The sequence below is a fragment of the Rhodococcoides fascians A44A genome, assembly GCF_000760735.1.
In the GTDB taxonomy this organism is placed as follows: Bacteria; Actinomycetota; Actinomycetes; order Mycobacteriales; family Mycobacteriaceae; genus Rhodococcoides; species Rhodococcoides fascians_E.
This window is the reverse complement of record NZ_JMEX01000007.1, coordinates 1-230,686: the sequence shown is the minus strand read 5'-3', so window position 1 is coordinate 230,686 and position 230,686 is coordinate 1. Positions and strand designations below refer to the sequence as shown.

The window sequence follows — 230,686 nt, the reverse complement described above, 5'->3', positions numbered from 1 at the left end:
GTGACCGCGTCGACGAAGGTGGTCTTGCCTGCCCCGTTGGGTCCGATGAGCCCGACGATCTCTCCGGGAGAGACCGTCAGCGAGATGTTCGAGTTGGCCACCACGCCGCCGTACCGCACGGTGAGGTTGTCGGTCGAGAGACCGGACCCCGAGTTACTTGGCATCGGTCAACGCCACCTTTCGATTGCTGTCCGTGGTTCCGTCGGTTCCGCTCGGTGGACGTGCTGCCGTCGTCGTCGACTTCTTCCGGCGGGCGCGGATCAGGTCGGCGACCCGACTCGCCTCGCCTGCGATGCCGACCGGATTCATGATGGCCGTGATGATCAGCGCGATGCCGGAGATCAGGGCGTAGTAGTCACCGAGCTCGAAGAAGCTGTGCATCAGCACGTAGATGATGCCCAACGGTCCGATCACGCCGGCGACCGCGGCGCCGCTGAACGAGGTGATCCCGCCGAGGTAGGCCACCGCGAGCACCTGCAGTCCGACGAAGACCGTGAACGACTCCGCGGACAGCTGGCCGGCGCTGTAGCCGATGAGGCAGCCGGCGACGCCTGCGATGAACGCCGAGACACCGAACCCGATCAGTTTGGTCAACCGGACGTCGATGCCACTGGAGGCGGCGGCTCGTTCGTTGGCGCGCACGGCGAGGAACATTCGTCCGGTGTCACCGGAGGCCAACCGGATGAATCCCCACACCACCACCGCGGCGATGACCAGGACCGTCAAGGAGAACGCCAGACGCGCAACGTCACTGCCCTCGCGGACACCGAGGTTGAGTCCGAAGAAGCTCGGGTTCTCGATCGGATTGCCCGACGGCGGGGTGAGGCTGTAGTTGTTGAACACGAAGCGCTCGATGGCCAGGGCCGCGGCGATGGTCACGATGGCGAGCTGCGCGCCGCGAATGCGGAAGGCGGGCAACGCGACCACCATGCCGAGCAACGATGCGACCAGCCCGCAGAAGATCAGCGTGATCGGAAACGGCATGTTCCAGTTGGTCGAGACCTTCGACAACGCGAACCCGGCAGCGCCGGCGAAGGCCGACTGCGCCAGGGATATCTGACCCAGATAGCCGGTGATGACGACGTAGGACAGGGCCAGCAGCATCAAAATGATCGAGTAGGTGAGGCCGAACCGGTAGGTCCCGGACGTCACGGCCAGCAGCACTCCCACCACGACGATCACGATGGCCGCGGGGATCGGCTTGAACTGCGGGATCTTGACGTCCGGCAGTTTGATGGTTTGCAGCGATCCGCGCGAGGGCAACCGCCCACCGAACGCGAACAGGATGACCATGACGACGAGGAACGGCACGACCTGGTCGACGCCCGACTGGGCCCAGACCGGCCACCAGTCCTTGCCGACGAACAGGTTCAGCACCGACTGGAACGCACCGAGGACGAGCGAGGCGACGGCGATGACCGCGACGGACTCCATCCGCGCCACCAGCAACACGGCCAGCGCCGGCACGACGAGCAGCGTGTAGTTGAGCGGGTTGAGTCCGGTCAGCGACGCACCCAGGATGACGCCGAGGGTGCTGACGAAGGCCGCCAACACCATGGCGATCGCCGCGAGTCGGTCGGGCGAGAATCCGATCAGCGTTGCGCCGCGTTCGTTCTCGGCCGCGGCGCGAGTGGCGGCGCCCGCTCGGGTGAAGCGGAAGTATCCCCAGATCAGCGCCGAGAAGACGAGCATGATCGCCGTCATGATCAGTTCGGCGGAGGAGACCTCGGTGCCGAACACCTCGACCGTGCCGACGGGAATCAGCGAGTCGACGGCGATGTTGTTGGGCCCGAACCGAATCACGACCAGCGCCTGGACCGAGAGCATCAGGGCCACTGACACGACGACCTGGGCAAGGGCGGGTGCGCGGCGTACGGGCCGGAACACCAGGTAATGCGTGACCAATCCGAGCAGGATCGCCATGCCGAGCCCGATCGCCAACGCGACCGGCGTCGAGGGAACGTCCCCCAGTTCGATTCTGCCGATGGGGAGCACGAGGGCTCCGTCGATGCGCAGCTGCGCGAAGACGTACGCACCCCACATGGCGGTGGCGCCCTGCGCGAAGTTGATGATGCCGGTGGCCCGGAACACGAGCAGCAAGCCGTTGGCGAGTCCGATGTACACCGCGCCCAGGCCGAGGCCCAGCACGATGAACTGTATGTAGGTGCTCATTCACTTACTCCGATGAGTTGAAATGCTCGTGGCACGAGCCGTCACGCCGCAGGGACCAGCGACGGGTCGAGTTCGGTGTAGCCGCCCTCGTTCACCGGGGCGAGGGTGCCGTCCTCCTGGACCTCGAAGAAGATCGCCTGCTTGCTGCAGGCGCTCTCGATTCCGGGCCACTGCTGTCCGTCGCAGGTCACGGTCGGGCCTGCGAAGGTCGGAAAGTCCTTGACGTTCTTCATGGCCTCGGTGACCGACGCTGCGGTGATGTCGCCGCCTGCTGCGGTGAGGATGTTGGCGACGTTGACGACGCCGGCGAAGGAGTAGAGCGATCGCGCCGAGAGTTCCTCGCCCCGCCCGACGGCGTCCATGGCCGCGGTGTAGTCGTCGAGCTGTTCCTGAACTTCCTGCGGTGCAGCGTCTTTGGACAACGGGACCCACAGGCGCGGCTGGACGATCGCACCTGCTGCTTGCGGACCCATCGTGTCGATGAACTGCGAGCAGGATCCGGCGAAGATGGTGCCGCGGTAGCCCTGCTGCCGCAGCGCCTGGAACAACCCGGTGCACGCGTCCTCGGGTAGCGAGATGACGCCGGTGGCGTCGGGGTCGTCGGACAGCTGGGTCGCGGCGACCACGTTGAAGTTGGCGCCCGACGCCGGTGGGTACTGCGCCTCCATGGACATGCCCAACGCGCCGGCGATCGGCTTGATGAGCGTGTCGACGTAGGTGTGCGACGACGGGGTCTCGTTGACCGCCAGCGCCACCTTGGTCTTGCCGAGTCCGTCCAGCACCGACATGCTGCCCACCGCACTGACTTCGGTCGGCCCGGTGAGGTAGAACGTCTTGCCGTACTCGGCCTGATCGGCGATGGCACCGCCGGACAGCGTCCCGACGACGGGGATGTTCGCGGCCCCCAGAATCGGGATGGCTGCGCCGATACTCTGGTCGTACGCGTCGATCACCAGCGGAACACCCTTGGAGACAAAGCCGTTGGCGCAGTTGATCGCCGTCTCCGGGCTGCCGTCGCCGGCGCAGATGTCGAGTTCGATCGGACGTCCGCCGATGCCGCCCAGTACCTCGTTGACGTACTTGACGCCCGCCTCGAGCCCGAAGCCGGTCTGCGGATACGCCGCACCACCCTTGGTCGGCGCCTGCGCACCGATGACGATGGGCTCACCCGACGCCTTGACTCCTTCGAGCTCGGTCTCCGCGGCGCTTTGCGAACTACAGGCGGACAGAGCCAGCGCTGCAATACCGATCAGCGCACCGAACTGAGACTTCTTCATGGAGATAACCGGCTTTCTGAGGAGGATGGCCGAGAACTGTTGCGTCCAAGAACTGCTGCGTCCGAGGACGTTTCGATTCCGCGTACCACTGGAGTCGACGGGTTCGACATCTACAAGTGGAATTGACGTCTGCGTCATATTATCGTGTGACGTGGCTTACATGTCAAGCACTACAGAAAATCGATCTGCGCCTTTTGTCCGACTCAGTCACCGGAGATTCCGGCTGCTCGCAACGCCAGGGCACGGGCGTGGTCGAGGTCGTAGTTCTTGCGAGTGACCAGGCGTTGCGCGAACAGTCCGCCACCGGACTGCAGGTTCGTCACCTGATGCCAGCCGCCGTAGGCGTCGGCGGTCGTATCGCGGATCGCGTGGAACAGTTTGGTGCGGTACTGACCGTCCACGCCGCCACCGGTGCTCATGTACTTCTCCAGGAACGGCCGTAGAGTCTCGTTGTCGAAGTCGGACATCGACGGGGCGGTCACGACGGCGCCACCGGCAATGTCGTGTAGGTGCCGGACCATCTGGTTGAAGTTGGCGGCGCCGTGGTACTTGGTGACGTTGGTGTACATGTCGTCCGGGTAGAAGTAGCCGTCGGGCGTCGACTTCGAGTGCAACAGAGCAGCTTCCAGACCTGCGTGTAACAGCGTCGCGTGGATCATCATCTCGTCGATCTTCTCGCGGACGTGCGAGATCTTCGCGGTGCCGTTCGCCTCGGCGATCAGCTGCGCGAGTCCGACGAGCTCGTCCGCCTGGCGCACCAGGTAGGACACCCCACCGAGGCGCTCCCACAGCCCGAGCGAGTGCGCGAAGACAGCGGCCTGCTCGGTCTGCCCGTCGAGGAACACCCGCTCGCTCGGAACGAAGACGTTGTCGAAGATGACCATGCTGTCCGGGATGGATTCGCGGGAGCTGACCGGGTAGTCACGTGGATCGCCGGCCTGCGGGTGGTAGGTGGTGTTGGTGATGTGCACGCCTTCGGCGTTGACGGGGACGGCGCATGCGATGGCGTAGTCCTCCTCCCCCGGCTTCATCGACTTGGTCGGCATCACCATCAGGTCGTGCCCGAAGGCGGCGGCACTGATGTGCAGCTTGGCTCCGCGGATGACCACGCCGCCGTCACGTCGCTCGACCACGCGCACATAGGAATCCGGGTCGTCCTGCTTGCCGGGCGTCAGGCTGCGGTTGCCTTTGGCGTCGGTGATGCACTCTGTGATACGAATGTCGTCCTTGCGGGCCTTGCTGACGTAGGCCTCGATGCGGGGAATGTACTTCTGCGCGTCGCCCTGCAACCGAGACGCGGCGACCAGCATGGTCATCAACGACTGGTAGGTGACATTGAGCAGCAGGTCGAGTTCGGTGATCACCGGAATGCGGTCGCGGAGTTCGTCGGCGCTGCGCGGCGCGACCGTGATCGGGTTGAATGCGTCGGGATCTGCGTTGTAGTACTTGTCGTACCCGTCGGCGACGGCGTTGAGCGGGACCGCCAAGGCCGGCACCGACTCGAGGTCCTCGATGAGTCGACCCTCGAAGTAGACCTTCCTGCCGTCCTTGAGCGAGTCGCGGTACTGCTGGCCAGTCAACATGTGAATATCTCCCGTTCGTACTGCGTTAATTTCGAACTTGATGTCTATGTCATATTTGAGCATCGGTGACGCTGGTCACTCTGTCAAGAGTGTGTCACCGAAGAATTCAGGCCGGTCGACCGCGCCCTCGTGCGATCACGGACGCACGTCGCTCGGCGGTGTCGACGTCGTCGATCACCGCGGCATTCCAGGCCGCCCCGGTGCGCTGCTCGACTCCGAACGAGTCCGCCACGATCTGCTCGTCGACGCCTCGATACGACTGCAGCAGGGCACGCACGGCCCGCCGGTCGTTGCCCGCGATGGACGACGCGATCGCCTGTGCCCGAGGGAGCAACTCGTCGTGCGGCACCACCTCGCTGACCAGGCCGGCCGTCGCCGCATCGTGCGCGTGCAGGAAGTCACCGGTCAGGCTCATGTAGCGAGCCCTGGCGCGCCCGACGGCCATCGGCAGCAAGACCGTCAGACCCCATCCCGGCAGTACCCCGACTCGGGTGTGCGTGTCCGCGAATCGTGCACGGTCCGAGGCGATCAGCAGATCACAGTTGAGTGCGAACTCCAGTCCGCCCGTCACGGCCGGACCGTTCACCGCCCCCACGAGCGGAGTGCGCATCGGTATCCACGGCCCGAACGCGCCTGGCGGTGGATCGAACTCGGTCGTCGGGCGCTCCCCCAGCTCACGCAGGTCCAGGCCGGCACAGAACGCAGGCCCGGCCCCGGTCAGTACGACGGCACCGACGTCGGAGTCGGCGTCGAGGTCGGCGAGCGCGCGCCGTAGGTCGAGGATCAGCTCGACCGTGATGGCGTTGCGGGCCTGCGGCCGGTTCAGCGTCACCGTGGCGACCCCATCGGCCCGGTGCACCAGGACGACCGGTTCGGTCACGACCCCGTCCATACCGGCGCACGTTTCTCGGCGAACGCCGTCGCACCCTCCCGCGCATCGGAGGACAGGGAGACCGGATCGGCAATGACGTTCTGCCGCGCGAACTGCTCGTCCGACGACCAGTCGGCGCCCCCGACGACGATCGCCTTGGTCGCCTTCAGAGCCAGTGGACCGTTGGCCGCGATGGCGGCAGCGAGTTCACGCGCGGCGGCCAAGGCCTCACCGTCGTCGACGAGGCGGTTGAGCAGTCCGAGCTGATACATCCGCTCCGCCCCGACGTGGTTGCCCAGCAACGCCAGTTCCATGGCCTGGTGGAACGGAATTCGCTGCGGCAAACGCAGCAGGCCGCCGCCTGCCGCCACCAGACTGCGCTTGACCTCCGGCAGACCGAAGGCGGCGCCGCGCGCCGCGACGATCAGATCGCAGGCCAGCACGATCTCGAACCCGCCGGCCAACGCGTAGCCTTCGACTGCGGCGATGACGGGCTTGATGGACGATCGTTCGGCGATGCCGGCGAATCCACGTCCCGGCACCATCGGCAGCTCCCCCTTGACGAACGCCTTGAGATCCATTCCGGCACAGAAATGTCCACCGGCGCCGGTGACGATGCCGACCGACAACGTCGGATCGCTGTCGAGTCGGTCGAGGGCGGCACCGATCGCGATGGCCACCGCCTCGTTCACCGCGTTGCGGGCTTCGGGTCTGTCGATCGTGATGACGAGAACGCCGTCGGAGGCGTCCACCTTCACTACCTCGGTCATATCGCTACCTTCTCGTTCGTGTTCTCGGGCCGAGCCGTGTTCTCCGTTCGAGCCTGTGCGAGTCCTGAGTCGAGGGCTCGCACCGCCAGACGCTCGCGATGCTGGGCGCCGCCCCACAGGACGGCGTCCACCACGGCTCGTTTGTAGTAGAGGTGCGCCGGGTGTTCCCAGGTGATGGCGATGCCGCCGAACACCTGGACCGCGTCGGCGGTGATGGATTGTGCGGCGCCCGTGGCGGACACATGCGCCAACGTCGACGTCAGCACCGCGTCGTCGCGTCCCGAGCCGTCTCTTCCCGAGCTGACGGCCCACGCTGCGTAAGTAGTCGCCGACCGTGCTTCTTCGAGGTCGACGAACATGTCGGCACACCGATGCTTGACGGCCTGGAACGAGCCGATCTTGCGGCCGAACTGCACGCGGGAGCCTGCGTAGTCGACGGCCAGGTCGAGCATCCGCGCTGCCACGCCGACGGATTCGGCCGCGACGAGCACCGCCGCCAGGGACACGACGGCCCCGATCACGCTCGATCCGTCCCCGACCCGGCGGGCACGCGCCCCGTCGAACGAGACCGTCGCCTGCCTGCGGGTCGGGTCCATGGTGGCGCTCGGGGTCACGTCCACCCCAGCAGTGGACGCATCGACCACGAAGATGCCCTGCCCATCCGCATCGGCGAGTACCACGTACGTGTCCGCGTCGACACCGTCGACCACATGATGCGCAGTACCGGACAGCGCCCAGGCGTCACCGTCGCGGTCGGCGCGCACCGATGCGGTGTCGGCGCGCCAGGATCCGTCGGTCGGGCCGATGAGTGCGCAGGTTACTTCGGCGTCGCAGATTCGCCGTACCAGCTCGGTGTCGCCCGCGGCCGACAGCAGTTCTGCCGCGATCACCGAGGACAGCCACGGCAGCGGGACAAGGGCTCGGCCGAATTCCTCGGCGACGATGGCCAATTCGATGGTCGATGCTCCGGAGCCACCCTGATCCTCGGGAACGGCGAGTCCAAGCAGTCCTAGCTCGGCGCCGAGTGCGGACCACGCGCGGGCAGGCACGGACGCAGCATCGTCGATCGCGGCCCTGACCCGTGCCTCGGTCCAGTGACGTTCGCAGTAGTCCCGCACCGCTTCCCGGAGCGCGTCGCGATCGGCATTCGGATCGAACGGGCCGTCGCCTTCTGTTGTACTCATCGAAATGTGCCTCCATCTATGACGATTCGCTGATCGGTGAGATACGACGAGTCCGTCGAAAGCAGGAAGCTGACGACTCCCGCCACGTCCTCGGGGGTGCAGGTGCGGCCGAACGGTGACGATTGGTCCAGCTCGCCGATGTCGTGCACGCCGAGCGTCGCGCGGACGAGCCGTCGCCCCATCTCGGTGTTCACCAGGCCGGGTGCGACGACGTTGACGTGCACGCCGTTGCCGCGCTCTTCGCGGGCCAGCGTCGAGGCGAGGGCTTCCACCGCAGCTTTGCCCATCGAGTAGGGCGCTCCGCCGGCCACAGTGGCCTGGCTCGCGATGCTGGAGACGAAGATGACGTCGGACCGCTCGTGCTGGCGCAGGTACGGCAGCGCCGCCCGCGAGAGTTGATGTGGGCCGATCGCGTGCACGCCCAGCACCTTCGTCAGCTCGGCTGTGTCGGTGTCGCGCAGGGTCCGTCCGCTGCTGGCCGATCCGGCGTTGTTGACCAGGATGTCCAGGCCACCCAGGGCGGAGGCGGCCTCGTCAACGACGCGCTGGAAGCCCGTCGGGTCCGCGAGATCGAGTTCGAGTGCCACGGCGTCGGTGCCCTGCTCTCTCAGTCCAGCGACGACCTCGTCGGCGGCGCCGCGGTCCCGGCGGTAGGTCAGAGCGATCGACACGTTCCGGCTGCCGAGGGTCTGCGCGATCCCGCGGCCGATGCCGCGTCCGCCCCCGGTGACGAGGGCGCGGCGAACGGGGTCAGCCACGAGGCACGTCCCGCCACGGCTTGTCCTTGTCGACGCGGACGTCACCGGGCAGTCCGAGCAGCCGTTCGGCGACGATGTTGCGCAATACTTCTGCGGTACCGCCCTCGATGGTGTTGGCCCGCGAGCGCAGGAACTTCCACTGCATCGAATCCTCACGCTGTGTTATGTCCCCGCCTGACGGGTCGCCGGGCTCGGAGGAGAACAGGGTCGCTTCCATGCCGAGCATCGCGATGCAGAACTCGTAGACCTCTTTGTTCAGCTCCGCGCCTGCCAGTTTGCCGACCGATCCCTCGGGCCCGGCGGGACCGTCGCTGCGTTCGGCGGCGTAGCGCATTCCGGTCAAACGCAGCGCATCGGCGCGGACGAACAGCGACAGCAGCCGGTCGCGCAGCAACGGGGTGTGCAGGTCGGGGCGAGAGTCCCACAGCGCCAACGCGTCTCCGATCGAGCCCAAGCCACGGGCGATCGATCCCCCGCCGATGGCGTTGCGCTCGTTCATCAGTGTCGTCATTGCGACGGTCCAGCCCTGTCCGACGTCACCGAGGCGCCAGGCGTCGTCGATGTGGGCGTCCCGCATGTACACCTCGTTGAACTCGGAGTCACCGGTCAACTGACGCAGCGGCCGGACCTCGACGCCGGGATCGTGCATGTCGAGTACGAAGTACGACAGGCCCTTGTGCTTTGGTGCATCCGGATCCGTGCGCGCGAGCAGCAGCGCCCAGCGGGCGAGATGTGCCTTGCTGGTCCACACCTTCTGTCCGTTGAGCGTCCAGCCGTCCTCGCCCCGCACGGCGCGGGTAGCCAGACCGGCCAGGTCGGAGCCTGCGCCGGGTTCGCTGAAGAGCTGGCACCAGATGTCGTCGCACACATACAGCGGACGCAGCAGCTGGTTCTTGAGGTCTTCGCTGGCGTGCGCCATCAGCGTCGGGCCCGCCATGCCGTAACCCATCGGGTTCAGCTCGAAAGGATTCGGGCCACCGGCGTCGGTGACGATGGCGTCGGCGATGCCCTGCAGCGCGGACGGCAGACCCAAACCGCCATGGCCGGTGGGGAAATGGATCCAGGCCAGACCGGCGTCGAAGCGCGCGCCGAGGAAGTCACGGACTGTCGTGGTGGCCGGCGGATAGTCGGCGACCAGTTGGTGCGCCAAATTGCGTACGTGCACTTCGGCGTCGACCTCGGTCGAGGTTACGGACGTCATAGTTGTCTCCATCCTGTGGCCGAACGGGTCAGTGTGGCCGAACGGGTCAGTGGTCGCCGAATTCGGCGGTGCGTTTGCCGACGAAGGCGTCGACGGCCTCGATGTGGTCTCTGGTGTAGGTGGTCATGATCTGGGTGCGGTTCTCGAGGTCGATTCCGGCCTGCAGGCTCGACACCTCGAGCTGACTCCACATGACCTGCTTGGTCATCCGCACGCCCATCGGCGAATTCGCGACGACCTCGCGGGCCAGGCGTGTGGCGGCGTCGACGACGGGTTCGTCGGTTAGCGACGCGACCAGACCGATGCGTTCCGCTTCCGCGGCATCGATCATGCGTCCGGTGAGCAGCAGCTCGAACGCGCGCGAGGCACCGATCAACCGCGGCAGCAACCAGCTGACGCCGATGTCCGCGCCGGACAATCCGATTCGGATGAACGAGACGCCGAACGACGCCGACCGGGACGCGACGCGAATGTCGGCCGCCAGGGCCAGGGCCAACCCGCCGCCCGCGGCCGGTCCGTTGACGGCGGCGATGACGATCTGCGGCAGTGCCCGGCTCTTGGTCACCAGTGCGGCGATGCGTTCCTGCATCGCGAACCGGGGTTGCGGTGAGGCCGAGTCCGATCCCTGGTCGCCGTCGTAGTCCACGAGGTCGAGTCCGGCACAGAATCCGCGGCCCGCGCCGGTGAGGATGACCACGCGGATGTCGCGTCTGGTCGCCAGGGCATCCCACAGTGCGTGCAGGTCGTCGATGAGCTCCACCGACATGGCGTTGAGTCGGTGCGGACGGTTCATCTCGATCACAACGACGCCGTCGTCCACCGGATGGGCTGTCAGGCAAGTGGTCGAGACGAGATCGGTCATCCGCGCGGCCGTTCGGCGAAGGCGACGTCGGCGTACGGGTCGCGCTCCCGGGGCAGGCCCAGTATCCGTTCGCCGATGATGTTGCGCTGGATCTCCGAGGTGCCGCCCGCGATGGACAGGATCTTCGAGGACAGGAACGCATCGGCCGCCGCTGCCGCATAGTCGTCACCGTCGTCCCAGCCGAGAGTGCCTGCCGGTTCGATCTGTGTGCCGAGCAAGCCCAGTTCGACCTCCAACGTGCAGTGCGCCAACTTGCGCATGGAACCCTCCGACGTCGGCGCGCTGTCGTCCAACTCGGCAAAGGCTTTCACCGTCGTCATCTGCAGGGCACGCTCGGCGACGAAGGCGGTCATGATCGAATCGCGCAGGACCGGGTCGTTCCACGCGCCGGTCGACTGTGCGCGGGCAGCAAGACGATCGACGCGTCCAGGGCCGACGCCGGGTCGGCCGGACAGTCCGCTGCGTTCCTGCGTCAGGGTGGTCATCGCGACGGCCCAGCCGCCGTTGATCTCGCCGAGTCGGGCGTCGTCGGGAATGACGACGCCGTCGAAGAAGACCTCGCTGAACTCGGCGTCCCCGTTGAGTTGCTTCAGCGGCTTCGTCACGACACCAGGTGTCCTCATGTCCAGCAGGAAGTACGTGATGCCGCGGTGTTTCGGTACCGACGGATCGGTGCGGGCCATGAGCAAACCGAAGTCGGAAACGTCGGCGAACGAGTTCCACACCTTCTGGCCGTCGATGCGCCACGAGCCGTCGGGCAGGCGGGTTGCCTTGGTGGACAACGATGCAAGGTCGGAGCCGGCTCCGGGTTCGCTGAACAGCTGGCACCACCGTTCGGCACCGCGTGCGAGCGGCGGCAGGAACCGGCTCTTCTGCTCGTGCGTCCCCCATTCGATGATGGTCGGACCGGCGAGAGCGACACCGACGAAGTCGGACATCGGGCGCCCTGCCATCAGACGTTCGAGTTCGTCGGCGACGACGGCGGCCCCGTCGGCTCCGAGGCCGAGTCCGCCGTACTCCGTCGGCCACGTCGGTGTGGCCAGGCCGGATGCACCCAGTTCGTCGTACCAGGCCGTCGTCAGCTCGGGGTTCGCGGTCACCGCGGTCAGGGCGGTGAGATCTCCGGATTCGGCTACTTGACGCCAGGACTCGTCGAGATGCGTGTCGAGCCACTCTCGCGTGACCCGGGCGACGGTCTCGAGATCGTCCGATGCGGTGATCATGCGACGTCCTTTCCGTGGGCGATGTGTGCTTCGAGTTTTCGGCGGTAGTCGCGGGCTCCGGGGAGGATCGCGGCGTCGGCTTGGGCGCGGCGCAGGAACAGGTGGCTGTCGTGTTCCCAGGTGATGGCGATGCCGCCGTGTACCTGGATGCAGTCGAGCGCGTTCTGCAGATACGTGTCGATGCAGGTGGCGCGTGCGACACCGGCCCCGAGGTCGCTGGCGGACGAGTTCGACGGCTGGTACGCGGCCCACTGGACGGCCGAGCGGGCGATCTCGGTCCGCACGGCCATGTCCGCGAGACGGTGTTTGACGCCCTGGAATCGGCCGATCTTCTGACCGAACTGCACGCGATCCTTCGCGTAGGCGACGGCCATGTCGAGGCAGACCTGGCTGCCCCCGACCTGTTCGGCCGCAAGGAAGATCGCGGCGTTCTCCAGGACGGCTTCGACGGCCGTCCATCCGGTCCCTGGTGCGCCGAGTCGGGTGGCGGGTGCGTCGGCGAAGTCGATGCGGGCGGCCGGGCGGGTGCGGTCGATGACTTGTTGCGGTGCGCGGGTCACGCCCGCGGCGAGGGGGTCGACGAGGAACAGGGAGACCTGCTTCTGGTTGTCGCGGGCCGCGACCACGAGCAGGTCCGCGTCGGCGCCGCCGACGACGACGCCTTTGGAGCCCGAGAGTCGAATGCCGTCGGCGTCCGTCGTCGCGGTGGTGTGAATTGCCTGCTCGGTCCAGCCGCCGGTCCGCTCCACGACGGCGAGGGCTGCGGTGAGCTCACCGGCTGCTATGCGCGGAAGATACTGTGCTGCAGCGTCTGTGTCGCCGGATGCGGTGATGGCTTCGGCGGCGAGGACCACGGTCGAGAAGTAGGGGCCGCCGGCGAGCACGCGTCCCATTTCTTCGGCGACGATTGCCAGTTCGGCGCGTTCGAGGCCGGAGCCGCCGAGCGACTCCGGGATGGTCAGACCGAGGATGCCGATCTCGTCCGCGAACGCCTTCCACAGGGTTGGGGTGGACGTCGCCGCGCCCTCGTACGCGCTGCGCGCGGTCGACACGGGAGTGCGGGCACCCAGCATCTTGCGGAAAACGCCGCGGAATTCGGCGTGGCCCTCGGTCGAGGAGGTCTCGGTGGCCATGCCGCTACCTCGGGGCCATGCGGATGGCGCCGTCGAGACGGATGGTCTCGCCGTTGAGCATCGAGTTCTCGACGACGTGTGCGACGAGGGCTGCATACTCCGACGGTCGACCGAGCCGAGAGGGATGCGGAACTTGTTTGCCCAGTGACTCTTTCAGGTCCTCGGCCAGCGCACCGAGCAGCGGGGTCTCGAAGATCCCTGGGGCGAGGGTGACGACGCGAATGAGCGACGGCGCCAGGTCCCTGGCGATCGGCAGGGTCATCCCGACGATGCCGCCCTTGGACGCCGAGTACGCGGCCTGCCCGATCTGCCCGTCGAAGGCGGCGACCGAGGCCGTGTTGACGATGACGCCGCGTTCCCCGTCGACCGGTTCGGCCTGCGCGATGCGTGCGGCGCCGAGCCGGATGACGTTGAAGGTGCCGATCAGGTTGATCGTCACCGTTTTGACGAAGCCGTCGAGCGGAGCCGGGCCTGCGCGTCCGACGGTCTTGCCCGCGATGCCCATGCCCGCACAGTTGACGACGATGCGCAGGTCACCGAATTGTGCGGTGGCTGCGACGGCTTCGGCCACCGACTCCTCGCTGGTGACGTCCGCGGGCACGAACGCGACGCTGTCGCCCAACTCCTTCGCGACGGTCTCGCCGTCGGAGGACGGCAGGTCGAGAATCACCACTTTTGCGCCGCCGTCGACGAGCGTGCGGGTCGTCGCCAGTCCGAGCCCGGACGCCCCGCCACTGACGAGAGCGACGGCATTCTCTGTTCTCATGCGATCTCCTGAATTCGGTTCTTGCGAAAGTTGTTGGGACGTTTGCCTTTGAATGCCGCCAGTGCTTCGGCGGCGTCGTCCGAGGTGTTGTTGACGGTCTGGGCCCGAGCCTCGTCGTCGAGGGCGTGCTCGAGTGTCACGTCGAAGGCGTTGTTGAGTAGGAGCTTCGATTGCGAGATCGCCAGCGCAGGGCCGTTCGCGAGACGAGTGACCAGCTCGTCCACGGTCTTGTCCAGATTCTGTTGCTCGACAACACTTCTGACGAGCCCGATGTCCTGCGCCTGCTGGGCGTCGATGATGTCGCCGAGCAACACCAGTTCCTTGGCGCGATGCGTCCCGATGAGCCGGGGCAGCAACCAGGATCCACCGCAGTCGACCGACAGTGCCCGGTTGACGAAGATCTCCGAGAACCGTGAGCGCGAGGAGGCGAGTACGAAGTCGCACGCCAGCGCGAGGTTCATGCCTGCGCCGACGGCCACTCCGTCGACGCGGGCGATCGTCGGAATCGGTAAGCGATACAACGCGATACACATGTCCGTGATGATCTTCATGTCCACCAGGTGGTGGTCGCCGGTTGCCGGACCGCCGAGATCGGCTCCGGCACAGAAGTCGGTGCCTGCGCCGGTGAGTACCAGGACGCGATCGAGGCCTGGCCGCACCGCGCGAAATGCGTCACGCAGCTCGGCCCATCCCTGCATTGGCATCGCGTTCTTCACCCGGGGGCGGTCGAGGGTGATCGTGACGACGTCGTCCGAGCGGACGAATCGGATGTGTTCGTATCGCGGATTCTCGCCGTCGCGATCAGAGGTCTGGGTCACATTCTCATTCGACCATTTTCCGAATGCGACGTCAACATCATATTTAAAAACGTGCTCTGATCAGGCGAAACAGAGTCTGTTTATGCTCCGCGGATACCGATGCTTCTCGACCACACCATGGTCAAGGTGTCGACGACCTTGGTCTCGTCGTAGTCCTTGCCGAGGAAGAACCACATGTAGCAGGTCTGATCGACCATCGCGCCCAACACTTCGGCCACCATCTGCGGATCGATGGAGGGATCGGCCGTGCCGTCGCTCTGCAGCCGGGAGATGCCGTTGGCAAGACGGTCGACGAACGATTCACGTAGGCCCAAGCGCAGTTTGGCCATTTCGGGCGTGAAGGTGCCGACCTGTTCGAGTAGGCCGAGGATGGCGGCGTTGGGCCGAAATGCGTTGATGAATCGCAACATCGCCGCGCGAGCGCGTTCCTCAGGGGTCAAGCCGTCGACGTGTTCGCCGTGCATGCTGTCCATCATGGACAGGATGACCTCGTTGGCCACCTCGCCGAACACGGCTTCCTTGGAATCGAAGTAGGTGTAGAAGGTGCCCTGCGCAACCTCGGCGGCCTCCACGATGTCGGCCACCCTGGTTTCGAGGAAGCCACGATCTTCGAAGACGCGCCGCGCCGCAGTGACGATCTCACGGCGTCGTTCCTGACCCTTGGCGGTGATGGGCCCGACATCGCGGCGGTCGCGCTGGCTGGCCGAAGGGCCGATTGCGCTCCGCCCTTTGGTCGACCCCCGTCGTGGACTCATCCCCTGCTCCCTTCGTACCCCGCCATCGTCCGCCGTGCATGACGTAAGTGTCAAATACTAGTCCACGGATCGTGGGGGACGCTGCACGACACCGAAGTCAGTCACGGGTACGAAGAACTCGCTTGAGGATCTTGCCGCTGGCGTTGGTGGGGAGCTCGTCGACGAAGCGGAAGTCGCTGGGCACCTTGTACTTGGCCAGACGCTCGGCGCAGTGTATCTCGAGCTCGGCTGTCGTCACCGCAGCTCCGGGCTTCAACGAGATCCACGCGCGCACCGTTTCGCTCCAGTGCTCGTCGTGCACGCCGACGACGGCGGACTGCGATACGGCCGGGTGTTCGGCCAGCACCGTCTCGATCTCGAGCGGGAAGATGTTCTCGCCGCCGCGGACGATCATGTCCTTGTCGCGGCCGGCGAGGTAGAGGTAGCCCGCCTTGTCCATGTAGGCCAGGTCGCCTGCCCGAAACCATCCGCCCTGAAAGCAGCGGTCGGTCTCCTCGGGCATGTCCAGGTAGCCGTCCATGAGCATGTCGCTGCGCGTCGCGATTTCCCCGATGGTTCCCACGGGCACATCCTCTAGCTTGTCGTCGACGATCCGGAGCGCGACGCCGTACGCGGGCTGCCCGATGGAGCCGAGGAGTTCCGGCGAACCGTCGAGTGCACGGCGGTGGTCCTCCGGCGTCAGCACCGCCTGCAGTCCGGCTTCGGTTCCCGCGCCGAACGCGTTGAGGAAGTCGCAGTCGAAGATCGACATCGCCCGCGCGAGCAGGGTGGGCGACATTGCCGAAGCGCCGTAGTACATCAGCCGAAGCCGGTCGTATGCGTGGTCTTCGATGCCGTCGAGCTGCATCAACGTGCTGATCATCGTCGGCACGAGGAACACCGCGGTCAGCTTGTCCTCGACGAGGAAGTCCATGGTCGTCTGTGCGTCGAACTGCGGCACGACGAGGGAGGGGAAGGTGCCCGCGATGCCCATGAGCATCTGACAGATACCGGTGATGTGATAGGTCGGGGCGGCCGAGTAGCGCACGTCGTCGGCGCGGCAGCGGTACTCGAGCAGCTGCTCGGTGACGATCGCCTTGATCATCCGCTGGGACTGCAGGACGGCCTTGGGCAGTCCCGTCGTGCCGGAGGTGAAGGCCAGGCCGATGATGTCGTCGTCCGTGGCCACGACCGGTGGTTCGACCTCCACGCCGGTGGTGAGCAGCGTTTCGTACTCGGAGACGACCTCGTCGGGCCTGGTGTTCATCGACGCGAACAGCCGGATGCTCGGGTGGTGGTCGGCGACGCCTGCGAGCAACTCGTCGTAGCGAACGTCGTAGAAGAAGGCGACGGGGGCAGCTCGTCCGACCAGGACGTCGATCTCGGACCGGCGCAACCGGTAGTTGAGCGGCACGTAGACCGCGCCGAGCTTGAGTGCGGCAAGGACGATCTCGACGTAGCGATGCGAGTCGCGGGAGAACACGGCGAGGCGATCGCCTGCGCCGATACCCTGGGCTGCCAGTGCCGAGACCAGCCGGTTGACGCGGGCATTGGTCTGATCGAACGTGTGGTGCGACCCGTCCGGGAAGAGAAAGCTGGGATGGTCGGGTTTGTTGTGTGCACTGCGGGTGATCGATTCACCGAGGCTGATTTGCAGACTCGCGCTTCGCACGGCATTCATGGGCAACCCGTTCTCGTGGTTACGACGCTCACTTCATGAGCTTGACATCATCGTCAACTTTAGGCAGTCTCGCCGTTGAGTGTCAACGCTGCGCACGGCGCGCATCTGCTCATACTTCAGATCGGGTGATCATGACCCAGACCTCGCATACGACAACCGATTCGCCGCTCGACCTGACGGCCGTCGCCGAGTTTCTCCGGGCTGCGCTGCCGCACGAGGACGTCGGTGACCTCACGGCCGCGCAGATCAACGGCGGCAAGTCGAACCTGACCTACCGCGTCACGGACGGCGATCATCGCTGGATTCTGCGCCGACCACCGCTCGGGACCGTCCTGCACAGTTCGCACGACGTCGGACGCGAGTTCCGCGTCATGCAGGCACTGCACGGTTCGGCGGTACCGGTACCTGCCGTAGTTGCCCACTGCCCGGACGCCAGCGTCATCGGAGCGCCCTTCTACGTCATGGATCAGGTCGACGGCGTCGTACTGGGTACCAGGGAACTTGTCTCTGCGTTGTCCGACGCGCAGCGACACAAGCTTGGAAACACGTTGGTGGACACGCTCGTCGCGCTGCACGAGATCGACCCGGCCGACGTCGGCCTCGACACCCTGGGCAATCCGACCGGGTATCTCGCCCGCCAGCTCAATCGCTGGGTGCGGCAGTTCGAGGCCATCGAGGTACGCCCACTCCCCCAGGTCGACACGCTGGCGGACAAGCTGGCGCGGGCGATGCCGGAACACCAGGGCGCAGCAATTGTGCACGGCGACTACCGAATCGACAACGTCATCACTGCACCCCACGACCCCGGTAGCATTGCCGCGGTCCTGGACTGGGAGATGGCCACGCTCGGCGACCCTCTGTCCGATCTCGGCATCCTCGTCAGTTTCTGGGACGAGCCGGGGCAGCCGCACAATCCGATCACCAACGGCCTGACCGCGTTCGACGGGTTCCCCACGGCCGACGAGGTCGTCGCGCGGTACGCCGAGCAGCGCAACATCGACAGCGCCGTGGTGGATTGGTACCGCGTCTTCGGTTTGTGGAAGGTCGCGGTCATCCTCGAACAGATCTACGCCCGGCACCACAACGGTTTCACCGTCGGCGCCGGATTCGACGACGTCGAGGCCATGCCGGCCATCCTGCTCGAGCGCGCATCCGAGATCGCTGCTTCCTCTTCCCTTGCCGCGCTGCGGCACTGATCCCCCTACACGAAGGAACATCATGGCCAACGCAGTCATCGTCGACATCGTCCGCACCGGATCCGGCAAAGGAAAGCCAGGCGGTGCACTCTCGGGCGTCCATCCCGTCGAACTACTCGCTCACGTTCTGCGCACGCTGGTCGAGCGCAACGACCTCGACCCCGCGTTGGTCGACGACGTCATCGGTGGGTGTGTGCAGCAGGTGGGCGAGCAGAGCCTCAACATCACCCGGCAGGCGTTGTTGTCGGCCGGGTTCCCCGAATCGGTGCCGGCCACCACGATCGATCGGCAGTGCGGATCCAGCCAGCAGGCAGCGCATTTCGCCGCCCAGGGCGTCATCGCCGGTGCGTACGACGTTGTCATCGCCGCCGGTGTGGAGTCGATGAGCCGAATTCCCATGGGAACGGCCGGGATCGGGCAGGACCCACTCGGACCGGGCATGGCCAAGCGCTACCCGGACGGCTTGGTCAACCAGGGCATCTCGGCCGAACTGATCGCGGCGAAGTGGAAGCTGGACCGGTCCGATCTAGACGAGTTCTCCGCCGAATCGCATCGCCGCGCCGCCGAGGCCTTCGCTGCGGGTGCGTTTGCGTCGGAGATCGTCCCGATCTCGGTGACCGATGCGTCCGGGTCGTCGATCGAACACGCCTCCGACGAAACGGTGAGGGCGAGTACGACCGCGGGTGGCTTGGCCGGGCTGCGGCCGTCGTTCCACACCGACGCGATGGTCGAGCGATTCCCCGAGATCGGTTGGCACATCACACCAGGCAACTCCTCACCGCTGACCGACGGCGCCTCTGCGGCCCTCATCATGAGCGAGGAGATGGCGTCGAAGCTCGGCCTGACGCCCCGGGCCCGGTTCCATTCCTTTGCGGTTGCTGGCGACGACCCGCTCATGATGCTCACCGCCCCCATCCCCGCGACGAAGAAGATCCTCGGTCGCAGCGGCTTGAGCATCGACGACCTCGATGCGTACGAGGTCAACGAGGCGTTCGCGCCCGTTCCGCTGGCCTGGTCGCAGGAGTTCGGCGCCGATCCCGCGAAGCTCAACCCGCGCGGCGGAGCCATCGCCCTCGGGCACGCACTCGGCTCCTCGGGCGCCCGTCTGCTCGGCACGCTGGTCAACTACCTCGAAAGTACCGGTGGCCGTTACGGATTGCAGACCATGTGTGAGGGCGGCGGCATGGCGAACGCCACGATCATCGAACGGCTCTGAGCGTGAGTTTCACCCCGAGCGCGCGGACCGTCGAGCTGCTCGACCGCCTGCAGGGCTTCATGGACGGGTCGGTCTTTCCCGCCGAACGGGAGTACGACGAGTATTGCGCCACCACGGACGGGCATGCGGCCCCGCCGATCATCGAGACCCTCAAGACCGAAGCGCGGGCGCTCGGTCTGTGGAATCTGTTTCTGCCGGCCGAATCCGGGTTGACCAACCTCGAGTACGCGCCGCTGGCCGAGTTGTCCGGGTGGTGCAACGAGCTCGCGCCCGAGGCCATGAACTGCCAGGCACCCGACACCGGGAACATGGAGATCCTGCATCTGTTCGGCACCGAAGAGCAGAAGGCTCAGTGGCTCGAACCTTTGTTGGCGGGGACGATCCGGTCGGCGTTCTCGATGACCGAGCCCGACGTGGCAAGCTCCGATGCCACCAACATCACCACCTCCATCGTCCGCGATGGCACCGACTACGTCATCAACGGGCGCAAGTGGTGGACGTCCGGCGCGAACGACCCGCGGTGCGCGGTACTCATCGTCATGGGCAAGATCGACCCCGCCGCATCACGGCACCGTCAGCAGTCGATGGTTCTGGTACCGATCGAGACTGCAGGCGTGCGGATTCTGCGGTCCACGCCGGTGTTCAGCCGGCAGGACCGGCACGGGCACGCGGAGGTCGTGTACGAGGACGTGCGGGTACCGGTCTCGAACCTCATCGGCGAGGAGGGCGGCGGATTCGCGATCGCGCAGGCGCGGCTCGGCCCTGGCCGCATCCATCACTGCATGCGCGCGATCGGCGCTGCGGAGCGCGCGTTGGCCCTCATGGTCGATCGAGCGCAGTCCCGCAGCGCATTCGGTGGGCCACTCGCGGACAAGGGCGTCATCCAGCAGTCCATCGCGGAGTCCCGGCTGGCAATCGAGCAGGTCCGCTTGCTGTGTCACAAGGCCGCATGGACCATCGACACGCACGGCAACAAGGAGGCACGCGACTTGGTCGCCATGGTCAAGGTGCAGGCGCCGCGGACCGCGACGGCGGTGATCGACCGCGCCATCCAGGTGTTCGGCGGGGCCGGCGTCACGGACGACACTCCCCTGGCCCGCATGTACGGGTGGCATCGCGCGATGCGCATCTTCGACGGACCGGACGAGGTCCACCTCCGCGCAATTGCGCTCCGCGAGCTCGCGACCCGACGGTCGATGGAGGTGACCCGATGAGCGGGCCTTTGGACGGGTTAAAGGTGATCGAGCTGGCCGGCATCGGACCAGGACCGCATGCGGCGATGATTCTGGCGGACTTGGGTGCTGACGTGGTCCGAATCGACCGTCCCACAAACGGTCTCGATGTGCTCGAGGGCAAGCCGGATCATCTGCTGCGCAATCGCCGCGCCATCGTTGCCGACCTCAAGTCCGCGGAGGGCAAGGCGACGGTGTTGCAGTTGGTCGCCGAGGCCGATGTCCTCATCGAGGGTTACCGGCCTGGCGTGGCCGAACGTCTCGGCCTGGGGCCCGACGACTGCGCCGCGGTCAACGACCGTTTGATCTACGGCCGTATGACCGGCTGGGGCCAGACCGGTCCGCGCAGCCAGCGCGCCGGCCACGACATCAATTACATCTCGATCACCGGGGCTCTGCATGCGATCGGACTCGCCGGAGGCAAGCCGGTGGCGCCGCTCAATCTGGTGGGCGACTTCGGCGGTGGCTCGATGTTCTTGGTCGTCGGAATCTTGTCGGCCCTGTGGGAGCGCGAGCGATCCGGCTTGGGTCAGGTGGTCGACGCCGCGATGGTCGACGGCGCGAGCATCCTGATGCAGATGGCGTGGGCGATGAGGGGCGCCGACGCGTGGTCCACCGAGCGGGGCACCAACCTCCTCGACACCGGGGCGCCGTTCTACGACACGTACGAGACCGCGGACAACAAGTGGATGGCCGTCGGTTCGATTGAGCCGCAATTCTATTCGGTACTGCTGGCCGGACTCGGATTGAACGGGGCGGACCTACCCCCGCAGATGGATCGAGCCGGGTGGCCCATTCTACGAGCGCTGTTCACCGAGGTCTTCGCCACGAAAACCCGCGACGAGTGGGTGGCTGTCTTCCACAACGACGATTCGTGCGTGACGCCGGTTCTATCCATGGACGAGGCTGCGACCGACACCCACATCGCAGCGCGGGGAACGGTGATCAACGTCGACGGCGTCATGCAGGCAGCGCCGGCGCCGAGGTTCTCGCGGACTGCGGCAGGGGCTCCCTTGGCCCCGGGGACGGCGGGAGCAGATACGGACGAGGTACTTGCCGATTGGTTGGGGGGTCGGACTGGCTGACCGCACGTGACAATGTCACGGATGCGGCCTCGTCGCGGAGCTGACATCCACCGGCTCGATGTGTCGACGTCGCGCGAAGAGGACGATCGCCATCACGATCATGGTGAGGACGGCGATCATGCCCAGCGGATCGGTATCGCCGGGCGTCACCTAACCCGAGACGAGCGAGAAGTCCCACAAGCCGTGTCGAGGTCGAGCTCGTCGAGGAAGTCGGCGAGGATCCTCGCGACACCGCGCTGCGTCAGGTCGGCGTCCGCGTTCATGGGACTGCGGTGCGCGCCGAGCGGTAGCGTCGGCGCGATGCAGCGATAGTGGTCGTCGAACAGCGGGATCACCCTGCGCCACTGGGTTTCGTTCATCAGGAGGCCGTGTCCGAACACCAGCACAGGACCGCTACCGCCGGTATCGGTGTAGTCGACGCGTCCGGCCGACAGGTCGACGTGCGGCATGGTCCCCCTCCCCTGGATAGATAGACCAGCTAGGTTTTGGGCTGGTATCGCAAGATCATCGCTCCGGACCTGAGTTCGTCGCGACTGACCAGCGTCAGATCCACGTACTTGGAAAGCCCCGCAAACAGGTACGGCCCGTGACCTGCGAACCGGGGGTGAACGAGGATCTCGTATTCGTCGATCAAACCTAACTCGGTGAGTGCCAGTGGAAGCGTCACGCCGCCGACGTACAGGCCGTTGCCCGGTTCCTGTTTCAGTTGCTCGACAGCCTCTTTCAGATCTCCGCGCAGAAGCTCGGAATTCCAGTCGACCTGGTCGAGGGTGCTCGAGACGACGTACTTCTTAGCCCCGTCGATCATCCGGACGAACGGGTCTGTCTCGTCCGCGTCGGGCAACCTGAACGCAGACTCCATCATCTCGTACGTCACGCGTCCGAAGAGGAGCGCGTCAGCCTGGCCAAGCTTCTCGGCCGAGTAACGGTGCAGTTCCTCGTCCGCGATTGCTGCCATGTGATCGCAGCATCGTCGAGCGTGACGTTGATCGAGTATCGAAGCGGCCGCATGGGGGAAGGATAAACGCTTTCGATATGCGCTTCCCCTCGATTCGACGATCGATCCGGTGTCCTCCAGCTCCGTCCCGTCGCCCGCGATCGGAAAATGAGGTGTTCTCGCGGTGGACCGTACGCAGACGCGGAGTTGTTCGCACGACGGGATCGGACCCAGTACCGTTTCGACGTTGTTCATCTTGGCGACGGTGAAGGTCAAGCTCGATGGTGGAGATCAAACGGTCACGTCGTCTGTTACGAAGGAAGCCGCTGTCGACCTCGGTCTCGACAGGCGGGCCAGGCCGCGACGGTGTTCGTCAAGTCCACCGAAGTGACCATCGGCGTCGAAAAGGACGTTCCACCACCGACGGGGAGCGCCGCTTACTCGGTCCTCACATCCAGGTCACCGGTAGGGCTGCTCGTCGCAGGGGTGTATCGAGCTACGGGCCCGCGCGGACTCGAAGGTCTCGCCGTTGCTGGGAAAGAACCACAGCACCGACCGGTACGCCTGGATGCCGTCGCAGTCACCGAGGTCGAAGGCCACGACCGTGGCGTCGGCCATCGGCGCCGACGCCACACTGTCCGCGACGGCAACATTCAGCGCACGCCCCGAGCCCCGGGCCTCGGGGCCTCCCCAGTCCTGCCAGCTGATCTCACCCACGGAGCCCGACGGGCTGCCGCCGTTGTAGACCTGCGTCGGCCGAACTTCGCCGTAGCCGGCCTGGTTCGGGCCCCACACGCGACCCAGAACGGGTTCGACGGCCGGGGCCACGGAACCGGGTTCAGGCACCGGTCCACCCGACGCCTCGACGTACTCGAATCGGTAGCCACCGGTGGAGAACTGGAATCCCTTGCCCGAGCTATCCGACCGACACGAGACTCCGGATTCCTGGACGTTGCAGGTGAATCCGGAGACCGAGAGGGTCTGTCCGTAGGCAAGAACCGGCGTCGCGTCGTCCATCCGCCAGAACAACGCCTGGCTCAGACTGGCAAATCGTGCGTCCTCGGTTGCGTTCACCAGAATCGCGTTGGGAGCGCCCATTTCGTATGCCCCGAATCGCTGGACCTGCGGCGCCCCAGCAACCGGCATGTCGATGCTTGTCTTCGGCTGGCAGCCTGCCATCTGGCTGTCCGACCCACTCTGAGCACTGTCCGCCAGGACAGCGCACCGCCACAGACCGCTGGGAGTGGTGAAGTAGTAGCCGTTGGTACCGCCCGATCCGTACTCGAACGCGGCCGGATCGACGAGGTTCGACGCCGGCGCGCGTAACGCGGTGGTCGGGACGGCGGTGGTCGGGGCTGCGTCGCTCGCGGTGGAACCATCCGATCCTTGGAACGAGGTGATCGATTCGGGGACCTCTATCGGCTCCTCGGACGAACACGAGACCAGAGCGAGCCCGAAAACGGCAACCAGACCGAGCACTCCGCGGGCGCGATACGACATGAGTCGACGGTATGCGCGTAAGCGGCCGGGCGCAGTCCGACGTTCGCATGACCGCCCAAAATCAGCTGACCGAACGACTAGCTCATTGTGGGAAACCATGATTGGCTCGTGATTTCGATCGGTGACCGGACAAGTCGAGGATGGCCCCATGAAGATGCGCACTGCCCATTTGATGGCCGCACTGTCGATCACCTTCGCGTTCGGCTTGGTCGGTGCGGCATCGGCCTCAGCTGCTCCCCTGCCGAGCACAGGGAGCGCGGCGGTGGATACCGGCTCTGCAGCGGCGAACTCGGGTCTATCCGTCCTCGGTACGGGCTCGGCCGACATCTGGCAAGCACTCCAGTACCGGCTGTTCGGTCCATGCGCACCGTGGTCCACCGGCCGGTGCTAGACGGATTGAACGTCGCGCTACGGATTCGCCATTCTGTCGAAGCGCATATCCATCCACGCAATCCATTCGCCTTCGTGGAGACGCTCCCACAGCGTGGTCATATGGTCATCGCCCGCCGTGAAGCGAAACCAGCTCCGCACGCCCTCACCTTCAAGTAACAGAAGATCCGGTTCGCTCAACGACAACCGCATGGTGCCCGGCTGCGAAGACTCGTCGAACGCCACCATCAACCAGCCACCATCGGGATGCTCACCGCCGATCAACTCGTGCGCCAGCATCTGCTCGCCGCCGATGACGACGTCGACGTCGTGTGCGATCCAGTGTCCACCGGGCAACGATCGGTAGGTATCGGTGCCGTCGACGTGGGTTTCGAAAGAGCCGTGGGCGTCGAGGACGGTGCCGGAAGATTTCCAACGACCCAGAATCGGATCGAGCGCGGCTAGTCCCTGCGGTGACGAACTCATGAGACCTCCCTCGTTCTTGTGGACTTCGTTCGAGGACTGTGACCGGGCGAGGCTGGGAAAGTCATCGTGAACGGACGCAGCCCCGCCAGCACCACTCATGTGGTCCGACGACCAGGGTCAGTGTTTACTCGTCCACCTCTACGCCGTACCGCACGGCGAGTTCGGCCAACCCGTCGTCGTATCCCTGCCCGATTGCGCGGAACCGCCATCCCACTCCCCGACGGTAGATCTCGGCGAGGAGCATGGACCGCTCGGTCGTGGCAGCGTCCAGAACCGCAGCGGCGATGGGAGATTCCGTCCCGTCGAGGGCGATGGACACCGCCCCTATATCGCCGAACGTGCTATCGCCGTCGATGGCTGCCGCGACCACAATCCGATCACAGTCCGACGGCACGGAGGTCAGATCGATCCGTATACCCTGCTCGCTGTCTCCGTCGATAGTCAATGCCACTGCGCCGTCCGATGTCGCGGGCGCGTTGAAGAAAACGAAATCCTCGTCGCTCGAGACGACTTCGTCGCTGTTGAGCAGGAACGAAACGACGTCGACCGCGGTGGATCCAGGGTCACTGACTCGCCACGATGCGTTGACGGACAACGACGTCGCGGAAGCAGCGAGATCGACTACTCCCCCGCGCGGGACCAGCGGCGCGATCCTCGGTCGGACAAGGCTCACGACGGGTGGTTGTCCGACGTTCAGGGCGCTGTCGACCAGGAGCGGTGTCAGAACCGTGAGTCCCCGTTCGGCGACGCGCGGCATCCGAGGATCACCATCACCGTCGGCGAGTACCAAGACGTCCGTCACGCCAGCGCTCAGGTTGACAGCCGGCGTCGCACCGAGCTGTATCAACCGCGACCGCATCAGGACCGATTCGGCATGCGAGCCGCCCATCACCAGAACGCGACGATTCTGCCACGGCTTGCCGGTCGACGGAGAGATCAGGACCGGCGGAGGGACGACGACCGCTGCCCGCGCGACCTTGGGCGTCCCCGGGCGGATAGTGCGGAGGAGTTCGAGGAGCTCCGACTCGCTCACCACCTCCAGTCCGTGCGATCGAGCGCGGCGCACCTTGGCGCTGTCCGACGTCGGGTCGGAGCAGACCACCACGCTCGTGTAGCGACTCACCGAGTTCATGACATCGAGTCCGGCGTGCGTCAGGCGGGAAGCCAGCTGCAGCCGGGGCACATTCGTCTCTCCGCTGATCACGACGCGCATGCCCTGGATCAAACCCGAGGACGGCTCGAACCGGCCAGGATTCTGCCACTCGCAATCGGTACGGGGGACGGAGTCGGGATAGAGCGTCAGCCTCTCGGTACACATGGTTACCGGCAGCGGCAGGTCCAACGATCGGGCGAGGCGCGAGCTGTGGGTGAAGATCTGCGACAGCACGACAGCGTCGTCGTACGCATCGTGGGCGTTGGACTGCAGCACCTTCCAGTGGGCGGCCAGCGTCGCGAGCTTGTGGTTCGGCAGGTCGAGCTGTAGTCGCCGGGATAAAGCGACCGTGCACAGTCGCTGTTTGGTTGGCATGTCGATACCGGCCCGCATGGCCTCCAGCTTCAGAAATCCGTGGTCGAAGCTCGCGTTGTGCGCGACCAACGTCCGGCCGTCCAGCATCTCCATCAGCTGCGGGGCAACGTCCTCGAATTTCGGCGCTCCGGCCAGCCGTTCGGACGTGAGGTTGTGAATGTGGACCGGACCGGGGTCGCACCCCGGGTTGACCAGTGTCGAGAGTTCGCGGCCGACGGTTCCGTTCTCGTCGACTGTCAGCGCGGCGATGCTGAGTACGCGGTCACGGCTCGCCTTCAGTCCCGAGGTTTCGACATCGACGACCACCCAGCGGTCGTCCATGACCGCAGTTGCATTGCGCATCGATTTCTACTTCCCGACGATTGGGGCACAGCTCCGGTCACTATGCAGCATCGATCGCAAGGACCTACCCGGATCCGCAGCTGTTCTCGGATAATGAGATCACCCGCACGAACTTCATTCAGTCGGATGAATGAAACTGGTGATCTAGTCGAGTTTCTCCCTGGTCGATCGCTGAACCACCGAGGTCGCAGCAGTCCAGGAAGCTTGTTCTGATCGCTACCGGGGTGTTGCTTGTCTCGGCCATCGGGGGAACTACCGCCAAATTGGTTCACGACTCCAGCGTGGAGTCCGAACAACTGGCGACACAACAGTTGGCGCAGGATGCTGCAGATCAAGCCGCTCAGGAAGAGTCGGATCGAATCGCGGCCGCTGCAGCGGCCCAAAAGAAGTCAGACGACGCGGAGCGCCTCTCGAGGTCGATTTCGGTAATGAGGTCGGAGGCAGTGTCAAGAAAATGGCCGAGGACCACGTCCAGAAGGGCATCGTCGACGGACCGATCATTTCGGTGTCCTGTTCGCCTGTGAGCGGCGGTTCGACCGACGACCTCACTGCGAACACGACGGTGTTCGAATGCTTTGCTGCGACTGAGGATAACGGCGACGGAACCTGAGCGGGTTCAGTATTACTCCACGATGAACTGGACAACAGGCTCCTTTACGTACGGTCTCGGCGCGCCGTAAATCGAGATCATCCTGTGGTGAAGGACTGACAAGTCACCGACCCGCCTGGACCTTAGCGCGGAATCTGCTGGACACCCCTGTGCATCACTCGCACTGAGGGCCGGTGATGTAGCCCTGTTCACACCCGTACTGGGTCTGGATGTCTCCACTGGTGGGCTCTTCTCCGCACATCAGTCCACAACGTTCGTACCCGTTGACGACGCCATCACCATTGCGGTCCTCGGCTTCGTTGTACGGATATCCACTGGCGGCAGGGGGCACGGTGTCGATGCAGGCGGGGTCGTTCACGATGTAGGAACCGTCCGTATACACAGCCGTTCCGCCATAATCGCAGTACCGCAACTCCGGTTCAGGCGCTACGAAGGTGTCGCACTCCGACTCGTAGCCGGTTGTTCCATTCGAATACAACGCCGTGCCGGACTGATAGAGCAAGGAATCACCACACTCGAACGTCACCGGCGCAGGTTCGAGGACGGGCTCGGGTTCGCGAGGGGCCTCGAGGATGACCGCAGGTGGAGGCGCGACCGTCATGGAAGCCGACGGCGACATTGCAGGATTGGTCACGGACGTGGTCGAGGTTCCGGGATCCTCCGGATCGTTCGATGAGCAACCGAAGCACGCGATCGTGGCAACGCAGAGTAGAACGAGCAGGCGCGGTACGTGCACGGCGACCTCCTGAAAAGTGAGCACGGGCCAATGAAGTCGCAACGGTCCGCTGCCGACACGAGCTTATTGAGAGCAGGCTTCGATTTCCGCGGACGTTTCAGCGTTGCTGATGCAATCCAAATCGGAATCGAGATCGTCGACAGCTCCGAACACGATCGTGATCCCCCAAATGCCGAGTGCGATCGCGAGGACAGACACGACGACACCCGAGATGGCGGTTTTCTTATTGGTCGCCTTGTTCTTTCGGACCCTGGACATTCCGGCAAGACCGAGTATGAGTCCGACGATCCCGAGTATGAGGCAAATGAAGCCGGTGAACGGAATGATGCCGAACACCAACCCGACCACCGCAAGAATCAGAGACGCAAGACCGAAGCCATTCTTCTCGGGATTGACTGATTGCTGCGGCGCGTAGCCATACTGATAACCCGGCTGCGGCTGCCCGTATCCGGGCTGCTGTTGAGGATAAGCGTTCGGGTCGTAGTTCTGGGCCCCCTGGTTGGGGCCGGGTGGGTATTGCGGGTTCGACATTGCAGTCCTTTCATGGCGTGACACACATCACATCGCGGGTCTGCGTCGAACCGTTACCGAGCCGCCCGCACCAAGTAACACACCCCTCACAGAAGGCTCAAAAACCAGTAATGGTCTACCCCTACCGTCGACGGGACAGACGACGGGATGGGAGTGGACGAGGGTGTGGATCAACCGGATAGCCGCAGCTCTGGCCCTGGTGTCGGCCGTTCTACACGTGGCCATGGGCGTCACCGATGTCTCCAGCGCGCTTGTTACGGCCATGGCCCTCGTGTGTGCCTACTGCGCTGTGGATCTGCTTCGATCCGGAGGCAACAGAGCATGGGTGATGGTCGCGGCCACTAGCGCCGGCATGATCCTCGCGCACTCGTCGTTCCCAGCACACCATCACCCCGCTGGCCAGAGTTCGAGCATGACGACAGCGTCAGCTGTCGCTGCCGTCGAACTGGTCCTCGCGGCCGCTGTCGTCTTCTTTCGCACCCGCAGCATTCCCCCTGAGTTTCGACCCTACCCATTGCAGGAGTTCCGATGACCGATACGTTCGCGCCCGTCACCACCCACGCATTGGAACCGCTTAGTCCGCAGGAGATTTCGCAGGCGTCGGCGATCGTGATCCGCGAACAGAACCTCACATCCTCTGCACGCTTCGTCTACATCGAATTGAACGAACCGTCGAAAATGCAACTGAAGCAACTCCCTACTGACCGGCGCGCCTTCATCGTGCTGCGCGATCGCGACGCCCACGCCACCTTCGAAGCGATCGTTTCCCTCACCGAGGATGCGGTCGTCAGCTACACCGAAATCGAAGACGCTCAACCACCCATCACGCTCGAAGAGTTTCTGCAGTGCGAGGAGGTCATCAAGGCCGATCCGCGCTGGCAAGAGGCGATGATCAAGCGCGGCGTGACCGACTTCAGCCTGGCCATGGTCGACAAGTGGGCCAGCGGTCACACGACGGAGAACGACAATCCCGGCGGTCGACGCCTCGCCCGCCCTCTCACCTTCGTGCGTAGCGAAGCCCAGGAGAACGGGTACGCCCGCCCCGTGGAAAACCTGGTCGTGACAGTCGATATGGACACGATGGAAATCGTCGACGTCGCCGACACCGGCGTCGTACCCATCCCCCGGACTTCCGGCAACTACCTACCCGGCTTCTACGAACGCCCCGGCAACGTGCCTGAGTTCGCGCAGCAGCGTGCGCCGATGAAGAAGATCGACATCACTCAGCCCGACGGACCGTCGTTCACCGTCGACGGCCACTACGTCGAGTGGGCCAATTGGCGGCTGCGCGTGGGCTTCACACCACGTGAGGGACTCGTACTGCACGACGTCAACTACGTCGATCGCGGCACTGTCCGTCCAGTCATCCACCGGGCATCGCTGTCCGAGATGTACGTTCCCTACGGCGATCCCGGGGACAGTCAGTGGAACAAGAACGTCTTCGACGAGGGTGAGTACGGACTCGGCGTTCTCGCCAATTCGCTTCAGTTAGGCTGCGATTGCCTCGGCGAGATCCATTACTTCGACGCGTACGTCAACGACCAGGACGGGCAGCCGATCGAGCTCCCCAACGCGATCTGCATGCACGAGGAGGACTACAGCATCGGCTGGAAGCACACGGACTTCCGCGACAACCGTGGCCAGGTCCGTCGCAACCGTCGTCTGGTCGTGTCGTTCTTCGCGACGGTCGGCAACTACGACTACGGCTTCTACTGGCACCTCTACCTCGACGGATCGATCGAGTTCGAGATCAAGCTGACCGGCATCATCTCCACAGGCGCAATCGAGCCGGGGCAGATTCCCGAGTTCGGCACCCTCGTCGCACCAGGCCTGTACGGACCGCATCACCAGCACTTCTTCAGCGTGCGGTTGGACATGAAGGTAGACGGCGAGCGGAACAACCTGTACGAACTCGAAGCCGAGGCTGTCCCCGTCGGACCCGAGAACCCGCACGGCAACGCCTGGCGTCAGACCAAGCGTCAGTTGACCAGAGAGTCGGAGGCGCAGCGTGTCGCGGATCCGCTGAAGGCCCGCACGTGGTTGATTGCGAACGCGGACAGGACGAACAAGCTCGGTGGACACATCGGATACAAGATCGAGCCGTCGGGTGCGGTGGCTTTGCCTCTGGCACAGCCGTGTTCGCAGCAGGCACGTCGTGGCGGCTTCGCGACCAAGCACATGTGGGCAACGCCGTACATGGAGCGGGAACGCTACGCAGCAGGCGAGTACGTTGCCCAGAACCCTGGTCACGACGGGCTTGTCGCCTACACCGCCCAGGACCGGTCTTTGGAGGGCGCGGATCTGGTGATCTGGCCGACGATTGCTGCCCATCACGTCGTGCGACCGGAAGATTGGCCGGTCATGCCGGTCAGTCACGTGAGTCTGCACCTCAAACCGACAGGCTTCTTCGACGGTAATCCGATGCTCGATTTGGCACCTGAGACACCGAAGGTCGGTGGGCACTGCTGCGACTGATCACTGCGACGGAGTAAAGCGCCACACCCAGGGCAACCGGGGCCAATGATCGGAGAATTTCGCCGGCTCCGTGTTCGACATGGTGCTACACCCATCTTATTGATCCGACGCTCGCACGATCCTGTAGATTTCTCACAAGTCGAGACTGGGGGGTCTACTTTGAGTACCGTATTGGCCGGGTTGTGGGGATGCGTCGACGGTTCCAAATCGCAATCGAATTGGACGCGCTGATGGTCTACGCAGACAACCCTGACGCTGTCGTCGCTAGTACGCAGGCCATCGCCCACGCAGTTGACACGCTCACGTCAATCGCGCACGAACTCCGCGAGATACTCGTCAGGATGTCAACTGACGCCGAAGGGATTGTCGGAGAGTCTTGGTCTGGGGCTGCCGCAAACGACTACCTTTCCAAGTTGATGGCAGTGCGCAACCACGGCGGAGTCGTGTCGGACCGCTTGAAGATCTTGATCGAGGGACTTGGAGCGTCGAGCACGGGGTATGAGTCAACAGACTCGGCGAATGCCGGGTCGATCCAAATTTTGAAACTCAACTAGTGATGGACGAGAGCTACTCGGTGGATCTCGACGCGCTTCGCACGTTGACTAGCAGAACTGAAGGTTTCGCCTCTCTCATTGCGGAACGCACACGCGCGGCCGAAGCATCGGTGACCTCTCTGTCGGAGTGGTGGTCCGGTCCTGCAGCGGATGCATTCCACCTCGCGCATCATGAGTGGGTCCATTCCGCTGAGCTCCTGGTCGATGACATACGCGGGCTGGCAGCGTCCGCGTGTGCCGCCCATGAAGCTTATTCAGCTATGAAGTGACGCGTCGAAGCCCCGGTAACCACACCCCGATCGAATGGGACCTGCCATGAAAGACTACTCGCTGTTGCAAGGACTGGCCGGCGTTTACCTAGAGGACAGCTACGTACTCTCGATGTCGGAGGTTCCGGACAGATTTGTTTTCTCGCTCGATGCGGTGCTGACTCCAGAAAGTCCGCGTTACGAGCCGCCGAAGCCTGACGAGCAGTATTGCTACGCCCTGGGCCGACTTGTGTTCGACCAGGTAACCGCAGTGAGGTGGGTAACTAGGTCGCCCCAGCAATTCACAGACGCAGCCGGCGCCGTCGACTTGGGCAACATCGATTCTCTGTCTTATGACGGAGACGTGTACACCGCCGAAGGCGACTGGGGGTGTGTGGAAATACACGCGATGGCTGAACCACGGTTCGATTTCGATTGATCGCGCGGCGCTATGTAGTGCAAACGATGCCCGTCCACTCGACCGAAGTTCCGAGACCTGTGCCGTACTGCCGCGCGGGCGGTCGACTCGACGAGGTCTCTGAGACCCACTCACATGGGCGAAGCCCCCACGAACGATGAGGTCCGCACGTTCAACCGCGTCCGATCGGCCCGGAACAGATCCACCGAGTATTCGACGGGCCGTTCCTGCTGGTCGTATCCGATGCGTTCGAGCTTGAGGATCGGTGTGCCCTCCGGTTGCCGGAGCAACGCACCGACCGGCGCGGTGACGGTCGCCAGCTCGATCGACTCGTCCGCCATGCAGACCGATATTCCGAGCAACGTTCGTAGTGCTTCGTAGACGGAGTTCAGCGGCGTCTCCAGCACCCGCCCGCAGATGCTTCCGCTGAGATACATCTGCTCCAGCGACAACGTGTCACCGTCGGCAAACCTCAAGCGCAGCAACGACACAACCGGTCCATCACCGAGGACTCGCGCCGCATCCGCTGAAGGACTCGTCATCCGCGCAGAGATCACCTTCGTGCCGTCGCGAAAACCTTGCTCGTGCAACATCTGCGGCACACCTTTGACGGTGTTGAGGCTCCGCAGCAGCCTCCGACTTTGACATACTGACAGCGTGCTCTCGGGGGAGGGCGAACCCGGCGAGACTGCGGTCAGGTACGCACCACCCGCGCGGCCTTTCATCCGACGGATCACGCCATCGCGTTCGAGCAGGTCCATGGCTTTGCGCACAGTCGTCCGCGAGGTACCCAATCGCTCAGCCAGCTCGCGTTCGGGTGGCAGCCGAGGTACCGAGCGCTGCTCGAGCTCCTCCACCAACCGAAGTAGGGCTGCATGGGTGCGCTCCATCATCAGCACTGGTCCACCTCCTGACGTGTTGTCATTGCAATCTAAATGATCCCGACGCCTGCAAACCACCATCTACCTGCTGATTTACGCACGATTAACACCGCTGGTGTCCTATGTCATTCCACCCCGGCCACGCGTTACATGCAGTTCACACTTCGCGAACAAAACCAGAAATGGTCTACGCCCATCGTTCTCCCTGTCAGAGAAATCCACTCATCGAAAGGTGCACCACTGTGGAAGATTCCCGGTCGGCCCGCGCCGCACTCGGCGTGGAGCTCGCCCGCTCGGCGGGTGAGATCGCCCGCCGCTGGTTCGACACGTCGGCCCTCGCGGTCGAGTCGAAACAGGACGGTTCCCCTGTTACGCAGGCAGATCGCCAGATCGAGCAGTACATCAGGGCCCAGGTCACCGAGCACTACCCGGACGACAGCTTCCTCGGCGAGGAGTTCGGTGAAACCGCCGGAACGTCGCAGTATCGCTGGATCGTCGACCCGATCGACGGAACCAAATCGTTCGTTCACGGAGTTCCGCTGTACGCCAACCTGATCGCTCTCGAAGAAGACGGCACCATCGTCGCAGGCGTCATCAATCTGCCCAGCGCCGATGTGCTGATGCACGCCGAACGCGGCAAGGGATGCTGGAAAAACGGCAAGCAAGTTCGCGTTTCGGACAAAACGGAACTCGACGGCGCGTACGTCATGGCGACCTGGCTCGAGGACTGGCACCCGGACTCCATCGTCGACCTCCAGTCCGCAGGCGCCGTCATCAGAACCTGGGGAGATGCCTACGGCTACATGATGGTCGCGAGCGGCCAAGCCGAAGCGATCGTCGACCACACCACGCAGGCATACGATCTCGCCCCCATGCCGGTCATCATCGAAGAGGCCGGCGGCATGTTCACCTCGCTCGACGGAGCGCGAGACTTCAACGGCGGCAACGGCATCGCCTCCAACGGCGCCGTGCACGACTCGGTTCTCAAAATAGTCAACCAAGGATGACGCACATGAAAGAGTACATTCGCGGCCTGAGCCGGAAGAGCATCATGACGTTCTTCGGCAGCATCTACGCTCTCGCTCTGCTCTTCGCGCTGTTCCCACCGCTCTACATGTGGGGCAGCGGCATTCGCTTCGAGATCCTCGGCATTCCGTTCGCCATCATGTACTGGCTGATCAACGGAGTCGTTCTCGGCCTGACCCTCTGGGGCCTCTACATCGTCGAGGACATCCGCGGCGAACTCGATGAGGACCTCCTCCCCGCTACCGCACCCCTCACTGGAGAATGACATGTTGATCATGCTGGGAATGCTGGCGGTCTTCTACGCCATCGTCATCTTCATCCTCTACACCACACAGCAGAAGACGAGCCCCACGTTCGACGAGTACTCCGTCGGCGGCCGCTCCTACGGCCCCTGGTACGTCGCGATGAGCTACGTCAACTCGTGGTGGCCCGGATCGGTGTTCATCGCGTTCTTCGGACTCGCTAGCGGCGCAGGCGTGTTCGGCCTCTACGGCCTCGCGTACTCCAGCCTCGGCGTCGCGATGATGTACTTCATGGCCACCCGCGCCTGGCGTTGGGGAGCGAAGTACAACCTCCGCTCACAGCCCGACCTGCTCGGCCTTCGCTTCAACTCGCGCGGCACCAAGATCGTCGCCAGCGTCATCGGCATCGTCTCGCTGTTTCCGTGGGTCGTCCTCGGCATGCAGGCACTCGGCGAGGTCTTCCAGGTCGCCAGCGCCGGAGCATGGTCCGTCACCACGTGCCTGTTCGTCGGACTCGCCGTCATCGTCATCCGTCAGTTCTGGACCGTCAAGATGGGCATGCGCGGCCTGATCATGACCGACATGTTCCAGGGGATCGTCGCGTACGTCTTCTCCGCAGCGCTTTGCCTGATCCTGCTCTCCGGTGTCGCCGGCGGCCCCATCAGCTTCTCCACCCTCGGAGATGTCGCCGACGAGTACCTCAAGGTCCCCGGCGACGGCGATGCCTACGGCCCGTTTTACCTCTTCGCCCTCATCTTCACCGGTGTGGTCGGATCACTCTGCTGGCCGACGAGTTTCCAGCGCATCTACACCGCGTCGAGCGTGCGGGCCGTCAAGTCCGGCACCATCCGAACCGTCCTGATCTCCGGCGTCTTCTACTCGCTGCTCATGCTCGTCGGTATCGCCAGCACGGTCATGCCCGACGTCGTCGCATCGCCCCAGACCGGCTGGTTCACCATCGCGGAAAGCTACGGCGGAACGTGGCTGCTCGGACTCGCCGCCACCATGGTGTTCGCCGCATCCATGGGCCACATCGACGGAAGCGTCCAGGTCTGCGGCCTGCAGATCGCCAACGACCTCGTCAACTCCGACAAGCGCAAGCTCACCGACAGCCAGCTGACCAAGGTCGCGAAGATCAGCATGCTCGGCTTCATGGCCGCTGCAGCCGTCGTCGCCTACGCCACGTTCAACATGACGCGTCTGCAGCTCCTCGCCCAGATCTCGTACCAGGGCGTCGTGCAGCTCGCCATCCCTCTGTTCCTCGGTGTCTTCTGGCGCGGCGGCAACGGCAAGGGCGCGGTCGCCGGCATGGTCTCCGGCTTCACCGTCGCCCTCGTGCTCACCGCGATCTTCCCCGACGACATCGTCGGCCTCGGCAGCCTCACCGGCGGCGTCATCGGCATGGCCGTCAACCTGGCGGTCTTCCTCATCGTCTCCAAGGTCACCGGCACCACGGCCGAGGAGAAGGCCCGCGTCGACGCCATGTTCGAGGTCGGCAAGCGTCCCACCCGCACCGCTCCCGCAGATCTGTCCTTCGAGGCCCAGATCGACGAGATGGCCGCCACCCCTGCTCCGGAAAAGATCTAATGGGTTTTCTCGACGATTTTGCGACGATGTCCTCGTTCGGCGCCACTGCAGCTGGCGGCGTCGACCGGGAGGCAGCGACCGCGGACGACGGTCGAACCAGGCGGTTCCTCGCCGACTGGTTCGACCGGCACGGCCTCACCACCACCGTCGACGCCATCGGAAACATGTACGGCAGCGCCGAATTCGTAGCCGGTGCTCCCTACGTTCTGGTCGGCTCGCATCTCGACAGCCAGCCGACGGCCGGGAAGTACGACGGCGCCTACGGTGTCCTCGCTGCTGCCCACGCCGTGCACCATCTGAAAGAACATGTCGAACGTGGTTCGTTGACGCCGCAGTTCAACCTCGCCGCGGTCAATTGGTTCAATGAGGAAGGCTCCCGCTTCTCCCCTTCCCTCATGGGAAGCGGAGTCTTCATCGGCAAGTTCGACGCCGACGACATCCTGAAGCTCACCGACCGTACCGGAGTCAGCGTGCGAGATGCTCTGTCCGATATCGGGTTCCACGGCAACGACTCGGCACCCGAAGCCGTCTCCTATGCCGAGATCCACATCGAGCAAGGCCCGATCCTCGAACAAGAGGGCACGACGATAGGCGTCGTGACCGCCAACTGGGCAGCGCGCAAGTACTCGATCACCGTGCACGGCGAGCAGTCGCATACCGGCGCAACGCATATGGCTCTGCGTCACGACGCATTGGTCGGCGCATCTCGGGTCGTTCTCGCCGCCCGAGAACTCACGAGAAAGTTCGACGACGGACTGCTGCTCGCGTCGGTCGGGCAGTTCGACGTGGAACCCAACTCCCCCATCGTCGTGCCGTCGAAGGTCACGATGGCCGTCGACCTCCGGTCCTCGGATCCGGGTGTGCTCGAACAGGCTCACGAAATGCTGCTCGCTGCCATCGCCGACGAGGTCGAGGTCAACGTCAGCATCGACACCTCGTCGTCACGGCCGTCGACGACTTACCAGCTCGAGGGCGTCGAACTCGCCGAGGAGGCGGCGAAGGACCTGGGACTGTCGTATCGCCGGATGCTCACGATGGCCGGGCACGACTCGGTCAACCTCAAGGACATCGTCCCGACGGTCATGCTCTTCGTCCCCAGCGTCGACGGCATCTCGCACAGCGAGAAAGAACTGACGCGCGACGAGGACCTGCTCGCCGGCGTGAAGATGCTGACCGAAACCGTCGCGCGCATGGTCCGGGGCGATATCGGCGCAGCTCATCCTGCAGAACTCGCCAGCAGCATCCACACTTCGTCCTAGGAAGAAGGCGCACATGATCGACTTGCCCGCTACGACTGCTGCGATCGCCGGCAGCTCGCGAGTCGACGCGCTCGGTTCGAAAGGCCTTCGATGAATCCGCTTCTCACCAAGTCCGTCGCCGAGATTCGCGACGCGTTCGCGTCCGGCGACACCACGCCCCTCGATGTGCTCGACGCGACGCTCGAGCACATCGAGGTCACCAATCCGGTGATCAATGCGATCGCGTACGTGGACGAATCGGGTGCGCGCGCTGCGGCGGAGGCGGCGACCGATCGTCTTCGGGCCGGGCAGTCTCTCGGTGGTCTCGACGGCATTCCGGTGACGATCAAGGATTCGGTGCATGCGATCGGGATGCCGTGGCGTCACGGTGTTGCCGCCAATGCCGACCTGAAGATGTCGACGACGGACGCTCCCCCGGCTGCGCGTCTCAAGGAGGCGGGGGCTGTCATCGTCGGCAAAACCACGATGCCCGATATGGGCATGATGGCCGCCGGCGTCAGTTCGCTGTACGGGATCACGCGCAACCCATGGGACCTGAGCCGCAATACCGGTGGGTCCAGCTCAGGTGCGGGAGCGTCTCTGGCGTCGGGCATCGGTTTCGGTTCCGTCGGTTCGGATATCGCCGGATCGGTGCGGCTTCCTGCCGGGCACTGCGGACTGGTGGCGCTCAAGCCGACGCAGGGACGCATCCCGCATGTGGCGCCGTCGACGATGCGGTCGGCCGGCCCGATGGCCCGCAGCGTCGATGATCTGATCGATCTGTACCGCGTCATCTCCTGGGCGGACCCGCGGGACACGTGGAGCCTGCCGTCCGAGGACACAACCGACATTCATGCGCCGCTGTCGCCTGCGGGGCTCAAGATCGGCGTCATGCTCGACATGGGCTACGGCCACAGCGTCAGCGACCCCGTCGCTGCTGTGGTCCGGAATGCTGCCGCGCAGCTGAGTGCTGCCGGAGCGGTTGTCACCGAGATGCCGCCGGTGTTCACCTACGATCCCTATCCGGCGCTCGATCGCCTGTTCCAGGTGCGTGCGCGGACGGAGTGGGAGTCCATTCCGGAGGCGCGTCGGTTCGAGGTCCTCCCCGCCGTGGCGGAATGGGCCTACGGCGCAGCGCGCTATTCGGCAACGGACTTCTCGCGCGACACCGACTCGGTGATGCGGTCGCAAGAGTTCGTGCGGGCGAAGACGAGTGAGTTCGACTTCGTGATCAGTCCGGTGATCCCGACGGTTGGGTTCGGCGCCGAGGTGGTCGGCCTCGATCCCCTGCAACCGTTGGGGCACTGCAGCTTCACTGCGTGGTTCAACCAGACCGCGCAACCCGCCTCGGCATTGTGCTTCGGCTTCAGCACACCGTTCGGTACCAACTCGGGCATGCCCATCGGCATCCAGGTCGTCGGACCACGCTTCGCGGACCAGGCCGTCCTCAGACTGACGAAATGGCTCGAAACTCAGCGTGAGATCGCCATGGACTGGCCGGTCGACGTGGCGGCAGACAAGATCGGAGCAGCCTGATGACTGTACGAAACCTATTAAGCGACATCGGCGTCTGGACCACCGGTGACGTCGTGTTGGACGCAGGACCCACCATGGCGAGCCCGAGTTGGTGGGGCGCAGATTCCGAGCGCTACTCCGGACGAGCCGATATCGCCGACGACGCCGTGGGCTCGGCCGCGTTCGTCAAAATCATGGAGACGCAGGCACATGACTACGTCGACTTCGCAGCGACGTTCGCTTCCGCTACCGCTGCTGGGAATGCCGGGATCGGCCCGAGGACCTTCATTTCCGACGCCGACTCCGGCGTGTTGGTAATGGAGGACTTCACCGGTGTCTCGTCGACCGCCACCCTGGATCTGTTCGACGAGGACGCGAACGTCGAGAAGCTGGTGGCGCTCCGGAAGTCGGTGCACGGGTTGACCGGGGTGACGCGCCGGGCATCGGCGTTCGACGACCTCGCTGTCGTGCGCGGCTTGATCGCGAGAGTCGGCGGTGCATTGCCAGCCGACTTCGACTGGATGCTGCGCACCCTTGCCCCGGCGCAGGAACGTATCGAATCCGCCGGTTTCGACGCGGTCCCCTGCCACGGTGACGGCAACGTCTCCAACGTTCTGATGCTCGACGACGGCACCATGCGCCTCGTCGACTGGGATGTCGCGGCGGTTATGGACCCGCTGCAAGACATCGGTGCGCTGTTGGCCGAGATCCGGCCGTTCGACTCGGATGCACGCGAGGTCTTCGAGATGGCGTGGGGTTCGTTCGACAGTGCGCTGTTCGATCGGGCTCGGATCTATGGCATCGCGGACTCGCTGCGCTGGGCGCTGATCGGATTGTATTGCGATGCAGTCAAGCCCGGGACGCACGAGTATTCGAAGTTCTCCGATTGGCAGTTCCTTCGGGCGCGCGCTGGTTTGCGTGACCCGCATTTCGACGACCGAGTACGGAACATCTGAGGTGACCATGAACGATATAGCTGTCGGATCTGCCCGCACCGAACCCGAGCGTCAGGTCGAGAAGGCCCTCGCTGCCGTCACCGAATGGGAGGGTCTGAACATCACCTACTCCCCCGTGACCGGTGGGTTGATGAACAGCAACTGGCGCATCACCGTCGAAGGCCAACCCAAGCGCTACTTCATGAAGCTTCCCGGTGCTGGCACCGACTCGTTCATCGACAGGTCTCTGGCAAACGAAGCAGCGCGTCGCGCCGGTGCGTTGGGTATCGGGCCGGAGGTGGTGCTGTTCGATCCGATCACCGGTGTCGAGGTGATCGAGTTCTTGGAGGGCTATCGGGCGTGCACGAACGGTGATCTGAAGCGTCCGGAGATTCCGCTGGGGATGATCGATGTGTATCGGACGCTGCATTCGGGCAGCAAGCTGAGCGTCACGAAGACGATCTTCGACATGATCGACGAGCACCTCGAACAGGTTGCCGAATTGGGTGTGCGGCTGCCGCGTGATGCGGAGGTGATCCTGACCGAGTACCGGCAGGTGAAGAAAGCGATGTTAGCGTCAGGCTTGGATCTGGTTGCGTGCCATAACGACCCGATGCCGGGCAACATTCTCATCGGTGACGGGTTACCGATGAAACTGGTGGACTATGAGTTCGCGTCGAACAACGATCGGGCCTACGAGCTGGCTGTGTTGGTCACCGAGATGTTCTATGGCGAGCAGCAGGTCATGGAGTTGATCGAGGAGTTCTTCGGTAAAGCGGAGTGGTCCATGATCTCGCGGGTGCAGGTGTGCAGCTTCCTAGCGGACGTGAAATGGGGTCTGTGGGGGTGTGTGAACCACAAGTTGAGCGGGGCCTGGGACTTCGACTACCACAAATACGGGTCGTGGAAGCTGGCGCGGGCGAGGATAAAAATGTCGGACCCGCGATGGGCGTACTGGGTTCAGTCGTTGTGAGACGACCGAGCAACCTCGTCGAAGGACTCAGTCCCAGCTGGCGAGTCCTCCGCCAGCCACACTCACGACTGTGAAACCACCAGGGCCTGCGATGGTCCAAGCCTCGTAATCGGGGTCGGCCGGAACCTCGAGGCGCGCACCATCGCTGAAGGCAATTCTCAAACCACCACCTGCGTCCGATGCTTGTGCGTCGCGGACCTTTCGACCCACGAGTAGGCCAAGAACAGGATTGTTCGAAAGCGATTCATGAGGTACGCCTTCGAAGCGTTCAAGACCGGACTCGATCACCTGAAAAGCCGACTTCATCCGAATCTCGTAACCTTTGATGGTCCGTAGGACGAGCGAAAACCCGAACTCGATCGACTCGATCGTCTCGCCTACAATCGGAATCTCTGTTGCTTACCTGTGAATCAAGGACGTTCCATCCATGGATGCTCCGACTGGTGGATGGTATCTGCTCGAGCATCACCACCGTAACCGTTGCCCAAGGTTACGTTTTCGATCATCGCGACCGCCTTCGCGAACGTCGGATCCGATTTGAATTCGGACAAGATCGCTGCGGTTCGCTGACCAGCGTCCTGCCTGGCGCGCTTAGTTGCCTCCAGAATCATCGGAGCGAGGCGTGATGGCGCCACCGCACTGAGAGAGTCCGAGAGTTGAAAGTGCGTGATTCTGCCTCCCGCGTCAACTGTCACGCTGATGCCGGACACCGATGTGTACTCACCGTTGACCTGAGCGAGTTCATCGCCGAGTCGAAAACTGTTCGCTTCTATCGCCGCGATCGCTGCCGCATCTTCTGTCGCCATGGACCCTCCCTTGCTAGGCTGCAGCGGAGATTAGCAAAGCCGGGGGGCGAGCACTATGTCTGAACTTGAAGTGGACATCGACGACATCATCGATACCGAACGTTTCGCGCGCACCATCGCAGACGATATCGCGGGGCGGTTGACGTCGCTGACCGTGTCGGTGAACCAACTTGTCGACGGCCAATGGGCGGGCGTCGCTGCAAGCGCATTCGTACCAGATTGGGAGCAGTGGCGACACGGGGTCAGCTCCGTGCTCGACGGCATAGCTCAGACACGCGAGCATCTGCTCGCAGCCGTACACTCTTACTCTCAGCAAGATTCCCACAACTCGGGAGCGCTCGAATCGGCGAAGACCGGGGCTACCGGATTTCTGGCACTCTGATGGCCAGGCGTCTGACCGCAGATCTGGAAGCGCTTCGATCGATCGTGGATCAGATGCAGAAGGACTCTGATTTCGTCGAGGATCGACTGCGGGTGCTAGATGATCGGATGGACACGCTGAGAACTACCTGGCAAGGGGTAGCGTCCACCGCCCAGTCCGATGCTCACGCCGAGTGGGCCAGTGGAGCGCGTGCTATGCGGAGCGCATTGGATAGCCTTCGCAGCCGACTCGAAGCCGCACACAGCAATCTGGAAGCGGCCGTGAGTGCGAATGCGCGAATGTGGGGCCTCTGAGCCATGTCTATCGACTGCCTGCCACATGAATTCGCAGAAGCGTCTGTAAAGCTCGCGGATGCCAATCATGCCGGTGCACAGCATGTCTCGACCTTGAGCAACGCACTTATGGGGTTCGGAGGCATGGCCGGCTCTGACAACGTCGGCACCGACTGGGCGACGACGTACGACGCGATTGCCGCGGACGCACTGTCAGCGGGGCTGTGCACGACCATTGCAGCTCGACAGATCGCAGAACTTCTGCACGCCACGGGTGCGAATTACGCCGAGGCCGACCAGTGTTCCGCGCCGGGGTTCGTCATGACCGACTTCCCACCTGCTCCGCCGGTCGAGGACGATATCCCGGAGAACAGCTCAGGTTTGCCCTCTGCCGCGGGCGGAGATACAGACGAACCATGGGGATGGGATCTGATCTCCGGAATCGTCGGTTACGCCTGGCCCAACGGCCACCAAGACCAGCTTCGGTCAGCGGCAGTCGCGTGGCGAAGTGCGGAATCCGGCATTCGGCAAACACCACCCTTGATCGACGCAGCAATCTCTCTGGTGCAGGCCCAGCGGACTCCAGAGGTCGATGCCGCCGTATCGGAGTGCTCGACGCTTCGTCAGAACAGTGTCGATGTCGCCGACTCGTTTGCCGCGACAGCGCGTGCGTGCGACGACTACGCCCAGCACCTGGACGACGCGCATCACGAGATCATAGAGATGTTGAAGGATCTCGTCATAGAGACGGCGGCGATGGCGGCTGCCGGAGCCGCACTTTCGTGGTTGGGCGGACTGTCGCTCGGCGCATCGGCGGCGGGTATCTCGGCTCGAATCGCTGTGGTTGCGGCTCGTGTCGCCTCTGTGATTTCGAAGCTCCGCGCCGCGGTGAAGATAGTCACCACTGCACTCGAAGCCAGCAGGGTCGGCCAGGTTGCGGTCAAAGCTCTGGCCTCGATGAAGGCGTTGCTCGTACGGGTCGGGGCAACCAAGATCAACCCACACGACGTCGCGAAGGCGGATGTGCGTAAGTTCTCCGAGTACGTACTCGATCCGTCCAAATCCAAGGGCAAGTCTGAAATCTTCGCGTCATTCGGCTACACGAAAGCAGACGCTGACCAGCTCATGGAGCACTACATCGCCAAAGCGAACGAGGCATTCCTTGCAGGAAAGTTCGAACTCGGAACGATCGACCAACATGGGCAGCGGCTGAGTATCCCCATCGAGCTCGTCGGCCAGAACAGTGCGGCGGGCAAGAGCGCAATGATCGAGACTGGCTGGATACTGTTGAAGGACGGAACAATAAAGCTGACAACCCCTTTCACCGGATGGGTAAAGTAATGAAGAACGGAAGATTTGAAGATTTCGAACTGGCTCGCGTTGTCACTGACAACCTCGCTCATCTGAAGATTGGCCGTGGCGACCTCGTTACGATCCTCGAAGCGTCTGGCGACGGCTACCTTGTTCAGGCTGTGAACATGAACGAAGACCTCGACATGCCCTGGGGCGGTGCTGCACCCGAAGACTTGGAGCCGTCCGACGGAACGGACGATAATGGGAACTCGCTAATGCGGCCGATCCCAGGACCACCCTGAAATAGCAACGAAATTTGTACTTGTGGATGAAATAGGCAGCGTTGAACCCGAAGATGATCTTCTCCTATTTCGCGCGTCCAGCTCAAGGAAGAGACTTTCTGAAGCTATTACCATCACCCCGTCTCTTCAGAGATCGAAACGGGGACCCGTTTAATCTGACGGGGCTCGTCCACAAAGCCACCAGTCCTACGCCACGACACTCGCCGTATACATACGACTTTTTATAAGACCATGTTGCTACCGGACATCTTCAATCCTAAAAATTGCATCTTCAGGGTCGTGCATTGCCGAGCGAACATTGTCGGCTACCTTATCGATGAGCTTGGTGCCCCAAAACGGATCTGATTTGTCGTAAAGAATCACTCGAATGTGTCTGAGATCGAAGGGCACATCGTCCTGATTCGAGGAGACCAGGATAACCGGTTTCTGCAATGCATGCGCAAGACCCAGCTCGTAAAAGACATTTGGATTCTTGGTCGTAAGCTCAGCAATCAACACAGTGGCACCCCTAATCCCGCGCCAAATTTGATCTATGATCTTTCCGGTTCCGAAGATATCCGCATCGGCTCGTACTGCGGAAAGTCCAGTCTGTTCGATCGCGGGCAAGAAAATTGATTCATAATATCCACCAAGAGGCGCTTGAAATGGCTGCATTACAAAACAAGTACCCTGCCCCTTGACCACTGGAGAGCCCAGAGGCCTGTTAGGCGTCTCTGCAGATGAAAATTGATGTCGCTCATCCCTTCCAATATCGCGGAGCCTAGGCCTGTCGCCTGAACTGTCTACCAACTCCGCTTGCTCTAGCGAGTCAGTCAAGATCGAGAGAAACTCGGCAGTCTTGTCGGCAGGAATTCCAAACTTGTCCGTCAGAGCATTGACCAAAAAGTTCGAATCGGGCAGATTTTCTCCACGATAGAAATTATAGACGTCGGAGATCTCAGGCGCAGCCAGGACCGCCTCGCGGAAAGCAGCGACCTTGTCGCCCTCAGACTGAGGCGCAATTGCGCGCCGCGCCCTCTCCTCGAGAGCCAACTTGCCGCCCTCCAGCTTGAGAAAGCCGTACTTTTTGGCGGATGATATCTCTAGTTGATACGCACCGGTCACTGAACGACCCCCAGCGAATGTGACCGCTTCCTTCGTAGTTGCCGGGTTTCCACCATTTTGTTTATAGATAGCTTCCGGTATGCGAAGCGCCTGCACCAGCGTGTGGCGGGGAAACTTGGCCACAACAGCGGGGCGCGTTTTCGCACCAACCCGTTTCTTGCCAGACGCCACCTTCGAAGCCTTCCGGGGACCGCTTTTCTTGCTTGGCTTCGACCTGCCGGCCGACTTTGGACGCGCCCCTCCACCGGTGTCACTGGACCCAACACCTGCGCCAGATTGAGAGGACTCGCCAGGTTGCCCTGATTTCGTACCTTCATCCGCAGTCATTACCTCACCCATCTGTGTGAACTACTCACGAACGGTACTGGTCGTTAGGATCGAAACGCACGATTACTGACCTCAAATTCGATCTACAAAACTCGTATTGATCATACTGCCAGGCGCAGCGCAGCCGTGGCTACCTGCTCCCTAGCCGATACCCGTTCGCTAACGAAAAATCCGAATCCTCGATTCCTGCAATTGCATTCGCGATCATCTCAGCGTGTTCGTGGAGCACCACGGCACGTATCGTGCTGTCCGTCACCGTGGGCTCGTCAGCAGGTTCGCCCAGCGCCGACGCTGCAGCACGCAGAAGCTTGAGCGCTTCCTTCTGCTGCCAGGGCGTCAGGGGTTGCGAGGTGACCAATTCGATAACGAAGGTCCTACTAGCCGATGTTTTAGCTGAGGCAACAGGCACTTCATCGGCGACCGGCGTCCGCCGGGGGCGATTAAGCGGAATCACAGTCCTCGGATCGCCGGTCAGGAAATCATCCGGCAGCTCGTGGGCTTTTGCGGCCATCAGCGACACTTGCGCCGAAACGGACGAACCCTTGAACCAGCCGCGACCTACCGTTACCAGTCCCCGGCTCTCCAAGTGTCGGACAGCGGGTAGAAACTTTGCGCTCGTCTGCGGAGTCAGTTGGCCGATTCGGTGGTCCTCGACCCGCACCTCGACAACCTTCTTCTCGGTCTTGGCCGTGCTGACTTCGATCTCGTGCAGCGTGACGAGCAGTTCGAGCTCGCCTTCCGGCTCGACGAAGTGCCGGAGCACATCGAAGTGGTCGTCCACCTTCGTCACCTGGACCGAGTATCCGTGAGGCAGCACCGTGTACGGGACTCTGGGAGGTTCGTTGCCGGGAAGTATGAGGTGTGGCTCGCTGACCTGAACGTCGATATTGACGGCCAAGTCGATGGGAACACCGGGTCGGTCGTCCCAGCGGTTCTGGTCATAGGCGCGAATCGAGGCAGGCACCGTCGGGACGAGCCCCCGGTTGATGAGATCCATCAACCGGTTGTGGAACAGGATCGCGCGCTCACGTGCGAGATAACCGATGAGGTAATTCGATGCTCGCACCGACACCGCGTAGCGATCGTGCGGATTGTCGGGCTCGGGAATCAACTCGACAGTGCGTCGGACAGTGGAACCCGAAGGATCGAAGTCCGAACCCAAGGTCGCCCGGATCGCGTCGACATATGCATGAACTCCGACGACTTCCTCGTCGCACCAGTCGCCTCGGCCACCCCACAGCGGGTAGGGCTGCCACTGTCCACCGCTGTTCGCCATCAGATCCCCCTCGTCTCACCGAACAATTACGACGTTAACCGACAACTCGACCAGTGCCGCAACGAACCACTTTCGACCTCGCCCGGCGTCATTCACCCAAATGAACCACTGCCAACACTCTTAGCATCGGTAAGCACGGACCCTCTATGTCCGATACCGTTCTTCCCAGCATTCTGTCGGTGGGTCCCTCTAGCGTATGAAGGTTGGCGGCAACACCGCGACCATCGACAGAGCGATGAACGACGGAGTTCGGAGGACAGATGCAGGATCTCGGCCAGGAGCACAACCCGTTTCACACGGTGGTCGACGGCTTGTCGATCGAGGTCCATGCTCATCCCGCTGTCAATCTCGCGCTCGTCCACAACGGCGTCCCGCTGATCACCAGCGTCGAGGTAGTCAACCTCTCCGACGCAGACGTGGTCGATGTAAAGGTGTCCGTCCAACTGTTCGGCGCCGGTGAGCAACTGTCGCCAGAGCGAGCCGACGTCCACGACGGCGCGCTTCGCGTCGGCGAGAACGTCGTCTGGTCCAACTACTCGTCGATCGTTCCGCCGATTCCACACCTTCGCGAGCTGAACGAAAGCCATCCCGCGACGATCGCCGTCACGGTAGCTCGATTGTGGGGCGAGGACATCCACCTCAATGCCCCGATTCGCGTGCTGGCACACAACGAGTGGTTCAACGCCCCGGTCTTCTTCGACTCCCTGGCCGCCTTCGTCCAACCCAACACCCGCGCAGTCAATTCCGTGCTCGACGCGGCATCCAATTTGCTCGGCTCGGCGACCGGCGATCCATCCCTCGGCGGCTACCAGAAAGGCCCCGAACGGGCTGCCCAGATCGCGGCAGGCATTTACGAGTCGCTGCGCCACCAACAGATCCGCTACATCGATCCACCCGCATCCTTCGAGCACACCGGACAGAAGATCCGGACGACCGCGCAGGTGCTCGACGAACGGTTCGGCACATGCATAGACCTCGCCGTCACGTACGCGGCGTGCCTCGAAGCCGTCGGCATCCGTCCGGTGATCTGGCTGATCAACGGTCACGCATTCGCCGGTTTCATGCGTGAAGAAAGTCAGCTCGCACACTCGACCATTACCGAGTCGAACGCACTGATCAATCTGGTGGAGTCCGGCCGCGTCGTTCCGGTCGAAGCGAAGTATTACGACACCACCGAGGGAGGCACGTTCAAACAGGCTGTGGCAGATGCACGTCGGCACTTCAGTGATCACGGCGCGCTCCGTGGCGTTGTCGCGATCTCGTCGGCGCGCAAGGACGGTATCCGGCCGCTACCGAGCCTGGATGAAGTAGAAGCCGTCAAGGCTGAAATGAGTTCGCCGATACCGGTCAATGCTGACCTGGACCTTCCCACCGAGCTGCTCGACGCGCAGGACAGCTCGGACCTGGTCCTCGACAGCACCGACACCGCTCCCCCACGCGTTCAAAAATGGAAGCGCTCCTTGCTGGACCTCAGTACCCGAAATCGACTTCTCAACCTCAAGCCGATGCGCGAGGTCATCGACCTGCACGTACCCAACTCCGGCCTTGCGATGCTCGACGACCTCGTCCACGCCGGCACCGACATCGAGCTCATCGCCCACGACGAACTCAGTTCCATCCACGCACTCCAAGGCGCAAGGCGAGCACAGGACGTCGACGACGCCACCATCCTCGACTACCTACGCGACCGGAAGCGCATCCACGCCGTCGTCACCCAGGACACCTACGCAGCACGGCTCAAGCATCTTCAGCGCACTGCACACACGATGTTCGAGGAGACCGGTAACGCCAACCTGTACTTGACGTTCGGCGGGCTGATCCACACCACCAGCAGCGGCAAAGACGCTCGCGCTCCCCTGTTCCTGCTTCCGGTGAAGGTGGTGGGCGGTACGGGTCGCAGCCAGTTCAAGTTGAAGGTCGACACCGCGGGAGTCTCGACACCCAACTACTGCCTGGTGGAGTGGCTTCGCCTCAAACACAATGCGTCGATCCCCGCCTTGGAGAACCCGCCACTCGATGAGCACGGAATCGACATCGACGAGGCGCTCAAGGGCATACGGTCCGCGCTCGTCGAGCACAACCTCGACTTCCGGATCGACGAGACTGCGTCGGTCGCCATCTGCCAGTTCGGGACATTCGGAATGTGGAAGGACCTCACCGATCACTGGGACATCCTGGAGCAGAGCCGCATCGTCCGCCACCTGACGCACAGCGCAGGCGAATCCTTCCGCGATGCACGACGACCCGACGGCTCCGATATCGAATCCGTACCGGTGCACGAGCTCGATGTCCCAGTTCCCATCCCCGCAGACGGCTCCCAGCTCCGTGCCGTAGCCCTGGCTGCCGACGGCCACACGTTCGTTCTGGAAGGCCCGCCCGGGACGGGTAAATCTCAAACGATCACCAACCTCATCGCGCACACCCTCTCACAGGGCAAGTCGGTGCTGTTCGTTGCCGAGAAGCAGGCCGCACTCGACGTCGTGAAGAAGCGGCTCGACAAAGTAGGGCTGACGAAGTTCACGCTCGACCTGCATGGAAAGAATCAGAGCGCCAACGCGATCCGCGATCAGCTCAAGCGCGCAATTGAACATTCGACCAGCTACAACAACCGGTCTTGGGCGGCCAAGCTTGCCGATGTCCGGTCACACCACGTACCGCTCGAGGACTATCCGACAAAGATTCACGAGAAGAACGGCGTCGACCATTCATTGTGGACCGCGTACGACACGATTCTCGGTCTCGGCGACGGACCGGTCGCGACGATCCCCGCGGCGTTCGTCGCCGATCCGTCGGCGCCGGTAGGTGAGATCACCAGCGCCCTGCAGCAGTTCGAACGGGCCGCACGGTCGATTTCGATAAGTACGGAGAACCCGTGGTCGATCGCCGGAATCATCGACGCCCAAGCCACCGACGACAACTTTCGCGCGGTCGCAGCACAGCTGGCTGCCGCGCTGGACGCCGTTCTCCGCAGCCCCGCGGTTCGATCGGTCGTCGAGAAGGTGCAGGCACCAGGATCGATCGAACAACTTCTTCCCCAGGCGCGGCGTCAGATCGGCCGTGCGATCCCGTCGGTCGACGTGTTGACCCTGGCTCAGTCCGCTCAATGGTCGACATCGAAGCAGGCACTCTTCGGCGAGATCGCCCTACTGCAGCAGCAATGCGGCCCGCTGACATCTGTGTTTACACCCAGTTTCATCGAACATGGCGACGCCGACACGCTCGCGCTCGCCGCCGAAGAAGCAACGAAGGGGCTCTTCGGCAAGAAGAAGCGGGTAGAACATTTTGCACGGGACGTCGCACCTGCCCTACTGCCCGGTGTGCAGCTCGGTCCAGAAGCTGCACTCCCACTCCTCAGATCGATTCCCAGTGCACGCCAGCTCACGTCGCAGACCGTCCAACACATGCGGCAACTGTTGGCGCACTACGCGCCGCAGACCTGGAATCCGTTCAGTCCCGATGCTGCACAGCAGCTTCAGGTGCAATTCGATTACATCGAACAGACCGCGATGTTCGCACGGACGCAGGGGCAGCTCTGGCAGCTTCTCGCCGCTGCGGGACCCGTAACGCCACACGACATCGACACGCTCGAAGGCGTCGCCCACGGATGGCGCAGCTGGCGTCAGATCCTGGGGTCGAGCGAGGCCGACATCGACCGCTGGCGAAACAACACACACTGGCTCACCGCGTGGCAACGCGACTCACAGCTGTGGCTCGATGCGATTCGGACAGATGGCAGTGCACCGATCCGCCAGTGGTCGACGATGACTGCATTTCTCAACCCACTCCGATCAGCGGGCCTGAATGACCTGGTCCGCGAACTGTTGACGGGCGCGATACCAGCAAACCAGGCCGAGATCGCGTTCATGCGCGGCGTCGCTCAGACATCCCTGGGCGAGCGACGCCGCAAACACGGCTTGTCGCAGTTCGATCGAGCTATCAAGGATGGCCAGATCGACGACTTCGCTGACGCCTCGGCCGCGAGCCGGTCCGAGCAGATCAGCGCGCTGCCGGCTGCGCTACTCGAACGGCGATCTTTCCAGGCTGGTTCTCTGACGGGCGACGTCGGCCATCTCCGGCGCGCACTCGATGCGAAACGCGGCGGAACCACGTTCCGGCAGTTGATGAATCGATACTCGACCTACATTCTCGAAGCAACACCGTGTTTCTTCGTCAGTCCCACGTCGCTCGCACAGTTCGTCCCACCGGGGTCGGTGACATTCGATCTTGTGGTGTTCGACGAAGCATCTCAGGTGACAGTTCCCCAGGCCATCGGAGCGTTGGGACGCGGCCGATCGGCAGTCATCGTAGGTGATTCCCAGCAGATGCCGCCGACGGCCATCGGCGTCGTGAGCACCAACGACCGTGACGACTACACCGAGGACGACGAGGTCATCCCCGAGGATCTAGACAGCATCCTTACGGAGGCCGTGGAGTCCGGTGTCCCCCGGTTGTGGTTGTCGTGGCATTACCGTAGCCAGGACGAGTCGCTCATCGCATTCTCGAACGAGAAGTACTACGAGGGCCGGCTTGCGAGCCTCCCGTCGCCGGGTGGCGACGACACCGCCGGAGTCGAGTGGCGACGCGTCGACGGTCATTTCAATCGCGAGACCAAAGACCGTCCGCGCACCAATATCGTTGAGGCCGAGGCGATCGTCGCCGAGATCCGTAGTCGACTGTCGAACGCGCATCTCGCAGCGCAGAGCATCGGAGTCGTCACGTTCAACGCACAACAGCAGACCTTGGTACGCGACCTGCTCGAAGCATCGGGTGATCCGCTGATCCTCGACCAGCTGCGCGAGGATCGCGACGACGGCATCTTCGTCAAGAACCTCGAAAACGTGCAGGGTGACGAGCGTGACGTCATCCTGTTCAGCGCAGCGTTCTCGAAGAAGCCGGACGATCCCAAGCTGCCACTGAACTTCGGTCCGCTGACGCGGACCGGTGGCGAGAAACGACTGAACGTGGCGATTACCCGCGCACGGCGCAAGGTGATCATCTATACCTCGTTCGAGCCCACGGACATCGACCTCTCATGCACACGATCCGTCGGAATCGCCCATTTACGTGGTTATTTGGAACAAGCCGCTCAGGCGTCCCGCACGGACGACGCACGCCCGACTCATTCGCGGGCCGCGTCGGACGAGATGCAAGCAGGATTGGTCCAGTCGCTCCGCGACCACGGGTACGAGGTCGAAGCGAACTACGGCCTTTCCGATTTCGTACTGGATGTGGTTGTGCGTGAGCCGGGTTCGAAGCAGTGGCAGGTGGCGATATTGCTGGACGGTCCGCAGTGGGCACAGCGTCCGACGGTGGCGGACCGCGACCTGACGCCGCAGCTGCTGGAATCGATGATGCATTGGGGTTCGTCGGTGCGTGTGTGGCTGCCCGACTGGATCGACGGCCCGGATGCCGTCATCGCCCAGGTCGGAGACGCGATCGCGGCTTCGAAGGAGCGGATAGCAGCGCGGCAGGCCCAGATCGACGCCGCAGCCGAAGCGCAAGCTGCGGCGATTGCCGCAGCGGCGGTCACCGCCGACGAGCCGTTGATCCTGCCCGACGAATTCGCACCCGACGCCGAACGATGGCTCAAGCCCGCGCCATCGACCGACAGCGTGTCAGAGCCGGAAGAACCGGCGCTGGTGGCTCGGATAGCCGTCGAGGAACCTACAGCGTCATTCGAGGAACCACGAGACTGGCATGGCCGCGGGATCGCCTACGTCGAGGCATCGAGTTCGATGCTGGGCGTGCGCGACGATCTCGATCGAATGCACTCGCCTGCCGTGAAGAACACGATCATGCGGGCTGTTCAGGAGACGGTGTCAATCGAAGGCCCGATTTCGCTCGACAGGTTGGCTCGAAACGTGGCTCGACGCTTCGGGTTCGACCGTGTCGCGGCTGCCCGACGCGACTTCGTGCTCCAGTCCGTGCCGGAAGAATTGATCGAGAGGTCCGACGAACTCGGCAGCTTTGTGTGGCCGAAAGAGCTCGATCGCGCAACCTGGCGAGGGTTCAGGAAGACGTCCAGCGACTTGAACCGGCCACTCACCGACGTGGCACCCGAGGAAATAATCAATGCCATGATGTCGGTCTGCGCTCGTACTGGGCAACCCGATTACGACGTCCTGCTGCGCCAGACGTTGCAGACGTTCAATCAGAAGCGTCTGACAGGGCCCACGCGGGAGCGGTTGGAGGCAGTCATCGAGTTGGGCATCCAACGCGGGCGGCTCATCAAGGTGAATGAAATGTACCGGGTCGGTTCGTAATGGCTGACTCCGATCGACGCGTATGCGCCAGGTGCCGAAACCCTTCCGACTGGGGAATTGAGTTATGCCGCAGGTGTTACAGAGAAACGAAGGCTGAGCGTAAAGCCACGTTGGCGCAACGATTGCTCAACAACGCAAAGGAGCTGGGGCTTGCTGCTCCCGCGCCCAAACCAACAAAGCCCCAACCGAAAAAGCACCGAAGACCAAGAAAGTCGCCGAACCTCGCGGTCCCTGACCATGACCGACAAGTCCCGGCTAAGCAACTTTCGCCGAGGATTTCCTATCAATCAAGGATGCACGTAGCGCGAGAGTCGATACTTGTTCGCCTGGGAGGTGTGGAGACGCGTACCCCAGGCAGAAGTCTGCGATCACAGGCGCCGACGGTCGCCCGAGACTACTTGGCTACCCTGTCCCCGAGCCAACGCAGGGAGCTGCTCGACGAGCTCACGAGGAGAGGCGACCAGGGACCCAAGACCATCGAGGACCTTGCGCAGTCCGTCGTGACCCGAATAATTCAGAGCAGATCCATCTTCCGCAGCGTCGCGTCCGGTGGCCTGCCGAGACAATGAATCAAGCGCACTCACGCATTTGACTAGAAGAAGGTGAATTCATGGCACGCGTCAGATCTATAGAACCAGGCAAACAGAAGATTAAACCCCACACGACCGAGGTTGACTGCCACTTTGCTGTTGTCGATGACAGAGAAGGCTCCAGACTTCTGCATCTGACTACCTTTGGATCCGACCATCGGAAGTCAGCTCCGAAGAGCAGCCAATCGATTCAGCTGAACGTCGAGATGGCGAGGAAACTCATCGAGGTCATTCACGACGCCTTTCCCGAAACGCAACCGTAGCCTCCGCAGCGAATCGAAGCCATGAACTGGTCGCATGAGTCAGACCCCAACCAGCATCGGGACCAATTCGGTGGCGGTGGTGTTCTCGACCCTGACAACGGTGTAACCCTCGGCTGCCAATCCACTGTCCCGGTCGTCGTCACCACCTTCGACCAGTACGACCTTCGGCTCCTTCCACAGGGCCTCGACAGGCCAATAATGTTCTCCAAGATCGATTCCCAGCTCCGGCTTCCCGACCCCGAGTAGCGATAGCTCCAACAACAGCTCGATGACGGACTGCGATGTGTAGGCGAGTGTTTCTCCCCACGGACCGTCGACCACCTCCGGCGTTGCCTCCACCTTCAGTTCGGCGAAGATCGAAAGCGCGCCTTTCCTCGACAACTGTTCGTGGTAGCGCTCATTGCGGAACGATCGCAAACACCCGTAGCACGAGGTTTCCTCACCGCAGTCGCATCTCGTGACGCGATCGACCGCGAACTGGATGACTTTTTCAAGATTCTCCGCAATCTTCTTGGTTGCGCCTGCACCGGCAGGAACGGTGTCGAAGAGGACAAAGCTCCTGCGGCTATCCGGTGTCCATGACAGTGTCCCGTCGATATCGTCCCGGCTGATTTCCAGCGCTTCCGAGGCGCCCTCGAGCAGCGCGTACAGGACAGACAGCCAACGACCGACCGAATCATTGTCGTAAGCAATCGATCCGAACGAGAACTCTGCGACGTCCGTCTCGTAACGATGGGCCAGCGAGACAATGCGAGTCGTTCCCTCGCACGGCTTGTCCGTGACTGGGTGTTTGTGAGCGCTCTTGCTGGACTTCTTGTCCATCGGGGCCGCCCATCCGCACCAGCCGCAGAGCTGGAACCCGACGCCGCCGCCATCAGAGATGACCACCATCCGAGCACGTGTACCTGCCCGAGCCAGCACCTCGACTCCCCCGGTGGAATGCCAGGGAAACGGATCACTGATGTCACCGAGACTTTCCACGTAGCTGCTTCCTCCCCAACGGCGTTGCGGTGGTTCGGGCTTCACATCCTCAACCCTGCGATCGGCAACGAAGCCGAACTCAGGAACAACGAAACGACGAATCTTCCCGAACTGCTGCTGGCAGCTCGGGCACACCTCGTCGACGTCAAGTTCCGTACCGCTCTGGAACTGCTGGCAAGCCGCGCATGTTCGGTACTTGAGCTCGACCAATTCTCGTTTGGGGAGCTTGTGCAGACCTCGGGACGTCCACAGTTTGCCACCCGCTACCACCTGATTGCCTGGTGCGTAGTCGTATATCGCTTGGCTGAGATCACGAGAGAGCTCGAGCGACGCGCCTACATCACCCTCACAGTGGGTGGTGCGCAATTCGACCGTGTCGACCGGAAACCCGTACTTCGGCAAGATATTCTTGTTCGCCAGGTACCCGAGAAGTTGGCGGCTCTCGATCGTCTTCAATGTCCGTTGGAGACGAGCACCGAGGCCGAGATTCTTTGATCCGACCGCTTGGTCGATGAGTTCCCGGTAAGTGTCGATGTCGTTGCGCATCTCTAATTCTGCTATCGCCAAGAGTTCACACAACCGCGCGACCCAACTGCCGTCCTCGATCCCCACCGCCGTTGCGATCGACGGTGGGATGACCTCTGCGATTGCCGATTCCACGCGGGTCGGGACCGGGGTCAGGAACGTCCGCACCTGTGCTCCTGGGGAATCCTGGCCGTCGCTGCTAGGGGTGAAGAACTCACCTGCGTGCTTCCAAGTCACGTCGTCGTTCTCATGGCGGTATCGGAAGTATGCGGCGAGAGCAATTGAATGTGCGTGCCGTCTCGCAATCCTTTCGTTCTCGATAGGAATCCAGGGGATTCGCATCTCGCCGGCAATCATTGATTCCGGGTTCTGGTACTTCGACAAATCGTGCGAACTACGCTTGGCGTAGGTCAGAACGAGAGCCGCGGAAGCAGCACGGCGACCCGCGCGCCCGGCGCGCTGCACGTAGTTCGCAGTCTTCGGGGGCATATTGCGCAACACCACCGCTTGAAGATCGCCAACGTCGACACCGAGTTCGAAGGTCGTTGAGCACGACAGTACGTTCACCTTGCCATCGATGAAGTCCTTCTGAATTGACGCGGCTTTCTTTGATTCCCACTGCGCAGTGTGTTCCATGGCGGATAGGGGCGCCGGACGCAAGTTTCGATACGTGTTGCGGTAGTGGTTGGTGTCATCCGCGGCGTCGGGCACGACGAACGGCGAGACGGTTCCGTCACATCCGCCGAATGGGCAGACACCTCGAACATCGTTGATGGTGAGGCGGCGGCACGCCGAGCACTGGTACCACTCGCAGTCGGCACCGGCGACGATACGCAGCTTCTCGTGGTCTACCTGATACACGTCGCCTGCGGTCTTGTGCGGGACCAGGCGGAGATACTCATGTTCGAGCAGAAATCTCCAGCAGCCCTCGAGGAACTTCTCAGCAGGCATCGTAGCGCCGAGGGCCGCGAGAACCTTCCGGGCCAACAAGATTCGGTTGTTCGTTGTTCCCGGTCTACCGGCAGGCAACCAACTGATGATTCGCTTTGTTGCGTCGGAATTCATCGACCGGATGTAAATCTGGGTGTTCCGGGGTTCGAAGATTTCTTGTTTGATATCAACGCTGTCGAGAAGGGTTATTGCGCCCTGCAAGCGAACTGCTTTGAGTAGTTCGTTGAGAAACCCCCACGCTTGGTCGGGGCTCAGTCCAAGCTTCTCGAATGCAGGAGGCAATTCCGTGCGGCGAGAGCGGAACATCCGCACGCCCATCAATCCGAGGCCCTCGAGAGACTGGCGCGTGTCCAGCGCCATCAACTCGGCCATGACCCACGGATTGACGGTGCGTTCAATTGTACGGCGTGTGACCGATTCCTCGAAGTGGTAGGCCTGACGCGCTTTCTTGGAGGCATAGTCAGCAAGGTCCTCTGCTGACAACTCGTCGTCGCGGTGCTTGGGATCGGTGAGCACCATGGTCAGGTATCGGCGTTCGAGCATCCGGCCGTACGTCTTCCCGAGGTACGGTGCGGCGAATGCAGCCGCTTGGCGAGAGTCCGAGAACATGAGAAGCTTTCGTCCCTCGCCGACCTCCTCCACAGTCTTGTCAGTTGCGGCCGGGATGTGCTGATACAACGCTGTAGTGATCACGGCCGGAGCTGCGTTCGTGTCGGTGCGAAGCCGACGGATCACCTGACGCGAACGGGCACCACATTCGGTGCATTTACTCATGACCGCAGAGGTTCTCGTATGTTCACGCACACCGAGCGACGGCCCACCCGGGCATTTCGGGTCAATGCACGCACCGGTGCCGAGTGCGCCGCATCCAGCGCACAGACGACGAATACTGGTTTCCGTTTCCTCTGCACCGTCCTCTGACAAAGTGGCTTCGTCTTCGTCGATAAGTCCGTCGCCTGTGGTGTCCGTCAAGACGAGCCACCGCACCCGGTCCTCGCGCTTTACCGGCCGGAAGTACTCACGCCCCTTGACCGTCTCACGATCGCCGGCCAAGTGAACAGCCCCGCAGCGCTGACAGGTGCCGAACTCGAATACTGCGCGCCCGGTGATCGGATCGACCTCATGACGACCGAGAACGACGGACGGACCGTCATCGGTGAACACCACGTAGGCGCCTTCGGTCGCGCGAACAAACATGTGGTACCGCGCGGACAGCACCGGGTTTCCAGCACTGTCACGCACTCGCGACCCGAGTGCAACGAGCGCCTCCAACTTGGCGCCAGCGTCAGCATCACCTGGCCACATCTGCTCCTCGAGGTCATGCACTGCGACGGGCCCCCGTGCAAGCGTCGATTGGAGATCGGTTGTGCGTTGTTCGGTGTCCAGTGCAGCAGCGGAATCACCGTCCGGACTGTTTGCTGCTACGGCATCCAGCGGCGCGTCGAGGTCTGCGAGGGTCAGCAGTAGTTGATCGTCGATGGTCCAATCGGGTGCTTCCCGGCGTTTCAGCCGAGTCGGGGTAACGAGGTCTTGTAGGTCCGGTTCGTCATCGATGAAGTCGAAGGGAACGTCGAAGAGGTTGTGTGCGAACGTAGTCGCCTCGATCCCCTGGGATTCCGGCGTTCGCCCAGTGAGTGACGCAGATGTCGCGATGCACTGTAGGGGTCGTGCTCGGCCGACTCGTTCACGCAGCCGTCGAAGCAGTAGCGCAACTTCGGCGCCCTGCGCACCGTCGTAGACGTGAGCCTCGTCGAGGGCGATGAACTTCCAAGTGCCCGAATGTTCGCCGTCGAACAATTCAAGGTCGGCCGGCCGTAGTAACAGATACTCGAGCATGGCGTAGTTGGTGAGCAGGATGTGCGGCGGCGCGACGCGCATCTGATCGCGGCTGAGCATTTCGTTCGGTAGCGGCTCTTGGCCGGGGTTCGACGACCGAAAGCCCGACTCCGCATCTCGCGTGCTCTGCACTGTTTCACCGGTATAACGGCCAAACGTGATGTCGGGCATGCTCGTCAACAGTCCGCGCAGGCGTTTGAGCTGGTCGTTCGCAAGTGCGTTCATTGGGTATAGCAGCAGCGCGCGCACACCGGGGCCAAGTGTGCCATTGGCACGTTCTTCCAGCAGCGAGTTGAGAATTGGCAGCAGGAAACTCTCGGTCTTACCTGACCCGGTTCCTGTACTAACAACGAGGTTGCGACCAGCGACCACTTTCCGAATCGCAGCCTCCTGATGTTGATAGAGCGGCCGGTCCATCGGGAGGGCGGCACTTGCTAGTTGAGGAAAGTCGCGGTGCAAGGTGCCATCTGAAACGAGGTCTGCAAGCGTGGCGCCTGGGGCGTACGGCGGCGTCAGCTCCAGAAGCGGACCTTTTGTCAGTAAAGTCGACTCGTCAATCGCGGAGTCGAATGCTGTTGCGAGCGCTGGATCGCGAGGCGCGAGCAGCGTTTTGAGATACCGTTTGTATCCCGCTTCGATTCCAGCACCGGCGGCGAGTGGGTCGAGCCGATCTGTCATGCGGTCTCTCCGATCAAGTCTCCATGAGCAAGATGCGCAGCAAGCGCTTCCGCAATCAGCAGGTCGCCGGCAACCATTGCCGGAAAGTACTCGGCCATGACAGCCCATGCATTCCGCATCTCCGTGGTCATCGGCGAGTATTCGAACTCGCCCAACGCTTCCAACCGCGCGACGGCTGCAAGGGCGAGCGACTGCACAGACAACAGCATCCACGGATGTGCCGAGGTGTCCACGCCGTGCAGAACTTCGTTGCGAGCCACGACGAGGTCATACAAGCCCGGTGACGCCTTCTTTAGAGCCCGCAGAACGCGACTGACGTGACCTGGCAGTTCGCGGCAAGCGTCTTCGAGTGCCCAATCTGCACGTCTATGGAAAGCATCCACCGTTGCACTCGTGCGGGTATCGACATCGAGAAGTCCACCGGGCACCAATCGGAAGTACTCGAACAGACCCTCGACCTGTTCCTGCGTCATTCCGTGGACTGTGAGGACATTTGGATCGAACACCCCTGAGCGGGGGTCGCTCATTTTCCCTTGCCGTAGCAATTCCATCAGCTGTTGCCCACCCTGAGTCTCGAGGTAGGCCAGAGTCTCCGCCCTTTCTCCCGCCACTGCACGGCCACGATCACGTAGCGACTGCAAGTCCGAGATTTCGATCATGCAGCCTACCCAGGCGTTCGCGTGCAGGTCGTTGAGGGTGTCGTTCGACGAGAACGGGCGGTCGATGAGCTGAGTCCGAATAAGCAATGGCATCATCTCGTTCTGAGGAATGGTGCTGCTACCCAACGCCTCCAACGCAGCACGGGGATGCCGACCAATGATCCGAAGCAACCCACCTCGTGTTCGCTCCGAAGTGGGATCCGACGAGTCCCACGGCAGCATCGCTAGGGCTGCCCATGCGCCATCCGTTGCCCGTCGCATCAAGGGCGGTTCACCGGACCCCGACAAAAACCGGGCCAACCCGTCGAGACCCGGATCGGTGTCGTGCATCCAACCAGGCTGCGTCACTCGGAGCGCATCGCGGTCGGGTCGAGTGGGGCGGGTAATGACAGCGAATGGGTCGTCGGCGAAGACGGTGACGAGGAGGTCCCCTGAGTTCTGAAGCCCATTCGGAAGTACGGCCGTGTTGCCGCTTATGGCGATCCTCGAAACTGGCTGCCAAGGCGCGGTTGCAGCCCACACCCACACACCTGGGTCTTCGATGTCGGCGAGCTTGTCGAAGACCAATCCCGAACCGTCGAGTCGGACCCCTTCGCACAAACGGGAGGGACGCACATCAGCGATCGCGATTCGGTGGCTCGTACCGGCCTCATCATCGACGAATGCGACCAGCTTGCAGACGCCCACTCTACGAGCGGTATCGACGAATCGCCGTGTAGATACCTGAAAAACATTCTCCGACGGGGTATCCGGAGCTTCATGCTGTACGGGCTGCTCGCGATTGTCGAGCAGCACAACGGTCGCGCGGACCGCACCGGGAACTCGAACCGCGATGACTGCATGTTCTTCGAGATCCTGCGTGCTCAGCGCGCGCGGCGAAGTGCGCCACTGTGTGGGTGTGCCGACCTTGTCGATGCGCGTCTCCGCGTACGGTGGCCGAACGATTAGCTTCTGGGCACGATCGCCGGAGCGCACGCGAATTTCGTGCTCCCGATCGGAGACAAGAAACGCGAGACTGGTCGTGTCGACGATCAGGCCGTGCTCGGACGTCACCTCGGTCACGCTCGCGACTAGACCGCCGCTGACTGGAGGACGGAAAGTACCTCCGTGATCGACTCCGATGCCTTCGGCCAACAAAATTGTGAACAGTTGGTTCAGGCCGTGTCCACTACCTGCTTCGATTTCGAATAGGCCAAGCAGGCCCGGCTCTACACCGTCGAAGGGGTCGAGTGTCGTTTCCTCCGTACCGGACTCCCACTCACAGTCGACCAGCCACTCCCTTTCGCCAGACCTGCGCGCACGAACCCGCCACAGCACCGGCTCGGCCCCGACATACGCCGGCAAATCCACGCTGGGTCGCTCGGCGTGTACGCGTAGCCCGTTCGGGGTGAACAGACCGGGGATAGGTTCGGAGGGCACAAAGCTAGGCGAGCCAAGCGACCGAACACCTCGCACGGGACCGTCCGGGCGGCCGCTGCGCCGTAACAGGATCGAGTCGTGCCCTGTCAGATCAACAGTTTCGACGCGCCATCCGGTCCACCCGGACGGGACCCTCGGATCGTCGACCACGCGAACGGCCGTATTCGCCACAGCGTCGGTGACCTGCGCGTCTCGTGGATGCAACGCAAGAACGAGGCCCCGAGGCAGGGTTGCAGAACGCCGCAGCAATCTGCCGTCGACTGTGAAGAGCAACAGCGGATCAGCGGAGTCAAAGACCGGAACGTTGTGGTTGGCTCCGGACGCCTCGTGTACGAGCAACACCTCGCGGGCTGGAGCTGTAATGGCCGCGGGGGTCGGCGGGTGTTCACCGTCGTCGACACCCCATCCACTCTCCGCGTACACGTCGCGGGTACTTCCGCTGACGGTGAGCTTCCACGGTTCGTCTGCGCCGTTGTCTGGGTACGGGACGTCGATGAGGACCTCGTCATCCTGCACCGAAAAACTGATAAGCGGAATGCGACGCTGGCGTATCCCGCGTGGCGCCGCAACTCCGTCTTCGGCCGCTAGAAACGGCCGTTCGTGCAAGTGCTCGATCAGTCCGCTGAGGAGGACGCTGGGCAACCCCGTGGTGGAAGTGTCGAGTTCGAGGTCGTTCCAGGTATCGGGGTGCTCCAGCGTGTACGCGAGAAAGTCGATGATCCGGTCGAGGACGTCCACGGCGATGTCCCCGCCGTACTTCAGGAAGTTGCGAACTGGCACATCGAGGCGGTTCATTCTGAGGTCCATGCCCGGTGCGGTCATCCATTCGAGCAGCGCTGCGCCGGTTGCGTCGCGGCCCTGCCGGATGTGTCCCTCGATGGTCTCGACCAGGTCACCGAGGCACCGCACCGGGATTCCGGCGTGCATCGCCATTGTCATGACGTAGTTGCGGCCGCTGAATTCTGGGAAATCTCGAAGTTCGAACTTTTTGAGGATCGTGGCGAGGGCTCTCCGAAGTGCGTTTTCGAAGTCATGGTCCCGTTCGAGGCCGATCTCGTCCCAGAAACTTTCCCAGTAGCGGCCCTGATCGTAAGCCAATCCTGCATGCCCGACCAGGGTGGCCAGGGTGAGCGCTGGATATCGCTCGATGAGCCGGGAGGAGTTGCCTACTCGAATGTCGTGAACAGCAATGCGACCGAACAGCTCTTGGCATCGTCGCAGCTCGTCCTCGTCAAGATTGAACTCGAAGAACAGGCCCACTTTCTTGAGGCCCTGACGGATACGAAACTCTTCGTCGTCCGCCTGGTCCTTCAGGAACGTTCCCACGACACTCCTCCCAATGTCCGAATCTCGACTGTGCCACAGGCCCCTGACAGTAAGGTGATCGAAACTCTCAGATGTCATTCACGCGAATGACACGGCACGCGGTACAAGCTGGCTTCGTTACACATCGCTCTGACCGGACGATAACGTTTCCTAGCACACACAATTACTCGGAGGGCCGCACGATTTCTGCACCGATCGCCGAACTGAACGTCGCCCCAGGATCGATCGTGGTGGTACGTGACGAAGAGTGGCTGGTCACGTCCGCTGAGCAGGGCTCGGACGGTTGGTTGGTCAAGGTCCGTGGCCTGACTGAGTTGGTGAAGGACACGACGGCGACGTTCTACTCCAGCCTTGACCGGATCGAGGTGCAGGACCCGCGGGACGCCGAGGTGGTCGCCGATGCGTCGTCGGGCTACCGTGACTCTCGGCTGTGGCTGGAGTCGCTGTTGAGAAAGACTCCCTTCCCCTATGGCGACCAGACTTTGACGGTGTCAACGCAAATGCTTGCGGACTCGCTCGGGTATCAGCGAGCCGCAGTTGCGAAGGCGCTCGATCCAAAGCACATTCGGCCGCGCATCCTGATCGCGGACGCGGTAGGTCTTGGCAAGACCCTTGAAATCGGCATGATCTTGTCCGAGCTCGTTCGGCGAGGCCGCGGCGAGCGCATCTTGATCGTCACGCCGAAGCACGTTCTCGAGCAGATGCAACACGAGCTGTGGTGCCGGTTTGCGTTGCCGTTCGTGCGGCTGGATTCGGCGGGCATCCAGAAGGTGCGACAGAAGCTGCCAGCGACACGTAACCCATTCACATACTTCAAGCGGGCGATCATCTCGATCGACACCCTGAAGAGTCCTCGCTACAAGGCGCACCTACAGCGGCAGCACTGGGACGCGGTGGTGATCGACGAGTCGCACAACCTGACGAACGTCGGCACACAGAACAACGAGCTGGCCCGTGTTCTGGCCCCGAATACCGAGGCACTGATTCTCGCGTCGGCGACGCCGCACAACGGCAAGGAAGAGTCCTTCGCGGAGCTGCTTCGACTGCTCGACCCAACGGCGGTCGCGCCGGACGGCACGTTCACCAAGGAAGATGTCGCCTCACTACTCATACGCCGCCACCGACATCACCCCGAAGTCGCGGCGGAGGTCGGCAGCGACTGGGCCGAGCGTGCAGAACCAGTCCACAAGCTCGTCAAACCGTCCGTAGCGGAAGACGCTGTTGCTCGAGAGCTCTCCCAGGTATGGCTCCATCCCACCAACGGAGGTTCTCCGTATTCAGGTGAGACCAAGGCATTGTTCCCGTGGACTCTGGCGAAAGCGTTCCTCTCCTCCCCCGCTGCGCTTGCGGAGTCGATCAAGCAGCGCCGCGCCAAGCTCGACGCCGGCACTCCAGCTCAGTCGCACGAGCTAGCCGCCCTAACAACCCTGGACGAGCTGAACACGCAAGCCCTGAACGAGTCGGCCGGCAAGCAAGCCGCTTTGGTGGTACGGCTGAAGGACATCGGAGTTGGGGCGAAGTCGTCGACCCGCGCAGTGGTATTCGCAGAGCGCGTGGCGACGCTGCGATGGCTGAAGGAACATTTGCCGAAGACATTGGGTCTCAAGGCCGAAAACGTTGCGATGCTGCACGGCGGACTTTCCGACGTCGAACAGCAGGAGATCGTAGACAACTTCAAGCTGCAAACCTCTCCGATACGGGTATTGGTAACCGGTGATGTCGCGTCTGAAGGCGTCAACCTTCACGCGCAGTGCCACCACTTGATCCACTTCGACATCCCGTGGTCGTTGATCCGGATCGAGCAGCGCAACGGCCGCGTCGACCGATACGGGCAACAGCATCCGCCGGTAATCTCGTCGCTGATCCTCGAACCATCTGATTCGGACTTCTCCGGCGATCTCCGGGTGCTGTCGCGGCTCTTGGAACGCGAGAACCAGGCGCACGGCACCCTCGGCGACGTCGCGTCGTTGATGGGCAAGCATTCGGTGTCCGACGAAGAGAACGCGATCCGCGACGTCCTCATCGGCAAGTCCACCCTCGACGAGCAGATCCGCGACGTCGACGACGTGGCCGCCGGCGACGACCTGGACGCATTCTTCGCTCAGTTCGACCTGGAAGAGACCGCCGACGATGCCCCGGACGCCGCTCTACCGCAGGCGCCGCGGCAGAGCCTCTACGCCGACGACCTAACCTACCTCGACGAGGCGCTCAAGGCCGCATTCAACGACGTACCGCACGCGAGCATCGAGGCCGGCGGCATCGGCTGGACCGTTCATGCGAACCACGCTGTCGCGGAGCTGACGCCTCCGAGGGATCTGCGCCAGCGACTCGGACAGCTGCCGCAGAACTATCTCCAGCACGGAAAGGTGCTCGAACGCCTTACCCTCGCGACCTCTCCGGAAGTCGGCAACGCCCAGCTCGCCGCAGCCAAGGAAGGTAAGGGTGTGTCGGGTACGACGTGGCCGGAGGCGCACTACCTGGGCCCGCTGCATCCGGTGCTGGACTGGGCGAGCGACCGCGCGTTAAGCGCGCTAGGCCGCAACCAAATCTTTGTCATCCGAGGTGACGTCGACTCGCCGACAGTGCTGCTGATGGGCACGTTGATGAACCGGCGTGGACAACTAATCTCGCGAGTGTTCTCGACCGCTGAATTCCCCAATCCAAACAACCCAGCCTTCTGTCTCGTAGCGACGCGCGCGGATCTCGACTTCCTCACCGCCGACACGGGGCTACGGCCGGGGTCGGCGAATCCGGGCCCGGTAGCCGACGCCGATCGGTACCGAGCGCTTGTGCCAATCGCCGTGGACGAGGCGACGACGGCGATGCAGATCGTGCTCGACGCCCAGGAGTCCGCTGCGACCGAGCGGCTGGACAGGTGGCGGCGACGCGCACACCGTTGGCACTCGGGTGCCGAGCAACTCGAACTGTTCGGTAGCCAACGCAAGAAAGTCGATTCCCTGTCCCGACGGATCGCAGAGGAGCAGCGGCTCGCCGAATCCCTCGCTCCCACACAGCAGTTGGTGCGACCATTGCTCCTCATCGTCCCCGCCAACGGAAAGGACCAGTAGTCGTGGCTTCCTTCGACTCCATCGTCATCGGCGAAGACTGGATCAGCGAGCACTACTTCACCACCGACTCGGTCAAAGAGTCGTTCCACGGCAAGGTGCTCGAGCTCCGCAAAATGTGGGACGCAGAGAAGAAAGAGGGCCGGGCGACGGTCCGCGACGACCTACTCGCTGCGACGAAAGATCTGCAGACCGCGCTCGCCGGGCTGGCGGAGAACCCGGACTCTGCAAGCGAGGCCCACGCCCTGACACGTGCCACGTTCGGCTACCCGGCGACCCTGGCCACGTTCACAGCCGAGCGCGCGGGTTCCGAGTTGGAGATCCCCGATGCGAAGCTCGACGGCATCGCGAGTGTGCTGTTTTTGAGGGCTCTTCCGGTCACATCGATCGAGGACCTTCTCGATCCCGACACCGGCCTGCTTGTCACCCCGGCCATCGAGGACGGCAAGCCGATCGAGTCCGCATCTAAGGCTATCTCTGCAGCGTTCCGTTCGGACGTGCCGCCGAGTTTCGTCCTGGTACAGGCCGGCCAGTGGCTGCTGCTCGCCGAGGGCGAGCGCTGGGCTGAAGGTCGCTACCTCGCTGTCGATCTGCTCGTCGTCACCGAGCGCCGACACGAGGCAAGGGGCGGCGAGATCGACCGCGTCGCCGCAATGTTCGGTAAGCAGGCCCTGGTGCCGGACGCGGACGGCAACATCTGGTGGACGCGGGTGCTGGAGGACTCGGTCAAGCACACCGTCGGAGTGTCGAAGGATCTGCGCGAAGGCATCCGGCTGTCCATCGAGATCATCGCCAACGAGGTAGTCCAGCGGCGGTGCGAAAAGGGCCTGACCCTTGACGGAATCGACGGGCAGGATCTCGCGAAGCATTCGCTACGGTTCCTGTACCGGATCCTGTTTTTGCTGTATGCAGAGGCGTCCCCGGAGATGCGGGTGCTGCCGACTGGCGCCGCGGAGTACGAGGAGGGCTACGGTCTCGATCGGATGCGCGAGCTGACGCTCACGGAACTGGTGTCGGCGCAGGCGCGCACCGGCACGCATCTGTACGAGTCGCTGGCGACTCTGTTCCGCCTCGTCGACCGCGGCCACACCCCGGCCGTCCGCGACGACAACCCCGACGACCCCGCGCCGGGGCTCGAATTCCAACCGCTGCGCGCGGATCTGTTCTCCCCCGCTTCGACCGCACTGATCGACGAGGTGAGTCTCGGCAACGAGGCCACGCAGCGTGTGCTCGAACACCTGCTTTTGTCGAAAGAATCCAAGGGGCGCAAGGGCGCCGACCGCGGTTTCATTTCCTACGCGGAATTGGGCATCAACCAGCTCGGCGCGGTGTACGAGGGCCTAATGAGCTACACCGGGTTCTTCGCTGAGGAAGACCTGTACGAGGTCGCGAAGAACGGGGACCCGGAGAAAGGTTCGTGGGTAGTTCCGGTGGACCGCTCCGACCACCTGGACGAGAAGGACTTCGTGCGCGCGGTCGACGAGGCAACCGGCGAAGAAAAACCGGTTCTACATCGCCGGGGCGCGTTCGTGTTTCGGCTAGCCGGCCGCGAGCGCCAGCAGTCGGCCTCGTACTACACCCCCGAGGTATTGACGAAGTTCGTTGTCTCGCAGGCACTCGAGGAACTGCTGGACCAGAACGACGAGCGGACCACACCGCAACAGATTCTCGAGTTGACGATCTGCGAGCCCGCGCTGGGGTCAGGCGCGTTCGCAATCGAGGCGGTCCGCCAGCTCGCCGCCGAGTACCTCAAGCGCAAGCAGGAAGACCTCGGCGAGCTGATCGACGCTGACCAGTACTCAGTGGAGTTGCAGAAGGTCAAGGCTCACATCGCGCTTCACCAGGTGTACGGGGTGGACCTCAACGCCACCGCCGTCGAGCTGGCGGAGATCTCGCTGTGGCTCGACACCATGGTCGCCGGCCTGCAGGCCCCGTGGTTCGGTCTGCATCTCCGTCGCGGCAACTCGCTGATCGGTGCACGCCGCACGGTGTACGCACCGACTCTGCTTACGAAGAAGCAGTGGCTCAAGACCCCGGCGAAGGACGTGCCGATCGGCGAGGAGATCGGCGCCGGCATCCATCACTTCCTGCTGCCGTCGGAGGGTTGGTGCGCGGTGATCGACACTGCCGAGGCCAAGACGTACGCACCGGACAAGCGTGAGAAGTTGCGACTGTGGCGCAACGAGATCCGCAAGTCGCCGAGCAAGGACATCACGAAGCGCCTCACCGCGATCACACAGCGGGTAGAAACGCTGTGGGAGTTCACACTTCGCAGGTTGACGATCGCGGAGTCGGAGATCCGACGTGACATTCAAGTGTGGGGTTCGGAGGCGGTGGACCACACGTCCGCGGTGACGCGCGAGCAGATCGAGCGGGTGCTGCACGACGAGGACGGCGCGTATCGCCGGCTGCGCCGGGCGATGGATGCGTGGTGCGCGATCTGGTCTTGGCCGCTGACCACGGAGATCGAGCCGCCGGATTGGGATCAGTGGGTGGGTGGCCTGGAAGCGATTCTGGGTGTGCCGCCGAAGGCCGGGAAGTTCGAGAAGTACGGTCAGACCAGCCTCGCCGGTGACGTGAACTGGCAGGAGTTGGATGTAGCGGAGGACACCGACAGGACGTTCGCGCAGGCCCTGCCGATCGAGAAGGCGCTCGACGGCTTCCCCTGGCTGACGGTCGCTGCCGGCATTGCTGACACGCAGGGCTTCTTCCACTGGGAACTTGACTTCGCGCCCGTTTTCGCGCGCGGCGGGTTCGACCTGCAGGCCGGAAATCCGCCGTGGGTTCGGCCGGATGTCAATATCGATGAGCTGCTAGCCGAGGGCGACCCTTGGTGGCAACTTAAGGCAAAGTCGACTCAAAGCGAGGACGCTGAGCATGTCGAGATTGCGTTGAACCTACCTGGGATGCGCGACTTCGTTTTGGATTCCATCACCGAAACCTTGGCCGTGCGCGCAGCATTATCGTCTCCCCAGCTCTATCCCTTGCAGATCGGACTTCGGGCGGACCTCTATCGCTGCTTCATGGAACTGACCTGGCGAAATGCCAAATCAACAGGCTCGGTTGGTCTCATTCATCTCGAGTCGCACTTCACTGACGAGAAGGCCGGCCGCCTGCGCGCCGAGACCTACCGCCGGCTGCGCCGTCACTGGCAGTTCATCAACGAGCTGAAACTCTTCGAGATTCAGAACCAGCGCCGCTTCGGCGTCAACGTCTATGGAAGCCATCGATCGCCGAGTTTCGTCCAGGCAGCGTCGCTATATCACCCCGACACCGCCGAACGGTCACTTAAACATGACGGTTCAGGCACCGAGCCGGGAATCAAAGACCCCGACGGAAACTGGGACCTGCGGCCGCACTCCGGCCGTCTGGTCTATGTCACAATCGAAACTCTTGGCACGTGGCACGCCGCACTTGAGGAGGCAGGCACCCCAGTCGACCAATCCCGGATGGTCTACTCCGTCAATCGCGCGTCTGCCGACGTCCTAGCCAAGCTTGCTGCGGCCTCGCGTATCGAGACATTGAATCTCCAGTTCTCGCTGGGCTGGATGGAAAATAATGCGACGAAGGCAAAGGGGTACTACAGCGCCCGCTGGGGGCGGGCGGATTCATGGGACGACGTAATTCTCCAGGGACCTCACCTCTATGTCGGGAACCCGTTTTACAAGAGCCCCAATGAGACGATGCGAAATCACCTCGACTGGACCTCAGTCGACCTGGAGTCCCTCCCCGCTGACGCCGTCCCAATTACGTCCTATAAACCCATGGGAGACCGGTCCCGCTATGACGCCGCCTATACCCGTTGGCAAACCGAATCAGAGAATTCAGTTTCGGCACGCCAGTTCTACAGGGTTGCGTGGCGTAACCAAGCTGCCAACACCGGGGAGCGCACTCTGATTCCCGCGATCATTCCACCCGGCGCTGCCCACGTCGACGGCATTTACTCCGCGGGCGCACCGGACTCTGATATCACGGTTATCCCGCTGGCAAACGCCTTCATGTCCAGCCTCCTTTCCGATTTCAGCGTCAGATCTGCGCCAAAGTCCAACATTCGGGCCAACGTCGCCGAGCGTATGCCGTTCGCGGACGACGCAGCGGCACGCAACGCTCTCGTCCTACGAGCTCTTCGTCTGCACTGCCTAACAGATGCTTATGCGGAGTTGTTCTCTGCCTCGTGGCACTACGACTTTCTTGAGGACTCGTGGACCGATACGCATCCCGTATTGATGGAGTGGCCCCTCGCCGCGCCTGAGCCGACTTGGTCACCGGGCGTCCCGCTCCGCCGGGCCCTCCTGCGTAGGCAAGCATTGTTGGAGATTGATGTCCTTGTCGCAATCTCGCTCGGGATCACTGCCGAGGAACTCTGTACGATCTATCGCACACAGTTTCCAGTGCTCGCAGGTTACGACCGCAAACAGGTGGCCTTCGACGACAACGGGCGCATTGTGCCGACAGGCGTACTGCAAGCGTGGCGAAAATTGGGGCAGCCGACCGAAGGGTTCGAGCGGGTTGAGACGCATCCCGGGAGCGAAGTCTCATACACGTATCGTGCGCCGTTCGCGTTCGTCGAACGCGAACGGGATATGCGCATTGCCTATGCGGAGTTCGTTAGCCGTTTCGAGAACACCTAGTCAGCTTGCCTTGGGTTGTGGTCGCGATCATAGGTGACCGGTGAAGTGGATTGCGAAGGTCTTCCGCTTCTTTGCGAGCGCAGCAATCGGCAAACGCACCACCGACCACCTGTAACCGAAACCAACACGTACCGAGGAGAAGTCGACCATGGGAGCGCTCCTACCCACTCTCCAGGCCCACCATCTGCGTGAGGGCCTGACCGATTACCTCTCGACGACGTTCGCCCTTACCGACCCAGACGCCCAGGCCGCCTTGTCAGACTTCGTCGGTCACTCCGACACCGGCATGTTCAAGGGACCCTTCGTCCGCCTACGCCTGCCGTTCGCCCCGGCCAGCGGCAACTGGGGCATGCACCTGGACTGGTGGCCACCGGGATTCACCCCCTATGGTCACCAGGCCGCCGCCTTCGAACGGCTGTCCACCAAATTCCACGACCGTCCTCAGCCGACGCTCGTCACCACCGGCACTGGATCCGGCAAGACCGAGGCGTTCCTCTACCCAATCCTGGACCACGTGCTGCGGGCCAAAGCTGCCGGCGTGACCGGTATGAAGGCGCTCATTCTGTACCCGATGAATGCGCTCGCCAACGACCAGGCAGAACGCCTAGCCCGGCTCATCTCCCAGCACTCCGAACTATCGGGTGTCTCCGCCGGCCTCTACACCGGCGAGCAGTCCACCGGTGGTCGAACCAGGGTTTCCGAAGACGGACTCATCACTGACCGCTCACTAATGCATGCCGCTCCCCCGGACATTTTGCTGACCAACTACAAGATGCTCGACCATCTGCTGCTGCATCCCGACCGGGCCGACATCTGGCGTCTCTCCGCGGACTCGCTGCAGTACGTTGTGCTCGACGAGTTCCATACCTATGACGGCGCACAGGGCACCGACGTCGCCATGCTGCTGCGCCGCCTCGGCCTCACCGTCAAAGCGCATTGGACCGATGCTTGTCCGGTCACCGAGAGCGATCACGCCCGCCCCCTTTGCCGAATCACCCCCGTCGCGACCTCCGCTACCCTCGGCTCCAAAGCCGAACCCACCGCCATGCTCGACTTCGCGCACACAGTGTTCGGCGAACAATTCGACGCCAATGCCGTCGTCGGCGAAACAAGACTGACCGTCGCAGACTGGCTCGCCGACCGCGACACCGCCCTCGACCGGTTGTATCGGCCGATCTCCCCCGCCGTCACCGACGCCGCCGGACGCCTCGACGAGTTCGCCACGCGCTCGCCCAGCAACGCGTCACTGACCACTGCAGTGCTCGCCGAACTGTTCGAACGCGCAGAGGTCTTCGAGCGGACCGAGTTATTTGCAGCCGCCGACGACCTCGACACCGACCGTCGCCTCAACCCCACAGACCTGCGTCACCTTGAACCCGTCGAGCAGCTGCACCTGCTAAAGGCGCACCCGCTGCTGGCCAGGCTCCTCGACCGAGCCACCAACGCGATCTCCCTCGCCGACCTTGCCACCGCCCTGTTCGAGGTCCCCGTAGCCGAGCGCGATCACCGCCGCCTCCATGCCTCACAGCAAAGGTTCCTCGACTACCTGTTTGCTGCACTCTCCCACCTTCGCGCTGAGGTCGGTCGCGCAGCGCTCAATGTTGACGTGCACGTCTGGATTCGGGAGCTCTCCCGGATCGACCGGGCCGTCGCCACCAACACCTCCTACCGCTGGTCCGACGACGGAGTTCATGAGGACGGCGACGTTATGCACCTGCCGGCGCTGTACTGTCGGCACTGCGGTCGATCCGGGTGGGGCGCCCGCCTCGCCCCGACTGGTCGTACCCTTGACGTCACCGACGAGTCGATTCGTGCGGACCACGCAGCCGGGGCCTCGCGCTTCCGCGCGCTCATATCCGCGCCGGCAGAGGCGCTTCTCGCTCACACGCGCGAGGACACAAAGATCGAGGGATTACGCTGGTTCCACATCGACGATCGCGAAATCACCGACTCGGCACCGGATTCCGACAGCACCGACGAGCTCGAAGGAAGAGTACTGCCCGTCCTCGTCCTGAATGGCGAGAGTGTCGAAGAAGACTCCAAGAATGACATGTGCCCGGCCTGTGGTGTGACCGACGGCATCCGCTTTCTCGGTAGCGCCGTCGCGACTCAATTGTCGGTGACGCTGTCGAACCTGTTCGGTGACGCCACACTCGACGCCGACGAAAAGAAGGCGTTGATGTTCACCGACAGCGTGCAGGATGCTGCCCACCGCGCCGGCTTCGTGCAGGCGCGTTCGCACACCCTGAGCCTGCGCTCCACAGTGCGCAGTGCTATCGGAAATTCGAGCCTCAGTCTGTCGGAACTCTGTGAGGCCATCGTCTCTCGTGCCGGCGACGATTCGTCACGCCGCTACCACCTTCTCGCCCCTGACATCGTCGAACACGACGAGTTCGTCGCGTTCTGGAAGCCAGAGGCAACGACCACTGCTCGCAACAAAGCAAGAGAAAAAGTACTGCGCCGCTTGGAGTTCGATATCGACCTCGAATTCGGTTTGCAGTCGCGACTCGGTCGCACCCTTGAACTTACGGGGAGCGCCGTGGCCGAAGTAGACCTCGGCGGTCCCGAACGCCCGGTCCGTCTCGGCCGTGCGGCTTTGAACGCGACAGAACACCAACTCACCCTCGCTGCACCCCATTCGGCCGCGGTCACCAGGTGGGTGCGTGGCACCGTCGAACGCGTCCGGACTCGTGGTGCCATCCAACATCCGTGGTTGCGCAAATTCGTAGAGAAGGACGCCAACAGACGCTGGGTGTGGGGTGCGCGCCCGCGGGGCGAGGGCATGCCCGCGTTTCCGAAGGGCCGTCCCGCTCCCGCTTTCCCCGCAGTCGGATCACGCTCTGTCCCAGAAGGATTTGACGCGATCACGGCAGCCTCGTCGTGGTACGCGCGGTGGGCATCGCAGTGCCTCGGCGTGTCGCCGTTCGACGGCAGTTTCCTCGCTCGATCCTTGTTCTCAGTACTGGCCGAACAACGAGTGCTCTCGGCGGTGCTCACCGAAAGCGGACTGACCGCGTACTCCCTTCCTCCGACCGCGGTTGTAGTCTCGACTCCTTCCGACGAGGACTTGCTAAGTGGTCGCCACCTGCTTTCCTGCAGTGTTTGCCAGACACCCACCCCAGGAAGCGCGCGCGTCATCGACGAACTCGATGGCGCTCCGTGCCTTCTCGTGCGCTGCCCCGGAGTACTGGCGCGATCCCCCAAAGCGCAGAACTTCTACCGTCGTCTCTACGACAGTTCCGAGATGAAACGCGTCGTCGCCCGCGAGCACACTTCCCTCCTGCCAACCGCAACCCGACTCGGGTACGAAACTGCGTTTAAACGCGGTGGTTCTGATCCTCAAGCCCCCAATGTCCTCGTTGCCACCCCCACTCTCGAAATGGGAATCGACATCGGGGACCTGTCGACCGTCATGCTGGGCTCATTGCCCCGTACGGTCTCCTCGTATGTGCAGCGAGTAGGACGCGCGGGACGCCTCACAGGTAATTCACTCGTGCTGGCGTTCGTCCGTGGTCGTGGAGAGCATCTTCCGAAGTTGTACGATCCGACGTCGGTAATTCAGGGTGACGTCCGCCCGCCTGCAACCTTTCTCACCGCGGAAGAGATTCTGCAGCGCCAGTACGTAGCCCACGTCATCGACCGACTCGCCCGCGACCCCAATACCGTTGCCCCACGCGGAGCGAGGGCGGTACTGGGCAGCTTCGACCCGGGAACTTGGATGGCGGACCTTCTCTCAGCAGTAAGCCACAACGCGGACACGCTTGTCGGTGGATTTCTGGAGCAGTTCTCCGGTGTCCTCGACGAGCACACACGGCAGTCGTTACATACCTGGGCAACACCCGACGCCCGCGGAAGCTTAAGTGGACTCGTGACCGATCTGCAAGAGGCCGTGCACCGCTGGAACCGTGACCTCACCGAACTCACGGAACGCCGGGCCGCCGTCGACGCTGAGATGCCAGAGTTCGAACGCCGCGCAGCTTCGCCCGCAGCGACCGACGACGATCGACGCGACCTCCGCGCCGCGCAGGGCTCGCTTCGGTTGCTCGGAGGACAAATCCACGACCTCACTGACGACTACTGGATCAGCGTCCTGGAACGCTATGGCGTATTACCGAACTACACGCTGCTCGACGATTCCGTGACCCTCGATGTCGGCGTCACCTGGATCGACCCTGACACCAACCAGTACATGGGAGAAGCCACCAGCTACCAACGTGGATCGCGCGTCGCGCTCACCGAACTCGCGCCAGGTGCCACTTTCTACGCGCAAGGCCTAGCCGCCCGTATAGATGCCGTCGACCTCGGCGCGGGCGAGTCCAACATTCACACCTGGCGGCTGTGCCCACAATGCGGCTGGGCCGGAATCACGCTCGCTGGGGAGGAGCCGGCAACGGTGACCGCGTGCCCTCGCTGCCAAACCACAGCAATCGCCGATGTCAGCCAGCAACTGCCTGTGGTCGAAATGGCTCGCGTGTCAGCCGAAGTCCGCCGCGACGAAGCGTCGATCAACGACTCGCGCGACGAGCGACACAAGGAATCGTTCACCGTTGTCACCGCAGCCGATGTCGATCCGGTCAACGTCGACCGTGCCTGGTTCGTCGACGATCTCGAGTTCGGTGCAGAGTACCTGCGCCGCATTGACGTTCGTTGGCTGAACATGGGTCGTCGGACCTCCCAGGGCGGCACACGCACCATAGCGGGGCAGGACACCACGACTGGATTGTTCCGGGTGTGTTCGTCCTGCGGTCAGCTCGACCGAACAGCGGGCCGCAACAACCGTTACGAGCACAGAACTTGGTGCCGGCACCGCAACTCCACAACAGAGCACGTCCGAGAGATCGCGCTCGCACGAACTCTCCGGACGCAGGGCGTGCTGTTGCATCTACCGCGCTCGCTCGAATACGACGTCTTCGCGCACCCCAGTCTCAGCGCCGCGATGTTGCTGGGGCTGCGGCAGGTGATCGGTGGCTCGCCGGAACACCTGGACGTTGCGACCATCACCGACGCGTTGTACGCACCCAGCCAGCGCGCACTACTTATTCACGACACTGTTCCTGGCGGAACCGGCTATCTTGCTGAGTTCGCCGACCCAGCCAAGGTGTGGGCAGTGCTCGATGCTGCAAGAACCGTCGTGCGGGATTGTGGCTGCGCGGACCACGACCGACTCGCCTGCCACAAGTGCTTGCTGCCGTTCGCGCCGCCGCACGAACTGGACAAGGTGTCACGCAAGACAGCGTTGCGCGTCCTAAATGATCTGCTCGGCGTCGACGGGGAGGCAGATCCAAACCGCACTTGGTGGCTCGAAGCGGTAACCGAGAAGCCGGCGAAGCCGCCCATTGGAGGTGAGGAATCGCCGCTAGAGAAGGAGTTCTACGTCGCGTTCGTCGCGCGGCTCCGCGCCATGGGCGCCACGGTGAAGGAGACACCTGGCACGTACGGACCTTCGGCGACGATAATTTTGCCAGGCAAGAAGATTCGAACCTGGAAGCTCACGCCACAGGTGCACATGGCGAACTCGAAACCTGACTTCGAGCTGGCCACAACCGATTCTGAGGTCCCCCGCATCGCTATATTTGGGGATGGTCGGAAGTATCACGCGGTTCCAGGTTGCAATCGAATTGCGGACGACGCCTTGAAACGAGAGATTCTGCGCGACAGTGGACATCTGGTCTGGTCGTTCGGTCACGAGGATCTACAGCGTTTCAAATCGAACGAGAACGCCACGCCGACCTGGTTCACCGACGCGGGCGCCGGGAATGCGATGAAAGCCGGCAACCTTCGTCCCTCGATCGTCAAACTCTTGGAGTCTGACCCGATCACCACGTTGCTCTCGTTCATCACCGACCCCGACCGCGATGCATGGGAGTCCCTTGGTAGATGGCTGCCGATGGCGCTGGTGCGCTCAGACAACCGCACCAAGGGCGACGGTGCGACCATTGCGGACAACGCTCGTTCGCTGATCGACAGCAGCCCCGTCTCGTTCGGCGACGGAACCGATATGTGTTGGTCTTACTTAGACGGTCCGCTTGCGGTCACAGCAGCCATGCTGCCGGGCACCCGGAAGATCAACGCCGTCCTCGTTGTCGACGACCGTGACGAAAAGCTCGAGATCCTGGACGGTCGGGCGTGGAAGGAGTGGTTGCGGCTGTCGAACTGGCTGGGACTGAGCAGCAACCATCTCGTTACCACCCGTAGCCTCCTCGAAGCAGGTGCCGATAGTCCCGCCGCGAAGCACGACGCCGAGCTCACACCGGAGTGGAAGGCGGTCTTCGACTCTACTGTGTCCGACGCCGAGAAGCAGCTGGTAGTCGCGCTTGCTGCGACCGACCTGCCGGTACCAACCGTTGGCTTCGAGACCGACGAGGGTGAGGTGGTGGACTTCGCGTGGAGGGATCTCCGCATCGGCGTGCTGTTTGCCCCCGACGATCACCTGACGAATACGATGTTCGAAGCGGGATGGACGCTGTGCCCACCTGATGCCGAGGAAATTGCGGCAGCGATAGAGAACGGAGTGGCGTAAGTGGCGAACCTGGTCATCGCATCGAACACCAAAGCGATGCGGAAGCTCGAAAAGAGCACAAAGGACAAGGTGTGGGCGTTCATCGAGAAGCTCTCCGCCAACCACGCCACCCCCGGACTTCATATAGAGCCAATCAATGCTGCCGTCGACCCCCGCGTCCGAACCGGGCGTGTCGACCAGCACTTCCGAGCGATTCTGTTCAAAGTGGACGACAAGTTGGGCGACGACCCAACGTTCATCTACATGGGCACATGGCCGCACGACGAAGCCAATAAGCTTGCGGAACGCTCGCGGCTGCGGGTAAACCCGATCAACGGTGTTCTCGAAGGGATCATCGGCGAACTCGACGGCGAGGATGACCGTAAAAAGCGGACGGTCGTTCCCGACCCGCGGGGTGAGCTGAACCGCGCGGTGAAGACACAACCAAGAGGATTCCTCGGCGAGCGATTCAGTCTCGGAGATCTCACCGAACGGCTCGGCCTCGACCAGGATCTCGCGGAACGCGCCTACGCGGCGACGGATGAGGATGTATTGCTCGACATCGCGGCCAATGCTATTGGCTGGCAGGGCAGCGCGCTTCTTGACCTGGCGACCGGCCTGCACATCGACTCCATCCGCGAGAAGCACGGCTTCGTCGAAGACCCGATTGACGAAGATCTCGATGAGGACGAGCAGATCCTGAAGGCTCTCGAGCAGCCTGCATCGAAGATGCAGTTTACGTTCGTCGAGGACGACGAGGAGCTTCGCCGCGTCATCGAAGGTGGCGACTTTGCGGCCTGGCGCACCTTCTTGCACCCCGAACAGCGGAGATGGGTCGAAGCGAACCCAACCGGCCCGTTCCGGCTGTCAGGTGGAGCGGGAACCGGGAAGACCGTCGTCGCGATACACCGTGCGCGACGTCTCGCGAAAGCCGACCCGACCGCACGGATTGTGCTCACCACTTACAACAGAACTCTCGCAGCGGATTTGAAATCAGCTCTGCTGAGCCTCGACCCCACTGTTGAGATCGCGGATCGACTTGGCGACAGCGGTATCTACGTTGGTGGCATCGATGCGCTCGGAAACGCTGCGTTGAACCAAGCGGGTGATACTGCCGACGCAGCCGAGAATGTTTTGGGCTACCGCGGTGCCGAACTCAGTCAGAACCGCACCAATAGCGACAAAGTTTGGCGTGACGTTGCGCAGTCAGTAAGTAGCGGTCTCGACTCGAAGCTCGCGACGCCGGGGTTTCTCGAAAACGAGTATGTGGCCGTAGTTCTCGCGAATAAGGTGACGACTCTCGAGCAGTACGCGAAGGTCGCACGTCCTGGCCGTGGCGTACGCCTGAGCCGACCTCAGCGGATAGCTGTGTGGAAGTTAGTGGAGGCGTATCGCAGGCAAAGCCGGATGGACGGGAGCGTCAGCTTCCCTGAGGTCCTGGCGCTCGCCGCGGAACAACTGCGGCTACGCGTGGAAGCGGGTAAGGACTTCTTTGCAGATCATGTGCTTGTCGACGAGGCCCAGGACTTGCATGCCACGCACTGGGCGTTGCTGCGCAACCTCGTCGCAGAGGGAACAAACGACTTGTTCATCGCTGAGGACTCACACCAGCGAATTTATGGTCAGCCGATTGTGTTGTCTCGGTTCGGGATCAAGATCGTAGGTCGATCGAAGCGCCTCACTCTCAACTACCGGACCACAGCACAGAACCTTCACTTTGCGGTGAGCATCCTGTCCGGGGCCGACTACAAAGATCTCGAACAGGGCGAAGAGTCGACCGATGGCTACCGATCTGCGCGGCTCGGTCCCAACCCAGAGTTCGTCGAATGCACCAATCCTGCAGACGAACTCGACAAGGTGGCCGAGCTGGTTCGAAATTGGATCACGCCTGCAGAAGGTTCGGACTCACCTCCAGTCGACCCGTCCACGATCGCGGTTCTGACCCGCGGTGTTAACGATCGCAGCCAGTTCGTCCGGGCCCTGGGTGAACGTGGGGTTGAGGCCCGCGCGCTCGACAACAATTCCGCGTCTCCCGATCACGTGCAGGTGCTCACCATGCACCGGGCGAAGGGCATGGAGTTCTCGCGAGTCGTCCTCGCGGGCATCGACAGCACGCATGTCCCGTCTGCGGCTACTCTTCGTTCCGTTCCGACGGAGGAACGTGATGAGGCTCTATTGCGCGAGCGATCACTACTGTACGTCGCAGCGAGCCGAGCGCGAGACGAGCTCGTAGTTACATGGAGTGGGCGGAGGTCGGAGTTGCTCAACTCGGCAACGGAAGCCTAAGTACCGCTGGCACGGTGGCCCGGCAGCCTAATAAGCTATTGACGTTTGCCTGAACCCGGGCTGCCACCGCCTACTGCCCGCACGCTCGAGCTTGGAGTGCGGTCGCTGTACAGTTCCGCAATGGGTTTCGCCTTTTTGGCCGCCTTCGCTAGGGGCTGCTGCCGCCGACGAGTACGATACGCGGCTTGATCTATCAACGTCCGCTCCACGTCAGAATCGATCCTTGTCCGCGACCTTTCACACAACGCTCCCGCAGGATCATTGTGGTAGTGCAGTCGATAGACGTTGAAATGCACTTTCGTCCACATGCCACATCCATCGCACATCCACTCGATTGACTTAGGCTTCACCGACGCCATCATTCGAAACCAACCCGAGATTGCTGAGTTTCATCTATTTCAACATTTTCTTTGGCGTCCGAAGGATCCAGATCTGCGACAGCTTTGCCCAAGCGAGACAGGATCGATGCTTTTGTCTTCCGTGGAAGCTGTTGGCTGATGAAAGAGTCCAGCCTTTCAGGATCAGGGTCGAACCTCTCCGCGTCGAGAACGTTTTTCCACGTGGAGTAGTCCGCTGGGTCGGCGAATCGGACTAGCCCTACTCCGTGTGCAGCAGCAACAGACCTAACTTCCTTGATTCGATTCCGTAGCGCTTTAGACAGATGCGCCGGGACGTGGATGGCGACGTAGGCGTGAGTGGCAGCCCGTCGATGAGCTATTGCTTCATAGACCGCAAGAACATCAATGTTGTTGAAAGGCTTGACTTCGAAGGTCGAGACTTCGAGGAAATCGCCCGGAACGTAAGTGAACTGCCGAACCCACAGCGCCACAGCGTCCGGCCTCGACCACTTACCACCCGTCCGTCTAGAGCCTGAGTGCGCCGTGTTGTGCACCGCCATTGCTAATTCCGGATTTCGATCCGTTGTCCAGCTCGAACCCAGGGTTTGAACAAAAGGTGTGTAGAGAACCGCCTCTTTCGTGACGGCCGGGACAAACTCCCAGGGCTCGGTTTCCCTCGTGCGCGCGGCCGGCTCTGTCCACCCATCCGGGCATAAGACCCTTTTTAGACTTCCTCCGTGGCCAACTACAGCAAGGCCGAGGTCAACCAGCTCTTGTTTCGCTTTCCTGTAGGTCGAATCCTGCCAGCCGAGATGATTCCTCAGCGAAGTATGCCCCGGAGGTGGATCAGGCAGATGTAAGACAAGCAGCAGAGCATTCGCATCGAGCGACATAGCGTACTTTGAGGACATATCGATCCACTTCCTTTCTTGGAATTCCAACACGCGACAACTGTCGCGCTCCGCAGGTGGCGGTTATACGACCCCGCCGTCGTCCGACAAGGACTCTGCTATCTCATGCCGGACATCGTTGAGCGTCCTCCCGTCTGGCAAACGCCACGCGTACCAACCGTCATAGGACACGACATCCGCAGCGGCAATAGCAGCGCCTGACGGGCTGATGAAGACGCGGCCGTCTGGCAAAGCTATTCGTCCGTCGTCATTCAGAACAGCACTGAACTGGTCGCCTTTCCTTGGTCGGACCCAAACAAGATCAACGGGACACGATAGCGATTTCGCGACCTGCGTCAGAGAAATTTCCCGGAAATCCGACTGGCTCGCGAGCACCGATTGCGTATTCGCATCTACAACCATTGATCCGGGCGGGCTTGCCTCCGGCTCGGATTCCAGTTCAACGTTGAGAAATCGCCTCCACGATTCGTCAACGTAGAACGAAACTCGCAAAAGTTGAATCGGAACCCCGTGTGTTGTCAAGAACGCGAGCGCTTCGGACGTCCTTGCGTCGAAGTTCCTCGCAACAAGGACGAGACGGGAGTCTGTGTTGACCCTGACCAAGGTCTCCGAGTCGGTGAACTCTTTCCAATCGTCCCAGAACTTCTCCGGGCTCCCGTGATACAGCCCCGCAAGCTCATCGAGATTGCTTCGCCTTGCCCAGCCCGCATATTCCAGCGCCTGTGCAAGCTGATTACGGTCAACATCACGTTTTACTTCAATGACAACCACACGCCCAGTTTTGTCGAGGGCGACGACATCGGGTCTACCACCCCCGGGGATCTGCGGTTGCCGTGCCAGACGAAAGAGATTATCTCCCGTGATTTCTTCAATGTTGTTCCAAAGAAGTTCTTCGATTTCGCTCTCGTAAACCCCAGAACCAATCGACTGCCGCATAATCGGTACCAAGCCGTCAGCAGCCAAGTCAAAGATGGGCACGGACAAGTCCTTTCTTTCTGCGGCTCGCAGGACTGCCATGGCCAGCCGCAACGGTTTGTGTGTTCAGCAACTTATTGGATGGAGCTGGACCAACACTGAGCTTTCAGCACCACCGGGCCTGTTTATCAAGCGCCACTCACTTGCGCCAGTTGACGCCCTGCCTCCCTCTCCAACGATTTCAACCCCCGCTTCTCGAGGCTCTCGATGAGCATCTTCTTCAGCTTCATCTCCGCTGCTACCTGCGACAACGTCCGCGGCTTCGCCCCGTCGATGCCATACCGCCTGATCAACACAGACGCCTCCCGCACATCGATCGCAGCCAGGCACCGCAGGATCCCGTCGAGCTGATCCGGTGTCCCATACTGCACCTCTGAGAGAATCTCCTTCACCGTCCGAGTCCGCGCCGCAGAGACCGTCGTCGGCACCATCTTCGACTGCGGAATCACGATGGGCTCGATCGGTGTCGGCTCCACCGGCGGCTTCGGCAGAATCGGCACCGACTGATCCAACCAACTCGCCAACACCGCGCCCGCATCAGCCAACTCGACGTCCACGACCTCCTCGGCCACACCCGTCAACTCATCCAAAAACGCCTCATGCGCCCCCAGAGACGGATCCTCGTTCGTCCCCGCCACGTACATGATTACGAACGCCGCAGGGCGACCATCAGGCTTGAGCCGCAGAATCCGGCCCATCCGCTGAATCATCTGCCGCTTCGACGAACTGCTCGCGATGATCACCCCGACATTCACCGCTGGCACATCGATACCCTCGTCCAACACCCGCGGCGCCACCAAAGACGTCAGCTCACCACTACGGAACTGCTTCAGAATCCGCGTCCGACCTACCCGATCCAAATGACTCGAATACTGATGCGCCGCCACCCCGCCCGCCTTGAGCAATTCCGCACCCTTCGCCGCAGACTCCTTCGTCTCCGAGAACACGATCGAGCGCTCCGACTTCCCCAGCCCCGGCGTGATCGCCGCCAACGCCTGCAACTTGCCCTCACAGTCCGCCAACAGTGCCCGCCGCTTACTGAACGCCGACAGATACCTACTCGCCACCCGGCTCGCCGGCAGATGCCTCTCCTTGCTCAAATCCACCGCGCTCTTCATGAACTCACCGAACGGATCGGCAGCACAGCCATAGTCGTAGATCAGAGTTTTTCGCAGCGACTTCGCCTTCTCGTCCAAGTCCCGGAACTTCGACGCCTCGTCCGCGGAGAACGGCACCGCCACCGTCATCACTCGCACCGGCGCCAGGATCCCGTCACGTCTCCCCCGCGCCGCATCGCAGCCCTTGACCAGGTTCTCGAAGTACGGCATCAGGTGCGTGTCGACACCGTCGTCCTGACGCTCCAACGTCGCCGTCAACCCGAGCCGCTCCTCGAACCGATTGATCAGCACCTTCGCAAACGAACCGGCCCCGTAGCGATGTACCTCGTCGGCAACGAGCAGGGCACCGGTCCGTGGCATCGGTGCTCCCGGGCGGATCGCCGACTGAATCGTCGTGATCAACACGTCGTACTGACGGAACGTGTCGTTGTGCCCGTTCCCCCGCCGCCCGATCCGCACACTCGGCAACGCCTTCACCATCGCCGTGTACCACTGCTCGAGCAGATCGATACTCGGCACCACCACCAACACCTGACGACCACGACTCACCGAGTCCAGCGTCGCCGCCAACCCCACATGCGTCTTCCCGGTACCCGTGACCGCCTCGACGATCGCGCGATGGCCCGACGACACCCACGCATCGAACGCTTCCTTCTGCCAGTCCCGTAAACCCTCGGACCGGTTCACCACCTGCGTCATAGCGTCAACCCCTGCGGCCGCACCCATTCCTCCACACCATCGCGTTTACGTCTGACCAGCTTCCGAGTCACCACCAGGTCAGCCAACAACTGATCCGCCTTCGTCCCCGACAACCCCGTCACCCTCTGACACCGCTCCAACGTCAACGGCGCAGTCGGCCTCGCCGCGGCAATCGCAATCTCCCGCGCCCCTGCCCACGATGCAACCGGCAACGCATCCAATTCGGCCTGCAATGAACGACTTCCGGACACCACGGCGGGCTCACTCACCACACCAGATGTACGACGCTTGCGCGGCATCACGTCCGGCGTCGGAGCCGGCGGCCTCTTCTTCGATGCTCTCAGCGCATCGTCGCGAGACGTGATCTCCGCAAGTGCTTCCTGGACGGCCTCGGGTGTGACTTCACAGTCCTCGACGGTCTGGGCGACGGAGAACTTGTTGCGCTTCTGCGAATACCGAATGGCCGCAATGAGGTCCTCGCGCGGCATCGTCCGAGCCGTTTTCGGTTCGGGCTCGACGGGAGCCTCGTCCTCGGCGTACTCGAAGTGTTCCTCGGGTTCGTCCAGGTCCTCGGGCTCGTCGGTTGTCTCGATGACCTCGGGCAACGGCGCAAGATCGACATCGACTGTCCGCGACGGCGCCGGCTCTTCGCCGATCGCGAGCTCGATCACCTCGTCGTCGGCATCGGCATCGTCGGCGTCACGGACAAGCTCGATCGGCGACCACGATGACGGCCCGGCACCCTCGACGACCACCGCCACCTCGTCGGGCAGGACGCCCACCGAGTCGAGGATCTCGGTGATGGTGTCGAGCACCCGCTCACGGTCGAGGGCGAAGTCCGACGCCCGCACACGATGGAACACCCATCCGCTGCGGCGCAGTTCGAACTCGCGCTCCATACGGTCCATGAGCTCGTAGGCGTCGACCTCGGTGTCGTCGTCGCATTCGATCGCCACGCGCACCGCAGCACCGGTGACGACGAGATCGATCGTCATCTCGTTGACGTCGACACGGGGGTTGACGTGATACCCACGCTCACGCAGCGCGAGGAAGACCTGCTGCTCGAAGAGCGATCCGAAGTCCGGATGCGGGCTGTTCGCCGAGACCGGCGTCGGCATCGCGGGCACTGGAACCGTCGGCGACGCTTCGACGTAGGACAGCAGCGACCGTCGTAGATCCGTCGCCGACAGGCTGTCGGCCGTGACGGAGTGGAACAGCCACAGCTGGTCCCGCGCACGCGAGGCAGCGACGTTGAACCGGCGCTTGAAGAGGTCGGCGGTCATTGCGTTCGACGACGAGCCGGGTGCGACGACCATCGACAGAAACATCACGTCGCGCTCGTCGCCCTGAAAATCGGGAGGGGTGCCGACGCGGATGCGGCGCTCGTCGATCTGCTCGGACGGAACACGCTCGAACAGCAGCGACCGAATCAGGTCCGCCTGCGCAGCACTTTGCAACACTGCGACGCCGAAGGTCTTGTCGATGTAGTCCGGTTCTGCGAGACAGACAACGAGCTGGTCGACGAGTGCCTGCGCCTCGGCCGGGTTCGTCAATCGAGTGCTCGAGCCGGCCGTGGTGGCGTCGTCGACAAAGGTACTGCGCAGCGGGGCAAGCCGATCCGCTCCGAACTGCCGCACGGGCACGAGCGGCATGTCCCTGTAGAACTGCGTGGACGACCACTCGATGATTTCCGGCATGCATCGGTAGTGCTCGCGCATGCGGACGATGTCGCCGAACCGTGCACGCAGCAACGTGAACAGACTCGACTTGGGAGTAAGCATCATGCGGGTGCTGACCGGGACGTCCGAGAGCAGGTCGTCGAGCCGTTCCAGCACCGACTGCAGCGTGTAGTTTTTGATGCCGGGAGGGGCGCACTGCTTGTCGTCGCCGACGAGAATGATCTTCGGCGCGAGCCACATCAGCAGCAGGCTGGTGACCTCGGACTGGCTGGCTTCGTCGACGATGACGACGTCGAACGCGTTCTGCTGCGGCGGAATCGACGACAGCACCTGCGCCATCGGCATGACCCACGCCGGCACCACCGTCTGCGCGTCCTGCATCGCCGCACGAGCTGCGACGCGATACCGCTGCGCGAGGCTACTGGTGCCGAGCCCCGCGTTCGACATGTTTTCCTGGTAGGCGCGCAGCGCGGTGACCTCACGATTGGTCATGCGCTGCAAGCATTCCTGCCACGCCTGCTCAGCGGCGAGCTTGGCCGTGAGTGACGAGATCTCCGCGTCGAGGGCGTCGAGATCGTCGTCGAGGTTGTCGTTCTCGTCGGGCTGCTGGCGACTCTCCGCCCACTGCTTGGTCCACCGCCACGTCCACGCTGTGCCGAATGTGGTTGCCCGTGAGGCCCAGTCGGTGGCGCTGTTCTCGGACAATGCTCGCGCGAGGCTCGGTGCTTGCTCTGCCAGAACATCGAGAAGCCCGGCGTTCGCGACGGGCTGCAGGTCGTTCGCGAGGCGCTCGTAGGTGTCGGCGTCGGCGGATCGTAGGGCAGCGACCAGGTAGTCGGAGTTCGGTACCTCTCGGGCCAGGCGATCCGCCAGGACTTTGAGCGACGCACGTGCCGCGGAGGCGTCGGAGCTATCGGTGAGACCGGTGATCTCGTCGGCGAGGGCGAGCGCCTCGGCGAGGGTTGTCACCTGCGGCACCGAGGGCACGACGGCACCCAATGCTGCGACGAGCTCGTCGCGAGCGATCACGACGCTCCCTGTGGCGACGACCTGATTCCAGACCGTGCTGAGGGTGTCGACGAGCAAGCGACGGCCGTCGACGCCGGTACTGGGTAGTTCGATACCGATCGTGCGCAACAGGTTTGCCGCATCTTCGACGGCGACGAGCGACCGCAGGTGTTCGGCGACCAACCGCATCCCAGTTGCGTCCGTTGGGTCGATGCCGTCGACACTGGCTCGCGCGTCGAGCTGATCCACCGCCCGACGTGCGTCAGGACTTACCTGACCGGTCTCGTGGAGCCGCGCCAACGCGTCGAACGCGTTGAGTGCCTGACGCGACGTGACGGCCGTCGTGACCTGATGCGACCCGACGGCCGCGTGGGCGCTGACAGCGACAGACAGCATCGCCGAGACAGTCTGAGCGCGGGACCAGGCGGCCCCGAGCGAGCCCGCGAGAATGCCGTCGGCGAGAGTCCGATACGCCGGACCGAAGCTCTCGACGGCCCGCGCACGATCGGCGAGTGCCTGCGCGGACGGGCGGATGTAGTGGAGCTGAGTCTGATCGACGTCGTCGAGGGCCGGGAGCAGCCTGGGTGAGCTGTGGGCCCGTGCGCAGAGCGCGCGCACGTCGTCGATCGATGGCACGGCCGGGTTCGGTGCACCTCCCCGAAACAGGGACGCGAACGCTGCGTCGTCGAAGGGCGGCTGCTCGGCGTGCAGCGGGCCGGGGATCCAGCCAAGGTCCGGCTGCTGTGTGTTGAGTTTGCCGACGATCGTCGCGAGCGTGCCCGAGTAGGTGGGCGACGGCGTGTGGATCTCGGCCTCGGACGACCGGGCAACGCGCATCTGCTCTTTGAGCTTGTGGCGTTGCTCCTTGGCGCTGTAGCGCTTGCCGGTGAGCGCTTTGATCGTCTTGGCGGACTCGGCGGGGTCGAACGCGGCCTTGCGGTTTGCGATGGTCGAGACGCTCTCGTCGAGCTCGGCCGATCCCCCACGCGCCATATCTGTGACGGAGACGCAGAGGTCCTGCAGTTCACTGGGCAGCTTGTCCTTGAGGACGCGCAGCGCCTGTGCCTTTTCGCTGGTCACGAGGATGCGCTGACCCTGAGCCATCAACGCGGACATGAGGTTTGCGATGGTGTGGGTCTTGCCGGTGCCGGGAGGGCCTTCGACGACGACGCCGGTGTCGTTCATGACGCGGTTGTAGATGCCGGCCTGGGCGCGATTCGCGGGCAGCGGGAACAGAGGCTCGGCACTGGGTGTGTCGCTGATGTTGGCGGCGAGCCAGTCTGCGCGGGCGTTCTCGTCGTGGCCTTCGACGAGGTGCGAGAGCCCGACGGGCACAGGCGCGCCGTTGTCGAGCGCTGCGAGCATGGCGTCGTAGTACGACACCAGCGCGTAGGAGCCACGCTTGCGCAGAACGAGAGCGGGCGACATACGCAGGGTGTCTGCGGTGGAGGCATGAATGCTGGCGGGCTTGTCGTGATCGGCGATGACGGTCAGCGGCTGCGTCAGCGCTGAGGTGGCCCACTGGCCGAGCAACCGCGGAATGTCCGACGACAGCGACGACGAGACAAGCTCGGACAGGCTGCGGTGCAGCGACTTCGAGCCGGCGCGGTCGAAGCCCTTCAAATCCAGCAGAACCTGTACGTCTTCGAGTCGCGGCGTGCTGGCGGGCGCAACGGTGACCAGTAGATCTCCCGTCGAGTCCTCGCGGGTGATGCTGGCCTGCTGGGTGACGAGGTGTGTGGCGATCTGTTGGCCACCGACGGTGGCGTTCAAGTACCCGGAGGCGATGACGAGTTCGAATGCCTCGGGCTGGGTGCCGAGGTCGTGGAGCATGAGGTCGACGGATCGGAAGAGCTCGGCGAACGGGCGACGTGTGGCGTCTTCGAGAGCCCAGCCAGTCCACTCTCGAAGCCACTCGTGGGCCTCGGCGGGTGCGTGGGCTTTGACGGTGGGCGGGGTGGTGGTCTCGTCGATCCACGGTTCGAGTTCCGCAGGAAGGCCGGGTGGCTGCTCGATGCTGGTGCGGGGAATGCGAACCGCAACGTCACCGGGTGCGACATCGGTATTGACGTCGAGTGGGCGCGCATCGTCGAACAGCCACTCGACCCGGGCGTCGACGCCGTACTGGCGAATCGGCTTGGACTGAGCACCAACAGTCTCGCGCAGGAACTCGAGCAGGCGCCGTACGCGTCCGCGGAGTTCAGCGTCATCTGAAGCCGACATCGAATCCTCACATTTCGAACTTGGTTGAACAGGACTCAACCTATACGGGGCGGATGACAAACTTTGGACCGTCTGTATATGCAGAGTCCGGTTCTCTCGCGTGTAGCCGTAGACGAAAATGACTTGATCAGCGATGTTCGGAGGTACGCATCGCCTCCGGCTCTCTAGATCGGCGATCCGGGTGCAGAAAGTTCATTCACACGAATGACCGTGGATGACCACCTGGACATCTTGTCAGTGGCATGGCCTAGATTCGTGGCCGACGCGTTCCGTGACGAAGGTCGCCGCCAATCTGGAATTCCAGATCTGACGGTGTCTCGCGAACTTTCGAACAGACAGTAGGGGCAAACCTCGATGAAGTTAGTCTACTTGCACGGCGTTGGTTCGGGCGATACCAGCCAAGCCTGGCTCGATGCACTCAACGAGGCTATGACCGATCAGAATCTGCCGGCGATCGCCCCTGATGACGTCATCGCACCCATTTACAGCGATATTTGGGGACCGTCGGGCGCGGAGGCGGACGTTCCGAAACCAACCGTCAACACTGGCAAGGTTGACCAGTCGGCCGAACGGGCGGAATTTGTCAACCGACAGATCGAGGCTGCACGTGCGGTTGGCGCTGACCCGACTGCCCAAACCCTCGGCTTCCCGCTACCCGATCTCGGAGCCTCGAACCCGAAGTTGGCGGCCGTTTTGAACGCGATGCCGGACAAATTGTTCGCCGACGAAATCAAGCAGATTCAGGCATACGTCCGGCGCAAAGGAACGCGTGGTGCAGTACTGAGCCGCGTTCTGGGCGCAATTCCATCGCAGGGCGAAATAGTCATTGTGGGCCACAGTCTGGGAAGTGTTGTGACGGTAGATCTTCTGTCCAGACTCCCAGCCCAGATATCGGTCCGCGGCGTGATAACCATCGGAAGCCCAGCTCACACGGGGCTGTTTGCGGTGTCTCGCCGCGAGCTAATTGGTAACTTCCCTTACGAGCGGACCCATTCGTGGCTGAATTTCTTCAGTAGCCGCGATCCCGTCACGCGCGCACGAGGGTTGGCTACAGTGTTTGCCGACGTACAAGACATTCGCGTAAGTGTGGGAAAAGTCGGTCACAGTTCGGCCGCGTATCTAGCGCAGCCCTCAGTGGCGAGGGCTGTAGGCAGCGCATACCACCGATCTGCGTCAACGACACGCCGAACCAGACGGGTTACAACGGCGCTGACCGATGACGCAGCCGCGTTGGTGCTGGAATTGCATTTCAGGTACCGAGTCGCCGATACAATCAAGGATGCGAAGGTTAAGGCCCGTTTCACCGAAGCGATACGAATCAAACGCAGCGAATTGGTGGACGCGATATGGGCGGCAGATAAGGCCGGTCATCCACTCCCAAGGGAGCTGCACCTGCTTGCCCAAGGTGACACACCGAAGGTGCCCGACCATTGGACAACGGCAGGCATCATCGAGCAGCTCACCATCCTGACCCTGAGCGACCTCACCGCGCCCTTCGAGATCGATATCGCGGACACCACCTACAAGGCTCTGCCGGGATTCGTTGAAGAGATCGGGTTGACCCGCCAGTTCGGCGAGACGCTTAGCGGCGCAATCCAGTCCTTCAACAACAAACTGGCTAAACTGGCCAAGCCCGGGACGAATTGGCAACGCTGGGCAATCGCCGGAGCAGGTGTCGCGGTGATCGCGATTGCACCGATCGGCCTTATCGCGCTTGCGCCAGCTGGTGTGGCGGGAGCAGCGGGAATGACTGGCGGGCTCGCGGCGCTCGGCCCCGGCGGAATGGCCGGTGGGATAGCCACTATCGGCGGGATCGCCGGAACGGGTGCAGCCATTACTACCGCTGCCACTGTCTCTGGGCGTCAAGGCGACCATCGCTTGAGCTCAGAGGAGCTGTTGCTCGCAGTCGCCGTTGCCTACGCCCAGAAAAGTCTGGGGCACGTCTTCGATAAAGAATAGTGGTTCAAAGCCTCGGACGCAGCGGCCGAGGCATCCGCACTGATCAACACAATCGAGGTACTCAGTGATCCAAAAGCACCTTCGCTGACTGCGATGATCGCCGAGCGAGATTTGACCCAGAACTTAGTGCAATTCATGGATTTGAACGATATGGCACCTGCGGAGGTGTCGCAGATCGACCTCGCCTGACACCGACCACCGCCGACGCATCGAAGCCGCCTCTAAATTCGGACAGTTAACCAGCTCCTCCTGAGCCGTCGCGTGATTCATGCGAAGGTCTGATGGGAAACGGTCATACGTCAGTCACACCCGCTATGAAGGGAAATCACCTTCAGCCCGCATGGACGGGTGCTTGAGACCGCCGACGCATAAGCTTCCCAGGGATCGCCGTACAGCTTGAACGGGTTGCCCAGTTCACGAGTCAACTGTTCACCGTCGGGGTAATTCGGCCCAAAACCTCAGGTTTCGTTCGTCGCCGGCGACTACGAACGCCGGTCGTCGGCGATTGCCTCGCGTCGGCCGTTCTAACAATGGGGCAGATTCCTGCCTAGCCACGCCACCGCAGCATCGATCGTCGACCGACTGCTGCACCACGCCTCATCGAAGTTACCGACGGCGAGTCCTTTTGCATGAAAGATTCACAACACCGAACGGGCGCCCCGGACCAAGCAGGAACATCGGCACGAGGTGGGTACTTTTACTTGGCCACCAGCGGAGACTTCACGTTGACTGTTGACACCGCAGCGGCAGCCTGTACACGTCATTGACGAGAGGCAACCGCGGAAACTAGTCGTCGTTTTCGCCAAACCCCTCCCGAAGGCGTTGGGAAGGGTAAAAGTGACGCCGAGTTTCGATCCCCTGTGGTGTGCAGCGCGTAGGCGCATCGCTTACCGTCGTCACTACCAGATCGCCGGTGAACTCTTAGCTCCATTTAACGCGAGACTGGCCGCTGCCAGTGACTCGACGGACAACGGAACAGATTCGCAAAGCTCGCCGCTAATTCCTGCCAGCGTAAACCGACGCGCCGTACGAAGTCAAAAGGACTGCCCGCACTCTCTCAGATCGTCACGAGTTCCTCGCGCGCACCCTCAGGAAAACTGCAGCGACACCGCAGATTACGCCTAAAGCTAACCAGGTGGTGTCCTTGAATATCACCCAGTACTCATCGTCAGCAACCCGACTCTCTTCATTGAACGGGTTGCGATCCCAGGAAAGATCTGGAGCGATGTGAAAAATGAAGCTGAACAGCGCCAGAACCAAAAAAGCGCATGCTAGGTAGGTCGCCAACTTTCCATAGAATAGTAAAGCGTTCGCATTATTGGACACAGAATTTCCTTTACCATTTGGTATTATCGCAAGAGCATTATTCTGTTCTCGAAACTAGGCAACGATGCAAACTATAGACTGCGCAACGACGCCAACTATCGTGAATATTTATACCGCGTTTCGATGCTGCGCAGTTGCTTGGCGATTTCCTTCTCCTGATATGCAGATTCCTTGGCCGCACGTAGAAGTTCAGTATTTTGTGCAGCTGAAGCGGTAGCATATGCATCGATACTGTTCCGCTGTCCGTTGACCGAGCTCGACAGTGAACTAAAATTTCGATTAAGAGAGTCGACGCGGGATCCGAGCGAAAAAATCTCGCGTGAGATTGAGGTAGACATTTCACTAACGGCAGACTGCAAATCAGCGAAGCCGGCCGACATGATTTTGTTGCCTCGCCAACCCTCGAATATTTGAGCAAACTCAATATCGCCTAGCGCTCGGCGAGTTTTTCTCTCCATCGCCCCATAGATCGTCTTGTAGGAGTTCATTGCTTCGACAGATTCTGAACTAATCGGAAACGGAGAAAGATTACCATCGAAACTAAGTATCAACTTCTCATACTCATTCGCACCTCGCTTTATGTCTTCAATTATTTTTTCAAATTCAGTCAATTTCACGGCGCATCCCTCGATTGAATTCCAGAATGGGTTGTAGACCCGTTCCGCCCAGTCGTTGTCTGCCGAAGACAAGCACATACCGGCCTGATCGAGCAGGCCAGGTAGACGATCCAGAGAATCCAATGTTCGGGAGCGAATCCTCTCCGCGCTTTCCAGAATAAACTGCTGGTCGGCAAGGTGATTATCGATTTTACGCTGCTGCTCCATCAGCGCAGATTCTCTTTCGCGGCTTTTCCGCAACTCTTCATGTTCCATTTTATTGGCAGTACTCGACAACCGGCCACAGATAAAAGACACTATTCCCGCGACGAATGAAAGCATGAACCAGACGGCGCCTGTTGCGATCAACCAGATGTCCGTGAACAAATAATAACCCAAGCTAAGAATCATCATGCCCAAGCACGCAATGCTGGCGAAGAAGGCGAAAGTTGAAATTGCTGACAGATTCTTCGAATTGGGCATTGAGCGGCCTCCATTTGATTTCTCCGACTGAACGTGCCGAGATAACTGGTAGGGTATCAGGCACTTGGATGCTGGATGAGATACAGCTTGTCATTCAGATGAAGTATTTTCCGTAAAGCCCAACCCGAGGGTGGCGTGACGGTATGTGCAGTGTCGTAGCGGATTGCGTCGTCGAGTGCCCCACCGAGCCCAGTTCCGATCGCTCATCTTCCTGGCGTCACCGGACTCAAGAAGCAGACGCCGCGCTACCGACCGGGTGGCGGGACCGGGCCCCAGTTCCGATCCATAATGCTTTGCAGCCTGTTCCCCGAACGTATAGATCGACAGTCTGCAGCGGGCGCACTCTTCAGCGGCTTTCTCTCCGCACCCCATGGAACCGTTTCGGCCCACAGGAAGTCTTCGTGATGGACCCGTCCAGCAAACCCGAGCCGAGCAAGATCTTCAGACCCGTGTATGAAGCCCTCGGAGTAGGCCAACTTTCTGCGGACGAATTCGAGTCTCGGTACCTGAAGTTGGCCAAGACCACCCTGGGTAGGCTCGCCCCGGCGGGCTCCGTACTTATCAATCAGCTATTCACCGACGTCGACGCCTTCGTCGCCGACCACCGACTGCAGGACGAGGACGATCTCGACGAAAACCATTATTCGATTGTGCGCGTATCGCTTTGAATCGACTGATCCAACTCCGAGACACCTGTGGGACACGCGCGCCGCATAGGCACTGTGTCCGGACATGCGAACTCACCGGCTCCGGTCAACCGTTCATCCGCCAGTTCAGCAACACCATCGCTCCACGACACAAGTGACAGCCGAGATCGCTGCCCACCGATCGCCCCAACGATTCGATGACCGAGTATCCCGGCAGTGTGCCTCGAAGCGCGACGTCACCCACCCACAACGTCAGAGCCCAACGCTATCGACACCGAATGCCGCCTCGTCGTAGCTGAAACCCTCGAATACCAATTGATCGATGAGCCCCTGACGAGAGAAGGACGTGAAGTCGAGGTAACTTTCGGCGCTGCCTGCGGCCTGCTCGTACCAATCGGGTGCGATGTAGTCCACGGCGAAGGTGGCGTCCGAGGTCGAGTAGTCCTCGAATTCCAGCTGATCGATCAGACCCTGTCGCGAGAACGAGCTGAAGTCGAGGTAGTCCTCAGCCGAACGGACGGCGTTTCTCTGTGCGGCACTCATCGACGGCGCGGCAGGTGCGGCTTCTGTGGTGACTGCCTCGATCGTCCGAGTCGGTTGCGGTACGACGGGAGCAACCGGCTGGGCAGGGATCGGTGACGGCTCGGTCGTGGTAGTTGTCGGAGCGGCCGTCGTCGTCGGAACGGTAGTAACGGGCACCTGACTCGTTGTCGTGGGCGCCGCACTGCTTACCTGCGTCGACGTGGCGCTGTTGGCAACCGATTCGACGTCGGCGCTCTTCTGCTGAGATCCGATCGCTCCCACAACGACGATGAAAGCCACCGCCGCGCCGACGATCCACGGCCACTTCTTGCGAGTGGGCGTCGCGGACCCGGGTGCTGCGAACGATCCAGTTGCCGGCGACGACGAGAGTGGCCCAGCGGGCTGCGGCTGCAGCGCGGACGTCCACTGCTGGCCGTCCCACCAGCGCATCTGCCCGGAACCTTCGGGGTCTGGATACCATCCAGCGGGTGTATTCACAGCTACTCAATACCAATCGGTAGGTTATTCGTTACACAACTCAGCAGTTGTTCGGCTCGTCGACCTTCACTACCGAGAGCACCGCATCGCCCTCTTGGATCGGTACTCCTACGCCCGGGGTCTGTGCCACGACGATCCAGTTGGAGTCGTTGACCTGCATTCGTCCAGCGCCGGTTGCATCCTCACTTCGGGACAAGAACACTCCTGCGTCCTGAATGAGGTTCTGCGCAGCCTGGAGGTTCATGCACACAACCGGTGGCATGAGGACGGGCGCAGCGACAACTTCGGGCGCTGGAGCAACCGGCGGTTCAGCAGCCGGAGGAAGACTCGTCTCCGTCGTCGTGGTCGCTGTCGTTGTGGGCGTCGGGGTGGTGGTAGCCGGAGCCGACTCCGTGGCCGAAGCCTCGCTCACCGCCGTGGTTTCACCCGACGAGCTACAACCAGCCATGACACCAACGAACGCCAGCCCGGCGCCTGCAACGGCAACCGACCGTGCGATTCGACTGAAGGGGCGGCCTTCGACAGCGGCCAGGGACCTGTTGAACGACATGTTTTCTCGACCTTTCGATGTCCGCGCGTGATCGCAGCGGAAGTGACTCGACATAGATCGCAGGCGTGCGTCATCCGTTACAGGGTGCGAAAACTACAACAACGGATCATCGAAGTTCGCCAGCGCTATGCCCGCTGGCATGCATTCGGCTGTGCTTCCGGGGGGGGGAGGTAAGGGCACCCGCGACGCGACGCCTCGGCTAGCTGCGGCACATGCCTTTACCGCCTGAAACGCCTCGACAGCCTATTCAGCACGCTTCAGGTGCTGGTCGACTGATTCGCGGCCGGTGAGGAGGAGGACGAGACGCCGGGCGGGAAGGGTGATTTCCGGGCCCTTTCCGATGCGAAAGTCCATGTCCGACGCCACGGCGGTGTGTCCGCGCAGATCGACGCCGAAGTGTTCCATTCGGTTCTTCGTTTTGATGACATTCAGCGTCGTCAGCAATTGCTCCGGAGTGGCGGTGTGGGGACGGCCGAGCCCCTCGGTGAGATCGAGTCCGTGAATGACGTCGTGACAGAAGGAGTCCGCGAGGTCCCCGCCGGGGACCTTCCACTTGGTGGAGACGTTGGCGTGCAGCACCTCGACCAGCTGGGCGCGCGTCATACGCTCGATGTCCCGGCGCGCCAATCGGTCTGCCGCACGGTCGAAGTCTCCCCGCGCCGAGATCATCGCCATCATCAGCCTGGGCAGTCCGATTCTGAAGGGCATGGACAGGTGCGCCGCCAGATGTTCGACGGTCCAGCCGTCGCACAAGGTCGGGTGCGTCCACTCCGTCTCGCTCAGACTGCCGAGCAGCTCCGCAGTAGCTGTTCGCTGGTCCCGTGTCATGCAGACGAGTTTCTCGTCGGTTACGTTCTCGGTCACGCCGGTCTACTCCTTGCCGCTGTTTCGGGTGGTGTAGGGGTGTCGACCCCTCCCCCGCCGAGAATTCATCGCGGCCGAGAGAAACGTCAGCTCAGGCGTCCATTTCCGCGGTGAAGGTCATGCGGTCCCCGCGGTAGAGGGAGCGTCTCTGTTCGATGGGCATACCGTCCTTGTCGAAGGACACCCGATTGAGCAGGAACATCGGCGTCCGGGTGTCCACCGTGAGCAGAGCTGCTTCCCTGGCGTCGGGCAGCACTGTTTCGATGGTGTCGACGACCCGACCGAAAACGACTCCACGGGTGCGTAGTTCGGCGTAGAGCGAGACGCGGTAGTCGAAGGTCTCCACCAGACCAGGAATCCGATACTCCGGAATGCGCGTGGTTTCGAGGCCGACGCGCGTCCCGTCCGTCGTGAACACACGCTCGAGCTGGACGACCGCATCACCCGGTTCGATCTGCAGCAGCTCGGCAGTGTCGTCGTCGGCCTTGCTGACGGTCCAGCCGACGAGGATACGGGTTGCCGACAGCCCCTTGTCACGCGCCGCTTCGGTGTATGAGCCGATGGCAAGTGGCAGAACCACTTTGGGCGCGGCGACCACGGTGGCCCGGCCTCGACGCTCGACTCGCCCGGCTACCAACAACTCTCGCATCGCCTGCCGCAGCGTCTCCCGCGATACCCCGTGCCGCTCGGCCAGATCGCGCTCGGATGGAAACGGGTCGCCCGGCGACAGATCGTCGAGCAGCGCGTCCAACTCGCGGCGCACGACTTGATGCTTGAGCACCCGAGGTTCCGAGTCATCGACCATGACCTGACCATAGCAGCAATTGGTCTAGACCTAAGTTGTCGAGAGTCGTTCACGTACCGTTCATGCCAGCAACACGCATTGGTCTATACCAAACGACATTGTCTTCCTCATGCCCAACGCCACCAGCCTCGCCCACCTACCGTCGGCCACCGAACGCACCCTCCCCGTCGAGCTCGTCGTCATGGATATGGCAGGCACCACCGTGTCCGACGACGGCCTGGTCCTCGCGTCGTTCGACGCCGCCGCGACCTCGGTGCACCTCCCCGAGACCGGCCCCGAACGCGAGGACGCGCGCCGATACGTCCTCGACACCATGGGCCAGTCCAAAATCGAGGTGTTCCGCGCACTGTTCGGCGACGAGGACCGCGCCCAGGCCGCGAACTCTGCATTCGAAGCCGCCTATGACGCACGGATCGACAGCGGCGTGACCGCCATCGCCGGAGCAGCCGACGCCATCACACGACTACGAGACACCGGCACCAAAGTCATTCTCACAACAGGCTTCTCGCCAGCAACTCAGGAGCGGATCCTCGACACGCTCGGCTGGAAGAACATCGCCGACGCGTACCTCGCGCCCGGTGACGCCGGCCGCGGGCGTCCGTTCCCGGATCTGGTCTTGACGGCCGCACTACGCGCGCAGGTCAGCGACATGACGGCCGTGACCGTCGTCGGCGACACCTCCAACGACATCGACTCCGGGCGACGCGCAGGCGCCTCGATGCTCGTCGGCGTCCTCACCGGTGCGCACTCGGAAGACCAACTGCGCGCTGCCAATCCCACGCACGTACTCCCCAGCGTCGCCGATCTCCCCGCTCTTCTCCTGCACTGACTCCCCCACAGACCTCGAGAACGGACATCACCGCCATGATCACTCTCGCTTCCCGCCGCGCCGGCATCGCCGCCGCCCTCTGTTCGGTGACGGCCCTCGTCGCAGCAGGCTGCTCCAGCTCCGGCGCCGACGCCACCACCGAGCAAGGCTTTCCCGAAACCATCACGCTGGCAGCCATTCCCGCCGAGAACTCCACCGACCTGCGAGCCAGCTACGACCCGGTGATCGAGCGCCTTCAGCGCGAGACGGGCGCCACCGTCGAGTTCGTCCAAGCCTCGGACTATGCAGGCGTCGTGGAAGGTCTGATCGCCGGCAACGTCGACCTCGCGTTCTTCGGACCGTTCGCTTACGTGGTCGCCGGAATCAACGGTGCCGAGATGACGCCGCTGGGCGCCGTCGTCCAGGACGAAGGAACCCCACCCGGATACCAGTCCTATGGAATCACACGCTCGGACAACACGTCCGTCAACTCCCTCGCCGATTACGCAGGCAAGAAGGTGTGCTTCGTCGACCCGAGTTCCACATCGGGATTCCTGTACCCGTCCGCGGGTCTCATCGAGGAAGGCGTCGTCGCCTCGGGATCCGAGGGCGATATCTCCGCAGGCGTCACGCCGATCTACGCGGGCGGTCACGACGCATCGGCGCTCGCCGTGAAAGCAGGCGACTGTGACGCCGGATTCGCGTTCGACACCATGGTCGACCGGACGATGATCGACAACGGCGAACTCGCACCCGGTGAACTGAAGACGGTGTGGAAGTCCGAGACGATCGCCGGATCCTTGTTCGCAGCCAACAACGACCTCGGCACCGAGGCGATCGACAAGCTGAAAACGATCTTCAGCGAGGGCATGAACTCCGACGCCTTTCTCGCCGACGGCATCTGCTCCGAGGAATGCCGCATCACCGACGAAGACGCCTGGGGCGTAGTGCCCGCCCAGGACAGCGACTACGACGGCGTCCGCCACGTCTGCGACGTGACCGGCTCCGAGAAGTGCCAGGGCTGACCATGTCTCCCCTGATCGAGCGCAAGGACATCGTCGTCAGCGCACACGATGTCACCAAGACATTCGGGACCACGACAGCACTGAAGAACGTCAACCTCGACGTCCACCGCGGTGAAATGCTGGTGCTGCTGGGTCTTTCGGGGTCCGGCAAGTCCACGCTGCTGCGCTGCATCAACGGTCTGCATCCCATCACGTCGGGAAACATCACCGCCCTCGACACCCGAGTCGACCTGGCATCCCGACGCTCGGTGCGCGACCTCCGCAAGAAGGTCGGCTTCATCTTCCAGCACTTCAACCTCGTCGGACGTCTGAGCTGCCTCGAGAACGTTCTCGTCGGCGGTCTCGGAAGGCTGGTCGTTCCACGCTACGGCGCAGTGACCTATCCCAAAGCGATGCGCGCCGAGGCACTTCGATGCCTCGACCGCGTCGGACTCGCCGACTACGCCGAGCGCCGCGCCGACACTCTGTCCGGCGGTCAGCAGCAACGCGTCGCCATCGCTCGCACGTTGATGCAGCGGCCGAGCATCGTCCTCGCCGACGAACCCGTCGCATCGCTCGACCCGGAGAACGCCGGAATCGTCATGGACCTGCTGCAACGCGTCTGCACCGAGGAGAAGCTGACGGTGGTGTGCACCCTGCACCAGGTCGACCTCGCGCTCGGGTGGGCACACCGACTCGTCGGGCTGCGCGACGGCGAAATAGTTCTCGATCGACCGGCCGCAGGACTGGCACGAGAAGACATCATGCCGATCTACCAGCGGATCGCCCCGGAGGAAGACACACGCTCGGCGGCGAAGCGGTGACCGTCACCCTGGAACCGAAAACCGAACCCCCACAGACCGAGTCCCGACGACGGTGGCTTCTGCCGTCACTCGGCGCGATCGCGGTCGTGCTGACGCTCCTGTCCGCCGGCTACATCGATTTTGCACCCGCCGCGCTCGTCGACGGGCTCGAAGACGTGCAACGGCTGCTCGGCCGAATGCTCCCACCCCGCGTCGACGACACCGGCCGCATCGTCTCGCTCGCCTTCGACACCCTGTTGATGGCAGTGCTCGGCACCGTTCTGGCCGCCATCGTCTCCGTACCACTGGCGTTCCTCGCGGCACGCAACACGACGCCGCACCCGATCGTCTACAGCGTGGCGCGCGCGATCATCACCTTCTGCCGCGCGATGCCCGACCTGCTGTTCGCCGTCCTGTTCGTCCGTGCTCTCGGAATCGGTGTGTTGCCGGGCATTCTCGCCCTCGCACTGCATTCGATCGGCATGCTCGGCAAGCTGTTCGCCGACGCCATCGAGGAAGCCGACAGTGGACCACGCGAAGCCGTGCGCGCCACCGGCGTCGGCTACGTCCGAGAAATGATAAATGCTGTTGTTCCGCAGGTAGTTCCCGCATGGATCGCAGCGTTCGTCTACCGGATCGACATCAACCTCAGGATGTCCGTCGTGCTGGGATTCGTCGGCGCGGGTGGTATCGGTTTTGCTCTGCAGGATGCCCTGCGCGGGTTGATCTATCCGCGTGCGCTCGGCATCGTTCTCGTCATTCTCGCCATCATCGCGGCGATGGAGTTGGCTGCCATCCTTCTGCGGCGAATGCTGCTCGTCCCGTCGGCGGCGGGACCCGCTCGTGATCGCGCCATGAAGATAGGCGCGTCGGCCGTTCTGATCGTCACCACTATTGCGTCCTTCGTCGTCCTGGAGCTCGACCCCAGGTCGCTGTTCACCTGGATCGGTCCGTCGATCGAGGTGTTCGGCCGCATGGTCCCACCGGACTTCTCCTCTCTCGGTGCAGATCTCGTCGACGCCACCGTGCAGACCATCGCGATCGGAATCGTCGCCACCGCCATCGGCATCGTTCTGTCCATCCCGGTCGGCATCCTCGCCGCACGCAACGTCACTCCCCATCCAGCGGTGTACTGGCTGGCCAGATCATGGATCCTGCTGGTCCGCGCCGTACCGGAGCTCATTCTTGCGGTCGTGTTCGTCGCAGCCCTCGGCCTGGGCCCGGTTGCCGGCACGTGCGCGCTCGCGATCGGCTCCGTCGGGTTCCTCGGAAAACTCGTCGCCGACGCGGTCGAGGAGATCGACTCCGGTCCGCTCGAAGCGGTATCGTCCGTCGGCGGTGGCTGGTGGAACAAGATCGTCAATGCGGTCGTGCCGCAGGCCGTTCCGTCGATCGTCGGATCGAGCCTGTATCTACTCGACGTCAACATCCGCACCTCCACCATCCTCGGAATCGTCGGTGCAGGCGGAATCGGATTCCTGTTGTTCGAGTCGATACGCACACTCAACTTCGACGTGGCAGGCGCAATCGTCCTCGTCATCTTCGTCGTCGTCTACGCAGTCGAAAGGATTTCCGGATGGATCAGGTCACTCCTCGTCTGACGCAGGCAGCGGTATGGACGCCCGACGGCATCGACATACTGACCCTCGAGATCCCGGAACTCGCGCCGGGAGACGTTCTGGTGGAGGTCGCCCTCGCCACCGTGTGTGGGAGCGACCTGCACACGGTGACGGGTCGACGCCCGGCGGCGTGCCCGTCCGTTCTGGGGCACGAGGCCGTCGGGACGGTGGTTGCGGTCGGCGACGACGCGTCGGCCTCGGTCGGTGACCGGGTGGTGTGGTCGGTGACCGTGCCCTGCGGACGATGCGCGCGCTGCACGTCGGGATTCACCGCAAAGTGCGTCGACGTACGCAAGGTGGGGCACGAATCCGCCGTCGGCGAGTGGGCTTTGAGCGGTTCCTACGCCCGGCACATCGTGTTGCCGAAGGGCACCGCCATCGCGCCCGTACCCAAGACGATGCCCGACGCCGTGGCCGCGCCCGCGGCATGCGCGACGGCGACCGTGATGGCGGCGCTCCAGGCCGCGGGCGACCTGACCGGACGACGGGTGCTGATCTACGGCGCGGGAATGCTCGGCATCACCGCGGCCGCCGCGTCGGCTCATCGAGGTGCAGTGAGCGTGTTCGTCGTCGATCACAATCCTCAGCGGCAAAGTCACGCCCGTGCTTTCGGCGCCATCGACGACGACGATCAGTCCGTGGACGTGGCAATCGACTTCACCGGCGCTGCGGCAGCGGTACAAGCCGCGCTCGGAAGACTCGACACTGGTGGACGACTCGTTCTGGCCGGCTCGGTCACCCCCGGCCCACCGATCACCGTCGACCCCGAACGCGTCGTGCGCGGATGGTTGACCATCACCGGCGTGCACAACTACGAGCCGCACCACCTGCCCCAGGCCGTCGACTTCCTCCATACAACCGGTGATCGATATCCCTGGGCCGAACTGGTCGACGCCCCGGTACCCCTCACCGAACTCGCACGCGTCCTCGTCCCGACACGACCGGGCATACTCCGTGCATCCGTGGCTCCCGGCACTTCCTGAAGTCTTCGGCGCGGCTCCCGGCGTCGACCGAACGTGTCGGTGCCCGGTGCCAAGATATCGGCATGTCACAACTCGACGACGGATTCACACCGCCGAAGGCCTGTGTTCAGTGGTGCCAGTTGCGCAGCTACGAGTTGCAGGTTCTCGACGACGGCGTCGAGGTGGATCTCGATTGGTGGAATTTGCATCTTCGCAACGCGGGCCATGACATCCGCCTGCGCGGACGCGACCTCGACGGCGCCGTCGTCAGCGACGGTTCGGCCATCGTGCAGCGCAACGATCTACGCGTCGGGACCGCCCTCGTCGTGGGTGATCAGCCGTCGCTCGGTCTGCTGTTCTTGTGCGCGGCATGGCAGGGTGGGCACAGGAACCGCAAGTCGAAACGACGTTTTCCCGACGTCCAGAACCCGCACCTCAGCCGGCCGGACGAAGACCCGTTCGCGAAAACCCGGGCCGTCTTGGACCGGTGCATACGAGACCGCATCGTTCCCGAGCTACCAGGCGGCTCGTGGTCCGGCTGGCCGGACACACCCGGTGTCGGGATGTCACTGATGGCCACGTTCCTGTGGGCCACCGAGACGTCCGTCGAGCGCGGCAAGGCTCAGCTCATCGACCAGTACGGCGTCTCGACGCTCATCCACGAGGGGTGGCTGGAGGATCCCGCGGTCACCGGATTCACCCGCAAGCGGTACGAGCGCTACGTCGAACTGCTCACCCGCTGGGCGTCGGACATCGGTACCCGCCCCGAACTGGTGGAGATGTGGCTCGTCGAACGGTGGAACGCCCGTCGGCGAGAGGCGCGCGAGGGCCGATACGCGGAGCCAACTCTGTTCTGAAGTCCACCCGCGTCACAGATTCGTCGGTCGAGTGTCGTCGACGTGAATGGAGTTTCCGCCGGCCTTCTTGGCCGTGTACATCGCGGCGTCGGCCCTGTCGCAGGCACGCCAGAGATCCTCGACCGACGAGCGGGCCGGCAGCCGTGCAACACCGATGCTCACCGTCGTGCTGCCCGCTCGTCCCTTGTCCAGGTGGACGAGGAGCCGCTGTGCCCGCGCAAGCGCCTCGGCGTCATCCGCCTCGACCAGGATCAGAAATTCCTCTCCCCCGATCCGCGCCGACAGTGCAGGCGCCGGGAACTCCGCGTACAGGGTGCTCGCGATGTCTCTGAGCACCATGTCGCCGTGAGCATGCCCGTAGCTGTCGTTGATGCCTTTGAAATCGTCGAGATCGACGATCATCAGGGAATCAGGGCCCCGCACGCGCTCGGCGAACACGGAATCGAACCCACGCCGATTCAACAGACCGGTCAGCGGGTCGTAGAACGCGGACGCAGCATCACGCCGAAGCAACAGCAAAAGCATGTGCGCGAGGATTGGCGCCGAAAACAGCACGAGCGTCAGGACCACGAGGTACGCACACGCCAGCACCACATCGGCATCCGGCGACGTCAACGCTTCGGTGAACAAGATCCCGACCGTGGTGACCGACAGAACTTGATGAGCAACGAACAGCTTCGGGCTGTGGAACGTGACGATGTAACTGCCGATGACTCCCAGAGCAGCCGCACACGGTAGAGCCACGAACGGATCCTGCAACGACAGGAGCAGCACGACAGCACCGATTTCGAGATAGCCGACGAACACTCGCGACATCGTCCGCGAAAGCCAGGACCGGCGGAGCCACACCAGGGCGATGACCATCGCGGTCGCCGCGAGCGAATACGCGATCACCCGCCCGTTCCCATCTGGCACACCGGCAGGGGTGTGCGCCGCCAACACGCACAGCACTGCATACAGTCCGCACCACGACGACACCGCCCAGTTGGCATTGCGAAGAAGCGGATCCCGTCGGTGATACGCAACGGTCCAGTCGTAGTCGGCGGGGTGATACCACCATCGCAAAAACTGTCGCATCGTCCTCAGGCACGCCCTCTTGCAGATCCCATGGATCACCGCAGCTCGGAACGCTGCCGAGCCGACCCCTCGTGCCCGCAGTGACGTGAACCAGTCAACCAGAGTTGTCCGGCGTGAGCGACCACGGCGCAATGCACTGAAGGCACGGTGTCGTCACCCCGAGATGACGGTACGTCCGGACTCGACGAAGGGGTCCTTCAGGTCGATCACATCGGGGGAAGGATTGCGCTGATTCTGGACCACGCAGTGAGGTCGACCCACGACGGGTTGGCCTGCTGAGGTGACCGGAAAACTTCCAACTCGGGGAAGGCAGTAAGTCGCTCCGCAAGAATGGGTTCGTCGAACAGCGAGATGTCCGTAGGCACCTTCCACTGCTCACCCGGCACCGCAGCACCGGTCAAGCGACCGGCTCCCCACACACCGCGCCGCCGAGGGCCACTGACCCAGAACAGAACCGGGTGGCCCTCGGCCATCAAGCGAGTTCGATAGTTGTCCGCAATGCACCACCATTCGTGTGCCTTGCCCGAGGCAACCATCGGCGCAAGATCGGTGGAAGCGGGATTGCACTTGATCACCCAGGCCCCCAATGTGTCGAGGGTAATCGGGCGCTGGTTCACCGCTACGAGGATAGTTGCCGTCGGGCCCGAAGCCGATTGTGGACGAGGCGCCTGAATCAGTCGCCTACTGAACCGGCGTCTTCTCGAACGCGCTGAACGGAGTGGGACTGTCCACGTGCAGTTCACCATCGGCGATGTGACCGGCGAACGCCCAGAGGTTGGCCTGGCGCGGAGCGGTGAGTACCGGTCCGTCCTGGATGGTGAAGTCGATCGGGTGCAGTACGTCGGTCTGGAAGTCCGTCAGGTTCAGGGCATGCTCACGGAAGGTGTCGCGGTCGACGGTGTCGAGCTTTCGTGCCTCCTGCGCGAACGTCCATACGGCGAGCCAGTCGGTGCTGACGCTGCCGTCGTGCGGGGTCTTGACCTTGCCCTCGGGGTCGTACTTTGCCAGCTGGTCCTCGTACTCCTTCCAGGTGGCGAACAGCTCCGCGTCCTCACCCTTCTCGAGCGCAACGGAGTTCTCGATGCCGGAATCCGAGATCACCTTGATGGTCGCGTCCTCCATCACGTTGTTGCTCAGCACCAACGGAATCCGCAGGTTCTGCTCCACCGCTGCCTGTAACAGTGCAGTCAGCTTCTCCGGCGTGTAGATCATGCCGCCCCACACATCCGGGTTCGCCGCCTTGATCTTGGCGATCACCGGCGCGTAGTCGGTTGTATCCGGCGCAATCTCGATGATCTCGACGTCGTCGACGCCTGCGTTCTTGTAACCGAGCTTCGCGTTCTCGATGTACGGCGTGTTACCCGCGTAGGCGACGTACACGGCCTTTTTCGGCTTGAAGCGGGTGCCGCCGAGGTAGGTGCCCTGCGCGGCACCGGCGCAGTTGAGTGCTGCGATCATCGAGAGCTCGTTGTCGACGTCGGCTGCCGCGCAGCCCATCGGGAACCAGTTGACGACGCCTGCCTGCTTCCCGATCTCGGCCAGGCCGTCACCGCTGTTGCCACCGATGAACGCGACGACGTTGTCCTCGTTGACGAGCTTGCGCGCACCCGCGATGACATTCGCGGGCTGCCCCTTGGTGTCGTAGACGATGACGTTGAGGTTCTTGCCGTTGATACCACCCTGATCGTTGATCGCCTTCTCGGCGATCTCGGCGACAAGTGCGGGATCCTGGAACGCCGTCGCCGACGACGACAGCGGTGCGATGAACCCGACGTTGATGGTGTCGTCGCTGGATTCATCGTTGCCGGAGCATCCGGCGGCGAGGAGAGAGAGCGCGGATACGGCGATGATGCCCGCGCGGAACTTGACTGTGAACATGGTTGTCCTTCTGGCTATGGATGGAGATAGGTCTGTTCGACGTGGTCGGTTGCGCTGACGAGTTCGTCTCGGTCGAGTTCGAGAACTGTTCGGCCGTCAGCCAATACGAGGGTTCGATCGGCGATCGCGACGGCAGTCTCGACATGTTGTTCGACGACCACCACGCTGATGTTGCGCCGCTTCGCCTGCTCGCCGACCACTCGGGCGATGAGAGTGCGCACGGCAGGACTCAGTCCGAAGGTGAGTTCGTCCAGAAGTACGACGCGCACGTCGCGCAACAACGCCCGACCGACGGCCGCCAGCTGCTGCTGACCACCACTCAGGCTGCCTGCCAACACGTTCCGACGGGGCTCCAACTGCGGGAACAGGTCGAAGAACTCACCCTCGTCGATGTGAGCGAGCGCGAGATTGTCGGCGAGGGTGAGGCTGCCGAACAGCGACCGTCCCTTGACGACAAGGCTGATGTGTTCCTTGCATCGCCGGTAAGGAGTACCCGTCAGCGCGTCCCCGTCCACCGCGACCGTGCCCGACTGCGGTGCGACGAAGCCGGAAATCCCGAGCAATGCACTCGACTTGCCCGCACCGTTCTTCCCGATGACGCAGACCACTTCACCTGGTTCGACGCTCAGGTCGAAGTCCCACAATCCGGATCCGTTGCCGTAGTCGACCGTCAACCCGTCGACGCGCAGGCCTGCAGTGGAAATTGCTGTGGTCATGCTGAAACCCCCTCCGGCAGCGCCGACTCGTCCTCACCGAAGTAGATGGAGCGCACCGTCGGATGTTCGAGAATCTCGGCGGTGACACCGTGGGCGATGACGGCACCTGCTTCGAGAACGTAGATGTCGTCGCAGACCTCGGTGACGACATCTAGATTGTGTTCGACCAGCAGAATCGACGTATCGGTGGTGTCGCGGATGTCCTTGATGGTGTCGACGACGCGCCGTCGGGCATCGAGACTCAACGCCGCGGCGGGCTCGTCGAGCAGCAGAACCGAGGGGTCCTGCACTGCCGCGCGGGCGAGATTCACCCGCGCATGCCAGCCCAGCGACAACTCCTCGACCCTCTTGTATCTGATGGCGTCGAGGCCGTGCGCAATCAGTAGTGCATCAACTCGTGCGAGAGCGGCACGGGCCGGGCGCCCGAACCGAACCAGGCTCTCGGCGACGGATTTGCGCCCACGTACCTCGGCCGCGGAAAGCAAGTTCTCCTCGACGGTCAGATCCTCGAACAGCAGATAGTCCTGAAACGTCCGGCTGACACCGTGACGCGCCCGCGCCGGCGCGCTGGCGTGCGTCAGATCGCGATCCCCCACCTCGATGGTTCCCGACGTGATCCGCTGGTAGCCGGTTATGGCGTCGATCGCGGTGCTCTTGCCTGCTCCGTTGGCACCGAGAAGTCCGACGATGCGGCCCGGCGAGACCGTCATCGACACGGAGTCGAGGATGCGATGGCCGTCGATCTCGACCGAGAGGTCACGAACGCTCAGCTGTGGCATGTGCCTTCTCCTTCGCTACGGGTGTCGAGGCAGACGGACGCAGTCTCCGGAACACTGCGCCTCGAAGCCGCAGGAACTGACCGACAACACCGTCGGGTTCCGTGGTCAGGACCAGAATCATGTTGGCCGCGAAGAACAGCGACAGCCAGTCGTTGATGTCGGGGGTGAAGGACAGGATCGACGCCAACAGTCCCCCTGGTGCGAACAATCCGGCGAGCACAGCGCCCGCCAGGTGACCGGTTCCGGCCAGGATGGTGAACGCGATCAACGCCAAGGAGTCACTGTAGGTGAAGCCTTCCAGCGTGATCTGGCCCTTCGAGATGAACCCGCGCTGTATCGCGAGAAGGATTCCCGCCAGTCCCCACAACGTGCCGGACAACAGGATCGACGTGAATTTCGCTCGCACAGCGTTGATTCCGAGCGCCGCAGGCAGCCGCTCGTCCTGCCGAACGGAGAGCAGGTAGCGGCCGACGGACGAGCGTCGGACATTGGCGACCGCGATCAGCCCCACGATCAGGACGGTCCACGCCAGCACCGCAAAGTTCTGCGGTTCGAGAATGTTGCTGACCGAGATACCGAACAGGGACGTGTCACCGATCGCCCACCCGGTGTTCCCGTTGAAGAAGTAGTCGACGGAGAACACCATCGTCTGCACGATCGATGCGATCGCGAGGGATCCGATGGTGACCTCGTAGATCCGCGCACGCACGAACACGATCGACGACGCCGCCGCGAACGCCAGCGACACTGCCAACGCCGCTGCCGCCGACACCGGTAGCGACGCACCTTGCGAACTGACTGCCCCGAACACCAGCATCGAGATACCCGCGAACGTAAGCGGAAGTGCATTGACCTGACCGGTGAATCCCGTCGAGACGACGATGCCCAACGCAACGAGGCCGAAAATGGCCGTCAGGCTCAACGCGTCGACGGTCGAGCCACTGCCGAACGAAATCAGTGCCACGACCACAGCGACGCCGACGGCGACGTGGACCGGCCTGATGCGACCGGATCCCACATGGAACACCGCCTTGACCTCGCGAGTACCCCGGCTCATGTCGGTACGCGCGTAGGCGATGAGGACGGCGAGGGCAATGATGTGCGGGACAGCGCGTGCGAGTTGGGCGTCGATCAGCCCGGTGACGAGTCCTTCCAGTACACCGGCGCCGATGGCGACACCGAACGCGACCCAGAAGCGTCGGAACTTCGCGGCCAGTGCAGCGCCGAGCGCGGGAACCAGCAGCGTGGCCGCCGACGTCGGCGACAACTGAGTGATCGGGAGGACGAGGACGCTACCGGCGGCCGACAGCACGCCGGCGAGTCCCCACGCCGCCGAACCCCACTTGCGAGGATCGATACCGATCGACTGTGCACCGAGGTCGGTGTCCTGGATGGCCATGGTGATCAGCCCGAAGCGAGTGCGCGTGAACAACGCATGCAGCGCGATCGTCGCAATCAGTGCTGTGGCACCGAGAAGCAGGCTGATGTTCTGGACGCGCACTCCCCCGATCTCGAATCCGCCACTGACCAGGAATGGGTTGATGGTGATCTGGTGATTGGTCCATGCGATGCGCACAATCGCTTCGAGAACAAGCAGCAGACCGAGCGTGATCAAGATTTTCGTGACGACGGGTGCGTGGGCGAGACGCTTGCCGACAACCGCGAAGAACACGATGCCGATCGCGCCGCTGACCACGACGCCGAGCACGATGGCCAGGGGTAGAGGTACTCCCGCCTCGTACAGTTTCCAGAACGAGTATGCGCCGAACGTGCCGAGCGCGCCCTGCGCGAAATTGATGACGCCGGTTCCGCGGTAGGCCGCAATGAGACCCAGCGCGACGAGCGCGTAGGCGCCGCCGGTCGACAGACCGAGCGAAGCGTAGGTGAGGAAGTCCACGGCTCAGCGCTTCCTGTCTCGGAGGTCGATACCGCTGAGCCACTCACGGAACGGCGAGGTGCCGTTGAGTTCGAAGTCGCCGATGCTGGCCAATCGATACGGCGTCGGGTTGTGGTTCGACAGCGTGCGGGCATTGCGCCAGTGCCGGTCCCAGCCCTTCTCGACACTCAGCGCGGACGCGCCGCCGACGTCGAACAATCGTGTCACTGCCTTCAACACCGTCTCGATGACGGTGACCTGCGCCCGGTAGATCTCGATTTCCGTCGCGTCCTCCAGAGCACTGCTGCTCGCGCCCGAGCGGATGGCACGGCTGTGCGCGTCGAGCGTCCGGGCCGAGTGCCGAATCAGCGTCTCCGCGAGGTGGTTGGCTGCACTGACTTCGCCGATCACCGTCTGGATCAACGAGTCCTCGCGCGGCAGCACTCCCGCGCCCTGACTGAAGAAGCGGGTGCGCGAACGGACATAGTCGACGGCGTCCGCATGCGCGGCGCGGCTGATGCCTGCCAGTGCGATCAGATGCCAGAACTGTGCGACCGACGTTCCGTAGCTACCGAGCGCGACGTCGTGTGGGAGTTGAGGAGTATCGGTGATATCGACTTCCTCGAATACCGTTGTGCCACTGGCGGTGAGCTTCTGGCCGAATCCGTGCCAGTCGTCGACGAGAGTGACGCCATCGGCTCCGGCAGGAACAACGGCCTGCTCGACGGTGTGCTTACCCTCCCCTGTCGTGAGAATCCAATCGGCGTAGAGGGATCCGGTGCTGTAGAACTTCTTGCCCGTGACCGTGCGCCGGCCGGACGCGTCGGTCGAGATACGCGTCGAGAAGTGAGTCTGGTTCTGCGCGTTCTGCTCTGTATAGGCCCCGCCGAAGATGCCGCCGTCGGCGATGCGTCGCAACCACGCCGTCCGGTCGTCGGACTCGGCCGCATGGATCAGTCCTTCGGTGAAGATGAAGTGCGTACGCAGGAGTTGGACCACGTTGGAATCCGCGGCGGCCAGGTCGAGAACAAGTTCGGTGAGCTCGGGAAAGGACAGGCCGTAGCCACCGAACTCGGAGGGAACGCGCAGGGCGCCGAAACCAGACACAGCGAGCTCACGAACGAGGTCGTAGGGCAGTTCCCGGTTGCGGTCACGGTCGACAGCGGTCGCGGCGATGGACGCGACAACAGCGGAGATCTTCTCGCGAAGCGATGTGTCGTCGAGAGTAGCGGTCATGGATGTGGCTCCGATTCGAAGATGATGCTCTACAAAGAGGCAGGCAGGTCGGCGCCGATGCGCAGTGTCCGTGCGCGGTGGTCGTCGCCGAGATGGTCGCCGCGCCCGAACAGCTTCTCGCGCAGGGTGCCCGGCGCGTATTCGCGCTGCGCGAGACCCCGGTCCTGCAGTACGGGCACGACGTGGTCGACCCACTCGTCCCACCAGCCGAGAGTCGTGATGGGGACGACGTTGAAGCCGTCGACGCCTGCGTTCGCCCATTCCTGCACGTGGTCGGCGATCTGCTCGGGCGTGCCTGCGAAGCGGCCCGGCAGAAGGGACTGGTCGACGAGGTATTCGCGCCACGTGACACGGGCATCCGGATTTTCTTGTGCATCGGCGGCTGCACGAAAGAGTGACTGCACATGATTACCGAGCTGCGCACGACCGGCGAGCTCGGACAGAGGGGTATCGGGGTCGATCGAAGAGAGGTCGATGCCGGAGTTTCCACTCCAGAATGCCTGCAGCGCATCGAAATCGATGTTCGAGCGGAAATAGTCCTTCTTGCGCTGCGCTTCCTCCTCGGTGGATCCGATGACAGTGGAAAGCAGAACGATCTTCTTGAGCGACGACGGCGCCCGGCCGATGGATCGGAGCTCGTCGTCGAGGACTGCGATGTCACGCACAGCCGACGCGGGATTGTTCGACGGCAGGAAGGTCACTTCGGCGTTGGTTGCGGCGAAAGCGCGCCCAGCAGTCGAATTCCCGGCCTGGAACAGCACCGGGGTGCGCTGCGGGGACGGCTCGACGATGTGCGGTCCCTGCACCTTGTATCGCTTGCCGACGTGGTCGATGGTGTGAATCTTGTCGGGGTCGAAGAACTCCCCTGTCTCGTGATTGTGAACAACGGCGCCGTCCTCCCAGGAGTGCTCCCACAGCTTGTAGGTGACGTCGACGTACTCCTGCGCCCACTCGTAGCGATCGTCGTGGCCGACGATCTCGTCGTACCCGTAATTGCGGAAGCCGTTGCTGAGGTAGGACGTCACGATGTTCCACGCGACACGGCCGTCGGTGAAGTGGTCGAGCGAGGACAACTGACGCGCGAACGAGAACGGGTGCGACTGAATGATGTTGCTGGTCACTGCGATACCGAGATGCTCGGTGACGTGTCCGAGGGCGGAGACGATGGTGACGGGATCGTTCTCGGGGAACTGTGACCCGGCTCTGATCGTCGTCGATCCGTCTCCGAAGTCGAGGTCGTAGACGCCGACGACATCGGCGATGAAGAGCGTGTCGATCTTTCCACGCTCGAGCGTCTTCACCACATCGATGTAGGGCTGCAGATCCTTGTAGCCGTACTGAACACGACCTTCGGGCGTACGCCAGTAGCCGTGACTGTGATGGTTGGGGGTCAGGTGCAGGAACGCGTTGTAGACGAGCGGTCTGGTCATCACACAGATCTTTCTTGTGGGCCGTTCAGTAGTGCGGCCCTAAATTCGAGAAGGACACGCGTCGATGTGGGGAACATTGGCACCACCGAAAATTAAAGTCAAACTTTTGAAGTCGTCGATAAACAGCGTCTCGATTCGACCGGCACTTAAATTCATCGTGGTTTTAAACCGGGCCAGATCATCGCCCACACAGGCTCCCACGACGCCGTTCCAGGTGTGACGCACTTCACCGACAGTTCGCCTACGCTGACGCCGGTACTTTCTGGACCTGGGTTGACACCGATATTTCAACGATGGCAAAGTCCGCCACGCGCCATTCGACGCCACACCCTTCGGCTGTTCCGGTCTCCACGACACCACCGCGCACTCATCGACCCCGTCAGGACATCGCATGACCATCGACACAGCATTGCCCATCGGCCGAGTTACTCGCCTGAAGAATTCCCAGGAGGCCATCTCCGCTGCCGAGGAACTCGCCGCATTCTTCCGAGAATCGGCAGACCGGCTCGACCGGTCGAGGGAACTCCCGATCGAGGAACTGACAGCACTGGCCGAGAGCGGACTACTCGGCATTCGGGTTCCCCGCGAATTCGGCGGCGCCGGCGTTTCCTACGAGACGGTAGTCCGCGTGTTCGTCATCCTGTCGAAAGCGAGCGGTTCGCTGGGCCAGTTGCCGCAGAACCACTTTCACCTGATCGATTCGATCTTCATCGACGGTACCGTCGACCAGAAGCAGTTCTTCGCCGAGGAGATCCTGGCGGGTCGACGCTTCGGCAATGCCCTGAGCGAGCGCGGATCGAAGCCGGTCCTGTCCCCGCCGGACACGACACTCACCGAGACCGGCAGCGGCTCAGTGGTTCTCGACGGCGACAAGTACTACTCGACGGGAGCGCTCACCGCGCACTGGATTCCGGTGCTCGCATCGACCCTGGACGGACAGTTCTCCCTGACCTTCGTCCCGCGGCACGCCGACGGCCTGACCATCGTCAACGACTGGGATGCCATGGGGCAACGAAGCACCCACAGTGGAACCGTTCACCTGCGCGGCGTCGAGGTTCCTGAACTCTACTCGCTCAAACCATTCGACGGATTCCACCGCCCGGATACGTTCCCACCGTATGCATCCATCATCCATGCTGCCGTCGACGTCGGAATCGGATTCGGCGTCCTGGAACGCGGAATCGAACTGATCCGCACGATCGCGCGACCCTGGCGGACAGCCAACGTCGACCGCGCTATCGACGACCCACTCACGGCATACCGACTCGGTAAACTCGCCACCGGCGTGCAGGCTGCCGAACAGTTGCTCTACGAAGCTGCGCGTCGATTGGACCACGCCGACGAACTCCGCACCGCGGACCAATACGAACTTGCGGCAGTGTCAGTCGCGCAGGCGAGCGCGTTCGCGAGCGAGAACTCGGAGCGACTGGCCAGCGAGTTGTTCGAATTCATCGGTGCACGTTCCACTTCCGATTCGCTGAACTTCCATCGCTACTGGCGTGATGTTCGGACGCACAGCACCCACGACCCTGCGCGATGGAAGTACCACCGTGCAGGCGCATGGCTGCTGGGCACAGATTGGTGATGCTGTCAGACGATCTCTACGACGCTGGTCACCGGCGTCGGCCGACTGATCGTGCCGGCCACCGGCGATCCGGCTACCGTTCGGTCCCACAACGCGCGCAGGGTCGCGTCGTCGGCGTCACCTGCGATGACAGCGTGGACTTCCATGGATCGGTACCCGGCCGAGCCGTTCTCGTCCAGACCTGCCCACCGAAGAATGTTGTCGAACGTGCCGGTGATCGTGACATCGAGACGGTCGAGCCGAATCCCCTGAACGGTCGCGTGCATGACAGCGCCCGCGATGAGGCAACCGCTCAGCGAGGACAGGAGATATTCGTGGGGCGTCGGGGCTCCGTCCTTACCCGCCAGATCGGCGGGCTCGTCGAATTCGATGGTGTGTCCGCGTGCGGAACTGGTGCTCTGGAACCCGTCGGACCACGACGATTCCACCGTCCACGGACCGCTCATCTCCTCGACTCGGCGCGCGTCGAACAGCAGTTCTCGCAGCGCAGAGGCGTGTTCGGGGTCGATTCCGTTGAGTGGCGTCGAACCAATGTCCATATCGAAACTGTACGGTTAGGCCGTGCTGGTGCAAAACACCTGTAGGCCCCTGGGGCCGGTGCCACAGTGAGCCGGAGAATTCGGATAGGCGTCGGGCCCGTCGACGGCCGAAGCCCCCGATACGGCATCGACCAACTCGACACCGTGCTCGACGGGATGTGGTGGGGAGACAACGTCCTGTGGGTCGTCGACGACGGTCTTTCGAGTGTCGACGTGGTGCTCGCGGGTGTGATCGCGCTCGCCGACGGCCGCGACGTCTCGGATCGCGGCTTCTCCCGTGGCGCCTTCGACCTGCGGGACCACGCCTCCATCGGAGCGGTCGCCGACACCGCGTGCACGGTCGTCCGCGAGGGAAAAACGGCGCTGTGGATATGTCCACGGTCCTCGGTGCCTCTTGCGCTCCGCGAACTGGCACAGGTGATCGTCGACCAGAACTCGACCCACCTTCGAGTCGAGCGCGCAGACGGACGCCGAAGCCAAGTTGTCGGAACGGAAATGCCGTACGCAGTCGACGACGGCATCGCCACGGTCGGCCCGCCGTCCACGGTGTCGCGGCTCGGCGCGGGGCTTCGATCGATCCGCAAACAACGCGGATGGAGTCAAGCCGACGTCGGCGCAATGATCGGGGTATCGGGCAGCGCGATCTCGCAGACCGAGCGTGGCACCCAGTCACTGTCACTCGACACCGCCGTCGAATTGGCCGAACGCCTTGGTGTTTCGATAGATCATCTCGTACACGGGGCGGATCGATCGTACGAGCTCAGCAGGCCCGCCTCGTTCGGGCGTGGTCAATCGCGCCTGGCACCGAGCAGTCCACAACATTTTCGCATCGTCGCCTTTGCAACCATGTCCCTGAGTTCGTCCTCGACCGGTTCCGTGTCGATATGCATTGGTTCCGGCGTCGTCAAGCTGGAGCTGGCCGACGATTCAATCGTTCTGGGTCCCGGGGACGTGGTCAGGACAACAGGTTCGGAACTACGTGCGTGTCGTAATCTCTCTGCGCACCCAGCGTTGATCTTTCAGGTCAACGAGCACTCATGAGCTGGTCGAAGCCCGAATAGCTGTCGCCACCTTGACCGGCGCCTTCGGCTGGGGACAGTGCCCGCTGCCGTCGAGTTCGACCACATGCACGAGGCAACCGTGTCCACGGGATGTCGAGGACGTGTTTGCCGGACACGGGGTCGGCCGGGGCCCCAGATGAGATAACGTGGTCGGCTTGACAAACCAACACCTATCGCTGATAGTTTTCCTATCGACGATAGGAGGTGCTGGTGCCGGACGGAAAGAACGACCCCCGCCGCGCCAGGCGAGAAGCCAAAATCTCTGCAATCCTCACCGAGGCGTGGCAACTTGCCGAGCGCGACGGGTTGGCGGTGATCTCGTTGCGAGAGTTGGCCGCCCGCGTCGACCTGCGGCAGCCGTCTTTGTACGTGTATTTCGCTTCCAAGCTCGACCTGTACGACGCCATGTTCGCCGACGGGTACCGCCAGCTCATCGACTACCTGGACAGTCAGCCGATGCCGACCGAGCCACGAGCAGCGCTCGAGCAGTTCGTGGTCGTAAACGTACGGTTCTCGAGTAAGTACCCGATCGTGCACCAAATGCTCTTTCAACGCACCATCCCTGGTTTCGCGCCCTCGCCTGCATCCTGGGAGGTTGCCCTCGAGTTCTACGGCCGAGCCAGAGAGGTCCTCGCCCGTGTCGGTGTCGAGGATCAAGACGATATCGACATCTTCAGCTCGCTGATCGCCGGCCTGTGTGATCAGCAGATAGCCAACGATCCAGGTGGTGACCGATGGGTGCAGCACGTGCCTCGCGTCGTCGCAATGTTCCTCACCGGTGCAGTTCATCCGGCTCCATGATCGAACTTTTCCTTTGCCTATGAAATGCCCCGAGAGGCCTACCATGACCATTCCCACGTTCATCGACGTCGCCGCGATCCCCCGGATCGAACATCGCGAAGCCATGCAGATCACTTCGGTCGAAAGCGACAAGTTCGCCGCTGCTCTACGCGCACTGCGCACAGACGATTGGAGTAAGCCCACCGTATGTCAGATGTGGGACGTGCACGCCGTCGCGGCTCACATCGTCGGATCGGCTGCCGGCCAGGCATCTCCGCGCGAATTCGTCCGACAGGTCCGCACTGGCAAGCCCCTTGTCGCCGAGATCGGCGGGGAGTTCTGGTGGGACGGCATGAACGAGCTGCAGGTACGTGAGCGGGCCACCAGCTCGCCCGATGAACTGATCGCGGAATGGGACACACTCGCCCCGGCTGCGCTGAAGTCACGTTCGAAGCTACCCCGCCCGATCGCCAAACTGCCCTTGCTGAATCTTCCTGAGCCAGTAGGACGTCAGCCGATCGCGTACCTGTTCGACGTCGGATTCACCCGCGACGTCTGGATGCACCGGGTGGACATCACACGCGCCGCCGGCACGGAGCTCGACATCGACGCTGCGCACGACGGACGTCTCGTCGCCGATATCGTCGCAGAATGGGCCGGCACACACGGCCAACCGTTCGACCTCACCCTGACCGGTCCGGCCGGCGGTTCGTACCGCGCAGGGTCGGGCGGAGAGGCAGTCGAGATCGACGCCGTCGAATTCTGCTCGCTCTTGTCCGGACGCGGTGAGGCAACGGGGTTGCTCAGCCACCCACTCCCCCTCTGACCTTCGGGCGCGAGAACGTCTCAGGCGACCGGACCCGGCTCGAGCAACACTGCCACCACCCTGCACAGGTGCCGCACCTCGGACACCGTGGGCGCCAGTTCGTAGGCATGGTGGTGACACACGTTGCTGAGCCGGTTCCAGGCCATCGCGGCAGCGTCTGCTGGTTCGGTAGTGCCCAGGGACCGAAGAATGACCAGCTTCGACCGCATGCTCGCATTCGGAACCTCGGCACCCAACGCACGAAGATGCTGGTCCACCAGATCCTCCAACGCCTGCCGCGCGAGGAAAGCCGCCAATCTCGCCGAACTACCTGCCGCACCGACGTTTCCGTCGAGCAGACGCTCCGCGTTTCGCAATGCGATTGCCGTCACGAGCTCAAAATCCCGTCGACCACGCGGCCGAGATCCTTCACCGCGTCGACATCGACCGCCACCGCGTCACCGTGCACGCCCGCGTTGCAGAGTTTGAGTGTCGGCCACCGTTCCGGTCTGTAGGACAGCCACCCGCCCAGATCCTTGTCCGCATCACCGTGTACTGCCAACGCGAGCCGATTGCGAGTCTTCTTCACATCACCCCAGCGCTTCTCGGTGTCCTCGCGGCTCTCCCCCGCCCGATGCTGGGTTGCATAGAACAATTGCTGCGCAGCGGATTCCAGAGCCAACCGGAACAAACCCGGTGCGACGCGCCGCTTCACATCGCCAGGTACATTCTCGTCGCGCACCAGGGCGTACGCGTCGTCGACGTATCGCTTGGCTTGATTGAGCGTCTCTCGGACATGAATTCTCGACCCCGTCTCGCGCGTCACCTCCACCAATCGCGCATCGACGGCCATCTGCCGGATCGCGGTGGCGAGTCGGTCGTCGTGCGAGAAGACCACCACCTGCCGGGTCTCGGCCAAGCTCGACAGCACGCGAATGAATCCGTCGATCTTGGCAGGATCCATGGCCTGAATCGGATCATCGAGAACGATGAAGCGGAACGGGCTGTTCGGCGTCGTCGCCCGCGGAATGAACAACGCCAGAGCGAGCGCATGCAATTCGCCCTGACTCATCACCGACAACGCCTCCGACGGTGCACCGTCGACCGTTCCCTTCAACACCGCTTTACGACGAGTACTGCTTCCCTCCAGGCTGATTGCGCCGATATCGACGTTGCTTTCCTGCCGTAGTTCGGCCCAGATGTCCCTCGCCTGCTCTGCGATCGGCTCGAGTCGCTGATTACGCAGATCGATCGCGTGGGCGGTCATCCACTTCTTCGCAGCCTCGAGATCGGCGACGGTCGCATCCGTCTTGGCTGCCTCCCGTTCCAGCTGTACCCACGACGCCAGACGAGAAGCGATAGGCGCCCACGTGTCCTCCCGCGCCGCGATGGAGTCGAGTGCTTCCTGACGCAGGTTCTGGCCTGATTCACTGACCGCAAACAGCGTCGAGTTCAGGTGTTCTGCGAGGCCGGAAACAGATTCCGGCACAGCCCGAGCCGTCGCAACGGCCTCGTTGTATGCAGTCAGAGAGGACAACTCGACACCCGCGACAGTGTCGGCCGTGCTCGAGTCGTCGATCAGCATGCGAGCTGCGCGGCGCGCCTCGTCCAGATCGCGTCGGGACTGCTTGAACTGTGCGAGCTTGTCGTCGTCGGCATCGATCCGCGCACGGGCATGCGCGGCCCATGCGTCGTCGAGAATTCCCGTTTCGCACACAGGGCACCGACCATCGCCGACCAGATCGTGTAGTTCCAGAGCAGTCCCCAGCAGCGTGTTTCGCTTGTCGGCAATCGCAGCGGCATCGTTGGCGAGATCGATGTTGTTCGCAACGGCGGAACGGACTGCGGCAACGACCGTCTCGATCTGTTCGGGCAGCGGTACCGCCAACCCACCGATGGTGCGCAGGCCCGACAAAGCAGGTGACTGCTCGGACGTCGAACCGGTTGCAAGAGATTGCACGGCTCCGACATCAGGCTGGCGCTTCTTCAGCAGCGCCACGGCCTGCACTGCGCGATCGTCGTCGGATTCGGCCACGATGCGTTTGAGCTGGATCAACGCGTCTTTCGCCTGCTGGCGCGGCACTTTGGCGTTCTTCAACGCTGCAGTCAGCCGCTTCTCGGCGTCGGTGATCTCGTCGAGTCCGAGTAGTTTCGCCAACGCGTCGTACAGGGTCGACGGACTGTCTTCGACGAGACCGCCGATCTCGTCGTACGACAGGATCGGTCGGTGCAGTTCCACGGCAGACTTCCACCCGAGAGAATCGGTGCCGGGCGAGCGTTTTGCATTCCCGACCTGCGTCCATGTCTTGTTCTCGCGCAAGGCGGCATCAGGATCCCAGTCGACGCCGACGACGGTCCGTTCCGAACCCTCGATGGTGAGTCCGACGCGCACCTGGCACTGCGACGCGTCGTGCAGGTTGCGCCATGTGTCGGCCCACAGCTTGGCCTTGTTCTCCCATCGGTAGCTCTTGCCCGTGACTGCGAATTCGAGAGCCTCCGCAAAGCTGGACTTGCCGGAGCCGTTTCGGCCACTGACGATGGTGATACCGGGGGCGGGATGAAGCGTCAGCTCGGACTTGGGCCCGATACCGCGGAAGCCGGCCACCTCGATGGACGTCAGGAATGCACCGACAGGATCCTCCTGGGTCATGCCGTGCGCAGCCCGGCGGGCCTGCAAAAGAGTGACACCGTCGAGCTGATCGTCGAGTTCGGCATTGCCTTCGAGCGCGGCAAGGACGAGGTATTTGGCTTCGTCGGCCAAGTCCTGATCTGCGTCGATGGCGTCGAACACGACCTCCATGAGCGGTCTGTCCACGGCCTCGTCGGGCTTGGTCACCGGCACTCCCCTGTCGTGTCTGTCTGGTTCCCCAACCAGACCCCACAGTTCCATACGAGACCGACACTGCGCACCCGGACAAGGGGCGGACGCGTACACCGCAGCAGTTGGAAACACCATTTCCTTCATTGTCTCCGATCTGAAACATTGATACCTTGTCGGTAGCCACGAGCGCACCGAGGAGAGACTCCCGACGATGACACCGCCGACACACCCGTTCGACATGACGAGCCTCCAGGGCGCGATGCGTGCGGTGCTGCCCAGCCTCAGAGCCAGTGATGCGTCGGTGATTCGGCTGGTTCTCGATCAGCCGGAGTTCGTTCAGAACGCGTCGACGGCAGAGGTCGCCGAGCGCGCCGGTGTATCGAACGCAACCGTGGTTCGGGCGGCTCGAGCTGCCGGTTTCACGGGGTTCAGCGACCTGAAGTTCGCGGTGGCTCGGGCATCCGGCGGGGCAGGAATGTTCGTCCCACCTCCCCGCCTGACCGATGTGACGACACCCAAGGAACTCGTCGATTCGATCTTGTCGAGCCATGTCAACGTCATCGGAGCCGTCCGAGGAACCCTGAACGAGGAAGTCGTGCAGCAGGTCGTGGGCAAACTCGATCAGGCCGAACGGATACTGATATCCGGATCGGGCACGTCGTCGGCCGTCGCCGCCGACGCCGCGGTCAGGTTCACCTCGATCGGACTGATGGTCCAGGCGCCGGTCGATCATCTGTCCACGCTCGTCGTCGCCCGTCTTCTCCGCCCGTCGGACATCCTCCTCGCTGTCAGCCACACAGGAATCACTCCGCAAACCGTCGCTGTGGCCGAGGCCGCTCGTCATGTCGGCGCCACGGTCGTGGCCATCACCAGTTTCACTTCGTCGCCGCTCGTCGACATCGTCGATCACGTGCTCGTCGCGGGTGGCTCAGAGCTCGACTTCCAGCTCGCTCAATCCAGCAGTCGCCTGGCACACCTGACCGTCGTCGACATACTGCACGCGGGAGTTGCGTTGGCGAACATGGACCGAACTCGCCGCGCCGAGGCAATAGGCTTCGACACACCGGTCCGAGACCGACGGTGAATCACGCAGCACTCGGGCTGGTCGGTCTCGCAGCAATACTCCACGCCGTGTGGAACATTGCAGCAAAACGATTCACCGGGGACGCCGCCGTCTTCGTGTGGATGTACATGACGGCATCGGCCGTGCTGTGCCTCCCGGTAGCGCTGTTGTTCGGCCAGTGGACCGCATCATGGGCCTTGCTCATCGGCCCACTCGTGACGGCCGTCCTTCACATCGGGTATTCGCTGACCCTCCAAGTCGGTTATGCACGAGCCGATTTGAACGTGGTCTACCCGGTCGCACGCGGCACAGGACCGTTGATCACCGTTGTCGTCGCGGTCACAGTGCTCGGCGAACGCCCGGGAATTCTGCCGCTACTGGGCGGCGTGATCATTCTTCTCGGGATACTCGTCGTGACCGGGTACAAACGTCGCCAGAATGGTTCGGTGTCAACAGGAGTGCTGTTCGGATCCGCAACCGGTGCGATGATCGCCGCCTATACCCTGTGGGATCACTTCTCCGTCGTCACTCTCGACCTGTCGCCGGTCACGTATTTCGCGTTGGCGGTCTCGATGCAATCGCTGCTGCTCACGCCCAAGGTGGTCGGCAAGGGGGCGCAGTTGAAGAGCGCATTCGGGACCTATCGGCGAGAAGTCCTACTCGTCGGAGCGCTCTCCCCCGCTGCGTACATCCTGGTTCTCGTTGCAATGAGGTCCCTGCCGCTGTCGGTGGTCGCCCCAGCCCGTGAGTCGTCGATCGTCATCGGATCCTTGCTGGCGTGGTTGTTGTTCCACGAAAGCAACCCTGTCCGACGACTGGCAGGTTCGGCCGTCGTGCTCACGGGAATCGTGCTGATCGCCGCGAACTAGAGGTGACGGGGAATATCCGCTTCTGACCCCGGCGTAGTCGGGGTTGAACAATGACATCGTCAGCACACCCTCTTCGAAGACGCCGAATGCGAGCCCCAGCAGCAGTATCGTCGGCCAGCCTCTGCCCGCTCGTCGAGTCAGTTCTCGGATCAGAACTGCGCCGGCGCCGTACCACAGCGACAGCGGCAGAATGAGCGGCAACAGGTACAGCGGAAAGTCACCCAGGAAGAATTCCGCAACTAGCGGGGCGAGGAAGTACAGCCCGATCACGGGACTACGCACTGTACGCATGCTTCAACGGTGAGCCCGAAGTCGAGACCATGGAAGTGACAGACGTCATGACTCCATTCGTTCGGATGTCACTCGATCACCTCGTCCGCACGATGCGCCCGAATACCTGACCGACGTCCATCCGCTGGTGAGCTTCAGCGGCTTCGTGGCGAGGAAGGACATCGTCGTTGACTGCGTAGATCTCTCCCCTCATAGCGCCCACGAAGTATTGGGCGCAATGTCCGAGGCTGTCCCGCCCGAACTCGAGGGGGGGTGTTTGCCCATAACCGGCAGACACAGACGATGATGTCTGCGTGACCCTGTGGATTGTTGCTGCCGGTGTCGAGCTCGCTGTCATTGTTGCGCTCGGCGTTCTGCTGATCGTGTCGCAGAAGAAGCTGAAGACCACCCGAGCAGCTCTGGACCGAGCCCTCGACACTTCGTCCAAGCGTCGTAAACGTCGTGGCCTGGTGCCGTTCGCGATCCGGACGACGTTCAACACCGCCGACTCGCTGATCAACAAGGGCTTCGGCGCGACGGTGCGTAACTCCGTCGAAGACCTCGCGGGCTGGGCGAAGGTCGAGCGTCCCGATCTCGCGCGGATCGCGGCCGACGGCGACGTGGTGGTCGTGTTCTCCGACATCGAAGGTTCCACGGCGCGCAACGAGGAACTGGGCGATCGCGGTTGGGTGAAGCTGCTGGAACGCCACAACCGGCTGATCACCAAGCAGGTGGAAGGCCACGGCGGCCACGTCATCAAGAACCAGGGCGACGGCTACATGATCGCGTTCACCGATGCAGGCCAAGCGGTGCGATGTGGAATCGCAGTCCAGGAGGCTCTGCAGGAGAACCCGGACAAGTGGGATCGGATCCGAGTCCGCATGGGCATCCACGTCGGCAGCTCGGTGCGCCGCGGCGACGACCTGTTCGGGCTCAACGTCGCGATGGCCGCACGCGTCGCAGGGCAGGCCGACGGCGGAGAAATCCTGATCAGCGAATCGGTACGCGAGAAGATCGGTCGTGCGTACGACATAGTCCTCGCCGAACCACGAGAGGTGCAGCTGAAGGGCATGAAAGGAACCCACCAGCTGTACCCGGTGGAAGTTCCCGCACTTCCGGCGACGACGACCGTGCGGGAACTCGACTGACCGTCAGGGCACCAACACCACACCGATACCCGGAATGAGGGTGTCCACCCGCGGCGGCCCCCAGTACTCGCGCGAATGAGTCACGACGATGGCAACCGGCCCTGCACCCGTTCTCGCCACCACTTCCGTCGGCAAACCCTCTCCGGTGGTCTCGAGCGGAACGTTTCCGTTCGGAATCGCCGGATCGTACGGCGGCTTCTCGTAACCCGACAGCTCCCAGTGCCGCAAACCCTCCGAACCCGTTGCCCCAGTAGCCAGATTGCGCCAATGCACCGTCAGGAACCGATACGGATACTGGGGGTCCCACGCAGCGACGTTCGCAGCGGAGATACTCACGACACCGGGCTCTGCTCCGACGGTCGTCTTCATCGGAATGGTCTGGAACAACCCACCCGGCACAGCACCCGGAGCGATCTGAAAGCCGGTGACCACCGGAACCGGCGTGATGCTGGTCTGCGGCGCCGCGGCAGCCGTGCCCGCACCCAGGACCAGCGAACCGAACAATGCCGTCGTAACCACGGCTCTTCGCAACACTTTTCGCATAACCTCTCCCCTCATGTGAATGGAAATGCAGGCCAGGGCCTACATCTCCACTCACGACACCTTCGCAAAACGGGCGGCAACACGTCTACCCCTACACCGATTCGTGACGGGGTCGTGACGCGAACATCGTTAACGCCCACTCCCGCGGCATCGATTTTCCTGTCGAGAAGGTGCTGCACCCCGCATGCACCGGTGAGGGCTCTTCATGAAGCGTCTGTTCGTCACCACCATGGCCGTCTTCGCGGCAACAGCACTCGCAGCCTGCGGTTCTTCGGACTACCGGGAACCCGACACCGTCGCCGCAGTCACTGCAACGGCGACGCCGAACAGCACCGAAACTCCACTACCCGACAACGAACCTGCGCCCGAGGATCAGTCCACCCCCGGACCGAATCCGGTCACGATTCCGCCGACACCGTCACGCGATGACGTCAACGTCGATGCTCGCGATTTCGAGCGTGGTGACGGCCAGTACTTCTTCCGATCCCCGAGCGAAAACGTGTTCTGCGGCTTCAACTCCCAGAACGCGCCCGGGACGGTCGTGGGCTGCCAAGTCCGATACTCCGTGCCCGGCAGCAGCGGTCGGGAATGTCTCAACACCGAGAACAACACCTACGGAGTGCAGATCCTCGAAGGCGGCGCCGTCGAGCAGATCTGCACCAATCAGGGCATCTTCGTCGCCGACGACACGCCCGTACTGGAATACGGCCAGGTCATCGGAGTAACCGGAACGGTCTGCCGCTCCACCGAAGTCGGAGTCGCCTGCTACAGCGGAGCTGACAGTGGGTTCATGATCTCCCGCGACGTCAACGTGACCTTCTGACCGGGTAACGAGGTTCACCGCGGAGTCGATTCACACAATGTCCCAACGACGATAGGACCGAAAAGTTGATCAAGAAAATCATTGCTGCGTCCGCACTCGCACTGGGCGCCACAGCCCTGGCAGCGACGCCGGCTTCGGCCGACGGAATTTACGATTCACCGTTCACCAGTGAGAACACAGAGCACTACGTCAGCGCATTCGACCCCGCCGCGTACGGTACACGCGGGTCTGACCCGCTCATCATCAGTCCCTACGGAGCCAACCAGCCCATCTACAGTTGGAGCTTCCACGGCCAAGGCCAGACGTGGCAGGTCGATCCGGCCGGCCAGGCACATCTTCTGCGGTCGATCCAACTCCCGGCCGGGTCTTCCACTTACACCTTCCGCACCATTTCAGTCTTCGACCCGTTCACGGTTCTCGACTACTGAACCGGCCTCTGTACGCGGTCTCCGGCTCAGCGGTGTTCTCTCACACCACGCACGAACCCTTCGACCGAGGAGACTGCGTCGGTCAATTCGACATCGGAATCGACTCGACGAATGACAGCACACTGTGCGATGACCGTGTTCGCGCGTTCGACCGTTCGCTCACCGGAGCTCGTGAGGGCCACCAGCAAGCGCTGTGAATGCGCGGAATCGCGGTACCTCTCGACCAGACCCGCACGTTCCAACCCGGCGACTGTCACTCGTATCGTGGTGCGGTGACGTGCGAGCCTGCGGCAGATCTGCTCGTAGGTCATCGGTCCGCATTGCCCTATGGTCCGCAGGATCTCGAACCTCGCCCAATTCAGACCCACCCGCGCAAGGGATTCCTCCAACTGCGCCTTCACCGCGTCCGTGTTGCGTAACAACGTCGCGATCGTCTCCATCGAATCGGCACGGGTGTCGGTGGCAGTGGTCATCAGCCGGCGACGACCGTGTCGACGTCCGACGCCGGCCGGCCGAGTACGAACTGCACGGCCGCGCTCCCGGCGAGGAAGTCGTGGTGGTCGTAGAAGTCGAACATCGCGCGCAACCGCGCAATCGCCCCCGTGGGCATCGACCCGCTCACCGAGTCCTGCCACTGGTCCAGTGAGATCTGTTCGATTTCCGCACCGGACCCCCGCAGGAGTTCACGAACCGACAGGGCCTGCGGACCGCCGAGTTCGTAGGTCGCGCAATGATGTCGTTCGCCTTCGGTCAATACGGCCGCGGCGACAGCTGCGACATCATGCAGACGGACGAAAGAAAAGCGGGTATCCGGACTGTAGGGCAACGTCACCCTCGTCGAGTCCCCCGACAACGCACCGGCGAAGTTCTCGACGTAGGCGCACGGCTGCAGCACCGACCACTTCAACGGAGATCGGTGCAGCTCGTCCTCGCATTTCGCTTTGTCCATGTGATGTGGCATCGCCGGAGTGTACGGCCACGCCACCGAGTGATACACGAAATGGTCGACGCCAGCAGAAGCCGCTGCGGTCAACGTATTTCGCAGCAAGTTGGGCTCGTCCGGATGGACATTGGGGGCGATGAAGTACACCGCCCGACACCCAAGGAGCGCTTTGCGCAGCCCGGTACCGGTTTCCAGCTCCACTTCGTGATCGAATTGCGAACGCGCTCGTCGCACGAGCCGTCGTACCCCCACCGTGTCCGCGAGCGCGTCGACCACTGCGGAACCGGTCTTACCCGCGGCGCCGACAACTGCGATGTCGGCGCCGCGGACAGTTCCGTTGCTCATGAGCCCGTCCTAGACGTAATCGTAGACGGCCGAGGTGTCTCCGCCGGAGAGTTGGGCGTATCCCGGACCGCGATCGAAGAACGGTTCACTCTCACCGCGACCTCCGCGCAACTGCTCGCGCAGTGTCGCGGTGGCGTTGTCGTCGACCGACGGTGCGTCCCCGTCGACGATGACCACGCCGTAATCCTCCCGCGCGCCGTCCACCGAGACTTTGCGCCACGACACGTCCCGCAGAACTTCCTGGGTCGGCCGGTCAAGCGGGTCGCCCCACCCACCGCCGCCGGTAGTGCGGATGCGGATCACTTCCCCAGCCTTGATGGGTTCAGCGTCGGTGAGTGCGTCGAACTCACGTTCGTTAGGGCCGTCAGGGTCGAGCACCACCGAGAACGGTCGACCGGCTTTGCCGCCTTTGACACCCCAGCAGGCCAGGATCGAACGGTCCGCGATGGACATGAAGTGCGCGTCCTTCAGCATCCGGATGTGCTTCTCGTACCCCAGACCACCGCGATACCGTCCGGCACCGCCGGAATCGACGGCCAATCCGAGCTTTTCGACGATGAACGGGAAACGGCTCTCACTGAATTCGGTAGGGAGGTTTCGCGAATCCGGCACGACGTGGATAGTGTCCTCGCCGTCCGCGTAATACCGGCCACCAGAACCGCCGCCGAGAACCTCGCGCATCAGGTATGAGTGCCCGTCGAAGTCCTCGCCGTAGACACCGGTGTACCGAATCGTCTCCTGATCGGCCGGCATGTTGCCGTCGACGGCCTTGGCGACCACACCGGACAGGACACCGAGCAGACGCAGGATCACGAACGTTCGAGCGTTCGTCGGAGCCGGAAAAATCGGGGTGATGAGCGTTCCCTTCTCGGGGAACTTCATCTCGATCAGCGGCACGACTCCCTCGTTGACGTCGAGTTCGGCCATGCGCTCGGGTGTGTCGGCGAGATTGCGCAGAATCGGCGCGAGCCACTTGATCAGGAAGTTGCCGTCCGCGTAGTCACCACAGTGATTGATGGGCCCCTTCGCCTGCGGGCCGGTCCCGGTGAAGTCGAGGATCAGCCGCTCGCCGCCCTCGTCCTCGGGCCTCGTCTTCGTCAAGGTGATGCGCTGAGTGTGCAGCATGGGCTCGTCGACGCCGTCGTGCTCCGCGTAGTCCTCCCACGTGTACTCACCAACCGGAATCTTGCTCAGAATCTCACGGCGGTACGTCTCGGTGGTCGCGTCCATCATCGCGTCGAAGCAGGATTCGATGGTGTCCACGCCGTAACGCTCGAACAACTCGGTCAGTCGACGCGCACCCATCAGGCACGCCGAGCATTCGGCATCCAGATCGGCGGCCAAAGCGTCGGGCATGCGGGAGTTGCGCGTCATGATGCGCAGAGCTGCCTCGTTGGCCACTCCCTGATCCCAGAGTTTGATGGGCGGAACCATCAACCCTTCTTCGTACACGGTCGTCGCACCGGACGGCATGGAGCCCGGGCAGCAGCCGCCGATGTCGTCGTGATGCCCGAAGGCCTGCACGAAGGCAACCACCTTCGGTTCCGAATCGGGAGTGGTACGAGCGAACACCGGGACCGTGACGCAGAGGTCAGGGAGGTGGCCGATTCCGCCTTCGGACAGGTAGACGTCATTGTGGAAATAGACGTCTCCGGGCTTCATCGTCTCCAGGGGGAAATCACGGGCGATGGGGTGCACCAACGCAGAGTACGAACGACCCGTCAACTTACGCAGATTGCGATCGTGGATGCCGGCACGGAAGTCGTGGGCATCGCGGATCATCGGCGAACGGGAGGTCCGCGAGATGGACGTCTCGACCTCCATTTCGACGCTGGCAAGGTAGCCTGCGACGATCTCGACGAGGATCGGGTCCGGGATCGCACCGTCGGTCTCGGTCAGTCGGTAGGGCTTGGCTGCGGTCGCGGCCGCAGCATCGAGTACAGCAGTCATCACTTCGCTCCGTTCGAGTCGAAAGTCTTGGAGATGCGGATGTTTCCGTGGGTGTCGATTCGCGCCGAGAATCCGGGGTGGATCGGGACGGTGGAGCTGAATTCCTCGATGACGGCTGGACCGTCGATCGTGTCACCAGCACCCAGGCGAGCACGGTCGTAGACGGTGGTATCCACCCAGGAGTCGAAGTAGGACTTACGGGAACCGGTTCGGGCAGACTCGGAACCTGAACCGGCTGCAACCGTACGGGCGGCCGGACGCTGAATGGGCCCGATTCCGCTGACTCGCAGGTTGACCCACTCCACGTGCTGAGCGTGGTCGCCGCGGAAGTCGTAACCATACAGCTCGCGGTGCGCCTCGTGGAACGCCTCGGCGGACGCGTCCATGAGTTCGGGCGTGATGGGCCCGTCGCCGACAGGAACGCGGACCTCGAACGCCTGGCCCATGTACCGGAGGTCGGCAGTGCGCGCGTACCGGCGTTGCGTCTCGTCGAAACCTTCGTCGGCGAGGGCGATCTCGGCCTTGCCGGCCAGTGCATCGAACAGCTCCTGCAGCTCGGCGACCTGCAACCGGTCGTGACGACCGACGTGCGTCTGGACGTAGTCGTTGCGCACGTCGACGGTGAGCAGTCCGAATGCCGACACGTTGCCCGGGTCGAGTGGTACCAGCACGTCCTTGAGACCGAGAATGTCGATGAGCCTGCACGCGAGGAGCGAGCCCGAACCACCGAAGGTGACAAGGGTGAAATCCCTGACGTCGAGACCACGCTTGACGGTGATCTGCCGCAACGCATTCGCCTGGTTCCACGCCGACACCTCGAGGATACCGACGGCGCACTCCTCGAACCCGAGTTTCAACTCTGTCGCCAACTGCTCCAGCCCTTTTCGAGCGAGCTCGGTGTCGAGTGGAATCTCACCACCGAGCAAGTGCGGTGGGATCCGGCCGAGCAGCACGTGGGCGTCGGTGATGGTCGGCTCGCTGCCGCCCTTGCCGTAGCACAACGGTCCCGGATCAGCACCGGCCGACTGAGGTCCGACGCGAAGGGTGCGCTCGGGAGTCATCCAGGCAATCGACCCGCCGCCTGCACCAACGGTCACGACGTCGATCATCGGAATCTTCGACGGATAGTTCCCGACGCGTCCCTCGGTGGTCAGCGCAGGCTCGCCCTGTACGACAACGGTGACGTCGGTCGATGTTCCACCGCCGTCACACGTGAGAACTTGGTCGACGCCTGCAGCGTCGGCGATCAGTGCTGCACCGAGGGCACCCGCTGCCGGACCGGACAAGACCGTCGTGATCGGCTGGTGCACGACCTCTTTGGCCGAGAGCACGCCGCCGTTGGACTTCATGACGTAGAAGGGGATGTCTCGGGCTTCACCGTCGGCAGTGGAGAACTCACGCAGCCGGTTGGCGATGTTGTTCACGTAGTTGCGGATGTTCGGCTTCACGGCAGCATCGACGAGTGTCGTGATGGACCGCTCGTACTCGCGGTATTCGCGCAGAACCTGGCTCGAAATGCTCACCGTCGCTTCCGGGAACACCTCGTCGAGGATGTCGCGGACCCGCTCCTCGTGGGACGGGTCGGCATAGGAATGCATCAGGCACACCCCGATCGTCATGATCCCGCGATCCTTGAAGAACTGAGCAGCGGTGCGGACACTTGCCTCGTCGAGTGGACGAATCTCGCGGCCGTCGAACGCAAGACGACCACCGACGGTTTTGACTCTGTCCGCCGGAACGATGCGATCGGGCTTGACCCAGAAGTAGGAGTTGCCGTAGCCGTCGGGCACCGACTGACGGGCGATCTCGAGCACGTGCTCGTAGCCCTCGGTGGTGATGAACCCCAGGTTCTCTACCTTGCCCTCGAGCAGCTTGTTGGTAGCAACCGTCGTGCCGTGGCTGACCGCGCCGATACTCTCACCGCTCTCACCGAGCTTCTCGAGCACCTTCTCGATGCCGGTGAGGAATCCCTCCGCGGGGTCTGCCGGCGTCGAGGGTGTCTTGGTGGTGACGATGGCGCCGGTCTCGTCGTCGACCGCGACGATGTCGGTGAACGTGCCACCGGTGTCGATACCGATCCGAATCTTCCTGGAATCCACTGCTGCCTCCGTGTAGTCGCTGGCGTGTAATGCCATTTCACAGCGTGTGCATCACGTAGTCGTTGGCAGATTTTGCCCAACACTGCGGGCGGTCTTCGGCATCCAGTGAACAGGCACGAAAAACGCCCCGAACCGGACGGGTTCGGGGCGTTCAGCATGGAGTGGGACCCCGGTTTCCGGAGCGAACGTCGGGCGGAGTGAGTGTCGGACGGGGGAACGGTTGAAGTGCAGACCTATTTCGACCGTCCGAGTACGCCGCCGATGACTACACCGGTGAGGGCGATGGCGGCTCCCAGGGCAGCGCTGACCACGACGGTACGGATGTCCGCACCCCCCGCACTCGCCACGGCCACGGAGGGTGCAGATGCTGCTGCGACCTGCCGGTCCGGCTGCGCCGCATCCGTTTCACCGGCCGGTGCGGCCTCGGGTGTCGACGACGGAATGCCGTTGGCGATGACCCCGTCGATGCTCTTGAAGAACACTCCGGCCATCTTCTTCGCGACGCCGGTGATCATGCGCTGCCCGACGCCTCCGACCATTCCTCCGACGACCGCGTCGGCGTCGTAGGAGAGCAGGGTGCCGCCCTCGTTCTCGGTCAGGGTGACCGTGACGTCGGCTTTTACCGTTCCCGGGGCACCCGCGCCAGACGCCGTCATGACGAACGAATGGGGCCGATCCTGTTGCGAGAGAACGACTTCACCGTCGTACACTCCCTTGATGGACGCGACTCCGGCCATGATGGACAGCTTGTAGTGGTTGTCCGTCAGCTGTTCGAGTGACTGCACCCCGGGAATGGTCGCGGCGAGTACGCGTCCGTCCTGCAGGTTGTCGTACACCTCCTCGCGAGGTGCCGTGAGCTGTGCGGTGCCGGCGATTCTCATGAATTCTCCTGTGCTGACTGGTGCGCGAGGCGGAGCTCGAACAACTCCGACGGTGAGATAGGCATGGATGTGATGGGGATGCCTTCGGCGTTCTCGATGGCTGCGGCGATGACGGCGCTGGTGGGGATCACGCCCGCTTCGCCTGCACCCTTCATTCCCAATGGGTTCAGGCCCGACGGCGTCACCGTATGGTCCATTTCCAACGTGTTCGGCATCTCGGTGACGAACGGCATCAGAAAGTCCATGTAGGAGGCGTTGAGCATCTGCCCGTGCTCGTCGTAGACGATCTTCTCGTACAACGCTCCGCCGATGCCCTGCGCCACTGCACCCTGGACCTGTCCTTCGACGATGCGGGGATTGATGACATTGCCGCAATCATGAATGACGACGTACCGCAGCACGGTGATCTCGGCGGTGATCGGATCGGTTTCGACGATGGCAGCGTGCACCCCAGACGCGAAGGTCGAGTGCGGCGGCGAGTAGTACCCGGTGGCTTCGAGCCCAGGCTGGTCGCCCTCCGCAATCGGCGGTTTCGTCATGTCCGGGTTGGTCTTGGCGAAACCCGTGGCCAGCTTGGATTCCTTGTCGAAGGCGTAGCGCAGCGGATTCGACAGCACCGCGACGACGCTGAGAGGTACCGATGTCCCGTCGACACCGGGTTCGGTGCCGACCACACACACATGTCCCTCGCGCAGCTCCAGATCACTCGGATCCACCGAGAGGATTCCCGACGCCACATTCTTCGCCTTCTCAGCGACCATCTGCGCCGCGACATGAAACGCCGAACCCGACATCACCGCACCACGTGAGGCGAACGTACCGACGGCGTAGCCGAAGCGACGGGTGTCGCCGGTGACGATCTCGACGTCGGACACCTTCACGCCCAGGTCGTCGGCGACAATCTGCGCGAACGCGGTCTGATGTCCCTGCCCCTGCGTCGTCAACCCCGTCGCGGCCTTGACCTTGCCGGACGTCTCGACGACAACATGTGCGCCCTCGTACGGTCCCGGTCCGGTTCCTTCGACGTACGCGCCGATACCGATGCCGACAGTACGACCCTCGGCTCGCGCCTTCCTCTGGTACTCGGGAAAGCCATCCCAGTCGACGAGCTTCTTGAGTTTGTCGATGCCGGCCTGGTAGTCGCCCGTGTCGTAGATCAACGGGCGCCCGTCCTGGAACATCAGCCCGAAGTCGTACGGCATGTCCTCGGGCCGAACGAAATTGATCTCACGAACGGCGATCTTGTCCTTGTCGAGATGATCGGCGATGGCGTCCATCGCACGTTCCATCGCGAACACCGCCTGAGGCCGTCCGGCGCCGCGATACGGCGTGACCAGCACCGTGTTGGTATAGAGCGAGTACGCGTCGACGCGGAAGGACTTCGGCTTGTACGGTCCCAGCACCTGTGTGGCCGTGTTGATCATGACGATGATGCCGTAGGGCAGGTACGCGCCGTTGTCGTGCCAGAACGTGAAGTCGAAAGCGAGCAGATGTCCGTCGTCGTCGAAACCGATCTCGACCTTCTGGATCTGGCCACGCTCGTGGGCGCTCGAGATGAAATGCTCACGGCGGTCCTCAACCCACTTGACCTCGTTGGATACGCCGGCGCGGCCGAGGCGTCGGGCAGCCCAGGTGACCATGACCTCCTCCGGCCAGGGATGGACGATCTTGACACCGAAACCGCCGCCGACATCGGGCGCGATGCAGTGAACTTTGTTCAGTGCCATGCCGAGTCGAGCTGCGATGGCGGCGCGCGCGGACGTGGAGGTCTGCGTCGACGTCCAGAACGTCAGTACGTTCTCGTCGCCGTCCCAGCGGGCGTAGACGCCTTTGCCTTCCATGGGCATCGAGGCGGACCGCTCGATCTCGAGATCCAATGTCAGACGGTTGGGTGCAGCCGCCAGTTCGGCGTCGACATCGCCGAATCCGTGTTGTAGCCGTGCCGCGACGTTGTCCGGCACATCGGCGTGGACCGCCTTGGCGGCAGTGCGCGCGGTGTCGATACCCACAACAGGGTCGAGCATCTCGTACGTCACGTCGATCTTCGCGCACGCATCCTCGGCGATGTAGCGGTTGTCCGCGACGACCATGGCGATGGCCTCACCGACGTGGTTGACCTCGTCCTTGGCCAGCGGATATCCGTTGCGCGCGGCGACGATCGCGGGATGCGGAATAAGCAGTGGCAGATTCTCCGCCATCTCCTCCGAATCGTCGACCAGATCGTCGTAGATGTAGATGGCGTGAACGCCTGCCACATCGAGCGCCGGATCGATGTCGATGTCGATTATTTTCGCGTGCGCGTGCGGGGAACGCACGAACGCCGCGATCAGCGCGCCGTGGCCGAGGTCGTCGAGGTAACGGCCCTGCCCACTGAGCAGACGCGTGTCCTCCTCCCGCGGAATGGGCTTGCCGAAGAACTTCTCCGACGCGCCTACCACGTGCGCGGTGTCGATCTGGGTTGTCATGCCCTCCCCGCCTTTCCACCGACAGGTGCAGTCGCGCCGCGGACCTTACGGTCGAGCGCGTCACGGGTGGCTTCGTCGTCGACGCCGAGCGGGAACTCCCCCGCCCGTTCACGTTTGATCTCGGCGGCGCGGAGCACCGATGCACGAATGTTCTGATATCCGGTACAGCGGCACAAGTTTCCGGCAATGGCATCGGTCGCTTCGTCGTGCGTCGGATTCGGGTTGTCCTCGAGGAATGCCGCGATCGTCGTGACGAATCCCGGAGTACAGAAACCACACTGAAGACCGTGGCAGTCCTTGAACGCCTGCTGCACCGGGTGCAGCGTGCCGTCGGGTTCGACGAGTCCCTCCACCGTCGTCACCGAGTGGCCTTCCAAGCCCGCTGCGAGCACGAGGCAGGATCGGACAGGCTTGCCGTCCAGCAACACCGTGCACGCCCCGCACACACCGTGCTCGCAGCCGACGTGTGTTCCGGTGCGGCGCAGGTGATGTCGAATCGCATCCGACGCCAGGGTCCGAGACGGCAGGACCGCGGTTTCGGTGACGCCGTTCAGCGTGAACGTGACGGCGACGTGATGCTCGCCGGTGTCGGCCTGCAGCTCCGCGAGCTGATCGTCGATGGTTTTGTCAGGCATTGGTTCTGCTCCTCACGAGTGTGCGTGCGTCCGCGGCCGCCGCGAGTCCGACTCGACTGGTCAGCGCAGACACCAGCTGAGAACGGTAAGCGGCCGTGGCATGGATGTCGGCGTCGGTCTCGACGGTGTCGCGGGCCAGCTCGCCCAGCGCACGCCACTTGGGGTCACGCTCGTCGGTCGCCGACGCCCCGGCCAGGGTGTCGCTGTAATCGACGACGAGACCGAGCTCTCCTGCCGAAATGTATGTCATCTTCGCGGTGACGACGTAGTCGTCCACCACTTCCACCTGGGCCGCGACACCGACCAACGCGTAGTCGCCGTGCCGTCGGGCAATCTCGTCGATAGCGGTACCGACTCCCGCTCGCCCTGCCGGTACGCGCACGGCCAGAGCGATCTCGTCGGGCTCGAGCGTGCTCTCGAGCGGCCCGGCGAACAGGTCGGCGGACGCGATCACGCGCTGACCCCGCGTCGACTGCACCGTGACCTCTCCGCCGAGCAGCGACAGCACGGCCGGCATCTCGGCCGAGGGATCCGCGTGCACGATCGATCCGACGGTGGTGCCGCGGTTGCGAATCGTCGGATGCGCCACCAGATGCAGGCCTCGGCTCAACAACGGCTGAACTTCTCGGGCTGCAGGGTGATCGTGCAGTACGGAGTGCGTGACCAGCGCGCCGAACTCGACGCCCGAATCACCGGAGGCAACAATCGAATCGAGGTCTCGCACCGCTCCGATGTCCACGATGTGCGCCGGTGCGGCCAACCGCATCGACAGCAGCGGGACGAGTGACTGACCACCCGCCATGACCTTGCCCTCATACGAGACCTCGGCGAGTATCCGGCACGCCTCCGGGATCGTGGTGGGCCGGTGGTATGTCAGCGGCGACGGTTTCATGTCTCGATCCTGCCTGTCCGGAAACGGAGGTAACTTGTCTACTTGTGACAACAGTCACGCACGATGCCTGTCACAATCAGGTCAGTTGTTTGCTCGGTGTCGATCCCTCGGACGTGCCCGATGTATAACGGTCCAACTCGGGATTGCGGGCTCCGACGAATCGGCACAAGTGGTACATGAGGATCACGACGATCGTGCCGAGCGAGATGCCGCCGAGGGAGAAGGTGTCGCTGAACGTCAGGGACACGTCGCCGATACCGATGATCAGGCCGGCAGCAATGGGCATCATGTTCAGCGGGTTGCCGAAGTCGACGCCGTTCTCCTTCCAGATCTTGGCTCCGAGCAGGCCGATCATGCCGTAGAGGACAACGGTGATGCCGCCGAGCACACCGCCCGGGGTGGCCGAGATGAACGCGCCGAACTTGGGCGAGAAACCCAGCAGCATGGCAACGATGCCGGCCACGGTGTACGCGGCGGTGGAATAGACGCGCGTAGCGGCCATGACGCCGATGTTCTCGGCGTAAGTGGTCGTCGGTGAGCCACCGACGCCGCTGGCGATTGCCGTGGCGAACCCGTCACCGGCCAACGCACGGCCCATGTACGGGTCGAGGTCCTCCTTGGTCATTTCCGCGACAGCTTTGACGTGACCAGCGTTCTCCGCGATCAACGCGATGACACCGGGCAGAACCAGTACGACGAACGTGAGGCTGAACGACGGGGCGTGGATGCCGACGACACCGTTGGCCTCGTCGGAGAACGGCGGTAGACCGAACCAGGAGGCCGACACAACAGGGTCCCAGTTGACGCGGAAGTGCTCGGTGATCTCGCCGACGTTCGCGTCGTACGACGTTATCGGCCCGGAGAGACGGTCGAGCGCCCACGACGCGGCGTAACCGAGGATCAACGCGAGGAAGATCGCGATCCGACCCATGAAGCCGCGAAGCGCGACGGACATGATGATCAACGCTGCCATCACGAACAGCGCGATCCATTGGTCCTGCGGCCAGTAGAGGCCGGCCACCACCGGTGCGAGGTTGAAGCCGATCAACATGACCACCGCCCCGGTGACGGCGGGCGGAAGCAACTTGAAGATGAGGCGGCCGCCGAGGAAGTGGACAGCGACGCCGATGAGCCCGAGCACGAGGCCGGACACCAGGATCGCACCGGTGACCTCCGCCGAGGTGCCACCCTGCGCCCGAATCGCGGCGATGCCGCCGACGAACGCAGCGGACGTTCCGAGATAACTCGGAATCCGGCCCTTGACCACCAGAAGGAAGAAGATGGTACAGAACCCTGACATCATCACTGCCAGTTGCGGATTCAGACCCATGATGATCGGAAACACGAACGTCGCACCGAACATCGATACGACGTGCTGGCCACCGAGTCCGATGGTCCGCCCCCAGCTGAGCCGTTCACCGGGAGCGACGACTTCACCCGGCGCCACCGTCTTGCCATCCCCATGCAACGTCCAAATCGGCATGTTCAGCCTTTCACGAAGAGGAGGGCGCCCGCGTTCTGTGTTCCAGCTCACAGATCGCCCCGTGGTGAACCTGAACGTTATTACAGGCGGAGAGGGCCCGAGTGATGACAATCTGACAGATCGAGCGGGCTCGGATTGGCAGATTTAGTGATTGATGCCGCGCATCGCGATTATCTTCAGTGCTAAAGACAGGTCCAACCGCAATTCCGGCTGCTCGGTGAACGAGCCCAGGATTTTCTCCAGCTTCACAACCCTGTAACGCAGTGTGTTGTAGTGGAAATGGAGCTTCCGGGCGGTCTCCGCGATATTGATGTTCGTTGCCAGTAGCGCTTCGAGTGTGTTTCGCATGTCCTGCGCCTCCGCAGTGTCCTCGGTCAGCTCACGCAGCGTTTCTCGCGCGAAGTTCTCGAGCTCGTCCTCGTCCTCCACGAGCGACAACAGGCGGTAGACACCCAGGTCGTCGAAATTCGTGAGCGACCATTGACCCGAAATGCGACGACCGACAGTCAACGCCGTGCGAGCCTGGCTGTAACAGGACGGAACGCCGTCGGTCGAGCCCGCAGTGCGCGATACTCCCACACTGAACGGCCTTCTGCCGCCGCCACCTTCGCCGCGAACGACGTTCACCAAATCCCGCACCAATGCCATCGTGTCGGACCCGACGCCCATGACTATGACCGTTTCTCCAGTCAGTGCCGTCACCGCCGCGCCGGGGTCCCGGTGCGCGATCGCGCCGGAGAACGCCATCGCCTGACGATCGACGACAGGAAGTCGGTGCACCGAACTCGACGATTCGTCGACCACCGGATCAGGTTCGATACTGACGATGACCAAGGGCCTGTCGAAATCCCAGCCGAACGTCTTGGCATGCGAGACAACGTGATCCGAGTCTCCGGCACGACCCAACATCAGATCGTGAATGAAGTTTGCCCGGTGCCGTTCCTCGACCGACGCCACTGCCTGCTGACGAGTCACCACCAGTGCACACACCGCAGCCGCGCGCTCCACTAGGTACAGGTCGTGTTCGGCCATCTCGCGGTCCCACGCGAACAGCGCCATTCGCCCGTGGTCGATGTGGTTGGCGGAGACGGCCGCGACCGCACTGGCGTGGCCGTCGAAGACGTGCATGCCGAGACCGCCTTCGACGGTGTCGGTTCGGAGCCGCCCCGTCGAGTCGAGGGCGGGACTGGTCGACAACCTCCTGCGTCCGCCCGCATCGCCCGCTCGACAGATCTCGCGGCCGTCGGACGTGGTCAGCAAGACGGTGCCGTTCAACTCACGCGACGCTACCTCGGCCAGATCCGTCAGGCCACCTCCTGCCATGACGATGTCGACCAACAGCTTTCTGATGCGCTCGGCTTCGAACATCGCGCCGACTTGCGCCGCTTCGATGCGCGCTCGACCGCGGGCGAGTGGGTGGTCGCCGTCGCCGTGATAGGCGATGATCGGAAGCTCGAGCTGTGCAGCGGCATCGATCATCTCCGGTTCGAGATTCCAGCCGTCACTGTTGAACTGCACCGCCAGCGCCACGACTCCACGCGAGCTCAGACGCCCAACGAACGTCGACGCCGCCTCGGTCAGCAGGCCGAGCGTGCGCGGAGACGTGATCAACAGCTGACCACTCCGGAGCCACGGCCCGATGTCCGGAACCGCCATGAACCCGACCCCGTGTACTGCCACCCCGTCGACATCTCCCACGACGACCGAGGAGGACGGCAACAGCGCCGATCGAAGCAGCTCTTCGAGTGGAATCTCGCTGTCCAGAATGGGTACGGACACTGGGCTGGCACCTCGGTTTTCGTTCGCGGGGGAAACGTCGATCCTAACGCTCACTGCCCCGCGCGGCAGGACAACAGGTCAAGCAGACGAAACGAGCCCGTGAATCGGTCCGCGGCCGAAGCGCAGTTCGTCGCCACTGGAACCACGTACCGTCTTGGTGACCTCCGCCATCACCGACAACGCAGTCTCTGCGGGAGTTCGAGCTCCCAGATCGAGTCCGATAGGCGAGTGCAGGCGGGCGAGCTGCTGTGCGTCGATTCCTCGCTCGCGCAGTAGATCCACCCGTCGCGCATGGGTGGACCGACTGCCCATCGCGCCCACATACCCGGCGTCGGAACGCAGGGCGATGTTCAGCAACGGGATGTCGAATTTCTCGTCGTGGGTGAGGACGACGATCACCGTTCGCAAATCGATGGGAGCCTCTGCCAAGAACTTGTCCGGCCACCGGACGATCACCTCGTGCGCCGACGGAAATCTCGCACGTGTCGCGAAGACTGGCCGGGCGTCGATCACGCTGACGTGATACCCGGCGAACACACCGAGTGTGCTGACAGCCGTTGCGAAGTCGATTGCCCCGAAAACATACATGCGTGGCAGTGGCCGGTGGAAGTCGACAAGAACGTCACTATCGGCCAGCGTCCCGGCCGCTGCGACGAACACGTCGGACTCACCGTATTCGAGCCTGGCGATGATGTCCCGAACCTGCGTCCGTGTCAGGTGCAGATCCCCCGAGGCAGACTTGGCGTCGACGATCAGATGCCGTGACGGCATGCCCGTGGCGAGGGTGGTCAACACGGCAACCGGTTCGTCCGCAGCAAGTCGGCGGCACACGTCCGACATCGGAGAATCCCCGTGATGGACGAACTCCACCAGTACCTCGATGCGTCCCCCGCACGTCAACCCGACGCCGTATGCGTCGTCGTCGGTGACGTCGAATATCTCGACGCGCGAGTTGCCGTCGGCAAGTACGTCCCGAGCCGTCTCGTACAGCGCGCTTTCTATACATCCGCCGGACACACTGCCGATCACCTCGCCACGGCGGTTCACCGCCATAGCAGCGCCCGGCCTGCGAGGGGACGATCGCCACGTGCGGGTCACGGTCGCCAGCGCGGCATCGTCTCCGGCTTGCAGCCATGCGTACAACTGAGGTGATATCTCACGCATCGCTCGATCCTCCGTTCACTCGCCTGGACTCAGGTTATAAGCAACGGACTGGCTGCCCGGGCACACATAGCGCCGAAAAGTCGGCGTCGTCGTTGTGCAATGTCGCCGTCGCGCCGCCCCCGGTGCCTCGGCCATCGTCTGAGGGCATACCAGTGGACGAGACGAGCGAGGGATACTTTCGATGGACGGATTACTCAGCGGGACGAAAGTTCTCGATCTCACCAGGGCACTCGCCGGCCCGTTGTGCACATCACTGCTGTCGGACTTCGGCGCCGAGGTGATCAAGGTGGAACCACTCGGCACCGGCGACAGTTCACGTCAGTGGCCACCGTTCGAGGACGAGCGAAGTCTGTACTTCACCTCGGTCAACCGCGGCAAACGATCTGTCGCCGTGGACTTCAGGAGCAACGACGGCCGAGAGATACTGCGGCGCTTGGTCCTCGATGCGGATGTGCTGATCGAGAACTTCCGGCCCGGCGTGCTGGTCGACATGGGACTGGACCCCGACGAACTCGAACGCGAGAATCCGCGGTTGATCATCATGAGCGTCAGCGGGTTCGGACCCGTCGGGCCGGATCACCTCGCCGCCGGGCTCGATCAGGTCGCGCAGGGAATGTCCGGCCTGATGTCGGTGACCGGCGATGCAGGCAGCGCACCGATGCGCGTCGGAATTCCGATCGTGGACACGGTGTCCGGCATCTACGCCGCGCTCGGAATCTCCGCAGCGCTTGCAGCGCGTGAACGCGACGGACGCGGACGACGCGTCGAGACCTCCCTACTCGAGTCCGCAATCTCTATCATGACGTTTCAGGCACAGAACTACATCAGCACCGGCCGTGTGGCGCAGCCCACCGGCAACACTCACCCGTCCATCTCACCGTACGGCGTCTTCGACACCGCCGATTTTCCCATCACCATCGCCACTGGAACCGAAAAGCACTGGACAGCGCTCACTTCGGTACTCGGCGCGCCCGAGCTCGCCGACAAGCCCGAATACGCGGACGGCAAACTCCGCCTACAGCACCGCGACAGCCTGACCAAAGAAATTCTCGAACTCCTGACGGCCAAGACCGCGGCGGAATGGATCACCGCAATGCGTGCGGTCGGAATACCGTGCGGCCCGATTCACACCATCGACCAAGTCTTCGCCGACCCGCAGGTGCGTGCTCTGAACATGGTGCAGGACACCGAGACCCCCGACGGACGTCGAACGCCCGTCGTGCGTGGCCCGTTCTGGGTCGACGGCAAAACGCTGCCGGTCAAGAGTGCGCCGCCGCTCGCACTCGGCGCAGACACCGTCGAGGTACTCACCGAACTCGGCCTCAGCGCCGACGACATCGTCGACCTGCGCAAGCGCGCAGTCATCTGACTCGGTCTCGCCCGCCCTTCCGCTTCAGGGGCGGGCGAGTGTCTCGGCCACCGCGAAAGCGTCGCACTCACGCCAGGGCTGAGCGATGATCTGAATACCGATCGGCAAACCGTTGCGTGCGCGGGCTATCGGTACCGTCACGGACGGGAGACCGAGCACGCTGATGGCGCGTGAGCTCGCGAGGGCATCCATCCACGTCAACTCTCGGCCGTCCACGGAGAAGCGTTCGAGCCCCACCGGCGGGGCCAGAATCGACGCCACCGGCATCAGCAGAACATCACCCATCTCAGCTCTGAACTGCCGGATCAGCTTCGCCCGTGTCGCCCACAACTCCTCCGCGCCCGAGACCCGCGGAGCCTCGAGGGTGGATCGGAACTCGTCGGTGAGCAGATCCATGCGGTCGCCGACCATGGCCCGAACATCGGAGTGCGACTCTGTGGCACGCAGTGCGCCGAACAGTGAATTCGCCTGCGCCAGAGCGCCGCCCTCGTAGCGTCGTGCACCCAGCGCGGCCGCCGCAGCCTGGACTGCATCGACGATCTCGACATCGACAGGAACCGTGCCGTCCCCCGAAGCCCACGTGACGGTGGGCGCATCTGCCGGACGCGAACACGACGGGCCGGAAAGCACGTCGAGTGCGAGCTTCACATCGCCCAGATTCCGTGCAAGTGGACCTATCGTCTGAATGACTCCGTGCGCTGTTACCGGGTTCACCAGCACATGCCCATCGTCGAGCACACCGGGAAGCTGCCCGGTTCCGTCGATCCGGCCCTGTGTCGGGCGCACGGACATCAACCCTGTGCAATGAGCCGGCCACCGAACCGAACCACCGAAATCGGTCCCCAACCCCAGCACACTGAACCCCGCCGCCACCGACGCCGACTCACCTCCGCTCGATCCACCCGGAGAGCGCGGCACCCCGTCGGCGATCAGCGGACTCGCCGTCGTGCCGAACAGATCGTTGCGTGTCAAACCGCACGACCCGAATTCCGGAGCATTCGACTTGCCCACCAGAACCGCGCCTGCGTTCTTGAACGCAACCACCGCAGCGGCGTCGTGCACCGGGATGTTCGACGCCAATGCCCGCGACCCGGCAGTGGTACGGACCCCGGCGGTAGCGATGGTGTCCTTGACGCTGAACGGCACGCCCGCCAACGGGCCGAGTGTTTCCCCGGCCTTGCGCCGGCGATCGAGATCGTCCGCCGCCGACAACGCCTCGGATCCGCAGACGGTGACCAGCGCGTTCAGCTTGTCGTTGCCGCGCTCGATCGCAGCCAGATGCTCGGAGACGACCCGGCGGGCGGTAACTCGCCCGTGTTGCACGTCGTCGGCGATGGCCCTGGCCGATCGCCCCACCCAGACTCCACCGTTCATTGTCGTGAACCTACTTTTCCTGCAGTGGGCAACATACGACCACAATCGACACAGAATCGCGGTCGACGCTGGCAACGTCTGCCACATCGACCGGAGCATCGGCGAGGAAGGATGACGGGAATGCCCGTGAGTTGGATGCGTGTGGTCGCCGTTGTGTTCGCCGTGAGTTGGGGTGCGAACCAGTTCGCTCCGATGCAGCTGGTGTACCGGGACACGTCCGGCCTGACGAGCACCGCGTTCACCGCGATGCTCGGCACGTATGCGCTGGGGTTGATTCCGTCGTTACTGTACTTCGGAAGACTCTCGGATCGAGTCGGTCGCCGCGCGATCGTCCGACCGATGGTCGGCGTCGCGATGGTGTCGACGGTGATTCTCGCTCTCGGCGCCGACATGCCCGGCCTGCTGTATCTCGGTCGCGTGCTGGCCGGTGTCGCGTCCGGCATGGCCTTCACCGCAGGCGGTGCCTGGATCAAGGAACTCAGCGACAGTCCAGGCGCAGGTGCGCGTCGTACCGCGGTCGCGTTGTCGGCGGGCTTCGGCTGCGGAGCATTGTTCGCTGGACTCATCGCACAGTGGCTACCGATGCCCGACGTACTGCCCTATCTGGTCCACCTGGTGATGATGGTCGCCACGGGCGCATCGGTGTGGCGCGTCCCCGAGACACGGGCGCGCGCAGTCGAACGGAAGGCGCCCACGGCAGGCGTCGTCGGCCAGAGCTGGTTCATCGCCGGTGTCGCACCATGGGCGCCGTGGGTATTCGGCACGGCGACAGTCGCTTTCGCGACCTTGCCGCCGCACATCTCCGACGTCACCGGCTCCTTGTCCGTCGCGTTCACCGGAGCCGTAGCTGCACTGACGCTCTGGACCGGCATCGCCGTGCAGCCGACGGCTCGGCGCTTGGCCGGCCGAGGGGCCATGATCCCCGTCGCCACCGGAGTCACATTCGGCTGCGTCGGTTTCGCTTCGGCAGCAGCGGCATTGGCGACTACTGGCGCGGTGTCGCTCGGACTGATCGTTCTCGCGTGTGTGCTGCTGGGTAGCTGCTACGGCATGCTGCTCGTCTCCGGACTGATGATCGTCGAGAACAACATCCCGGTGGGCGGCGATCTCTCCAGCGCCGTAGCGGTGTACTACTGCTTCGTCTACCTCGGCTTTGCGGTACCTCTACTGCTGTCACTGGCCGCCCCGACTCTCGGCCTCACCGTTGCCGCGGTCCTCATGGTCGGAGGCTTCGCCGTGGCACGTACTCGCCGCTCGTGAGCGGACATCTAGGCCCTGGCGTGCTGGGAGCGGAGCCTGCGGACTGACCCGCAGGCTCCGTTCCGCTCACGTGGGGTCAGGCGATGAAGCCGGCCAGAGCTTCGTTGAACGTCTTGCTCGGACGCATGACGGCGGCGGTGGCTTCCTGGTCGGGGAAGTAGTATCCGCCGATGTCCACGGCTGCGCCCTGAGCGTCGTTGAGCTCCTTGACGATTTGATCTTCGTTCTCCGCCAGGGCCTTTGCCAGTGGCTCGAAGTGCTTCGCCAGATCCGCGTCCTCGGTCTGTGCGGCGAGCTCCTCGGCCCAGTACAGGGCGAGGTAGAACTGGCTTCCGCGGTTGTCGAGTTCGCCGGTCGAGCGCGACGGGCCCTTGCTGTTCTCGAGGAGCTTTCCGGTGGCAGCGTCGAGCGCCTTGCCGAGAACCGTTGCCTTGCCGCCTGTCTTGGTGCCGAGGTCTTCGAGGCTGACCGCGAGGGCGAGGTACTCACCCAGCGAGTCCCACCGGAGGTGGTTCTCCTCGATGAGCTGCTTGACGTGCTTCGGAGCCGAGCCGCCTGCACCGGTTTCGTACAGTCCGCCGCCTGCCATCAGGGGAACGATGGAGAGCATCTTGGCGGACGTGCCGAGCTCGAGGATCGGGAACAGGTCGGTCAGGTAGTCGCGGAGGATGTTGCCCGTCGCGGAGATGGTGTCCAGCCCGCGGATGAGGCGCTCCATCGTGTAGCGGATGGCGCGGACCTGCGACATGATCTGGATGTCCAGACCCTCGGTGTCGTGATCCTTCAGGTACTTGCGCACCTTGCCGATCAGCTCGTTCTCGTGCGGGCGGTACGGGTCCAGCCAGAAAACGACCGGCATGCCGGACTCACGGGTGCGGCGCACCGCCAGAGCGACCCAGTCGCGGATCGGCGCATCCTTGACGATGCACAGACGCCAGATGTCACCCTCTTCGACGTCCTGAGTCAGCAGGACCTCACCTGTCGCCAGGTCGGTGATGTTCGCGACGCCACCCTCGGGGACCTCGAACGTCTTGTCGTGCGAGCCGTACTCTTCGGCCTTCTGCGCCATCAGACCGACGTTGGGAACGGTGCCCATCGTGGTGGGGTCGAACGCCCCGTTGGTCTTGCAGAAGTTGATCATCTCCTGGTAGATCCGGAAGAACGTCGACTCGGGGCTGACTGCCTTGGTGTCCTTCGGCCGTCCGTCCGCTCCCCACATCTTGCCGCCGCTGCGAATCATCGCGGGCATGGATGCGTCGACGATGACGTCGCTGGGCGAATGGAAGTTGGAGATGCCGCGTGCCGAGTCGACCATGGCCAGCTCGGGGCGCTTCTCGTGGCACTTGTGCAGATCGTCGATGATCTCCTCACGCTGTGCGCTGGGGAGGGACTCGATCTTGCTGTAGAGATCCGAGAGGCCGTTGTTGACGTTGACGCCGAGCTCCTCGAACAGCTCGCCGTGCTTGGCGAACGCGTCCTTGTAGAAGACCTTCACCGCGTGACCGAAGACGATGGGGTGCGACACCCGCATCATCGTGGCCTTGACGTGCAGGGAGAACATGATGCCCGTCTTGTAGGCGTCCTCCATCTGCTCTTCGTAGAACTCGATGAGCGCCTTCTTGCTCATGAACATGCTGTCGATGACGTCGCCGTCGGTCAGCGACACCTTCTCCTTGAGGACGACGGTCTTGCCGCTCTCGGTCAGCAGCTCCATCTTCACCTCACGGTCGCCGTCGACCGTCATCGACTTCTCGCCGTGGTAGAAGTCGCCGTGACGCATGTGTGCAACGTGTGTGCGCGACGCGGGCGACCATTCACCCATGCTGTGCGGGTGCTTGCGGGCGTATTCCTTCACGGCCTTCGGTGCGCGGCGATCCGAGTTGCCTTCACGCAGAACAGGGTTCACTGCACTGCCGAGACACTTGGTGTAGCGGTCGCGGATCTCGCGCTCTTCGTCGGTCTTCGGGTTGCCCGGGTAATCCGGGATGGCATAGCCCTTGTCCTGCAGCTCCTTGATGGCTGCGAGCAACTGAGGGACCGAGGCGCTGATGTTCGGCAGCTTGATGATGTTGGTGTCGGGGTCCTGGGTGAGGCGCCCGAGCTCGGCCAGGTTGTCCGTGACGCGCTGGTCTTCGTTCAGGTAATCGGGGAACTCGGCGAGGATGCGGCTGGCGACAGAGATGTCACTGGATTCGACGTTGATCTCGGCCGCGCTGGCAAAAGCACGTATGACCGGCAGAAACGCGTGAGTCGCCAGCATCGGCGCCTCGTCGGTCAGGGTGTAGATGATGGTCGGCTGTTTTGCTGTCATGTTCGCCTTTGCCTCTGTTTCAACGTCGTCTTTTGGATGCGTCCACCTCCAACTTTAAACTTGCCGACGCGAGTCCGTGCGGGGCAGTGTTGGGTACGGCTTAGTTACCCATCGGTAGCCCCGTCGGCGTCGCCGAGCAGGGCCTGCTCGTCACCCCTCGGCAGTGCGAGAACGCAGTTTTCGGTACCCGGCCGCGGATTTTATGACCACAACTACGGTGGCGACGAAGACCGCCGCGAGCAACACCCAGAACGCAACGGTCACGTCCGGCGCCCACAACCACATCGCCGACAACGTACCGCCCGCCAAAGCCGGGACACCGATCAGGACGCCGACGATCACTGCCCCTCCCACCACGACAGCGGCGACGCTCCGAACGATCGCACCCACAGCAGAGCGCTCTCTCGTTCCACGCACGACCGACCATCCCGACGCCGCCAGCAGAGCAGTCGCGAGTCCGAGCAGGGTGCCCAACACCGCCGGCGCCATCGACGACGGCAGATCCGACGCGGACCCGTCGAGCACCAGAGTCGTCACGTTTCTGCCGACGGCCGCCACACGCTCGGCCTCGATCTCGCCATACCGGTTGGTGGCCAGCACGATTGCGCGGTCCTCCCCCGGCACCAACGCGACGTAGGTGTAGTAGCCGGGCACCGCACCCGAGTGCCACCACACGTCGTGACCATCGATGTCCTCGTTGTACAGACCGTCGCCGTACGCCGTGCCGTGACCGGTCTCGGCCACCACGGGATCGCCCAGGTTGTCCAGCCGCCACGACGCGTACCGGCCGAGGTCCTCGATCGTCCCGGCCAGGTATCCGTAACCGAGCCCCGCCGAATCCACGCCCACGTCCACCGACCTGGAGGTCCCGAAGAACGGAACGTGACCGTCCGGGACGGCCGCGGTGAAGGCGTCGGGATCGGTGATGGTGCCCGACGCGCCCGCAGGATCGAGAACGTACCGGCGGACGGCATCCGCATACTGCCCGGCGGAGACCTGCTCGACCACGGCCTGCACGAGCAGATAGTTGAGGCTCGAATACCGGAACGTGCCTCGCTCGCCCATTCCGCTCGGTTGCGGTATCGACGCCAGAACATCCGACGCGGATTCCCGACGGGTCCAGTCGTCGGTGACGGAGACGTCGTGCGGTAGCCCACTGGTGTGACGAACCAGGTCACCGACGGTGACCTGCGGGTCGCCGAGCAGGTGCTCGGCCTGCGGCAGGACGTCGACGACGACGGTGTCGTCCTGGAGAAGGCCGTCACGCTCCAGCCCTCGAACCGTGGCTGCCGCGAGCTGTTTCGACACCGAACCCCACACGAAGGGGGCGCCGGCATCCGGCCCCGACGAGGCGTCGTCGATGAGCCCGTCGGAATCGACGATCTGCACGGAGATACTCGGCGCCCCGATGCCCGAGGCCCATCGCTCGACCTGTTGCTGCAGTGAGGGCGGCGGATCAGCGTGGGCGAACATCGTCGCCCCGGAGGCCACCAGGAGGAGCAGAACTACCAGGAACCCACGTCGAACAGCCGTCACCGCACTCGCTCCCACCCGAAGTCGTTTGCCCCTCGAATCTTGACGGCGTAGCAATCCGAGCGCAACCCTCGGCCCACCCAGTGGGCCCGCACCCGTCGGACCAGTAGTTATCATGGTTCGGGTAGTTCAAAACTTGTCCAGTTCAGGAGGCCTCATGATCGAGGACCCTGACTTCGACACGGAAGTGAACACGTCCTGGACAGTGTTCGCTGCCCGCCTGGGCCGGTATCTCGACGGCATGCGCGCACCCCAGACCCTCACCCTTCTGTCGGACTCGGTCTGGCAGGTGAGCGGACTGTCGGTGGTTCTCACCAAGGACCGTGACCTCGTCGACGCGGTGGCGCACGTCCCCAGGTCGCTACTCGACGCACGCACTGCGGAGGAGCGAACGACCCTCGCGTACGCCCGGTGGCGCGCCAGCCCCGCCCGGTCGCACTCGGACGGCACGGAGCTCAGGATCAGCGGCAACGGCACGCCCATTGCCCGCACGGTCATGACACTGTTCCGGGATTTCGGACGGATCAGCCACCCATCGTTTCTGGCGCTCGACGCCACCGGCGCTTCGCCGGGTTGGATCCTCGACGGAAGCCGAGCCCGAACGGACGACGATCTGACCTCGCGTGTGTTCGCCGTGCTAGGACCTGTCGCCGTGGATCGCCTCGTCCGCGACGCGCACATCCGAGTACTCGACGACGAGGCCGTCGTCGAGTACTCGGCAACCTACACCGGGGAGCCGCCCACACCCGCGTCGATACTTCGGTTGGCAGAATCGTGGCCCGACATGGCATTTCGCGTCGCGCCCGACGCGGTTGCCGTGGTGGCGCGCGTCGATTGCTCTCCGTTGGTCGAGGAACACCTGGTCCGAAAAACTCGTATGTTCCTTCGATTTCTCGACGAGGCAGGCGCCCGCTTGACGAACCGCGAATCACGGAGCGCAAGCCGTCGACGCTGAGGTCACTCTCCTCCGAAAGTGTCGTTCCCCTGGGCCGCGGACACGACCAGGTTGTTCGCGGTGAGGCTCGATCCGGACTTGACGGCCTCGATCCAGTCCGACGTCGACGCCACCGCGGCGAAGTTGGACTGATAGAGCACCATCAACGTGCTGTGCAGATCCTCTGCCGACACCGTGCCGGCCTCGTTCGCGAGATTGATCGCGCCGGTGGCGTCGGAGAGGATCTCAGCGCTGACATCGAGCGCCTCCGCACCGGCTGCCGTGGCCAGGTCGCAGTTGTTGGTCATGTATCCGACGATCGTGATCGTGTCGATCCGGTTGGCTGTCAACCACTCCGCGACGGAGGTTCCCTCGAACACGCTGCTGAACTTTTTCTCGACGCGTTCGAACGTAGGTTGTACCAGCGCAGCGATCCGCGGATGGAGTTCCCAGGCGGGTGTGCCCTTGACGAATGCGGGCGACCCTTCCGGCATCTCGTGCTGCACGATCGCAACCGGAATATCCTGCGAGGCAGCAACTTCGATGGCGCTGGCAATGTTGGCCAGCGACTCCTCGCGCGGTGGGTACTGAATTTTCAGTACACCGTCGAAGTACTCCTGCTGGACGTCGACGACGATCAGCGCGCGGCGTGGTGCAGTCATGGTCATCCTCCTCGTGTTGGGTAGCTCCGATTCTTCAGCCTGATTCTTGCGCCGACTAGTGGCACGGATGCATACTTTCGATGACTTTGCGCCACAGTTGGAGGGGTATGAAGATTGCGCTGTACGCATTCGATGGAATCACCATGTTCCATCTCGCCGCGCCGCTCATGGTGTTCGGCGAGGTCACTCGACTCGACGAGGCGCAGGACTGGCAAACGCGCGTGTGGTCGGACGATGCACAGCAGGTAAGGACGGCCGAGGGCTACTCGTTGGGTGACCTCGCGGGACCCGAGGCAATCGAATGGGCGGACATCGTGATCGTCCCGTCCTGGCCGGTGTCCCTGCCGCCTGTCGACGTCGAACTCGGCTCACGCATACGACAAGCTCATCGGCGCGGCGCAGAGGTCGCCGGACTGTGCCTCGGCTCCTTTGCGATTGCCGACACAGGCATCCTCGCGGGCCGCCCGGCCGTCACGCACTGGACCAAGATGGCGGAACTGCAAGCGAGGACCACCCAGACACAACCCGACTCCTCGGTGCTCTACGTGGACCACGGCGACGTCCTCACGTCGGCGGGAACCGCGTCGTCGATCGATGCGTGCCTGCACATCGTCCGCAAGCACCTCGGATCCGCCGCGGCCACCTCCGTCGCGCGCAGCCTCGTCGTGGCACCCCACCGCGAGGGCGGTCAAGCCCAGTACATCGAGCGGCCCGTCACGCACGCCGAGGACACGACCATCGCCGACGTCCTGGAGTGGGCTCTTGCACGCTTGCACGAGCCTCTACCGATCGACCGGCTAGCCGAACGTGCGCACATGAGCCGGCGGAGCTTCATCCGGCAGTTCCAGTCGGCAACCGGAACCACGCCCGCACGGTGGGTGCTGGATCGACGCCTCGACGAAGCCAGGAGCCTGCTGGAGACGACGACGAAATCCATCGACGACGTCGCGACTGCCTGCGGATTCGGCAGCACGGTGACCTTTCGCCAGAACTTCGCTTCGGCGTTCGCGGTTGCACCCACGACATACCGAAAACAGTTCGCCCCCAGGCGGTAGCGGGCTCGCTCACTCCCCTCGAGCTCGGCGACGATCCTCCTCCGAGAAGCCCTGCACCGGGGGCGCCCCCATCACCGAGGCGCGCTTGCGACTCTGATAGCTCGCCACCGAATCGAACGCGGACGTGACGCCCACGGTGGTGGACACGTACGTCATGGACTTGTCACGGGCGAAGCCGAGGCCGGTGCCCACGTCCACTGCATCGATGTTGGCGCCGAGAAACACGAAGTCCCACTGATAGTCCCGCTCCTGCTGTTCGATGAGGGTGCGAACAGCCGTGTTGCTCCACTCCTTGCTCGCGTTCTCGTGACCGTCGGTCATCACGAGGAAGGTGACGGAACCAGGACGCTCGTCCTCGGGTGTTGCTGCGAGCTCCGAGCCCACATCGGTGATGAGCCGGCCGATGGCGTCGTACAGCGCCGTCATGCCCCGAGGCTCGAGCACGAGAGGCGGAACCGAATCGATCGGTTGCGAGCTGTAGACCATGTCGTAGCGATCGTCGAACTGCGCAAGAGTGACCACCGTGTCACCCTCGTGCGCACGCTCTTTCGCGATGAACGAGTCGAAACCACCGCGAGTGTCATCGGCAATGGCGTTCATGGAACCCGAGCGGTCGAGCAACGCGGCCACCAGAGACAACTGTGGATTCGTCAAAGAAAACCTCCTGAGAAAGTGCGCGGACTCGCGCGGGTGAAGCTGATGAAAAGAACCGTACCGAGGGGTACCGACACGTTTGCCCGCTATTCTCGGACAAGGCAAAACGGACACCACGACGAGTAGGCAAATTTCATGGCGATCGACTACACCCGCAAGCCTTCGACCCCGGCAACGCCCGCAGTGAGCCTGAGCAAGGTGACGCTGTCCAAGTCGGCGCCCTCGGTGAACCTGACGAAGGCGGGCGAGTCACAGGGCACGATGCGTGTCAATTTGAACTGGTCGACGGGTGCGACCCCCGCACCGAAGAAGAAGGGCTTTCTGGCGAAGCTGGCCGCGGCGTCCTACGGGACCGGCGGCGTCGACCTCGACCTCGGCTGCCTCTACGAACTCGCCGACGGCTCCAAGGGCGTCATTCAGGCGCTCGGCAACAGCTTCGGCGCGGTCGATCGCGCTCCGTACATCGCACTGGACGGTGACGATCGCTCGGGCACTGTCGTCGGCGGCGAGAACATGCACATCAACCTCGCCCGCCCCGAGATGTTCAAGCGGGTCCTGATCTTCGCGATGATCTACGAGGGCGCCCCCAACTGGGCCGCAGTCGACGGCGTCGTCACCCTGTTCCCGACCTCGGGTCCACAGGTCGAGGTGAAGCTCGAGTCGGACAGCAACTCCGCTCGAATCTGCGCAATTGCGTTGCTGGAGAGCGGGAAACAGGGAGTCACCGTAACCCGCTTGGTGGAATACATCCAGGGCAGCCAGTCGGATCTCGACAAGAAGTACGGCTGGGGCATGAAATGGGCTGCGGGACGAAAGTAGCCGAAGGCGATTGTCCCGCCCCGCGTGGATTCGAGGTTCTACGTCAGCTGGTGCTCGTCGAACGCGGGCTGCTCGGCCGGCTCCTCGGTGACACTGTAGGCAAGGTGACCACCGATGACGCCGCCGAGACCGGCGGCGGTGAGTCCGGCGAGCGCGAGACCCTTCGCGGCTCCGTCCGTGCGACGGCGTCGGCGGAGGAACGAGCCGAGAAACAGGAACACGCCGGTGGCGTTCGCTCCCGCATGGATGATCCCGACTCGGCGTGCACGTGGGCCGCGGGTGGACCAGTCACCCCACCCGGTGGCAATGGTTGCGGGCGCCGACAGCAGACCGAGCCCGATCAGCCGCTGAGCGGCCTTCGACTCGAAGCCGACGAGGTCGAGCACGACGGCGCTCGTCCACGCGCCGACCGTGACGTTCACCAATGCGGGGTGGATGGGGTGGCCCACGAACGACCCGCGTAGGAGCCCACCGACCACTGTGTCGTCGAGTGCGGGCTTCAGGACGCCGTTGATCGCATCGCTCTCCTTGTCCAGGAAGGACGCATCTTCGAGGCTGTTCAATACTCCGGGGAGGCTCATGTGATCTCGCCTACCCCGCGGATCACGACGTCAACCTCTGGGTTGGCTAACCACACTGCCCGTCGTACACGCCAGCGGCGAGGACTAGCTGTACTGATCCCTATGTGAGGGTCAGGCCACCTCCAACGCCTGCGTCACGTTCGTCAGCGCAGCAACCGACTTCCAGTCGATCACTGCCGCGCAGTTACGTTCGAGCAACGCCAGGATCAGTCGGTTGACGACGTCGTTGTCCGGTAGAACGTCGATCGCCGCCAAGGTGATGTACAGGCCGCTGAGGAGTTGGATCTGGTAATCACACGTTGCTTTGTCGATGCTGTATCCCGATGCACGCTCGGCGAACACGTCGACGTACCGCTGCAGCAGCCGCCTTTCGATGATTCGCCTGTCGTCCGTCGCAACACTTCCGGACATGAAATAACCGACGTCGTACATGGGATTGCGCAGGCCCGTCACCTGCCAATCGATGAGGATCGCGGCCGGGACAGCACCCGAGGTGTCGAACAGAATGTTGTCCACCCGCGGGTCTCCGTGAGTGAAGGTGAGTCTGCGTTGCGGAAGCCGGTACCAGTCTCGTACGAGCGCGGTGGCCTCCGAAACAGCGATCAGAGATTCCCGAGGTAGGTCTTCGGCGAATCGACGTAACGCAGCCTGCGCGCCTCTCTCGGCAGCAGCGGACCAGTATTCACACACGTCGCCGAGACGGATCATCCACCCCGGAGCCGTTGCGTCGGTGAGTGGGAAGAACTCCGAATGCAGCCGAGCCAGTTCCACGATCACGGATTCTGCTTCCACCGGGCCGCACCCCGCGATCTGATTGCCCGCAGTCGTCGTGGTGCTCAAATCCTCCATCACGAGGTTGATGGTGGTCTCGTCGCCTGTCACCCAGTACTTCAGCGGAATTCGGCACGCGTGACGCTCCGAGATATCGACGTACGCTCCGATCTCCCGGTGATAAGCGCCGCTCCGCAAACCGTGAGCATGTACACCGGGATCACTCGGCTTCAGTTTGACGACGAGCGACTTCGGTGCCTCGCCCGCCGCACCGGAGTACTCGATCGCCACGCGAACCGTGTCACTGACGTTTCCGGCGCCGATGGGGGCAGCCGACACGGAGGCGACATCGACACCCGGAATTCCGGCGTACCGAAGGACCGACTGAATCCACGCGGAATCGATTTCCGCGACAGTGTCCAACAATCGTGGTTCGACTGTACTCATGACCATGATCCTTCGAAGTAGCCGGAATTCCAGACGTCGGTGATGACACCGCCGTCAGCTTTGAAAATCTCTATGCCGCACAGCTTCTCGCCTGTTGCACGACGGACTGCATTCCACGTCAACGACGCATGGGTGTCGTCGCCGACCAGGGTCACCACAGAGAACTCCGGCTCGTGAGCTGCGAGATCGGCCTCGATCCGCGCGAACTGTTGGTCTCGGTTCAGTGCGGTGACCGACCCAGCCGCGTGGCGCACCATCGGATCACCGCAGATCTCGTACACCAGCTGAAGTTGCCGATCGTTGTAGAGCTCGAAGAGGTACCTCTCGACCAGTCGAACGGCGTTCATGCGGACACCGCAGCGTTCGAGAAGGCCGACACCGTCGACCGAAGTTCCGACGGCGTTGCACCGTGCAGGATCACCCCGTCGACGCCCAGGTCGAATTGATGCCGGACCAGATCTGCGCACCGCTGCGGTGAACCCGTTGCCGCACAGTCCAGCCACTCGGCAGGGATGACCTTCGCCAGTTCCGAGAATGTGTCGGTGTCGCCTACCGCGTCGGCCCATCCGGGTAGGTTTCGTACTACGGCCGAGCGACGGAACTCCTCGAGCTTCGCCGAATCCCACCGGTTGGTCGACACCAACAGGTCGCCGTACACCTGCAGGTAGGTTGCGATGCGGCCGACGGTCTTCTTCAGCATCGTCTGCTCGTCGATCTCGTCGCTGACCGTGGCATAGCAGGACCACACCTGCACGCTGTTCGGATCGCGGCCTGCGTGCTCGGCCGCGTCCCGCACCGCCTTCACCGACCGCACGACGGTCTCGTCGGAGAAGAACGTGTGCAGGACCACCACGTCGTACGCCCGGCCCGCCATCGCAAGTGTCCGGTCTCCGAACGCAGTCGTCGCCAGCGGAATGTCCTCGTCGAAGGTGGGATCCAAAGACAGAGCTGGATACTTCCCCAGCGGACCGTCGTAATCCAGGATCTTCTCTCCTCGCCACAACCGACGCACGACGTGCGCGAACTCCTCGAGCTGCACTGTGGTGGTCTGCTTCAGCCCCATCGCCGCGATCTGCGGCACGAGTCCACGACCGACACCGAGAGTGAACCGGCCGCCGGTCAGTCGGTGCATGGTCGATCCGAACGCAGCGGTGATCGACGGATGACGGGTGTTGATGTTGGTGGCAGCCGTCGTGACACCGATGGTCGACGTGACCGCGCCCGCAGCACCCGACAATGCGCACGCTTCCTTGACGTTGAGGCGCTCGGAGATGAATGCCTGCCCGATGCCCATGGCCTCGGCCTCGGCCAACTCGTCGAGCATGGTTCTCGGGCTCTCGACGTGGCCGCCCAGCGTGTAGAAACCCAATCGATCGACGCGCGGCTCAGACATGGACAGCCTGCTTCGACTGTTCGATGATCCTCGCCAGCGCATCGTGGTCACGAGCATGGGCCAGCGAATTCGCGACCATCGACACGAACAGGTCGTCACCCCGCTCGGTTCGAACGACGAGCATCGCTGCCGCGACACCGATGACCAAGTTCTGGAACGTCCCGATCGGATAGTCACGCAGCAAGTCGTCGAAGCCGTAGTTCGCGACGCCGAGGGCACGAAGCTCGTCGTGATAGACCTTCAGCAGAGCCGCTTCGTTCGCCCGGCGGGTGTCCTGATCGAGTGCACCACCGACGAAGTACGCGACATCGACTGTGCCGGGGGCGAATATCACTGTCTGCCAATCCAACACTGCCAACGAAACGTCACCACCCGCCGCGTCGAACAACACATTGTCCGGACGGAAGTCTCCGTGCTGAACAGTGAAGGGGACGGTCCGCAGCGCCGCGTAGTAGTCGGCTATGTGCTCGGTGAACGCGCGCCCCAACGCGAGGTCCTCGGCAGTGAGCCTGTCACGATATCTCTCCTCGAACCCCGCCCACCACAACGGCATCATGTCGACGAACCTGGCCCAGTAGGTGCCGGAAATGTCGAGCCACGGGTTGCCGTCGAGTTCGGCGGATCCCCAGAACGGAGCGTGGATGCGCGCCGCCTCGACGACGGCGAGCGTCGTCTCCTCGACGGTGCATCCGCGAATCTGGTCACCGGGTCGCGCGGGGCTGAGGTCCTCCAGCACGAGCACGAACTCTGTTCGATTGGAATCGATCTCGGCGTGATGACAGACCGGGACTCGCACTTTCAGACGAGGGGCGATGTCCTGGTAGAAGCGGACCTCGCGAAGATAGTTCATCTCCGTCCGTCCCGCGGACCGACTCTGCTCGTTCTCGGAACTGACCTTCAACACGAACGACAACGGCGCGTCGGTCGATCCCGAGTACGTCGGAGTCACTTGGATGCTGTCGGCAACCTGACCGGTCCCGATGGGACGTGCATCGACGGCGGTGACGGTCAGCATGGGGTCGAGCAGGCCGGCGTCGTGCAGAACCTCGTCGATCCAGCTGGGACATATGTCCGATGCGTGCATGTGGGGCCGCCTCCTAGAGAACCGTCACGGTTCCGGTCGAACCGTCCACTTCGATCTGGGCACCGTCGGCAATGCGGACGGTTGCGTCCGTCGCCGACACGATGCACGGGATACCCAGCTCGCGACTGACGATCGCGGCATGGGAGAACGGGGCACCGACGTCGACCACCACTGCCGCGGCCGTGACGAACAACGGCGTCCACGACGGGTCCGTGATGGGCGCGACGAGAATGTCGCCCGCCTCGAGTGCCGACGGATCGTCCGGTGAGAGCAGCACACGGGCTCGGCCGCGGGCGATTCCGGTACATCCGGAGACACCGACGATCGACTCCCCCTGCCCCAGCAGAGTGCTGCGCCGGTCGGCTCGGAGCGGCCACTCCTCGACCGGTGGAGCTGTGCCGTCGACGACGAAAGGCGGCTGACGGTCGAACAGGTCCAGATACGTCCTCTCACGGTCGGCGAGAGTGGAGGTGAGCGTCGCGGGATCCGAGAGGTAGGTGTCGATCTCGTCGGCGAACAGCATGAAGATGTGCTTCACTTCGATCAGCGAGCCCGCGGCCACACCGCGCCGGCCCAGTTCGAGTGCAGCAAGCCGAATCTCGTGCATCAGCATCGCGGCCGTCGTGCGTCCGCGTTCGCGGCCTCGCATCCAGAGTGCGGCAGCGTTCAGCACAGCTTCGAACTGTCCCGACGCCTCCGCGTCCGCGGCAAGGGCTTCACGCACCAGTTCCGATGCGGCCTCCCGTTGGGAAGCACGCTCTGCGGTCTTCGTCTCCGGAGCCTCGGATTCGTCGACGTGACGCATCCTGTCGATCGTGCCGAGCGCCAGAGCAGGATTCACTCCCCACGTGGTGGCGCGGATCTCCCACTCGGCGGGACCGCGGAAGTCCCAGTCCCTCAGGAAGTCGTCGAGCTCGCGGGTGAACGCCACGACATCGGAATCGTCGGAAGCGCTCAGACGCTCGTACAACTCTGCGACACCTGCGTCGAAGAGCTCGGCGATCTGCGCCTTCTGCGCGAGGCGGCCCAGGTTCCACATCCTGATCGACGGCAGTGCCGAGTCGATGTTCCCGATCCCCGCGACGAGAGTGAGAGCAAGTTCGGGGCGGCCGATCGCTTCCGTCAGCTGCGCCATGGCACCCAGGCCGACACCCGACTTGAGGCTGGCTTCGATGTGGTGCTTGAAGAGACGACGCAGCAGTGTCTCGAACGAGCGCATGCGCGAGAACAATTCGGCGTCGGACAGCGTGGCCAAGTCGGGACGCTCCGCTCGGATTCGCTCCACCTCGACGCGGTCTGCGTCGTACGCGGCGAGATCGGTGGCGCCGAGCACCTGCTCGCCGAGCCACTGCCCGGCCTTGGCCTCGTACTCCGCGTTCTCGTCGAAGTCGCGGCGTTCGCTCTCGTAGCTGGGAATTCCCGGCATGTCTCCGAAGTACTGCAGATCGACAGCCTCCGCGGACATCCCCGGGACGCGAACACCGAACAACCGCATCAGGGACATGTTGATGTAGAGGTAGCTCCCGAAGGCCGGCAGGATGTTCATGGGGACGGTCTCGTCGTAGAGGTCCTTGTCCCACACTCCGCAGGCCACGAAGGCGTCGCGCCAACCCGGTTCCAGTCCGTGCTGAAATCCGACCGATGCATTCAGTGGGCTGATGGGGTCCGGGAAGATCTCACCGACGTTGGCCCGCGAGTACAGCGGAAACACCTTGGACGTTGCGTCGTTGATCGGCCACTCGGCCATGTCGTACCTCTTTCGTCGAGACGGTCTTCCGTGCGGGCGATCCCGTCGAAGCCCTCGTCGTACCGAATGGTTAGCGAACGTGTATTCACAGTATTATGTGACTGCGATCACGGTGTCAATAGCCTTTCCGAGGATTCCGGACGCCATTCGCCCCGCTGTCCAGTGGTCCACACCCGAAAGCTGGACAAAAGTGCGAACACTAAGTCACTATCGGTGGACGATCACTAGTGCACCCACTTTTCTGCCGGGTGCGCGAAAGGGGAACTGCGATGCGCATTCTGGTCACCAACGACGACGGAATCGACGCGCCCGGCTTGTCGACCGTGGCACAGGCACTCGTCCGAGCAGGACACGAGATCGTCGTCGGCGCTCCCATGACGGAGAGCAGTGGAAGCGGAACGTCGCTCGGCACGCTGGAACACGGCGCAGTCGTCGCCGTCGAACCACGGACGCTTCCAGGACTTCCGACAGTGGAAGCGTTCGCGTTCGACTGCCCGCCTGCATTCGCAGTCCTCGCGTTCTGCGCAGGACAGTTCGGTCCGCAGCCGGATCTCGTGGTCAGTGGTATCAATCCCGGCCACAACACCGGCAGATCCGTACTTTTCTCGTCCACCGTGGGCGCTGTACTGACGGCTCGAATCGCCGGCATAGGCGGGGTGGCCGTCAGCTGCGGTTTCCCTCCCGACCACCGGTTCGACACGGCAGCCGAGGTCGCAGTTCGAGTCGTGCGGTGGATAGAGGAGAACGACGCGCACCGAATGACACTGAACGTGAATGTCCCGGACGTGGACTTCGACCAGTTGCGCGGCCTCTGCGTCGCATCCCTCGGCGCACGCAGCCTGCTCGGGCTGAGAATCACTCGAGTGGACGGCGGAGTGGAACTGTTGCGTTACGACAACACAAGTGGTTTGAGCATGGGTACCGATGCGGCGACGGTTCGAGCCGGCTCGGTCGCGGTGACTGCGCTGACGTCCGTCGGGTCCGACGACGATGTCGCCGCCACGACCCTGGGCACGGTCGTCGACGTGTTGAAGACCGCGGGCGCTACGCGCTGGTGAGTGGAAATGCGCACCCTGGTGCGCATTTCCACTCACATGCCGCGAAGCGGCCTACTCGTCCTGCTCACCACGTTCCCGGCCGGACACCATGATCAGGTCCTGATGCAGTTCCATCCAGATGTCGTGGTAGCTGTCGTACATCGGCCTCGCGAACGCAGCGCGATCACCGCCCTCGATCCGCGTCAGCGCCGCCGACAGCCTGGAGGAATACAACCCCATGCGAGGGTCCTCCACCCCCAACGGTTCCAGCGCTTCGACGATCTCGACGTGGACCGCAGCCAGATCGTTCACGACGCCGGAGTCGTAGTCCGGATCCGAGTGGTCGTTCGGCGTCGACTCGTCGCGCATCTGCCACGCATTACAGATCTGCTTGAATCGCCTGTTCAGCGGCAGGAACACGTGATGAAACTCCGCGACCGCCGGGCCCGGATGCACCGCACCCAGCAACTCGGCATGAAGTTCCTTCCCGACCGGAGTCAGCATCGTCCCGCTCATCCGCCCCTCCTTCCGCACGACCAGATGATCCTGGAGGAGCGGCTCCAGCCGCGACGCAAGTACGTCAGGGGCAAGTCCGACCATCGCGGCCAGGACCGGATCCGTCGCCAGTCCCTTGATTCGGATGGAATGCAGAATCGAGAACGATTCCTGCGCAGTGGTCGTCATGAGTGCCCTCCTGTAGAAGCGAATTCGTCTTTCAATGCACGCTTGTTCAACTTGCCGGTCGGCAACCGAGGGAGCCTCGCGACGAACTCCACGACCCGCGGAGTCTTGTAGTGGGCCAATCGGTCCCGGCAGTACGCGATGAGGTCGGCCTCGGTGACCGCAGTGTCGGCAAGTTCGACGACAGCTTTGACCCGTTCACCGAATTCCGCGTCGGGAATGCCGAAGACTGCCGCATCGAGAACACCCGGGTGTCCGACGAGTACTGCCTCGATCTCGTCGGGATAGATGTTGACACCCCCGGAGATGATCATGAAACCCTTGCGCCCGACCAGATAGAGGAAGCCGTCGACGTCGACGTATCCGACATCGCCCATCTGTTTCCACCCGCTGGAGTCGGCCGCATTCGTATAGGACTGCGTCGTAACGGGTTCGAACCAGACAGTTCCCACCTGCCCGGCAACCACTTCGACACCGTCGTCGTCGGTGATGTGCACCGCCGTCGATCCGAGCGGCGTGCCCACCGAACCGGGATGCGTCCTGGCGTCCATCGGGGAGATGTACGTATGCCCGTAACCCTCGGAAGCCCCGTAATACTCGTGCAGAATCGGCCCCCACCACCGATCGATTCCGTTCTTGACGTCGACGGAGCACGGAGCACCCGACGTGAACGCGACCCGATGAGATGCCGGACGGTAACGATCGGCGCCCTGAAGGTTCAGCAACCGGACGAGCATCGTCGGCACCCACTGCGAGTGCGTCACTCCGTAGGCCCCGATCGCATCCAACGCATCCGCGGCGTCGAACTTCTCCATACAGACGATCGTTCCGCCCGCCGCCAGCGTGATGAGCTGGAAGGTGAACGGCGCTGCGTGATAGTTCGGTGCGGGTGACAACAGCACCGTGTCCGCGTCGATCTCCAACTTGTCGACGAGACCTGCATGTCGCGGCGGCGCATCCTCCGGGTGCACTCCGAGAAGAGACTGACGAAAGGCCTTGGGACGACCGGTTGTCCCGCCACTGAACAGCACCCGCGCACCGAGCAGTTCACCGTCGACCGGAGTCTCGGGCCGCCCGTCGAGCGTGCTCGCGAGGTGTTCGAAACCGGGAACGTCGTCGACGCACAAGCGCAGCGGGCGTTGCCCTGCGGATTCCAATGCTCCTGCCACCGTCGATGCCAGTCCTGCACTGGTGACGACACACGCGGGCTCCGCTTCGGACACCAGAGCCGCCAGCTCCGTCGCCTGGAGATGCCAGTTCACCGGCGTCACGAACATCCCGGTACGCATCCCGGCAGCGACGACGACGGGCCAGTGGAGATTGTTCTCCATCACGATGACGACGGTGTCGCCGCTGCTCAGGCCGTGCTCACGCCATCTGTGTGCCAGTTGATTGGACCGGGCATCGAGCTCGCCGTACGTCAGCGACGCACCTGAACCCGCCATGACGTAGGCCAGGTCGTCCGGTCTGTCCCGGGCAATGCTCGGTGGGTACACCTGAAACCTCGTTTGCGAATAGTCGGTCACTAACGTTTTCAAGATATGCGCACGTCACTTTTTTCACAAGATGTGGTTCACACCACTTTGAAAGTGTGGTTTAGTGAAACCCGAGTCGCAAACCAAGCAGTACACGGGAGGACACGATGACGATCACCGACGACGTCGACCTGATGGACCTCCGTCCTTTCGCGGACGGATCCGACCACACTATCTTCGCGCATCTACGCGACGCAGATCCTGTGCACTGGAACGAAGAACCGAACGGACCGGGATTCTGGTCGGTCACCAGATACGACGACGTCAAGACCGTTGCCTCGTCGTTCGAGGACTTCTCCGTCACCGACGGTACCCAGATCGCCAGCAGGCGCGCCGAGGGTGAAGGCGCACGCAGCATCCATCACGTCGATCCGCCCGAACACGGACCGCTACGCGGGATCGTGACTCCTCACGTACGGCCGGTGAAGATCAAATCACTGGAAAAGGACATCGCCGCCGTCATCGATTCCTTGCTCGACACCGCCACCGATGCAGGAACCGTCGACCTCGTCGCCACCGTCACTTCCCAACTTCCACTGGTGATGATCGGCCGACTCCTGGGTGCTCCGCTCGAGGACTGCCCGAACCTGTTGAGGTGGACCAACCAGATGGCAAGCGAGGATCCGGACTACTCGGAGGGTCCCGAGACAGCAGTCCGAGCCCGCGATGAGGTCTTCGGCTACTTTCGGGGCTTGGAGGAGCTGCGCCGACAGTGCCCAGCCGACGACCTGATCAGCGTCCTCACGGCTGCCGAACTGGACGGAAAGCCCCTGACGCGTGGTTATCTCGACGCCTATTACCTGATTCTCATGGTCGCGGGAAACGAGACCACCAGGAACCTGTTGTCCGGCGGAGTTCAGCTGCTGCACGAGAACCCCCGTTGGTGGAATTACATGCGAGAGAACCCCGCGAAGATCCGCGTCGTCGTCGAGGAGATGGTGCGAATGACCTCTCCCGTTCTCTCGATGCGTCGCACCGCGACTCGCGATATCGACATGCACGGCACGACGATCCGAACCGGCGACAAGGTGGTCATGTGGTTCTGTTCGGCCAATCGCGACGAGCGGGTGTTCGACAATCCCGAGGAGTTTCGAGGTGACCGATTCCCCAACGAACACGTCGGTTTCGGTTGGGGCGCGCACGCGTGTCTCGGCTCGAACCTGGCGCGCCTCGAGGCCAAGCTGTTCTTTCAACGCATCGTCGAACGAGGCCTGCGCATGGACGTCACAGGTGACGTGAACCGATTGCAGAGCAACTTCTTTCGAGGAATCAAGACATTGCCGGTGAAAGTGACCCGATTCGATGGCTGAACATGCGGTGACCCTGATCGACGGTGCCGCGTCGACGTCGGGTGACCTCATCGACGTCGTCGACCCGTTCACCGGCCGATCCATCGGGTCGACACACGAATCCGGACCTGCATCGGTGGATCACGCAGTGCGTTCTGCCGCACAAGCATTCGACGAGTGGTCACGCGTGCCGGTCGACGAACGTGCCGCCGTGCTCGAACGTGCCGCACAGCTGGTCGACGAACACAGCACGACCATCGCATCCACAGTGACCGGAGAGATGGGCATGCCCATCGGACTCTCCACGGTGACACAGGCTCGGTTACCCGCAACGGTTCTACGATCCGCCGCGGCTACAGCCCGGTCGTTCCCGTGGGTCGAAGACATCGCCGGTGCTCGACTTCGGCGTCGCCCGAGCGGAGTCGTAGCTGCGATCACACCGTGGAACATGCCCGTCCACCAGATCGTCGCGAAAGTGTCCGCAGCTCTGGCCGCAGGCTGCTCCGTTGTCCTCAAGCCGTCGGAAGCCACACCCTTCGATGCCGTACTGATCGCACGGATCTTCCTGGACGCGGGAGTGCCACCAGGCGCATTCGACGTGGTCCAAGGCACAGGCGCAGTCACCGGGTCCGCCTTGGCCGCCCACCCGGGCGTCACCCACGTGTCCTTCACCGGAAGCGTCGCAGCCGGTCGCACAGTGGCCACCCTCGCAGCAGGGGCACTGTCCAGGACGACCCTGGAGCTCGGCGGAAAGTCGCCTGCGGTGCTCCTGCGCGGCGCCGACCTCGATGTTGCGGTGACCGGTGCGCTCGGAAGCGCACTCGTCAACTCCGGGCAGGCATGCAATGCGCCCACGCGCCTGGTGATTCCCGCAGAACTGGCAGGTGAGATCGAAGAACGCATTGCCGAGGTGACCTACGTACTGGGTGACCCGTCCGATCCAGCCACCACACACGGTCCACTCGCATCCAAACGTCAATTGGATCGTGTTGTCGACTACGCACAGTCCGCCCTGGCCGACGGCGGACGTCTCGTCGTCGGCACCGGCAAGCCCGAGTCGGGCTGCTTCGTGGCCCCGACTGTGATAGCCGATCTTCCGGCAACCGCCCGAGCCGTTCGCGAAGAGATCTTCGGACCGGTCGTCGTACTCCAGACCTACCGCGATGCCGACGAAGCAATACAGCTGGCAAACGACAGCGATTTCGGGCTGTCCGCGGAAGTCTGGGGCGAGACGTCCGACGCCGAGAGTGTGGCAACGAAACTCCATGTGGGACAGGTCAAGGTGAACGGTGTGAAAACCAGAGACAGGCCTGCCGTACCGTTCGGTGGCGTCAAGCAGTCCGGCTACGGACGCGAGCTCGGCGCGCTCGGGCTCAGTGAGTTCACCGATGTCACGGCGGTGATGTCATGACCTTGGTCGTAACGGGTGCAGCGTCGGGCATCGGCTTGGCACTGGTGCGCCGAGCAGTTGCCGCCGGCCACGAGGTCTGGGCCCTGGACAGGAATCCGTGTCCGGAGCCGGACGCCCGCTCCGTACTCTGCGACCTGTCCGATCCGGACGCTATCGAGGCAGCGGAGCTTCCATCGCAGGTCGACATGCTCGCCAACGTCGCCGGTGTTCCCGGAACGGCCCCAGCCGACACGGTACTCGCGGTCAACACACTGGGCATGCGACTGCTCACCGCACGGTGTGTGGGCACGATGCAGCGAGGCGCGCGTATAGTCAACGTTGCTTCCGTTGCGGCACATCGCAACACACTCGGACTACCCGAGATCGCCCGCCTGTTGGAAGTGACGGACCGTGCAGGACTGCGCTCGTGGCTCGACGCGTATCCCCTCGACGGCCCTGCCGCCTACGACACGTCGAAACGTGCGGTGCTGGAGTGGACGTCGTCGCTCGCCTGCCACCTGATCCCCCGCGGAATCGGTGTCGTGTCGGTCAGCCCAGGCCCGACCGAGACGCCGATCCTCGCCGACTTCGAAGCGAGTATGGGTGCGGCCTCCATCGATCGGTCGCAGGCTGCAGTCGGTCGACACGGTACCGCCGACGAAATCGCCGCCGTCGTAGAATTCTTCCTCTCCCCTGCTGCGTCCTGGACCAACGGCATCGATGTACCGGTCGAGGGCGGCCTGTTCGCGACCAGGTCCGCTCTCGTGTCGAACCCACTGAAAGGACTCGCGTCATGAGCATGCCGACGATCGTAGATCTGAACGGCACCGAACCAGGCAGCCGCGAGCTGCTCGGCGGAAAAGCCTACAGCGTCAACAAGATGCGCGCCCTGGGACTAACTGTTCCACCGGCTTTCGCTCTGACCACACCGCTCTGTGCGCAGTACCACGACAACGGTGGAGCTTTACCCGACGACGTGTGGTCCGAGGTCCTCGAGCATCTGGCCCGCCTCGAACACGAGACAGGCCGGAAGTTCGGCGTCGGACCGTTTCCTCTCCTCGTATCGGTTCGGTCCGGAGCCGCGCAGAGCATGCCGGGCATGATGGACACGGTGCTCAATCTGGGTCTCACCGAGCCACTGCGGGACGGACTTGCCGACGCCACCGGAGACACCGAGTGGGCACGAAACACGTGGACTCGCTTCTGTGAGAGCTACACGTCCATCGTCGGACCGGTCCCCGACGACCCCTACCGACAACTCCGAAACGCAATCGGTGCGGTGTTCGATTCGTGGAACAACGAACGTGTCGCCGCTTACCGGGCTCGTCACGGCCTCGGCACGGGCACCGGAACCGCTGTCACCGTGCAGGCCATGGTCTTCGGAAATCGCGACGAACGATCAGGAACCGGCGTGCTGTTCAGTCGCAATCCGAGCACCGGCGAGAACGCGATCTTCGGGGAATGGTTGGCCCGGGCGCAGGGCGAGGACGTGGTGTCCGGGGAACGCACCCCGACTCCGGTCGGCCATCTGAAACAGAGCTTGCCGCACCACTATGTTGAGCTCGAGAAGATCGCCGAGGTGCTCGAGCAGGATCACCGCGACTTGGTGGACATCGAGTTCACCATCGAGTCCGACACGCTGTACGTACTGCAGTGTCGGAAAGGCAAGCGGTCCGCAGCCGCAGCGGTGCAAGTGGCCGTCGACCTAGCTCACTCCGGAACCATCTCGCACAGCGAAGCCGTCGAGCGAGTATCGGCGGAGCACATCCGATCACTCGAACAGACCGACGAGGTCGGAGCCGGTGCTCCTGTCGTCGCACAGGGCAACGGCGCCGGCCCTGGCGCAGCAGCAGGTGTGGCCGTCACCGATACCGACGAAGCTCAGCGTCTCGCAGCCGACGGTACGGCCGTGGTCCTCGTCAGACCGTCGACTGCACCCGACGATGTTCCTGCAATGTTCGAATCCGTGGCGGTGGTCACCGAGGTGGGAGGTTCGACGTCGCACGCCGCGCTCGTCTGTCGCGAGATCGGGCTGCCCTGCGTAGTCGGGTGCGGTCCGGGCACCGTCGATGCATTGCTGGGACGCACCATCACCGTCGACGGCGCGTCAGGGAAGATCTACGAGGGGAACGTCCTGCAGGCAGGCACGCGGACTCATGAGTCGTTGACCGAACTGTTGACGTGGCTTCCCAACCCTCTTCCGGCCGACCACCATCTGGCGTCGGTGACCAACCGGCCTCTCGAAAGTGCATGACGACATGACAGAGAATGCGGCAACCACCGGAATCGACGCCGAGTTCACCCGGGCCGGCCTCGTCGAGAACACCCCGACCTCCCCGAAGCGGGCCAATCGTCGGGGCGAGCAGACCCGGGACAAGATCGTCGCGGCCGCGACCGAGTGTTTCACCGAGTACGGCTACACGCGGACACGCATCTCCGACATCACGCACCGCGCCGACACCGCGCAGGGGAATTTCTATCGCCACTTCACCGGTCTCGACGACGTGTTTCTCGCGGCGTTGCGGCCGGCGCTCGCGGATCTGTCCAATTCGCGCGGGCGGCCGGACCGTGCCCACGGCGAACTCGACTCTCTCATCGAGGTGAACACGACCTACCTGCAGACGTATTCGCGTCACCGACACATGCTGCGCTTGCTTCGTGAGGCAGCCGCGGCCAGCGCAAACGAAGGCTTTCAGCAGTTGTGGCTGAACCTCCGATCGGATTACGTCGCCCGCACCCAGCGGTGGCTGGAACGTCTCGCCGCATCCGACGTGATCGAGAACCGAGATTTCGAGCTGCTCGCGGAAACGCTCGGGTGCATGACCGAGCAGTTGGCCTACGTCCACATCGGGCTCCCGGCCAGCACACCGAAGCGCGAACGTATCAACGAGCTCGGCCGGATTCTGGGCGAGGTCTGGTACCAGACCCTTCCGTTCAGGACCACGACATGACCGATCCCACCGTCCGCACTCTGGGCTCGGAACTCACCATCCTCGATGTCGTCCAGGAGACGGCGGACGCGGTGTCGATCGTGTTCGATACGCAGATCCCCTACACCCCCGGGCAGTTCCTCACCCTTCGTGTGCCGAGCGAACGCACCGAGTTCGTGGCCCGGTGCTACTCACTCGCCAGTTCACCGGTTACGGACATCCATCCCAAGGTGACTGTCAAACGCACGCGCGACGGGTACGCGTCGAACTGGTTGTGCGACAACGTCAAGCCGGGTTCGGTTCTGCGCGTGCTTCCCCCGAGCGGCACGTTCGGTCCTGCCTCGTTCGAGCACGATCTCGTGTTGTTCGCCGGGGGCAGCGGAGTAACGCCGGTCATCTCCATTCTGAAGTCGGCACTGGAGTCTTCGGACTCCCGAGTCGCGGTCTTCTACGCCAACCGCGATCGAGAGTCGATCATCTTCGACGCAGAACTTACCGGCCTCCAAGAGCGCTATCGCGGACGAATCGTCGTCGAACACTGGCTGGAGTCCGAACGTGGTATCCCCACCGACGACGACCTCCGCCAATTCGCCACCGCCTACACGAACAGGCACGCATACATCTGTGGCCCCGGCCCGTTCATGGCTGCGGTCGAATCCGCGCTGCAGGATCTCGGTGTAGGGCACGTTCATATCGAACGGTTCGCCTCCTTGACGGGCGACCCGTTCACGCTGGCGCCTGCGGCCGCCCCGTCCGGTCGGGCATCCACTGTCTCCGTCGAACTGGACGGCGAACAGCACTCGTTGACGTGGCCCGCCGAGTCGACACTCATCGACGTGCTGCTGAACGCAGGAATCGACGCACCCTACTCCTGCCGAGAGGGCGAATGTGGTTCCTGCGCATGCACGTTGAAATCCGGGACAGTCGAACCGGGGGACGGCACGGCACTCACCGAGAACGACCTCGACGACGGTTACATACTCGCGTGCCAGGCGACACCGACGAGCGAGCACCTGGAAGTCGAATTCTGATCGTAGCCCGGCGCACATCCGTCGAAGGGAGGATCGGGAGTCGATCGGCGAAAACCGGGAACGCCTAACGTACAGCGTACGGTAGACTGGTCGTTCACTCGACCGGCGAAAGGCAACTACACGCGATGACCACGGCCGAAGCACTAGACACCATCCTCGTTCGAGGCGCACGCGAGAACAATCTGCACGGCGTGGACCTCGACTTACCCAAACGTCGGCTCATCGTGTTCGCCGGAGTCTCCGGTTCCGGCAAATCCTCGTTGGTGTTCGACACCATCGCCGCCGAAGCGCAGCGCCAGATCAACTCGACCTTCACCGCATTCGCCCAGACATTCCTTCCCTCCTACGGCCGACCCGATGCCGATCTGATCGCCAACCTCTCCGCCGTCGTCATCGTCGACCAGAAGCGCCTGTTCGGAGGACCCCGGTCGACCGTCGGCACCATCACCGACATCGGTGACTGGCTGCGCATGCTGTGGTCCCGCGGGGTGACGCCGTCGATCGGCTACGCGAACGCGTTCTCCTTCAACGACCCGGCCGGCATGTGCCCCGAATGCGAGGGACTCGGGGAAGCGAAGATCATCGACATGGACGAGCTCGTCGACGAATCGAAGTCGTTGCGCGAAGGCCCTTTCAAGCACCCGGACTTCGAGCCGGGCAAGTGGCCGTACCGGGTGTTCGCCGACTCCGGGTTGTTCGATCTGGACGTTCCCGTCGAGCAGTACTCCGCCCGTGAACGCCACATCTTCTTCGATGCCAAGCCCGGTGAGGTCGACGTGGTCAACACCGAGGCCCTCATGAAGAGCTACGAAGGAATCGTTTCGCGCTTTCGCCGCAGCTATCTGTCGAAGGATGCCGATGCACTCAAGGGCAAAGCGAAGGCAGCGTTCGACCGGATCGTCACACGCGGCGAGTGCGAGGCATGTGGCGGCACCCGCTACAACGAGACCATCCGCGGCGCAACCCTCCACGGACTGTCGTTACCCGACGCCTTCGCCATGCAAGTGTCCGAACTCGCCGAGCGCATTGCCGGATGGAACCTGAGGGAACTGAACACCTTCCGTGACGAGATCGTGCTGCAACTGCGCAGGCTCGTCGATCTCGGGCTCGGCTATCTCAGTCTGAACCGAGCGACGTCGACCCTGTCCGGGGGCGAATCTCAGCGCATCAAGATGGTGCGCCACCTCGGCGCGACGCTCAACGACATGCTCTACGTGTTCGACGAGCCGACCACCGGCCTGCACCCACGCGACGTGCACCGCCTCAACGACATGCTCCTTGCGCTGCGAGACAAGGGAAACACGGTCCTCGTCGTCGAGCACGATCCTGAAGTGATGGCCATCGCCGATCGCATCGTCGAAATAGGCCCAGGCGCAGGCAAAACCGGCGGGAACGTGGTGTTCGAAGGAACCTACGACGAATTGGTGGCCGCCGACACCAGAACAGGTAGTGCGCTCCGCCGCGACGGTCACTCCATCTCCGCTCCACGAACACCCACCGACTACCTGCACATCACCGGTGCCGACACCCACAACCTCCGAAACGTCAGTGCCGACATTCCACTGGGCGTTCTGACAGCCGTCACCGGCGTCGCGGGATCGGGGAAATCGAGTCTCATCCACGGTCATCTGCGTTCGGTCGCACCCGACGCCGTCATCATCGATCAATCGCCCATCCGCGGGTCACGGCGCTCCTCCCCCGCAACGTATTCCGGACTCCTCGACCCCATCCGTGCGTACTTCGCGAAGAAGACCGGCCAGCCGGCGTCTCTGTTCTCTCCCAATTCCGACGGTGCCTGCCCCGACTGTCAGGGCAGCGGCATCATCTTCACCGATCTGGGGTTCACGGACCCGGTGTCCAGTACCTGTGAAACGTGCCAGGGACGGCGTTTTCGGCCGGGAGCGATCCGGCACACCGTCGACGATGTCAGTATCGCGGACGTATTCGAGATGTCCGTCGAGGACGCGCAGGACTTCTTCGAGGTCAAGAAGATTCGTGACATCCTGCACCGGTGCTCCGACGTCGGCCTCGGATATCTCTCGCTGGGCCAGAATCTTTCGTCGTTGTCCGGTGGAGAACGTCAGCGCCTCAAGCTCGCGACGGAACTGGTCGGGTCGTCTCCCATCCTGGTCCTGGACGAGCCCACTACCGGCCTGCACCCGTCGGATGTCTCGAATCTCATCGCACTGTTGTCCGGCATGGTCGACGAGGGCCGCAGCGTGATCGTCATCGAGCACAACCTCGACGTCGTCGCAGCGGCCGACTGGGTCATCGATCTCGGACCCGACGGCGGTCTGGGCGGAGGTGAGGTCGTGTTCACCGGAACGGTCGCGGATCTGGTGAACACCGACACGCACACAGGTGTCCATCTCGCCAAGAGCCTGAGGCGCCGACCCGACGGCAGGTAGGTTCGGTGATCATGAGCAGCGACACATCGACCGCCCTGGCCCGCGCCGCCTACACGACGTTCGAGCCGTTTCACATCACCGCCTATTTCAATCCCCTGCTGAAGTCGGTCTCCGCGGACGCCGGGGTGGACGGGCACGCGTGGTACGTCGGGTCGCGTGCCGCACCGCTCGGCGAGACCGCGGCGAGTGTCGTCGCGGCGACGTTCTACAACTTCAATCCCGCGCTGATCGAGCGCGTGTGGCCGGCCGCCGTTGACGCCGGGCTGGAGAAGATCACCGAACGCCGCTGGACCATGCTCGACACCGTCCTCGGCGACGCACTGGGCGAACTGGTGTCAGACCCCGATCTCCCCCGTGTGGCCGATCGACTGCGCGACATCGGCGACACCGCCTGTTTCGCAGGTCGGCCACTGTCTGCAGCATGGCACTCGACACAGCGACCGGACGCACCACATCTGGCGCTGTGGCATTCCATCGCCGTGATCCGCGAATGGCGAGGCGACGGGCACCTGGCCGCACTCGTCGACGCCCAACTCGATCCGACGGAAGCCGTCGTGTTCCACGAGGCGGAGCATCCGGACCCGAAAGCTCGACGAGTGCTCGGCAAGCGCATCACCCAACTCACCCGCCAGTGGTCGGACGAGGAGTGGGCCGCCGCCGCGGACCGTCTCGCCTCCCGCGGACTGCTCACGACCACCGACGGGCGAGAAGCCCTCACTGATCGAGGCGTCGAACAGGACGCGCACATCGAAGCCAGGACCGATGCGCTGGCGTCGTCGATCTGGAAGAACGTGCCCGACGCGGAAGCCCTGGTCACCAGCGTCCGCCCGTACGTCAAGGCCGTCATCGATGCGGGCATTCTGCCCGGCACCAAGAAGAAGAGCTGATCGACCGACCGTCTCCGAGCGCAAGGCCCCGTCGACCGTGGTCGGCGGGGCTTCGTGCTGCCCGGGGGAATTTATTCTTGTCGGAGGGAATTGATACCGTCGCGAGCACGTTAATTGAGCCGAAGACGCTCAACCTTGCAGTAGGAGGAACGAATGCCGGCATACCTGGGTCCGCAGGGTCCCCGCCGTATCGACATCAGCCGTTTGATGAGCACGGCTACCCAGTCGCTCATCGGAGATGCAGCCACGTTCGCTGCCGGTCGCGGTGATGCAGAATTGGATGCACTGCACGTTCTGCACGTCATGGCGAAGAACGACCCCACCCAGGACCTCATGCAGCGCGCGGGTGCGACGCCCGACTCGGTGGCGGACGCCGTGGAGCTTCGGCTCCCCCAGGCGCGCGAGACCTCGGTCAGTGCCACCACCCTGAGCAGCACCTTGAAAACCGCCATTCTCGAGGCTCACCACATCGCACAAAGCCTCGGTTCGACGTACATCGATCCCGAACACCTGTTCCTGTCCTTCGCCGCCGATCCGGAGCACATCGCCGGCCGGCTGCTCGCGGACGAGGGCATCACTCCCGAAGGCCTGCAGACCGCACTGAAGGGTGGTTCCGTGGAACCGCAGTCGGAGTCCGAGACGCCGACGCTCGACAAGTACGGCGTCGATCTGACCGAGCGTGCGCGCGAGGGTGGTATCGACCCGGTCATCGGCCGTTCCGACGAGATCGCGCAGACCATCGAAATCCTCTCCCGTCGCACCAAGAACAACCCGGTCCTCGTCGGCGAGGCAGGTGTCGGCAAGACTGCCGTCGTCGAAGGGTTGGCTCAGCGCATCGTCGACGGTGACGTTCCCGATCGCTTGTCGGGCAAGCGCATCGTGCAACTCGACCTGTCGTCCATGGTCGCGGGCACCCGCTACCGCGGTGATTTCGAGGAGCGCTTGACCAAGGTGATCGACGAGATCGTCGCGCACTCCGACGAACTCATCGTGTTCATCGACGAGGTGCACACCATCGCCGGCGCGGGCGGAGGCGCCGAGGGCGCCATGGATGCCGGAAACATCCTCAAGCCCAAGCTCGCTCGCGGCGAACTGCACATCGTCGGCGCCACCACCCTGGACGAGTACCGCACGAACATCGAGAAGGACCCCGCCCTCGAACGCAGGTTCCAGCCGGTGACGGTTCCCGAGCCGAGCGTGGACGACGCCAAGGCCATCCTCACCGGGCTGCGTAGTCGGTACGAGGAGCACCACGGTGTCACCTACACCGACGAGGCAATCAGTGCCGCCGTCGAACTCTCCGATCGCTACATCGGTGACCGCTTCCTCCCGGACAAGGCCATCGACCTGATCGATCAGGCGGGTGCCCGCAAGCAACTCGCCAGGCCGAGCATCGACGTCGACGCGATCGAGAAGAAGATCGCCGCAGTGGAAGTCGAGAAGGCGACGGCCATCGAGAAGGAAGACTACGAGCGCGCATCTCAGCTTCGCGACGAAGCACAGCGGTTGCAGGACCGCCTGAACGGCAAATCCGGTGACGATGCACCCGAGGTGTCCGCCGAGGACATCGCCGAGATCGTTTCGCGGGCAACCGGAATCCCGGCAAGCCAGATGACGCAGGAGGAGAAGGAACGTCTACGTCGTCTGGAATCCGAGTTGCACGAGCGCGTCGTCGGTCAGGACGAGGCCGTCGAGGCCATCGCCCGTGCGGTGCGGCGCAGCCGGACAGGCATGAGCGATCCGGACCGTCCCGTCGGCAGCTTCCTGTTCCTCGGTCCGACCGGCGTCGGCAAGACCGAGCTCGCAAAAGCCTTGGCTTCGTCTTTGTTCGGTGACGAGAAGAAGATGCTGCGCCTCGACATGAGCGAGTTCGGTGAACGCCACACCGTCAGCCGACTCGTCGGTGCGCCTCCCGGATACGTCGGTTACGGCGAAGCAGGCCAGCTCACCGAGCAGGTGCGGCGCAATCCGTACTCGGTGGTACTGCTCGACGAGATCGAGAAGGCCCACCCCGACGTGTTCGACACACTTCTCCAGGTGCTCGACGACGGCAGGTTGACCGACGGTCAGGGCCGCACGGTGAACTTCAGGAACACCGTGGTGATCATGACCAGCAACCTCGGCTCGGACATCATCTCCAGCAAGTCCGGCGGCACCGGTTTCAACACCGGTGTCCTCGACGAGAAGCCCTTGCGTGCGCGAGTCATGGGACGCCTCCGTGAATCGATGCGACCGGAGTTCCTCAACCGCATCGACGAAATCGTGGTGTTCCGCAAGCTCGATACCGGACAGCTCCACCGGATCACGGACCTGATGCTCGCCGAAAGCCGGGAACGTCTCTCGGCCAAGGGCATCGAGATCACGTTCAGCGACTCGGCCGTCGACTGGCTGGCGAAGAACGGTCACCAGCCCGAATTCGGTGCCCGGCCGTTGCGTAGGTCGATCCAGCGAGCACTCGACGACAAGATCGCCGACCTGCTGCTCGACGATGCCCTCACCGAAGGCGGCAGCGTATCGGTCGACGTCGCGGACGACGAACTCGCCTTGAACGTGGCGTAGCGCAACTCCGTCGAAACCCTCCCGTGCAGTCAGGCGCGGGAGGGTTTCTCACGTAGTGTCCACCGCCGATACCTGCGTACCGCTACGACGTAGCGCACCCACGCAACCAGCAGCGAAACAACAAGGATCAGAATCCATCCGACCATGACGAAGTACCAGGTTCCCCAAACCAGGACGAGGGCAACAGCCGCCCCTGCAGTCTCCGGCGAGAACACCCCATTCATTGCCGCCAAGACCCAGAGGACAACAATCGCAGTCCCTTCGCACACCCCGTAGGTCGCGACAGCACTCACCACGAGCGATTCCCGCCACAGCCACACGAACGACGGCTTCTGTTCCATTGATCCCCCACCAGCGCCATCGACGACACTCCCCGACCGGCAGAGTACAACGCACTGCGGCAAAGATGAGCAGATGATTCTTGAACATGCTCTACTTCACGTCACATTCGATCGCTCGGAGGAATTCGAGACCGCTTTTGCGCACGCCAAGTCGATCATCTCGGCGATGCCGGGGTTCGTGACACTTTCCCTCTCGCGCGGCGTGGAGCAACCAGGGGTCTACCTTCTGCTCGTCGAATGGGAGACCCTCGAAGCCCATACCGAGGGTTTCCGCGGATCAGCGGAGTACCAGGAGTGGAAGGCGTTGCTGCATCATTTCTACGATCCGTTTCCGGTCGTCGAGCACTTCTCGCCGGTTCTTCGGGCCTAGCATGGATGCACCCCTCAGCACCGAAGGAGACCAACCAGTGCCCACTGCAGCGTCGTACACCTCGAAGCAGGATCAGCTCGAGATCAGCACCAATACCTGGCCCACAGCGGTCACTCCTGCTCGTGGTGTCGTTCAGATAGCCCATGGTCTTGCCGAGCACGGCAGTCGATACGCCCGCTTCGCCGGGGCGCTGAACGACGCCGGGTTTCACGTCGTGGCATCCGATCATCGAGGCCATGGCGCGTCGATCGAGCAGACACCGGGCGATCTGGGGGCACGGGGCTTTCCTGCACTGTGGGCGGACATCGAACAACTGGGCGAGCAACTGTTGAACGAGTACCCGGACCTACCTCTGTTCCTCTTTGCACACTCGATGGGTTCGTTTGCTGCCCAACATGTTCTGATCGAGCGGTCCGATCTGTACGAGGGCGTGGTCCTGTCCGGGTCTACCACCCTCGATGTGCTCGCCGCGGGCATGGTCGACGCCCCGGCCGGTGATCTCAGCGTGTTCAACAGCGCCTTCGAGCACCGCACCGGATACGAGTGGTTGTCGCGCGACGAGTCGGAAGTCGACGCCTACGTCGCCGACGAGCTGTGCGGCTTCGACCTGCCCGCGGCGACGGTGCCCGCGTTGTTCACCGAGGCGGACAAGCTTGCAGATCCGCACGAGCTCGAGGAGATCCGGTCCGATCTGCCGCTGCTGATCACGTCGGGATCCGACGACCCGCTGGCCGGCGGCGGACAGCTGATCGAACAACTGGCCGCGCGCTACCGCGAGGCCGGGCTCAGCGATGTGACGGTGAAGATCTACCCAGGAGCCCGCCACGAGATCCTGAACGAAACGAACAGGGACGAAGTCACCGCAGACATCGTCGGATGGCTGAAGAGCCGCCTCACCTGAGCCGGAGCTTCACGGGCTGCCCGTCCTCCGGGAAGGGCAGCGACGTGAAGTTCAGTGGTGCAACGTAACTCGGGTCGACTTCCCAGTCGAATCGGAGCAACAGATGATGCATGATCGTCTTGATCTCCGCTCCGGCGAAGAACATTCCGATGCACTTGTGCACTCCGCCGCCGAACGGCTCCCACGCGTAGCGATGAACCTTGTCCTCGCGTCGATCTGCACAGAACCTGTCCGGATCGAACTTCTCCGGATCCGGCCAGTACTGCGCCATGTGATGAGTGAAGTGCGGGGCTACGGATGCGTATGTTCCGGCGGGGACGAACTTTCCCTGCACCTCGGTGTCCTTCACAGCGCGACGAGCCACGACGGGAGTCGGCGACACGAGGCGCAGGCATTCCTTCATGACCAGGTCGACGCTCACCAGTTCGTCGAGTTGATCCAGCGTCGGCGACTCCGTTTCCAGCGCAAGCGATTCGGCTCGGCACTTCTCCCTCCACTCCGGATGCTGCCCGAGATACTGCATCATCGTCGACAGCGTGATGGTCGAGGTGTCGTGCGCCGCCATCAGCAAGAAAATCATGTGGTCAACCACTTCGTCGTCCGAAAAACGCTGACCCGTATCGGATTCGATGTGACAGAGAACGGAGAAGAGATCATCGGTCTCGCGGGCGCGACGCGCAGGCAGATAACGCCGGAAGAAGTCGTCGAGCACCTTCCGTCCGTCGAGCCCACGCTTCCATCGAGTCCCGGGTAGGCGGTATCGAACGATCGACGTGGCAGCCTGGACGCAGGCCACGAAACTTGCGTTCACGACGTCGATCTCGGCATCGCTGCTGTTCTCGGCTCCCCCCATGAACACCGACGTCGCGACGTCGAGAGTCAGCGCCTTCAGTGCCGGATAGACCTGTACGGCGTCACCGGCATGCCACCCGTCGAGCCCCGAGGCGACCACCGGATTGAGAGAGTCGACCGATCTGACGAGCCTCTCACGGGTGAACGCCTGCTGCATGATTCGTCGATGTCGCAGGTGCTCGTCGGAATCCAACAGCATGAGCCCGCCGTGGAAGAACGGGCCGATGAGCAGCGACCACCCGTCGCTGTTGACGAACGCCTTGTCCTTGTTCTGCAGGACCTCCTGGCATGCGTCCGGCCCGAGGACGGTGATCCATCGCTGCCCGGCCATCGTCAGCCACGACACGTCGCCGTACTTGTCCCATCGACTACGAAACAGAGTCAGGGGATCGCGAATGTATTCGAGCGTGTGACCGACGACGGGCAGTCCCCCGTCACCGGAGACTGCTTTCAACGGGGATCGAGCCGGTGGTTCCGCCAGGATTCGTGCCATTCGCCAGACCTTCCTCGATCTGACAGGGAGCCCTGTCAGATAACTGTAGTGTGCGTCACACTTCTCGCGTCTGTCAACATCTACTCATGTCGACAACCCGCAGATACGCAGGCATGAGCGCCGACGACCGTGCCGCCGACCGTCGGGCACGCCTACTCGAAGCTGGGCTGGAGGTGTTCGCGACCTCAGGAGCCAACGGCGCAACCATGACGGCGATCTGCGCACAGGCCAAACTCACCGAACGCTACTTCTACGAGAGCTTTACCAGCCGAGATGATCTACTGCGCAACGTCGTCGACGCGGTGTCCGACGAGATCCGCACCGCAGCCCTGGACGCACTCCACTCCCCCGCGGACAGCGTCGAAGCACAGGTCCGACACGCCATCACCGCGTTCGTCACGGTCCTCACCGACGATCGACGCAAAGGCCGCGTCGCGATGATCGAGTCCTCGGCCGTCGAGTCGCTGCGCACGCATCGCCGGGAGTCGATGCGTGAATTCGCCCGCCTCGTCGCCGCAGAAGCCCACGAACTCTACGGCGACCACGCATTGCCCGAGCCCGAGTCGCAGATCACCGGCCTCCTGTTCATCGGAGGCCTGGCCGAACTCGTCGTCGCCTGGTTGAACGACGAGATCGACGTGACCCCGTCACAGATCGTCGACGCCGCAACACGCCAGTTCGTCGCGACGACGCATCGCTGAAAAAGCTAGAGTCGAGAAAGTGGCCCACACTCGTCGACCGAAGCAGTCGACACCCGCGGACAAGACCTGTGCGTCGTGCGGGCGGCGCATCGAGTGGCGCAAGAAGTGGGAGAAGAACTGGGATGACATCAAGTACTGCAGTGATTCCTGCCGGCGGCACAAGGTGAGCGCGACGGACCGTCAGCTGGAGGACAAGATCCGGGAGCTGCTCGACGCCCGCTCGCGGGATTCGACGATCTGCCCGTCGGACGTAGCGCGCGCGATGTCCGAGAACGACTGGCGAGACCTGATGGAGCCGGTGCGCAAAGCTGCACGCCGCCTGGTCGACGCCGGGGAAGTTCAGATCACCCAGAAAGGTTCGGTCGTGGATCCGTCGACAGCCAAGGGCCCGATCAGGATCCGGTGGACGCGCTAGTCGTCCAACCGTGGGAGCAGTGGGGGTTCCGAATGCAGCTGCTGCATCACTGATTTCAAGATTCCCAGGATCCGCGGCAGCGCTTCGGCATCGTCACCCAGTTCGCGCATGGGGCTTCCTTCGCCGACGAGCTCGAGCACCATCGTCGCCATCCGGGCAGTCGCCTTGCTGTACAGGTCGTCGTGCGGGCGTCCGAGCCTGTCGGCGACCGCCTGCTCGAGCATCTCGCGCTCGTGCATGTACTGCTCGAACAGCCGTGTCGTGAGCGACGGCGTCACGTCCAGAATCTGCTGAATCTGCACGAAGCGCTCACTGCCCGCCCGAGGCGTGAGGAGCAGCGCACGGAGCGCATGGCCCAACGACACCTCCAGTGGCTCGTCCTCGGGGCGCGAACGCAGCTCGTCCGCCATCTGCCCGTTGAGCTCCAACGGTCCGACGACCAGTAGGTCCTTCGTTGGGTAATACCGGTACAACGTGGTCGTGCCGATCTCGGCCTTGGCCGCGATCTCTTCCATCGTCGTCTTCTCGTATCCGCGATCGAGGAACAGCGAGAATGCCGCGTCGAGTATCAACTCACGCGTCTGCGCCGCGTGCACTTCACGTAACCCCATGCTCAGCAATGTAGCAGCTGCCCCCTTTTCGGTAGTGACTACCGTCACGGGTCAGAAATGTGGTAGTCACTACCAAGTAGGTTTACGCTTCTCAATCAGAGATCACCTCCAATCGAAAGGTGCCACCCATGGCATGGCAACTGTTCAGGCTGGGCCGATGGTCCTTCCTGCATCGCAAACTCGTCGCCGGCGTCTGGGTGGTATTACTGCTGCTCGGAGTGCTCGGCGCGTCCACGTTGAACACCCAGACGTCCGACTCGTTCGAGCTCGACGGCATCGAGTCCACCGAAGCCTTCTCGCTCATCTCCGAGCGCAGCGGTGAATCCGCAGACGGTGCCACCGCACGCATCGTGTTCGAAGCGCCCGAAGGCCAGTCGCTGACGGAACCATCGAATCGAACCGCAGTCGCCGACGCCATCGCGTCGGTCCAGTCCGAGCACGTCGCGTCGGCAACGGATCCGTTCACCGCAGGCACCATCTCGGAGAACGGTCGGGCCGCCTACGCGACCGTCACTTACACGACGCCGGCTATCGATCTCGTCGACGCGGACCGCACCGCTCTCGACGAGGCGAAGACGGTCGGTGAAAACGCAGGACTCACCGTCGCTGTCGGTGGCGACGCCGTCACGGCCATGGGAGAGGTTCCCCTCGGAGAACTGATCGGCATCGGTGTCGCGATCATCGTCCTGGCCATCACCTTCGGATCGCTCGTCGCCGCAGGCATGCCCCTGCTGACGGCACTCATCGGTGTCGGAATCGGCATCATGGGCATCACCGTCCTCGGCGCATTCGTCGAACTCAGCTCGGTCACTTCGGCATTGGGCACGATGCTCGGACTCGCCGTAGGAATCGACTACGCCCTCTTCATCATGTCCCGCTACCAGAGCGAAGTCAGACAGGGACATTCACTGGAGGAGGCGGCAGGCAAAGCCGTCGGCACTGCCGGGTCGGCGGTCATCTTCGCCGGACTGACCGTCATCATCGCGCTCGCCGGACTCTCGGTGTGCGGCATCGGATTCTTGACGCAGATGGGCGTCGGCGGCGCCTTCATGGTGTTCATCGCCGTGCTCGTCGCACTGACGTTGCTGCCCGCGATCCTCGGTTTCGCCGGCAAGAAGGTCCTCGGAGGGAAGATCAAAGGCCTGAAGACCGTCGATCCCGAGAACCCGGAGACACGCACCAACGGGCAGCGGTGGGTCGAGAAGGTGAGCGCGTTCAAATGGCCCGCGCTCGTCGCAGGTCTGCTTGTCGCCGCTGTGGTCTCGCTGCCCATCGCCTCGATGGAACTGGCACTGCCCGACGACGGTACCGCCCCCACCGGCAGTGACAACCGCGTCGCGTTCGACACCATCGCCGACAACTTCGGCCCCGGCGCCAACGGTCCCCTCGTCGTCGTCGTCGACACCGAAGGTGCTGCGGATCCCGTCGCGGCCGTCGGCACCGCCGTCGACAAGCTGGAAGCAATCGGCACCGACATCTCGACCATCGTGCCTCCGGTCGCCGAGGTACTCGAACCCCAGCTTGCAGCAGTCGGATTCACTACGGTGCAGATCATTCCGGACAGCGCACCGTCCGATGCCGCCACCAAGGAACTAGTGTCGACGATCCGCACCACCATGGCGGATCTACCCTCCGAGACCGGAGCCCGCGCCCTGGTCACCGGACAGACAGCAGTGGGAGTCGACATCGCCGACGAACTCACCTCGGTGTTCCCGCTGTACCTGGCAGTGGTCGTCGGGCTCGCCTTCATCCTGCTGATGTTGGTCTTCCGCTCGATCCTCGTGCCTCTCAAGGCTGCTCTCGGATTCCTGCTGTCCGTGGGCATCTCGCTCGGAGCGACGGTGGCAGTGTTCCAGTGGGGCTGGTTGGCGAACCTCATCGGCGTCGACACCCAGTCACCCGTCGTGTTCATCCTCCCGCTGCTGCTGACCGGCATCCTGTTCGGTCTGGCCATGGACTACGAGGTGTTCCTCGTCAGCCGCATGCGAGAGGCCTACGTCCACGGCACCCCCGCGAAGCAGGCCGTGATCGTCGGATTCCAGCACAGTGCTCGCGTCGTCGTCGCGGCAGCCGTCATCATGTTCGGCGTCTTCGCCGGCTTCGCGCTGACCGACCAGGTGATCATCAAGACCATCGGATTCGCCTTGGCCATCGGCATTCTCGCCGACGCGTTCTTGGTCCGCATGATGATCGTCCCGGCCGTCATGGCCATCGTCGGCGACAAGATGTGGTGGTTGCCCAAGTGGCTGGACCGAGTCCTGCCGAACCTCGACGTCGAAGGCGAAGGCTTGAACGACAAGCTGGCCCCGGCGAGAACTCCGGAACCTGCACACAGCTGACCTCAGGATCCGTCGTGGCCGCCTCGATCGCCCGAGGCGGCCACTTCGGCTTCGTGCGGGCGGCGTGTCAGCGAAGCAGCCCCGCAGCGGTGGTCGCGTCGATGATCAGCGAGGACACCAAGCCGGACTTCAGAACGGACCGAACAGCCTCGAGTTTCTTCTCGCCCGCGACGATGGCGACGACGTCGGCGATCCCCCTCAAGTCCTCTTCCGACACCCCGATCCGGCGATCGTCCAATCCCTCGACGCGATTACCGTCGGAGTCGAGCAACAAAGCACACGACTCGGCGACCACACCTCGTGCCGTCAGTTCTTTCGCCTCAGCCGGCGACACCAAGTCGTAGACCTGAGACAATCCCGGTTGCCACGCGCCGATGGACACAACAGCTTTGGTCACCGACGCATGATGTTTCAGCGTCTCCTGAATGCCACGACTTCCCCGCAACGCGTCGCCGGTTCTGGAGTCGGCCACCACCAGCGGCGCATACATCGACCACGCGTGTCCGCCACCGAGTTCGGTGATCCGACGCACCAACTCGGCCGAGGTCGAGCTGACTGCTCCCGCCATTCCGGTCAACTGCACCACGTCGCACGTCGCGATCGAATCCAGATGCGTCGTCATCCTCGACAACGTTCGACCGCAGTCCACCCCGAGTACGTCAGTGGGAGTGACGATTTCGCTGAGCAGATCAGCGGTGACACGGCCGACGGCGTCCCAGAGAACGCCCTGCTCCTCCCCTCCCGTACGCACTGCGAACGCCATGCGTAACCCGAAGGTGTCCTTGAGCGCACGAGACAGTTCGATGTCGATGGACTCGGGTGCATGAACCTTGATCTCGACCATGCCCGACGCCACGGCGTCCTCGAGTATTCGCGCCACCTTGAATCGGGAGAGCCCCAGTTCCTCGGCGATCTGTATTCGGGTACGGCCGTCGAGGTAGTAGCGCCGCGCGACCAGTCCGCGCTGAGTCAGTTCTTCCGGACCAACCCGCGGAACATTCTGCTCCGGCATGACCCCTCCCTTCGGCTCACATGAGCCTCATCATGATGCCTCATGCTCATATGAGCAACCTCGTTGACATATGAGCAACTAGCAATGCATGATCCTGTTCACAAATCACGTGAGCAGTGAGGTACTACATATGAGCGAGCTCGACGACGCTGAACTGCAGCGTCTCGCGCACACGGTGTTGGTCCGAGAGGCCTCGGGCCTGAACGGCCTGGCCGACACCGTCGAACCGAGCGTCGTTCGCGTCGCCCGGGCACTGGTCGAGACCAGGGGCAAGGTCATCACCACCGGTTCCGGCACGTCCGGGATCATGGCCGAACGACTGGCTCACCTGTTGTCGGTATGTGGAACCCCGTCCCTGTACCTCCCCGCGATGGATGCACTCCACGGCGGGATGGCTGCGATCAGCACCGACGACCTCGTCCTCGCGATCTCGAAGACCGGTCGATCGGCCGAACTCACACAATTGACGAGCCGACTCGTCGGTCGCGGGATTCGAGTCGTCGCCGTCACGGAAGCTGCGAACTCTCCGTTCGCCCGGGCAGCAACCGACATCGCCGAACTACCCGCCACCGCACCCGATGCCGATCCCGGCAACATGATCGCGCTCGCCAGCACCTTGGCCGTCGGCGCATGGGGCGACGCAGTCAGCGTCGTCGCCATGGCGCTCACCGGCCACACCCTCCACGACGTCGTCAACTCGCATCCCGCAGGGGGCGTCGGTACCCGTGAGGACGTATTGGACAGCAACGACGCACCGGTGGTGGGACTGTGAGCCGCAGCGTCGTCATCGGCATCGACTCGTCCACCCAGTCGTGCAAAGCGGAGGTCCGCGACGCCGACACCGGTGACCTCCTCGGCTCCGGCACTGCGCCGCACACGCCTGCATTCCCGCCGTGCAGCGAACAGGATCCACGGTCGTGGTGGGACGCCCTGGTCACCGCCGTCCGCGCCGCGCTGGCGGCCGCAGGCGACGTCTCGGTCTCCGCGATGTCGGTGGCAGCACAATGCCACGGATTGGTTCTTCTGGGCGCGGACGACGAACCCCTACGTCCTGCCAAACTGTGGAACGACACGACCGGCGCCGACCAGCTGGCGAAACTCGTCGAGCGAATCGGCGGGCCGGAATGGGTGCGCCGAATCGGGTCACTGCCCACCGCCGCCTTCACGATCGCGAAGCTCGCATGGGTGGCCGAGCACGAACCCCGTGTACTGGATGCCGCGCAACGCGTTCTTCTTCCGCACGACTACCTGACCTACCGCCTCACCGGCCGCGCCGTGACCGATCGCTCCGACGCGTCCGGCACCGGATACTTCGACGCCACGACCGATTCCTGGCTACCCGAGTACCTCGATGCCGCTGCCGGCGCACGTGACTGGCTTCCGATGCTGCCGACTGTCCTCGGCGGCGCCGACGCGGCAGGCCACGTGACCGAGCGCGCAGCCACCGAGCTCGGCATCACCGGACCGGTACTCGTCGGCGCAGGTGCAGGCGATCAGCACGCCGCGTACCTCGGTCTCGGCCTGCGCGACGGCGATCAATACGTCGGTCTCGGCACGTCGGGCGTCGTCGCGACCTCCACGCGCACCCCGGTGTTCGACGAAGGCGGCGTCGTCAACGGGGTCGCCGACGCGACGGGCGGTTACCTACCGCTCATCTGCACCCTCAACGCGGCACGGGTAGGAGACACTGCGGCCAGGATCCTCGGAACCGATCACACCGGCCTCGCCGAGCTCGCACTCGCCGCGGGACCGACTGTCGGCCCCACGCTGGTGCCGTTCCTCGACGGCGAACGCACGCCCAACCGTCCCCACGCCCGTGGGCTGCTGTCCGAGATCACGTCGGCGACGACGCGCGAGGAAATGGCACGTGCATTCCTGGAAGGCCCCCTGCTGTCCCTGCTTTCGGGCCGAGACGCACTACGCTCGTTCGGCATTCGCTGCGAAGGCCCCCTGACGGTCGTCGGAGGCGGTGCCCGGTCGCGGGCGACCCTGCAACTGCTGGCGGATCTCGCCGGCGACACGGTGACCGTGCCCGACGCCGACGAGGCGACCGCTCGCGGCGCGTGCGTACAGGCCGCGGCGGTCGCTGCGGGTCACGACATCGACGGCATGGTCGCGCTCTCTCAGCGCTGGACGCCCACGGACCGCGCGACGGTTGCGCCCCGCAAGACCGAGCGCGACATCGACGCGGTTCGCGAGAACTGGCGTCGGGCAGCAGCTGTGGACGTGCTCGATCGGAGCGACGCGCCATGACCGTCGCGCTCGCTCCCTGGCACACCGGCCTCGAAAGCATCCTGGCGGGAAGCATCTACGCTGCTCCATCCGGCTCACGCATCGACGCCGCGCGTGCCCTCGTCGCCGCGGGAATCTCGGTGCACGTCGACGTCATGGCGCCAGGGGAAGGTCTGCCCACCGGCATCGACCCCGCCGAGCTCGCCGAACTCGCCCAAGTTGTTCCGCAGCCCATGATGGGGATCCATCTCATCGGCAGCGCCGCAGGAGTTCGCATGATGCTGCCGACGATCCCGGACTGCGGAGATCTGTACGTACCTATCGGGATTCGGGACGAACGCAACTGCCGATTCTGGGCAGCGGTCTGGGACGAGTTCGACGACACTCCACCCACCACCGAGGATCTGCAGGGATACCACGGGGTGCTCGTCATGCTTCTGGAGCCGGGTACATCCGGCACTGCAGACCCGGATCGACTGGAGTCCGTGCGAACGTTCTCCGCCCACGGTGACGTCACCGTCGACGGCGGTGTCACACCCGACCTGATACCCCGCTGCCGCTCCGCCGGCGCCACGACGCTCGTCGTCGGCCGCGCCCTACTCACCGATCACTCACTGCCGGAAGGACAATCATGACCACCGCCACACCCACACCTCCCGCATCGTCGATGCGCGCGAGCGTGATGACCGGCGTGCGCACGCTCGAGATCGAGGACAGACCCGTCCCCACCCCGGCACCGTACGAAGTTCTGATCGAGGTCGCTGCTGTCGGCGTCTGCGGCTCGGATGTGCACTACTACCGGGAGGGACGCATCGGCGACTTCGTCGTGAACGACCCGATGGTGCTCGGCCACGAACTGTCCGGCCGCATCGCCGCTGTCGGTGACGGTGTCGACACCGCGCGGATCGGCCAGCGCGTCGCCGTCGAACCACAGCATCCGTGCCGCCGCTGCGCGCAGTGCATGGCCGGCCGCTACAACCTGTGCCCCGACATGAAGTTCTACGCGACACCGCCGATCGATGGCGCGTTCTGCCGGTACGTCACCATCGACGCCGACTTCGCACACCCCGTCCCGGATTCGCTGTCCGACGAGGCTGCTGCACTTCTCGAACCGCTGTCGGTGGCCGTCACGACGATGCGCAAGGCGGGCATCGTGCCGGGATCGTCGATCCTGATCGCCGGAGCCGGACCCATCGGCATCATCACCGCCCAAGCAGCGCGTGCATTCGGGGCGGCACGCATCGTGGTCTCCGATCCCGTCGAGTCGCGGCGTGAACGCGCCCTCACCTTCGGCGCGACCGAGGTCATCGACCCGATGACCCAGGATGTCGCAGCACTCGCCCCCCAGGTCGACGCGTTCGTCGACGCCAGCGGCGCAGTCCCCGCCGTCCAGAGCGGCATCCGCGCCGTCGGCCCGGCAGGCCGTGTCGTCCTCGTCGGGATGGGCGCCGACAACTACCCACTGCCGATCAGCCATATCCAGAACCTGGAGATCACCGTCACCGGTGTGTTTCGTTACACCGACACCTGGCCGGCGGCAATCCATCTCGCGTCCAGCGGGCTCGTCGATCTCGATCGACTCGTCACCGGACGCTACGACCTCGAACACGTCGCCGACGCGCTCGAGAGCGACACCGACCCTGCCAGCCTCAAGTCGATAGTGGTGCCAGCATGAGCAAGAATCCTTTCGATCTGACCGGACGAACCGCAATCGTCACGGGCGGCAACCAAGGACTCGGACGCGCGTTCGCGTTCGGTCTCGCCGCTGCGGGCGCCCACGTCGCCATCGCCGGACGCAGCGCAGAACGGAACGAGAAGGTCGTCGCCGAGGCCGCAGCCGAGGGATACACGTTCGAGGCCATCACCGCCGACATCACCGAACGTGCCGACATCGAGCGCATGACTGCCGAGGCACTCGAGAAGCTCGGCCGGATCGACATTCTCGTCAACAACGCCGGCACCTGCTACCACAACGATTCGTGGGACGTCACCGAGAACGAGTGGGACAACGTCTTCGATCTCAACGTCAAAGCATTGTGGGAGTGCAGCATTTCTGTCGGCGCACACATGCGCGAGCGCGGCACGGGCTCGATCGTCAACATCGGGTCCATGTCCGGCATCATCGTCAACCGCCCCCAGATGCAACCCGCGTACAACGCATCGAAGGCAGCCGTGCACCACCTCACCAAATCACTTGCCGCGGAATGGGGAACGCTCGGAATACGCGTGAACGCAGTCGCACCCGGCTACTGCAAGACGGAGATGGCACCCGTCGACCGGCCCGATCTGCAGCGCTACTGGATCGAGGATGCACCGATGCAGCGCTACGCGATGCCCGAGGAGATCGCCCCGAGCGTCGTCTTCCTCGCCAGTGACGCCGCAAGCTTCATCACCGGATCGGTTCTCGTCGCAGACGGAGGCTACACAGCATGGTGAGCACCGAAACTGCAACCGTTCGACGCATTCTCGTCGAAGGAATCGACGACGTCAGCGTCGAGACCGTCGACGTTCCCGAAGCCGGACCCGGTGAAGTGCGGGTGCGCAGCACGGTCGTCGGAATCTGCGGATCCGACATTCACGCCGCGCACGGCCGTCATCCGTTCATCGACCTGCCGTTCCGCCCCGGCCACGAGGTCGTCGGCGTCGTCGACGCCGTCGGTGACGGTGCCGACGCCTCGCTCGTGGGCACCCGCGTGGTGATCGAGCCGAACCTGGCGTGCGGGCACTGCACCCAATGCCGCGCGGGACGCTACAACATCTGCGCCGAACTCGCCGTCTTCGGATGTCAGACCCCTGGCGGACTCACCGACGCCTTCACCATCGCCGCGGATCGCGTCATCCCGCTGGCCGACGGCCTGGACGACCGCCACGCCGCCCTCATCGAACCTCTCGCCACACCGGTGCACGCCGTACGCCGCGCAGCGGGTCTGGTCGGCGGTCTGGACGGCAAACGCGTCGCCGTCCTGGGTGCGGGGCCGATCGGACTGTTCGTCCTGCTCGCCGCACGCCGCGCCGGTGCCGTCGTCGTCGTCGCGGACCTGCTCGATTCCAAGCGGGCACGCGCCGAACGTCTCGGCGCTGTCGGCAGTTTCGATCCGACGTCGGGCGACGCCGTCTCTGCCGCGAAAGACGCTCTCGGCGGGCCGGCCGATGTGGTCATCGACTGCGTGTCCCGTGAATCGTCGGTTGCGCAGGCGATCGACATCGTCGACAAGGGCGGCGCCGTACTGATCGTCGGTGTCGCAGCCGGCGCCACCCCGGTCCCCCTCGATCTGATCCAGGACCGCGAGATCGTCGTCGCCGGATGCCTCATGTACGTGCGAGAGGACGTCCAGGAAGCAATCGACATGCTCACCGAGGGTACGGTCCCGATCGACGAGTTCGTCACGGCGGAGTTCCCGCTGGAACGCGCAGCGGACGCGTTCGCCGCCTCGACCGACCCCGAGCACGTCAAGGTCCTGATCACCGTCGGTGACCGACCATGACCGGGCTGCTCGAATGTCGGGACGTGACCAAGAGTTTCGGCGGCGTTCCCGTGCTGAAGGGAATCACCCTCGAGCTCGAACCCGGCACCGTCACGGCTCTGGCCGGCGAGAACGGTGCGGGCAAGTCGACGCTCATGAAGATCGCGACCGGTCAGCTGCGCGCCGATACCGGCACGGTCACGATCGGCGAGCACACGCTCTCCTCCGGTGATCCCCGCGACGCAGTGCGTCACGGCGTCGCGATCGTCCCGCAAGAGCTGGCATCGATCGACGACATGACGGTGTACGAGAACATGTTCGTCGGACGCGAGAAGCGGCGCGGCCTCTTCCTCGACCGTCGCGCGATGATCAAGGAAGCCGCCGAGACCCTCAGTGTCTTCGACGTCTCCATCTCCCCCACCGCACGTATGGGGTCGCTACCGGTCGGCCTTCGACAGATCATCGAGATCGTCAAGGCCGCCCGCACGGGTGCACAGGTGGTCATGCTCGACGAGCCGACCTCGGCCATTTCCGAGCGGGAAGTCGAGGGGCTGTACAAAGTCATGCAGCAGCTCCGCGACCGCGGAGTCGCCATGGTGTACACCACCCACAAGATGGCCGAGATCCGCGCGATCGCAGACCGTGTCGTCGTTCTGCGTGACGGCAAGTTGATCACCGACGAGAAGCTCACGGACATCACCGACGACGACATCGTCACTGCGATGATCGGCCGTGAACTGGAGAATCTCTTTCCTTCCGTCGGCAAGGACACCGGGGACGTCGTCCTGGAAGTCGAGAACCTTCAGGTCGTCGGCGCATCCGAGCCGGTGAACCTGACCGTCCGCCGCGGCGAGATCGTAGGCCTCGCCGGGCTTGTCGGCGCCGGCCGCACCGAGTTGCTCGAAGCGCTGTTCGGCATGCGCGCGGTCACGTCGGGAACCGTGAAGGTTTCCGGCAAGACGGTTCCGAAAGGTAAACCAGCGGCGGCGATCACCGCAGGGATGGCCATGGTGCCCGAGGACCGCAAGGTCAACGGTGTGGTGCTGTCGATGAGCGTGCTGGACAACGGTTCTCTGCCGAGACTGTCCTCGTTCAGTATCGCCGGATGGCTTCGCACCAAGTCCCGCTCCACGGCAGTGTCCGACGCCATGGACTCGGTCCGACTCCGTAGCCGTGGACTCGGCCAGAGCGTGGGAACTCTGTCGGGCGGAAATCAGCAGAAAGTCGTACTCGCACGCTGGCTTACCGGTACCGTCGACGTGTTGCTGCTCGACGAGCCCACCCGCGGCGTCGACGTCGGAGCTCGCTCCGAGATCTATCGCATCATCACCGAATTCGCCAGCCGCGGAATGGCCGTCGTCATGGCGTCGTCGGACATGCCGGAAATCGTCGGACTGTCTCATCGTGCGTTCGTCATGCGCGAGGGTGCCTTCGTCGGTGAACTGGACCGAGATGCGCTCGATCACCCCGAAGTTCAGGACTCGGTGTTCAGGCTGGCCACGGCCCTCGACACCCGGACCACCGACACCGTTGCGACCGACACCCGGACCACCGATACACCGAGCGACACCGTTGCGACCGACAAGCGGTCGACATTCGAGGAGGCACCACAGTGACAACACCCGTCGCTGAACCGGACGAGAAGACGTCCGTATCGGCCATCACAGGGGAACCGGTGCGCCGGTTCTCCAGCGCGTGGGCCGGCGCGCTCGCCCTGCGCTATTCGATGGTCATCGTCATGCTGCTGGTGATCGCGTATTTCTCCTACCGCAGTGCGCGATTCGGCACCGTCGACAACCTGCAGACCATTCTCGTCGCGGCTGCACCGTTCGCGCTGATCGCACTCGGTCAGACGCTGGTGATCCTGACCGGTGGAATCGACCTCTCGGTCGGCAGCGTCATCGCAGTGTCCGCCATGGCGTCCGCTGCTGTGGCCAAGGCCAACCCAGGACAGGTCTGGCTGACCGTGCTGGTCGCGATGTTCGTCGGCCTCGTCGCAGGTTCCATCAACGGATTCCTGGTTTCCCGCATCAATGTTCCTCCGTTCATCGCGACACTCGGTATGCTCACCGCAGGTTCAGGTTTCGCGTATGTGATCGGTGGTGGCGCTCCGATCAACGGCCTTCCGGCCGAGTTCGGCCAGATCGCCAACACCAAGATCTTCGGACTTCAGATTCCCGTCCTCGTGATGATCATCGGCATCGTCGTCCTGGCAGTGGTGATGAAGCGGACCGCCTACGGCATGCGTGTCTACGCGGTCGGTGGAAACCGTACCGCTGCAGAGATCGCGGGCATCAATGCCAAGAACGTTCTCTTCAGCGTCTACGCGCTGTCCGGAGTGCTCGCCGGATTGTCCGGTGTGATGCTGGCGTCGCGCGTCATCTCCGGTCCACCGAACCTGGGCCAGGGCTACGAGCTCGACGCCATCGCGGCCGTCGTCATCGGAGGCGCAAGCCTCATGGGCGGACGCGGCACCATCTGGGGAACTGCGCTCGGCCTGTTCATGATCCAAACCCTCAACAACGGTCTCGACCTGCTCGTCGTCCCCGCGTACTGGCAGGACGTCATCAAGGGCGTGCTCATCGTCGCTGCCGTCTCGGTCGACGTCTGGTCGTCCAAGCGAAGAACCTGACCGCTCTCGTCCCTCACCTCACTACCCACCGATCCGGAGAAGAACAATGAAGTTTGCTTCCAAGATGCTGACCGTGGCGGCCACGGGCATCCTCGCCGTCGGCGTCACTGCCTGCGGCGCAGGCGACACCAGCGCCCAGGACGGCAAGACGCGCATCGGCGTCACCGTGTACGACATGAGTTCCTTCATCACCGCAGGCAAGGAGGGCATGGAAACCTACGCTGCGGCCAACGACATCGAGCTGCTGTGGAACTCGGCGAACAACGACGTCTCGGTCCAGGCCAGCCAGGTCGATTCCCTCATCAACCAGGGCGTCGACGCCATCATCGTCGTTCCGGCACAGGCTGATTCGCTGGCACCTCAGGTCCAGTCCGCCAAGGACAAGGGCATCCCGGTCATCGCCGTGAACGCCGAACTCGAGACCGACCAGATCTCCGGCAACGTTCAGCCCGACGACGTCGCAGCAGGCGCGCAGGAGATGCAGATGATGGCCGACGAGCTCGGCGGGCGCGGCAACATCGTCATCCTGCAGGGACCGCTCGGTGGCTCCGGTGAGATCAACCGCGGTGCGGGCATCGATCAGGTACTCGCGAACTACCCGGACATCAACGTGCTGGCCAAGGACACCGCCAACTGGAAGCGCGACGAGGCAGTCAACAAGACCAAGAACTGGCTCTCGAGCTTCGGCGACCAGATCGACGGCGTCGTCGCGCAGAACGACGACATGGGCCTCGGCGCGTTGCAGGCGCTGAAGGAAGCCGGACGCACCGACGTCCCGATCGTGGGAATCGACGGTATCGAGGACGGCCTCAACGCCGTCAAGAGCGGTGAGTTCATCGGCACGTCCCTGCAGAACGGCACCGTCGAACTCTCGGCAGGTCTGGCAGTCGCCCACAAGATCGCGCAAGGCGAAGACGTCGACACGGCACCGGTGTACGTCATGCCTGCCATCACCGCAGACAACGTGGACGTCGCCATCGAGCACGTCGTGACCGACCGTCAGGCGTTCCTCGACGGACTGGTGGATCTGACCGCTCAGAACCTCGAGACCGGCAACATCGCCAACGAAGGAATCCCCGGGCAGTAACTTTCCCGGTTCCGATCTTCGAGGCGGGGCGGCAGCTCTCCCCCTCCAGCCCGCCCCGCCTCGAATCCCACCTGTACAGAGAAAGGCCCGTCTTCATGACCGCACTGCCCGCACCCGTCGATCTGTCCCTCAATGGCAAGGTCGCCGTCGTCACCGGCGGTGCGTCGGGCATCGGCGCAGCGATCGGCGCGGCCTACGTCGCCCAGGGAGCACGCGTCGTCCTGCTCGATCGCGACGGAGATGCGGCAGCGAAGCAGGCCGCCGACATCGGCGCGCACAGCGTCGAGTGCGATGTAGCCGACCGATCGCCCGTTGCACACGCCGCACACAAGGTCGTCGAAGACTTCGGACGCGTGGACATCCTGGTCAATTCAGCCGGAGTCGCCCGGCTCGCTGCCGCCGAGGATCTCTCCGACGACTTCTGGAACCTGACGATGAACGTCAACCTCACCGGAACGTTCCTCGTATGTCAGGAATTCGGGCGCGTCATGCTGGATGCAGGCAGCGGCCGGATAGTCAACATCGCGTCCCAGGCGGCAACTGTCGCCATCGAAGAACATGCGGCCTACTGCGCGTCGAAATTCGGCGTACTGGGTTTGACGAAAGTCCTCGCTGCCGAATGGGCGGGCCGCGGCGTCACCGTCAACACCATCTCCCCCACCGTCGTGATGACACCGCTGGGCCGAGACGCGTGGACCAATCCGAAGGGCGACGCTCTCCGGGCGCGTATCCCGGTGGGCCGCTTCGCCGAGACCGACGACATCACCACGGTGGCCGTCTTCCTGGCTTCCCCTGGCGCGGCCATGATCAACGGCGCCGACATCCTCGTGGACGGCGGTTACACGATTCTGTGACCCGAAGACGGTGACGGGTCAGATGTTTCGCGGCAGCCAGCTGGTCAACTTCTCCGGGTTCAGCATGAACCAGACGTCGACGATGCGGCCGTCCACCACGCGGAAGCTGGCCGTCCCGACTGTCCGGTCATCCGCTACGAGACGGTAACCGAGGCCGTCCGCCATCCGGGCCTCCTCGACACGCAGAGCGGGCTGCTTCGCGACGACACCGAGCACGAAGCGCGCCACGCGATCGGAGCCGAGAACCGGCCGTCTGGCAGCACTGACGAATCCTCCACCGTCGGAACGCAAGGTCACGTCGGGCGCCAGCACCTTCATCAACTCGCCGATGTCGCCGCCGCGGCTGGCCGCCAGAAACGAACGAACCGCAGCGTCGTGGTCGGATTCCGCCACGAGAGTCGAGCGTCGCTCGCGCACATGCCGTCGAGCGGCCGCCGCCAATTGCCGGGTTGCCGCAGGCGAGCGGCCGACGATCCCCGCGATCTCGTCGAACGGCACCGCGAACACGTCGTGCAGTACGAACGCCACCCGTTCGGCAGGAGTCATCGCTTCGAGCACCACCAGAAGCGCCGTGCCGACGGCGTCGTCGAGGGTGACACGGTCGGCCGGATCGATCTCCGCAGCAGTGCCCTCGAACAGGTCGGCCGGCACCGGTTCCGGAAGCCACTCTCCGACATAGCGTTCACGCCTCGCTCGTGCAGAACCGAGGAGATCGAGAGCCACCCGACTCCCGACGCGCGTCAACCACGCCGCCGGATTCGCGATCTCCGCCCGTTCCTCCTCGCTCAGTCGATACCACCGCAGATACGTCTCCTGCACCACGTCCTCGGCGTCGGACAGCGTCCCGGTCATCCGATAGGCCATCGACAGCAACCTGCGTCGCTCGTCGTGGACGTCGCCGAGATGTGCAGGCAAGAACTCGGTCTCGTCGTCCATCACCGGATCATGCCACTTCCCCGTCGACGTTCGCGCGCGGTTGCCCTGCCCTCGTGAATGCATCCCGCGGGGCCACGGTCGCCGCGAGCGAGGCAATGTCGCGGCGACCGACGAACGCGCCGACCCAGCCGAGCAGAACCCGAATCTTGCGCTCCCACGTCGGTACCGCAAGGACGTGGTACCCGCGGTGCATCGCCCATGCGGGCCATCCCTTGACGACGATCCACTTGTACTGGAACAGACCGTGTCCCCGGCCGAGAGTCGCGACCACCCCGAGGCTGCTGTGCACGTAGTTCTTCGGTTCGCGGCCGCGCACACTTGCAACGATGTTGGACGCCAGCCTTTTTGCTTGCCGAACCGCGTGCTGCGCATTGGGAACCGTCGTCGCGCCGTGCCCGACGGCGAGGTCCGGCACCACCGCGTTGTCGCCTGCCGCCCAGGCGTCGGCGACGGTCTCTTCCTCGGTTCCGACGCGCAGGTCCGCACGTGTCACAAGGAATCCTCGTGCGTCGACGGGGAGGTCCGTGTGCCGTGCGACGACGCCGTTCGCAGCGTTGCCCGCAGTCCAGACGATCAGATCCGAGTCGAACTCTTCCCCCGTCGACAACACGACGTGGCCGCCGACGGCCGACACCATCTGGGCGTTCAGGTGCACGTGCGCGCCGCGACCCCTCAGATGCCGGACGACCCAGCGTCCCGGCCCGTCGCTCACCTCGGGCAGAATCCTGCCCTGCGCCTCGACGAGGTGGAACGCAAGCTCGCGGGCCCCGATCTCCGGGTAGTACGCCAGCTGCTCGGTCGCGAGAGACAGCGCCTCCGCGAAACCTTCGACTCCCGAGAATCCACCGCCGACGAACGTCACGGTCAGCAGGCGGGCACGCTCGGGGCCGTCGGGCAGAGCAGCTGCACGGTCGAACGCGGTGAGCAGCCTGTCCCGGATCGCGACGGCCTCCTCGACGTTCTTCATGCCGATCGCCTCGTCGACGAGGCCCGGAATCGGGAACGTCCGCGCGACGGCACCCGCCGTGACCACGACGATGTCGTAGTTCAGTTCGATGTCGCGGCCGTCGAGGCCGTGGGCTCGGACGAGCTTTCGTGCGTGATCGATCCGGTCCACGGTGGCGGCAACGAGGGTGGTGCGGCGCAGGTGCCGACGCAGCGACACGACGGTGTGCCTCGGCTCGATCGCGCCGGAGACCACCTCGGGCAGAAACGGCTGGTAGGTCATGTAGGGGCGAGGATCCACCAGAGTCACGTGCGCCTCGTCGCGGTAAAGCTTCTTCTCGAGATTCAGCGCTGTGTAGAGCCCGGCATACCCGCCGCCGACGATGAGGATCTCCGTCATGTCCCGCCTCCGATTGTGTCTGTACCTCTACGACGACACAGCCGACTCATATGTGAGGAGGCATCAAGTGGTGCGGGACTCGGCTACTTCAAAACGTCGACGTTGGTCCGCAGCAGCAGCACGTTGTAGTCCGACCACCGTGACGCGGTGAAGTAGAGGTCGTTGCCGCTGGACAGTGGGTGGATGTACGGCGCGTAGATTCCGCCGCTGGTCTGCCGGCTGTTCAGGAGCGTCTTCGGCGCACTCCACGGCCCTTCGGGCTTCTCCGACGTGCGGGCCACGATGGTCCTGTCGACCTCGTTGCCGTACAACATGACATACCGCTTCAGAGTGTCGTTCCAGGCCACCGACAATTCGCTGACGGGTTCCGTCACCACCGACTTCGAATCGGCCACATTCGTCGACCAGGGCTTGGCCTGATCCTGCGTCGAGTACTCGTACTTCGTCAGGTCGAGAATCTCCTCCGGCTTCACGCGGGCAACGAACGCGGCACCGAAACGACCGTTGGGCGTACCGAATTGGTAGATGTAGCCGTCCTGACCCTCCGCGTAGGCGTTCATCTGGTACTTACCGTTGCTCTCCTCGACCTGAGGGAACGCCGGAATCGTGATGCCTGCGTTCACCCGGATCGTCGCGGCCGCAGTCTGCCAGGTCTGCCCGTTGTCCTTCGACGTCGCGATCGCGGAGAAGTTGGTGACCCACCGACCGGGTGCTCCCCACGAGCGCACCGACATGTAGTTCATGTACTGCACACCGCCGATCGAGATGGCTGCAGTAGGAATGACGGTGTCCTCGACGCCTGCGACGCCCAGACTGGGTACGACCTCACTGGCGAATCCTGCCGGTTCGACGACCGCGCCCGAGGTGGAATCGCCCGGAACGCCGTTGGCTACGGTGATGCCGTCGGCGAGATTCTTGTCGTCCGACCGCAGCAGAACGTTGCTTCGCCACTGCGCCCCGGTCACCGAGCAATTACCGAACGTGTCACCGAACGCCATCAGCGTCTGCCCGGACCCGTTGTCCCAGCTGATGCCCAGATCCGTCCCGGAGATGCCGAACCGGTCGTAGGTGTTGTTGGGGCTCAACGGCCCGGTGACCCATGCAACCGACGTCGCGTTGCCGGAGATCGCGGGAAGCTGGCCCTGCGGTCCACGCGGATTCTTCTCGGGTCCACCACCCGCACTGCCCGAGGACCCGAACAGCGGCGACGAGCCCGGCCCACCGATGCCTCCACACGGTTCCGCGCTGGCGGTGGGTGACGAGAGAACGGTGAGTCCACTCGCCGCGAGGGTAAGAACAGCGCCGATCGCCATCTGCCGAGTACGTGCGCGCATGAACGCTCCCCACCGTGTCGTGTGACTCGTGTTACTCATGAGACTGATGGGGTGAGTGTTACGTAAATCCTCACTTCTCGCAAGGCGTCGAGGCACGACAAATACACAAGCAGCAGAATGACATCCGTGTAAGTTGGCCCAGTTCAGGCCCGATCCTGACGCTCCACTATCGACTCGAATGCGCGGAAAACCGCAGATTCGTCCAAGGAATGGAGCGTCAGGCACCCCTGCTGCGTCTACGGCGCCGCACAACGCCGACAATCTGATCCGCCACGGCGTCGACATCGCGGTACACCGTTGCAGCGGAGTAGCGGAGCACCAACCAGTCGTCGAGGATCATCCGGTTTTGTCTGACCCTGTCGTTGTCGAAAGGCCCGGGCGCGATGTGGTACTCGCGCCCGTCGATCTCCACGTCGACCTTGGCGTGATAGTCCACGAGATCTCCGAGGTACGGGCCGATGGGTGCGTTGATGTTCATCCGAACACCGCGAGCCCGGACGGCCCTGGCAACCATCCGCTCCGGTTCGGAGAATGTGCCTGGGCAACAGTGTTCCAACTGACGACGAACCTCACGCATGCCCTTCATTCCTTTCGTGGCAACGATGTGGTCGGTGACCGCTCGCCACGACACCCGTGCGCCGATATTGCGGTCGAAGAACTGGTCGAGCGGATCACCGGTCAGTGTGGACGCGACATCCACGAAGCACTGCGCGGCGAATACCACCGGTAGGCCGTGCCTTTCGGTCGACGACACGGACCGGCGGTGCAGCACGAATCCTTCGACACTGCTGACCCGTACCGATACCGGCACGGTCGCGTGAACCGTCGACGGCTCGTCGTCGAGCAGGCCCCAGAGCCACGCTGCGCTGTCGTGACTGAGTACTGCATCGCTCCGCCACAGGGTGAGGGCGGTGCACAGGTCGAAGTAGGACGGTTCGGGATCCGAGTAGATCCGAGGAAGGACCCTGAACAAGCGACCCGTCCGTACCCTCCGTGCGATGCCGGACCGTGCAATCCCCTGACTCTCCAGTTGTGCACGCGTGTAGACCCCCATGGCTCGTCACTCTGCACCGTCGTCGGCGCGTCCAACCCTCGGCGAACGGCCGCCTGTGGATAACGAGAACGCCTGTGGATGAACCAGCTGCAGGCTAATTTCGTACCGACAGGACGATCGATTGGGAATGATTGCCCGCATGTAGTTGGATCGTCAGTCATGGCGGCAACCGAGCGTTTCACCTTCCCGACCGAACGAGCCCAGCGCACGACGGTGCTGGCCGGCACGGCGTCCGGCCACCGAACCAGGTACTGGGAACTGTCCGATCACATCGCCTATCCCGACATCCGCAACATCGTCGCGGACTACATCAACGCCACGATCTCCGACCCGGCGAACACCGTCCGGCACGGGTGGACCGTCACCGCGCTTCCCTCGGCAGACTCCCCCGCCCACGAGCGTCGACTCCTGACCCTCACCTGCGGCGGCGTCGACACCCTCGTCGTCACCGAATTCAGCAACGACGAAGACGACTCGATCGAACTGGAAATGCTCGTCAACACCGACACTGCGAACGGGTACTCCGACGAGCAACTCGACTTCTCCACCGAATTGGTCACCGCCACACGAGAAACGGCAGACACCGCGGACGTCTGGTCGTGGCGAATCGACATCGGCGCACTCCTCACCGACGACGCCGACATCGACTTCGGAATCTCCGACGACGAATTCGACGACCTGGCCTACGCCCTGAACTCACGTTCGATGACCGACCGCGCACCGGACACCACCGACCACAACGACGACCTCGCCGGCGACCTGCTCGCCGAGGCCTATCGGCAGCTGCGGGACGCCGACGACGCTACCGTCGCCTGACACGTCGGAGGAATGGAGAACATGACACATCGACCGGTGCGCATACCGACAGTTCTGGCCGCGACTGCGGCAGCCGTTGCCTTGGTTGTCTCGGGGTGCGGGAGCGGAACGACCGACGAACAACCCGCGGACCAGTCCGCCGGTGACGGGACGTTTCCCAGGACCGTTGGGGCCGACTTAGTCATCGAGTCGAGGCCGACATCCATTGTCTCACTGAGCCCGACGGCGACGGAGACGTTGTTCGCCGTCGGTGCAGGCGAGCAGGTGGTCGCGGTGGACAGTCAGTCCGACTTCCCGACCGACGCACCCAGAACCGAGCTGTCCGCGTACACACCGAGCTTGGAGGCGATCATCGGCTACGACCCTGATCTGGTGGTGGCCTCCGACGACATCGACGGCCTCGTCGCCGGTCTGGACGCAGCCGAAGTACCAGTACTGCTGCTTCCCGCCGCGACGAGTATCGACGACACCTACGCCCAGATCGAGACCATTGCCGACGCCACCGGTCACGACGCCGAAGGCGACGCAGTGGTCGCCGATATGCGCACTCGCATCGATGCCGCGGTGGCGAGCGTTCCGCAGTCGAACGCAACCTACTTCCACGAACTCGATTCGATGCTATACACGGTGACGAGCGAGAGCTTCATCGGCCGAATCTACGGCCTGTTCGGCTTGACCAGTATCGCCGACGGTGCCGGCACCGATTATCCGCAGATGTCCGACGAAGGTGTCGTCACTGCCGACCCCGACATTGTCTTCCTCGCCGACTCCCAGTGCTGCGGCGTGACGGCCGAAGCCGTTGCAGCTCGGCCAGGTTGGGCGTCGACCACCGCTGTGCGTGACGGCTCGATCATCACGATGGACGAGGATCTGTCGAGCCGGTGGGGTCCGCGCGTCGCGGATCAGGTCGAAGCCGTCGCCACTGCGCTCAGCAGCTAGTCACCGGCCGACGCGAGCGCCTCGGCCAGTTCGTCGTAGGACGGCGCCATACCGAGGGCGTAGGACGGCGCCGGCTCTGCATTCAGCGCCACCTGCGTGCGCCCGATTACTACCTGTCCGTCCGAATCACGACGCACAGGTGCATATCCCGCTGATCGAAGCGCCTCGAGCGAGGTCTCGATCGGCGCGGTGAACCCGACAACCGTGGGCGCGAGAACAACCGGACCGAGCTTCGACAACCGCCTGTTCGCGGTGATCTCCGAGATCAACGCTTCGTCGGGCGCGACGACTGCGCAGGCGAGTGCGTAGGCACCGATGCTGCCGTGCGTGCGGGCCACGTCGTTCACCAGGTAGGTCAACGCCTGCGGAATGTCACCGGTCGAGTATCTGGCGAGACCGTCGAGCACCTCGGTGACGGTGAGGCCGTCGTCGAAAGCTCCACGAACACTGACCTGATCGAACCTCCACGTCGTGGCGGCTCCGGTCGCCTCGCGAACTGCGACACTGTCGAAGAAGTGGGCCAGCGCGGTGCCGGGCGGCCCGAACACCACAGCCGTCAGATCTGCGCCGACGGTCGCACGCGTGTGCGCCGTGGACACGGCCCGCTCAACTGCGTCGAACACGTTCTCGGACAACAAAGCTCGACCCAGATCGGTGCCGGCGCCCAGCGCCCGGGCGCCGACGAGTTCCGCCTCACGCTGCGTCATCTGCAGTATGTCCAGGCCCTCCTCGACGGGAAAGCACGGGAACGTCCACCCGAGCATTGTCACCACTGCGCCGTCGTCGGCGAAGGCGTGTCCCTCCTGAACGAGGTCGTGTGCCGACACGACCGCGCGGCGCAGCAATCTCGGCGGGATCGGGCGCGAGTCGTCGGCGATGCCTTCGTACGTCGCGAGATACACGGCGTCGGCGTTCCACCATGTCTGCAGCAGTGATGCTGCCTGGATTCCGGGATCACTTGCCAACCACTGCGCCGCTCGGTCCGTCGCGACCAGAACGTGCCCAGCCGGAACGCGTCTTCGGCCTTTCGGCGTCGGCAGAGCTTCGAAGCCAAGCAGAAGAGCGCTCAACGCCAATTCCAGAGCTACTTCGACGGCGTCGACCTCGGCGTGCAGGTCCTTGGCTATCGCGCGCACTGTACGCACGCCGACGGCACCGGATTTGAGTAACTGAATCGGCGTGGTCGATGCGGATTCGATCACCCCGGTCACCACCTCCACCATTCGAAGAACGCGCGCCGACGCTTCCGCCTGCACGTGCCCTGCATCGACCGGTTCAGAGTCGAACTCGGGCGGAGTCGGGCTGAATGGTAGAACGAAATCGGCACCGAGAAGCGCCCGGGTCAGCTGCACCGGCATCGACACCGGCCCGTTCGCGACCTGCCATGCCAATCCCCGCTGCACTGCCCATGCACCGGGACGCGCGGCCGTCAGATACACCGGATCCGCGTAGAGGATCGAGTCTCGGCGGGCAGCGTCGTACAGAAACTCTTTTTCGCCATCCGGCGCAGACTCCACCACACTCCGCAGTGCATCGGGGTCGTCGAACAACGACACGAGCTGTTCCACCACCTCGGGCCGGGCCCCGTCTCCGCGGAGACCCAGCTTCGTCGAGACCGAACGCAGCACCGGAAGCGCAGCCGCATCGAAGGACCGGCGAACATCGGTGCCGTAACTCCGAACCGCGTACACCGGGAGAGGATGTACCGCTGTCAGCACCCCATCCGACACCCACGCGATCTGCAGCGCGGACAGGTCCTCCACTACAGCCTCGAAGCCCGACTCCGGATCTCCCAGCAACCGACGGACGGCATCGACCGTCGCCGGCATCCGCAACTGCTTGCACAACGCAACCGCGGACAGCACCTCCACCGCCGGCCGCGGCAGCGTCAGGTAGATATCTGCGAACGAATCGCCCCCGACCAGATGACGTGCCAGCTCGTCGAGATCCTCGGGAGCATCCGTCCGCGCCACATGTCGGCGCCGCAGCAGTAACGCCAGCGCATCCACGTCCAAAGCCGCAATTCGCTCGCGAACAGACTCCTCGACAGCGGTAAGCATGACCGCAACCCTAGTTCTCCTGCGGAGTGACCTGTAGGCGCCGGGTCTACACGACTCCTGCAGTCCGTAGCTCTGCGATGTTCGCCGCCGAACAGCCCAACTCTTCGAGCACGCTGTCGGTATCCGCACCGTGGGCCCGGCCGGTGTGCCGAATACTGCCGGGACTGTCCCCCATCCGCCACATGACGTTCTGCATCCGTACGGGGCCGAGGTCGTCGTCCTCCACGGTCGTCACCATGTCGATGGCCAGTACCTGTGGATCGTCGAGCAGTTCGCTCGGCTTGTAGACGGGAGCCACTGCGGCACCGGCCTTTTCGAACTCTGCAACGACGTCCTCGCGAGTACGTTCCCCGATCCATCCGCCGACGTAACCGTCGAGCAGGTCGGCGTGCGCGGCACGTTGTCGGCCTGTGGCGAACCACGGCTCGTCGATGACCTCGGGGTGCCCGACCAGTGTCAGGACGCGTTCGGCAATGGAGTTCGCACTCGTGGAGATCGCCAGCCAGTGCCCGTCCGATGTCTTGTACAGGTTCCGGGGTGCATTGTTGCTCGACCGATTCCCGGTGCGTTCCTGGTCGATGCCCAGCTGATCTGCGTAGATGATGCCGGGACCGACTGCGGCCATGATCGGGCTCAGCAGGTCCAGGTCGATGACCTGCCCCTTGCCGCCGTTGTTCGTTCGGTGCAGCAGAGCCATCGACACCGCCGAGGATCCGGCAATTCCCGCGAGCGAATCGGCCAAACCGAAGGCAGGCAACGTCGGCGGGCCGTCGGCCGCACCGGTCAGATGCGCGAACCCACTCATCGACTCCACCAACGTGCCGAACGCCGGTCGTGTTGCATACGGCCCGGTCTGACCGAAACCCGTCACGCGCAGGAGAATCAGACCCGGGTTGGCTTCGGACAGAACGTCGTACCCGAGCCCCCACCGCTCGAGGGTGCCCGGACGAAAATTCTCGACCACGACGTCGGCCTCCGCGGCGAGCTTTCGGAAAAGATCCGCGCCCTGCTCGTTGCCGAGATTCAGCGTCATCGTCCGCTTGTTGCGACTGACCATCGTCCACCACAGCGGGTGGCCGTCCTTGTCCAACCCGTGCCCGCGCATACCGTCGGGCTTGGCCGGGTGCTCGATCTTGATGACTTCGGCACCGAAATCTCCCAGAATCTGCGCGACGAGCGGACCGGCAAGGATCGTCGAGATATCGAGGACCTTGATGCCCTCGAGTGGGCCGGTCACTTGTACGGGCGGTGCAGGTAGCGACCGGCCGGCGCACCCGACACCGTGCCGTCGGACAGCACGCGCTGACCGCGCACGAACGTATCGGTCACCTTCGCACCCAACTCGAAGCCCTGGAACGGCGTGTACTCCTGCGCCGATTCGGAATCCTCCGGCTGCACCGTCCACGTGTGGTCGGGATCGACCAGCGCAAGGTCGGCGTCCATACCGACGGCGATGTCGCCCTTACCCGGCAGCCCGTACCGCGAGGCGGGATTGAGCGAGGTCAGCTGGGCGATCCGACGCCAGCTCAACCCACGCTTGCGGCCCTCGCTGACCAAGCCCGGCAACAGGTACTCCGCGCCACCGAATCCGGACTTGGCGGCAAAGATGTCGCCACGATCCTCCGCGAATTTCTTCTCGTCCTTGCAGCACGCGTGATCGCTGACGACCCAGTCGATGTCCCCGGCGACCAGATGCTCCCACAGTGCCTCGACGTCGTCACGCGGCCGCAGCGGCGGATTCACTTTTCCTCCGAGTCCGTACGCGGTGTCGATGTCGGCCAGCAGGTGCCCGATGGTGACCTCGCGACGAAAGTTCACGTGCGGGAACGCCTTCGCCATTCGCATCGCTGCCGTCAGCGCCTTGCGCGACGACAGATGCAGCAGGTTGATGTTGGGCAACTGAGTCTCGTCCGCCAGGAACGACGCGATGGTGACGGCGAGCCCCTCCGAGTGCGGCGGCCGCGACGCGCTGTACGCGGCGAGCCCCTGCAGCGTCCCTTCCTCCTCGACGATCTTGGTGTATGCGCTCATGATCTCTGCGGTCTCACAGTGCAGTGACAGCGAAATGTGTTCGGCTTTGTCGCCCAACTGTTCCCGAGCAGCTTGAATGCCGCGCATGACGAACTCGAAGTGCGCCAGGTCGTAGCGCTCACCCTCGGGCGTCATCAGAAATTCGCTCTGGTCCGTGGAACGGCCGTGCAGTCCGTGACTGCCGTAGAACATGAAGATCTTGAACGACGTCACACCGTGATCGGCGATGAGCGACGGGATCTCCTGGATGTGCTCCTTGGACATCGGCGCGAGGTGGTACGCGTAATCGACGTACGGGCGTCCTTCGGTCGCGTCGAGCACCTTCGGGAACACGTCGGCATAGGAACCGCCCGTGTTCATGTAGTACTGGCCGGTGCGCATGTACGACAGTGACGTCGTGACGCCGCCCTGCACACAGGCCCGTGACTCGGTCTCGGCGTCGTCACCGAGCGGGTTGTAGATGCCCCAGTGCTGGTGCGCGTCCACCACTCCGGGGAACGCCACCTTTCCCGCCGCATCGATCACGGAGTCGGCAACGTCGGCGGGGATACCGGCCTCGATGCGGGTGAACTTACCGTCTTCGATCAGAAGGTCGACGAACTCTCCGTCCTCGGGTGCATCCGAGCCGGGACGAACGACGCGTGCATTGGTGATCAACGTGGACATGATGGATCCTTTCGAAACGGGAAATCAGATGTAATCGGCAGCAAGGTAGGCGAGTCCGAGAGCGGGCAACAATCCATTACCCGCAAGATATCCAGCGGCGCCGTGCCCTGAAATACCGATGGCAGCACCGCCGGAGGCGAACAGACCCTCGATCGGCTTGCCGGAGGGCCTCAGGACGCGGGCATCACCGTCGACGACGAGCCCGCCCTGGGTGTGAAACAGCGCGGGAACAATCTTGATCGCGGCGTACGGGGCAGTCAACTCGTGCTCGAACGACGTTCGGCCGAAGCGATCCTCGGCCGCGCCACGCAACGCGGCAAGCTCTTCCTCGACCGCGTCCGCAGGCAAACCCGTCGCCTCCGCGAGTTCGGTGATGCTGTCCGCCCACACCGCAGCACCGGAGTCGACCGTCTGACGAAAATCGGTGAAAGCCATGCACTTCTCGTGGATGTCACGGTCGATGACAATCCATCCTTCCGAGTCCGGCTGCGAAGCAAGCGCTGCCGCGTATTCGGAGTAGCCGGTGGTCTCGTCACCGAAACGCCTGCCGTCGAGGTTCAGCACGACGCCACCGTGCATCACCGTTGCCCACCCGACGAGCGTGGTCGCCTTCTTCGACAGTGCCGCATGCCCCTGGTAGGAATCGAGATACTTCGAGTCGGCGCCCAGACGTGCACCGATCGTCAATGCATCGCCCATCGAATGCTCACTGCCGTGATACCGCGCGGATGCGATTTCCGGCACGTGATCCGAGACCAGCTTCGTGTTGGCGCCGTATCCGTTGGTAGCCAGCAAGACTGCCCTTGTCGGTATCGACTCGGTAGCCCCGTCGGGCAACGTCACGACGGCACCGTCGACCACGCCGTTTTCGTCTACGGTGACATCGGTGAGCCGGGCAGGCATCATCAGGTCGATACGAGGCTCGTCGCCGACGGCGCGCACCAAGTGATCGAGCAGAGCACTACCGTGCCTGCCGTCGACCGTATGACAACGCAGTTGCGAATGACCGGGATAGGCGAAGTCGGTGACCAGATCGAGCGGCATCCGCAGATGATCGGCCATCCATTCCACCAACGGGGCACTGACGTTCGCCAACGCGCGAGCGAGCCGTTCATCCGCACTGCCCCCGGTCTTACGCATCACGTCGTCGACGAACTGCTGCGGCGAGTCGGCGATCCCCGACTCCCGCTGCCAGCGAGAACCCGCGCCGGGAATCATGGCCGTCGACATCGCGGTGTTGTTTCCGCGTCTGAAGTGTTCGCTCGCCTCGACCACGAGCACATCGAGGCCTCGCTCGGCCGCACGAAGGGCCGCAACGAGGCCACCGCCTGCGCCTGCCACGACGAGGTCGGGACCGTCCTCGCTCATCTCGAAGCCTCCATCGTGGCCTGTAACCCCAACAGTGCGAGCGCGGTTGCCGTCGGGTCGACGACCCGCGGCCTACGGGGTGGATCGACGAGTTCCACCGCCGAGCAGGCGTTGATCGCTACATCGCACGTCATCGAGGCAGCCTGGTCGGTCACAGCCCGGCCCCACGCCTCGGCGTCGGCGATGTCGTGAACATCGAGTCCGAGAACCTTCGTGGAATCGGCCAGGATGTCGTACGACGCCAGTCGGCGATCCAGTTCTGCAGCGATGGCGTCGTTGCGTGCCAGCGCGCCGAGGTGGAGGCCCTGCGACGAGAAGAACGAGGCCGTCAATCGGGACAGACCGTACAGCGGCAGCGAGAAGGTGTCTGCTTCGTCCGCACACGGATCCAACACGCAATCGGGCAGGAAGCCGTCGTAGCCGTCCGGGTCGACAGCTCGGAAAGCATCGGCCAGAACTGCTTCCGATGACCTGATCTCGGCCTCGGTGTCGAGCGCACTCGGCGCAGTCGAACCGATGTTCCGTAGTTCGACGGTGACGGTCGACGGCACCAGTTCGTTGTAGCGTTCCTGCCTGCGACGCAGTTCGGCGTCGTCGACGTCGATGGGTGTGAAAGCCAAGAGGCGCATAGAGGTAGAACTCCTAAATACCGAGGTAGGCAGCCTTGACGCGATCGTCGTGTGCGAGCTCGGAACCCGTACCGGTCAGCACGATCGAGCCGCTCTCGATCACGTACGCGCGATCCGAGATGTCCAGAGCCTGGGCCGCATTCTGCTCGACGATCAGCACGGTCACTCCGGTGTCTCGGATCCGTACGATCGCCTCGAGAACTTGTGCTGCCAGTTTGGGGGCGAGACCGACCGACGGTTCGTCGAGCGTGAGCACTCGCGGTTTCGCCATCAGCGCCCGGCCGATCGCCAACATCTGTTGCTGACCGCCGGACATGGTGTCGGCACGTTGGCCGCGACGCTCGGCGAGGATGGGAAACAGGTCGAACACCTGGTCCATCGACGCCTTCACCGATGCGCGTTTCTGCGTGTAAGCACCCATCTCGAGGTTCTCGACGACCGGCAGGCTCCCGAACAGCGCGCGGTCCTGCGCGACGTGAACCAGGCCCGCCTGCACGATACGATCGGCGCGCATTCCATGAATGGGTGTGCTGTCGAGCATGATTCGACCCGCAGTCGGCGCGACCAGTCCCGACAGTGCGCGCAGCGTCGTCGTCTTTCCCGCACCGTTCGCCCCGATGAGCGACACTATCTCGTTCTGCGCGATGGACAGGTCGAGTCCGTGCAGGATCTCCAGTCGTCGGTAGCCGGCGTGCAGGTTGTCGATCTCGAGCATCATGCGGTTTTCTCCTCACCGAGATATGCCTCGACGACGCGACTGTCCTCGACGACGGTCCGTGGATCTCCTGACGTCAGCACTGCTCCCTCGTGCATCACCACGAGCCGCTCCGACAGGGCCATGACGGCGGCCATGATGTGCTCCACGAAGAGGACGGTCTGCCCCTCGCTGTGCAGGGTTCGAAGCAGCTCGATCATCGGCGCCCGCTCCGCCGGCACCAGACCGGCGAGAACCTCGTCGAGCAGCACTACGCGGGGTTCCATCGCCAGCGCCCGGGCCAGTTCGAGGCGCTTGAGGCCGGCCGTCGACATCGCCGACACCTTGCCACCGACGTGGTCCGAGAGCTGCACTCGATCGAGTACCTCGAGAGCGTGCTTGCGGGCATCCTTGCGTGAGCGACGCTTGGACAATGCTGCGACCGTGACGTTTTCCAGCACCGACATGGACTCGAACGGTCGCATCAACTGGAACGTGCGTACGAGTCCGCTGCGCGCGATCTTGTTGGCGGGCCACCCCGTGATGTCGGTACCGTCGAAGATCACGCGACCTTCGGTGGGCGGCTGTTCGCCGGAGAGCAGCGAGAACAGGGTGGTCTTTCCGGCTCCGTTCGGTCCGATGATGCCCAGGAATTCGTGCTCCGGGACGTCGAGAGTGACGTCGCGGACGGCGTGGATTCCCGAGAACGACTTACTCAAGCCCTCGATGGACAGCAGGCTCATCGAAACCACCTCTCTCGGACAGTGCCGAAGATGCCCTTGGGCAGGAAGATGACGATCAGAATCAGGATCACCGAGTAGACGGCCACGTCCAGACCGATGGCACCGTCGAGGAATCCTAGGAACTCCGGTGGGTTGCGCAGGAGCTCGTTGATGACCTCGGACAGTGGACCGATCACGGCCGCGCCGATGACCGGCCCCCAGATGGTGCCGATTCCGCCGATGACGGCCGGGACGATGGCCTCGACCGAGACCGCAGAGCCGAACGCCTGCTCCGGCCCGACGAAGAAGTAGTACTGCACGTAATAGACACCGGCTACGGCGGTGAGTGCGCAACTGGCTGCGACGGCGATCAGTCGGTACTTCATGGTGTCGATGCCCAACGACGCAGCGGCAGTGGCGTCGTCACGGACGGCCTGCACGAACTGCCCGGCACGCGAACGCACGTAGAAGATCGTGCCGAGCACGGCGAGCGCGAGGATGACCAACGGGATCCAGATGTAGTTGGCGCTGCCCTTCTCGAACTGCAACATCCACCACGAATCTCGCGGCAGAATCGGTACATTGAAGCCCTCGGTCTTGTTGAAGACGTCGAGGTTCTGCACGAGCAGCAAGAACATCTGCGCGAAGGCGAACGTGGCCAATGCGAAGTAGGACCCGGCGAGTCGGTACCGCAGGCACAGATAGGCAAGCAGAGTGCCGACGGATGCCGAGAGCACAGCAGCCACAACCATCGAGATCCATGGTGAAATGCCGTGATCCACCAGTAGGTAGGCACCGGTGTATGCGCCGATGCCGAAGAATGCTGCGTGGCCGAAGCTGAACATGCCACCGAAGCCGCTCATGATGTTCCATGCGACGGCCATGATGCCGAAGATGAGCGTGCGCACGGCAACGGTCTGCGCTTGCTCGCCGAGGACGAGCGGAAGTGCGGCGACGACGACGAATCCGACGGCGAGAGTGATCACTTGGCGTCGCAGCCAGGTGTCCTTCAGCCGGACGTCGTCGGGTGCATTCATGGGTGCTGACACAGTGGCTGTCATCGGCGGGCTCCGTACAATCCTTCGGGCTTGAGAAACAGGACGAGGATGAAGACCGCGAACACCAGGATGAGCGAACCGGTTCCAGGGAGGTAGAGCGCGCCGACCGTCTGTACCAATCCGATGACCAGTCCTCCGACAACCGCACCGACGACGCTTCCGAGCCCGCCGAGCACGACGATGACGAACGCCAGGATGGTGAACTGCTCACCCACGGACGGCGTGAGACTAGTGAACGGAGTCATCAATCCCCCGGCAACGGCAACGCAGGCGGCACCGATACCGAAGGTCAGCGCGTAGACACGGCCGATGTCGACGCCGACAAGTTTGGCACCCTCGGAGTTCGACGCCACGGCCCGGATCGACAATCCGAGAGGCGTGCGTTTGAGCACGGCGGTCAGTGCTACCGCGACCAGGGCGGCCCCGATGAAGGCGAGCACCCGCGGCCACGATGCGACGGCGCCGAGAATCGACAACGAGCCGTCGATCGGCGCCTGCACGGACTGTGGCCGACCGCCGAAGACCATGAGCAACACGTTGATGATGAGGAGCGAGAGGCCCAGAGTCACGAGGAGCGGTCCGTCGTGGCTACCGCTGATCGTGAGCTTGGTCAGCAACGTCGCCTGCACGATCATGCCGAAGACGAACATCACCGGCACTGCGAGAACGGTGGCCAGATAGACAGGCATACCCGCCGTCGACAGTGCATAGACGATGTACATCGCCATCGTCAGCATTGCACCCTGAGCGAAGTTGACGATGCCGAGAACACCGAAGATCAGGGTCAGACCGACCGAGATCAATGCGTACACGCCGCCGAGAAGGAGGCCCGAAACGACGGACTGTGTGACGAGTCCCTGGTCCTTTCCACCCACCAGATAGATGACGGCCATGATCACGACGATGGCGCCACCCACGGCGACCGCAGGGTTGGAACCGACGAGGCCGCTGCGCTTCGTGGCGGCGCTGGTCGTGGGTGCCACAGTCACTGTCCGGCTCCTACCGGGAACTGGATTGCGTCCGTCGCGAATTCCTCCGGGAAGACCTGCGCGATGGCACCGTCTCGAACCTGCATCACGATGACGGTCGCGTTCTTGTTCTGACCGGTCTCGTCGAACTCGATCGGTCCGTCGAATGCGAGCAGCGGATCCTCGATGGAGATGCCCGCGATGGCCTCGCGCAGTGCTTCGGGATCGGCGTCTGCGCCGCCTTCGAGTCCGGCCGCAATGACCTCGACAGCCTGATAGGACAACATCGAGGCGGTCTCCATCGGGCGACCGAATTGTTCCTCGAATCGAGCTCGAATCTCGTTGGTGCGCTCGCTCGTTGCGTCGTAGTGATAGTTGGCACTCAGCACACCGTCACCCGCCGTTGCCGCGTCGGCAGGGAACGAGCTGTCGTCGAACGCGCCGTTGGCGATTCCGTACACGCCCTTGACGTTCAAGCCGAGCTGCTCGACCGCTCTGGCGATGAGGAGTCCGTCCGGATAGTAGCCGGTGGCCACGAGGACGTCGGGATTGCTCACCGCGGCTTCGCGAACCTGAGTGGTTGCGTCGGAGAAGTTGGTTGCGGGATAGGTGATTTCCTGCACCGAGGAGATGCCCTGGTTGGCAGCTTCTGCTTCGAAGGCATCGAAGACGCTGTCTCCGAACGATCCCTCGATGTGCAAGTAGGACACCTTGTCGATGGTCTGACCGGTCTGCTCTTCGATTGCGGCCAGTGCCTTCGCCCCGTCGGTACCCATGCTGGAAGCGTTGGGCTGCATACGGAACGAGTACTGATACCCCTGATCGAGAATCTTGTCGTCGACTGCGACGTCGATGACGAGCGGCACGCGAGATCGCTCGGCGACGGATGCGACGTTCTGAGTCACGTCGCTCTGGTACGTACCGATCAGTGCAACGGCCCCGTCGTCGATGAGGCGCTGAGCCTCGCTCTGCCCGACCTCTGCCTTGCCCTGACTGTCACCGGAAACGAGCTCCAACTGGCGTCCGTCGAGCGAGGCGATGCCGCCGGCCGCGTTGATGTCCGCCACTGCCAGTGCCGCACCGTCGTTCATCAACCCGCCGACACCTGCAAGAGCGCCGGTCGTGGGATGAACGGACCCGATCTTGATGGCGCCGGAGTCGTCGGACCCCGACGACGATCCGCACGCTGCTGCTCCCACTACCGCGACGGCTGTCAACACGCCTACGAGCTTCTTCATTGCGATTCTGCCTTTCGCGCCCACTAGGCACCGAGTCGAACCGCTGTCCGTCGCTCAGAACGTTCCGCTCAGCGCACCGGACCAACGGTGATCAAATTCCCTGAGTCCGAGTATGGCACGCGTCACGGCCTTACAACAGGGTCTACCGTGACTTTCTTGTAAAGCGTATGGTTCGCTCAGCGGAACGGACAGGTCGCCTCGTTCCGTATCGCCGCACGTTCCCCTCCAATCGGGAAGGATGGCCCGCATGGTCATGCCGCCGAGCCACAACAGACCGAGTGCACGACACCTTGCCGAAACATCAACCGGCACAGAGTCGGCAGATCGTGTTGCCGACGTGTTGCTGGCCTTCGCCCAGTCCGATCGCGCGCTGGGCGTATCCGAGATTGCTCGACGCCTGCACCTGAGCAAGGCCGTCGTACACCGCATCTTGCAGTCCCTCGCTTCGCGATCGATCGTTCAGCCCATGGCAGGCGAGTCGACGTACTCACTGGGACCCGCGGCAATCGGTTTGGGTACGAAGGCATGGAGTCAGCTCGACGTCCGAACGATCGCGGCACCGGTGCTGCGAGCACTCCGCGCGGAAACCCGCGAAACGGCGACGTTGTCCGCGCTCGTCGGTCACCGACGGGTTTACCTCGACCAATACGAGAGCCCGCAGGAAGTCAAGATGGTCGTCGAGATCGGGCCTCAGTACCCGCTGCACTCGGGCGCCTCCAGCCGCGCGATCCTCGCATTTCTTCCTGAACACTTCGCCGTCGAGGCACTAGGTGAACTCTCGAGCAGCAACCCCGATACCGACGCGGATGCATTCTTCTCCCGGCTCGCCGAGATCCGCGACCTCGGGTATGCGACGTCGATCAACGAACGCAAGACCGGGGCTGCATCCATCGCAGCGCCGTTCTTCGACGGCGCTGCACACGTTCTCGGGTCGGTGAGCTCCTCCGGACCCGCCTTCCGATACTCGTCCACCGCCGACGACGAGCACTTCGCCCATGCCCGCCAGGTTGTCAATGCCGCGCGGTCTATCACTCACCTATTGGAAGCTCGAGCCGCTCGATGACTCTCACTGTTCCACGGTCGTTCCTCTACGTTCCCGCGATCAAGCCGTCACTCTTCGACAAGGGGATCGACGGCGAATCCGACGCGATCATTCTCGATCTGGAGGATGCGGTTCCCCTCGATCGCAAAGACAGTGCACGACGCGACGTCGCGAAGTGGCTGGAGTCTCGACGATTCACGGGCACGCAGGTATGGGTACGCGTCACGCCTGAGTTTCTGGCCGCCGATCTCGATGCCGCGGCCAGGACCGGCGTCGACGGGATCATGATCGCCAAGTGTTCGGTCGACGCAGTGGCGCAGGCGGATTCGATGCTCACCGAACTCGAAGAGAAGCGGGGTCTCGATCACCTCGGAGTCATCGGGCTGATCGAAACTGCGGGTGCACTGCGGTCGCTCCCCCGGATGGCCGAGCGCGGCAGGGTGCGGACCTTCGGTATCGGCGAGGTGGACCTGCTCGCCGACCTGAGGATCGCCCGAACGCCCGAGACTGCAGGTGTGATCGACGGCTTGCGGTCGGAAGTCGTCGTGGGATGCGCCGCTGCAGCTCTCGCAGCACCGGTTGCCCCGACGTCGACGGACTTCCGTGACCTCGACGGCTTCGTCGAAACTACAGCGCACTTCGTGAACATGGGTTTTCGCGCACGAACTGCGCTGCACCCGAAGCAGGTTCCGATCATCAACGCAGCGCTGACTCCGTCCGGGGACGACGTCGCCCGGGCGCACCGCCTGATCGAGCTGTTCGATCTGGCCCAGGGCGGTCCGACGGTGGACGACCAGGGCCGATTCGTGGACGAGGCAGTCGTGCGCGGAGCTCGCGAGATCCTGGACCGCGCGTGAAGCCCGGTGGCACGGTCGACGGGCAGACCGTGCCACCGGAGATCAGACCACCCGAGTCAACGGCTCGAGCAGCGTTCCGACATCGGTGAGCTCGGACAAAGCCTGACACCGAGTGGCGAGTTCCATCAGCTCCGATTCCGACAAGTACGGCCCGGCGTTCGCGCGGAACTTCGCCGACACCTCGTCGAAGGACAACGGCCGCTGCGGACCACCGCGGGTAGTGAGGACCTCCTCCACCACGGTCGATCCATCCGTCAGCGTCGCCGTCAGCACCGCCGGGAACTGATGCGGAAAGATGGCGTCGCACTGCGGATCCGGCACGACGTCGACCTTGGCCATCAAGTCGCGACGATCCGCCGCGTTGGCGTGGGCGTCCGAGTAGTCCTCGAGCGCGGCGCCGAGACCGCCGCCGCCGAACATACCGACGGCCACTGCATACGGTCCGCTGAACTGCGCCATGTACCCCGTTGTGGGCGTGCGCTTGACGTCGATGGGTTCACCGATGGTCCGCAGATTCGCCGCGGGCACACCGAGAACCAACTTCGTGACATCCGACGGCGTGATCCCGCGTCGGCGAAGCGCGGCACCTGCGTCGACAGCGGCGTGCGTGAAGTGATTCGCTGGGTACGGCTTGAAGAAGATGGCCGGAACCGCCCACTCCTCGCCGAGACCGTCGACGATCTCGGAGGCCCTGGCAGGCTGGTGCAGCCACGCTTCGTAGAACCCGAATCGACCTTCCAACACGGTCGGAGGGCCCGTGATCCCGTGTCGCGCGAGACCTGCCGCGGCAAGTGCGGAATGCGCCGCCCACCCGCAATGCATGCGCTTGACGGTTCCACCGGTGCGGTTCGCCTCGATGATTCCCGACGCCATCGACGCGGCGATTCCGAGAGTGTCGACGATCGTGTCCTCCGATGCCCCGCCTATGACCGCCGCCGCGACGGCGCCGCCCATCGCGCCGCAGATCGACGTCGCATGTTGGCCGTGTTCGAAGAACACAGAGTTCTTCGTTTCGGGATCGAATCCCGCCATACCGAGTCGAACACAGACTTCCAGCCCGATGGCGATGCCGCGGACCAGGGTTCTTCCGTCGGCGCCGTGCTGCTGAGCGGCGGCCAGAGCTGCGGGGACGACGCTGGCACTGGGGTGCAGGATCGACGGCAGATGGGTGTCGTCGAAGTCGAGCGAGTGGGCGAGGACCCCGTTGACGAACGCCGCCATCGGTCCTGGCAGTGCGCTCTCGACCCCGATTGCGAAAGCGGCTGCCGCACCGCCCTGCTCGGTTGCCCAGGCGATGGCCGCCCGAGACGTGTCGAGGTCCGTCGCGGCAATCGCGATGCCCAACGTGTCCAGAACGCGCATGCCGACACTGCTGACCACATCGTCGGGCAGGTCGTCGACATCGGTGTTCGCCGCGAACCGCGCGATGTGCTGCGCCAAGGTCGAATCGGTCATGCGTTGCTCACCGCCAGCGGACGGACCGGAGATCCGGTTGCGCCGAAGATGTTCAATGGCACGAGAACGAACGTGAACTCGAACGTCTTCTTCGCCGACAGCTCTTCGAGATCGAGTGCCTCGACGATGTAGATGCCGCTCTCGACGAGCAGCACTCGGTGCGCAGGCAACAGGGCGTGGCCGCCACCCGGCGCGAGTCGCTCGAACGCAATCGTGTCTGCTCCGGCAGCGTGAATCTTTCTGGCAGCGAGCCACTGCGCGCCGGCTTCACCGACTCCCGGCACGCCGGACGGTCCGCCGACGTAGGCCTGCCCCTCGTCGAAGAGCTGTCCCCAGCCGCTCCGGATCAAGACGACGTCACCTTCGGTCACCTCGATTCCCTCGGCGTCACATGCTGCGTCCAGGTCTGCGACCGTGATCTCGTAACCGCCGTCGCATCGGCCGACCCCGAGCACCGCGGGGATGTCCAACAGAACGCCGCGCCGCATCATCGGAGCGATCGTATGGACACCGTGCTCGACATACTTCCCGCCGAGGCACGACTGGCCGGCATCGGCACCCCCATGCAACTTCCCGTCGTGCGACACGTGCGCGAGTGCGTCGATATGTGTTCCGACGTGCGTACCCGTCGTGATCATGTCGTTGGCGGCACTGCCACCGTCGGACCGCGTCATGTCACCGTGCCGCCTGGGCAACGTGTGCCAGAACTGCGGATGGTTGGGAGATTGCGGCATTCCTACCCGCAGTTGCCTTCCCAGGTCGACGATCTGCACCCCGGCCTGAACGGCCTGGAGGAGTTGATCGGGCATCGCCTTGTCTCCTTCGATCGAGCTCTACGTCTTCGATGACCGTTCCGCTCAACGAAACACAATTGCGAAGAGGGTTGCGGTAAAACTCAGGCTAGCACCGCAGATCGTCCCTGGACAGACCGTAATCTACTTCGTACGGTTCGAAGATGACCGATGAGACTACGTTTCTTTCAGCGGAACGCAACGAGCAACTGGCGATCATGGTGTGCCATCTACGCGATGGCGGGCTTCCGCCTGCACTTGCCGACCGAGGCCGGACGATCCTCCTGGACCTCCTCGGTGTCACCGTCGCTGGTGCACGCACGAGCGAGATGAAGGCACTGACGTCGGCCTGGCACACGGACGCCGGCAGAACGATCCCGCTGGGGAGCACGAACGCCACCACCGTCGAGTCGGCCGCAGAACTCGACGCCATCGCGTCGTGCTGTCTCGAACTCGACGAGGGGAACAAGTATGCGGCGGGGCATCCTGCTGCCCACGTCGTTCCGGCCGCCATCGCGGCGGCGCGCCTGTCCCCTGCTGCGGTCGACGGTCAGGCGTTCCTGGCCGCAGTCCTGGCGGGATACGAGGTGGCTGCCCGCTTCGGTTACGCACTCACCCGCGACCCTCGCTGGCATACGCACGGCCACTGGGGCGCGACGGGAGCCGCCGCCGCCGCCGCTTCGATCCGCGGAGCCGACACGAACCGCGTTGCCGCAGCGATCGATGCGTCGTCGGCCCTCGTGCACGTTGCCCCGTGGGCCGTCGTGCTCGACGGGAACTTCGCGCGAAACTTGTGGATGGCCGGGGCCGTACGAGCTGGGCTCGACGCATCGCGACTGGCGTCCGCCGGCCTCGTGCACAACTCCGGTGCCGTGGCGCACACACTCGGTGACATCGTGGGCACGCTCGATCTGGATCGTCTCACGGAGGGGCTCGGCGATCGGTGGCTCACGCTCGAGGGATATGCGAAACAGCATGCAAGCTGCTCCTACACGCACGCGGCCGTCGACGCCGTACAAAGTCTGCGGTCGACCGCATCCTGGACAGCCGACGACGTCGAATCGGTCCGGGTGCGCACTCATTCACTCGCCGAGCCGTTGTTCCAGCGACACCCGAACACGCGCCTCGGTGCCATGTTCTCGTTGCCCTTCGTCGTTGCTGCGGCGTTCGTCAGCGACGCGATCGACAGCGAGGCCCTCGATCCCGACGGGCGAACGTTCCGCGAGGCCGGGCGATTCAGCGCCCGCGTCAGCGTGAACTCGGCCGACGAATTGGACGTCCTGCTCCCCCAGCGACGGGCCGCCGAGGTGACGGTGGTGCTGCGCAGCGGCGACGTCGTCAGCGCCTCCACACCCAATCCCGTCGGCGACGTCGACCATTTCCCGATGGACTACGACGCCGTCCACGGCAAGATCGCACGGCTCATCGGCTCGACCGATGCCGACCGACTCGCCGCTCTCGTCGACCGCCTACCAGCCACCGACGATATCGCCGCGCTGCTGTCCACCATCCCTTTGTGCGGGGAAATGTAGGCTACCGCCTACATTTCCGCGCACACCGACGCGCCCGCTCCGGCCCGGGCGGTGAAGATCGTCGGGTCCGGGAAACCCCGCTCGGCGATGTCGGACGTCACCGATGTGGTGATGCGGTCGACGTCGGGTGCCGGAACGAGTGCGATCACGCATCCTCCGAAGCCGCCCCCGGTCATGCGTGCGCCGAGAGCTCCGTGTACACCGAGTGATTCGGCGATGAGATCGATGTGGGGTGTGGTGATCTCGAAGTCGTCGCGCATCGAGGCGTGGGACTGGTCCATCAGAGTTCCGACTCGACGAAAGTCACCGCTCGCCATGGCTTTCGCGCACTCGAGTACGCGTTGATTCTCGCTGAGGACGTGACGAACTCTCGCCCGGTCGACCGAATCCCCGATCCGCTCCAGAACGTCCTCGCCCTGCACCTCTCGCAGCGAGTCGACGCCCAGTTCCCGCGCCGCGCGGGTACACGACTCGCGACGTGCCCGGTACTCCCCGGTCGAGTGCTGATGCGCTGCATTGGAATTGACGACCAGCAGCACCAGATCGTGCGCGTCGAGCTCGAACGCAACCGGTTCGACGGACGAGGTCTCGAAGTCGATGAGCAGCGCCCGGTCGACCTCGCCGCCCAGAGACGCCAACTGATCCATCAGGCCCGTCGGCGCACCGACGAAATCGTTCTCACCGCGCTGCGCGAGCCGTGCGACGTCCAGACGGTCGAGTTCGGTTCCGGTGGCCGCGTTCATACTCAGGAGCACGGCGCATTCGAGGGCCGCCGAGGAGGACAGACCCGCTCCGATGGGCACGTCGCTGTGAACGCTCATCGCGCCTCCGACGACGGGGTGTCCCGCCTGCGCGAGCGCCCAGACCACACCGGCCGCGTAGGACGCCCAGCCGTCGACGTCGCCGGGCTGCGCGGTCACGTCGAACGCGGAACCGACGCCCTCTTCGTCGCTGGCCAGCGTGATTCGGTCCGACCCGTCCGGCTCGAACGTCACCGTGGTGCGTTCCTCGAGCGCGATGGGCATCGCGAAACCGAGGTTGTAATCGGTGTGCTCGCCGATCAGGTTGATCCGCCCGGGCGCGTACGCCGTGTGCGTGGTCACAATGCCTTCAATCTGTCGGCCATCTGCTCGGGGGTGACGTCGGTGATGAACGCGTCCATGGCCGATTCGGATCCGGCCAGGTACTTGAGTTTGGTCTCCGACCGTCGGACCGACATCAGCTCGATGTGAAAGTACCCGTCCGCCTGGATTCCGTCGGACCGATACTGGTGCAGGGCCGAGATGTACGGCAGCGGTGCCGGATACATCCTGTCGAAACGGCCCAGAACGTCGAGGTAGACATCGGTCAGCGAGTCGAGTTCGTCCTCGGTCAGATCCAACAGACTGTGGACGTGTCGATTCGGGTAGATGTGCACCTCGACGGGCCAGCGAGCCGCGAACGGAACGAATGCCGTGAAGTGCTCGCCGGACACCAGCACCCTACGACCGTCGGCGATCTCCTGCCCGAGAATGTCGGCGAACAAGTTGCGTCCGTGGACCGCGGCGAACTCGCGAGCCTGACGCAGCATCGACGTCGTCCGCGGCGTCAGGTACGGGTACCCGTAGATCTGCCCGTGCGGATGAGACAACGTGACGCCGATGTCCTCCCCTCGGTTCTCGAAACAGAAGACCTGTTCGATACCGTCGCGTCCCAACAGATCTGCGGTTCGCTCGCCCCACACGTCGACGACAAGACGTGCATGGTCGTGAGACAGATCAGCGAAGGACGCGGTGTGATCACTGGAGAAGCAGATGACCTCGCAGCGCCCGATTCCGGGAGCCTGCAGATCACCGTCGTGCAGAATCGGTGCATCGGGGCCTGCGTGCGACAGGCTCGGAAAGCGATTCTCGAACACGACCACGTCGTAATCCGCTGCGGGAACTTCACTTCGGTCTCCGCCCGGCGACGGACACAGAGGGCACTGATCCGCGGGCGGCTTGTACGTACGGTCCTGCCGCAACGCCGCGATCGCAACCCAATCACCGGTCTGACGGTCACGCCGTACCTCCGACTGCGCCCCGTTCGGTCGCGCGGCCAGAGGCCGAACGTCCGGAACCGGGTGAGCGACGTGGCCGGGCAACGAGAAGAAGAGGATCTCCCGGCCGTCGGCGAGATCGGCTCGAACGGGGTGCTGCGTGGTCATGATTTCTCCGTCTCGGCTACCAGGATGTTCTCCACGTGTGGCGCCAGCGCGGCCCTGTCGGCCACGTCGAGACCGTCGTCGACGACGAGTGTGTCGATGTCCGACATTCGCCCGAACACGTTGGTGCCCACTTCTCGATACTTGGTGTTGTCCGCCAACACGAACAATCGTCGGCTGGTTGCGATGAGCCGACGATTGGTCTCGGCCTCGGCGATGTTCGGTGTGGTCAAGCCGGATTCGATGTCGAAACCGTGCACACCGAGGAATACTGCGTCGACACGGAACACGTCGAGAGCTGCGTTGGCGATCGGCCCGACGAGCGCGTCCGACGGGGTGCGTGAGCCGCCGGTGAGGTAGACGACAGGATTGGGCTCGTCGGGGTGCCCGGTGAGCTCCTGAAAGATCGAAATCGAGTTGGTGACAACAGTGATGGCGTCGCGGCCCCTGAGCAGTCTCGCCAGTTCCAGCGTCGTCGTGCCGGCACTGACGGCGATGGTCATTCCATCCTCGACTGCTCCGAGGGCGGCACGGCCGATAGCGACCTTCTCGCCGTGCTGCCGAGCTGCCTTCGCCGTCGACGGTGGCTCGATACCTCGGTTCCCTCGCACGATCGCACCGCCGTGGACCTTGCGCAGCACTTGACGCTCGTCCAGAACGTCCAGATCACGCCGGATCGTCATCTCCGAGACGCCCAGGAGATCGGCCAGTTCGACCACCTTGACTGCGCCGTCGGTATGCAGCGCCGCCAGGATCGCGGAGTGTCGTTCCGCTGCCAGCATCGGCACCTACCTCTGATTTCGGGGCACGACTGAATCGGTGCACCAGCGACCTTGATGAATCGAACATTACCAAACAGAACCGGACACAAATGCGGGAACGGATGTACGTAATTGTTTGAACCTGTTACTTTGTGTTCACATCGCTCACACCAGTGAGCCAGCTCACTCAACCAGGGAGGTTGACGCGTGACGTCGACTCTTGCGGCAGAAGGCGTGCTTTCGTTCAACACGAACGCGCTGGACTACGTGCTCATCGCCGTGTACTTCGTGTTCGTTCTCGGGATCGGCTACGTCGCCCGCCGACAGCTCTCCACCAGCTTGGACTTCTTCCTTTCGGGACGCAGACTCCCCGCGTGGGTCACCGGCATCGCCTTCGTGTCCGCGAACCTCGGCGCCGTCGAGATCATGGGCATGTCCGCGAACGGCGCCCAGCTGGGCCTCGCCACCATGCATTACTACTGGATCGGTGCGATCCCCGCGATGCTGTTCCTCGGCATCGTGATGATGCCGTTCTACTACGGCTCCAAGGTGCGCAGCGTCCCCGAGTTCATGCGCAAACGATTCGACACCAAAGCCCACCTCGTCAACGCCATCAGTTTCGCCGTCGCACAGATTCTCATCGCGGGCGTCAACCTGTTCCTGCTGGCCACCGTCGTGAAAGTCCTTCTCGGATGGTCGCTGTGGGTCTCACTCATCGTGGCCGCAGCCATCGTGCTCACCTACACCGTCCTCGGTGGCCTCTCCGCAGCGATCTACAACGAGGTGCTGCAGTTCTTCGTCATCCTCGCCGCCCTGGTTCCGCTGACGGTGATCGGTTTGATCAAGATCGGCGGGTGGTCCGGCCTCAAGGACAAAGTCGTACCGACGGTCACCGACGGCACCGTCACTGCGTCGGCGGGAGAACAACTCTCGTCGTGGCCGGGGCAAGCGCTGAGCGGGTTCGACTCACCGATCCTGTCCGTGATCGGCATCGTGTTCGGTCTCGGATTCGTCCTGTCCTTCGGATACTGGACGACCAACTTCGTCGAGGTACAGCGCGCGATGGCGTCGAGCTCGATGTCCGCAGCGCGGCGCGCACCGATCATCGGTGCGATCCCGAAGATGCTGGTGCCCTTCGTCGTCGTGGTCCCCGGCATGATCGCTGCCGCCGCGATCGGGGACATGATCAACCTGAAGGAGAACGGAACCGGCGACATCACGTACAACGACGCGATGCTGCTGATGATGCGAGACATCCTCCCCAACGGCCTACTGGGCGTGGCCGTCGCCGGCTTGATGGCTGCCTTCATGGCAGGTATGGCCGCGAACATCTCCGCCTTCAACACCGTCTTCAGTTACGACCTGTGGCAGCAATACATCGTCAAGAACCGCGAGGACGGTTACTACATCACCGTCGGTCGCGTCGCGACTGTCGCCGCAACGATTCTCGCGATCTTCACCGCGCTCATCGCGTCGGGCTACTCCAACTTGATGGACTACCTGCAGACGCTGTTCGGGTTCTTCAACGCTCCCCTGTTCGCCACCTTCATCCTCGGTATGTTCTGGAAGAAGATGACGCCCGCAGCCGGATGGATCGGACTTGTCTCGGGCACGTCGGCAGCGGTCCTCGTCTTCATTCTGTCCGAAGTCGGCGTGATCAACCTTCCAGGACAGGGCATGCCGTTCGTCGCGGCGTCGGCTGCATTCGTCGTCGACATCGTGGTCAGCATCGGCGTCAGCATGGTGACACAGCCGAAACCGGTGAAGGAACTCGTCGGATTCGTCTACTCGGAAACTCCGCGAGACATGTTCACCGACCCCGAAGACGCCACGAACCCCTGGTACAAGCGACCGGTTCCCCTGGCAGGCTTCGCGCTCGGCCTCGTCGTCGTCCTCAACATCGTCTTCCACTAGAGGAGAACCGGAAATGACTACACCCGACAAGAATCCCGGCCTGGTGGCGCGGTTGTTCGACATCCGCTCCGTCATCGGCGCACTGCTCGGCATCTACGGGATCCTGCTGACCCTCGCCGGCCTGTTTCCATCGGTCTTCGGCAACAAGACCCACTCGTCGCCGTCCAACAACGTCGTCGACATGAGCGTCGGTACCAGCGCCAACCTGTGGGTCGGACTGGTGATGCTCGCAATCGCACTGATCTTCGGCGGCTGGGCAATCGCCCGTCCCGCAGTCGTGGGCGACGCACCGGCCGAATAAGCGCTGGGTTTAGAAGCCCGTCGAACCGTCAATCCACGACTTCGAGCGGGGACAGCCCCTCGTTTCCAGAAGTCAGGTCGACCGGAAGGTTTTCGATGAGCATCAACGACGACGACATCACCACCAGCGGATCCGGCGGAGAAGGCCCCGCTGACGGTGGATCCAACCCCAACGGCCACGACGGCGGAGCCGACGGCACCGCAGGCCCGGGTGAAGGACCCGCAGACGGCGGATCCAACCCCAACGGCCACGACGGCGGAGCCGACGGCACCGCAGGTCCGGGTGAAGGACCCGCGGACGGCGGTTCCAACCCGAACGGACACGACGGCGGTGCGGACGGCTCGGCTTGAGCGACATGCACGCAGACCAGCGCGGACCGGAATTCCGGTCCGCGCTCGGTCGTCTGATCTCCATTCCCGAGCGCGCTTTCTCCGACGAGGTGTGGGGGCGCACGCCGTTGCTCACCCGCGCCTCGGAACTCGACCGCACATTCGAGGATCTGCTGACTCCGTCCGACGTCGACGAGCTGGTGTCGCACCGCGGCGTCCGCACTCCCTTCGCACGGATGGCCAAGGACGGCGCGCTGCTGGACAAATCCGAGTTCACGTCGTCGGCCGGCTTCGGGGCCGAGATGCCGGATCAGCTCGACTCGTCCGCGGTGTTGTCCGCATTCGCCGACGGACACACGCTGGTGTTGCAAGGACTTCATCGCCTGTGGCCGCCGCTGATCGACTTCACCCGTGATCTGGTCGACGATCTCGGCCATCCCAGTCAGGTCAACGCGTACATCACCCCAGCCGCCTCGACGGGATTCTCGCCGCACTACGACGTGCACGATGTGTTCGTCCTACAGATCAGTGGCGAGAAGCGGTGGATGATTCACCCTCCCGTTCATACGCATCCCTTATCGAACCAACCGTGGTCCGACCGGCGCGAAGCCGTCGAGAAGCAGGCCAGCAACACGCCGTACCTCGACACAATCCTGACGCCCGGTGACGTCCTCTATCTGCCACGGGGATGGATTCATTCCGCGGAAGCATTGGGCGACACGACGATTCATCTCACCATCGGCGTGGCGTCGTTCAACAACTACGACATCGCACATCGCGTTCTCAGCGCACTCCAGGGCGACGCGCGCATCCGCGAGCCATTGCCCGCGGGACTGGACCTGACGGATCCGGACTCGACCGCACCACACGTGGACCGCGTACTCGACGACGTCGCAGCGGCATTGGAACGCATCCGATCGGATCCGGATGCCCGCCGTGCGATCGCCGACGAATTGGCCGCGCGCCTGGTCGCGATCACTCGACCGGCACCGGTCGATCCGCTGCGCACGGTCGCGTTCATCGCCGCCCTCGACGCTGCTTCCGTGGTCCAATGGAGGCAGGGGCTGTCCCCACGCATAACCCGCAGCAACGGACGGGTCCACGTCGGCCTTCGCGACAAGACGATATCCCTGCCCGACGAGTGCGCCGGTGCACTCGACGATCTCCGCAACGGACAACCCCGCCGTGTCGCGGACATGCGCGGTCTCGACCCCGACAGCGCGCTGGTGGTAGTGAAACGGCTACTCAAAGAGGGCATCGTCGTGCCGTCGGAGTGATCTGCTCCCGCACGTATAGTTAGCCGAGTGAACGGAATCGCAGGTGGCCGCCGCGTCTCACTCACAGCAGCCGCGGGACTCGCCGCAGCCATGGGCGTCGGCCGGTTCGTCTTTACCCCGCTCCTACCGATCATGGTGGACTCCGCCGGAGTCACGCCGAGCAGCGGCGCAGTCATCGCGACGGCCAACTACACCGGTTACCTCGTGGGAGCGATACTCCTGTCGCTCCGACCCACCCTCAACAGCACAACGACGTTCCGCGCCTGGGTCGCCCTGCTCGTCGCCAGCGAGATCGCGATGGCGTTCGCCGACGGCACCCTCGTGTTCTCGATACTCAGGTTCGTCGCCGGTCTGGCGAGCGCGGCCGTGTTCCTCGGCTGCGCCAGCACCGTCGCGCGGCACGTCGGCGCGTCACCCGGCATCGCGTTCGGCGGTGTAGGAGCGGGAATCGCCGCGTCCGGTGTTCTCACTCTCGTTGCAGCACCCCATCTTTCGTGGCAGGCATTGTGGATTGCGTCCGCCGCGCTGACGGCCGTCGTGATCTCACCTACGTTCGCGCTCGAAATTCGCGCCGAGTCCAGGCGGCCCTGCGGCAACGTCGGGCCCTCGCCGCACGAACACCGAATCTGGCGAGTGCTGCTTGCTGCGTACTTCCTCGAAGGACTCGGATACATCATCGTCGGCACCTTCCTCGTCGCCGCTGTCGGCGGACACGGAAGCTCGTCCGTCGGTCCCGCGGTGTGGATCGTCGTCGGGTGCGCCGCAGTTCCGGCAACCGTGCTGTGGCACGCGGTCGCCCAACGCGTCACACCGTCGCGAGCACTCGTCGCCGCATTCGGCCTACAGACCGTGTCCGCGATCCTGCCTGCAGTCAGCGACAGTCCCGCGGTCGCACTCGTCGCCGCAGTTCTCTTCGGCGGCACGTTCATGGGCATCACCATGCTGACCATGGGCATGGCCGGCGGCCTGCCCATCGGGAGAACTGCAGCAACACTGACGACCGTCTACGGCATCGGACAGGTCATGGGTCCACTCGTCGTCGCCCCAGCGCTCGGTGACTCCTACTCCATCGCGTTCGTGGTGGCGGCGGTCGTGCTGGCACTGGGTACGGCGGGAGCCGTCCTCGCCGCGCGACTGCACACGAACTGAACGAACCCTGGCACCATGTGGTCATGAAGGCCATCGCTCGACTACTGCTCGGCGCATTCCTCATGTTCGCAGGCTTCAGCCATCTGTTCTGGGCGCGCACAGAATTCGCCGCACAGGTACCGACCTGGGTTCCTCTGGACACCGACTTCGTCGTTCTCGCGTCGGGCGTCGTCGAGATTGCCCTGGGGCTTGCGCTCGTGTTCGTCCGCAGGCCGGCAGTGGGCTGGATCGTCGCAGCATTTTTCGTGGCGGTGTTTCCAGGCAACATCAGCCAGTTCCTGACACACACCGATGCATTCGGCCTCGATACCGACGCCGCACGCGGAGTCCGGTTGCTGTTCCAGCCACTGCTGATCGTGTGGGCGTTGTGGTGCACCGATGCGATCGGACGACGGCGAAGAGTAGCGTCGCGATCATGACGTCCTGGCGGGAATCCGAGTCGGTGAATCTGATGCTCGACGACCTCGACACCTGGGCCGTCGTGGGCCTGTCCGGTAATCCGCAGCGCACCGCCTACGAGATTGCTTCCCTCCTTCAACGCAGAGGCAAACGTATCGTCCCGATTCACCCGGACGCGCCGACGGTTCTCGGCGAACAGGGATACGCGACGCTCGCCGAGGTGCCGTTTCCGATCGATGTCGTCGACGTGTTCCGTCGATCCGAGCAGGCAGGTCGGTTCGCCGACGAGGCCGTCGCGGTGGGCGCGAAAGGCGTGTGGTTTCAGCTGGGCGTCATCGACGAAGCCGCCTTCGCTCGGACTCTCGCCGCCGGGGTTCCCATGGTGATGGACACCTGCCCGGCCATCGAGTGGCGTCGCCGCTGAGCTCTCGATCGGTACCCCGATTTCCCTTGTGCTCCTCGCCGGGGTCAGTATGAAGAGAAGAACTGATTACTTGGACCAAGCAACGAGGTAGGCATGAGCGACGCAGCAGCGATCGGGGACGGCATCCTCCAGATCCCCGTCCCCATCACCGACAGTCCGCTCGGCCACACGCTTGTCTACGCCATGGAGTCTCCCGGCGGCCTGGTCCTCGTCGACGCGGGATGGGACGACGACAACGCTTGGGCCGGCCTCACCTCCGGTTTGGAAGCCGTCGGACGCTCGATCACCGACGTCGAGGGCGTGGTGCTGACGCACTTCCATCCTGATCACACCGGCCTGTGCGGCCGCGTCCGCGAGGCATCGGGAGCATGGATCGCGATGCACGAGGCCGACCACGCAGAGTTCGAGGACATGACGACACCGCGAGGCCCCGAGTGGATCGAGCGCCAGCGCGCGAACATGACCGCCGCCGGCGCACCGAACGCCGACATCGCCGCATGGGAGGAACTCGAACTGCAACCGCCGACCGGGCCCGACTCGGCGCCCGATCGCATCCTTCGCGACGGCGAAACGATCGCGCTGACCGGACGGAATCTGCAGGCCGTGTTCACCCCCGGCCACACCCCGGGTCACGTGTGCTTTCATCTGCCCGACGCCGACGTCATGTTCACCGGCGATCACGTCCTGCAGAAGACGACACCCCACGTCGGCAACTTCGTCTACCCGCTCGAGGAGCGAGATGCGCTTGCAGAGTTCTTCGACTCGCTGCGCCACGTGCAGTCCATGAACGTGACGCGCGGACTGGGTTCCCACGGAATAGGCATCGACGACGTCGGAGTGCGCGCGGGCGAACTCATCGAGCACCACGAAGAACGACTCGACCATCTCTGTCAAGCATTCGCCGACGACGAGATCACCGTCTGGGAGGTCGCCGAACGCATGAAGTGGTACAAACCTTGGAGCGACATCTCCCCGTTCCACAAGACACTCGCACTGTCCGAAGCTGCCGCGCATCTTCGACACCTGGTGTCCCGCAACCAGGTTGTTCAGGTCGCCGGCTCGTCACCCGCGCTCTTCGCCAGGGCCTGAACCAGCGGGAGGCGTCATCTCGAGGCGCACGCCCATCAGGCGTACCTTGCGCGAGTGGTCCAACCTCTGCACCAACGCGGCCGCCGCGTCGGAAATGATCTGTGTGTCGAAGGTGGGCGGACCGTCGAGGGCAGCTGTGGTGGTGTGGGTTTCGAAAGGCGCGTAACGCACCTTCAGCGTTACCCGCACAGCAGGTCTGTCCTCTGCGACGAGGTCCTCACGCACCTTCAGCGCCAGAGCCCTCACCTCCTCGGTGATCGCCTCCCAATCCTCCAGGTTCTCCTGAAACGTGGTTTCCCGGCTGTGAGAACGAGCAATCCACGGCGCCGCGGACACCGGCGACAGGTCGACCCCTCGCCCTTTGGTTCCGATCCACGGCCCGGTTTTCGGACCGAACGCAGCTGCCAGCGCGGAATCGTCGGTTGCCGCCAACTCCGACACCGTGGTGATACCGAGACTCGCAAGCTTCTTCGCGGTCTTCTTCCCGATTCCCCACAACGCATCCGTCGGGCGGTCTCCCATCACCTCGAACCAGTTGGCGGACGTCAAGGTGTAGATACCCTGCGGCTTGCCGAAATCCGTTGCAATCTTCGCGCGTAACTTGTTGTCCCCGATGCCGACCGAACAATGCAGCCCGGACGCATCGAACACCGTGTCGTGAACCCTGCGTGCGAAGGACACCGGATCCTCGGTCTCGACGCCGAGAAACGCCTCGTCCCAACCCATCACTTCGACCACCACGTTCAAGCTTCGGAGTGCGTCCATCACGATGTTCGACGCCGCCGTATATGCCTCCCCGTCGACCGGCAGGAAGATCGCGTCGGGCAGCTTCTTGAACGCGACCCGCAACGGCATCCCCGATCCGACGCCGAACGCCCGCGCCTCGTAGGAGGCCGTCGACACCACTCCCCGTTCGGTCGGGTCCCCCCTACCGCCCACCACGACCTGCTTCCCCGCCAGCTCGGGATTTCGTAGCACCTCCACCGCCGCAATGAACTGGTCCATGTCCACATGCAGCACCCATCGTCGGCGCACAGATGCGGTCATGCCGCCCATTCTGCGCCAACCTCGCACCGCCCGTCGATCCCCCGGTCGTGGATGTCGCCGCGGGCCGGGTAGACACGCGTCGTTCGCTCGAATGAAGCGCTACCCCTTGTGTGCCACACTCCCATCATGGAGTCGAACCCTGTCGAGATCACGGTCGTCGGCCGAGGCCAGGCGACGTACCCGCCGGAGCGATGCACGGTGTCCCTGGCGGTTCGAACCGACGGCCGCACAGCCGAGGCTGCGGCCGAACCTGCTCACCGCCTGGTCAGAGAGCTGACCGGATTGATCGATCCGCTGTACAACCCTTCGAGCGGCCCGATCGACGCATGGGCTCTGGATCAAGTGCGGCACTCGCGGTCCAGGCCGTTCAACCACAACGGGGAACAGTTGCCGTACGTCTATCAGGCACTTGCGTCGATCGAGGTGAAATTCAGCCAGATCGACGTGGTCGACGCGTTCGTCTATGCGGTGTCGGCGCTCGACGGGGTCGACATCGGCCACTTCGATTGGTCGCTGACCGAGGCGACGTCGGCCGAGAACACCCGTCGAGTCCGCGCGAGTGCCGTCCAGGACGCAGTGAGCAAGGCAGAGGTGTTCGCGCACAGCGTGGGCCGATCGACGGTCAGCGCCCGTGCGATAGCGGACCCGGGACTCCTCGGTGTTGCAGCAGCATCCCATCAGGACTATGTGGTCGCATCTCGAGCCTATGCCGCACCCGACGACGGATTCGAACCCAAACCACAGGACATCGTCATTCGCGCCGAGGTTCACGCACGGTTCGTCGCAACCTGACACCTCGATGCAGTCGTCGGGAGGTGGCCGTGACGCCCCACTGGCATCACGCCGTCGGATCGAATCCCGGAACCGAGGACAGTGTCTCGAATGTGCGCTGCCGACCCCATTCGACGTGTGAGTACGCAACGGCCGCAGCAAGTTCGGGATTACCTTCGGCTATCGCATCGACCAACGAGAGATGTTCGTTGTGCCTGACGCTGGGGTCGCGTTCCATGTTCGCGACGTTGAGCCGGTTGCTGCGTTCCCGCAAAGGTTCCATGATGACGACGAAAAGCCGGTTGCCTGCGAGTGATTCGATCGCGGCGTGAATGCCGCCACTCTCGCGATGGAACGACGGCAGGTCGCCTGCGTCCAACGCATCTCCGGCGCGCGTCACCGCACCGACGAGCGCCGACACATCAGCACCCACCGCGACCGCGGACGCAGCCTTTCGGGCCGCGAGCGGTTCCAGCGCTGAGCGCAGATCGTACAGTTCGTCCACTCCGCTCCGCGTCACCATTGTCACGACGGCGGGTCGACGCGGCGACAACGCAACGAGTCCGGCGGCCTCGAGCATAGGAAGCGCCTCACGGATCGGCACCCTGGACACATCGAGTTCGGCACTGAGATCCCGCTCGCGCAAGGGTTCACCGGCCGGGATTCGTCCATCGAGTATGCGCGCGCGAATCTCGTCGAACACACGGCGGGACAAACTCGCCGACGCTGCACCCTGTTCCATGCACTGTCCTCCATCATTGTTCGCCCATGTGTACCAGCACCAACAGCAACACCACCTCAGGTATACCAAGTGCCGAAATCGATGATGCAGCCCAACACGCGGCGACGCCAGCGAGCTCGTGTTACGCCATCTAGTCGCCGCTCTTACATGTGTTTAACAGAACGGAAACCCAACAGCGGACATCCGGCCGTAGATTCTCGCTCATCACTTGGTATACCAACGACGGTATCCATCGACCACCAGCCGCGAAAGGCACACCGGGATGAGCACCCTGCCCTCGTCGATGAACTCTCCACAGGATTCACCCGCCGAACGAACGACACTCGGCACACAGATCGAATCCGCGTACTCACGTATCGGCCTCACCTCCGCTCACATCGGGATCGTCGCCATGGTGTTGTTCGGCGTCTTCTTCGACGCCATCGAGCAGAACGCCGTCGGCATCTCCGGACCGGTCCTCCGCGCCGACTGGGGCCTCGGGGGCACCGAGATCGGGTTGCTCAACACCGCTACGTTCACAGCGGTTGCCCTCGGTCGCATTCTCGCAGGTGTCGTCATGGACCGTCTCGGCCGTCGAACTCTGTTGGGCGCCAACCTTCTGGTGTTCGCCTTCGGATCGCTTCTGTGCGCTGTCGCGCCCAACTACGAAGTTCTCGTCGCGGCGCGGTTCCTCGTCGGCCTGGGACTCGGCGGCGAAATAGCCGTTGCGGTCATCATGCTGTCGGAGTTCTTCTCGGCTCGGCACCGAGGGACAGCCGTCGGGCTGATCAACGTCGCCGCGGCAGGACTGGGCAACATGCTCGCCCCTCTCTTCGGCGTCATCGTGTTCGCCATCTTCACCGGCGAGGACCGCTGGCGATGGCTGTTCGGCATGCTGGTTCTGCCTGCACTCGCAGTGGTGTTCTATCGGAGGTCACTGCCGGAGACTCCCCGATACCTGGCGGCCACCGGACGAATCGACGAGGCCAACACCGTCATCAACCGCCTTGCTCAAGGCAAGCTCCGCGGAATTCTCGGCTCCGAGGAGGTCTATTTGGACAAGACAACGCTCGCAGCGGACACGGCTGCCCCCAAGGTTCGGTGGACCGAGATGTTCGGTGCGCGCTATCGCCGAAGCACGCTCGCCTTGGGTGTCGCAGTCTGCATGTCGTACGCCGCGCAAATCTCCATGCTGACGCTCATTCCCATCATTCTCACCGAACGTGGGATGTCGATCACGAGTGCACTCTGGTACACGCTCGTCATGCAGTCGGGTTCCCTGATCGGCGCGGTCACCGCGGCCCTGATCGCGCGAAAGCTTCCCCGCAAGATCACCCTGACGGCCGGTGCAAGCCTCGGTACCGCCGCGGCACTCGGTTTCGGTTTCTTCGCCACCGACATCGGACTGGTGTTGTTCTTCGGTGCACTCTTCAACTTCTCGGTGATCGTTCTGAACACCACCATCTGGCTGTTCGCCCCGGAGCAGTACCCGACTCGCATTCGCGGACTCGCCACCTCCGTCATCCTTGCCATCGGCTCTCTCTCGGGTGGTCTGTTCCCCTTGATCGCCGGAGCGGTACTGGACAGCTCAGGAGTCCCCGCGATGTTCGCCGTTCTCACCGCACTCTTCGTCGTATGCGCCGTCGCAGTTCAGTTCCCCCGAGAAACCTTCGGACACCCCATGCCAGAGGATGATTGATTCATGAGCAGCGTGCCCACGATTCTGGTGGTCAACCCCAACACCAACGCCTCGACCACCGACATGCTCGTCGCGGTTGCCGAGAAAGCTATGGACGGATCGAGATACTACGTCGTCGGAGTCACCGCAGCGGCGGGTCCGAGCATGATCGTCGACGCCGAAGCTCTCGACGAGGCGGCCGAACACACCGTTGCTGCAGCGCTCTCCGGTATCGACGTGCACAGGCCCTGCGCGGTGATCGTCGGCGCCTTCGGAGATCCTGGAGTCGCTGCCCTTCGGCAGCTCGTCGACATTCCCGTCGTCGGAATCGGGCAGGCCGCAGTGTCGACAGCAGCTTGCGGAGGGCGACGATTTGCCATCGCGACCACCACACCGCTGTTGGAGCCGTCGTTGCGGACGCTGGTACGACACTGCAGCCCCGATGCTGATTTCGCAGGAATCTTTCTGACGGATTCCGACCCGCTCGTCCTCGCCCGAGATCTCGACGCCACCGTGGACGAACTCGGCACAGCGGTCGACGACGCCGCCGCGGCGGGCGCCGAAGCAGTGATCATCGGCGGCGGTCCGCTCAGCGACTCAGCTCGGCAGCTCGCCCTCCGTACCGACGTGGTGATCGTGGAACCTGTTCCGAGCGCTGCATTGTGGGTGCTCGAACGCATGGAATCGAACCACGACCTCGATCAGGACGAACCGAACACACCGCTCATCGGGACATCTCGCCGATAGGTGACGCGATCGAACTCGCGGCCGTACTCGTCGATCGCGGAAATCTTCATCTCGCTCGGTGTGATTCCGGGAATCCCGGGAGCGACGTCGACGGAGACGAACGAGTAGTTTCTGAAGCGAACCCGAGACCACCCGACGGCTTCAGTGGCCTTCTCACCGTCGGGCGTCCAGACGTAGCTGTTCGGAACAGCGTTGTCCGGCAACTCGTTTCCTCTGTACGTCTCCTGCTCGGAGGGCTGAAATGTGTACCGAGGCCGGCCGCCACCCCCTACCGTGTAATACACCGTCCCGTCGGACTTCGGATACACGACGGCGTGGTCGGCCGCCGTCCGTGTCGGATGGCCGGCCCGGATGGGGTCGGTTCGTTCGAACACGTGATTGTGCCCTTGCAGAACCACATCCACCTCGTAGCGGTCGAACAACTTCGTCCATGCGTCGCGAACACCACCGTCGGATGCATGGGCTTCGGTAGTCGAGTAGGCACAGTGGTGGAAGAAGCACACCACGAAATCGATGTTCGGCTCCGCCCTGAATCGTGCAAGGGACCTTTCCACCCATGTGTTCTGCCTGCCGCCGCTGTAGCCGGTGTTGGCCTTGATCTCGTACGACACATCGTTGGCGTCGAGCGACAGCACGGCGACATTGCCGTACACGAACGAATAGACCGAAGGGCAGCCTGCAGGACCGTTCTCGGGTTGATCGAGCCTGGCCGCATGTCCCCCGTACCCGTTCGCACCGTACAACGCTTCCATGTCGTGGTTACCCGTGGCGAAGAACCAGGGTGTGCTCGCCGCACTTCGCTCGATGGCGGCGAAGTAGCCGTCCCACACGAAAGGGTTGTACTTGTCGAAGCCTTTCGGCTGAGTCACCCCGCTGGGAGCGAACTGAGCAGGGAGGCCGGCGCCCGACGGATCCGCGTACGCGATGTCGCCCGCCAAAACATGAAAGTCCGGTCTGCGCGCCGCGATCTGCCCGACGATGTTCGCCGCATGACGAACAGATGGCTCGTTGTCGGCTTTGTAGTACAGATCGTCGTAATCCCCTGCCTTCAGACCCGGCGGCCGAGAGGGTGTTTCATCGACACCTTGATCGCCCATCATCGTGAAGCGGAACGGAGCACTCCGTCCTGGAGGCAACGCTGTCCACACCGTCTGCACATCACTGACGTAGCCGTCGTTGGTACGCCAGCGATAGAAATGCGGAGTCTTGGGAGCCAGACCGTCGACGGGCACGTGAACGTAGAACTGCTCGGCACCGAGGATGCCGCCGTCGGTCTGCGGCACCTGACTGACCAGATTACGAACCTCCGCTGCAGTTGTCGCCCCCAGCGCCGGAGTCGGCCCATGATCGAGGAACACCCCCGTCACCCCGGGATTTCGCGACAACTGAGCCGAGAATCGAAGCTGCGTGGCCGAATCCACACCGAACGACGTGTGACGACCACCCACCGCCAGCGGCGCATCCTGCGCATACGCACGACCGGACCACGCTGCATTCCCAACGGCAGCCGCCGCAGCAGTCGCCGCCGAGCCAACCAGAAAGCGTCTCCGGGATACAGGATTCCGCTTCAGAAACGAACGAATCCAATCGTGCTGCTCCGCCATGGTCATATCAGCAGCAAGAGCCTCCGGAACCCCGGCGGCGACGGTTTCTCCTCGCGGATTCATCGGCATACCCCGACTGTTCCGCTGCAAAGAATACTTACCGACGCAAAAGATCGACCTGTCGATGAAGTCGACGTGAACAGCGAAGAAGAACGGGACGAACGAGTATCAAAAGGACCTCGCTCGACCTGCGTGACGGATGCTCGCCGTTGTGTCGGATGCACGGCGTAGTGCTAGCACTGGGGTGAGCGTCCGGCACTGGGGTGAGCGTCTGTGTCGCTGATTGGCGGACGGGGTGGATTCACCCTCCTGTTGTGCGCGTGGAGATGGTGTCAGCGCACATTCGGGGGGTGTTTCCCGGTGGGTGCTCGACCGGTGTCCCAGGGGTCCTGCACGGTGGGGGGTGTTCTTTGGTTCGGGTATGCAGAACACCCCCGGGGACCGTGTGGTTCCCGGGGGTGTGCTGTGA

191 protein-coding genes and 3 pseudogenes (1 of these 194 cut by a window edge) are annotated in these 230,686 nt (G+C 63.5%); 91 read left to right on the top strand and 103 right to left on the bottom strand.

What is annotated here, in order from left to right:
• From BH95_RS11430 to BH95_RS11355, 16 genes are all read right to left on the bottom strand, one after another.
• Positions 1 to 164 carry the 5' portion of an ABC transporter ATP-binding protein gene (locus tag BH95_RS11430; protein WP_037182227.1) on the bottom strand. 610 nt of this gene lie to the left of the window's left edge, so 164 of the gene's 774 nt are visible here — the first part of the coding sequence; its start codon is at positions 162 to 164; the stop codon falls past the left edge of the window.
• Entirely contained in the window at positions 154 to 2,172 is a 2,019-nt protein-coding gene (locus BH95_RS11425; protein ID WP_037182226.1) for an ABC transporter permease, read from the bottom strand. The genes BH95_RS11430 and BH95_RS11425 overlap by 11 nt, the downstream gene beginning before the upstream one ends.
• Positions 2,173 to 2,213: 41 nt before the next feature.
• Positions 2,214 to 3,449 carry an ABC transporter substrate-binding protein gene (locus BH95_RS11420; protein WP_052060034.1) on the bottom strand — a complete coding sequence of 412 codons (1,236 nt, stop codon included), beginning with the start codon at positions 3,447 to 3,449 and terminating at the stop codon, positions 2,214 to 2,216.
• 203 nt (positions 3,450 to 3,652) lie between these two features.
• Positions 3,653 to 5,032 (bottom strand): 4-hydroxyphenylacetate 3-hydroxylase N-terminal domain-containing protein, encoded by a 1,380-nt coding sequence (locus BH95_RS11415; RefSeq protein WP_080738003.1) that lies wholly within the window; start codon positions 5,030 to 5,032, stop codon positions 3,653 to 3,655.
• Between the two features lie 106 nt (positions 5,033 to 5,138).
• Positions 5,139 to 5,912, bottom strand: coding sequence for an enoyl-CoA hydratase (locus tag BH95_RS11410; RefSeq protein ID WP_080738012.1), 774 nt, complete (start codon positions 5,910 to 5,912; stop codon positions 5,139 to 5,141).
• Positions 5,909 to 6,673: a crotonase/enoyl-CoA hydratase family protein gene (locus tag BH95_RS11405; RefSeq protein WP_037182221.1), complete on the bottom strand. Its 765-nt coding sequence runs from the start codon at positions 6,671 to 6,673 to the stop codon at positions 5,909 to 5,911. The genes BH95_RS11410 and BH95_RS11405 overlap by 4 nt, the downstream gene beginning before the upstream one ends.
• Positions 6,670 to 7,857: an acyl-CoA dehydrogenase family protein gene (locus tag BH95_RS11400; RefSeq protein WP_052060033.1), complete on the bottom strand. Its 1,188-nt coding sequence runs from the start codon at positions 7,855 to 7,857 to the stop codon at positions 6,670 to 6,672. The genes BH95_RS11405 and BH95_RS11400 overlap by 4 nt, the downstream gene beginning before the upstream one ends.
• Positions 7,854 to 8,615 carry an SDR family NAD(P)-dependent oxidoreductase gene (locus BH95_RS11395; RefSeq protein ID WP_037182218.1) on the bottom strand — a complete coding sequence of 254 codons (762 nt, stop codon included), beginning with the start codon at positions 8,613 to 8,615 and terminating at the stop codon, positions 7,854 to 7,856. The genes BH95_RS11400 and BH95_RS11395 overlap by 4 nt, the downstream gene beginning before the upstream one ends.
• Positions 8,608 to 9,816, bottom strand: a complete 1,209-nt coding sequence (locus BH95_RS11390; RefSeq protein WP_037182217.1) for an acyl-CoA dehydrogenase family protein — start codon at positions 9,814 to 9,816, stop codon at positions 8,608 to 8,610. Before BH95_RS11390 ends, BH95_RS11395 begins: the two co-directional genes overlap by 8 nt.
• 46 nt (positions 9,817 to 9,862) lie before the next feature.
• The gene (locus BH95_RS11385) at positions 9,863 to 10,678 is read right to left on the bottom strand and encodes an enoyl-CoA hydratase/isomerase family protein (protein WP_037182214.1); all 816 of its coding nucleotides are present in this window, start codon (positions 10,676 to 10,678) and stop codon (positions 9,863 to 9,865) included.
• Entirely contained in the window at positions 10,675 to 11,901 is a 1,227-nt protein-coding gene (locus BH95_RS11380; RefSeq protein ID WP_052060032.1) for an acyl-CoA dehydrogenase family protein, read from the bottom strand. Before BH95_RS11380 ends, BH95_RS11385 begins: the two co-directional genes overlap by 4 nt.
• Complete coding sequence (locus BH95_RS11375) at positions 11,898 to 13,034, bottom strand: acyl-CoA dehydrogenase family protein (RefSeq protein WP_052060031.1); 1,137 nt, start codon at positions 13,032 to 13,034, stop codon at positions 11,898 to 11,900. Before BH95_RS11375 ends, BH95_RS11380 begins: the two co-directional genes overlap by 4 nt.
• A gap of 4 nt (positions 13,035 to 13,038) precedes the next feature.
• Positions 13,039 to 13,800 (bottom strand): 3-hydroxyacyl-CoA dehydrogenase, encoded by a 762-nt coding sequence (locus tag BH95_RS11370; RefSeq protein WP_037182213.1) that lies wholly within the window; start codon positions 13,798 to 13,800, stop codon positions 13,039 to 13,041.
• On the bottom strand, positions 13,797 to 14,618 hold the full coding sequence (locus tag BH95_RS11365; RefSeq protein ID WP_080738001.1) for an enoyl-CoA hydratase/isomerase family protein: 822 nt from the start codon (positions 14,616 to 14,618) through the stop codon (positions 13,797 to 13,799). The genes BH95_RS11370 and BH95_RS11365 overlap by 4 nt, the downstream gene beginning before the upstream one ends.
• A gap of 80 nt (positions 14,619 to 14,698) precedes the next feature.
• A complete protein-coding gene (locus BH95_RS11360) occupies positions 14,699 to 15,373 on the bottom strand; it encodes a TetR/AcrR family transcriptional regulator (protein WP_080738000.1) in 675 nt (224 codons plus the stop codon).
• 97 nt (positions 15,374 to 15,470) lie between these two features.
• A complete protein-coding gene (locus BH95_RS11355; RefSeq protein WP_037182212.1) occupies positions 15,471 to 17,033 on the bottom strand; it encodes a class I adenylate-forming enzyme family protein in 1,563 nt (520 codons plus the stop codon).
• Between the two features lie 131 nt (positions 17,034 to 17,164).
• On the opposite strand from BH95_RS11355, the gene BH95_RS11350 reads away from it, so the two are divergent.
• Genes BH95_RS11350 through BH95_RS11335 form a run of 4 tightly spaced genes read left to right on the top strand, consistent with a single transcriptional unit; the run spans position 17,165 to position 21,762 of the window.
• Positions 17,165 to 18,229, top strand: a complete 1,065-nt coding sequence (locus tag BH95_RS11350; protein ID WP_037182209.1) for a phosphotransferase family protein — start codon at positions 17,165 to 17,167, stop codon at positions 18,227 to 18,229.
• 22 nt (positions 18,230 to 18,251) lie between these two features.
• A complete protein-coding gene (locus BH95_RS11345; protein WP_037182206.1) occupies positions 18,252 to 19,445 on the top strand; it encodes a thiolase family protein in 1,194 nt (397 codons plus the stop codon).
• 2 nt (positions 19,446 to 19,447) lie between these two features.
• Entirely contained in the window at positions 19,448 to 20,659 is a 1,212-nt protein-coding gene (locus tag BH95_RS11340) for an acyl-CoA dehydrogenase family protein (RefSeq protein WP_037182203.1), read from the top strand.
• Entirely contained in the window at positions 20,656 to 21,762 is a 1,107-nt protein-coding gene (locus BH95_RS11335) for a CaiB/BaiF CoA transferase family protein (protein WP_037182202.1), read from the top strand. Before BH95_RS11340 ends, BH95_RS11335 begins: the two co-directional genes overlap by 4 nt.
• 15 nt (positions 21,763 to 21,777) lie before the next feature.
• On the opposite strand, the gene BH95_RS29785 is transcribed toward BH95_RS11335, so the two are convergent.
• The 3 genes and pseudogenes from BH95_RS29785 to BH95_RS11325 all read right to left on the bottom strand — a co-directional run bounded on the left by BH95_RS29785 (position 21,778) and on the right by BH95_RS11325 (position 22,720).
• The gene (locus BH95_RS29785) at positions 21,778 to 21,912 is read right to left on the bottom strand and encodes a hypothetical protein (protein ID WP_279615042.1); all 135 of its coding nucleotides are present in this window, start codon (positions 21,910 to 21,912) and stop codon (positions 21,778 to 21,780) included.
• Between the two features lie 38 nt (positions 21,913 to 21,950).
• Positions 21,951 to 22,211: pseudogene (locus BH95_RS11330) on the bottom strand (alpha/beta fold hydrolase); the annotation flags it as partial.
• A 29-nt stretch (positions 22,212 to 22,240) separates the two neighbouring features.
• Positions 22,241 to 22,720: a dihydrofolate reductase family protein gene (locus BH95_RS11325; RefSeq protein ID WP_347876816.1), complete on the bottom strand. Its 480-nt coding sequence runs from the start codon at positions 22,718 to 22,720 to the stop codon at positions 22,241 to 22,243.
• Positions 22,721 to 22,922: 202 nt separating this feature from the next.
• On the opposite strand from BH95_RS11325, the pseudogene BH95_RS28270 reads away from it, so the two are divergent.
• Positions 22,923 to 23,104, top strand: a pseudogene (locus tag BH95_RS28270) (TOBE domain-containing protein); the annotation flags it as partial.
• Positions 23,105 to 23,158: 54 nt separating this feature from the next.
• On the opposite strand, the gene BH95_RS27790 reads toward BH95_RS28270, so the two are convergent.
• Complete coding sequence (locus tag BH95_RS27790; RefSeq protein WP_208601168.1) at positions 23,159 to 24,199, bottom strand: hypothetical protein; 1,041 nt, start codon at positions 24,197 to 24,199, stop codon at positions 23,159 to 23,161.
• 148 nt (positions 24,200 to 24,347) lie between these two features.
• Here BH95_RS27790 and BH95_RS11310 point away from each other — a divergent pair, with 148 nt between their 5' ends.
• Positions 24,348 to 24,590, top strand: coding sequence for a hypothetical protein (locus tag BH95_RS11310; protein WP_037182197.1), 243 nt, complete (start codon positions 24,348 to 24,350; stop codon positions 24,588 to 24,590).
• Positions 24,591 to 24,607: 17 nt separating this feature from the next.
• Here the strand turns inward: BH95_RS11310 and BH95_RS27785 are convergent, their stop codons facing one another.
• The 4 genes from BH95_RS27785 to BH95_RS11285 form a co-directional block, all read right to left on the bottom strand.
• On the bottom strand, positions 24,608 to 25,054 hold the full coding sequence (locus BH95_RS27785; protein ID WP_157773069.1) for a hypothetical protein: 447 nt from the start codon (positions 25,052 to 25,054) through the stop codon (positions 24,608 to 24,610).
• A 124-nt stretch (positions 25,055 to 25,178) separates the two neighbouring features.
• Positions 25,179 to 26,924: a TerD family protein gene (locus tag BH95_RS11300; protein WP_037182196.1), complete on the bottom strand. Its 1,746-nt coding sequence runs from the start codon at positions 26,922 to 26,924 to the stop codon at positions 25,179 to 25,181.
• A 764-nt stretch (positions 26,925 to 27,688) separates the two neighbouring features.
• Positions 27,689 to 28,270, bottom strand: a complete 582-nt coding sequence (locus BH95_RS11290) for a hypothetical protein (protein ID WP_244164932.1) — start codon at positions 28,268 to 28,270, stop codon at positions 27,689 to 27,691.
• Between the two features lie 63 nt (positions 28,271 to 28,333).
• Positions 28,334 to 28,801 (bottom strand): DUF4190 domain-containing protein, encoded by a 468-nt coding sequence (locus BH95_RS11285; RefSeq protein WP_157773067.1) that lies wholly within the window; start codon positions 28,799 to 28,801, stop codon positions 28,334 to 28,336.
• 163 nt (positions 28,802 to 28,964) lie between these two features.
• Here BH95_RS11285 and BH95_RS11280 point away from each other — a divergent pair, with 163 nt between their 5' ends.
• The 5 genes from BH95_RS11280 (at position 28,965) to BH95_RS11260 (ending at position 32,517) form a co-directional block, all read left to right on the top strand.
• A complete protein-coding gene (locus BH95_RS11280) occupies positions 28,965 to 29,333 on the top strand; it encodes a hypothetical protein (RefSeq protein ID WP_052060029.1) in 369 nt (122 codons plus the stop codon).
• Positions 29,330 to 31,276 carry a primary-amine oxidase gene (locus tag BH95_RS11275; protein ID WP_037182195.1) on the top strand — a complete coding sequence of 649 codons (1,947 nt, stop codon included), beginning with the start codon at positions 29,330 to 29,332 and terminating at the stop codon, positions 31,274 to 31,276. The genes BH95_RS11280 and BH95_RS11275 overlap by 4 nt, the downstream gene beginning before the upstream one ends.
• 188 nt (positions 31,277 to 31,464) lie before the next feature.
• A complete protein-coding gene (locus BH95_RS29990) occupies positions 31,465 to 31,830 on the top strand; it encodes a WXG100 family type VII secretion target (protein WP_371828316.1) in 366 nt (121 codons plus the stop codon).
• Between the two features lie 2 nt (positions 31,831 to 31,832).
• Positions 31,833 to 32,099 (top strand): WXG100 family type VII secretion target, encoded by a 267-nt coding sequence (locus BH95_RS29985; protein WP_037182186.1) that lies wholly within the window; start codon positions 31,833 to 31,835, stop codon positions 32,097 to 32,099.
• A gap of 46 nt (positions 32,100 to 32,145) precedes the next feature.
• A complete protein-coding gene (locus BH95_RS11260) occupies positions 32,146 to 32,517 on the top strand; it encodes a hypothetical protein (protein ID WP_037182185.1) in 372 nt (123 codons plus the stop codon).
• Positions 32,518 to 32,627: 110 nt separating this feature from the next.
• On the opposite strand, the gene BH95_RS11255 is transcribed toward BH95_RS11260, so the two are convergent.
• Positions 32,628 to 33,389 (bottom strand): GntR family transcriptional regulator, encoded by a 762-nt coding sequence (locus tag BH95_RS11255; RefSeq protein ID WP_167336904.1) that lies wholly within the window; start codon positions 33,387 to 33,389, stop codon positions 32,628 to 32,630.
• A gap of 230 nt (positions 33,390 to 33,619) precedes the next feature.
• On the opposite strand from BH95_RS11255, the gene BH95_RS11250 reads away from it, so the two are divergent.
• The 7 genes from BH95_RS11250 to BH95_RS11220 all read left to right on the top strand — a co-directional run bounded on the left by BH95_RS11250 (position 33,620) and on the right by BH95_RS11220 (position 40,893).
• Positions 33,620 to 34,384, top strand: coding sequence for an inositol monophosphatase family protein (locus BH95_RS11250; protein WP_037182184.1), 765 nt, complete (start codon positions 33,620 to 33,622; stop codon positions 34,382 to 34,384).
• A 5-nt stretch (positions 34,385 to 34,389) separates the two neighbouring features.
• The gene (locus BH95_RS11245) at positions 34,390 to 34,668 is read left to right on the top strand and encodes a hypothetical protein (RefSeq protein WP_052060045.1); all 279 of its coding nucleotides are present in this window, start codon (positions 34,390 to 34,392) and stop codon (positions 34,666 to 34,668) included.
• A gap of 1 nt (position 34,669) precedes the next feature.
• Positions 34,670 to 36,232 carry a sodium:solute symporter family protein gene (locus BH95_RS11240; protein WP_037182183.1) on the top strand — a complete coding sequence of 521 codons (1,563 nt, stop codon included), beginning with the start codon at positions 34,670 to 34,672 and terminating at the stop codon, positions 36,230 to 36,232.
• The gene (locus BH95_RS11235) at positions 36,232 to 37,491 is read left to right on the top strand and encodes a M20 family metallo-hydrolase (RefSeq protein WP_037182182.1); all 1,260 of its coding nucleotides are present in this window, start codon (positions 36,232 to 36,234) and stop codon (positions 37,489 to 37,491) included. The genes BH95_RS11240 and BH95_RS11235 overlap by 1 nt, the downstream gene beginning before the upstream one ends.
• Before the next feature lie 90 nt (positions 37,492 to 37,581).
• On the top strand, positions 37,582 to 39,006 hold the full coding sequence (locus BH95_RS11230; RefSeq protein WP_037182181.1) for an amidase: 1,425 nt from the start codon (positions 37,582 to 37,584) through the stop codon (positions 39,004 to 39,006).
• The gene (locus tag BH95_RS11225; RefSeq protein ID WP_052060027.1) at positions 39,006 to 39,941 is read left to right on the top strand and encodes a phosphotransferase; all 936 of its coding nucleotides are present in this window, start codon (positions 39,006 to 39,008) and stop codon (positions 39,939 to 39,941) included. Before BH95_RS11230 ends, BH95_RS11225 begins: the two co-directional genes overlap by 1 nt.
• Before the next feature lie 7 nt (positions 39,942 to 39,948).
• Positions 39,949 to 40,893 carry a choline/ethanolamine kinase family protein gene (locus BH95_RS11220; RefSeq protein WP_037182383.1) on the top strand — a complete coding sequence of 315 codons (945 nt, stop codon included), beginning with the start codon at positions 39,949 to 39,951 and terminating at the stop codon, positions 40,891 to 40,893.
• 27 nt (positions 40,894 to 40,920) lie between these two features.
• On the opposite strand, the gene BH95_RS11215 is transcribed toward BH95_RS11220, so the two are convergent.
• Both BH95_RS11215 and BH95_RS11210 read right to left on the bottom strand, forming a co-directional pair.
• Positions 40,921 to 41,277 (bottom strand): DUF6188 family protein, encoded by a 357-nt coding sequence (locus BH95_RS11215; protein WP_279615044.1) that lies wholly within the window; start codon positions 41,275 to 41,277, stop codon positions 40,921 to 40,923.
• 26 nt (positions 41,278 to 41,303) lie between these two features.
• Entirely contained in the window at positions 41,304 to 41,699 is a 396-nt protein-coding gene (locus BH95_RS11210) for a YbaB/EbfC family nucleoid-associated protein (protein ID WP_037182180.1), read from the bottom strand.
• A 55-nt stretch (positions 41,700 to 41,754) separates the two neighbouring features.
• Between BH95_RS11210 and BH95_RS11205 the strand changes: the two genes are divergently transcribed.
• From BH95_RS11205 to BH95_RS11190, 4 genes are all read left to right on the top strand, one after another.
• The gene (locus BH95_RS11205) at positions 41,755 to 42,081 is read left to right on the top strand and encodes a WXG100 family type VII secretion target (RefSeq protein ID WP_080737997.1); all 327 of its coding nucleotides are present in this window, start codon (positions 41,755 to 41,757) and stop codon (positions 42,079 to 42,081) included.
• Positions 42,081 to 42,374 (top strand): WXG100 family type VII secretion target, encoded by a 294-nt coding sequence (locus BH95_RS29980; protein WP_052060024.1) that lies wholly within the window; start codon positions 42,081 to 42,083, stop codon positions 42,372 to 42,374. The genes BH95_RS11205 and BH95_RS29980 overlap by 1 nt, the downstream gene beginning before the upstream one ends.
• 123 nt (positions 42,375 to 42,497) lie before the next feature.
• The gene (locus tag BH95_RS11195) at positions 42,498 to 43,694 is read left to right on the top strand and encodes a DUF6883 domain-containing protein (protein WP_157773065.1); all 1,197 of its coding nucleotides are present in this window, start codon (positions 42,498 to 42,500) and stop codon (positions 43,692 to 43,694) included.
• Positions 43,694 to 43,948 (top strand): hypothetical protein, encoded by a 255-nt coding sequence (locus BH95_RS11190; RefSeq protein ID WP_037182176.1) that lies wholly within the window; start codon positions 43,694 to 43,696, stop codon positions 43,946 to 43,948. Before BH95_RS11195 ends, BH95_RS11190 begins: the two co-directional genes overlap by 1 nt.
• Before the next feature lie 237 nt (positions 43,949 to 44,185).
• Here the strand turns inward: BH95_RS11190 and BH95_RS11185 are convergent, their stop codons facing one another.
• Positions 44,186 to 45,223, bottom strand: a complete 1,038-nt coding sequence (locus BH95_RS11185) for a hypothetical protein (RefSeq protein ID WP_037182173.1) — start codon at positions 45,221 to 45,223, stop codon at positions 44,186 to 44,188.
• Positions 45,224 to 45,509: 286 nt separating this feature from the next.
• A complete protein-coding gene (locus tag BH95_RS11180; protein ID WP_157773063.1) occupies positions 45,510 to 46,376 on the bottom strand; it encodes a hypothetical protein in 867 nt (288 codons plus the stop codon).
• A gap of 539 nt (positions 46,377 to 46,915) precedes the next feature.
• Here BH95_RS11180 and BH95_RS11175 point away from each other — a divergent pair.
• On the top strand, positions 46,916 to 52,918 hold the full coding sequence (locus tag BH95_RS11175; protein ID WP_052060023.1) for a DUF3320 domain-containing protein: 6,003 nt from the start codon (positions 46,916 to 46,918) through the stop codon (positions 52,916 to 52,918).
• An 892-nt stretch (positions 52,919 to 53,810) separates the two neighbouring features.
• Here BH95_RS11175 and BH95_RS11165 read toward each other — a convergent pair.
• Complete coding sequence (locus BH95_RS11165; protein ID WP_037182166.1) at positions 53,811 to 58,742, bottom strand: DEAD/DEAH box helicase; 4,932 nt, start codon at positions 58,740 to 58,742, stop codon at positions 53,811 to 53,813.
• Positions 58,739 to 62,146 carry a hypothetical protein gene (locus BH95_RS11160; protein ID WP_037182163.1) on the bottom strand — a complete coding sequence of 1,136 codons (3,408 nt, stop codon included), beginning with the start codon at positions 62,144 to 62,146 and terminating at the stop codon, positions 58,739 to 58,741. Before BH95_RS11160 ends, BH95_RS11165 begins: the two co-directional genes overlap by 4 nt.
• A 230-nt stretch (positions 62,147 to 62,376) precedes the next feature.
• Between BH95_RS11160 and BH95_RS11155 the strand changes: the two genes are divergently transcribed.
• From BH95_RS11155 to BH95_RS11140, 4 genes are all read left to right on the top strand, one after another.
• Positions 62,377 to 65,214 carry a helicase-related protein gene (locus BH95_RS11155; protein WP_080738011.1) on the top strand — a complete coding sequence of 946 codons (2,838 nt, stop codon included), beginning with the start codon at positions 62,377 to 62,379 and terminating at the stop codon, positions 65,212 to 65,214.
• Positions 65,215 to 65,216: 2 nt separating this feature from the next.
• Positions 65,217 to 69,842 carry a DNA methyltransferase gene (locus BH95_RS11150; RefSeq protein ID WP_037182160.1) on the top strand — a complete coding sequence of 1,542 codons (4,626 nt, stop codon included), beginning with the start codon at positions 65,217 to 65,219 and terminating at the stop codon, positions 69,840 to 69,842.
• A gap of 148 nt (positions 69,843 to 69,990) precedes the next feature.
• Complete coding sequence (locus BH95_RS11145; protein ID WP_037182158.1) at positions 69,991 to 76,362, top strand: DEAD/DEAH box helicase; 6,372 nt, start codon at positions 69,991 to 69,993, stop codon at positions 76,360 to 76,362.
• Positions 76,363 to 78,627 carry a 3'-5' exonuclease gene (locus BH95_RS11140; protein WP_037182157.1) on the top strand — a complete coding sequence of 755 codons (2,265 nt, stop codon included), beginning with the start codon at positions 76,363 to 76,365 and terminating at the stop codon, positions 78,625 to 78,627.
• A 358-nt stretch (positions 78,628 to 78,985) separates the two neighbouring features.
• Here BH95_RS11140 and BH95_RS28750 read toward each other — a convergent pair whose 3' ends face one another.
• The 4 genes from BH95_RS28750 to BH95_RS11120 all read right to left on the bottom strand — a co-directional run bounded on the left by BH95_RS28750 (position 78,986) and on the right by BH95_RS11120 (position 87,578).
• Positions 78,986 to 79,909 (bottom strand): hypothetical protein, encoded by a 924-nt coding sequence (locus BH95_RS28750; RefSeq protein WP_157773061.1) that lies wholly within the window; start codon positions 79,907 to 79,909, stop codon positions 78,986 to 78,988.
• Positions 79,910 to 79,939: 30 nt separating this feature from the next.
• On the bottom strand, positions 79,940 to 80,854 hold the full coding sequence (locus BH95_RS11130; RefSeq protein ID WP_157773059.1) for a hypothetical protein: 915 nt from the start codon (positions 80,852 to 80,854) through the stop codon (positions 79,940 to 79,942).
• Between the two features lie 125 nt (positions 80,855 to 80,979).
• Complete coding sequence (locus tag BH95_RS11125; RefSeq protein ID WP_167336903.1) at positions 80,980 to 82,668, bottom strand: DEAD/DEAH box helicase; 1,689 nt, start codon at positions 82,666 to 82,668, stop codon at positions 80,980 to 80,982.
• Positions 82,665 to 87,578, bottom strand: coding sequence for an AAA domain-containing protein (locus BH95_RS11120; protein ID WP_037182154.1), 4,914 nt, complete (start codon positions 87,576 to 87,578; stop codon positions 82,665 to 82,667). Before BH95_RS11120 ends, BH95_RS11125 begins: the two co-directional genes overlap by 4 nt.
• Before the next feature lie 354 nt (positions 87,579 to 87,932).
• On the opposite strand from BH95_RS11120, the gene BH95_RS11115 reads away from it, so the two are divergent.
• Entirely contained in the window at positions 87,933 to 89,537 is a 1,605-nt protein-coding gene (locus BH95_RS11115) for an alpha/beta hydrolase (RefSeq protein ID WP_037182151.1), read from the top strand.
• 1,065 nt (positions 89,538 to 90,602) lie between these two features.
• Here the strand turns inward: BH95_RS11115 and BH95_RS28745 are convergent.
• Positions 90,603 to 90,863 (bottom strand): hypothetical protein, encoded by a 261-nt coding sequence (locus BH95_RS28745; protein WP_157773057.1) that lies wholly within the window; start codon positions 90,861 to 90,863, stop codon positions 90,603 to 90,605.
• Between the two features lie 95 nt (positions 90,864 to 90,958).
• Positions 90,959 to 91,942, bottom strand: a complete 984-nt coding sequence (locus BH95_RS11110; protein WP_037182148.1) for a hypothetical protein — start codon at positions 91,940 to 91,942, stop codon at positions 90,959 to 90,961.
• A 401-nt stretch (positions 91,943 to 92,343) separates the two neighbouring features.
• Between BH95_RS11110 and BH95_RS11105 the strand changes: the two genes are divergently transcribed.
• Positions 92,344 to 92,610 carry a colicin immunity domain-containing protein gene (locus tag BH95_RS11105; RefSeq protein WP_037182145.1) on the top strand — a complete coding sequence of 89 codons (267 nt, stop codon included), beginning with the start codon at positions 92,344 to 92,346 and terminating at the stop codon, positions 92,608 to 92,610.
• A gap of 231 nt (positions 92,611 to 92,841) precedes the next feature.
• Here the strand turns inward: BH95_RS11105 and BH95_RS27780 are convergent, their stop codons facing one another.
• From BH95_RS27780 to BH95_RS11080, 4 genes are all read right to left on the bottom strand, one after another.
• Positions 92,842 to 93,609, bottom strand: coding sequence for an Ltp family lipoprotein (locus BH95_RS27780; RefSeq protein ID WP_080737995.1), 768 nt, complete (start codon positions 93,607 to 93,609; stop codon positions 92,842 to 92,844).
• Between the two features lie 40 nt (positions 93,610 to 93,649).
• Positions 93,650 to 94,159 (bottom strand): hypothetical protein, encoded by a 510-nt coding sequence (locus tag BH95_RS11090; RefSeq protein ID WP_244164930.1) that lies wholly within the window; start codon positions 94,157 to 94,159, stop codon positions 93,650 to 93,652.
• A 243-nt stretch (positions 94,160 to 94,402) separates the two neighbouring features.
• Positions 94,403 to 95,023 (bottom strand): maleylpyruvate isomerase family mycothiol-dependent enzyme, encoded by a 621-nt coding sequence (locus tag BH95_RS11085; protein ID WP_052060020.1) that lies wholly within the window; start codon positions 95,021 to 95,023, stop codon positions 94,403 to 94,405.
• A 91-nt stretch (positions 95,024 to 95,114) separates the two neighbouring features.
• A complete protein-coding gene (locus BH95_RS11080; protein ID WP_196248663.1) occupies positions 95,115 to 95,828 on the bottom strand; it encodes a GntR family transcriptional regulator in 714 nt (237 codons plus the stop codon).
• Positions 95,829 to 95,937: 109 nt separating this feature from the next.
• Between BH95_RS11080 and BH95_RS11075 the strand changes: the two genes are divergently transcribed.
• The 6 genes from BH95_RS11075 to BH95_RS11050 all read left to right on the top strand — a co-directional run bounded on the left by BH95_RS11075 (position 95,938) and on the right by BH95_RS11050 (position 101,881).
• Positions 95,938 to 96,657, top strand: a complete 720-nt coding sequence (locus BH95_RS11075) for a phosphonatase-like hydrolase (RefSeq protein ID WP_037182141.1) — start codon at positions 95,938 to 95,940, stop codon at positions 96,655 to 96,657.
• 35 nt (positions 96,658 to 96,692) lie between these two features.
• Positions 96,693 to 97,661, top strand: a complete 969-nt coding sequence (locus tag BH95_RS11070; RefSeq protein ID WP_037182140.1) for a phosphate/phosphite/phosphonate ABC transporter substrate-binding protein — start codon at positions 96,693 to 96,695, stop codon at positions 97,659 to 97,661.
• 2 nt (positions 97,662 to 97,663) lie between these two features.
• A complete protein-coding gene (gene phnC / locus BH95_RS11065; RefSeq protein WP_037182139.1) occupies positions 97,664 to 98,464 on the top strand; it encodes a phosphonate ABC transporter ATP-binding protein in 801 nt (266 codons plus the stop codon).
• A 59-nt stretch (positions 98,465 to 98,523) separates the two neighbouring features.
• Positions 98,524 to 100,044 carry a phosphonate ABC transporter, permease protein PhnE gene (gene phnE, locus BH95_RS11060; protein WP_371828320.1) on the top strand — a complete coding sequence of 507 codons (1,521 nt, stop codon included), beginning with the start codon at positions 98,524 to 98,526 and terminating at the stop codon, positions 100,042 to 100,044.
• Entirely contained in the window at positions 100,020 to 101,045 is a 1,026-nt protein-coding gene (locus BH95_RS11055; RefSeq protein ID WP_037182132.1) for a zinc-binding dehydrogenase, read from the top strand. The genes phnE and BH95_RS11055 overlap by 25 nt, the downstream gene beginning before the upstream one ends.
• A gap of 62 nt (positions 101,046 to 101,107) precedes the next feature.
• Positions 101,108 to 101,881: an 8-oxoguanine DNA glycosylase OGG fold protein gene (locus tag BH95_RS11050; protein WP_020112777.1), complete on the top strand. Its 774-nt coding sequence runs from the start codon at positions 101,108 to 101,110 to the stop codon at positions 101,879 to 101,881.
• Between the two features lie 12 nt (positions 101,882 to 101,893).
• Here BH95_RS11050 and BH95_RS11045 read toward each other — a convergent pair whose 3' ends face one another.
• From BH95_RS11045 to BH95_RS11010, 8 genes are all read right to left on the bottom strand, one after another.
• Complete coding sequence (locus tag BH95_RS11045; protein ID WP_052060019.1) at positions 101,894 to 102,958, bottom strand: GGDEF domain-containing protein; 1,065 nt, start codon at positions 102,956 to 102,958, stop codon at positions 101,894 to 101,896.
• A 206-nt stretch (positions 102,959 to 103,164) separates the two neighbouring features.
• Positions 103,165 to 103,575 (bottom strand): hypothetical protein, encoded by a 411-nt coding sequence (locus tag BH95_RS11040; protein WP_244164928.1) that lies wholly within the window; start codon positions 103,573 to 103,575, stop codon positions 103,165 to 103,167.
• Between the two features lie 64 nt (positions 103,576 to 103,639).
• Positions 103,640 to 104,836: an ABC transporter substrate-binding protein gene (locus tag BH95_RS11035; RefSeq protein ID WP_037182130.1), complete on the bottom strand. Its 1,197-nt coding sequence runs from the start codon at positions 104,834 to 104,836 to the stop codon at positions 103,640 to 103,642.
• A 14-nt stretch (positions 104,837 to 104,850) separates the two neighbouring features.
• Positions 104,851 to 105,552 (bottom strand): ABC transporter ATP-binding protein, encoded by a 702-nt coding sequence (locus tag BH95_RS11030; RefSeq protein WP_020112773.1) that lies wholly within the window; start codon positions 105,550 to 105,552, stop codon positions 104,851 to 104,853.
• A complete protein-coding gene (locus tag BH95_RS11025; RefSeq protein ID WP_037182129.1) occupies positions 105,549 to 106,331 on the bottom strand; it encodes an ABC transporter ATP-binding protein in 783 nt (260 codons plus the stop codon). Before BH95_RS11025 ends, BH95_RS11030 begins: the two co-directional genes overlap by 4 nt.
• Positions 106,309 to 108,228, bottom strand: a complete 1,920-nt coding sequence (locus BH95_RS11020; protein WP_037182128.1) for an ABC transporter permease — start codon at positions 108,226 to 108,228, stop codon at positions 106,309 to 106,311. Before BH95_RS11020 ends, BH95_RS11025 begins: the two co-directional genes overlap by 23 nt.
• A 3-nt stretch (positions 108,229 to 108,231) precedes the next feature.
• Positions 108,232 to 109,443, bottom strand: a complete 1,212-nt coding sequence (locus BH95_RS11015; protein ID WP_037182125.1) for an acyl-CoA dehydrogenase family protein — start codon at positions 109,441 to 109,443, stop codon at positions 108,232 to 108,234.
• 29 nt (positions 109,444 to 109,472) lie between these two features.
• Positions 109,473 to 110,873, bottom strand: coding sequence for an NtaA/DmoA family FMN-dependent monooxygenase (locus tag BH95_RS11010; protein ID WP_020112769.1), 1,401 nt, complete (start codon positions 110,871 to 110,873; stop codon positions 109,473 to 109,475).
• A 391-nt stretch (positions 110,874 to 111,264) separates the two neighbouring features.
• Here BH95_RS11010 and BH95_RS11005 point away from each other — a divergent pair, with 391 nt between their 5' ends.
• A complete protein-coding gene (locus tag BH95_RS11005; RefSeq protein ID WP_037182122.1) occupies positions 111,265 to 112,458 on the top strand; it encodes an acyl-CoA dehydrogenase family protein in 1,194 nt (397 codons plus the stop codon).
• Between the two features lie 5 nt (positions 112,459 to 112,463).
• Here the strand turns inward: BH95_RS11005 and BH95_RS11000 are convergent, their stop codons facing one another.
• Positions 112,464 to 112,997 carry an OsmC family protein gene (locus BH95_RS11000; RefSeq protein ID WP_020112767.1) on the bottom strand — a complete coding sequence of 178 codons (534 nt, stop codon included), beginning with the start codon at positions 112,995 to 112,997 and terminating at the stop codon, positions 112,464 to 112,466.
• A gap of 66 nt (positions 112,998 to 113,063) precedes the next feature.
• Between BH95_RS11000 and BH95_RS10995 the strand changes: the two genes are divergently transcribed.
• The 3 genes from BH95_RS10995 to BH95_RS10985 all read left to right on the top strand — a co-directional run bounded on the left by BH95_RS10995 (position 113,064) and on the right by BH95_RS10985 (position 115,664).
• On the top strand, positions 113,064 to 114,038 hold the full coding sequence (locus BH95_RS10995) for a helix-turn-helix domain-containing protein (protein ID WP_157773055.1): 975 nt from the start codon (positions 113,064 to 113,066) through the stop codon (positions 114,036 to 114,038).
• Positions 114,039 to 114,268: 230 nt separating this feature from the next.
• Positions 114,269 to 114,859 carry a TetR/AcrR family transcriptional regulator gene (locus tag BH95_RS10990; protein WP_244164927.1) on the top strand — a complete coding sequence of 197 codons (591 nt, stop codon included), beginning with the start codon at positions 114,269 to 114,271 and terminating at the stop codon, positions 114,857 to 114,859.
• Positions 114,860 to 114,902: 43 nt separating this feature from the next.
• A complete protein-coding gene (locus tag BH95_RS10985; RefSeq protein ID WP_037160119.1) occupies positions 114,903 to 115,664 on the top strand; it encodes a maleylpyruvate isomerase family mycothiol-dependent enzyme in 762 nt (253 codons plus the stop codon).
• A 20-nt stretch (positions 115,665 to 115,684) separates the two neighbouring features.
• On the opposite strand, the gene BH95_RS10980 is transcribed toward BH95_RS10985, so the two are convergent.
• Both BH95_RS10980 and BH95_RS10975 read right to left on the bottom strand, forming a co-directional pair.
• Positions 115,685 to 116,035, bottom strand: a complete 351-nt coding sequence (locus BH95_RS10980) for a hypothetical protein (protein WP_037182118.1) — start codon at positions 116,033 to 116,035, stop codon at positions 115,685 to 115,687.
• Entirely contained in the window at positions 116,032 to 118,479 is a 2,448-nt protein-coding gene (locus BH95_RS10975) for an AAA family ATPase (protein ID WP_037182117.1), read from the bottom strand. The genes BH95_RS10980 and BH95_RS10975 overlap by 4 nt, the downstream gene beginning before the upstream one ends.
• Positions 118,480 to 118,675: 196 nt before the next feature.
• Between BH95_RS10975 and BH95_RS10970 the strand changes: the two genes are divergently transcribed.
• The 3 genes from BH95_RS10970 to BH95_RS10955 all read left to right on the top strand — a co-directional run bounded on the left by BH95_RS10970 (position 118,676) and on the right by BH95_RS10955 (position 121,814).
• The gene (locus BH95_RS10970; protein ID WP_037182113.1) at positions 118,676 to 119,548 is read left to right on the top strand and encodes a MurR/RpiR family transcriptional regulator; all 873 of its coding nucleotides are present in this window, start codon (positions 118,676 to 118,678) and stop codon (positions 119,546 to 119,548) included.
• Entirely contained in the window at positions 119,545 to 120,396 is an 852-nt protein-coding gene (locus BH95_RS10965) for a DMT family transporter (protein WP_037182112.1), read from the top strand. Before BH95_RS10970 ends, BH95_RS10965 begins: the two co-directional genes overlap by 4 nt.
• Before the next feature lie 584 nt (positions 120,397 to 120,980).
• Positions 120,981 to 121,814 carry an adenylate/guanylate cyclase domain-containing protein gene (locus BH95_RS10955; protein WP_037182110.1) on the top strand — a complete coding sequence of 278 codons (834 nt, stop codon included), beginning with the start codon at positions 120,981 to 120,983 and terminating at the stop codon, positions 121,812 to 121,814.
• A 3-nt stretch (positions 121,815 to 121,817) separates the two neighbouring features.
• Here BH95_RS10955 and BH95_RS10950 read toward each other — a convergent pair whose 3' ends face one another.
• Entirely contained in the window at positions 121,818 to 122,348 is a 531-nt protein-coding gene (locus BH95_RS10950; RefSeq protein WP_230595458.1) for a hypothetical protein, read from the bottom strand.
• A gap of 214 nt (positions 122,349 to 122,562) precedes the next feature.
• On the opposite strand from BH95_RS10950, the gene BH95_RS10945 reads away from it, so the two are divergent.
• Together BH95_RS10945 and BH95_RS10940 are read left to right on the top strand one after the other, a co-directional pair.
• Positions 122,563 to 123,180, top strand: coding sequence for a hypothetical protein (locus BH95_RS10945; protein ID WP_020112756.1), 618 nt, complete (start codon positions 122,563 to 122,565; stop codon positions 123,178 to 123,180).
• 65 nt (positions 123,181 to 123,245) lie between these two features.
• Positions 123,246 to 123,608: a hypothetical protein gene (locus BH95_RS10940; RefSeq protein ID WP_019663310.1), complete on the top strand. Its 363-nt coding sequence runs from the start codon at positions 123,246 to 123,248 to the stop codon at positions 123,606 to 123,608.
• 26 nt (positions 123,609 to 123,634) lie between these two features.
• Here the strand turns inward: BH95_RS10940 and BH95_RS10935 are convergent, their stop codons facing one another.
• From BH95_RS10935 to BH95_RS10885, 11 genes are all read right to left on the bottom strand, one after another.
• Positions 123,635 to 124,081 carry a MarR family winged helix-turn-helix transcriptional regulator gene (locus tag BH95_RS10935; protein WP_019663309.1) on the bottom strand — a complete coding sequence of 149 codons (447 nt, stop codon included), beginning with the start codon at positions 124,079 to 124,081 and terminating at the stop codon, positions 123,635 to 123,637.
• The gene (locus BH95_RS10930; RefSeq protein ID WP_037182106.1) at positions 124,081 to 124,896 is read right to left on the bottom strand and encodes an NmrA family NAD(P)-binding protein; all 816 of its coding nucleotides are present in this window, start codon (positions 124,894 to 124,896) and stop codon (positions 124,081 to 124,083) included. Before BH95_RS10930 ends, BH95_RS10935 begins: the two co-directional genes overlap by 1 nt.
• Positions 124,897 to 124,905: 9 nt before the next feature.
• A complete protein-coding gene (locus BH95_RS10925) occupies positions 124,906 to 126,846 on the bottom strand; it encodes a hydantoinase B/oxoprolinase family protein (protein WP_019663307.1) in 1,941 nt (646 codons plus the stop codon).
• Complete coding sequence (locus BH95_RS10920) at positions 126,846 to 128,945, bottom strand: hydantoinase/oxoprolinase family protein (RefSeq protein WP_037182351.1); 2,100 nt, start codon at positions 128,943 to 128,945, stop codon at positions 126,846 to 126,848. The genes BH95_RS10925 and BH95_RS10920 overlap by 1 nt, the downstream gene beginning before the upstream one ends.
• Before the next feature lie 233 nt (positions 128,946 to 129,178).
• Positions 129,179 to 129,826, bottom strand: a complete 648-nt coding sequence (locus BH95_RS10915; RefSeq protein ID WP_019663305.1) for an SRPBCC family protein — start codon at positions 129,824 to 129,826, stop codon at positions 129,179 to 129,181.
• Positions 129,823 to 132,291 carry an aerobic carbon-monoxide dehydrogenase large subunit gene (gene cutA / locus BH95_RS10910; RefSeq protein ID WP_037182100.1) on the bottom strand — a complete coding sequence of 823 codons (2,469 nt, stop codon included), beginning with the start codon at positions 132,289 to 132,291 and terminating at the stop codon, positions 129,823 to 129,825. The genes BH95_RS10915 and cutA overlap by 4 nt, the downstream gene beginning before the upstream one ends.
• Positions 132,288 to 132,926, bottom strand: a complete 639-nt coding sequence (locus BH95_RS10905; RefSeq protein ID WP_019663303.1) for a (2Fe-2S)-binding protein — start codon at positions 132,924 to 132,926, stop codon at positions 132,288 to 132,290. The genes cutA and BH95_RS10905 overlap by 4 nt, the downstream gene beginning before the upstream one ends.
• On the bottom strand, positions 132,919 to 133,818 hold the full coding sequence (locus BH95_RS10900) for an FAD binding domain-containing protein (protein ID WP_037182099.1): 900 nt from the start codon (positions 133,816 to 133,818) through the stop codon (positions 132,919 to 132,921). The genes BH95_RS10905 and BH95_RS10900 overlap by 8 nt, the downstream gene beginning before the upstream one ends.
• A 76-nt stretch (positions 133,819 to 133,894) precedes the next feature.
• Entirely contained in the window at positions 133,895 to 135,301 is a 1,407-nt protein-coding gene (locus tag BH95_RS10895; RefSeq protein WP_051127781.1) for a uracil-xanthine permease family protein, read from the bottom strand.
• A 144-nt stretch (positions 135,302 to 135,445) separates the two neighbouring features.
• The gene (locus BH95_RS10890) at positions 135,446 to 137,080 is read right to left on the bottom strand and encodes a helix-turn-helix domain-containing protein (protein WP_019663300.1); all 1,635 of its coding nucleotides are present in this window, start codon (positions 137,078 to 137,080) and stop codon (positions 135,446 to 135,448) included.
• 78 nt (positions 137,081 to 137,158) lie between these two features.
• Positions 137,159 to 138,244: an XdhC family protein gene (locus BH95_RS10885; protein ID WP_026347467.1), complete on the bottom strand. Its 1,086-nt coding sequence runs from the start codon at positions 138,242 to 138,244 to the stop codon at positions 137,159 to 137,161.
• A 181-nt stretch (positions 138,245 to 138,425) separates the two neighbouring features.
• Here BH95_RS10885 and BH95_RS10880 point away from each other — a divergent pair, with 181 nt between their 5' ends.
• Entirely contained in the window at positions 138,426 to 139,613 is a 1,188-nt protein-coding gene (locus BH95_RS10880; RefSeq protein ID WP_020112749.1) for a CaiB/BaiF CoA transferase family protein, read from the top strand.
• A gap of 24 nt (positions 139,614 to 139,637) precedes the next feature.
• On the opposite strand, the gene BH95_RS10875 is transcribed toward BH95_RS10880, so the two are convergent.
• Positions 139,638 to 140,987, bottom strand: a complete 1,350-nt coding sequence (locus BH95_RS10875) for an amidase (protein ID WP_019663297.1) — start codon at positions 140,985 to 140,987, stop codon at positions 139,638 to 139,640.
• 111 nt (positions 140,988 to 141,098) lie between these two features.
• Between BH95_RS10875 and BH95_RS10870 the strand changes: the two genes are divergently transcribed.
• Positions 141,099 to 142,247: an MFS transporter gene (locus tag BH95_RS10870; protein WP_037182098.1), complete on the top strand. Its 1,149-nt coding sequence runs from the start codon at positions 141,099 to 141,101 to the stop codon at positions 142,245 to 142,247.
• 76 nt (positions 142,248 to 142,323) lie between these two features.
• Here the strand turns inward: BH95_RS10870 and BH95_RS10865 are convergent, their stop codons facing one another.
• Complete coding sequence (locus tag BH95_RS10865) at positions 142,324 to 144,558, bottom strand: NADP-dependent isocitrate dehydrogenase (RefSeq protein WP_019663294.1); 2,235 nt, start codon at positions 144,556 to 144,558, stop codon at positions 142,324 to 142,326.
• A gap of 150 nt (positions 144,559 to 144,708) precedes the next feature.
• Positions 144,709 to 146,094 carry a serine hydrolase domain-containing protein gene (locus tag BH95_RS10860; protein ID WP_244164922.1) on the bottom strand — a complete coding sequence of 462 codons (1,386 nt, stop codon included), beginning with the start codon at positions 146,092 to 146,094 and terminating at the stop codon, positions 144,709 to 144,711.
• A gap of 154 nt (positions 146,095 to 146,248) precedes the next feature.
• On the opposite strand from BH95_RS10860, the gene BH95_RS10855 reads away from it, so the two are divergent.
• Positions 146,249 to 147,046 (top strand): TY-Chap domain-containing protein, encoded by a 798-nt coding sequence (locus BH95_RS10855; protein ID WP_037182089.1) that lies wholly within the window; start codon positions 146,249 to 146,251, stop codon positions 147,044 to 147,046.
• A 2-nt stretch (positions 147,047 to 147,048) separates the two neighbouring features.
• Here BH95_RS10855 and BH95_RS10850 read toward each other — a convergent pair whose 3' ends face one another.
• On the bottom strand, positions 147,049 to 147,687 hold the full coding sequence (locus BH95_RS10850) for an isochorismatase family protein (protein WP_208601167.1): 639 nt from the start codon (positions 147,685 to 147,687) through the stop codon (positions 147,049 to 147,051).
• Between the two features lie 107 nt (positions 147,688 to 147,794).
• Between BH95_RS10850 and BH95_RS10845 the strand changes: the two genes are divergently transcribed.
• Entirely contained in the window at positions 147,795 to 148,742 is a 948-nt protein-coding gene (locus BH95_RS10845; RefSeq protein WP_020112744.1) for a GlxA family transcriptional regulator, read from the top strand.
• 9 nt (positions 148,743 to 148,751) lie between these two features.
• Here BH95_RS10845 and BH95_RS10840 read toward each other — a convergent pair whose 3' ends face one another.
• The gene (locus tag BH95_RS10840; protein ID WP_026347464.1) at positions 148,752 to 149,396 is read right to left on the bottom strand and encodes a VWA domain-containing protein; all 645 of its coding nucleotides are present in this window, start codon (positions 149,394 to 149,396) and stop codon (positions 148,752 to 148,754) included.
• 135 nt (positions 149,397 to 149,531) lie between these two features.
• Here BH95_RS10840 and BH95_RS10835 point away from each other — a divergent pair, with 135 nt between their 5' ends.
• Positions 149,532 to 150,215 carry a TerD family protein gene (locus BH95_RS10835; RefSeq protein ID WP_033187935.1) on the top strand — a complete coding sequence of 228 codons (684 nt, stop codon included), beginning with the start codon at positions 149,532 to 149,534 and terminating at the stop codon, positions 150,213 to 150,215.
• 38 nt (positions 150,216 to 150,253) lie between these two features.
• Here BH95_RS10835 and BH95_RS10830 read toward each other — a convergent pair whose 3' ends face one another.
• From BH95_RS10830 to BH95_RS10805, 6 genes are all read right to left on the bottom strand, one after another.
• Entirely contained in the window at positions 150,254 to 150,796 is a 543-nt protein-coding gene (locus BH95_RS10830; protein ID WP_019663287.1) for a DUF2231 domain-containing protein, read from the bottom strand.
• A gap of 111 nt (positions 150,797 to 150,907) precedes the next feature.
• The gene (locus BH95_RS10825; protein WP_020112742.1) at positions 150,908 to 152,014 is read right to left on the bottom strand and encodes a phosphotransferase family protein; all 1,107 of its coding nucleotides are present in this window, start codon (positions 152,012 to 152,014) and stop codon (positions 150,908 to 150,910) included.
• Positions 152,011 to 152,361: a hypothetical protein gene (locus BH95_RS10820; RefSeq protein WP_019663285.1), complete on the bottom strand. Its 351-nt coding sequence runs from the start codon at positions 152,359 to 152,361 to the stop codon at positions 152,011 to 152,013. The genes BH95_RS10825 and BH95_RS10820 overlap by 4 nt, the downstream gene beginning before the upstream one ends.
• The gene (locus tag BH95_RS10815) at positions 152,358 to 153,407 is read right to left on the bottom strand and encodes a TIGR03857 family LLM class F420-dependent oxidoreductase (RefSeq protein ID WP_037182085.1); all 1,050 of its coding nucleotides are present in this window, start codon (positions 153,405 to 153,407) and stop codon (positions 152,358 to 152,360) included. Before BH95_RS10815 ends, BH95_RS10820 begins: the two co-directional genes overlap by 4 nt.
• On the bottom strand, positions 153,400 to 154,491 hold the full coding sequence (locus BH95_RS10810; RefSeq protein WP_037182082.1) for a phosphotransferase: 1,092 nt from the start codon (positions 154,489 to 154,491) through the stop codon (positions 153,400 to 153,402). Before BH95_RS10810 ends, BH95_RS10815 begins: the two co-directional genes overlap by 8 nt.
• 13 nt (positions 154,492 to 154,504) lie before the next feature.
• The gene (locus BH95_RS10805; protein WP_037182073.1) at positions 154,505 to 156,238 is read right to left on the bottom strand and encodes a PEP-utilizing enzyme; all 1,734 of its coding nucleotides are present in this window, start codon (positions 156,236 to 156,238) and stop codon (positions 154,505 to 154,507) included.
• Positions 156,239 to 156,507: 269 nt separating this feature from the next.
• On the opposite strand from BH95_RS10805, the gene surE reads away from it, so the two are divergent.
• Positions 156,508 to 157,296 carry a 5'/3'-nucleotidase SurE gene (gene surE / locus BH95_RS10800; RefSeq protein ID WP_027498975.1) on the top strand — a complete coding sequence of 263 codons (789 nt, stop codon included), beginning with the start codon at positions 156,508 to 156,510 and terminating at the stop codon, positions 157,294 to 157,296.
• 51 nt (positions 157,297 to 157,347) lie between these two features.
• Here the strand turns inward: surE and BH95_RS10795 are convergent, their stop codons facing one another.
• The gene (locus tag BH95_RS10795; RefSeq protein WP_037182071.1) at positions 157,348 to 157,959 is read right to left on the bottom strand and encodes a hypothetical protein; all 612 of its coding nucleotides are present in this window, start codon (positions 157,957 to 157,959) and stop codon (positions 157,348 to 157,350) included.
• Entirely contained in the window at positions 157,956 to 159,452 is a 1,497-nt protein-coding gene (locus BH95_RS10790; RefSeq protein ID WP_037182068.1) for an AMP-binding protein, read from the bottom strand. Before BH95_RS10790 ends, BH95_RS10795 begins: the two co-directional genes overlap by 4 nt.
• A gap of 146 nt (positions 159,453 to 159,598) precedes the next feature.
• Between BH95_RS10790 and BH95_RS10785 the strand changes: the two genes are divergently transcribed.
• From BH95_RS10785 to BH95_RS10745, 9 genes are all read left to right on the top strand, one after another.
• Complete coding sequence (locus BH95_RS10785; RefSeq protein WP_037182065.1) at positions 159,599 to 160,801, top strand: cytochrome P450; 1,203 nt, start codon at positions 159,599 to 159,601, stop codon at positions 160,799 to 160,801.
• Positions 160,794 to 162,191, top strand: a complete 1,398-nt coding sequence (locus BH95_RS10780) for an aldehyde dehydrogenase family protein (protein ID WP_244164921.1) — start codon at positions 160,794 to 160,796, stop codon at positions 162,189 to 162,191. The genes BH95_RS10785 and BH95_RS10780 overlap by 8 nt, the downstream gene beginning before the upstream one ends.
• Positions 162,188 to 162,967, top strand: coding sequence for an SDR family oxidoreductase (locus BH95_RS10775; protein ID WP_019667716.1), 780 nt, complete (start codon positions 162,188 to 162,190; stop codon positions 162,965 to 162,967). The genes BH95_RS10780 and BH95_RS10775 overlap by 4 nt, the downstream gene beginning before the upstream one ends.
• Positions 162,964 to 164,424, top strand: coding sequence for a pyruvate, phosphate dikinase (locus BH95_RS10770; RefSeq protein ID WP_037182062.1), 1,461 nt, complete (start codon positions 162,964 to 162,966; stop codon positions 164,422 to 164,424). Before BH95_RS10775 ends, BH95_RS10770 begins: the two co-directional genes overlap by 4 nt.
• A 4-nt stretch (positions 164,425 to 164,428) precedes the next feature.
• On the top strand, positions 164,429 to 165,121 hold the full coding sequence (locus tag BH95_RS10765; RefSeq protein WP_037182349.1) for a TetR/AcrR family transcriptional regulator: 693 nt from the start codon (positions 164,429 to 164,431) through the stop codon (positions 165,119 to 165,121).
• Positions 165,118 to 166,131, top strand: a complete 1,014-nt coding sequence (locus BH95_RS10760; protein ID WP_037182061.1) for a ferredoxin--NADP reductase — start codon at positions 165,118 to 165,120, stop codon at positions 166,129 to 166,131. The genes BH95_RS10765 and BH95_RS10760 overlap by 4 nt, the downstream gene beginning before the upstream one ends.
• A gap of 125 nt (positions 166,132 to 166,256) precedes the next feature.
• Positions 166,257 to 168,539, top strand: coding sequence for an ATP-binding cassette domain-containing protein (locus BH95_RS10755; protein WP_037182060.1), 2,283 nt, complete (start codon positions 166,257 to 166,259; stop codon positions 168,537 to 168,539).
• An 11-nt stretch (positions 168,540 to 168,550) separates the two neighbouring features.
• A complete protein-coding gene (locus BH95_RS10750; RefSeq protein ID WP_442981366.1) occupies positions 168,551 to 169,426 on the top strand; it encodes an SCO6745 family protein in 876 nt (291 codons plus the stop codon).
• Between the two features lie 153 nt (positions 169,427 to 169,579).
• Positions 169,580 to 171,985, top strand: a complete 2,406-nt coding sequence (locus BH95_RS10745) for an ATP-dependent Clp protease ATP-binding subunit (protein WP_037182058.1) — start codon at positions 169,580 to 169,582, stop codon at positions 171,983 to 171,985.
• 29 nt (positions 171,986 to 172,014) lie between these two features.
• On the opposite strand, the gene BH95_RS10740 is transcribed toward BH95_RS10745, so the two are convergent.
• Positions 172,015 to 172,326: a hypothetical protein gene (locus BH95_RS10740; protein WP_033187948.1), complete on the bottom strand. Its 312-nt coding sequence runs from the start codon at positions 172,324 to 172,326 to the stop codon at positions 172,015 to 172,017.
• 73 nt (positions 172,327 to 172,399) lie between these two features.
• Here BH95_RS10740 and BH95_RS10735 point away from each other — a divergent pair, with 73 nt between their 5' ends.
• The gene (locus BH95_RS10735) at positions 172,400 to 172,696 is read left to right on the top strand and encodes an antibiotic biosynthesis monooxygenase family protein (protein ID WP_037182057.1); all 297 of its coding nucleotides are present in this window, start codon (positions 172,400 to 172,402) and stop codon (positions 172,694 to 172,696) included.
• A gap of 37 nt (positions 172,697 to 172,733) precedes the next feature.
• On the top strand, positions 172,734 to 173,597 hold the full coding sequence (locus BH95_RS10730) for an alpha/beta fold hydrolase (RefSeq protein WP_037182347.1): 864 nt from the start codon (positions 172,734 to 172,736) through the stop codon (positions 173,595 to 173,597).
• Here BH95_RS10730 and BH95_RS10725 read toward each other — a convergent pair.
• Complete coding sequence (locus BH95_RS10725) at positions 173,590 to 174,942, bottom strand: cytochrome P450 (RefSeq protein ID WP_020112725.1); 1,353 nt, start codon at positions 174,940 to 174,942, stop codon at positions 173,590 to 173,592. The genes BH95_RS10730 and BH95_RS10725 overlap by 8 nt on opposite strands.
• Positions 174,943 to 175,028: 86 nt before the next feature.
• Here BH95_RS10725 and BH95_RS10720 point away from each other — a divergent pair, with 86 nt between their 5' ends.
• From BH95_RS10720 to BH95_RS29515, 3 genes and pseudogenes are all read left to right on the top strand, one after another.
• Positions 175,029 to 175,643, top strand: coding sequence for a TetR/AcrR family transcriptional regulator (locus tag BH95_RS10720; RefSeq protein WP_244164919.1), 615 nt, complete (start codon positions 175,029 to 175,031; stop codon positions 175,641 to 175,643).
• A 19-nt stretch (positions 175,644 to 175,662) separates the two neighbouring features.
• Positions 175,663 to 175,791: pseudogene (locus BH95_RS29520) on the top strand (DUF2256 domain-containing protein); the annotation flags it as partial.
• Positions 175,792 to 175,806: 15 nt separating this feature from the next.
• Positions 175,807 to 176,058 carry a DUF3253 domain-containing protein gene (locus tag BH95_RS29515; protein ID WP_230594088.1) on the top strand — a complete coding sequence of 84 codons (252 nt, stop codon included), beginning with the start codon at positions 175,807 to 175,809 and terminating at the stop codon, positions 176,056 to 176,058.
• Here BH95_RS29515 and BH95_RS10710 read toward each other — a convergent pair.
• The gene (locus BH95_RS10710; RefSeq protein WP_037182055.1) at positions 176,055 to 176,669 is read right to left on the bottom strand and encodes a TetR/AcrR family transcriptional regulator; all 615 of its coding nucleotides are present in this window, start codon (positions 176,667 to 176,669) and stop codon (positions 176,055 to 176,057) included. The genes BH95_RS29515 and BH95_RS10710 overlap by 4 nt on opposite strands.
• A 128-nt stretch (positions 176,670 to 176,797) precedes the next feature.
• Here BH95_RS10710 and BH95_RS10705 point away from each other — a divergent pair, with 128 nt between their 5' ends.
• Positions 176,798 to 179,008, top strand: coding sequence for an MMPL family transporter (locus BH95_RS10705; RefSeq protein ID WP_037182054.1), 2,211 nt, complete (start codon positions 176,798 to 176,800; stop codon positions 179,006 to 179,008).
• Positions 179,009 to 179,075: 67 nt separating this feature from the next.
• On the opposite strand, the gene BH95_RS10700 is transcribed toward BH95_RS10705, so the two are convergent.
• The gene (locus BH95_RS10700) at positions 179,076 to 180,020 is read right to left on the bottom strand and encodes a sugar-binding transcriptional regulator (RefSeq protein WP_019667701.1); all 945 of its coding nucleotides are present in this window, start codon (positions 180,018 to 180,020) and stop codon (positions 179,076 to 179,078) included.
• A gap of 130 nt (positions 180,021 to 180,150) precedes the next feature.
• Here BH95_RS10700 and BH95_RS10695 point away from each other — a divergent pair, with 130 nt between their 5' ends.
• The 10 genes from BH95_RS10695 (at position 180,151) to BH95_RS10650 (ending at position 190,289) form a co-directional block, all read left to right on the top strand.
• The gene (locus BH95_RS10695) at positions 180,151 to 180,792 is read left to right on the top strand and encodes an SIS domain-containing protein (protein ID WP_230620841.1); all 642 of its coding nucleotides are present in this window, start codon (positions 180,151 to 180,153) and stop codon (positions 180,790 to 180,792) included.
• Positions 180,789 to 182,273 (top strand): xylulokinase, encoded by a 1,485-nt coding sequence (xylB, locus tag BH95_RS10690; protein ID WP_037182047.1) that lies wholly within the window; start codon positions 180,789 to 180,791, stop codon positions 182,271 to 182,273. The genes BH95_RS10695 and xylB overlap by 4 nt, the downstream gene beginning before the upstream one ends.
• On the top strand, positions 182,270 to 182,887 hold the full coding sequence (locus tag BH95_RS10685) for a hypothetical protein (RefSeq protein WP_037182045.1): 618 nt from the start codon (positions 182,270 to 182,272) through the stop codon (positions 182,885 to 182,887). Before xylB ends, BH95_RS10685 begins: the two co-directional genes overlap by 4 nt.
• Positions 182,884 to 183,927, top strand: a complete 1,044-nt coding sequence (locus BH95_RS10680) for an NAD(P)-dependent alcohol dehydrogenase (RefSeq protein WP_037138612.1) — start codon at positions 182,884 to 182,886, stop codon at positions 183,925 to 183,927. The genes BH95_RS10685 and BH95_RS10680 overlap by 4 nt, the downstream gene beginning before the upstream one ends.
• Positions 183,924 to 184,688, top strand: a complete 765-nt coding sequence (locus BH95_RS10675; RefSeq protein ID WP_019667696.1) for an SDR family NAD(P)-dependent oxidoreductase — start codon at positions 183,924 to 183,926, stop codon at positions 184,686 to 184,688. Before BH95_RS10680 ends, BH95_RS10675 begins: the two co-directional genes overlap by 4 nt.
• Complete coding sequence (locus tag BH95_RS10670) at positions 184,682 to 185,737, top strand: zinc-dependent alcohol dehydrogenase (protein WP_019667695.1); 1,056 nt, start codon at positions 184,682 to 184,684, stop codon at positions 185,735 to 185,737. Before BH95_RS10675 ends, BH95_RS10670 begins: the two co-directional genes overlap by 7 nt.
• The gene (locus BH95_RS10665) at positions 185,734 to 187,332 is read left to right on the top strand and encodes a sugar ABC transporter ATP-binding protein (protein WP_019667694.1); all 1,599 of its coding nucleotides are present in this window, start codon (positions 185,734 to 185,736) and stop codon (positions 187,330 to 187,332) included. Before BH95_RS10670 ends, BH95_RS10665 begins: the two co-directional genes overlap by 4 nt.
• Complete coding sequence (locus tag BH95_RS10660; RefSeq protein ID WP_019667693.1) at positions 187,329 to 188,348, top strand: ABC transporter permease; 1,020 nt, start codon at positions 187,329 to 187,331, stop codon at positions 188,346 to 188,348. The genes BH95_RS10665 and BH95_RS10660 overlap by 4 nt, the downstream gene beginning before the upstream one ends.
• Before the next feature lie 46 nt (positions 188,349 to 188,394).
• Positions 188,395 to 189,435, top strand: a complete 1,041-nt coding sequence (locus tag BH95_RS10655; protein WP_019667692.1) for a substrate-binding domain-containing protein — start codon at positions 188,395 to 188,397, stop codon at positions 189,433 to 189,435.
• Positions 189,436 to 189,530: 95 nt separating this feature from the next.
• Positions 189,531 to 190,289: a GolD/DthD family dehydrogenase gene (locus tag BH95_RS10650; RefSeq protein ID WP_037182042.1), complete on the top strand. Its 759-nt coding sequence runs from the start codon at positions 189,531 to 189,533 to the stop codon at positions 190,287 to 190,289.
• A gap of 18 nt (positions 190,290 to 190,307) precedes the next feature.
• Here BH95_RS10650 and sigJ read toward each other — a convergent pair whose 3' ends face one another.
• The 4 genes from sigJ to BH95_RS10630 all read right to left on the bottom strand — a co-directional run bounded on the left by sigJ (position 190,308) and on the right by BH95_RS10630 (position 194,958).
• Entirely contained in the window at positions 190,308 to 191,225 is a 918-nt protein-coding gene (sigJ, locus tag BH95_RS10645) for an RNA polymerase sigma factor SigJ (protein WP_037182039.1), read from the bottom strand.
• A 7-nt stretch (positions 191,226 to 191,232) separates the two neighbouring features.
• Complete coding sequence (locus BH95_RS10640) at positions 191,233 to 192,570, bottom strand: NAD(P)/FAD-dependent oxidoreductase (protein ID WP_037182038.1); 1,338 nt, start codon at positions 192,568 to 192,570, stop codon at positions 191,233 to 191,235.
• A gap of 83 nt (positions 192,571 to 192,653) precedes the next feature.
• Positions 192,654 to 193,904, bottom strand: coding sequence for a DUF4185 domain-containing protein (locus BH95_RS10635; protein WP_037182037.1), 1,251 nt, complete (start codon positions 193,902 to 193,904; stop codon positions 192,654 to 192,656).
• 217 nt (positions 193,905 to 194,121) lie between these two features.
• On the bottom strand, positions 194,122 to 194,958 hold the full coding sequence (locus BH95_RS10630; RefSeq protein ID WP_037182036.1) for a type IV toxin-antitoxin system AbiEi family antitoxin domain-containing protein: 837 nt from the start codon (positions 194,956 to 194,958) through the stop codon (positions 194,122 to 194,124).
• A gap of 159 nt (positions 194,959 to 195,117) precedes the next feature.
• Between BH95_RS10630 and BH95_RS10625 the strand changes: the two genes are divergently transcribed.
• Together BH95_RS10625 and BH95_RS10620 are read left to right on the top strand one after the other, a co-directional pair.
• On the top strand, positions 195,118 to 195,774 hold the full coding sequence (locus BH95_RS10625; RefSeq protein ID WP_037182034.1) for a hypothetical protein: 657 nt from the start codon (positions 195,118 to 195,120) through the stop codon (positions 195,772 to 195,774).
• A 12-nt stretch (positions 195,775 to 195,786) separates the two neighbouring features.
• On the top strand, positions 195,787 to 196,713 hold the full coding sequence (locus tag BH95_RS10620; protein WP_037182033.1) for an ABC transporter substrate-binding protein: 927 nt from the start codon (positions 195,787 to 195,789) through the stop codon (positions 196,711 to 196,713).
• Here the strand turns inward: BH95_RS10620 and BH95_RS10615 are convergent.
• Genes BH95_RS10615 through BH95_RS10570 form a run of 10 tightly spaced genes read right to left on the bottom strand, consistent with a single transcriptional unit; the run spans position 196,710 to position 208,147 of the window.
• Positions 196,710 to 198,773, bottom strand: coding sequence for a helicase-associated domain-containing protein (locus tag BH95_RS10615; protein WP_037182032.1), 2,064 nt, complete (start codon positions 198,771 to 198,773; stop codon positions 196,710 to 196,712). The genes BH95_RS10620 and BH95_RS10615 overlap by 4 nt on opposite strands.
• A gap of 46 nt (positions 198,774 to 198,819) precedes the next feature.
• Positions 198,820 to 200,010 (bottom strand): CaiB/BaiF CoA transferase family protein, encoded by a 1,191-nt coding sequence (locus tag BH95_RS10610; RefSeq protein ID WP_020112706.1) that lies wholly within the window; start codon positions 200,008 to 200,010, stop codon positions 198,820 to 198,822.
• The gene (locus BH95_RS10605) at positions 200,007 to 201,470 is read right to left on the bottom strand and encodes a dihydroorotase (RefSeq protein ID WP_037182031.1); all 1,464 of its coding nucleotides are present in this window, start codon (positions 201,468 to 201,470) and stop codon (positions 200,007 to 200,009) included. Before BH95_RS10605 ends, BH95_RS10610 begins: the two co-directional genes overlap by 4 nt.
• A 24-nt stretch (positions 201,471 to 201,494) precedes the next feature.
• Positions 201,495 to 202,838, bottom strand: a complete 1,344-nt coding sequence (locus BH95_RS10600) for an FAD-dependent oxidoreductase (RefSeq protein WP_037182030.1) — start codon at positions 202,836 to 202,838, stop codon at positions 201,495 to 201,497.
• Positions 202,835 to 203,467 (bottom strand): hypothetical protein, encoded by a 633-nt coding sequence (locus BH95_RS10595; RefSeq protein WP_037182029.1) that lies wholly within the window; start codon positions 203,465 to 203,467, stop codon positions 202,835 to 202,837. The genes BH95_RS10600 and BH95_RS10595 overlap by 4 nt, the downstream gene beginning before the upstream one ends.
• A gap of 13 nt (positions 203,468 to 203,480) precedes the next feature.
• Positions 203,481 to 204,185: an ABC transporter ATP-binding protein gene (locus tag BH95_RS10590; protein WP_037182028.1), complete on the bottom strand. Its 705-nt coding sequence runs from the start codon at positions 204,183 to 204,185 to the stop codon at positions 203,481 to 203,483.
• Positions 204,182 to 204,904, bottom strand: a complete 723-nt coding sequence (locus BH95_RS10585; RefSeq protein ID WP_170947613.1) for an ABC transporter ATP-binding protein — start codon at positions 204,902 to 204,904, stop codon at positions 204,182 to 204,184. The genes BH95_RS10590 and BH95_RS10585 overlap by 4 nt, the downstream gene beginning before the upstream one ends.
• Positions 204,901 to 205,944, bottom strand: coding sequence for a branched-chain amino acid ABC transporter permease (locus BH95_RS10580; protein WP_037182026.1), 1,044 nt, complete (start codon positions 205,942 to 205,944; stop codon positions 204,901 to 204,903). Before BH95_RS10580 ends, BH95_RS10585 begins: the two co-directional genes overlap by 4 nt.
• Positions 205,941 to 206,930 (bottom strand): branched-chain amino acid ABC transporter permease, encoded by a 990-nt coding sequence (locus BH95_RS10575; protein ID WP_037160169.1) that lies wholly within the window; start codon positions 206,928 to 206,930, stop codon positions 205,941 to 205,943. The genes BH95_RS10580 and BH95_RS10575 overlap by 4 nt, the downstream gene beginning before the upstream one ends.
• The gene (locus BH95_RS10570) at positions 206,927 to 208,147 is read right to left on the bottom strand and encodes an ABC transporter substrate-binding protein (RefSeq protein ID WP_037182024.1); all 1,221 of its coding nucleotides are present in this window, start codon (positions 208,145 to 208,147) and stop codon (positions 206,927 to 206,929) included. The genes BH95_RS10575 and BH95_RS10570 overlap by 4 nt, the downstream gene beginning before the upstream one ends.
• A 247-nt stretch (positions 208,148 to 208,394) precedes the next feature.
• Between BH95_RS10570 and BH95_RS10565 the strand changes: the two genes are divergently transcribed.
• Positions 208,395 to 209,210 (top strand): IclR family transcriptional regulator, encoded by an 816-nt coding sequence (locus tag BH95_RS10565; RefSeq protein WP_020112697.1) that lies wholly within the window; start codon positions 208,395 to 208,397, stop codon positions 209,208 to 209,210.
• Positions 209,207 to 210,046: an HpcH/HpaI aldolase/citrate lyase family protein gene (locus BH95_RS10560; protein WP_037182022.1), complete on the top strand. Its 840-nt coding sequence runs from the start codon at positions 209,207 to 209,209 to the stop codon at positions 210,044 to 210,046. The genes BH95_RS10565 and BH95_RS10560 overlap by 4 nt, the downstream gene beginning before the upstream one ends.
• A 42-nt stretch (positions 210,047 to 210,088) precedes the next feature.
• Here BH95_RS10560 and BH95_RS10555 read toward each other — a convergent pair whose 3' ends face one another.
• Positions 210,089 to 211,501, bottom strand: a complete 1,413-nt coding sequence (locus BH95_RS10555; protein ID WP_037182019.1) for an MmgE/PrpD family protein — start codon at positions 211,499 to 211,501, stop codon at positions 210,089 to 210,091.
• A complete protein-coding gene (locus tag BH95_RS10550; protein WP_020112694.1) occupies positions 211,498 to 212,310 on the bottom strand; it encodes a cyclase family protein in 813 nt (270 codons plus the stop codon). The genes BH95_RS10555 and BH95_RS10550 overlap by 4 nt, the downstream gene beginning before the upstream one ends.
• A gap of 146 nt (positions 212,311 to 212,456) precedes the next feature.
• On the opposite strand from BH95_RS10550, the gene BH95_RS10545 reads away from it, so the two are divergent.
• Positions 212,457 to 213,824 (top strand): MmgE/PrpD family protein, encoded by a 1,368-nt coding sequence (locus BH95_RS10545; protein WP_052060014.1) that lies wholly within the window; start codon positions 212,457 to 212,459, stop codon positions 213,822 to 213,824.
• An 8-nt stretch (positions 213,825 to 213,832) separates the two neighbouring features.
• On the opposite strand, the gene BH95_RS10540 is transcribed toward BH95_RS10545, so the two are convergent.
• From BH95_RS10540 to BH95_RS10530, 3 genes are read right to left on the bottom strand one after another with little or no spacing between them, the layout of a single operon-like run.
• Positions 213,833 to 214,927, bottom strand: coding sequence for a galactokinase (locus tag BH95_RS10540; RefSeq protein WP_037182016.1), 1,095 nt, complete (start codon positions 214,925 to 214,927; stop codon positions 213,833 to 213,835).
• Positions 214,924 to 216,009, bottom strand: coding sequence for a galactose-1-phosphate uridylyltransferase (gene galT / locus BH95_RS10535; protein ID WP_033187970.1), 1,086 nt, complete (start codon positions 216,007 to 216,009; stop codon positions 214,924 to 214,926). The genes BH95_RS10540 and galT overlap by 4 nt, the downstream gene beginning before the upstream one ends.
• Complete coding sequence (locus BH95_RS10530; protein ID WP_033187971.1) at positions 216,006 to 216,788, bottom strand: DeoR/GlpR family DNA-binding transcription regulator; 783 nt, start codon at positions 216,786 to 216,788, stop codon at positions 216,006 to 216,008. The genes galT and BH95_RS10530 overlap by 4 nt, the downstream gene beginning before the upstream one ends.
• Positions 216,789 to 216,974: 186 nt before the next feature.
• Here BH95_RS10530 and BH95_RS10525 point away from each other — a divergent pair, with 186 nt between their 5' ends.
• From BH95_RS10525 to BH95_RS10490, 8 genes are all read left to right on the top strand, one after another.
• Entirely contained in the window at positions 216,975 to 218,681 is a 1,707-nt protein-coding gene (locus BH95_RS10525) for a sodium:solute symporter family protein (RefSeq protein WP_371828052.1), read from the top strand.
• 13 nt (positions 218,682 to 218,694) lie between these two features.
• Complete coding sequence (locus BH95_RS10520) at positions 218,695 to 218,982, top strand: hypothetical protein (protein WP_037182014.1); 288 nt, start codon at positions 218,695 to 218,697, stop codon at positions 218,980 to 218,982.
• A gap of 95 nt (positions 218,983 to 219,077) precedes the next feature.
• Complete coding sequence (locus BH95_RS10515; RefSeq protein WP_019667678.1) at positions 219,078 to 219,332, top strand: hypothetical protein; 255 nt, start codon at positions 219,078 to 219,080, stop codon at positions 219,330 to 219,332.
• 5 nt (positions 219,333 to 219,337) lie between these two features.
• On the top strand, positions 219,338 to 220,588 hold the full coding sequence (locus BH95_RS10510; protein ID WP_037182011.1) for a cupin domain-containing protein: 1,251 nt from the start codon (positions 219,338 to 219,340) through the stop codon (positions 220,586 to 220,588).
• 27 nt (positions 220,589 to 220,615) lie between these two features.
• On the top strand, positions 220,616 to 221,737 hold the full coding sequence (locus tag BH95_RS10505; RefSeq protein ID WP_037182010.1) for a YbfB/YjiJ family MFS transporter: 1,122 nt from the start codon (positions 220,616 to 220,618) through the stop codon (positions 221,735 to 221,737).
• Positions 221,738 to 221,760: 23 nt separating this feature from the next.
• Positions 221,761 to 222,156 carry a DoxX family protein gene (locus tag BH95_RS10500; protein WP_037160248.1) on the top strand — a complete coding sequence of 132 codons (396 nt, stop codon included), beginning with the start codon at positions 221,761 to 221,763 and terminating at the stop codon, positions 222,154 to 222,156.
• Positions 222,153 to 222,560: a CoA-binding protein gene (locus BH95_RS10495; RefSeq protein WP_371828315.1), complete on the top strand. Its 408-nt coding sequence runs from the start codon at positions 222,153 to 222,155 to the stop codon at positions 222,558 to 222,560. The genes BH95_RS10500 and BH95_RS10495 overlap by 4 nt, the downstream gene beginning before the upstream one ends.
• A gap of 93 nt (positions 222,561 to 222,653) precedes the next feature.
• Positions 222,654 to 223,649: an MBL fold metallo-hydrolase gene (locus tag BH95_RS10490; protein ID WP_033187982.1), complete on the top strand. Its 996-nt coding sequence runs from the start codon at positions 222,654 to 222,656 to the stop codon at positions 223,647 to 223,649.
• On the opposite strand, the gene BH95_RS10485 is transcribed toward BH95_RS10490, so the two are convergent.
• Entirely contained in the window at positions 223,623 to 224,696 is a 1,074-nt protein-coding gene (locus BH95_RS10485; protein ID WP_026348231.1) for a DNA polymerase IV, read from the bottom strand. The two genes, BH95_RS10490 and BH95_RS10485, sit on opposite strands and share 27 nt — an antisense overlap.
• A 126-nt stretch (positions 224,697 to 224,822) precedes the next feature.
• Here BH95_RS10485 and BH95_RS10480 point away from each other — a divergent pair, with 126 nt between their 5' ends.
• Positions 224,823 to 225,488 carry an SIMPL domain-containing protein gene (locus BH95_RS10480; RefSeq protein ID WP_037182005.1) on the top strand — a complete coding sequence of 222 codons (666 nt, stop codon included), beginning with the start codon at positions 224,823 to 224,825 and terminating at the stop codon, positions 225,486 to 225,488.
• Positions 225,489 to 225,534: 46 nt separating this feature from the next.
• Here BH95_RS10480 and BH95_RS10475 read toward each other — a convergent pair whose 3' ends face one another.
• Positions 225,535 to 226,209 (bottom strand): GntR family transcriptional regulator, encoded by a 675-nt coding sequence (locus tag BH95_RS10475; protein ID WP_019667662.1) that lies wholly within the window; start codon positions 226,207 to 226,209, stop codon positions 225,535 to 225,537.
• A gap of 262 nt (positions 226,210 to 226,471) precedes the next feature.
• Between BH95_RS10475 and BH95_RS10470 the strand changes: the two genes are divergently transcribed.
• Both BH95_RS10470 and BH95_RS10465 read left to right on the top strand, forming a co-directional pair.
• Positions 226,472 to 227,887, top strand: a complete 1,416-nt coding sequence (locus BH95_RS10470; RefSeq protein ID WP_019667661.1) for an MFS transporter — start codon at positions 226,472 to 226,474, stop codon at positions 227,885 to 227,887.
• 3 nt (positions 227,888 to 227,890) lie between these two features.
• Positions 227,891 to 228,613, top strand: a complete 723-nt coding sequence (locus BH95_RS10465; RefSeq protein ID WP_037182002.1) for an aspartate/glutamate racemase family protein — start codon at positions 227,891 to 227,893, stop codon at positions 228,611 to 228,613.
• Here the strand turns inward: BH95_RS10465 and BH95_RS10460 are convergent.
• Positions 228,568 to 230,307, bottom strand: a complete 1,740-nt coding sequence (locus tag BH95_RS10460; protein ID WP_371828314.1) for a metallophosphoesterase family protein — start codon at positions 230,305 to 230,307, stop codon at positions 228,568 to 228,570. The genes BH95_RS10465 and BH95_RS10460 overlap by 46 nt on opposite strands.
• Positions 230,308 to 230,686: the final 379 nt, after the last annotated feature.

Excerpts from the sequence above, each read along its gene's own strand:
- BH95_RS11425 (WP_037182226.1), bottom strand. The coding sequence starts at position 2,172 with ATGAGCACCTACATACAGTTCATCGTGCTGGGCCTCGGCCTGGGCGCG.
- BH95_RS11420 (WP_052060034.1), bottom strand. The coding sequence starts at position 3,449 with ATGAAGAAGTCTCAGTTCGGTGCGCTGATCGGTATTGCAGCGCTGGCT.
- BH95_RS11415 (WP_080738003.1), bottom strand. The coding sequence starts at position 5,032 with ATGTTGACTGGCCAGCAGTACCGCGACTCGCTCAAGGACGGCAGGAAG.
- BH95_RS11405 (WP_037182221.1), bottom strand. The coding sequence starts at position 6,673 with ATGACCGAGGTAGTGAAGGTGGACGCCTCCGACGGCGTTCTCGTCATC.
- BH95_RS11400 (WP_052060033.1), bottom strand. The coding sequence starts at position 7,857 with ATGAGTACAACAGAAGGCGACGGCCCGTTCGATCCGAATGCCGATCGC.
- BH95_RS11390 (WP_037182217.1), bottom strand. The coding sequence starts at position 9,816 with ATGACGTCCGTAACCTCGACCGAGGTCGACGCCGAAGTGCACGTACGC.
- BH95_RS11385 (WP_037182214.1), bottom strand. The coding sequence starts at position 10,678 with ATGACCGATCTCGTCTCGACCACTTGCCTGACAGCCCATCCGGTGGAC.
- BH95_RS11380 (WP_052060032.1), bottom strand. The coding sequence starts at position 11,901 with ATGATCACCGCATCGGACGATCTCGAGACCGTCGCCCGGGTCACGCGA.
- BH95_RS11375 (WP_052060031.1), bottom strand. The coding sequence starts at position 13,034 with ATGGCCACCGAGACCTCCTCGACCGAGGGCCACGCCGAATTCCGCGGC.
- BH95_RS11370 (WP_037182213.1), bottom strand. The coding sequence starts at position 13,800 with ATGAGAACAGAGAATGCCGTCGCTCTCGTCAGTGGCGGGGCGTCCGGG.
- BH95_RS11360 (WP_080738000.1), bottom strand. The coding sequence starts at position 15,373 with ATGAGTCCACGACGGGGGTCGACCAAAGGGCGGAGCGCAATCGGCCCT.
- BH95_RS11355 (WP_037182212.1), bottom strand. The coding sequence starts at position 17,033 with ATGAATGCCGTGCGAAGCGCGAGTCTGCAAATCAGCCTCGGTGAATCG.
- BH95_RS11350 (WP_037182209.1), top strand. The coding sequence starts at position 17,165 with ATGACCCAGACCTCGCATACGACAACCGATTCGCCGCTCGACCTGACG.
- BH95_RS11345 (WP_037182206.1), top strand. The coding sequence starts at position 18,252 with ATGGCCAACGCAGTCATCGTCGACATCGTCCGCACCGGATCCGGCAAA.
- BH95_RS11335 (WP_037182202.1), top strand. The coding sequence starts at position 20,656 with ATGAGCGGGCCTTTGGACGGGTTAAAGGTGATCGAGCTGGCCGGCATC.
- BH95_RS11325 (WP_347876816.1), bottom strand. The coding sequence starts at position 22,720 with ATGGCAGCAATCGCGGACGAGGAACTGCACCGTTACTCGGCCGAGAAG.
- BH95_RS27790 (WP_208601168.1), bottom strand. The coding sequence starts at position 24,199 with ATGTCGTATCGCGCCCGCGGAGTGCTCGGTCTGGTTGCCGTTTTCGGG.
- BH95_RS11310 (WP_037182197.1), top strand. The coding sequence starts at position 24,348 with ATGAAGATGCGCACTGCCCATTTGATGGCCGCACTGTCGATCACCTTC.
- BH95_RS27785 (WP_157773069.1), bottom strand. The coding sequence starts at position 25,054 with ATGAGTTCGTCACCGCAGGGACTAGCCGCGCTCGATCCGATTCTGGGT.
- BH95_RS11300 (WP_037182196.1), bottom strand. The coding sequence starts at position 26,924 with ATGCGCAATGCAACTGCGGTCATGGACGACCGCTGGGTGGTCGTCGAT.
- BH95_RS11285 (WP_157773067.1), bottom strand. The coding sequence starts at position 28,801 with ATGTCGAACCCGCAATACCCACCCGGCCCCAACCAGGGGGCCCAGAAC.
- BH95_RS11275 (WP_037182195.1), top strand. The coding sequence starts at position 29,330 with ATGACCGATACGTTCGCGCCCGTCACCACCCACGCATTGGAACCGCTT.
- BH95_RS29990 (WP_371828316.1), top strand. The coding sequence starts at position 31,465 with ATGCGTCGACGGTTCCAAATCGCAATCGAATTGGACGCGCTGATGGTC.
- BH95_RS29985 (WP_037182186.1), top strand. The coding sequence starts at position 31,833 with ATGGACGAGAGCTACTCGGTGGATCTCGACGCGCTTCGCACGTTGACT.
- BH95_RS11260 (WP_037182185.1), top strand. The coding sequence starts at position 32,146 with ATGAAAGACTACTCGCTGTTGCAAGGACTGGCCGGCGTTTACCTAGAG.
- BH95_RS11255 (WP_167336904.1), bottom strand. The coding sequence starts at position 33,389 with ATGATGGAGCGCACCCATGCAGCCCTACTTCGGTTGGTGGAGGAGCTC.
- BH95_RS11245 (WP_052060045.1), top strand. The coding sequence starts at position 34,390 with ATGAAAGAGTACATTCGCGGCCTGAGCCGGAAGAGCATCATGACGTTC.
- BH95_RS11240 (WP_037182183.1), top strand. The coding sequence starts at position 34,670 with ATGTTGATCATGCTGGGAATGCTGGCGGTCTTCTACGCCATCGTCATC.
- BH95_RS11235 (WP_037182182.1), top strand. The coding sequence starts at position 36,232 with ATGGGTTTTCTCGACGATTTTGCGACGATGTCCTCGTTCGGCGCCACT.
- BH95_RS11230 (WP_037182181.1), top strand. The coding sequence starts at position 37,582 with ATGAATCCGCTTCTCACCAAGTCCGTCGCCGAGATTCGCGACGCGTTC.
- BH95_RS11225 (WP_052060027.1), top strand. The coding sequence starts at position 39,006 with ATGACTGTACGAAACCTATTAAGCGACATCGGCGTCTGGACCACCGGT.
- BH95_RS11220 (WP_037182383.1), top strand. The coding sequence starts at position 39,949 with ATGAACGATATAGCTGTCGGATCTGCCCGCACCGAACCCGAGCGTCAG.
- BH95_RS11210 (WP_037182180.1), bottom strand. The coding sequence starts at position 41,699 with ATGGCGACAGAAGATGCGGCAGCGATCGCGGCGATAGAAGCGAACAGT.
- BH95_RS11205 (WP_080737997.1), top strand. The coding sequence starts at position 41,755 with ATGTCTGAACTTGAAGTGGACATCGACGACATCATCGATACCGAACGT.
- BH95_RS29980 (WP_052060024.1), top strand. The coding sequence starts at position 42,081 with ATGGCCAGGCGTCTGACCGCAGATCTGGAAGCGCTTCGATCGATCGTG.
- BH95_RS11195 (WP_157773065.1), top strand. The coding sequence starts at position 42,498 with ATGGCCGGCTCTGACAACGTCGGCACCGACTGGGCGACGACGTACGAC.
- BH95_RS11190 (WP_037182176.1), top strand. The coding sequence starts at position 43,694 with ATGAAGAACGGAAGATTTGAAGATTTCGAACTGGCTCGCGTTGTCACT.
- BH95_RS11180 (WP_157773063.1), bottom strand. The coding sequence starts at position 46,376 with ATGGATCTCATCAACCGGGGGCTCGTCCCGACGGTGCCTGCCTCGATT.
- BH95_RS11175 (WP_052060023.1), top strand. The coding sequence starts at position 46,916 with ATGCAGGATCTCGGCCAGGAGCACAACCCGTTTCACACGGTGGTCGAC.
- BH95_RS11165 (WP_037182166.1), bottom strand. The coding sequence starts at position 58,742 with ATGACAGATCGGCTCGACCCACTCGCCGCCGGTGCTGGAATCGAAGCG.
- BH95_RS11145 (WP_037182158.1), top strand. The coding sequence starts at position 69,991 with ATGGGAGCGCTCCTACCCACTCTCCAGGCCCACCATCTGCGTGAGGGC.
- BH95_RS11125 (WP_167336903.1), bottom strand. The coding sequence starts at position 82,668 with ATGACGCAGGTGGTGAACCGGTCCGAGGGTTTACGGGACTGGCAGAAG.
- BH95_RS11120 (WP_037182154.1), bottom strand. The coding sequence starts at position 87,578 with ATGTCGGCTTCAGATGACGCTGAACTCCGCGGACGCGTACGGCGCCTG.
- BH95_RS11115 (WP_037182151.1), top strand. The coding sequence starts at position 87,933 with ATGAAGTTAGTCTACTTGCACGGCGTTGGTTCGGGCGATACCAGCCAA.
- BH95_RS11110 (WP_037182148.1), bottom strand. The coding sequence starts at position 91,942 with ATGCCCAATTCGAAGAATCTGTCAGCAATTTCAACTTTCGCCTTCTTC.
- BH95_RS11090 (WP_244164930.1), bottom strand. The coding sequence starts at position 94,159 with ATGTCGTTCAACAGGTCCCTGGCCGCTGTCGAAGGCCGCCCCTTCAGT.
- BH95_RS11080 (WP_196248663.1), bottom strand. The coding sequence starts at position 95,828 with ATGGTCGATGACTCGGAACCTCGGGTGCTCAAGCATCAAGTCGTGCGC.
- BH95_RS11075 (WP_037182141.1), top strand. The coding sequence starts at position 95,938 with ATGCCCAACGCCACCAGCCTCGCCCACCTACCGTCGGCCACCGAACGC.
- BH95_RS11070 (WP_037182140.1), top strand. The coding sequence starts at position 96,693 with ATGATCACTCTCGCTTCCCGCCGCGCCGGCATCGCCGCCGCCCTCTGT.
- phnC (WP_037182139.1), top strand. The coding sequence starts at position 97,664 with ATGTCTCCCCTGATCGAGCGCAAGGACATCGTCGTCAGCGCACACGAT.
- BH95_RS11055 (WP_037182132.1), top strand. The coding sequence starts at position 100,020 with ATGGATCAGGTCACTCCTCGTCTGACGCAGGCAGCGGTATGGACGCCC.
- BH95_RS11050 (WP_020112777.1), top strand. The coding sequence starts at position 101,108 with ATGTCACAACTCGACGACGGATTCACACCGCCGAAGGCCTGTGTTCAG.
- BH95_RS11045 (WP_052060019.1), bottom strand. The coding sequence starts at position 102,958 with ATGCGACAGTTTTTGCGATGGTGGTATCACCCCGCCGACTACGACTGG.
- BH95_RS11035 (WP_037182130.1), bottom strand. The coding sequence starts at position 104,836 with ATGTTCACAGTCAAGTTCCGCGCGGGCATCATCGCCGTATCCGCGCTC.
- BH95_RS11030 (WP_020112773.1), bottom strand. The coding sequence starts at position 105,552 with ATGACCACAGCAATTTCCACTGCAGGCCTGCGCGTCGACGGGTTGACG.
- BH95_RS11025 (WP_037182129.1), bottom strand. The coding sequence starts at position 106,331 with ATGCCACAGCTGAGCGTTCGTGACCTCTCGGTCGAGATCGACGGCCAT.
- BH95_RS11015 (WP_037182125.1), bottom strand. The coding sequence starts at position 109,443 with ATGACCGCTACTCTCGACGACACATCGCTTCGCGAGAAGATCTCCGCT.
- BH95_RS11010 (WP_020112769.1), bottom strand. The coding sequence starts at position 110,873 with ATGACCAGACCGCTCGTCTACAACGCGTTCCTGCACCTGACCCCCAAC.
- BH95_RS11005 (WP_037182122.1), top strand. The coding sequence starts at position 111,265 with ATGACCATCGACACAGCATTGCCCATCGGCCGAGTTACTCGCCTGAAG.
- BH95_RS11000 (WP_020112767.1), bottom strand. The coding sequence starts at position 112,997 with ATGGACATTGGTTCGACGCCACTCAACGGAATCGACCCCGAACACGCC.
- BH95_RS10985 (WP_037160119.1), top strand. The coding sequence starts at position 114,903 with ATGACCATTCCCACGTTCATCGACGTCGCCGCGATCCCCCGGATCGAA.
- BH95_RS10970 (WP_037182113.1), top strand. The coding sequence starts at position 118,676 with ATGACACCGCCGACACACCCGTTCGACATGACGAGCCTCCAGGGCGCG.
- BH95_RS10945 (WP_020112756.1), top strand. The coding sequence starts at position 122,563 with ATGAAGCGTCTGTTCGTCACCACCATGGCCGTCTTCGCGGCAACAGCA.
- BH95_RS10935 (WP_019663309.1), bottom strand. The coding sequence starts at position 124,081 with ATGACCACTGCCACCGACACCCGTGCCGATTCGATGGAGACGATCGCG.
- BH95_RS10930 (WP_037182106.1), bottom strand. The coding sequence starts at position 124,896 with ATGAGCAACGGAACTGTCCGCGGCGCCGACATCGCAGTTGTCGGCGCC.
- BH95_RS10925 (WP_019663307.1), bottom strand. The coding sequence starts at position 126,846 with ATGACTGCTGTACTCGATGCTGCGGCCGCGACCGCAGCCAAGCCCTAC.
- BH95_RS10915 (WP_019663305.1), bottom strand. The coding sequence starts at position 129,826 with ATGAGAATCGCCGGCACCGCACAGCTCACGGCACCTCGCGAGGAGGTG.
- cutA (WP_037182100.1), bottom strand. The coding sequence starts at position 132,291 with ATGACAACCCAGATCGACACCGCGCACGTGGTAGGCGCGTCGGAGAAG.
- BH95_RS10905 (WP_019663303.1), bottom strand. The coding sequence starts at position 132,926 with ATGCCTGACAAAACCATCGACGATCAGCTCGCGGAGCTGCAGGCCGAC.
- BH95_RS10900 (WP_037182099.1), bottom strand. The coding sequence starts at position 133,818 with ATGAAACCGTCGCCGCTGACATACCACCGGCCCACCACGATCCCGGAG.
- BH95_RS10895 (WP_051127781.1), bottom strand. The coding sequence starts at position 135,301 with ATGCCGATTTGGACGTTGCATGGGGATGGCAAGACGGTGGCGCCGGGT.
- BH95_RS10885 (WP_026347467.1), bottom strand. The coding sequence starts at position 138,244 with ATGCGTGAGATATCACCTCAGTTGTACGCATGGCTGCAAGCCGGAGAC.
- BH95_RS10880 (WP_020112749.1), top strand. The coding sequence starts at position 138,426 with ATGGACGGATTACTCAGCGGGACGAAAGTTCTCGATCTCACCAGGGCA.
- BH95_RS10875 (WP_019663297.1), bottom strand. The coding sequence starts at position 140,987 with ATGAACGGTGGAGTCTGGGTGGGGCGATCGGCCAGGGCCATCGCCGAC.
- BH95_RS10870 (WP_037182098.1), top strand. The coding sequence starts at position 141,099 with ATGACGGGAATGCCCGTGAGTTGGATGCGTGTGGTCGCCGTTGTGTTC.
- BH95_RS10865 (WP_019663294.1), bottom strand. The coding sequence starts at position 144,558 with ATGACAGCAAAACAGCCGACCATCATCTACACCCTGACCGACGAGGCG.
- BH95_RS10855 (WP_037182089.1), top strand. The coding sequence starts at position 146,249 with ATGATCGAGGACCCTGACTTCGACACGGAAGTGAACACGTCCTGGACA.
- BH95_RS10850 (WP_208601167.1), bottom strand. The coding sequence starts at position 147,687 with ATGACTGCACCACGCCGCGCGCTGATCGTCGTCGACGTCCAGCAGGAG.
- BH95_RS10845 (WP_020112744.1), top strand. The coding sequence starts at position 147,795 with ATGAAGATTGCGCTGTACGCATTCGATGGAATCACCATGTTCCATCTC.
- BH95_RS10835 (WP_033187935.1), top strand. The coding sequence starts at position 149,532 with ATGGCGATCGACTACACCCGCAAGCCTTCGACCCCGGCAACGCCCGCA.
- BH95_RS10830 (WP_019663287.1), bottom strand. The coding sequence starts at position 150,796 with ATGAGCCTCCCCGGAGTATTGAACAGCCTCGAAGATGCGTCCTTCCTG.
- BH95_RS10825 (WP_020112742.1), bottom strand. The coding sequence starts at position 152,014 with ATGAGTACAGTCGAACCACGATTGTTGGACACTGTCGCGGAAATCGAT.
- BH95_RS10820 (WP_019663285.1), bottom strand. The coding sequence starts at position 152,361 with ATGAACGCCGTTCGACTGGTCGAGAGGTACCTCTTCGAGCTCTACAAC.
- BH95_RS10815 (WP_037182085.1), bottom strand. The coding sequence starts at position 153,407 with ATGTCTGAGCCGCGCGTCGATCGATTGGGTTTCTACACGCTGGGCGGC.
- BH95_RS10810 (WP_037182082.1), bottom strand. The coding sequence starts at position 154,491 with ATGCACGCATCGGACATATGTCCCAGCTGGATCGACGAGGTTCTGCAC.
- BH95_RS10805 (WP_037182073.1), bottom strand. The coding sequence starts at position 156,238 with ATGGCCGAGTGGCCGATCAACGACGCAACGTCCAAGGTGTTTCCGCTG.
- surE (WP_027498975.1), top strand. The coding sequence starts at position 156,508 with ATGCGCATTCTGGTCACCAACGACGACGGAATCGACGCGCCCGGCTTG.
- BH95_RS10795 (WP_037182071.1), bottom strand. The coding sequence starts at position 157,959 with ATGACGACCACTGCGCAGGAATCGTTCTCGATTCTGCATTCCATCCGA.
- BH95_RS10785 (WP_037182065.1), top strand. The coding sequence starts at position 159,599 with ATGACGATCACCGACGACGTCGACCTGATGGACCTCCGTCCTTTCGCG.
- BH95_RS10780 (WP_244164921.1), top strand. The coding sequence starts at position 160,794 with ATGGCTGAACATGCGGTGACCCTGATCGACGGTGCCGCGTCGACGTCG.
- BH95_RS10775 (WP_019667716.1), top strand. The coding sequence starts at position 162,188 with ATGACCTTGGTCGTAACGGGTGCAGCGTCGGGCATCGGCTTGGCACTG.
- BH95_RS10770 (WP_037182062.1), top strand. The coding sequence starts at position 162,964 with ATGAGCATGCCGACGATCGTAGATCTGAACGGCACCGAACCAGGCAGC.
- BH95_RS10765 (WP_037182349.1), top strand. The coding sequence starts at position 164,429 with ATGACAGAGAATGCGGCAACCACCGGAATCGACGCCGAGTTCACCCGG.
- BH95_RS10760 (WP_037182061.1), top strand. The coding sequence starts at position 165,118 with ATGACCGATCCCACCGTCCGCACTCTGGGCTCGGAACTCACCATCCTC.
- BH95_RS10755 (WP_037182060.1), top strand. The coding sequence starts at position 166,257 with ATGACCACGGCCGAAGCACTAGACACCATCCTCGTTCGAGGCGCACGC.
- BH95_RS10750 (WP_442981366.1), top strand. The coding sequence starts at position 168,551 with ATGAGCAGCGACACATCGACCGCCCTGGCCCGCGCCGCCTACACGACG.
- BH95_RS10745 (WP_037182058.1), top strand. The coding sequence starts at position 169,580 with ATGCCGGCATACCTGGGTCCGCAGGGTCCCCGCCGTATCGACATCAGC.
- BH95_RS10740 (WP_033187948.1), bottom strand. The coding sequence starts at position 172,326 with ATGGAACAGAAGCCGTCGTTCGTGTGGCTGTGGCGGGAATCGCTCGTG.
- BH95_RS10735 (WP_037182057.1), top strand. The coding sequence starts at position 172,400 with ATGATTCTTGAACATGCTCTACTTCACGTCACATTCGATCGCTCGGAG.
- BH95_RS10725 (WP_020112725.1), bottom strand. The coding sequence starts at position 174,942 with ATGGCACGAATCCTGGCGGAACCACCGGCTCGATCCCCGTTGAAAGCA.
- BH95_RS10720 (WP_244164919.1), top strand. The coding sequence starts at position 175,029 with ATGTCGACAACCCGCAGATACGCAGGCATGAGCGCCGACGACCGTGCC.
- BH95_RS10710 (WP_037182055.1), bottom strand. The coding sequence starts at position 176,669 with ATGGGGTTACGTGAAGTGCACGCGGCGCAGACGCGTGAGTTGATACTC.
- BH95_RS10705 (WP_037182054.1), top strand. The coding sequence starts at position 176,798 with ATGGCATGGCAACTGTTCAGGCTGGGCCGATGGTCCTTCCTGCATCGC.
- BH95_RS10700 (WP_019667701.1), bottom strand. The coding sequence starts at position 180,020 with ATGCCGGAGCAGAATGTTCCGCGGGTTGGTCCGGAAGAACTGACTCAG.
- BH95_RS10695 (WP_230620841.1), top strand. The coding sequence starts at position 180,151 with ATGAGCGAGCTCGACGACGCTGAACTGCAGCGTCTCGCGCACACGGTG.
- BH95_RS10685 (WP_037182045.1), top strand. The coding sequence starts at position 182,270 with ATGACCGTCGCGCTCGCTCCCTGGCACACCGGCCTCGAAAGCATCCTG.
- BH95_RS10680 (WP_037138612.1), top strand. The coding sequence starts at position 182,884 with ATGACCACCGCCACACCCACACCTCCCGCATCGTCGATGCGCGCGAGC.
- BH95_RS10675 (WP_019667696.1), top strand. The coding sequence starts at position 183,924 with ATGAGCAAGAATCCTTTCGATCTGACCGGACGAACCGCAATCGTCACG.
- BH95_RS10670 (WP_019667695.1), top strand. The coding sequence starts at position 184,682 with ATGGTGAGCACCGAAACTGCAACCGTTCGACGCATTCTCGTCGAAGGA.
- BH95_RS10665 (WP_019667694.1), top strand. The coding sequence starts at position 185,734 with ATGACCGGGCTGCTCGAATGTCGGGACGTGACCAAGAGTTTCGGCGGC.
- BH95_RS10655 (WP_019667692.1), top strand. The coding sequence starts at position 188,395 with ATGAAGTTTGCTTCCAAGATGCTGACCGTGGCGGCCACGGGCATCCTC.
- BH95_RS10650 (WP_037182042.1), top strand. The coding sequence starts at position 189,531 with ATGACCGCACTGCCCGCACCCGTCGATCTGTCCCTCAATGGCAAGGTC.
- sigJ (WP_037182039.1), bottom strand. The coding sequence starts at position 191,225 with ATGGACGACGAGACCGAGTTCTTGCCTGCACATCTCGGCGACGTCCAC.
- BH95_RS10640 (WP_037182038.1), bottom strand. The coding sequence starts at position 192,570 with ATGACGGAGATCCTCATCGTCGGCGGCGGGTATGCCGGGCTCTACACA.
- BH95_RS10635 (WP_037182037.1), bottom strand. The coding sequence starts at position 193,904 with ATGCGCGCACGTACTCGGCAGATGGCGATCGGCGCTGTTCTTACCCTC.
- BH95_RS10630 (WP_037182036.1), bottom strand. The coding sequence starts at position 194,958 with ATGGGGGTCTACACGCGTGCACAACTGGAGAGTCAGGGGATTGCACGG.
- BH95_RS10625 (WP_037182034.1), top strand. The coding sequence starts at position 195,118 with ATGGCGGCAACCGAGCGTTTCACCTTCCCGACCGAACGAGCCCAGCGC.
- BH95_RS10620 (WP_037182033.1), top strand. The coding sequence starts at position 195,787 with ATGGAGAACATGACACATCGACCGGTGCGCATACCGACAGTTCTGGCC.
- BH95_RS10615 (WP_037182032.1), bottom strand. The coding sequence starts at position 198,773 with ATGCTTACCGCTGTCGAGGAGTCTGTTCGCGAGCGAATTGCGGCTTTG.
- BH95_RS10605 (WP_037182031.1), bottom strand. The coding sequence starts at position 201,470 with ATGTCCACGTTGATCACCAATGCACGCGTCGTTCGTCCCGGCTCGGAT.
- BH95_RS10600 (WP_037182030.1), bottom strand. The coding sequence starts at position 202,838 with ATGAGCGAGGACGGTCCCGACCTCGTCGTGGCAGGCGCAGGCGGTGGC.
- BH95_RS10595 (WP_037182029.1), bottom strand. The coding sequence starts at position 203,467 with ATGCGCCTCTTGGCTTTCACACCCATCGACGTCGACGACGCCGAACTG.
- BH95_RS10590 (WP_037182028.1), bottom strand. The coding sequence starts at position 204,185 with ATGATGCTCGAGATCGACAACCTGCACGCCGGCTACCGACGACTGGAG.
- BH95_RS10585 (WP_170947613.1), bottom strand. The coding sequence starts at position 204,904 with ATGAGCCTGCTGTCCATCGAGGGCTTGAGTAAGTCGTTCTCGGGAATC.
- BH95_RS10580 (WP_037182026.1), bottom strand. The coding sequence starts at position 205,944 with ATGACAGCCACTGTGTCAGCACCCATGAATGCACCCGACGACGTCCGG.
- BH95_RS10570 (WP_037182024.1), bottom strand. The coding sequence starts at position 208,147 with ATGAAGAAGCTCGTAGGCGTGTTGACAGCCGTCGCGGTAGTGGGAGCA.
- BH95_RS10565 (WP_020112697.1), top strand. The coding sequence starts at position 208,395 with ATGGTCATGCCGCCGAGCCACAACAGACCGAGTGCACGACACCTTGCC.
- BH95_RS10560 (WP_037182022.1), top strand. The coding sequence starts at position 209,207 with ATGACTCTCACTGTTCCACGGTCGTTCCTCTACGTTCCCGCGATCAAG.
- BH95_RS10555 (WP_037182019.1), bottom strand. The coding sequence starts at position 211,501 with ATGACCGATTCGACCTTGGCGCAGCACATCGCGCGGTTCGCGGCGAAC.
- BH95_RS10550 (WP_020112694.1), bottom strand. The coding sequence starts at position 212,310 with ATGCCCGATCAACTCCTCCAGGCCGTTCAGGCCGGGGTGCAGATCGTC.
- BH95_RS10545 (WP_052060014.1), top strand. The coding sequence starts at position 212,457 with ATGACCGATGAGACTACGTTTCTTTCAGCGGAACGCAACGAGCAACTG.
- galT (WP_033187970.1), bottom strand. The coding sequence starts at position 216,009 with ATGACCACGCAGCACCCCGTTCGAGCCGATCTCGCCGACGGCCGGGAG.
- BH95_RS10530 (WP_033187971.1), bottom strand. The coding sequence starts at position 216,788 with ATGCTGGCAGCGGAACGACACTCCGCGATCCTGGCGGCGCTGCATACC.
- BH95_RS10520 (WP_037182014.1), top strand. The coding sequence starts at position 218,695 with ATGACTACACCCGACAAGAATCCCGGCCTGGTGGCGCGGTTGTTCGAC.
- BH95_RS10515 (WP_019667678.1), top strand. The coding sequence starts at position 219,078 with ATGAGCATCAACGACGACGACATCACCACCAGCGGATCCGGCGGAGAA.
- BH95_RS10510 (WP_037182011.1), top strand. The coding sequence starts at position 219,338 with ATGCACGCAGACCAGCGCGGACCGGAATTCCGGTCCGCGCTCGGTCGT.
- BH95_RS10500 (WP_037160248.1), top strand. The coding sequence starts at position 221,761 with ATGAAGGCCATCGCTCGACTACTGCTCGGCGCATTCCTCATGTTCGCA.
- BH95_RS10495 (WP_371828315.1), top strand. The coding sequence starts at position 222,153 with ATGACGTCCTGGCGGGAATCCGAGTCGGTGAATCTGATGCTCGACGAC.
- BH95_RS10490 (WP_033187982.1), top strand. The coding sequence starts at position 222,654 with ATGAGCGACGCAGCAGCGATCGGGGACGGCATCCTCCAGATCCCCGTC.
- BH95_RS10485 (WP_026348231.1), bottom strand. The coding sequence starts at position 224,696 with ATGACCGCATCTGTGCGCCGACGATGGGTGCTGCATGTGGACATGGAC.
- BH95_RS10480 (WP_037182005.1), top strand. The coding sequence starts at position 224,823 with ATGGAGTCGAACCCTGTCGAGATCACGGTCGTCGGCCGAGGCCAGGCG.
- BH95_RS10475 (WP_019667662.1), bottom strand. The coding sequence starts at position 226,209 with ATGGAACAGGGTGCAGCGTCGGCGAGTTTGTCCCGCCGTGTGTTCGAC.
- BH95_RS10470 (WP_019667661.1), top strand. The coding sequence starts at position 226,472 with ATGAGCACCCTGCCCTCGTCGATGAACTCTCCACAGGATTCACCCGCC.
- BH95_RS10465 (WP_037182002.1), top strand. The coding sequence starts at position 227,891 with ATGAGCAGCGTGCCCACGATTCTGGTGGTCAACCCCAACACCAACGCC.